At 61.0% G+C, this 213,039-nt stretch carries 212 protein-coding genes, 3 tRNA genes and 1 riboswitch (1 of these 216 running past the window's edge); of the genes, 122 read left to right on the forward strand and 93 right to left on the reverse strand.

Going from position 1 to position 213,039, the window contains the following annotated elements; all coding sequences use genetic code 11:
* From AC1D3C_RS18615 to AC1D3C_RS18630, 4 genes are all read left to right on the forward strand, one after another.
* Positions 1-1,064, forward strand: partial view of a sn-glycerol-3-phosphate import ATP-binding protein UgpC gene (locus tag AC1D3C_RS18615; protein WP_247136142.1) — the 3' portion only. It extends 37 nt beyond the left edge of the window; 1,064 of the gene's 1,101 nt are visible here — the last part of the coding sequence; the start codon falls outside the window, past its left edge; it ends in the stop codon at positions 1,062-1,064.
* A 107-nt stretch (positions 1,065-1,171) separates the two neighbouring features.
* Positions 1,172-1,675, forward strand: a complete 504-nt coding sequence (locus AC1D3C_RS18620) for a cupin domain-containing protein (protein WP_477483913.1) — start codon at positions 1,172-1,174, stop codon at positions 1,673-1,675.
* A 74-nt stretch (positions 1,676-1,749) separates the two neighbouring features.
* Entirely contained in the window at positions 1,750-2,700 is a 951-nt protein-coding gene (gene gshB / locus AC1D3C_RS18625) for a glutathione synthase (protein WP_477483914.1), read from the forward strand.
* Between the two features lie 195 nt (positions 2,701-2,895).
* On the forward strand, positions 2,896-4,431 hold the full coding sequence (locus AC1D3C_RS18630) for a YifB family Mg chelatase-like AAA ATPase (protein ID WP_477483915.1): 1,536 nt from the start codon (positions 2,896-2,898) through the stop codon (positions 4,429-4,431).
* A 66-nt stretch (positions 4,432-4,497) separates the two neighbouring features.
* Here the strand turns inward: AC1D3C_RS18630 and cysK are convergent, their stop codons facing one another.
* Together cysK and dut are read right to left on the reverse strand one after the other, a co-directional pair.
* On the reverse strand, positions 4,498-5,466 hold the full coding sequence (cysK, locus tag AC1D3C_RS18635) for a cysteine synthase A (RefSeq protein WP_038592663.1): 969 nt from the start codon (positions 5,464-5,466) through the stop codon (positions 4,498-4,500).
* A 129-nt stretch (positions 5,467-5,595) separates the two neighbouring features.
* Positions 5,596-6,066 carry a dUTP diphosphatase gene (gene dut, locus AC1D3C_RS18640; RefSeq protein WP_477484028.1) on the reverse strand — a complete coding sequence of 157 codons (471 nt, stop codon included), beginning with the start codon at positions 6,064-6,066 and terminating at the stop codon, positions 5,596-5,598.
* A 98-nt stretch (positions 6,067-6,164) separates the two neighbouring features.
* Here dut and AC1D3C_RS18645 point away from each other — a divergent pair, with 98 nt between their 5' ends.
* A complete protein-coding gene (locus AC1D3C_RS18645) occupies positions 6,165-7,748 on the forward strand; it encodes a peptide chain release factor 3 (RefSeq protein WP_477483916.1) in 1,584 nt (527 codons plus the stop codon).
* 6 nt (positions 7,749-7,754) lie between these two features.
* Here AC1D3C_RS18645 and AC1D3C_RS18650 read toward each other — a convergent pair whose 3' ends face one another.
* Positions 7,755-8,141, reverse strand: a complete 387-nt coding sequence (locus AC1D3C_RS18650) for a RidA family protein (protein ID WP_477483917.1) — start codon at positions 8,139-8,141, stop codon at positions 7,755-7,757.
* An 81-nt stretch (positions 8,142-8,222) separates the two neighbouring features.
* On the opposite strand from AC1D3C_RS18650, the gene AC1D3C_RS18655 reads away from it, so the two are divergent.
* Positions 8,223-8,750, forward strand: coding sequence for an Lrp/AsnC family transcriptional regulator (locus AC1D3C_RS18655; protein WP_477483918.1), 528 nt, complete (start codon positions 8,223-8,225; stop codon positions 8,748-8,750).
* Here the strand turns inward: AC1D3C_RS18655 and AC1D3C_RS18660 are convergent, their stop codons facing one another.
* Positions 8,751-9,695, reverse strand: a complete 945-nt coding sequence (locus tag AC1D3C_RS18660) for a threonine/serine dehydratase (RefSeq protein WP_477483919.1) — start codon at positions 9,693-9,695, stop codon at positions 8,751-8,753.
* A gap of 62 nt (positions 9,696-9,757) precedes the next feature.
* Entirely contained in the window at positions 9,758-10,651 is an 894-nt protein-coding gene (locus AC1D3C_RS18665) for a LysR substrate-binding domain-containing protein (protein WP_038548552.1), read from the reverse strand.
* Positions 10,652-10,761: 110 nt separating this feature from the next.
* On the opposite strand from AC1D3C_RS18665, the gene AC1D3C_RS18670 reads away from it, so the two are divergent.
* Positions 10,762-11,469 (forward strand): glutathione S-transferase family protein, encoded by a 708-nt coding sequence (locus AC1D3C_RS18670; RefSeq protein WP_477483920.1) that lies wholly within the window; start codon positions 10,762-10,764, stop codon positions 11,467-11,469.
* Positions 11,470-11,572: 103 nt separating this feature from the next.
* On the opposite strand, the gene otsA is transcribed toward AC1D3C_RS18670, so the two are convergent.
* Both otsA and otsB read right to left on the reverse strand, forming a co-directional pair.
* A complete protein-coding gene (gene otsA, locus AC1D3C_RS18675; protein ID WP_247136135.1) occupies positions 11,573-12,949 on the reverse strand; it encodes an alpha,alpha-trehalose-phosphate synthase (UDP-forming) in 1,377 nt (458 codons plus the stop codon).
* 17 nt (positions 12,950-12,966) lie between these two features.
* The gene (gene otsB, locus AC1D3C_RS18680; RefSeq protein ID WP_477483921.1) at positions 12,967-13,782 is read right to left on the reverse strand and encodes a trehalose-phosphatase; all 816 of its coding nucleotides are present in this window, start codon (positions 13,780-13,782) and stop codon (positions 12,967-12,969) included.
* A 194-nt stretch (positions 13,783-13,976) separates the two neighbouring features.
* Between otsB and AC1D3C_RS18685 the strand changes: the two genes are divergently transcribed.
* Entirely contained in the window at positions 13,977-14,771 is a 795-nt protein-coding gene (locus tag AC1D3C_RS18685; protein WP_038548565.1) for a class II glutamine amidotransferase, read from the forward strand.
* 3 nt (positions 14,772-14,774) lie between these two features.
* On the opposite strand, the gene coaBC is transcribed toward AC1D3C_RS18685, so the two are convergent.
* Positions 14,775-15,980 carry a bifunctional phosphopantothenoylcysteine decarboxylase/phosphopantothenate--cysteine ligase CoaBC gene (gene coaBC / locus AC1D3C_RS18690; RefSeq protein ID WP_477483922.1) on the reverse strand — a complete coding sequence of 402 codons (1,206 nt, stop codon included), beginning with the start codon at positions 15,978-15,980 and terminating at the stop codon, positions 14,775-14,777.
* A 128-nt stretch (positions 15,981-16,108) separates the two neighbouring features.
* Between coaBC and AC1D3C_RS18695 the strand changes: the two genes are divergently transcribed.
* Together AC1D3C_RS18695 and AC1D3C_RS18700 are read left to right on the forward strand one after the other, a co-directional pair.
* On the forward strand, positions 16,109-16,468 hold the full coding sequence (locus AC1D3C_RS18695) for a hypothetical protein (protein ID WP_477483923.1): 360 nt from the start codon (positions 16,109-16,111) through the stop codon (positions 16,466-16,468).
* A 222-nt stretch (positions 16,469-16,690) separates the two neighbouring features.
* On the forward strand, positions 16,691-17,251 hold the full coding sequence (locus AC1D3C_RS18700) for a glyoxalase superfamily protein (RefSeq protein ID WP_477483924.1): 561 nt from the start codon (positions 16,691-16,693) through the stop codon (positions 17,249-17,251).
* A gap of 26 nt (positions 17,252-17,277) precedes the next feature.
* On the opposite strand, the gene AC1D3C_RS18705 is transcribed toward AC1D3C_RS18700, so the two are convergent.
* The 4 genes from AC1D3C_RS18705 to ubiE all read right to left on the reverse strand — a co-directional run bounded on the left by AC1D3C_RS18705 (position 17,278) and on the right by ubiE (position 21,870).
* Positions 17,278-18,054, reverse strand: a complete 777-nt coding sequence (locus tag AC1D3C_RS18705) for a COG3904 family protein (protein WP_477483925.1) — start codon at positions 18,052-18,054, stop codon at positions 17,278-17,280.
* The gene (locus AC1D3C_RS18710) at positions 18,041-19,378 is read right to left on the reverse strand and encodes a hypothetical protein (RefSeq protein WP_477483926.1); all 1,338 of its coding nucleotides are present in this window, start codon (positions 19,376-19,378) and stop codon (positions 18,041-18,043) included. The genes AC1D3C_RS18705 and AC1D3C_RS18710 overlap by 14 nt, the downstream gene beginning before the upstream one ends.
* A gap of 148 nt (positions 19,379-19,526) precedes the next feature.
* Positions 19,527-21,089, reverse strand: coding sequence for a 2-polyprenylphenol 6-hydroxylase (ubiB, locus tag AC1D3C_RS18715; protein ID WP_477483927.1), 1,563 nt, complete (start codon positions 21,087-21,089; stop codon positions 19,527-19,529).
* Positions 21,090-21,093: 4 nt separating this feature from the next.
* The gene (ubiE, locus tag AC1D3C_RS18720) at positions 21,094-21,870 is read right to left on the reverse strand and encodes a bifunctional demethylmenaquinone methyltransferase/2-methoxy-6-polyprenyl-1,4-benzoquinol methylase UbiE (protein ID WP_477483928.1); all 777 of its coding nucleotides are present in this window, start codon (positions 21,868-21,870) and stop codon (positions 21,094-21,096) included.
* Between the two features lie 151 nt (positions 21,871-22,021).
* Between ubiE and mutM the strand changes: the two genes are divergently transcribed.
* From mutM to AC1D3C_RS18750, 6 genes are all read left to right on the forward strand, one after another.
* Positions 22,022-22,900 (forward strand): bifunctional DNA-formamidopyrimidine glycosylase/DNA-(apurinic or apyrimidinic site) lyase, encoded by an 879-nt coding sequence (gene mutM, locus AC1D3C_RS18725; protein WP_477483929.1) that lies wholly within the window; start codon positions 22,022-22,024, stop codon positions 22,898-22,900.
* 55 nt (positions 22,901-22,955) lie between these two features.
* Complete coding sequence (locus tag AC1D3C_RS18730; protein WP_477483930.1) at positions 22,956-23,729, forward strand: enoyl-CoA hydratase; 774 nt, start codon at positions 22,956-22,958, stop codon at positions 23,727-23,729.
* A 191-nt stretch (positions 23,730-23,920) separates the two neighbouring features.
* On the forward strand, positions 23,921-24,187 hold the full coding sequence (rpsT, locus tag AC1D3C_RS18735) for a 30S ribosomal protein S20 (RefSeq protein ID WP_038548594.1): 267 nt from the start codon (positions 23,921-23,923) through the stop codon (positions 24,185-24,187).
* A gap of 859 nt (positions 24,188-25,046) precedes the next feature.
* The gene (gene dnaA, locus AC1D3C_RS18740; RefSeq protein ID WP_151040492.1) at positions 25,047-26,612 is read left to right on the forward strand and encodes a chromosomal replication initiator protein DnaA; all 1,566 of its coding nucleotides are present in this window, start codon (positions 25,047-25,049) and stop codon (positions 26,610-26,612) included.
* A gap of 38 nt (positions 26,613-26,650) precedes the next feature.
* The gene (locus AC1D3C_RS18745) at positions 26,651-27,235 is read left to right on the forward strand and encodes a LysE family translocator (protein ID WP_477483931.1); all 585 of its coding nucleotides are present in this window, start codon (positions 26,651-26,653) and stop codon (positions 27,233-27,235) included.
* Between the two features lie 9 nt (positions 27,236-27,244).
* A complete protein-coding gene (locus AC1D3C_RS18750) occupies positions 27,245-27,838 on the forward strand; it encodes a class I SAM-dependent methyltransferase (RefSeq protein WP_477483932.1) in 594 nt (197 codons plus the stop codon).
* An 11-nt stretch (positions 27,839-27,849) separates the two neighbouring features.
* Here AC1D3C_RS18750 and hemW read toward each other — a convergent pair whose 3' ends face one another.
* The 4 genes from hemW to rph are packed head-to-tail and all read right to left on the reverse strand — an operon-like array spanning position 27,850 to position 30,845.
* Positions 27,850-29,043, reverse strand: coding sequence for a radical SAM family heme chaperone HemW (gene hemW, locus AC1D3C_RS18755; protein WP_247031541.1), 1,194 nt, complete (start codon positions 29,041-29,043; stop codon positions 27,850-27,852).
* Between the two features lie 6 nt (positions 29,044-29,049).
* Entirely contained in the window at positions 29,050-29,694 is a 645-nt protein-coding gene (gene rdgB, locus AC1D3C_RS18760; protein WP_038583328.1) for an RdgB/HAM1 family non-canonical purine NTP pyrophosphatase, read from the reverse strand.
* Positions 29,695-29,702: 8 nt separating this feature from the next.
* Entirely contained in the window at positions 29,703-30,110 is a 408-nt protein-coding gene (locus AC1D3C_RS18765) for a VOC family protein (protein WP_477483933.1), read from the reverse strand.
* Between the two features lie 18 nt (positions 30,111-30,128).
* Positions 30,129-30,845 (reverse strand): ribonuclease PH, encoded by a 717-nt coding sequence (gene rph, locus AC1D3C_RS18770; protein ID WP_038539100.1) that lies wholly within the window; start codon positions 30,843-30,845, stop codon positions 30,129-30,131.
* Positions 30,846-31,021: 176 nt separating this feature from the next.
* On the opposite strand from rph, the gene hrcA reads away from it, so the two are divergent.
* Complete coding sequence (gene hrcA / locus AC1D3C_RS18775) at positions 31,022-32,101, forward strand: heat-inducible transcriptional repressor HrcA (RefSeq protein WP_038539103.1); 1,080 nt, start codon at positions 31,022-31,024, stop codon at positions 32,099-32,101.
* Between the two features lie 118 nt (positions 32,102-32,219).
* Positions 32,220-32,861, forward strand: coding sequence for a nucleotide exchange factor GrpE (gene grpE, locus AC1D3C_RS18780; protein WP_038539107.1), 642 nt, complete (start codon positions 32,220-32,222; stop codon positions 32,859-32,861).
* Between the two features lie 202 nt (positions 32,862-33,063).
* Here grpE and ptsN read toward each other — a convergent pair whose 3' ends face one another.
* From ptsN to lptC, 6 genes are all read right to left on the reverse strand, one after another.
* Positions 33,064-33,528 (reverse strand): PTS IIA-like nitrogen regulatory protein PtsN, encoded by a 465-nt coding sequence (gene ptsN, locus AC1D3C_RS18785; protein WP_038539110.1) that lies wholly within the window; start codon positions 33,526-33,528, stop codon positions 33,064-33,066.
* Positions 33,529-33,605: 77 nt separating this feature from the next.
* Positions 33,606-34,181 carry a ribosome hibernation-promoting factor, HPF/YfiA family gene (hpf, locus tag AC1D3C_RS18790; protein ID WP_038539113.1) on the reverse strand — a complete coding sequence of 192 codons (576 nt, stop codon included), beginning with the start codon at positions 34,179-34,181 and terminating at the stop codon, positions 33,606-33,608.
* 249 nt (positions 34,182-34,430) lie between these two features.
* Positions 34,431-35,987: an RNA polymerase factor sigma-54 gene (rpoN, locus tag AC1D3C_RS18795; protein WP_477483934.1), complete on the reverse strand. Its 1,557-nt coding sequence runs from the start codon at positions 35,985-35,987 to the stop codon at positions 34,431-34,433.
* A 191-nt stretch (positions 35,988-36,178) separates the two neighbouring features.
* The gene (gene lptB / locus AC1D3C_RS18800) at positions 36,179-36,961 is read right to left on the reverse strand and encodes an LPS export ABC transporter ATP-binding protein (RefSeq protein ID WP_065814785.1); all 783 of its coding nucleotides are present in this window, start codon (positions 36,959-36,961) and stop codon (positions 36,179-36,181) included.
* A 36-nt stretch (positions 36,962-36,997) separates the two neighbouring features.
* Positions 36,998-37,552, reverse strand: a complete 555-nt coding sequence (locus tag AC1D3C_RS18805) for an LptA/OstA family protein (protein WP_038583353.1) — start codon at positions 37,550-37,552, stop codon at positions 36,998-37,000.
* Between the two features lie 12 nt (positions 37,553-37,564).
* Complete coding sequence (gene lptC, locus AC1D3C_RS18810; RefSeq protein ID WP_477483935.1) at positions 37,565-38,233, reverse strand: LPS export ABC transporter periplasmic protein LptC; 669 nt, start codon at positions 38,231-38,233, stop codon at positions 37,565-37,567.
* Between the two features lie 206 nt (positions 38,234-38,439).
* On the opposite strand from lptC, the gene sppA reads away from it, so the two are divergent.
* The 3 genes from sppA to AC1D3C_RS18825 all read left to right on the forward strand — a co-directional run bounded on the left by sppA (position 38,440) and on the right by AC1D3C_RS18825 (position 40,160).
* Positions 38,440-39,396, forward strand: coding sequence for a signal peptide peptidase SppA (gene sppA / locus AC1D3C_RS18815; RefSeq protein ID WP_477483936.1), 957 nt, complete (start codon positions 38,440-38,442; stop codon positions 39,394-39,396).
* A gap of 26 nt (positions 39,397-39,422) precedes the next feature.
* Positions 39,423-39,722, forward strand: coding sequence for an integration host factor subunit beta (locus AC1D3C_RS18820; protein WP_007759833.1), 300 nt, complete (start codon positions 39,423-39,425; stop codon positions 39,720-39,722).
* A gap of 102 nt (positions 39,723-39,824) precedes the next feature.
* Positions 39,825-40,160 (forward strand): lipopolysaccharide assembly protein LapA domain-containing protein, encoded by a 336-nt coding sequence (locus tag AC1D3C_RS18825; protein WP_038539136.1) that lies wholly within the window; start codon positions 39,825-39,827, stop codon positions 40,158-40,160.
* A 16-nt stretch (positions 40,161-40,176) separates the two neighbouring features.
* Here AC1D3C_RS18825 and AC1D3C_RS18830 read toward each other — a convergent pair whose 3' ends face one another.
* Positions 40,177-40,632, reverse strand: a complete 456-nt coding sequence (locus AC1D3C_RS18830; protein ID WP_038539139.1) for an SRPBCC family protein — start codon at positions 40,630-40,632, stop codon at positions 40,177-40,179.
* Positions 40,633-40,807: 175 nt separating this feature from the next.
* On the opposite strand from AC1D3C_RS18830, the gene AC1D3C_RS18835 reads away from it, so the two are divergent.
* The 5 genes from AC1D3C_RS18835 (at position 40,808) to olsB (ending at position 46,070) form a co-directional block, all read left to right on the forward strand.
* Complete coding sequence (locus AC1D3C_RS18835; RefSeq protein WP_477483937.1) at positions 40,808-41,917, forward strand: class I SAM-dependent methyltransferase; 1,110 nt, start codon at positions 40,808-40,810, stop codon at positions 41,915-41,917.
* The gene (locus tag AC1D3C_RS18840; RefSeq protein WP_477483938.1) at positions 41,914-42,774 is read left to right on the forward strand and encodes a TrmH family RNA methyltransferase; all 861 of its coding nucleotides are present in this window, start codon (positions 41,914-41,916) and stop codon (positions 42,772-42,774) included. The genes AC1D3C_RS18835 and AC1D3C_RS18840 overlap by 4 nt, the downstream gene beginning before the upstream one ends.
* Positions 42,771-43,262 carry a signal peptidase II gene (lspA, locus tag AC1D3C_RS18845; protein WP_477483939.1) on the forward strand — a complete coding sequence of 164 codons (492 nt, stop codon included), beginning with the start codon at positions 42,771-42,773 and terminating at the stop codon, positions 43,260-43,262. Before AC1D3C_RS18840 ends, lspA begins: the two co-directional genes overlap by 4 nt.
* Before the next feature lie 120 nt (positions 43,263-43,382).
* Complete coding sequence (locus AC1D3C_RS18850) at positions 43,383-45,098, forward strand: hybrid sensor histidine kinase/response regulator (RefSeq protein ID WP_477483940.1); 1,716 nt, start codon at positions 43,383-43,385, stop codon at positions 45,096-45,098.
* 99 nt (positions 45,099-45,197) lie between these two features.
* Positions 45,198-46,070, forward strand: a complete 873-nt coding sequence (gene olsB, locus AC1D3C_RS18855; RefSeq protein WP_038539147.1) for a l-ornithine N(alpha)-acyltransferase — start codon at positions 45,198-45,200, stop codon at positions 46,068-46,070.
* Here the strand turns inward: olsB and AC1D3C_RS18860 are convergent.
* From AC1D3C_RS18860 to AC1D3C_RS18870, 3 genes are all read right to left on the reverse strand, one after another.
* On the reverse strand, positions 46,067-46,228 hold the full coding sequence (locus AC1D3C_RS18860) for a PIN domain-containing protein (RefSeq protein ID WP_477483941.1): 162 nt from the start codon (positions 46,226-46,228) through the stop codon (positions 46,067-46,069). The two genes, olsB and AC1D3C_RS18860, sit on opposite strands and share 4 nt — an antisense overlap.
* Before the next feature lie 224 nt (positions 46,229-46,452).
* The gene (locus AC1D3C_RS18865) at positions 46,453-46,692 is read right to left on the reverse strand and encodes a type II toxin-antitoxin system Phd/YefM family antitoxin (RefSeq protein ID WP_477484029.1); all 240 of its coding nucleotides are present in this window, start codon (positions 46,690-46,692) and stop codon (positions 46,453-46,455) included.
* Positions 46,693-46,761: 69 nt separating this feature from the next.
* Entirely contained in the window at positions 46,762-49,059 is a 2,298-nt protein-coding gene (locus AC1D3C_RS18870) for an NADP-dependent malic enzyme (protein WP_038539157.1), read from the reverse strand.
* 197 nt (positions 49,060-49,256) lie between these two features.
* Between AC1D3C_RS18870 and mutS the strand changes: the two genes are divergently transcribed.
* The 4 genes from mutS to murJ all read left to right on the forward strand — a co-directional run bounded on the left by mutS (position 49,257) and on the right by murJ (position 57,633).
* Positions 49,257-51,905 carry a DNA mismatch repair protein MutS gene (gene mutS, locus AC1D3C_RS18875; protein ID WP_477484030.1) on the forward strand — a complete coding sequence of 883 codons (2,649 nt, stop codon included), beginning with the start codon at positions 49,257-49,259 and terminating at the stop codon, positions 51,903-51,905.
* Between the two features lie 153 nt (positions 51,906-52,058).
* On the forward strand, positions 52,059-53,090 hold the full coding sequence (locus AC1D3C_RS18880; RefSeq protein ID WP_477483942.1) for a helix-turn-helix domain-containing protein: 1,032 nt from the start codon (positions 52,059-52,061) through the stop codon (positions 53,088-53,090).
* A gap of 112 nt (positions 53,091-53,202) precedes the next feature.
* A complete protein-coding gene (locus AC1D3C_RS18885) occupies positions 53,203-56,040 on the forward strand; it encodes a [protein-PII] uridylyltransferase (protein ID WP_477483943.1) in 2,838 nt (945 codons plus the stop codon).
* A gap of 24 nt (positions 56,041-56,064) precedes the next feature.
* A complete protein-coding gene (gene murJ / locus AC1D3C_RS18890) occupies positions 56,065-57,633 on the forward strand; it encodes a murein biosynthesis integral membrane protein MurJ (protein ID WP_477483944.1) in 1,569 nt (522 codons plus the stop codon).
* On the opposite strand, the gene AC1D3C_RS18895 is transcribed toward murJ, so the two are convergent.
* Positions 57,630-58,070 carry a peptidoglycan L,D-endopeptidase MepK gene (locus AC1D3C_RS18895; protein ID WP_038539169.1) on the reverse strand — a complete coding sequence of 147 codons (441 nt, stop codon included), beginning with the start codon at positions 58,068-58,070 and terminating at the stop codon, positions 57,630-57,632. The genes murJ and AC1D3C_RS18895 overlap by 4 nt on opposite strands.
* Positions 58,071-58,444: 374 nt before the next feature.
* Here AC1D3C_RS18895 and AC1D3C_RS18900 point away from each other — a divergent pair, with 374 nt between their 5' ends.
* The 16 genes from AC1D3C_RS18900 to trmB all read left to right on the forward strand — a co-directional run bounded on the left by AC1D3C_RS18900 (position 58,445) and on the right by trmB (position 72,519).
* On the forward strand, positions 58,445-58,849 hold the full coding sequence (locus AC1D3C_RS18900; RefSeq protein ID WP_477483945.1) for a VOC family protein: 405 nt from the start codon (positions 58,445-58,447) through the stop codon (positions 58,847-58,849).
* An 88-nt stretch (positions 58,850-58,937) separates the two neighbouring features.
* Entirely contained in the window at positions 58,938-60,002 is a 1,065-nt protein-coding gene (gene trpS / locus AC1D3C_RS18905; protein WP_038539177.1) for a tryptophan--tRNA ligase, read from the forward strand.
* 135 nt (positions 60,003-60,137) lie between these two features.
* Complete coding sequence (locus AC1D3C_RS18910; protein ID WP_038539180.1) at positions 60,138-60,617, forward strand: universal stress protein; 480 nt, start codon at positions 60,138-60,140, stop codon at positions 60,615-60,617.
* A 115-nt stretch (positions 60,618-60,732) separates the two neighbouring features.
* Positions 60,733-61,299, forward strand: coding sequence for a NifU family protein (locus tag AC1D3C_RS18915; RefSeq protein WP_007756066.1), 567 nt, complete (start codon positions 60,733-60,735; stop codon positions 61,297-61,299).
* An 18-nt stretch (positions 61,300-61,317) separates the two neighbouring features.
* Positions 61,318-61,983: a tRNA (adenosine(37)-N6)-threonylcarbamoyltransferase complex dimerization subunit type 1 TsaB gene (tsaB, locus tag AC1D3C_RS18920; protein WP_247031509.1), complete on the forward strand. Its 666-nt coding sequence runs from the start codon at positions 61,318-61,320 to the stop codon at positions 61,981-61,983.
* A gap of 17 nt (positions 61,984-62,000) precedes the next feature.
* The gene (locus tag AC1D3C_RS18925) at positions 62,001-62,495 is read left to right on the forward strand and encodes a GNAT family N-acetyltransferase (RefSeq protein ID WP_038539188.1); all 495 of its coding nucleotides are present in this window, start codon (positions 62,001-62,003) and stop codon (positions 62,493-62,495) included.
* 41 nt (positions 62,496-62,536) lie between these two features.
* Positions 62,537-62,965: a Fur family transcriptional regulator gene (locus tag AC1D3C_RS18930; RefSeq protein WP_038539194.1), complete on the forward strand. Its 429-nt coding sequence runs from the start codon at positions 62,537-62,539 to the stop codon at positions 62,963-62,965.
* Positions 62,962-63,765: a lyso-ornithine lipid O-acyltransferase gene (gene olsA, locus AC1D3C_RS18935; protein ID WP_477483946.1), complete on the forward strand. Its 804-nt coding sequence runs from the start codon at positions 62,962-62,964 to the stop codon at positions 63,763-63,765. The genes AC1D3C_RS18930 and olsA overlap by 4 nt, the downstream gene beginning before the upstream one ends.
* A 43-nt stretch (positions 63,766-63,808) precedes the next feature.
* Complete coding sequence (gene miaB / locus AC1D3C_RS18940; protein ID WP_477483947.1) at positions 63,809-65,221, forward strand: tRNA (N6-isopentenyl adenosine(37)-C2)-methylthiotransferase MiaB; 1,413 nt, start codon at positions 63,809-63,811, stop codon at positions 65,219-65,221.
* Positions 65,222-65,246: 25 nt separating this feature from the next.
* Entirely contained in the window at positions 65,247-66,302 is a 1,056-nt protein-coding gene (locus AC1D3C_RS18945) for a PhoH family protein (RefSeq protein WP_038539202.1), read from the forward strand.
* An 18-nt stretch (positions 66,303-66,320) separates the two neighbouring features.
* Positions 66,321-66,830: an rRNA maturation RNase YbeY gene (gene ybeY / locus AC1D3C_RS18950; RefSeq protein ID WP_477483948.1), complete on the forward strand. Its 510-nt coding sequence runs from the start codon at positions 66,321-66,323 to the stop codon at positions 66,828-66,830.
* Positions 66,831-66,839: 9 nt separating this feature from the next.
* Positions 66,840-68,021, forward strand: coding sequence for a hemolysin family protein (locus AC1D3C_RS18955; RefSeq protein ID WP_038539210.1), 1,182 nt, complete (start codon positions 66,840-66,842; stop codon positions 68,019-68,021).
* Between the two features lie 97 nt (positions 68,022-68,118).
* Positions 68,119-69,720, forward strand: a complete 1,602-nt coding sequence (gene lnt, locus AC1D3C_RS18960) for an apolipoprotein N-acyltransferase (protein ID WP_477483949.1) — start codon at positions 68,119-68,121, stop codon at positions 69,718-69,720.
* A gap of 152 nt (positions 69,721-69,872) precedes the next feature.
* Positions 69,873-70,289 (forward strand): helix-turn-helix domain-containing protein, encoded by a 417-nt coding sequence (locus tag AC1D3C_RS18965; protein WP_037079404.1) that lies wholly within the window; start codon positions 69,873-69,875, stop codon positions 70,287-70,289.
* Positions 70,290-70,473: 184 nt separating this feature from the next.
* Positions 70,474-71,733, forward strand: a complete 1,260-nt coding sequence (gene metK / locus AC1D3C_RS18970; RefSeq protein WP_477483950.1) for a methionine adenosyltransferase — start codon at positions 70,474-70,476, stop codon at positions 71,731-71,733.
* An 84-nt stretch (positions 71,734-71,817) separates the two neighbouring features.
* Positions 71,818-72,519: a tRNA (guanine(46)-N(7))-methyltransferase TrmB gene (gene trmB, locus AC1D3C_RS18975; RefSeq protein WP_477483951.1), complete on the forward strand. Its 702-nt coding sequence runs from the start codon at positions 71,818-71,820 to the stop codon at positions 72,517-72,519.
* Between the two features lie 4 nt (positions 72,520-72,523).
* Here the strand turns inward: trmB and AC1D3C_RS18980 are convergent, their stop codons facing one another.
* Complete coding sequence (locus tag AC1D3C_RS18980; RefSeq protein WP_038539224.1) at positions 72,524-72,781, reverse strand: BQ00720 family protein; 258 nt, start codon at positions 72,779-72,781, stop codon at positions 72,524-72,526.
* 44 nt (positions 72,782-72,825) lie between these two features.
* Positions 72,826-73,254, reverse strand: coding sequence for an Hsp20 family protein (locus tag AC1D3C_RS18985; protein ID WP_105417655.1), 429 nt, complete (start codon positions 73,252-73,254; stop codon positions 72,826-72,828).
* A gap of 194 nt (positions 73,255-73,448) precedes the next feature.
* Between AC1D3C_RS18985 and AC1D3C_RS18990 the strand changes: the two genes are divergently transcribed.
* On the forward strand, positions 73,449-74,390 hold the full coding sequence (locus AC1D3C_RS18990; protein ID WP_477483952.1) for a nucleoside hydrolase: 942 nt from the start codon (positions 73,449-73,451) through the stop codon (positions 74,388-74,390).
* 71 nt (positions 74,391-74,461) lie between these two features.
* On the opposite strand, the gene AC1D3C_RS18995 is transcribed toward AC1D3C_RS18990, so the two are convergent.
* The 3 genes from AC1D3C_RS18995 to AC1D3C_RS19005 form a co-directional block, all read right to left on the reverse strand.
* A complete protein-coding gene (locus AC1D3C_RS18995; RefSeq protein ID WP_477483953.1) occupies positions 74,462-76,816 on the reverse strand; it encodes a methyl-accepting chemotaxis protein in 2,355 nt (784 codons plus the stop codon).
* 182 nt (positions 76,817-76,998) lie between these two features.
* Positions 76,999-77,898: a ribokinase gene (locus AC1D3C_RS19000; RefSeq protein ID WP_477483954.1), complete on the reverse strand. Its 900-nt coding sequence runs from the start codon at positions 77,896-77,898 to the stop codon at positions 76,999-77,001.
* Between the two features lie 50 nt (positions 77,899-77,948).
* Positions 77,949-79,154, reverse strand: a complete 1,206-nt coding sequence (locus tag AC1D3C_RS19005) for a DNA recombination protein RmuC (protein ID WP_477483955.1) — start codon at positions 79,152-79,154, stop codon at positions 77,949-77,951.
* Positions 79,155-79,265: 111 nt separating this feature from the next.
* On the opposite strand from AC1D3C_RS19005, the gene def reads away from it, so the two are divergent.
* The 3 genes from def to truA are packed head-to-tail and all read left to right on the forward strand — an operon-like array spanning position 79,266 to position 81,539.
* A complete protein-coding gene (gene def / locus AC1D3C_RS19010; protein ID WP_477483956.1) occupies positions 79,266-79,781 on the forward strand; it encodes a peptide deformylase in 516 nt (171 codons plus the stop codon).
* A gap of 58 nt (positions 79,782-79,839) precedes the next feature.
* On the forward strand, positions 79,840-80,775 hold the full coding sequence (gene fmt, locus AC1D3C_RS19015) for a methionyl-tRNA formyltransferase (protein WP_038539244.1): 936 nt from the start codon (positions 79,840-79,842) through the stop codon (positions 80,773-80,775).
* On the forward strand, positions 80,775-81,539 hold the full coding sequence (truA, locus tag AC1D3C_RS19020; protein WP_477483957.1) for a tRNA pseudouridine(38-40) synthase TruA: 765 nt from the start codon (positions 80,775-80,777) through the stop codon (positions 81,537-81,539). Before fmt ends, truA begins: the two co-directional genes overlap by 1 nt.
* A 13-nt stretch (positions 81,540-81,552) precedes the next feature.
* On the opposite strand, the gene AC1D3C_RS19025 is transcribed toward truA, so the two are convergent.
* From AC1D3C_RS19025 to dapD, 4 genes are read right to left on the reverse strand one after another with little or no spacing between them, the layout of a single operon-like run.
* Positions 81,553-82,149, reverse strand: coding sequence for a hypothetical protein (locus AC1D3C_RS19025; RefSeq protein ID WP_477483958.1), 597 nt, complete (start codon positions 82,147-82,149; stop codon positions 81,553-81,555).
* 33 nt (positions 82,150-82,182) lie between these two features.
* Positions 82,183-82,803 carry a hypothetical protein gene (locus tag AC1D3C_RS19030; protein ID WP_477483959.1) on the reverse strand — a complete coding sequence of 207 codons (621 nt, stop codon included), beginning with the start codon at positions 82,801-82,803 and terminating at the stop codon, positions 82,183-82,185.
* On the reverse strand, positions 82,787-83,983 hold the full coding sequence (dapE, locus tag AC1D3C_RS19035) for a succinyl-diaminopimelate desuccinylase (protein WP_477483960.1): 1,197 nt from the start codon (positions 83,981-83,983) through the stop codon (positions 82,787-82,789). The genes AC1D3C_RS19030 and dapE overlap by 17 nt, the downstream gene beginning before the upstream one ends.
* 9 nt (positions 83,984-83,992) lie before the next feature.
* Positions 83,993-84,847: a 2,3,4,5-tetrahydropyridine-2,6-dicarboxylate N-succinyltransferase gene (dapD, locus tag AC1D3C_RS19040; protein ID WP_477483961.1), complete on the reverse strand. Its 855-nt coding sequence runs from the start codon at positions 84,845-84,847 to the stop codon at positions 83,993-83,995.
* Positions 84,848-84,983: 136 nt separating this feature from the next.
* On the opposite strand from dapD, the gene AC1D3C_RS19045 reads away from it, so the two are divergent.
* Both AC1D3C_RS19045 and AC1D3C_RS19050 read left to right on the forward strand, forming a co-directional pair.
* Positions 84,984-85,844 carry an LOG family protein gene (locus AC1D3C_RS19045; protein ID WP_477483962.1) on the forward strand — a complete coding sequence of 287 codons (861 nt, stop codon included), beginning with the start codon at positions 84,984-84,986 and terminating at the stop codon, positions 85,842-85,844.
* Between the two features lie 57 nt (positions 85,845-85,901).
* The gene (locus tag AC1D3C_RS19050; RefSeq protein ID WP_477483963.1) at positions 85,902-86,210 is read left to right on the forward strand and encodes a hypothetical protein; all 309 of its coding nucleotides are present in this window, start codon (positions 85,902-85,904) and stop codon (positions 86,208-86,210) included.
* A 101-nt stretch (positions 86,211-86,311) separates the two neighbouring features.
* Here the strand turns inward: AC1D3C_RS19050 and AC1D3C_RS19055 are convergent, their stop codons facing one another.
* Positions 86,312-86,968, reverse strand: a complete 657-nt coding sequence (locus AC1D3C_RS19055; RefSeq protein WP_477483964.1) for a calcium-binding protein — start codon at positions 86,966-86,968, stop codon at positions 86,312-86,314.
* Between the two features lie 109 nt (positions 86,969-87,077).
* The gene (locus AC1D3C_RS19060; protein WP_477483965.1) at positions 87,078-87,791 is read right to left on the reverse strand and encodes a pyrimidine 5'-nucleotidase; all 714 of its coding nucleotides are present in this window, start codon (positions 87,789-87,791) and stop codon (positions 87,078-87,080) included.
* A 105-nt stretch (positions 87,792-87,896) separates the two neighbouring features.
* On the opposite strand from AC1D3C_RS19060, the gene AC1D3C_RS19065 reads away from it, so the two are divergent.
* Positions 87,897-88,799: a DMT family transporter gene (locus AC1D3C_RS19065; RefSeq protein WP_477483966.1), complete on the forward strand. Its 903-nt coding sequence runs from the start codon at positions 87,897-87,899 to the stop codon at positions 88,797-88,799.
* Positions 88,800-88,871: 72 nt separating this feature from the next.
* Positions 88,872-89,645, forward strand: coding sequence for an isocitrate lyase/PEP mutase family protein (locus tag AC1D3C_RS19070; protein ID WP_477483967.1), 774 nt, complete (start codon positions 88,872-88,874; stop codon positions 89,643-89,645).
* Positions 89,646-89,664: 19 nt separating this feature from the next.
* Here the strand turns inward: AC1D3C_RS19070 and argB are convergent, their stop codons facing one another.
* Complete coding sequence (gene argB / locus AC1D3C_RS19075) at positions 89,665-90,552, reverse strand: acetylglutamate kinase (protein WP_038539277.1); 888 nt, start codon at positions 90,550-90,552, stop codon at positions 89,665-89,667.
* A 352-nt stretch (positions 90,553-90,904) separates the two neighbouring features.
* Here argB and AC1D3C_RS19080 point away from each other — a divergent pair, with 352 nt between their 5' ends.
* Entirely contained in the window at positions 90,905-91,462 is a 558-nt protein-coding gene (locus AC1D3C_RS19080) for a fasciclin domain-containing protein (RefSeq protein WP_247136741.1), read from the forward strand.
* Between the two features lie 86 nt (positions 91,463-91,548).
* Here AC1D3C_RS19080 and yihA read toward each other — a convergent pair whose 3' ends face one another.
* The 4 genes from yihA to rpmH all read right to left on the reverse strand — a co-directional run bounded on the left by yihA (position 91,549) and on the right by rpmH (position 94,709).
* Positions 91,549-92,196, reverse strand: a complete 648-nt coding sequence (gene yihA / locus AC1D3C_RS19085; protein ID WP_477484031.1) for a ribosome biogenesis GTP-binding protein YihA/YsxC — start codon at positions 92,194-92,196, stop codon at positions 91,549-91,551.
* 152 nt (positions 92,197-92,348) lie between these two features.
* Positions 92,349-94,154 (reverse strand): membrane protein insertase YidC, encoded by a 1,806-nt coding sequence (yidC, locus tag AC1D3C_RS19090; RefSeq protein ID WP_038539288.1) that lies wholly within the window; start codon positions 94,152-94,154, stop codon positions 92,349-92,351.
* Positions 94,154-94,546, reverse strand: coding sequence for a ribonuclease P protein component (gene rnpA / locus AC1D3C_RS19095; protein WP_477483968.1), 393 nt, complete (start codon positions 94,544-94,546; stop codon positions 94,154-94,156). The genes yidC and rnpA overlap by 1 nt, the downstream gene beginning before the upstream one ends.
* 28 nt (positions 94,547-94,574) lie before the next feature.
* Positions 94,575-94,709 (reverse strand): 50S ribosomal protein L34, encoded by a 135-nt coding sequence (rpmH, locus tag AC1D3C_RS19100; protein WP_080719113.1) that lies wholly within the window; start codon positions 94,707-94,709, stop codon positions 94,575-94,577.
* A 489-nt stretch (positions 94,710-95,198) separates the two neighbouring features.
* Here rpmH and AC1D3C_RS19105 point away from each other — a divergent pair, with 489 nt between their 5' ends.
* The 3 genes from AC1D3C_RS19105 to AC1D3C_RS19115 all read left to right on the forward strand — a co-directional run bounded on the left by AC1D3C_RS19105 (position 95,199) and on the right by AC1D3C_RS19115 (position 99,111).
* Positions 95,199-97,226 carry a methyl-accepting chemotaxis protein gene (locus AC1D3C_RS19105; protein WP_477483969.1) on the forward strand — a complete coding sequence of 676 codons (2,028 nt, stop codon included), beginning with the start codon at positions 95,199-95,201 and terminating at the stop codon, positions 97,224-97,226.
* Between the two features lie 239 nt (positions 97,227-97,465).
* Positions 97,466-98,896 carry a sensor histidine kinase gene (locus AC1D3C_RS19110; RefSeq protein WP_244447546.1) on the forward strand — a complete coding sequence of 477 codons (1,431 nt, stop codon included), beginning with the start codon at positions 97,466-97,468 and terminating at the stop codon, positions 98,894-98,896.
* A gap of 138 nt (positions 98,897-99,034) precedes the next feature.
* Positions 99,035-99,111: transfer RNA gene (locus AC1D3C_RS19115), tRNA-Arg, on the forward strand.
* A 121-nt stretch (positions 99,112-99,232) separates the two neighbouring features.
* Here AC1D3C_RS19115 and AC1D3C_RS19120 read toward each other — a convergent pair.
* A complete protein-coding gene (locus tag AC1D3C_RS19120; protein WP_477483970.1) occupies positions 99,233-100,150 on the reverse strand; it encodes a LysR family transcriptional regulator in 918 nt (305 codons plus the stop codon).
* Positions 100,151-100,271: 121 nt separating this feature from the next.
* On the opposite strand from AC1D3C_RS19120, the gene AC1D3C_RS19125 reads away from it, so the two are divergent.
* From AC1D3C_RS19125 to AC1D3C_RS19145, 5 genes are all read left to right on the forward strand, one after another.
* Entirely contained in the window at positions 100,272-100,904 is a 633-nt protein-coding gene (locus AC1D3C_RS19125) for a pyridoxamine 5'-phosphate oxidase family protein (protein ID WP_477483971.1), read from the forward strand.
* Positions 100,901-101,371 (forward strand): nuclear transport factor 2 family protein, encoded by a 471-nt coding sequence (locus tag AC1D3C_RS19130; RefSeq protein WP_477483972.1) that lies wholly within the window; start codon positions 100,901-100,903, stop codon positions 101,369-101,371. The genes AC1D3C_RS19125 and AC1D3C_RS19130 overlap by 4 nt, the downstream gene beginning before the upstream one ends.
* 196 nt (positions 101,372-101,567) lie before the next feature.
* Complete coding sequence (locus tag AC1D3C_RS19135) at positions 101,568-103,100, forward strand: ArnT family glycosyltransferase (protein WP_477483973.1); 1,533 nt, start codon at positions 101,568-101,570, stop codon at positions 103,098-103,100.
* Between the two features lie 82 nt (positions 103,101-103,182).
* Entirely contained in the window at positions 103,183-103,890 is a 708-nt protein-coding gene (locus AC1D3C_RS19140) for an SDR family oxidoreductase (protein WP_477483974.1), read from the forward strand.
* Between the two features lie 15 nt (positions 103,891-103,905).
* Positions 103,906-104,943 (forward strand): 4-hydroxyproline epimerase, encoded by a 1,038-nt coding sequence (locus AC1D3C_RS19145; protein WP_477483975.1) that lies wholly within the window; start codon positions 103,906-103,908, stop codon positions 104,941-104,943.
* A 4-nt stretch (positions 104,944-104,947) separates the two neighbouring features.
* On the opposite strand, the gene AC1D3C_RS19150 is transcribed toward AC1D3C_RS19145, so the two are convergent.
* Positions 104,948-105,874: a tetratricopeptide repeat protein gene (locus AC1D3C_RS19150; RefSeq protein WP_247136748.1), complete on the reverse strand. Its 927-nt coding sequence runs from the start codon at positions 105,872-105,874 to the stop codon at positions 104,948-104,950.
* A 231-nt stretch (positions 105,875-106,105) separates the two neighbouring features.
* Between AC1D3C_RS19150 and pyrC the strand changes: the two genes are divergently transcribed.
* From pyrC to AC1D3C_RS19170, 4 genes are all read left to right on the forward strand, one after another.
* A complete protein-coding gene (gene pyrC, locus AC1D3C_RS19155) occupies positions 106,106-107,149 on the forward strand; it encodes a dihydroorotase (RefSeq protein WP_477483976.1) in 1,044 nt (347 codons plus the stop codon).
* Positions 107,150-107,270: 121 nt separating this feature from the next.
* Positions 107,271-108,449, forward strand: coding sequence for a GGDEF domain-containing protein (locus AC1D3C_RS19160; RefSeq protein ID WP_477483977.1), 1,179 nt, complete (start codon positions 107,271-107,273; stop codon positions 108,447-108,449).
* Positions 108,450-108,534: 85 nt separating this feature from the next.
* Positions 108,535-109,230 carry an orotate phosphoribosyltransferase gene (locus AC1D3C_RS19165; protein WP_477483978.1) on the forward strand — a complete coding sequence of 232 codons (696 nt, stop codon included), beginning with the start codon at positions 108,535-108,537 and terminating at the stop codon, positions 109,228-109,230.
* A 76-nt stretch (positions 109,231-109,306) separates the two neighbouring features.
* The gene (locus AC1D3C_RS19170) at positions 109,307-110,233 is read left to right on the forward strand and encodes a carbohydrate kinase family protein (protein WP_247136752.1); all 927 of its coding nucleotides are present in this window, start codon (positions 109,307-109,309) and stop codon (positions 110,231-110,233) included.
* A gap of 58 nt (positions 110,234-110,291) precedes the next feature.
* Here AC1D3C_RS19170 and pgi read toward each other — a convergent pair whose 3' ends face one another.
* The 3 genes from pgi to AC1D3C_RS19185 form a co-directional block, all read right to left on the reverse strand.
* The gene (pgi, locus tag AC1D3C_RS19175) at positions 110,292-111,917 is read right to left on the reverse strand and encodes a glucose-6-phosphate isomerase (protein ID WP_477483979.1); all 1,626 of its coding nucleotides are present in this window, start codon (positions 111,915-111,917) and stop codon (positions 110,292-110,294) included.
* An 87-nt stretch (positions 111,918-112,004) separates the two neighbouring features.
* Positions 112,005-113,249: an alpha/beta hydrolase gene (locus AC1D3C_RS19180; RefSeq protein WP_477483980.1), complete on the reverse strand. Its 1,245-nt coding sequence runs from the start codon at positions 113,247-113,249 to the stop codon at positions 112,005-112,007.
* A 137-nt stretch (positions 113,250-113,386) separates the two neighbouring features.
* On the reverse strand, positions 113,387-115,084 hold the full coding sequence (locus AC1D3C_RS19185) for a long-chain-fatty-acid--CoA ligase (RefSeq protein ID WP_477483981.1): 1,698 nt from the start codon (positions 115,082-115,084) through the stop codon (positions 113,387-113,389).
* A 265-nt stretch (positions 115,085-115,349) separates the two neighbouring features.
* Here AC1D3C_RS19185 and AC1D3C_RS19190 point away from each other — a divergent pair, with 265 nt between their 5' ends.
* Entirely contained in the window at positions 115,350-115,742 is a 393-nt protein-coding gene (locus AC1D3C_RS19190) for a PRC-barrel domain-containing protein (protein ID WP_477483982.1), read from the forward strand.
* Positions 115,743-115,840: 98 nt separating this feature from the next.
* Positions 115,841-116,953: a hypothetical protein gene (locus AC1D3C_RS19195; protein ID WP_477483983.1), complete on the forward strand. Its 1,113-nt coding sequence runs from the start codon at positions 115,841-115,843 to the stop codon at positions 116,951-116,953.
* 20 nt (positions 116,954-116,973) lie between these two features.
* On the opposite strand, the gene nadE is transcribed toward AC1D3C_RS19195, so the two are convergent.
* Genes nadE through AC1D3C_RS19210 form a run of 3 tightly spaced genes read right to left on the reverse strand, consistent with a single transcriptional unit; the run spans position 116,974 to position 119,787 of the window.
* Positions 116,974-117,972, reverse strand: coding sequence for an NAD(+) synthase (nadE, locus tag AC1D3C_RS19200; RefSeq protein WP_477483984.1), 999 nt, complete (start codon positions 117,970-117,972; stop codon positions 116,974-116,976).
* Entirely contained in the window at positions 117,969-119,522 is a 1,554-nt protein-coding gene (locus AC1D3C_RS19205) for a class I adenylate-forming enzyme family protein (RefSeq protein ID WP_477483985.1), read from the reverse strand. The genes nadE and AC1D3C_RS19205 overlap by 4 nt, the downstream gene beginning before the upstream one ends.
* Before the next feature lie 10 nt (positions 119,523-119,532).
* Positions 119,533-119,787, reverse strand: a complete 255-nt coding sequence (locus AC1D3C_RS19210) for an acyl carrier protein (RefSeq protein ID WP_046610902.1) — start codon at positions 119,785-119,787, stop codon at positions 119,533-119,535.
* A 160-nt stretch (positions 119,788-119,947) separates the two neighbouring features.
* Between AC1D3C_RS19210 and xth the strand changes: the two genes are divergently transcribed.
* Positions 119,948-120,721, forward strand: coding sequence for an exodeoxyribonuclease III (gene xth / locus AC1D3C_RS19215; protein ID WP_477483986.1), 774 nt, complete (start codon positions 119,948-119,950; stop codon positions 120,719-120,721).
* Between the two features lie 55 nt (positions 120,722-120,776).
* Here the strand turns inward: xth and AC1D3C_RS19220 are convergent, their stop codons facing one another.
* Entirely contained in the window at positions 120,777-121,727 is a 951-nt protein-coding gene (locus AC1D3C_RS19220; protein ID WP_477483987.1) for a D-2-hydroxyacid dehydrogenase, read from the reverse strand.
* A gap of 126 nt (positions 121,728-121,853) precedes the next feature.
* Here AC1D3C_RS19220 and AC1D3C_RS19225 point away from each other — a divergent pair, with 126 nt between their 5' ends.
* The gene (locus AC1D3C_RS19225; RefSeq protein WP_477483988.1) at positions 121,854-122,969 is read left to right on the forward strand and encodes an NAD(P)/FAD-dependent oxidoreductase; all 1,116 of its coding nucleotides are present in this window, start codon (positions 121,854-121,856) and stop codon (positions 122,967-122,969) included.
* 210 nt (positions 122,970-123,179) lie between these two features.
* Here the strand turns inward: AC1D3C_RS19225 and AC1D3C_RS19230 are convergent, their stop codons facing one another.
* Positions 123,180-124,106 carry a dihydrodipicolinate synthase family protein gene (locus AC1D3C_RS19230; RefSeq protein WP_477483989.1) on the reverse strand — a complete coding sequence of 309 codons (927 nt, stop codon included), beginning with the start codon at positions 124,104-124,106 and terminating at the stop codon, positions 123,180-123,182.
* Positions 124,106-124,810: a ribonuclease activity regulator RraA gene (locus AC1D3C_RS19235; protein ID WP_038583504.1), complete on the reverse strand. Its 705-nt coding sequence runs from the start codon at positions 124,808-124,810 to the stop codon at positions 124,106-124,108. The genes AC1D3C_RS19230 and AC1D3C_RS19235 overlap by 1 nt, the downstream gene beginning before the upstream one ends.
* A gap of 163 nt (positions 124,811-124,973) precedes the next feature.
* On the opposite strand from AC1D3C_RS19235, the gene AC1D3C_RS19240 reads away from it, so the two are divergent.
* From AC1D3C_RS19240 to AC1D3C_RS19260, 5 genes are all read left to right on the forward strand, one after another.
* Positions 124,974-126,005 (forward strand): uroporphyrinogen decarboxylase family protein, encoded by a 1,032-nt coding sequence (locus AC1D3C_RS19240; RefSeq protein WP_477483990.1) that lies wholly within the window; start codon positions 124,974-124,976, stop codon positions 126,003-126,005.
* Between the two features lie 248 nt (positions 126,006-126,253).
* Positions 126,254-126,961, forward strand: coding sequence for an alpha/beta fold hydrolase (locus AC1D3C_RS19245; protein WP_477483991.1), 708 nt, complete (start codon positions 126,254-126,256; stop codon positions 126,959-126,961).
* Positions 126,958-127,311 carry an extradiol ring-cleavage dioxygenase gene (locus AC1D3C_RS19250; protein ID WP_046628082.1) on the forward strand — a complete coding sequence of 118 codons (354 nt, stop codon included), beginning with the start codon at positions 126,958-126,960 and terminating at the stop codon, positions 127,309-127,311. The genes AC1D3C_RS19245 and AC1D3C_RS19250 overlap by 4 nt, the downstream gene beginning before the upstream one ends.
* Positions 127,304-128,146 carry a class III extradiol dioxygenase family protein gene (locus AC1D3C_RS19255; protein WP_477483992.1) on the forward strand — a complete coding sequence of 281 codons (843 nt, stop codon included), beginning with the start codon at positions 127,304-127,306 and terminating at the stop codon, positions 128,144-128,146. The genes AC1D3C_RS19250 and AC1D3C_RS19255 overlap by 8 nt, the downstream gene beginning before the upstream one ends.
* Positions 128,147-128,149: 3 nt before the next feature.
* Entirely contained in the window at positions 128,150-128,476 is a 327-nt protein-coding gene (locus tag AC1D3C_RS19260) for a YciI family protein (RefSeq protein ID WP_477483993.1), read from the forward strand.
* A 64-nt stretch (positions 128,477-128,540) separates the two neighbouring features.
* On the opposite strand, the gene AC1D3C_RS19265 is transcribed toward AC1D3C_RS19260, so the two are convergent.
* Complete coding sequence (locus AC1D3C_RS19265) at positions 128,541-129,314, reverse strand: siderophore-interacting protein (RefSeq protein ID WP_477483994.1); 774 nt, start codon at positions 129,312-129,314, stop codon at positions 128,541-128,543.
* A gap of 368 nt (positions 129,315-129,682) precedes the next feature.
* Between AC1D3C_RS19265 and AC1D3C_RS19270 the strand changes: the two genes are divergently transcribed.
* Positions 129,683-129,937: a DUF6074 family protein gene (locus AC1D3C_RS19270; protein ID WP_477483995.1), complete on the forward strand. Its 255-nt coding sequence runs from the start codon at positions 129,683-129,685 to the stop codon at positions 129,935-129,937.
* Between the two features lie 64 nt (positions 129,938-130,001).
* Here the strand turns inward: AC1D3C_RS19270 and AC1D3C_RS19275 are convergent.
* Both AC1D3C_RS19275 and AC1D3C_RS19280 read right to left on the reverse strand, forming a co-directional pair.
* A tRNA-Thr gene (locus tag AC1D3C_RS19275) sits at positions 130,002-130,077 on the reverse strand.
* Positions 130,078-130,207: 130 nt separating this feature from the next.
* Positions 130,208-131,164, reverse strand: a complete 957-nt coding sequence (locus AC1D3C_RS19280; protein ID WP_038539411.1) for an NAD(P)H-dependent flavin oxidoreductase — start codon at positions 131,162-131,164, stop codon at positions 130,208-130,210.
* 248 nt (positions 131,165-131,412) lie between these two features.
* Here AC1D3C_RS19280 and AC1D3C_RS19285 point away from each other — a divergent pair, with 248 nt between their 5' ends.
* Positions 131,413-132,636, forward strand: coding sequence for a hypothetical protein (locus tag AC1D3C_RS19285; protein ID WP_477483996.1), 1,224 nt, complete (start codon positions 131,413-131,415; stop codon positions 132,634-132,636).
* 3 nt (positions 132,637-132,639) lie between these two features.
* Here the strand turns inward: AC1D3C_RS19285 and ppk2 are convergent, their stop codons facing one another.
* The gene (gene ppk2 / locus AC1D3C_RS19290) at positions 132,640-133,521 is read right to left on the reverse strand and encodes a polyphosphate kinase 2 (RefSeq protein WP_038539418.1); all 882 of its coding nucleotides are present in this window, start codon (positions 133,519-133,521) and stop codon (positions 132,640-132,642) included.
* Between the two features lie 194 nt (positions 133,522-133,715).
* Between ppk2 and phoR the strand changes: the two genes are divergently transcribed.
* The 7 genes from phoR to phoB all read left to right on the forward strand — a co-directional run bounded on the left by phoR (position 133,716) and on the right by phoB (position 141,493).
* On the forward strand, positions 133,716-134,984 hold the full coding sequence (gene phoR / locus AC1D3C_RS19295; protein WP_477484032.1) for a phosphate regulon sensor histidine kinase PhoR: 1,269 nt from the start codon (positions 133,716-133,718) through the stop codon (positions 134,982-134,984).
* A 194-nt stretch (positions 134,985-135,178) separates the two neighbouring features.
* The gene (locus AC1D3C_RS19300; protein WP_038539421.1) at positions 135,179-136,213 is read left to right on the forward strand and encodes a substrate-binding domain-containing protein; all 1,035 of its coding nucleotides are present in this window, start codon (positions 135,179-135,181) and stop codon (positions 136,211-136,213) included.
* A gap of 186 nt (positions 136,214-136,399) precedes the next feature.
* Positions 136,400-137,884 (forward strand): phosphate ABC transporter permease subunit PstC, encoded by a 1,485-nt coding sequence (gene pstC / locus AC1D3C_RS19305; RefSeq protein ID WP_247034372.1) that lies wholly within the window; start codon positions 136,400-136,402, stop codon positions 137,882-137,884.
* Positions 137,881-139,200, forward strand: coding sequence for a phosphate ABC transporter permease PstA (gene pstA, locus AC1D3C_RS19310; RefSeq protein WP_477483997.1), 1,320 nt, complete (start codon positions 137,881-137,883; stop codon positions 139,198-139,200). Before pstC ends, pstA begins: the two co-directional genes overlap by 4 nt.
* Before the next feature lie 13 nt (positions 139,201-139,213).
* Complete coding sequence (gene pstB, locus AC1D3C_RS19315) at positions 139,214-140,029, forward strand: phosphate ABC transporter ATP-binding protein PstB (protein ID WP_038539427.1); 816 nt, start codon at positions 139,214-139,216, stop codon at positions 140,027-140,029.
* A gap of 45 nt (positions 140,030-140,074) precedes the next feature.
* Entirely contained in the window at positions 140,075-140,788 is a 714-nt protein-coding gene (gene phoU, locus AC1D3C_RS19320; protein WP_038539431.1) for a phosphate signaling complex protein PhoU, read from the forward strand.
* Positions 140,789-140,809: 21 nt separating this feature from the next.
* Positions 140,810-141,493, forward strand: coding sequence for a phosphate regulon transcriptional regulator PhoB (gene phoB / locus AC1D3C_RS19325; protein ID WP_038539434.1), 684 nt, complete (start codon positions 140,810-140,812; stop codon positions 141,491-141,493).
* Positions 141,494-141,502: 9 nt separating this feature from the next.
* Here phoB and AC1D3C_RS19330 read toward each other — a convergent pair whose 3' ends face one another.
* Together AC1D3C_RS19330 and AC1D3C_RS19335 are read right to left on the reverse strand one after the other, a co-directional pair.
* On the reverse strand, positions 141,503-141,940 hold the full coding sequence (locus tag AC1D3C_RS19330; RefSeq protein WP_477483998.1) for a PACE efflux transporter: 438 nt from the start codon (positions 141,938-141,940) through the stop codon (positions 141,503-141,505).
* Positions 141,941-142,130: 190 nt separating this feature from the next.
* A complete protein-coding gene (locus AC1D3C_RS19335) occupies positions 142,131-142,667 on the reverse strand; it encodes a GcrA family cell cycle regulator (protein WP_247034057.1) in 537 nt (178 codons plus the stop codon).
* 408 nt (positions 142,668-143,075) lie between these two features.
* Between AC1D3C_RS19335 and AC1D3C_RS19340 the strand changes: the two genes are divergently transcribed.
* The 3 genes from AC1D3C_RS19340 (at position 143,076) to AC1D3C_RS19350 (ending at position 146,447) form a co-directional block, all read left to right on the forward strand.
* Complete coding sequence (locus AC1D3C_RS19340; protein ID WP_477483999.1) at positions 143,076-144,272, forward strand: acetylornithine transaminase; 1,197 nt, start codon at positions 143,076-143,078, stop codon at positions 144,270-144,272.
* Between the two features lie 54 nt (positions 144,273-144,326).
* Positions 144,327-145,244: an ornithine carbamoyltransferase gene (argF, locus tag AC1D3C_RS19345; protein ID WP_038539447.1), complete on the forward strand. Its 918-nt coding sequence runs from the start codon at positions 144,327-144,329 to the stop codon at positions 145,242-145,244.
* A gap of 213 nt (positions 145,245-145,457) precedes the next feature.
* Positions 145,458-146,447, forward strand: coding sequence for an Hsp33 family molecular chaperone (locus AC1D3C_RS19350; RefSeq protein ID WP_477484000.1), 990 nt, complete (start codon positions 145,458-145,460; stop codon positions 146,445-146,447).
* Between the two features lie 38 nt (positions 146,448-146,485).
* On the opposite strand, the gene AC1D3C_RS19355 is transcribed toward AC1D3C_RS19350, so the two are convergent.
* The 3 genes from AC1D3C_RS19355 to AC1D3C_RS19365 form a co-directional block, all read right to left on the reverse strand.
* A complete protein-coding gene (locus AC1D3C_RS19355) occupies positions 146,486-148,072 on the reverse strand; it encodes a tannase/feruloyl esterase family alpha/beta hydrolase (RefSeq protein WP_477484001.1) in 1,587 nt (528 codons plus the stop codon).
* Positions 148,073-148,184: 112 nt separating this feature from the next.
* Complete coding sequence (gene apaG / locus AC1D3C_RS19360; RefSeq protein ID WP_038539456.1) at positions 148,185-148,577, reverse strand: Co2+/Mg2+ efflux protein ApaG; 393 nt, start codon at positions 148,575-148,577, stop codon at positions 148,185-148,187.
* A gap of 160 nt (positions 148,578-148,737) precedes the next feature.
* Positions 148,738-149,922: an O-succinylhomoserine sulfhydrylase gene (locus AC1D3C_RS19365; protein WP_151040721.1), complete on the reverse strand. Its 1,185-nt coding sequence runs from the start codon at positions 149,920-149,922 to the stop codon at positions 148,738-148,740.
* A 44-nt stretch (positions 149,923-149,966) separates the two neighbouring features.
* Positions 149,967-150,045, reverse strand: a riboswitch (SAM riboswitch).
* A gap of 73 nt (positions 150,046-150,118) precedes the next feature.
* Here AC1D3C_RS19365 and AC1D3C_RS19370 point away from each other — a divergent pair.
* On the forward strand, positions 150,119-151,213 hold the full coding sequence (locus AC1D3C_RS19370; protein ID WP_038539461.1) for a 2'-deoxycytidine 5'-triphosphate deaminase: 1,095 nt from the start codon (positions 150,119-150,121) through the stop codon (positions 151,211-151,213).
* A 53-nt stretch (positions 151,214-151,266) separates the two neighbouring features.
* Positions 151,267-151,340, forward strand: a tRNA-Gly gene (locus tag AC1D3C_RS19375).
* Positions 151,341-151,611: 271 nt separating this feature from the next.
* On the opposite strand, the gene AC1D3C_RS19380 is transcribed toward AC1D3C_RS19375, so the two are convergent.
* The 9 genes from AC1D3C_RS19380 to AC1D3C_RS19420 form a co-directional block, all read right to left on the reverse strand.
* On the reverse strand, positions 151,612-153,342 hold the full coding sequence (locus AC1D3C_RS19380; RefSeq protein WP_477484002.1) for an ABC transporter substrate-binding protein: 1,731 nt from the start codon (positions 153,340-153,342) through the stop codon (positions 151,612-151,614).
* A 74-nt stretch (positions 153,343-153,416) separates the two neighbouring features.
* Positions 153,417-153,698 carry a DUF2160 domain-containing protein gene (locus AC1D3C_RS19385; RefSeq protein ID WP_038539616.1) on the reverse strand — a complete coding sequence of 94 codons (282 nt, stop codon included), beginning with the start codon at positions 153,696-153,698 and terminating at the stop codon, positions 153,417-153,419.
* A 16-nt stretch (positions 153,699-153,714) separates the two neighbouring features.
* Positions 153,715-154,542 carry a carbohydrate ABC transporter permease gene (locus tag AC1D3C_RS19390; RefSeq protein WP_038539619.1) on the reverse strand — a complete coding sequence of 276 codons (828 nt, stop codon included), beginning with the start codon at positions 154,540-154,542 and terminating at the stop codon, positions 153,715-153,717.
* A 16-nt stretch (positions 154,543-154,558) separates the two neighbouring features.
* Positions 154,559-155,425 (reverse strand): carbohydrate ABC transporter permease, encoded by an 867-nt coding sequence (locus AC1D3C_RS19395; protein ID WP_247034065.1) that lies wholly within the window; start codon positions 155,423-155,425, stop codon positions 154,559-154,561.
* Positions 155,426-155,428: 3 nt separating this feature from the next.
* Positions 155,429-156,499 (reverse strand): ABC transporter ATP-binding protein, encoded by a 1,071-nt coding sequence (locus AC1D3C_RS19400; protein ID WP_477484003.1) that lies wholly within the window; start codon positions 156,497-156,499, stop codon positions 155,429-155,431.
* An 11-nt stretch (positions 156,500-156,510) separates the two neighbouring features.
* The gene (locus AC1D3C_RS19405; RefSeq protein ID WP_038539628.1) at positions 156,511-157,581 is read right to left on the reverse strand and encodes an ABC transporter ATP-binding protein; all 1,071 of its coding nucleotides are present in this window, start codon (positions 157,579-157,581) and stop codon (positions 156,511-156,513) included.
* A 40-nt stretch (positions 157,582-157,621) separates the two neighbouring features.
* Positions 157,622-159,136, reverse strand: coding sequence for a glycerol-3-phosphate dehydrogenase (gene glpD / locus AC1D3C_RS19410; protein ID WP_038539631.1), 1,515 nt, complete (start codon positions 159,134-159,136; stop codon positions 157,622-157,624).
* 101 nt (positions 159,137-159,237) lie between these two features.
* Entirely contained in the window at positions 159,238-160,020 is a 783-nt protein-coding gene (locus tag AC1D3C_RS19415; RefSeq protein WP_038539633.1) for a DeoR/GlpR family DNA-binding transcription regulator, read from the reverse strand.
* A gap of 106 nt (positions 160,021-160,126) precedes the next feature.
* Positions 160,127-161,005, reverse strand: coding sequence for an aldo/keto reductase family oxidoreductase (locus tag AC1D3C_RS19420; protein ID WP_038539636.1), 879 nt, complete (start codon positions 161,003-161,005; stop codon positions 160,127-160,129).
* Between the two features lie 96 nt (positions 161,006-161,101).
* Between AC1D3C_RS19420 and AC1D3C_RS19425 the strand changes: the two genes are divergently transcribed.
* The 3 genes from AC1D3C_RS19425 (at position 161,102) to AC1D3C_RS19435 (ending at position 165,052) form a co-directional block, all read left to right on the forward strand.
* Positions 161,102-162,010: a LysR family transcriptional regulator gene (locus AC1D3C_RS19425; RefSeq protein ID WP_038539639.1), complete on the forward strand. Its 909-nt coding sequence runs from the start codon at positions 161,102-161,104 to the stop codon at positions 162,008-162,010.
* 126 nt (positions 162,011-162,136) lie between these two features.
* A complete protein-coding gene (locus AC1D3C_RS19430; RefSeq protein WP_477484004.1) occupies positions 162,137-162,718 on the forward strand; it encodes a cysteine hydrolase family protein in 582 nt (193 codons plus the stop codon).
* A gap of 210 nt (positions 162,719-162,928) precedes the next feature.
* A complete protein-coding gene (locus AC1D3C_RS19435) occupies positions 162,929-165,052 on the forward strand; it encodes a bifunctional diguanylate cyclase/phosphodiesterase (protein WP_477484033.1) in 2,124 nt (707 codons plus the stop codon).
* 25 nt (positions 165,053-165,077) lie between these two features.
* On the opposite strand, the gene AC1D3C_RS19440 is transcribed toward AC1D3C_RS19435, so the two are convergent.
* From AC1D3C_RS19440 to AC1D3C_RS19465, 6 genes are all read right to left on the reverse strand, one after another.
* Positions 165,078-166,700 (reverse strand): sensor histidine kinase, encoded by a 1,623-nt coding sequence (locus AC1D3C_RS19440; protein WP_477484005.1) that lies wholly within the window; start codon positions 166,698-166,700, stop codon positions 165,078-165,080.
* Between the two features lie 181 nt (positions 166,701-166,881).
* Positions 166,882-167,622, reverse strand: coding sequence for a glycosyltransferase family 2 protein (locus AC1D3C_RS19445; RefSeq protein ID WP_477484006.1), 741 nt, complete (start codon positions 167,620-167,622; stop codon positions 166,882-166,884).
* Positions 167,623-167,931: 309 nt separating this feature from the next.
* Positions 167,932-168,369, reverse strand: a complete 438-nt coding sequence (locus AC1D3C_RS19450; protein WP_038539647.1) for a hypothetical protein — start codon at positions 168,367-168,369, stop codon at positions 167,932-167,934.
* 208 nt (positions 168,370-168,577) lie between these two features.
* A complete protein-coding gene (locus tag AC1D3C_RS19455; RefSeq protein WP_477484007.1) occupies positions 168,578-170,146 on the reverse strand; it encodes a SpoVR family protein in 1,569 nt (522 codons plus the stop codon).
* Positions 170,143-171,420, reverse strand: coding sequence for a YeaH/YhbH family protein (locus tag AC1D3C_RS19460; RefSeq protein ID WP_477484008.1), 1,278 nt, complete (start codon positions 171,418-171,420; stop codon positions 170,143-170,145). The genes AC1D3C_RS19455 and AC1D3C_RS19460 overlap by 4 nt, the downstream gene beginning before the upstream one ends.
* A 186-nt stretch (positions 171,421-171,606) precedes the next feature.
* Entirely contained in the window at positions 171,607-173,550 is a 1,944-nt protein-coding gene (locus AC1D3C_RS19465; RefSeq protein ID WP_105438550.1) for a PrkA family serine protein kinase, read from the reverse strand.
* A gap of 308 nt (positions 173,551-173,858) precedes the next feature.
* On the opposite strand from AC1D3C_RS19465, the gene AC1D3C_RS19470 reads away from it, so the two are divergent.
* The 14 genes from AC1D3C_RS19470 (at position 173,859) to visR (ending at position 186,953) form a co-directional block, all read left to right on the forward strand.
* Positions 173,859-174,425, forward strand: a complete 567-nt coding sequence (locus tag AC1D3C_RS19470; RefSeq protein ID WP_247135440.1) for a DNA-3-methyladenine glycosylase — start codon at positions 173,859-173,861, stop codon at positions 174,423-174,425.
* Positions 174,426-174,889: 464 nt separating this feature from the next.
* Positions 174,890-176,497 carry a globin-coupled sensor protein gene (locus AC1D3C_RS19475; protein WP_477484009.1) on the forward strand — a complete coding sequence of 536 codons (1,608 nt, stop codon included), beginning with the start codon at positions 174,890-174,892 and terminating at the stop codon, positions 176,495-176,497.
* On the forward strand, positions 176,497-176,790 hold the full coding sequence (locus AC1D3C_RS19480) for an STAS domain-containing protein (RefSeq protein WP_038539662.1): 294 nt from the start codon (positions 176,497-176,499) through the stop codon (positions 176,788-176,790). Before AC1D3C_RS19475 ends, AC1D3C_RS19480 begins: the two co-directional genes overlap by 1 nt.
* Before the next feature lie 2 nt (positions 176,791-176,792).
* Complete coding sequence (cheY1, locus tag AC1D3C_RS19485; RefSeq protein ID WP_038539665.1) at positions 176,793-177,158, forward strand: chemotaxis response regulator CheY1; 366 nt, start codon at positions 176,793-176,795, stop codon at positions 177,156-177,158.
* A 16-nt stretch (positions 177,159-177,174) separates the two neighbouring features.
* Complete coding sequence (locus AC1D3C_RS19490) at positions 177,175-179,451, forward strand: chemotaxis protein CheA (protein WP_477484010.1); 2,277 nt, start codon at positions 177,175-177,177, stop codon at positions 179,449-179,451.
* A 6-nt stretch (positions 179,452-179,457) separates the two neighbouring features.
* Positions 179,458-179,925, forward strand: a complete 468-nt coding sequence (locus tag AC1D3C_RS19495; RefSeq protein WP_038539671.1) for a chemotaxis protein CheW — start codon at positions 179,458-179,460, stop codon at positions 179,923-179,925.
* Positions 179,922-180,830 (forward strand): protein-glutamate O-methyltransferase CheR, encoded by a 909-nt coding sequence (gene cheR, locus AC1D3C_RS19500; protein ID WP_038539673.1) that lies wholly within the window; start codon positions 179,922-179,924, stop codon positions 180,828-180,830. Before AC1D3C_RS19495 ends, cheR begins: the two co-directional genes overlap by 4 nt.
* A complete protein-coding gene (cheB, locus tag AC1D3C_RS19505; protein WP_038539676.1) occupies positions 180,827-181,867 on the forward strand; it encodes a protein-glutamate O-methylesterase CheB in 1,041 nt (346 codons plus the stop codon). The genes cheR and cheB overlap by 4 nt, the downstream gene beginning before the upstream one ends.
* Complete coding sequence (locus AC1D3C_RS19510; protein ID WP_007759259.1) at positions 181,868-182,257, forward strand: response regulator; 390 nt, start codon at positions 181,868-181,870, stop codon at positions 182,255-182,257.
* Positions 182,254-182,811 (forward strand): chemoreceptor glutamine deamidase CheD, encoded by a 558-nt coding sequence (gene cheD / locus AC1D3C_RS19515; RefSeq protein ID WP_247034089.1) that lies wholly within the window; start codon positions 182,254-182,256, stop codon positions 182,809-182,811. The genes AC1D3C_RS19510 and cheD overlap by 4 nt, the downstream gene beginning before the upstream one ends.
* A 29-nt stretch (positions 182,812-182,840) precedes the next feature.
* The gene (cheT, locus tag AC1D3C_RS19520) at positions 182,841-183,230 is read left to right on the forward strand and encodes a chemotaxis protein CheT (RefSeq protein WP_038539684.1); all 390 of its coding nucleotides are present in this window, start codon (positions 182,841-182,843) and stop codon (positions 183,228-183,230) included.
* A 163-nt stretch (positions 183,231-183,393) separates the two neighbouring features.
* A complete protein-coding gene (fliF, locus tag AC1D3C_RS19525; RefSeq protein ID WP_038539686.1) occupies positions 183,394-185,064 on the forward strand; it encodes a flagellar basal-body MS-ring/collar protein FliF in 1,671 nt (556 codons plus the stop codon).
* A gap of 412 nt (positions 185,065-185,476) precedes the next feature.
* Complete coding sequence (gene visN, locus AC1D3C_RS19530; protein ID WP_244447468.1) at positions 185,477-186,193, forward strand: transcriptional regulator VisN; 717 nt, start codon at positions 185,477-185,479, stop codon at positions 186,191-186,193.
* Positions 186,194-186,206: 13 nt separating this feature from the next.
* On the forward strand, positions 186,207-186,953 hold the full coding sequence (gene visR / locus AC1D3C_RS19535; protein ID WP_051899639.1) for a transcriptional regulator VisR: 747 nt from the start codon (positions 186,207-186,209) through the stop codon (positions 186,951-186,953).
* Between the two features lie 43 nt (positions 186,954-186,996).
* Here visR and AC1D3C_RS19540 read toward each other — a convergent pair whose 3' ends face one another.
* The 6 genes from AC1D3C_RS19540 to motA form a co-directional block, all read right to left on the reverse strand.
* A complete protein-coding gene (locus AC1D3C_RS19540) occupies positions 186,997-187,431 on the reverse strand; it encodes a hypothetical protein (protein WP_345923017.1) in 435 nt (144 codons plus the stop codon).
* 5 nt (positions 187,432-187,436) lie between these two features.
* Complete coding sequence (gene flhB / locus AC1D3C_RS19545) at positions 187,437-188,516, reverse strand: flagellar biosynthesis protein FlhB (RefSeq protein WP_038539697.1); 1,080 nt, start codon at positions 188,514-188,516, stop codon at positions 187,437-187,439.
* Positions 188,517-188,729: 213 nt separating this feature from the next.
* Positions 188,730-189,782: a flagellar motor switch protein FliG gene (gene fliG, locus AC1D3C_RS19550; RefSeq protein WP_038539700.1), complete on the reverse strand. Its 1,053-nt coding sequence runs from the start codon at positions 189,780-189,782 to the stop codon at positions 188,730-188,732.
* 28 nt (positions 189,783-189,810) lie between these two features.
* Complete coding sequence (gene fliN, locus AC1D3C_RS19555) at positions 189,811-190,413, reverse strand: flagellar motor switch protein FliN (RefSeq protein WP_477484011.1); 603 nt, start codon at positions 190,411-190,413, stop codon at positions 189,811-189,813.
* Positions 190,414-190,486: 73 nt separating this feature from the next.
* Positions 190,487-191,437 (reverse strand): FliM/FliN family flagellar motor switch protein, encoded by a 951-nt coding sequence (locus AC1D3C_RS19560; RefSeq protein WP_038548690.1) that lies wholly within the window; start codon positions 191,435-191,437, stop codon positions 190,487-190,489.
* The gene (gene motA, locus AC1D3C_RS19565) at positions 191,437-192,306 is read right to left on the reverse strand and encodes a flagellar motor stator protein MotA (protein WP_038539704.1); all 870 of its coding nucleotides are present in this window, start codon (positions 192,304-192,306) and stop codon (positions 191,437-191,439) included. Before motA ends, AC1D3C_RS19560 begins: the two co-directional genes overlap by 1 nt.
* A gap of 200 nt (positions 192,307-192,506) precedes the next feature.
* Between motA and AC1D3C_RS19570 the strand changes: the two genes are divergently transcribed.
* From AC1D3C_RS19570 to AC1D3C_RS19630, 13 genes are read left to right on the forward strand one after another with little or no spacing between them, the layout of a single operon-like run.
* Complete coding sequence (locus AC1D3C_RS19570) at positions 192,507-193,286, forward strand: DUF1217 domain-containing protein (protein WP_038539707.1); 780 nt, start codon at positions 192,507-192,509, stop codon at positions 193,284-193,286.
* A 1-nt stretch (position 193,287) separates the two neighbouring features.
* A complete protein-coding gene (gene flgF / locus AC1D3C_RS19575; protein ID WP_038539710.1) occupies positions 193,288-194,025 on the forward strand; it encodes a flagellar basal-body rod protein FlgF in 738 nt (245 codons plus the stop codon).
* Between the two features lie 22 nt (positions 194,026-194,047).
* Positions 194,048-195,445 (forward strand): flagellar protein export ATPase FliI, encoded by a 1,398-nt coding sequence (gene fliI / locus AC1D3C_RS19580; RefSeq protein WP_437179040.1) that lies wholly within the window; start codon positions 194,048-194,050, stop codon positions 195,443-195,445.
* Between the two features lie 7 nt (positions 195,446-195,452).
* Positions 195,453-196,025, forward strand: a complete 573-nt coding sequence (locus AC1D3C_RS19585) for a hypothetical protein (RefSeq protein WP_038539713.1) — start codon at positions 195,453-195,455, stop codon at positions 196,023-196,025.
* A gap of 53 nt (positions 196,026-196,078) precedes the next feature.
* Complete coding sequence (gene flgB / locus AC1D3C_RS19590) at positions 196,079-196,465, forward strand: flagellar basal body rod protein FlgB (RefSeq protein WP_038539716.1); 387 nt, start codon at positions 196,079-196,081, stop codon at positions 196,463-196,465.
* 4 nt (positions 196,466-196,469) lie between these two features.
* Entirely contained in the window at positions 196,470-196,889 is a 420-nt protein-coding gene (flgC, locus tag AC1D3C_RS19595) for a flagellar basal body rod protein FlgC (protein ID WP_477484012.1), read from the forward strand.
* On the forward strand, positions 196,886-197,224 hold the full coding sequence (gene fliE, locus AC1D3C_RS19600) for a flagellar hook-basal body complex protein FliE (protein WP_038539727.1): 339 nt from the start codon (positions 196,886-196,888) through the stop codon (positions 197,222-197,224). The genes flgC and fliE overlap by 4 nt, the downstream gene beginning before the upstream one ends.
* A 17-nt stretch (positions 197,225-197,241) precedes the next feature.
* Positions 197,242-198,030 carry a flagellar basal-body rod protein FlgG gene (flgG, locus tag AC1D3C_RS19605; protein WP_038539731.1) on the forward strand — a complete coding sequence of 263 codons (789 nt, stop codon included), beginning with the start codon at positions 197,242-197,244 and terminating at the stop codon, positions 198,028-198,030.
* 20 nt (positions 198,031-198,050) lie between these two features.
* Positions 198,051-198,533, forward strand: coding sequence for a flagellar basal body P-ring formation chaperone FlgA (gene flgA, locus AC1D3C_RS19610; RefSeq protein WP_477484013.1), 483 nt, complete (start codon positions 198,051-198,053; stop codon positions 198,531-198,533).
* Complete coding sequence (locus AC1D3C_RS19615) at positions 198,530-199,660, forward strand: flagellar basal body P-ring protein FlgI (RefSeq protein WP_477484014.1); 1,131 nt, start codon at positions 198,530-198,532, stop codon at positions 199,658-199,660. Before flgA ends, AC1D3C_RS19615 begins: the two co-directional genes overlap by 4 nt.
* Positions 199,657-200,217, forward strand: coding sequence for a MotE family protein (locus tag AC1D3C_RS19620; RefSeq protein WP_477484015.1), 561 nt, complete (start codon positions 199,657-199,659; stop codon positions 200,215-200,217). Before AC1D3C_RS19615 ends, AC1D3C_RS19620 begins: the two co-directional genes overlap by 4 nt.
* On the forward strand, positions 200,214-200,933 hold the full coding sequence (gene flgH / locus AC1D3C_RS19625; protein WP_038583651.1) for a flagellar basal body L-ring protein FlgH: 720 nt from the start codon (positions 200,214-200,216) through the stop codon (positions 200,931-200,933). The genes AC1D3C_RS19620 and flgH overlap by 4 nt, the downstream gene beginning before the upstream one ends.
* Before the next feature lie 42 nt (positions 200,934-200,975).
* Entirely contained in the window at positions 200,976-201,491 is a 516-nt protein-coding gene (locus AC1D3C_RS19630; protein ID WP_477484016.1) for a flagellar basal body-associated FliL family protein, read from the forward strand.
* 121 nt (positions 201,492-201,612) lie between these two features.
* Here AC1D3C_RS19630 and AC1D3C_RS19635 read toward each other — a convergent pair whose 3' ends face one another.
* The 8 genes from AC1D3C_RS19635 to AC1D3C_RS19670 form a co-directional block, all read right to left on the reverse strand.
* Positions 201,613-202,383, reverse strand: a complete 771-nt coding sequence (locus AC1D3C_RS19635) for a cephalosporin hydroxylase family protein (RefSeq protein ID WP_477484017.1) — start codon at positions 202,381-202,383, stop codon at positions 201,613-201,615.
* Positions 202,376-203,437 carry a methyltransferase domain-containing protein gene (locus AC1D3C_RS19640; RefSeq protein WP_477484018.1) on the reverse strand — a complete coding sequence of 354 codons (1,062 nt, stop codon included), beginning with the start codon at positions 203,435-203,437 and terminating at the stop codon, positions 202,376-202,378. The genes AC1D3C_RS19635 and AC1D3C_RS19640 overlap by 8 nt, the downstream gene beginning before the upstream one ends.
* 4 nt (positions 203,438-203,441) lie before the next feature.
* Positions 203,442-204,275 carry an NAD-dependent epimerase/dehydratase family protein gene (locus AC1D3C_RS19645; protein ID WP_477484019.1) on the reverse strand — a complete coding sequence of 278 codons (834 nt, stop codon included), beginning with the start codon at positions 204,273-204,275 and terminating at the stop codon, positions 203,442-203,444.
* Entirely contained in the window at positions 204,272-205,495 is a 1,224-nt protein-coding gene (locus tag AC1D3C_RS19650) for a class I SAM-dependent methyltransferase (RefSeq protein WP_477484020.1), read from the reverse strand. Before AC1D3C_RS19650 ends, AC1D3C_RS19645 begins: the two co-directional genes overlap by 4 nt.
* Positions 205,492-206,052 carry a dTDP-4-dehydrorhamnose 3,5-epimerase family protein gene (locus AC1D3C_RS19655; RefSeq protein ID WP_477484021.1) on the reverse strand — a complete coding sequence of 187 codons (561 nt, stop codon included), beginning with the start codon at positions 206,050-206,052 and terminating at the stop codon, positions 205,492-205,494. The genes AC1D3C_RS19650 and AC1D3C_RS19655 overlap by 4 nt, the downstream gene beginning before the upstream one ends.
* Positions 206,049-207,131: a CDP-glucose 4,6-dehydratase gene (gene rfbG, locus AC1D3C_RS19660; protein ID WP_477484022.1), complete on the reverse strand. Its 1,083-nt coding sequence runs from the start codon at positions 207,129-207,131 to the stop codon at positions 206,049-206,051. Before rfbG ends, AC1D3C_RS19655 begins: the two co-directional genes overlap by 4 nt.
* A complete protein-coding gene (gene rfbF, locus AC1D3C_RS19665) occupies positions 207,113-207,886 on the reverse strand; it encodes a glucose-1-phosphate cytidylyltransferase (protein ID WP_038539757.1) in 774 nt (257 codons plus the stop codon). The genes rfbG and rfbF overlap by 19 nt, the downstream gene beginning before the upstream one ends.
* Positions 207,887-207,987: 101 nt before the next feature.
* Positions 207,988-209,235, reverse strand: coding sequence for a glycosyltransferase family 2 protein (locus AC1D3C_RS19670; protein WP_477484023.1), 1,248 nt, complete (start codon positions 209,233-209,235; stop codon positions 207,988-207,990).
* 326 nt (positions 209,236-209,561) lie between these two features.
* Between AC1D3C_RS19670 and fliP the strand changes: the two genes are divergently transcribed.
* Positions 209,562-210,299: a flagellar type III secretion system pore protein FliP gene (gene fliP, locus AC1D3C_RS19675; RefSeq protein WP_038548705.1), complete on the forward strand. Its 738-nt coding sequence runs from the start codon at positions 209,562-209,564 to the stop codon at positions 210,297-210,299.
* 60 nt (positions 210,300-210,359) lie between these two features.
* Here the strand turns inward: fliP and AC1D3C_RS19680 are convergent, their stop codons facing one another.
* A complete protein-coding gene (locus tag AC1D3C_RS19680) occupies positions 210,360-212,225 on the reverse strand; it encodes an O-linked N-acetylglucosamine transferase, SPINDLY family protein (protein WP_477484024.1) in 1,866 nt (621 codons plus the stop codon).
* A gap of 403 nt (positions 212,226-212,628) precedes the next feature.
* On the opposite strand from AC1D3C_RS19680, the gene AC1D3C_RS19685 reads away from it, so the two are divergent.
* The coding region (locus AC1D3C_RS19685; protein ID WP_477484025.1) for a flagellin N-terminal helical domain-containing protein at positions 212,629-213,039 on the forward strand (411 nt) is incomplete at its 3' end.

The following is a 213,039-nucleotide window of genomic DNA, read 5'->3' on the forward strand; positions in this document are numbered from 1 at the left end:
ATACCGGCGGCGTAAAGGCGGTAAGCTCCGTCTCCATCGACATAGCCGATGGCGAGTTCATCGTCCTTGTCGGTCCGTCTGGCTGCGGAAAGTCCACGCTGTTGCGCATGGTCGCGGGGCTGGAAGCCATTTCCGCGGGCGAAGTGAAAATCGCCGGCCGGGTCGTCAACGAGGTCGAGCCGGCCGAGCGCGATATCGCCATGGTGTTCCAGAATTACGCGCTCTATCCGCATATGACGGTGTATAACAACCTGGCCTACGGTCTGAAGAACCGCGGTACGCCGAAGGCTGAGATCGACGCGCGTGTCGCCGAAGCCGCCCGCATGCTGGAGATCACCCAGTATCTGGAGCGCAAGCCCCGCGCGCTTTCCGGCGGCCAGCGCCAGCGTGTAGCCATGGGCCGCGCCATCGTGCGCAAGCCGGCAGCCTTCCTGTTCGACGAGCCGCTCTCCAACCTCGATGCGAAACTGCGCGTTTCCATGCGTGGCGAAATCAAGCGCCTGCAGCGCCGCCTCGGCACCACGTCGATCTACGTCACCCACGACCAGCTCGAAGCCATGACGCTCGCCGACCGCCTCGTCGTTCTGAACGGGGGAGAGATCGAGCAGATCGGTGCGCCGCTGGAAGTTTACCACGCACCCGCCTCTACCTTTGTGGCAAGCTTTATCGGTTCGCCGGCCATGAACCTCGTCAAGGGGGAGTTGCATGGCGACAAGCTGGCGATCGGCCCGGCGATGATCAGCCTCAACGGTTTCGCGCCGACTTCGGGCGCCGTTACCGTCGGCGTCCGCGCCGAGGATCTGCGCATCGCGCGCGACGACGAAGAGGCTCTGCCTTTCCGCCTCGAATATACCGAGGAACTGGGCGCCCAGCGACTGATCCACGGCACCGTCGGCGATCAGCAGATCACTGCCGCCGTTTCGCCGGAGATTGCGCTCTCTGCGGAAATGCGCATCGCCGTCGATGCCAAGCGCCTGCACTTCTTCTCGCTCGATACGGGCAAGCGGCTGCCGGGCAACGTACCGGCGGAGGCAAAGCTCGCGCCGGTCGAACCGGTTCTCTAAAGAGAGCGCGAAATCAGGCCGATCGTTAAAATTGTACGATCGGCCTGAACAGCAGCCTTACTCTTTGCCGCTACATTTTCCCGGAGTTGGCAGCTTTTGGGGGAAAGATGAGTTGGCACGTCCTCGCCGCGACCGCAGCGGCACTCGCATTCAGATATAAGTCAGACGTGCCGGAGAAGCCGAAGGTTAAGGCGTTCATCGGTGCCTGTCCGCATTCTCTGGAGATGAAGCCGATGCCGATCGAGCCCACATGGGTGCTCGCCGGTGATCCGCGGGCGCGCGCCGCCTCCCACTCCACTGCAGAAGACGATTGCGCGACGACCGGTGTGTGGGAATGCACGGCCGGCGAGTTCCGCTGGTACTTCCATTGGGACGAAACGGTGGTGATCCTTGAGGGCGAAGTGCATGTGACTGCCGATGACGGCACGCAGCGCACGCTGACGGCAGGCGATGTCGGCTATTTCAAGGGCCGGACCTGGGCCACCTGGCGCATCGACAATTATCTCAAGAAGGTCGCCTTCATCCGCCGGCCTTTCCCGAAGCCGATCGCCATGCTTTTCCGCCTGCGCAACATGTTGCGGGCAAAGACGCAGGTCGGCATCTCCGCGTGATATCGGCCGATTGCAGTTGCCTTTGGGGGCTCGCCATCCTACATCAGGCGGGCCAATCCTAGGGGGCTGAAGTCATGGCGAAAATCCGCAAGGTCGCGTTCCAGATGGACCATATCTCCGGCATCAGCATTGCCGGCGATTCCACCTTCGCCATGGCGCTCGAAGCGCAGGCGCGTGGTTTAGAACTCTTTCACTATACCCCCGACCGCCTGACCATGCGCGACGGCAAGATCTTCGCTGCCGTCGAACCGCTGCAGGTGCGCGACGTCAAGGGCGATCATTTCACGCTCGGCGACAAGGAGCGCATCGATCTGTCGGAGATGGACGTCGTTCACCTGCGCCAGGATCCGCCCTTCGACATGGGCTACATCACCTCGACCCATCTGCTTGAGCGCATCCACCCGAAAACGCTTGTCGTCAACGACCCCGCCTGGGTGCGCAACTCGCCGGAGAAGATTTTCGTCACCGAATTTGCCGATTTGATGCCGGCAACGCTGATCAGCCGCGATCCGGGCGAAATCGCCCGCTTCCGAGAGGAGATGGGCGATATCATCCTGAAGCCGCTCTACGGCAATGGCGGCGCCGGAGTTTTCCATTCCGCCCGCGACGACCGCAATTTCACGTCGCTGCTCGAAATGTTTGGCCAGATGTATCGCGGCGAACCTTATATCGCCCAGGCCTATCTGCCGGCCGTGCGCAAGGGCGACAAGCGCATCCTTCTGGTCGACGGCGAGCCGGTCGGCGCGATCAACCGGGTTCCCGCCGAACACGACAGCCGCTCCAACATGCATGTCGGCGGCCGCGCCGAGGCGACCGAGATCACGCCGCGCGAGAAGGAAATCTGCTCCCGCATCGGACCCGCCCTGCGCGAACGCGGCTTCATCTTCGTCGGCATCGATGTCATCGGCGACTACATGACCGAGATCAACGTCACATCCCCGACGGGCATCCGCGAAGTCAAGAAGTTCGGCGGCGCCGACGTCGCAAGCCTCCTCTGGGATGCAATCGAGGCAAAACGCGCCTGATGAAGGCAGGGCGTTTCGGATACGGTTCGCTTTTGTTCTCACGATACAACCGCCTGCAACCCACTCGCAGCGGATGCGTGAAGTTGTTCGATTAATGTTCTTGTTTCATTCTTATTTCTATGCCAGATTGCAATTCCTGGCACGGAAAGCGTGTATCGCTGGCGTCCTGGACATGAAGTTAGGGGCGGGGTGGATATGGTTTCGCGCGTCAGCACGGTTGCATTCCAGGGCATAGAAGGCGTTCCGGTCGACGTGCAGGTCATGGTCGGACCCGGAAAAATCAACATGCATATCGTCGGCCTGCCGGACAAGGCGGTGGCCGAGAGCCGCGAGCGGGTGCAGGCGGCGTTGCATGCCTCGGGCCTTGCCATGCCGCCGAAGAAGATCACCGTCAATCTGGCGCCGGCCGACCTTCCGAAAGAAGGATCGCATTTCGACCTGCCGATCGCGCTGGCCCTGATGGCGGCACTGGGCGCCGTTCCCGGAGATGCGCTCACCGGTTATGTCGTGCTCGGAGAACTGAACCTCGACGGCACGCTTGCGCCCGTGGCCGGCGCACTTCCGGCGGCAATCGCCGCAAACGCTCTGGGAAAAGGCCTGATCTGCCCGGCCGACAGCGGCGCGGAAGCCGCCTGGGCAGGGGCCGAGATCGATATCGTCGCGCCGCGCAGCCTGATCGCGCTCGCAAACCATTTCCGCGGCACCCAGGTCATCTCGCGTCCACAGCCGGCAATCCGCGCCTTGCCTGCCAATTTGCCGGATCTCGTCGACATCAAAGGTCAGGAAACCGCCAAGCGGGCGCTGGAAGTCGCCGCCGCCGGTGGCCATAATCTTCTGATGGTCGGCCCTCCCGGCTCCGGAAAATCCATGCTCGCCGCTCGGCTGCCGTCGATCCTGCCGCCGCTTTCGGCTGCCGAACTGCTGGAAGTGTCGATGATCCATTCGATCGCCGGCCAGCTTTCCGGCGGCAAGCTTTCCGACCGCCGACCTTACCGCACGCCGCACCATTCGGCCACCATGGCAGCGCTCGTGGGTGGTGGCCTGCGCGCAAGGCCCGGGGAGGCATCGCTTGCCCATCACGGCGTGCTGTTCCTCGACGAATTCCCGGAATTTTCGCCGCAGGCGCTGGACGCGCTCCGCCAGCCGCTGGAGACCGGCGAATGCATTATCGCCCGCGCCAACCACCGGGTTTCCTATCCCGCCAGTATTCAGCTCGTCGCCGCCATGAACCCATGCCGCTGCGGCATGGCGGGCGAACCCGGCCATTCCTGCGCACGTGGACCAAAATGCATGTCGGACTACCAGGGCCGCATTTCAGGGCCGCTAATGGACAGGATCGATATCCGCATAGACGTGCCGGCCGTGTCCGCTGCAGATCTCATTCGCCCGAGGCCGGCGGAAAGCAGCGCGGATGTCGCCAGGCGCGTGGCGGCTGCGCGTGACAGGCAACGGGAGCGGTTCGAACAGGCCGGTTATCCGCGCGTGCTCACCAATGCCCGCTGCTCGACGGCCCTGATCGAGAAGATCGCCGAACCCGATCCCGGTGGTCTCCAACTGCTCAGGGATGCGGCCGAAAAGCTCAAGTTCTCGGCCCGCGGATACCACCGCATTTTGAAGGTCGCCCGCACGCTCGCCGATCTGGACGGCAAGGATACCGTCGGCCGCCTCCATCTCGCCGAGGCGATTTCCTATCGCATGGCCGGCGAACGGCTGGCGACGGCCGCAGCGTGAGGGTAGGGAGTGGTGACCGAAGCTCTCAGCGGCTTGTATGCCGCCGGCTTTGCCCGACACTACCCACTAATTCCCCAACCCTTCAAACAGCGCAGTCGACAGATAACGCTCCGCGAAGGAAGGAATGATGACGACGATGGTCTTGCCGGCGTTTTCTTCGCGGCTGCCGACTTCGATGGCGGCCTGCAGCGCCGCACCGGAGGAGATACCGACCGGCACGCCTTCGAGCCTGGCCACCAGGCGGGCCATCTCCATCGCCTCACCGCTGTTGACGGTGATGATCTCGTCATAGATGTGCGTGTCCAGGATTTTCGGTGCGAAACCTGCGCCGATGCCCTGGATCTTGTGCGGCCCGGGCTGTCCGCCGGAGAGCACCGGCGATTCCTCCGGCTCGACGGCAATGATCTTGAGTGCCGGGTTACGCTCCTTCAGCACCTGGCCGGCACCGGTGATCGTGCCGCCGGTGCCGATGCCGGAGACGAAGATGTCGATCTTGCCGTCGGTATCGTTCCAGATTTCCTCGGCCGTCGTCTTGCGATGAATCTCGGGATTGGCCGGGTTTTCGAACTGCTGCGGGATGACCGCGTCCGGAAGGGAAGCGGCGAGTTCTTCCGCCTTGGCGATCGCACCCTTCATGCCTTTCGGGCCTTCGGTCAGCACCAGTTCAGCGCCGAGCAGGGCCAGCATCTTGCGGCGCTCGATCGACATGGTTTCCGGCATCGTCAGGATCAGCTTGTAGCCCTTGGCGGCGGCTGCGAAGGCCAGCGCAATACCGGTATTGCCGGACGTAGGTTCAACCAGCGTCGTCCTGCCGGGCGTGATCTTGCCTTCAGCCTCCAGGCTTTCGATCATCGCCACCCCGATGCGATCTTTGACGGATGCGATCGGGTTGAAGAATTCGAGCTTGGCCAAAAGATTGGCCTTCACGCCCTTTTCCTTGGCCAGCTTGTCGAGGCGCACGATGGGGGTGTCGCCGATGGTTTCGGTGATCGAGGAATAGATGCGGCCGCGTCCCGGCTTTCTGGTCTCTGGCATGGTGCTCTCCCTGAGTTTGGAGAGAAGTTAGGGCGTGTTCCCGGCGAATGCCAGCAAGGCGGAACCGGACGGAAAGAGAAATGGAAATTTTGTTCCCGGAAGTGGTCGGGAACGAAAACGCCTTTGCGTTCAAAGACCGGTCGAGCCGAAGCCACCGGCACCGCGGGCTGTCGTCGAGGTTTCTGTAATCTCGGCCACCCGAGCCTGTGTCACCGGCGCGATCACCATCTGCGCGATCCGCATGCCGCGGGTGATGACGAAATCCTCGTCGCCGAGATTGATCAGCAGCACCTTCACCTCACCGCGATAATCGCTGTCGATCGTGCCGGGCGTATTGAGGCAGGTGATGCCGTTCTTGAAGGCAAGTCCTGAGCGCGGCCGCACCTGCGCCTCGAAACCTTCCGGTATTTCGAAAATGAAACCGGTCGGCACCAGGGCCCTTCTGCCGGGTGCGATCGTCAGCGGCATGTCGTCTTCGACAGCGGCGCGCAGGTCCATGCCGGCAGCGCCGGCGGTTTCATAGGCCGGCAGATCGAGGCCGGCGCCGTGAGGAAGGCGGACGAGATTGAGCTTCGGCGAGGAGGGGGCGTGAATGTTCATCATGTCATTTGTCGACCCACTGTCGCTCCGGTCAAACACGAATTGAAAGTTATCCACGGAGTCGTTAGATACGCGGCAACGTAAAGGATCTAGAAAAAATGCCCGAAACGATTGCCGAGGCGGTTTCCCGCCGTCGCACATTCGCAATTATTGCCCACCCGGATGCGGGCAAGACGACGTTGACCGAAAAACTGCTGCTGTTCGGTGGCGCAATCCAGCTCGCCGGCGAAGTCAAGGCGAAGAAGGATCGTATCCAGACGCGGTCCGACTGGATGAAGATCGAGCGCGAGCGCGGCATCTCTGTCGTCACCTCGGTGATGACCTTCGAATATAACGGCAATGTCTTCAACATTCTCGATACGCCCGGCCACGAAGACTTCGCCGATGACACCTACCGCACGCTGACGGCGGTGGATGCCGCGGTCATGGTCCTCGACGCCGCAAAAGGTATCGAGCCTCGGACGCTGAAATTGTTCGAAGTCTGCCGCATGCGCGATATCCCGATCATCACCTTCGTCAACAAGATGGACCGTGAAAGCCGCGATCCGTTCGAGATACTCGATGAAGTCGAGGAGAAGCTGGCGCTCGACACCGCTCCGGTCACCTGGCCGATCGGCCGTTCAAAGAGTTTTTGCGGTTCCTATAACCTGGCGGACAATACCGTCCGCGGCTCGGATACGGACGTCAAGGCGACCCCGGTCAACGGACCCCAGAGCGTTGCCGACCGCCTGCCGGAAAACGAACGCGCGGCCTTCGTCGAAGAGACCGAACTGGCGATCGAGGCCTGCCGGCCGTTCGACCGCAAGGCTTTCCTCGAAGGCCACATGACGCCGGTCTTCTTCGGTTCGGCTTTGCGGAATTTCGGCGTGCGCGATCTCATCGATGCGTTGGGCGATTTCGCCCCGCCGCCGCGAGACCAGGTGGCGGACATCCGCACGGTGCACGCGACCGACGACAAGATGACGGCCTTCGTCTTCAAGATTCAGGCGAACATGGACCCGAACCACCGCGACCGGATCGCGTTTGCGCGCATCTGCTCGGGCAAGCTGGAGCGCGGCATGAAGGCGCGGCTGTCGCGCACCGGCAAGCAACTCGGGCTGACGGCGCCGCAGTTCTTCTTCGCGTCCCAGCGCCAGTTGGCCGATACCGCCTACGCGGGCGATGTGGTCGGCATTCCGAACCACGGCACGCTGCGCATCGGCGATACGCTGACCGAAGGCGAACAACTGGTGTTCCAGGGCGTGCCGAACTTCTCGCCGGAAATCCTCCGCCGCGTGCGGCTGGAGGATGCCATGAAGGCGAAGAAGCTGAAGGAAGCGTTACAGCAGATGGCGGAAGAGGGCGTCGTGCAGCTCTTCTCGCCGGAAGACGGTTCGCCGGCCATCGTCGGCGTCGTCGGTGCGCTGCAGCTCGACGTGTTGAAGGAACGGCTGCAGGGGGAATACGGCCTGCCGGTTTCCTTCGAAATGTCGCGCTTCTCGATCTGCCGCTGGATCTCTGCCGAGCACCAAGCCGATCTCGAAAAATTCCTGACGGTAAAGCGTGGCGATATCGCCCGCGACCTCGATGGCGATCCGGTTTTCCTCGCGCAGGACAGCTTTTCGCTGCGCTACGAGTCCGAGCGTCATCCGGCCATCAAGATGGTGGCGATCAAGGAATATCAGGTCGCCAAGGCGGCGTGAGACTGCTCACGCCGCGGCAATGATCTCGATCTCCACCAGCCAGTCGTCGCGCAGGGTCTCGACGACGATGGCGGTCGTCGGCACAGGGCGGCCGCCGAGCGCTAAAAGCCGCGCATTCTGGTTTGCCTCCACATAGGAGGCATGCCGCAGATAGCTGGTCAACCGCACGATGTTGTCCGCAGTCATCCGCGCTTCGGCAAGAATCCGGTTGAGGTTCGACCAGATCAGGCGGAGTTGCGTTTCCAGGTCGGCGCCCGCCGCTCCATTCCCGTCGAGGCCCATCGTGCCGCTGACGAAAAGAAAGCGGTCGGGGCTGCACACTTCCACGGCATGCACATAGTCTGGCGTGGCAGCATAGACGCCATCCTGCGGGTTACGGGCGATCATCTTCATCTTGCTTCCCCTGGAATTTCATCTGGCCACGCTCCATTCTTGCCGAATATTATTCGGCATAAAAGCTGAAGAGGCGATGGGATGGAAAATACAGAGGATGTTCGGCCGAAGCGGCGGGAGCGGGCCCCGCTCGACGCTTTTGACCGAAGGATATTAGCAGCACTCGCTGCCGATGCGGACCGGAGTTATGCGGCGCTGGGAGAAACGGTGGGCCTGTCACCGCCAGCGGTGCACGAGCGCGTCAAGCGATTGAAGCGCTCGGGCGTGATCCGCGATACGGTGGCGCGGCTGGATGGCACGGCGGTCGGCAAGCCGCTCACTGCCTTCGTGCATGTGGAGGCGGCAGGCTGGGGCAAGAGCGAGCGGCTCATGCAGATCGCCCGTTTCCCGGAAGTGGAGGAACTGCATTCCGTTGCCGGCGATGCGAGCGTGATCCTCAAGGTGCGGATGGAAAATCCGCAGGCGCTCGAATTCCTGCTCGGCCAGATCCATTCGCTGCCCGGCGTACGCGGTACCCGCAGTTACATCGCGCTTTCGACCTATCTCGACCGGCCGGTTCAGGCAGAGGTCACGACGGATTGGCCGAACCTGCCCCTGCCGCCGGAATGATCAGCCGAACTTGACCGCCGTCGTGTTGGAACCGCAGACCAGCACGCAGGCGCGTTCGTCGGGGCCGGGAACATATTTGCCGGAAAGCAGGGCGGCGAAGGCCGCAGCGCCGCCGGGTTCGGCAACGATACGGGCGCTGGCCCACAGTGCCTTCTGAGCGGCGAGGATCTCATCGTCGGTCACCAGGATCGGCGGCTGGAGGAATTTCTGGGCAACGGGGAACATCAGTTCGCCGACCTGCTTTGGCGCCAGCGAATCCGCCGCGATGCCGCCGGCCGGCGCATCCACGGGGCGGCCGGCCTTGAAGGCTTCGTGAAGCGTCGGCGCGCCGTCGGATTCCACCGCGACGATCTTCACCCGGCCGCGGAACCAGGAGGCGATGCCGCCGATCAGTCCGCCACCGCCGACAGCGACCAGCAGCGTCGTCATCTCCGGCAGGTCGTCCTCGATCTCCTTGCCGAGCGTGCCCTGGCCGAGCAGGGTTTCCACCTGGTCATAAGCATGGGCGGCGATTGCCCCGCTCGTCGCCACATAGGTCTGGCTCGCGGCCAATGCATCATTGTAGCGATCGCCGCCGACCACCAGTTCCGCGCCATAGGAGCGAATGAGGTCGATCTTCGCCTGCGAGGCCACGCTCGGCACGAAGATATGCGCTGGTACGCCGAGCTTCATCGCTGCGTAGGCGACGGCCGCTCCGTGATTGCCGCCGGACGCGGCGACGACGCCTGCTGCCGGGACATTGCGCGTCAAAAGGTTGGTGAAGGCGCCGCGCGCCTTGAACGAACCGGAATGCTGCAGCAGCTCGAGCTTCAGGTCGACCGGCAGCGGTGCCCCGCCGAAATCCCGCATGTCGACGCGCATCACCGGCGTGCGGCGGATATGCGGACGGATGAGCGTTTCGGTTTCCGCGATACGTTCGGGCGTGACGGTATGTTCGATCGACATGATGGCCTCTTGGGAATGGAACGGCCATGGGTAGCCGCCAAGACGCCGAAAGAAAAGTCCCTTTAGGCGCCTATCCGTTCGCTGAGAAAGTCGACCACGGCGCGCACGGCCGGAAGCTGCCCGCGTCGATGCGGCATCAGGATCGTCGTGGTGATGCTGCCGGCGGTCCAATCGGGCAACAGGCGGATCAGCCTGCCCTCGGCAAGCGCCTCGCGGCAGACGGACGTCGGCAGGCAGGTCAGGCCAAGGCCTGTCATCGTCGCCTTCATGATCACCATCGGCTCGTCGGCGGAAAGCACAGATTGAGGTGTCACCACAACCGCTTCGCCATCCTCGGAGGCCAGCTTCCAGACCGTATCCGTCGGGCCGGCAGTGACCGCCCTGTGTCCGGCGAGATCTTCCGGCTGCAAGGGCTCGCCATGGATGCGAACATAATCCGGTGAGGCGACGACGAAGAAAGAGTGCACCGCGAGCTTCTTCTGCAGAAGTGTCGAATCCGGTAGCGGCGCCTGGTGGCTGCGTACCGCGATGTCAAAACCTTCCTGAACGATATCGACGAACCGGTCGCTGACATGCAGCGAAAGATGCAGCTTCGGATAACGGGTCGAAAGCTCGGCAAGATGATCGGCGAGTACGAATTGCGCGGTCGGCACTGCGGCCGTCATCCGCACGATGCCGCTCGGTTCGCCGAGATGGGTGCGAACGATGGTTTCCGCCATCTCCGCCTCGATCACCGATGCCTGGGCGTGCCGGAAGAAATCCCGGCCGAGGTCGGTCAGCGAGAAACTGCGGGATGTCCGCTGGATCAGCCGCACGCCAAGCCGGTCCTCGAGTTCCGCCACGCGTTTGCTGACGGTGGATTTCGGCACGCCGAGCCGGCGGCCTGCCGCGGAAAAGCCGCCATGCTCCACTGCCTGCACGAAGAAATAGAGATCGTTGAGGTTGGGCAAAGTCATTCTCAGCTTCCATATCGGTAGACTTAAAGGCGGAAAATTGGTGTCTACCGCGCCAGCGTCCACAAATTCATATTGCCGGGCCTCAAAATTTCAATCCAGGGAGTATGAAAATGACACCGATCCTGTTTTACGGCGTACCGGAAGGATGTTCCTTCGGCTCGATCGTCGCGCTCGAATGGACCGGCGCGCCATATCGGCTATGCCGGATCGAAATGCCAAGCGTGGTTTCGAGTGACGTCTACAAGCCGGTCAATCCGATCGGCGAAACACCGTCGCTGATGCTGCCGGACGGCCGGGTAATGAGCGAGAGCATGGCGATCCTCAATCACATCGCCGCGCGAACGGTGGGCAAGGGCTGGGGTTTCGATCCGAAGTCGGAAAAATTCGACCGGATGAACCAGATGCTGGCCTTCCTCAATACCGCTTTCTTCAACGCCTTCGGCCCGCTCTGGCACACAGCGGAGCATGAACTCGACCCGCAGGCCAACCAGGCACTTCGCACCTATGGTATCGCCAAGGTCGAAAAGGCGCATGCGCAGCTCGAAAAGCTCCTTGGCGGCCGTGAATGGCTGCTCGGCGACGAGAAGAGCTTTGCGGACGCCTATTTCGCGGGCATCGCTCGCTGGAACGATTTCCACAGGGTCGTCGACCGGACGCRGTTTCCGGCGCTCAACGCGCTCTACGAGCGCCTGCAGCAGGACCCGGCGGTGCAGTTCGCCTGGGCCATCGAATATCAGGAAGAGGCGCGGACGAGCGGCCAGTTCCTTGGCCATGTGAGCCTCGATGAAGCGCTCGGGTCTTTGAAGCAGGCGGCGTGATCGCCGATATCCATGCGCAGTCGTGGCGTCCTTGGTGGGCGCCGCGACCTGAGGCACCTGTCTGAAATGATACTCGGATTTGATCCTTAGGGGTTCAACGAACTTACGCCGCGGTGAGGTCCTTGAGGAAGTCGTCGCACCAGCGTGTCACGTCGTATTCGAGGAGATGCTCCATCATCCGGCCCCAGCGCTCCTTGCGCTCTTCAATCGGCATGTTGATGCCGCGCGCGATCGCGTTTGCCGTGCCTTCGATGTCATAGGGATTGACCAGCAGCGCCCCACGCAGTTCCCGCGCAGCACCCGCGAAGCGCGACAGCACCAGAACGCCCGGGTTGTCCGGATCTTGGGCCGCCACATATTCCTTGGCGACCAGGTTCATGCCGTCGCGAAGCGGCGTGACGAGCCCGATTTTGGCGAGCCGATAAAGGCCTGCCAGAACGGGCCGACCGATCGAGCGGTTGATATAGCGGATCGGCACCCAGTCGACCGTGCCGATCGCACCGTTCACGCGGCCTGCCTGCTCGGCCACCATGCGCTGCATCTGCTCGTATTCCGGTACTTCGGAGCGGGATTTCGGAGTGATCTGTAGATAGGTTACGCGGTTATGATGGGCGGGGTTGGATTTGACGAAGTGTTCGAAGGCATCGATCCGCTGGGTGATGCCCTTCGAATAATCCAGCCGGTCGACGCCGATGATCAGGTCCCGCCCTTCGATGCTCTGCTTGGCCTTGCGCACGATGACGTTGCTCGCGGCCTTCTTCGCATATTCCGCAAACATCGCCGTCTCGATGCTGATCGGGTAGTAGCCGCCCTTGAAGGTGCGCCCATAGGAGGTCAGTTTCCCGCCCTCGAGTGCGTCACCGATGCCCTCTCGCACGAGCCCGCCGACGAAATTGGCAAGGTCATGGTCTGTCTGGAACCCGACAAGATCGTAATACGACAGCCCCTTCATGATCTCCTCGTGAACGGGCATGGTGAAGAGCACGTCCGCCGGCGGCCAGGGAATATGCAGGAAGAAGCCGATCTTGTTCTTGAGGCCCATCTGGCGCAGTTCTGCGGCAAGCGGGATCAGGTGATAGTCGTGTACCCAGATGACGTCGTCGTCCTCTATGAGCGGTGCCAGTTTATGGGCGATGAAGCGGTTGACGCGGAAGTAACCGGCCATCTCCTTTCGTCCATATTCCGCAAGATCCATCCGGTAATGACAGATCGGCCAGAGCACCCGGTTGGCAAACCCGTGGTAATATTCCTCGACATCCGTCTTGGTGAGGTCGGTGAGCGCATAGGTAATGTTGCCATGCTGCTGCATGTCGAGCGGCGCCGGCTCCTTCGCGCCGCTGGATTTGCCGGACCATCCCATCCAGATGCCGCCGTGCTCCTCCAGGGCGGCCTGCAGCGCGACAGCCAGCCCGCCGGCTGGAGCATCGCCGCTCTTCTGCGGCAGGGAGACACGGTTCGAAACGACGACAAGTCGGCTCAAGATATTGTCCTTTCAGCTCACGCGGCGTCGGGCTTGACGCCATTCGCGAGCGCTTTGATTGCCGCGCGCAAGGCAGCGGCCGAGGGGAGGGTGGATTTGGCTTCCGTGTCACCCGGCGTCTCGGTGATGCGGATGGAATGGCCGCCGAGTTGGTTGGCGGTGCGGAACATCGCCTCGTCGGTCACGTCGTCGCCGATCGCGATCGGCTTGCGGCCCTTGAAGGGCGGTTGATCGAGAAAGGCCTGCAATGCATGGCCCTTGCTCGCCTGGGCCGGCCTGATCTCCATCACCATCTTGCCGTGCTGGAGCGTGAAGTCGGGTCCTGCCATATCGAGGTAGCGGGGCATGGCCGCCTCGACCGCTTCGCGTTGCTTCGGCGCCTGGCGATAATGGGCTGCGACGGCCRCCCCCTTGTCCTCCACCAGAACGCCCGGCCACTGACGGGCTTCGTGGACAAGAGCCGCCTTCAGATCCTCGAACGCGACACCGATCTCGACACGGCTGATCGCCCCGGAGGGATCGCGGCGCTCGGAGCCGTGCAGGCCAGCGATGGGGAATTTATACGGGGTGAAAAGCTGGTCGGCATAGGGAAGAGCCCGGCCTGTGACCAGCGCCAGCGCGCCGCCGAGCCTCATGGAAAGACGATGCAGGTTCTCGGGCAGATCCGGCGGTACGACGATCGCGTCCGGGGTCTCGGCAAGCTCGATCAGCGTGCCGTCGATATCGAGAAACAGCGCCCATCGCTCCGGTTCGAGCATCAGCCTGGCGAGAACGGAATCCCCCGGAAGGGGCGCTTCTGCAGTAGCTGGGCTCGGCTGTTCTTTACGCGACATGAGCCTCTATCTAGGCCGCCAAACTCCGGCGGCAACCTCGAAAGATCACGCTCTGTCGCAAAAAGTGATACATTCTTTGGCAAGAAGCTGGCATGTAACCATTGAATTCATGTTTCATTAAGCCTTTGTAGAGACCCTGAAATTCCTGGATTTTCAGGCCGCGGACGGGCGGCAACGTCGGAGCAGAAATACTCATGTGTCGTTGGGCAGCCTATCGCGGCGAACCTCTTTATCTCGAAGAACTCGTATCCTCACCGGCGCATTCCCTGATCGAGCAGTCTCATTGCGCCACCCGCGCCAAGACCGCGACGAATGGTGATGGTTTCGGAATTGCCTGGTATGGAGACCGGCCGGAACCGGGCCGTTACCGCGACATCCTGCCTGCCTGGTCCGATTGCAATCTGAAGAGCCTGGCGCGGCAGATCCGTTCGCCGCTCTTCCTCGCCCATGTGCGGGCGGCAACCAATGGCGCGACGCGGCGCGACAATTGCCACCCTTTCGTCCAGGGCCACTGGTCGTTCATGCACAATGGCCAGATCTCCGGCTTCGAGCGCATCCGCCGGCATATGGAGGGCATGCTTTCGGACGCGCTGTTCGAAGCCCGTAACGGCACGACCGATTCCGAGCTTCTCTTCCTGCTCGCCCTGCAATTCGGCCTGGATACCGATCCCTTCCAGGCCATGGAAAAGGCAATCGCCACGGTCGAGGACCTGTCTCTGGAAAAATCGGGCGAGGCGTTGGTGCGCTTCACCGCCGCCTATTCCAACGGCCGCGAACTTTATGCGGTGCGTTACGCTACCGACCATAAACCGCCGACGCTCTACGCGGCACCGATGGGCGGCAAGACGGGTTATTGCCTTGTTTCCGAGCCGCTCAACGATGAAGTCGATACCTGGGTGGAAATCCCGGACGGCAGCGCCGTCGTGGTTGGTGCCGATGGCCTGCAGGCCACGCTCTTCCGGCCGAAGGCGCTCTCGGAAGCGGCTTGAGATCTACCCGAGCTTCGAGGCGATCAGCGTAGCGAGACGCTCCGCCACCTCGTCCTTGTCAAACTCGGGCCATTCATCGACACCCTTGGCGCTGATGATCTTCACCCGGTTGCGGGTGCCGCCCATGATGCCGGTTTCCGGCGACACGTCGTTGGCAACGATCAGGTCGGCGCCCTTGCGCTCCAGCTTGGAGCGGCCGTTCTTTTCGACGTCCTGGGTCTCTGCGGCAAAGCCGACCACCAGCTTCGGCCGCTTTTCGTGATGACCCACGGTCTTCAGGATGTCCGGGTTTTCGGTCAGCAACAGGGGAGGCGGGGCCTCGCCCGGCTGCTTCTTGATCTTCTGGCCGGCCGACGAGGCGACGCGCCAGTCGGCAACGGCCGCGACCATGACCGCGATATCGACTGGCAGGCGCGACATCACTGCTTCCAGCATCTCCTCGGCGCGTTCCACATGTACGGTCTTGACGCCGACAGGATCAGGTATGGTGACCGGTCCGGAGACGAGCGTCACATCTGCGCCGAGCTTTGCGAGTGCCGCGGCAATCGCATGGCCCTGGCGGCCGGAGGAGCGGTTGGCGATATAGCGTACCGGGTCGATCGGCTCATGCGTCGGGCCTGATGTGACGATCACCTTTTTGCCGGCAAGCGGCTTCGGTGCGCCGTCCAGCAGTTTGACGGCTGCCGCAACGATTTCCAGCGGTTCGGCCATGCGCCCGGTGCCGCTCTCGTTGCTTTCGGCCATCTCGCCCGCCATCGGGCCTATGAAATGGATGCCGTCAGCCGCCAACGTCCCGACATTGCGCCTGGTCGCTGGCGCTGCCCACATTTTCGGGTTCATGGCGGGCGCGATCAGGACCGGCCGGTCGGTGGCAAGCAGCACGGCGCTCGCAAGATCGTCCGCCAGCCCATGCGCCATCTTGGCCATCAGGTCGGCGCTGGCGGGTGCTACGATCACGAGGTCGTTGTCGCGGGCGAGCCTGATATGGCCGACATCCTGCTCATCCTCGCGGGAAAACAGATCGACATAGACATGGCTGGCGGATAGAGCGCCGACCGCGAGCGGCGTGATGAATTCCTGGGCCGCCCTGGTCATGATCGGACGAACCAATGCGCCCCGCTCGCGWAGCCGGCGGATGAGATCGAGGCTCTTATAGGCCGCGATGCCGCCGGAGATGATCAGAAGAATGCGCTTGCCGGAGAGTTCCATGCCATTACCCGATGCCAGAATGGCGGGAAGCTAAGCCTTTGGTCGCCAAGTTGCAATTGCCTTCCCCATTTGACGGCGTCACGGAACAGTTGCAGCCGATGGGAGTTCAACGGCAAAGGAGAGCCGTCATGAAAAAGAAGATCGTTCCGAAGAAGGTCGCGGGGTTCAAAGTGCCGAAATCCGTGCGCAAGTCGTCGCTGCTGCGCAACATGCTGGCGAGCCGCAGCGGCCGGCAGATGCTGGCGAGAGCCCTCGTCGCCGGCGCCAATGCCGCCGCCGCCGTCCTGACCGACGAGCGGGCCGATGTCCGCAAGCCCGGCAAGATAAGCGGCCGCAGACGCGCCCTTGCCGCAAGCGTTGCAGGAGAGGCGATCGAGAGCGCAACTGCAGCAGCGATCGACGTCGTCACCAGCCCGACGCGCTCTCTCTTCAAGGCAAGCGCAAAGGCGAAGGAGGGCCGGATTTTCCCGGAACCGGTTACGCACTGACGCGAAGGCGGTTTGGACATCTTGCGCTAGATTCTGGACTGCACTACTCCTGTTTGCGGCCGGATGCGGCCAGCCGCCCGCGGCGCCTCAAGCGCCAAGGTGAACGCATCCACCGCCTCTCATCCTTTGCCAATCCGGCCAGCGATGACGAACGGATCAGCAATGCGGGCGCTGATTGATGGACCTGACCGGTCTTTGTTCGTCTGTTGAAAGGATGATGAGATGCGCGATTTCCGCGATGCAAAACTGATGGCGAAAAGCCTGCGCGAGGCGCTTGCCGAACGTAAGGTCGAGCTGACGCATAGCCAGGCCCTGGAACTGGTTGCGACGCAGTTCGGCTACGACAACTGGAATATCCTTGCTGCAAAGATCGACGCGTCAGAGCCGCAGCAGAGGAAGCCGGATGCGGTGTCGATCCAGCCGGCGATCCCGATCTTCCGGATATTCTCCGTCGATAAGGCGATGGAATTCTACCGCGATTTCTTAGGCTTTACCGTGGACTGGGAGCATCGCTTCGGCGAAAACTTCCCGCTTTATTGCCAGATCTCGCGAAGCGGCATGCTGATGCACCTTTCCGAGCATGCAGGCGATGCGTCGCCGGCAGCAAGGGTCTTCGTGCCGATGACGGGCGCCCGGGCCTTTCAGCAGGAGCTGATCGGCAGGAATTACCCCTATATGAAGCCAGGGCTGGAACAGGCGGATTGGGGACTGGAAGTGACGGTCACCGACCCGTTCAGCAACCGCATCACCTTCTGCGAGCGGGAGATCAAGCCGCAGGGCTGACCCGGCCCCTCAAGGCACAACGGGCGCTAACTCTTCTTCCTCGCCGTCGCGAGCGGCTCGGTCGTCAGCTTGAAATCCGTCATTTCCTTCGGTGTCAGGTAATAGAGCCGGTCCGGCGGCGTTTCGAGCGCATGGATCCAGAGCCCCGCACCGATGCCCATCTGGTCGAGATGCCGGGCGACCCGCGCCGTGGTCGTCTGCGCGGCGGACATCGCCTGTTCCGCCGACGGCCGGTCCTTGGCTCCGTTGAACACCTGGTGCACGCCGATCACGGCATCCTTTTCCGCCAAACGCCCGACGCCGCCGGCAAATACGATCGGGCAGGAAGAGGCGCAGAGCGCTTTTGACGCGACCTTCGTGTCGAGCTTCCTGTCGCGGATCAGCTTCGACATGGCGAGGGCATCGTCCACCGAGCCGCCCGGGGAATTGAGCGTCACCGTCTTCACATATTCCCCGCGCGCTTCGATCTCCTTTGAGAAGCGGGCGCCCGCGCCCGGGTCGATCGTCCCTTCGGCGAGCAGCACGCCGCCCGTGGTGAGCTCGAAGGTGATGGGCTTTCGCAGCACTTCCTTGGGGCTGGCCGGCTGCACCGGCGGTGCGGCGGGCACGCCTTCGGTCAAGGCAGGTGGCAGTACGGGCTGGTCTTCGTGCATCGGATCGAAGCCGGGCAAGGCGGCGTTCATCATCGTCATGTCGCGAATATCGACGACGAGGAAAACCGCCGCCGCCGAGAGAAGAATATAGAAGGCGCCTCGCATCAGCAGGCCTTCATCGAGCTTGCTGATCGCCTCACCGATCCTCATGCGTCCGGTCCCGGCTGCGCGACTTGAGGTCGATGGCGGTGATGTTGTTCGGCTCGGTCTCCGGCGACGATTCCGGATTTGCCGTTGGTGTTTCGCTCTTCGCGTCTGCTTTGGAAACGGCCTGTTCGACAGTGACGCCGCCGGCGGTAACGGCGCGCTGCACTTCCAGCGCCCTGAGAAGCTCGGCCGCCGTGATCCGTTCCGCGAAGGGTAGGTTTTCTTCCTGGCGGCGGATAGCGCCATGCACGACGGCCAGGATGAACACCATCACACCAGGCAGCAGGTCGATGGAAATAGCGCCGGCCCAGGCGGGAATGAAATCCTGCGCATAATTCAGCACGGCTTCGGCGGAGGAGAGCGGCACGAAACGACGCTCCTGCACGGGCGGCCGGGCGAGGATTTCGTCGGCAGCCTTGGCAAGCGCCTTGGATTGCGCGGTGACCGAGGTGCGGACGGTGTCCATCACCTGGTTTTGCCGGTTGACGAGATCGGCAGCGCCGCCATCCGGAACCGGCGCGATGAAGCCGAGCGACAGGTCGTCCGCCGCGCGACGGATCGACGGTGCGATCGAGGTCTGCGCGAGCGAGGTGATGACGCCGGTCAGTGCCACGGCTTCCGTCGAAAACTGGTCGGCACGCGGCTCGATCGTGCCCGGCGCGGAAACCAGCGAACGCATAGTCTCAAGCCGTTTCTGCCCTTGGGCGAAGAGGTCGTCCACCTGTTCGCGCGAGGCGTTGATGTTGGCTGACAGCGACTTCATCTGCGCCGACATCTGGCTGAGAAGCTGCACGACGCTGCCCGATCCGGTCGTGCCGGTAAGCGAACCGGATTGCCGCTCGACACCAGCGAGCTGGGAGAAACGCTCGGACGCGCGCTGGATATCCGGCAACAGGTTTTGCGCCGCGAGTGCATTCTGGTGGGCGCGGTCGAGATCCGCGGTATAGTCCTCGACCGTCTCGGAAAGATGCTGCTCCACGGCTGCGGAACCGGCAAGCGCCGCCGCATTCAGCCAGCTCGACATGGCAAGGATCATCGCAGCACCCACCGCCATGACGCCGAGCATGGCGGTGCGGCCGCCACGGCTCGTCACATGCGGGTAGAACCGGGCCATATAGGACCAGAAGGCATAGATGCCGACCGAGACCGAGGCGGAGTAGATGACCGCTGCAAAGAACACGGCCGTCGGCGACCCGTCGAGAATGCTGCGTGCCCCGAGATAGGTGTAGACGCCGGAGGCGAGCGCCAGGACGGCAAGCGCGAAACGGGTCATCGTCTCGACGGCCGCGACGCCGTCATGCAAGCGTTGAGTTGCGCCTAGCGCCATGAACTGTCTCCGAAAGGCGAATTCCAAAAGGAATGTATTCCTTAACAGAGGATGAGAACTCGGCGGAATAAAGGCCGCTTTGGAGTTGCACTATGGCAAAAACCCTTGTGGAGCAGGGTTTTTGCATCACTACGTGGCCCGGCAAAGCTCAGCTGAGCGTGAAGGCGAGATACAGCAGCGACAGCGCGATGATCCACAGCGCGACGCGCCCCGAGCGATTGTGCCGCGCCTCCGACCTGCCGATGGCCTCTGTCGTCTCAGGATCGAAGCGCAGGCCGTGCTCGCTCATATAGACGAGTTCCTGGTGTAGCGTCTCCGTCTTGGCGGCGATCTCCGGCAGGGCTTCGGCGAGCTTGACGGCGGCTTTCACCCCGTCGCGCAGGTCCGAGACGATGCGTTTCGGCCCGAGATTGTCGCGGATCCATTGGCCGACGACCGGTTCTGAAGCCTTCCACATGTTGAAGCGCGGATCGAGCATGCGCGACACGCCCTCGACCACGACCATGGTCTTCTGCAGCAGGATCAGTTCGGTGCGGGTCTGCATCTCGAACAGGTCGGTCACCTCGAAGAGCAGCGCCAGGAGCCGCGCCATGGAGATCGTTTCGGCCGGCTGGCCGTGGATCGGTTCGCCGATTGCGCGGATCGCCTGGGCGAAGCTCGCCACGTCGTGATGGGCGGGTACATAGCCCGCTTCGAAATGCACTTCCGCGACGCGCAGATAGTCGCGGGTGATGAAGCCGTAGAGGATTTCGGCGAGGAAGCGACGCTCTTTTTTGCCCAATCGCCCGACAATGCCCATGTCGACGGCGACGACCGTGCCGGCGGTGTCGACGAACAGATTGCCGGGATGCATGTCCGCATGGAAAAAGCCGTCCCGCAGCGTGTGGCGCAGGAAGGACTGGATCAGCACCTCGGCGAGCTTTTCGAGATTGTGGCCGGCGGCGCGAAGAGCCGCAACATCCGACATCTTGACGCCGTCGATCCATTCCATGGTGATAACGTCGCGGCCGGTGCGTTCCCAGTCGACCAACGGCACTCGGAACCCGGGATCCTCCTTGGTATTCTCGGCAATCTCCGAAAGCGCCGCGGCCTCCAGACGCAGGTCCATTTCCACCTTGGTGGTCTGTTCGAGCGTCCGCGTCACCTCGATGGGCCTTAAGCGCCGGCTGGAGCGCATGAAGCGTTCCTGCATACGCGCCAGGAGATACATGCTTTCGATGTCATGGGCGAAGCGCTGGCGCACGCCCGGGCGCACCACCTTGATGGCCACTTTCCTGTCATTGACGACGCCGGGATGGACCTGGGCGATCGAGGCCGCGGCGATCGGCTCGTCGAAGGAAGAATAGAGATCGCCGATCGTTCGGCCGAGCGATGCCTCGACCGCCGCCTTCGCAATCGCGGTCGGGAAGAAGGCCATCCGGTCCTGCAGCATGGCGAGATCGACGGCCCAGTCGACACCGACGACATCCGGACGGGTCGCCAGGAACTGGCCGATCTTGACATAGGAAGGCCCCAGCCGGTCGACGGCGCGGGTCAGCCGCTCGCTGCGCGCCTGCGTTTTGGAGCGGAACCGCGCCAAGGGCTCCACCAGAGCCTTGATGAGGCCGACGGAGGGCGGCATGTCCTGGGTCGGCAGTGCCGATACCACGCCCTCGCGCACCAGAACCCAGCCGACGCGGGCAAGCCGGAAATAAGCGCCGATCGTGCTCATGCGTTCAGAGTTTCCAGCCGGAATGCAGCGCCGCGATGCCGCCGGTATAATTGGTGTAGGTGACGCGCGAAAAACCCGCATTGCGGATCATCGCGGCGAAATTCTCCTGGTTCGGAAATTTCCGGATCGATTCCACCAGATATTGATAGGGCTCCGCCTCGCCGGTGATCATCTTTCCGAAGCGCGGGATCGCCTTGAACGACCATTCCTCGTAAAAGCGCTCGAGAAGCGGCATCTCGACTTCTGAAAATTCCAGCACCAGCAGCCGTCCGCCGCGCTTCAGCACGCGATAGGCCTCCTTCAGAGCCACGTCGATATGCGGCACGTTGCGGATGCCGAAGGCGATCGTGTAGGCGTCGAAGGAGTTAGCCTCGAAGGGCAGGGACTCAGCGTTGGCCTCGACGAAGGCGAGGTTTTCGGAAAGACGTTTCTTCTCAGCGCGCTCGGCCCCGACAGCCAGCATCGAGCCGTTGATGTCGAGCACGGTCACATGCGCCTTGCGGTCGGAAGCCTCGACGATGCGGAAAGCGATATCGCCCGTGCCGCCTGCCACGTCCAGGGTTTTATAGCCGACGTCCTTTCTCGGATTGAGCGAGGCGATCAGCGCGTTCTTCCAGACGCGGTGCATGCCGGCCGACATCACGTCGTTCATCACGTCGTAGCGTTTGGCGACCTTGTGGAAGACGTCGTTGACGAGGCCCTGTTTCTCGCCGTCGGCGACCTTGCGGAAGCCATAGGACGTTTCCATCCCGCCGTCGGCGCTGGTACGAGCTTCAGTCATCGGTGAACTCCTAACGTCTCTCTTCTGGTCGGCGACCATAGCGAAATCGCTCATCCCACGCTATCTGTGGCGCGTGTCATTACATGGGTGCGACATCCGGTCCGGTCTATAGACCAGGCGCGATGTCGTTGAAACAGGAAGTTAGTCAATCATGCCCGAATTGCCAGAGGTGGAAACCGTCCGGCGCGGTCTCGCCCCGGCAATGGAAGGTGCGGTGATCGCCAGGCTGGAGCTCAACCGTCCGGACCTGCGCTTTCCGCTTCCGGAGAATTTCGCCAATGCCGTCAACGAACGCCGAATCGTCTCGCTCGGCAGGCGCGCCAAATACCTGCTGATCGACCTGGAGGACGATCTCACCGTGATCAGCCATCTCGGCATGTCGGGATCGTTTCGGATCGAGAACGATGCGCTCGCCGAGTTCCACCATCCGCGTTCGAAAGATCAGAAACACGATCATGTCGTTTTTCATCTGAGACAGAATGAAGGCCTGCTGCGCGTCATCTATAATGACCCGCGCCGCTTCGGCTTCATGCAGCTGTGGAAGCGCAGCGAGCTCGATCTTTACCCGGCCTTTGCCGAGCTCGGGCCGGAGCCGACCGGCAATGCGCTCGATGCGGACTATCTGGCGGGCAGGTTGGCGGGCAAGAGCCAGCCGCTCAAGGGCGCGCTCCTCGACCAGACGGTGATCGCCGGCCTCGGCAATATCTATGTCTGCGAGGCGCTGTGGCGCGCGCATCTGTCGCCGAAACGCGCGGCCGGCAGTGTCGTGACCAAGACCGGCAGGCCGAACAAGGAGCTGGTCCTCCTCAACCAGTCGATCCGCGACGTCATCGCCGATGCGATCGCCGCTGGAGGTTCGTCGCTCAGAGACCATATCCAGACGGATGGCTCGCTCGGTTATTTCCAGCACTCCTTCTCCGTCTACGACCGGGAAGGCGGCGCTTGCCGCACGCCGGGCTGCGGCGGTACCGTCGCACGCATCACCCAGGCGGGCCGCTCCACATTCTATTGCCCCGCCTGCCAGAAATAACCGCTGCCAAAAATAACCGCTGCCCAGAGACATAGAGCAGAAGAGGAGACATTCGATGAGCTATGAAACCCTGCTGACCGAAACCCGGGGCGCCGTCGCGCTCATCACCCTCAATCGTCCGAAGGCGCTGAACGCGCTGAACTCGACAGTCATGGCCGAATTGACCGAAGCGCTTTCTGCATTCGGCAAGGACGAGGCGATCGGCGCAATTGTGCTCACCGGCTCGGAAAAGGCCTTTGCCGCCGGCGCCGATATCAAGGAAATGCAGGGCATCGATTTCGTGGAAGCGTATGTGAACGACTTCATCTCCGGCTGGGAGGCAATTGCCGCGACCCGCAAGCCGATGATCGCTGCCGTCTCCGGTTTCGCGCTCGGCGGTGGCTGTGAGCTCGCCATGATGTGCGATTTCATCATCGCCTCGGAAACCGCGAAGTTCGGCCAGCCGGAGATCACGCTCGGCGTCATTCCCGGCATGGGCGGTTCGCAGCGGCTGACCCGAGCGGTCGGCAAGGCGAAGGCGATGGACATGGTGATGACCGGCCGGATGATGGACGTGGCGGAAGCGGAGCGGGCAGGGCTCGTGTCGCGCATCGTTTCGCCGGAGCGGTTGATCGACGAGGCAGTCGAGGCGGCCGCAAAGATCGCCTCCTTCCCGCGCGCCGCGGTGCTGATGGCAAAGGAGGCCGTCAACCGTTCCTTCGAAGGCACGCTTGCCGAGGGGCTGCGTTTCGAACGGCGGCTTTTCCATTCCTTGTTTGCGACCGCCGACCAGAAGGAAGGCATGGCGGCCTTCGTGGAAAAGCGCAAGCCGCAGTTCTCCAACCGATAAATCGTGCAACAGCGGATGGTCATCCACCAAAATGCGCGTTGACTGGGGCGGGTATTCCGGTTATATGCCCGCCCACAGTTGGGAAAGCCTGATCATGGCTTCCTCTATTGCTCCCGAATTGCTGGATTGATGGTCGCAAGGACCGGCGCGGCAACGGCGGAGTTTGGTTCGAATTCGTAGAGAGGCATGAAATGGCCAATACAACTTCGGCGAAAAAAGCGACCCGCAAGATCGCTCGCCGTACTGCAGTCAACAAGTCCCGCCGCTCGCGCGTTCGCGGCTTCATCCGTAAAGTCGAGGAAGCCATCGCTTCCGGCGATGTGGCCGTTGCTGCCGAAGCCCTCAAGGCTGCCCAGCCGGAAATCCAGCGCGCCGCCACCAAGGGCGTGCTTCACAGCAACACGGCATCCCGCAAGGTGTCCCGTCTTGCTGCACGTGTGAAGGCCCTTTCGGCCTAATTAATTTCACAAACTGTATCATAATGAAGCCTGGTCGTTCTGACTGGGCTTTTTGTGATTCTCTCAGGCCTCCTTATATTTATCCGGCTCATTAACAATTTCGTGTCATCGGCGTGACAGAAAATAGCCTTAAATATCAAATGCTTACTGGAGGTCTATGAGTCTGTAGGTGACTTTGGGGGCCATCAAATGCCCTCGGATCGAGTCAAGAACATTTTTATTTTTTCTGTGAACAATCGTTCAGAATGTATGTCCTTTTTGAATCCCATTGATTCAACAGCGATTCTCCATGAATGCCTCTGTGACATTCAAATCACGCTCGCGGAGTCAACGCCCGGCTCTTAATTTTGCGTAAAATTCATCATTGATCTTGGCATTTGATCCTGCCTAAATGCCCTTCAGCAAGGGGCGCGGGGATTACTTCAGAGGCTGCCGATAACCGTCAAAGTGAAGGACGGGAAGCAGACTTTTGCCCTTTGCAACGGGGATAAATTCTCCCGTTTTCCTGATAACCATCGGTTGTGGTCCGGAAATTGGCATTTCCGGAAGCGGTCGGTCTTTGTCAATGCGAATCCGGGTCCTGCATCCGGACCAAGGAGGTGGAAGAGTTCGGACGGCTCATGATGAGGATGAGAGCGTTCGTATATGTGGGGTGGCTCCTGCAAGCGCAGACCGTTCACGAGGCGGGCTGGGCGGGACTTTTGATCGGCTGCGAGGACGAGAGAGAGTTTTGAAAAAAGGGGACGGGCGGCGACGGTTCTCAATGATTGGGAATGGTTTTGCTATGCCTTGAAACGATGTTTGTTCTGGCGGCGTTAACGAGAACCGCCAGGCTACTAGATTTGGAAGGCGGCGAATTATGCATATGAATACTATATCGGCCCGTGCAGGTAATGGGGACCACGCACGGCAAGGATTTGATTCAAGTTGCTCCCAGGCGGCAGGGGAAACGACGGAGATGAAGCATAATGCTCTTTTTGAGCGGTTTAGCACGCGTTTGAAGGCACAGGTCGGCCAGGATGTTTATGCGAGCTGGTTCGGACGCCTGAAGCTGCATTCCGTTTCGAAGAGCGTTGTTCGGCTCACGGTTCCGACCACTTTTCTGAAATCCTGGATCAACAATCGCTACCTCGATCAGATCACCACCATATTCCAGGCGGAAGACGCGGAGATCCTGAAGGTGGAAATCTTGGTGCGCAGCGCAAGCCGCAACACCAAGGTACTTGTGGCAGGTGAAGAGCGCACTCTTGCGCCGGAGCCCGTCGTCGCAACCTCCTTCCCGCGCTCTCAGGCTCCCCGCGAGATCGGCAAGATTGCCGCTTTCCCGTCACCGTCGGCTTCTCCTGCCCGTTCGGCCCACGTTCCAGGCCCGCTGTTCGGCTCACCGCTCGATAGCCGCTTTACCTTTGATACGTTCGTGGAAGGTCCGTCGAACCGAGTAGCGCTTGCTGCCGCCAAGACGATCGCCGAAGCTGGCGCCAGCGCGGTCCGTTTCAATCCGCTGTTCATTCATTCCGGCGTCGGCCTTGGCAAGACGCATCTTCTGCAGGCGATCGCCAATGCGGCGGTCGGCAGCGAGCGCATGCCGCGGGTCGTCTACCTGACGGCGGAATATTTCATGTGGCGTTTCGCGACCGCGATCCGTGACAATGATGCACTGACGCTGAAGGACTCGCTTCGCAATATCGATCTGCTGATCATCGACGACATGCAGTTCCTGCAGGGCAAGATGATCCAGAACGAGTTCTGCCATCTCCTGAACATGCTGCTCGACAGCGCCAAGCAGGTGGTGGTTGCCGCCGACCGTGCGCCCTGGGAGCTGGAATCGCTCGATCCGCGCGTTCGTTCACGTCTGCAGGGTGGTGTGGCGATCGAAGTCGAAGCGCCGGATTACGAAATGCGTCTCGAAATGATCAAGGGCCGCCTGGCGACTGCCCGCCAGGACGATCCGTCGCTGGATATCCCGGCGGAAATCCTCAGTCACGTGGCGAGAAATGTCACTGCCAGCGGTCGCGAACTGGAAGGCGCGTTCAATCAGCTCCTGTTCCGCCGTTCCTTCGAGCCCTCCCTTTCGATCGAGCGTGTCGATGAACTGCTCGCCCATTTGGTGGGTGCCGGCGAGGCCAAGCGCGTCCGCATCGAGGACATCCAGCGCATCGTCGCCCGCCATTATAATGTGTCGCGCCAGGAACTGGTCTCGAACCGCCGCACCCGCGTCATCGTCAAGCCGCGCCAGATCGCCATGTATCTGTCGAAAACGCTGACGCCGCGCTCCTTCCCGGAGATCGGGCGTCGTTTCGGCGGCAGGGACCACACGACCGTCCTGCATGCCGTCCGCAAGATCGAGGAGCTGATTTCGGGTGACACGAAGCTCAGCCACGAGGTAGAACTGCTGAAACGGCTGATCAACGAGAACAACGCTTAAAATCCATGTTTCTGCTTTCTGTTGCAATGATCTGGGCCGTGGCGTGCATAACGCCAGGGCCCAACACGCTTCTGATCATGCGTTATGCGCTGACCGCGCCGCGTCGCGTGCCGATTCTCGCGGCAATGGGGACCATTACAGGCACGTTCTGCTGGGGTCTTGCCGGGTGGCTGGGGATCAATGTCCTCTTCCAGGCGGCACCTTTCGCCTATGTGGCGTTGAAGATCGTCGGCGGACTTTATCTTGTCTGGCTCGGATTGAAGATATTCCTGGATGCGCGAAAGTCGCGCCAGTCGGCTGATATAGCGGCGGCGCGTATCGACGTGCCGCTCAAGACCGCCTATCGCATGGGCCTGGTGACTAATCTTGCCAATCCGAAATCGGCGCTGTTCGTTGCCAGCCTTTTTGCCGCGACCATGCCGGTTGGAACGCCCTTCCTCTATGGCTTGGCGGCGATCGCGGTCATGGTCACCGTTTCGACCATCTATTATTCCTTCCTCGTCGCGCTGATCACCCACCGGACGGTGGCCACAGCCTATCTGAAGGCGAAGAAGAAGATCGATCTGGGCGTCGGCATGGTTTTTGTCGGCTTTGGCACCAAGCTGCTGATGTCGCAGCGCTGAGGATCACGCATGGCCATGGAAAAGGATCCGACGGCGAGCTTCTACGGCGAAAACGCGGTGGCTTATGCGGAAAACTCCGTCCCGAGCACACGCCGCCTCGATAGCTTCCTGTCGAAACTTGTGCCTGGTGTCGCCATCCTCGAACTCGGCTGCGGCAGCGGGCGGGATAGCGAAGTCATGATCGCGCGAGGTTTCGTCGTCACGCCCACGGATGGCACGCCGGAGATGGCGCGGGAAGCCGCCAAACATCTGGGCAGGCCGGTTAGCGTGCTCCGTTTCGGGGATATCGACGCGGTCTCGGCTTTCGATGGCATATGGGCCAATGCCTGCCTGCTGCATGCGCCACGGGCGGAACTCGGCGGCATTCTCGGCCGCGTCCACGAGGCCTTGCGCCCAGGCGGCGTCTTCTATGCGAGTTTCAAGGCTGGCGAAGCCGAGGGACATGACGGTCTCGGGCGTTATTACAATTACCCGTCCAAGGCCTGGCTAAGTGCGGCCTACGAGGCTTTCGCCTGGACATCCGTCGATATCGATGAGGTACAGGGCAGCGGCTACGACAAGAAGCCGACCGACTGGCTGCATGTCCTGGCGGTAAAAGCTTAAGCGCCGGGTTTTCAGCAGGCGAGATCGGCCACGACAGCGTCAAGGATCAGCATACCGGACGGCGTGCAGCGCAGCCGCGAGTTGCCGATCCGCTCGATGAAGCCATATTCCAGCAACCTTTCCTCGCGGATCGGGTCGGGGTCCCGGCCGGAAAGCTGCTGCCAGCGGGCGAGATCGACGCCTTCCCGCAGGCGCAGGCCCATCAGCAGCAATTCGTCGGCCTGTTCTTCGAAGCCAAGGATTTCTTCGTCCAGCATGCCGTGGCCGACGCGTTCCACCTGTTCCAGCCAGGTTTCCGGACGACGTTCGGTGGAGGTCGCGATCTTGTTTCTGCCACGCATCAGCCGACCGTGGGCGCCGGGTCCGATGCCTGCATAGTCGCCGTAGCGCCAATAGGTCAGGTTATGGCGGCTTTCGGCACCGGGGCGGGCGTGGTTGGAAACCTCGTAGGCTGGCATGCCGAACCCCTCGGTAATCTGTTGGGTCGCCTCGTAGAGGGCAGCCGACTGGTCGTCATCCGGCACGATCAGCTTGCCGGCCTTGTGCAGGCCATAGAAGGGCGTGCCTTCCTCGATGGTGAGCTGGTAGAGCGACAAATGGTCGACCGCGTAGGAAACCGCTTCCTTCAGCTCCGCTTCCCAGGCCTCGACCGTCTGTTTCGGCCGGGCATAGATGAGATCGAAGGACATGCGCGGAAAGATCTCCCGCGCCAGTTTGATGGCCTTCAGCGCATCGGCAACGTCATGCAGCCGACCGAGGAATTTGAGGTCCGGATCGTTGAGCGCCTGGACGCCGAGCGAGACGCGGTTGACGCCGGCGGCCCGATAGCCGCGGAAGCGTGTCGCCTCGACGCTCGAAGGGTTGGCTTCCATGGTGATCTCGATGCCGTCGGGCACATGCCAATGCCTGGCAATGCCGTCGAGGATCGCCGAGACCGTGGCGGGGTCCATCAGAGACGGCGTGCCGCCGCCGAGGAAAATACTGGTGACGGTTTTCGGCCCGCTCATCCGTCGCATCACTTCCATCTCCTTCAGGAAGGCGGCGGTGAAACGCGGCTGGTCCACGGGCTGATGGCGTACATGGCTGTTGAAGTCGCAATAGGGGCACTTGGCCGCACAGAATGGCCAATGCACATAGACGCCAAAACCCGGCTCGCCGGTATCGGGCAGAAGCGTGTCGCGCAGAAGAGGAGCGGCTGAGTTCAAAATGCCTCAAGCCTCCAGGCAGGTTTCGACGAAACGCTTGAAGGCGCGGGCGCGATGCGAAAGCGCTTCCGGTTCGCCAGGTTTCCAGCCGTGTTTCTGATCACTACTCATTTCACCGAAGGTAATATCATAGCCTTCCGGTTGGAAGACCGGGTCATAACCAAAACCCTGGGTGCCGCGCGGCGGCCACACTACGGTGCCTTCCACTTCGCCCCGGAACATTTCCGTGTGTCCGTCAGGCCATGCGAGACAGAGAACGCTGACAAAGCGGCAACCGCGCTGTTCCGGCTTGGTCGCGCCGCGTTCTTCGAGCGCCTTCTCGACCTTTTCCATCGCCATCTGAAAATCGCGGCTGCCATCCTCACGTTCCGCCCAGTTGGCGGTGTAGACACCCGGCGCGCCGTCGAGCGCGTCGATGACAATACCGGAATCGTCAGACAGTGCGGGCAGGCCGGAGGCCCTGGCGGAGGCGAGTGCCTTGATCGCGGCATTTTCTTCGAATGTCGTGCCCGTCTCGTCCGGCTCTTCGAATTGCAATTCGGCGGCGGATTTGGCCGAGAAACCGAAGGGGCCGATCAGTTCGGCGATTTCGCGGATCTTTCCGGCATTGTGGCTGGCGACCACGATCGTCTTGGTATCGAGCTTGCGCATGATAATTCCTATTCGATATTCCAGAGCCTGGGCTCTGCGCATTCCAGGCTGTTGCCGGCCGGATCGCGGAAATAGATTGAGCGGGCACCGTTCGGCCAGCGGAAATCGCTTTCGATGGCAATCCCTGCCTTGTTGAGCTTTTCCCTGATCAAGTCAATCGCGTCGCCCGTCATGCGAAAGCAGACATGTCCCGGTCCCGTCGCGCCATGTGGCGGTACGGGCAGCGCATCGGCGGGCGGTGGCTTGATCGTCTCAGCCGGATTGAAGATCAGCAGGATCCCCGGCCCACAACGGAAGAACACATGTCTGGTACCAGCGCGCAGCACCTTCTCAAGGCCGAGAATGCCGCCGTAGAACGCTTCGGCGGCATCGAGATCGTCGGCGTAGAGCGCGGTTTCGAGAATGCCTTCAATCAAACCGCACCTCTTTCAGGTTCAGGCAATCGCCTGCTTCTGCATCGCCACCAGTTCCTGGGTGCCGTCCTGAGCGAGCGCCAGCAGCTTCAGGAACTCCTCCTGGCTGAAGGGCTTGCCTTCCGCCGTACCCTGCACCTCGACGATGCCGCCGGAACCGGTCATGACGAAATTGGCGTCCGTCTCGGCAGCCGAATCCTCGATATAGTCGAGGTCGATTACCGGCTGGCCGGCAAAGATGCCGCATGAGATCGCCGCGACATGGTCCTTCAGCACCTTGTCGACCTTGGTCATCGAGCGGGCTTCCATCCACTTCAGGCAGTCGTAGAGCGCAATCCAGCCACCGGTGATCGAGGCGGTGCGGGTGCCGCCATCCGCCTGGATGACGTCGCAGTCGATGGTGATCTGCTTTTCGCCGAGTGCTTCGAGATCGATGACGGCGCGCAAGGACCGACCGATCAGGCGCTGGATTTCCTGGGTGCGGCCGCCCTGCTTGCCGCTAGCGGCTTCGCGCTTCATGCGGTCGCCGGTGGCGCGCGGCAGCATGCCGTATTCGGCCGTCACCCAGCCTTTGCCGCTGTTGCGCAGCCACGGCGGCGTCTTTTCTTCAAGACTCGCGGTGCAGAGCACATGCGTGTCGCCGAACTTCACGAGGCAGGAACCTTCCGCGTGCTTGGAGAAATTGCGCTCGAACGAGACCTTGCGCATCTGGTTCAACTGTCTGCCTGAAGGCCGCATGCTTCACTCCCTGGATTTCTGTTTCCGCCTTCTACGGCCCCGGCCGAGCTTTTGCAAAGAAAAAGCCCTGATGAGTGTGCAAGCGAATGATCGTGGCTGGCGCAATTTTCCCTTTGGAGAAGGCGCGTCGAATGACTATATTTTGTCGAATGATCAACGGAACGGTGACGGTCTAGATGGGATTTTCGGCATCGACGGGTAGGGACAGCGGCTCTGTGCTCGATGACCGTTCGCGCGAAATTTTCCGCCGCATCGTGGAAAGCTACCTGGAAAACGGTGAGCCGCTAGGCTCCCGCAATCTTTCGCGGCTGCTGCCCATCTCTTTGTCGCCGGCTTCGGTGCGCAATGTGATGAGCGATCTCGAGGAGCTCGGCCTCATCTATTCCCCGCATATCAGCGCCGGTCGCCTGCCGACCCAGTCGGGGCTCCGGTTTTTCGTTGACGCCTTCATGCAGGTCGGGGACCTGTCGGCCGAGGAACGTGCCAATATCGATCGGCAGATCCGCCCGGCCGACCGAGATCAGCCGATGGAAAGCCTGATGGCGGAGGCTAGCCGCATGTTGTCGGGGGTCTCGCGCGGCGCCGGCATCGTCATCACCACCAAGAGCGATCCGGTTCTCAAGCATGTCGAGTTTATCCGCCTGGAGCCGACCAAGGCGCTCGCCGTGCTGGTCGGCGATCACAACCAGGTCGAAAACCGCATCATCGAATTGCCCGCCGGCGTGACCTCGTCGCAGCTGACCGAGGCGGCGAATTTCCTCAATGCCCACCTGAGCGGCCAGACGCTGCCGGAACTGCGTGGCCAGCTGAAGACCCTCAAGGACCAGGTCCAGGGCGAGCTTTATGCGCTCTCGCAGGAACTGGTCGAGCGCGGTCTGGCGGTCTGGTCCGGCGACAGCGAGGAAGGAAAGCCGACCCAGCTGATCGTCCGCGGCCGGGCCAATCTGCTCGAAGGCCTGGCGGATGTTGCCGATCTCGATCGTTTGCGGCTGCTTTTCGACGATCTCGAAAAGAAGGACAGTCTGATCGAGATTCTTGATCTCGCCGAAAAGGGGCCGGGCGTCCGGATCTTCATCGGCTCGGAAAACAAGCTGTTTTCGCTTTCCGGCTCGTCGCTCATCGTGGCGCCTTATCGCGACGGCGAGGACCGCATCGTCGGTGCCGTCGGTGTCATCGGGCCGACGCGGCTCAATTATTCCCGCATCGTGCCGATGGTGGATTACACCGCGCAGCTGCTTGCCAGGCTGTCGCGCTGAATTTTGCGGCCGGACCGGCCCAAGTTTCCCAGCAAGCCTTGATTTTTCCACCTTAAACCTCGATATCGGGCACAAATCCAAGCCCGTAAATCGAAGTCAAGAATAACCGGAGACCGTCATGACCGACGAAACCAACAAGAACGGACCTGACGCAACTGCCGCGGAGAACGCCGCGGAAGCCGTAGCATCTGCTCTTGAGGACGCGGCCAACCAGAAGAATGCCGAGGCGCCTGCCGCCGAACCTGATCCGCTGGAATTGCTGAAGGCCGAAAACAACGAGTTGCGCGACCGCTTCCTGCGGCTTGCCGCTGAGATGGATAACTTGCGCCGCCGCACCGAACGCGAAATCAAGGACGCTAAGTCCTATGCGGCGGCCGGCTTTGCACGCGACATGCTCGCCGTTTCGGACAACCTGCGCCGGGCGCTGGACGCCGTGCCGACCGAAATGCGCGCCACGGCAGATGCCTCGCTGACCACGCTCCTGGAGGGCGTCGAGATGACTGAACGCTCGATGCTGTCCGCTCTGGAGCGCCACGGCGTGAAGAAGATCGATCCTGAAGGCCAGAAGTTCGACCCGAACTTCCACCAGGCTATGTTCGAAATCCCGAACCCTGCTGTCCCGAACAATACCGTCGTCCAGGTCGTCCAGGCCGGTTTCACGATCGGTGAACGCGTGCTGCGGCCCGCTATGGTCGGTGTCGCAAAAGGTGGACCGAAGGCGGAAGCCTCTGCAGAAGCCGCTGGTGAGAAAAGCGCCTGAAGTCTTTGAGGAGCAGGCGATAAGCCTGCTTCTCATTTCAGCCCGGACACTCCCGTTGGTGTTTGCTCGTCGGACTGGCGATTGTTCCTGATCCGTTGAGTTTCCACGCATAATCCCCGCGAAATGCGGCTCAAAAACAAAACCGCCCGGCGCTTTGTCAGCAGCCGAGCGGTTCGTTTCGTCCCCACGAATGTATATGCCGTCAGGCGGCGTGGTTGGCCTGTTCCTCATTGAGGAATGCATAGATCGCCGAAGCGGAATCGGTTTTGCGCAGCTTGGCGACGAGATCCTGGTCGCGCAGGACGCGGGCGATGCGCGACAGGGCCTTCAGGTGATCGGCGCCGGCGCCTTCGGGTGCCAGCAGCAGGAACACCAGATCGACCGGCTCGTCGTCGAGCGCTTCGAAATCGACCGGCGCTTCAAGACGCGCGAAAATACCCTTGATCGACGAGATGCTGTTGAGCTTGCCGTGCGGGATGGCGATGCCGTGGCCGACGCCGGTGGAACCGAGCCGCTCGCGCTGCAGGATGATGTCGAAGATTTCTCGTTCGCTCACGCCCGTCAACTTGGAAGCCTTGGCCGCCAGCTCCTGCAATAGCTGCTTTTTGGAGTTTACCTTTAGGGCAGGAATAATCGCATCTTGCTGCAGCAAATCTGCCAATGCCATTCTCTTCATCCTTCGTGCCGCAAGAGCTTGTGCCCTAGGCGAAGGGGAGCGCCGTCTCCGACGCTCTCCCCAAGTTGTTAGTTCTTGATATTGGTGGAATCGATCCAGCCAATATTGCCGTCATTGCGGCGGTACACAATGTTCAGATGTTCCTTGCCGGGGCTACGGAACAGAAGAACAGGCTCGTCTGTCATATCAAGTGCCATGACGGCGCTTGCGACCGTCATCGTCTTCAACTGCTTCGAACTTTCCGCGACGATGGTCGGCGCGAAATCCTCGGGCACTTCCTCCCCTTCATCCGGTACGCTGTCCATAACAGTGTAGGCAACTTCCGCATAACCATTCACATGGTTGCCGGCATGATGATCCTTGAGCCGCCGCTTGTAGCGGCGCAGACGTTTTTCGATCCGCTGTGCTGCGGCATCGAAACTGATCTGCGGATCATTCGCCTCGCCAGCCGCATGCAGGACGATCCCGGTATCGAGATGCACCTTGCAGTCGGCAGAAAAGCGCGAACCAGCCTTTTCCACGATGACTTGGCCTGAGTAGCCTCCGTCGAAGTATTTTGTAACCGCTTCTCCGATTTGGTCCTCGATCCTTTGACGGAACGAATCGCCAATTTCCATATGCTTACCGGATACACGCACACTCATGGAGTTCTTCCTTCTTGTCGTGACTTGCGTGTTCCAGTCTACGCCAAGCCGTCCCCGCATCCAAGCCGTTCACATGCGACTGGGCCAAATTGCTGCAATCGATGCCTGTCTGGATAATGGGATACGTTTTCGTGCCATGCCCCGTGCAGTTGCGGCGGGCTTCTAGCGCCCGATGTTTTAAATGTCAACGGCAGCGGACCTCGGGACTTCTACGTAGGCCTGTGGAAACCCGGGTGTTTCGCCGGTATCTCAGAACGCCGCGACCCCCGCGATCGCACGCTTTTCGCGGCGGCGCTGGACGGACGAAGGAATGTTCATCGCCTCGCGGTATTTCGCGACGGTCCGGCGCGCGAGCTCGACCCCGCCGCGTTTCAGGCTGACGACGATATCGTCGTCGGAGAGCACCGTCTCAGGCGTTTCCTGGGCGATCAGCAGGCGAATCCGATGGCGCACGGCCTCCGCCGAATGGCTGTCGCCGCCCTCTTCGACCGAGCCGATCGACACCGTGAAGAAATATTTGAGCTCGAACAGCCCCCGCGGCGTCAGCATGTATTTGTTGGAGGTTACGCGGCTGACCGTCGATTCATGCATCTTGATCGCTTCGGCGACGGTCTTGAGGTTGAGCGGGCGCAGGTGATCGACGCCGTGCATCAGGAAGGCATCCTGTTGCCGGACGATTTCGGCGGCCACTTTCATGATCGTCTTGGCCCGCTGGTCGAGGCTGCGCGTCAGCCAATTGGCGTTCTGCATGCATTCGGAGAGAAAGTTGTGGTCGTCCCCGTTTTTCGGGCAGTGCTTGGACACCGTCTGGAAATAGCTGTGGTTTACCAGGACACGTGGGAGGGTGTCCGGATTGAGCTCGACCATCCAGCTGCCGTCGGGCGCTGCACGCACGACGATATCCGGCGAAATCGTCTCAGACATGCCGCGCTCGAAGCCGGCGCCGGGCTTCGGGTTGAGGCAGCGGATTTCTGCCAGCATGTCGATGAGGTCTTCGTCGCCGACGCCGCAGATCTTTCGAAGCGAGGCGAAGTCGCGTTTGCCCAGCAGATCCAGATGTCTGATCAGCGCATCCATGGCCGGGTCGAGCCGGTCTTTTTCCCGAAGCTGGATTGCCAGACATTCGCTGAGCGATCGCGCGAAGACGCCCGGCGGATCGAGCGTCTGCAGCGAGCGGAGGATGGCTTCTACATTCTCGGCGCTTTTGCCGAGGCGGGCGGCAATCTCCTCGATGTCGCCGAGCATATAACCGGCCTCGTCCAACTGATCGACGAGATGCTGGGCAATCAGGCGGTCGGCCGCATCGACGATCAGGAAGGGGATCTGCTGGTTCAGGTGATCGCGTAGCGTCACTTGGCCGGCGACGAAATCATCCAGGTCGTAGTCTTCGCCGGCATCGCCGCCCGGCATCGATTTCCATTGGCTGAGCAGTTCCGGGGCGTCGGCGCGCCGCGCCGGGCCATCGTCGGGGAAGACGTTTTCGAAGCCCGTGTCGAGCCCTTCGCCAAGCCTTTCGGCGCTGATGGAGGAGGACCCCTCGTACCAGCCGCTATCGACTTCGGCCACTGCCGAACTCTCGCGGCCTTCGGTCGGGTCAAAGTCGTCGGCGGTTTCGAAGCCTGTTTCCGCGTCGTTTTCGCTCTCGTTTGACGTAATTTCGAGCAGCGGGTTCTTTTCGACTTCCTGGGCGATGAACTGGTTGAGTTCGAAATGCGTCATCTGCAGCAGCTGGATGGATTGCATCAGCTGCGGCGTCATCACCAGCGATTGGGTTTGGCGTAGGAAAAGATTAGCGGATAAACCCATGGCGGACGCGAAACTCCCGTGCAATCCCCTTGAACCACCCGGTCATGGATGGCGGACGCTCGTTTTCGGCCAAGCCCCCACAAGGCCAAATTTGCATCTGGCACAAGAATTGCTTTTTTGAAAGATTTGGTCAAGCGCTGCAGTGCGGGAAAGTAAATTTCTTTGGCGCGCTGCAGCGACCGGAGCAGCGTCTAGAGGCTGAACTTGTCGCCGAGGTAGAGGCGGCGGACGTCCGGGTTGTTGACAATATCGTCCGCCCGGCCGTGGGTCAGCACTTCGCCCGCATGGATGATGTAGGCCCGGTCGATCAGGCCCAAAGTCTCGCGGACGTTGTGGTCCGTTATCAGAACGCCAATCCCGCGTGCCGTCAAATGGCGCACGAGGTTCTGGATGTCGGAAACCGAAATGGGGTCGACGCCCGCAAAAGGTTCGTCGAGCAGCATGAAGGCGGGGTCGGTCGCCAGCGCTCGGGCAATTTCAAGGCGCCGGCGCTCACCGCCGGAAAGCGCAACGGCCGCCGTTTTCCGAAGCTGGCTGATATGGAACTCTTCCAGCAGTTCGTCGAGCTTGCGTTCCCGCTTGTCCTTGTCGGGCTCGTGGACTTCCAGCACCGCCCGGATGTTTTCTTCGACGGTCAGGCCGCGGAAGATCGATGCTTCCTGCGGCAGATAACCTACGCCCAACCGGGCGCGGCGATACATCGGCATGCGGGTGACTTCGTTGCCGTTGATCGCAATCATGCCTTCGTCCACCGGCACCAGGCCGGTGATCATGTAGAAGCAGGTCGTTTTGCCCGCGCCGTTCGGCCCGAGCAGTCCGACGGCCTCGCCACGGCGCACGACCAGCGACACGCCGTTGACGACGCGGCGCGTGTCGTAGGTCTTCGAAAGCCCATGCGCGACAAGCGTGCCCTCGTAGCGCGCTTTATCGCGTACGACGAAGGGTTCGGGCGCGGACGGCTTCCTTGCCGACAGACTGGTGATGAACGGTATTTTCACGTCAAATGTCTATTATTGCTTCGGTCGCGATTTCGGATCGAGCAGGATCTCGACACGCCCGCCACAGGCGTCAAGCTTGGCCTGGCCGGTTTCCATCAGGACGGTGAGTTTGCAGCCCTTGAAGACGTTGGGACCTTCAGACAGCACGACCTGTTTGCCGGAAAGCACGAAGGTTTGGGATTTCATGTCGAACTCGCCCTTCTCGGCGGTCGCCTGCTGCGTTCCCGAGGTCAGAAATACCGTCTCGTCGAGGAATATCTTGTCGATATTGGCGTTGCCCGAGGTCACCGAGCCACCTTCACCCGTATAAAGAACCGTCATCTTGCCCGCCTTCATCGTGGTCGTGCCCTGCACGACTTGGACGTTGCCGGTAAAATAGGCCTTCTTTTCCTGCTCCTTGATCTCGAGTTGGTCACTCTGGATCTGGATCGGTTGGTCGCCGGAAAGCTTCAGGCCTTCCATCTGGCTGGTGGTCGTCTGGGCATGTGCGGTCGCTGCTAGACAGGAAATAAATCCTGCCGCGATCAGAACTGCGGCATTGCGTGTAAGAAGGCGGCGATTGATCATGACGGCCGGGCTCTACTTGCCTTGGTTGCGGATGGTGGCTGGATCGAGATGGACGCGAACCTGGCCTTTGAAGGTGATGGTATGTCCCTTATCCGTTATCTTTAAAGACTCTGCAACGATAGAGCCTTCTTTCATGGCGATATCGACGTGCTCGGGTGAATTCATCACACCAGCGTTGATATCAAGATGGGCGGACTTGAAGCGGGCGGTGATCCCGTTGCTCAGATTGACATCGAACGGGGAGTTGAGATCGAGCATGTCCGTGCCGCGGTCGAAGTCGGCGCCGGTCGCGATGACCCGCGCGATAACGTCGTCGTTGACCGGTACGGTGGCCTTGACGTCCTCGAGCGTGATCATATTCGAGTTCTTGATATCCTGCAGCGCACGGCTGGCGGTCATCGAGTAGCTGATGCCGTCCTTGTTGCGACCAGAGATCGCCGGTCGTTCCATGACGATCTTGCCGTTTTCGATCCGCGCGTTTTCAATCGAAAGGTTTTCCGGCAGGTAGGCGCGGACGATTGAGATAGCGATGAAGGCGGCAGAAATCACGCCGGCCAGGATCGGCAGCAGTATCTTGAGCTTACGCACGAGCGAGGAATGCGCCAGCGCCGCCTGGTAGGCATCCGCGCGCGGCTCCAGCGCCGCAGTAAAGCCTGCCGTTTTTCGAATATGCTGCAGCATGAGTGCCGGGTTGTTCCTTCTAGCTCGTTTCCACGCCCCATCTCGGCAATGCCGATGGAACCGGTAGGAGCTTTGCTTTGTCCGCCAATATGGTTTTTATTCAATCAACAAACAATAATGGGCAACATAAAAACGTGATGTGAGCCGCTGCAAAACGCGCTAGAGAGCCTATTTAGCAACGACGGTTCGTCTCGAAGGGTGATTTTATGGATCAAATGGCAATCGCGGACCGGCGCTCCCTGCGCCGCAAGCTGAGTTTCTGGCGGGTCGTTGCACTTGTCTTCCTGGTCGGTATCGGTTTTGCGCTCTATCGTGCCGTTGCCGGCGAGAGTGCCGGATCCGCCTTGCCTCATGTCGCCCGCATCGAAATCTCTGGTTTGATCACCGATGACAAGGAATTGCTGGAGCGGCTCGCCAAGATTGCCGAAAGCAGCCAGGCCAAGGCGTTGATCGTCTCGATTTCCTCGCCGGGCGGGACGACCTATGGCGGCGAACGCATCTTCAAGGCGATCCGCAAGGTTTCCGAAAAGAAGCCGGTCGTTTCCGATATCCGTACGCTGGCCGCATCTGCCGGCTATATGATTGCCACCGCCGGCGACCAGATCGTCGCGGGCGAAAGCTCGATCACCGGCTCGATCGGCGTGATCTTCCAATACCCGCAGGTCGACGAGGTGATGAAGAAGGTCGGCGTCTCGCTGGAAGAGATCAAGTCGGCGCCGCTGAAGGCCGAGCCGTCGCCCTTCCATCCCGCGAGCGAGGAAGCCAAGACGATGATCCGCAGCATGGTGATGGACAGCTATGCCTGGTTCGTCGATCTCGTTGCCGATCGCCGCAAGATGCCGCGCGACGAGGTGCTGAAGCTCGCGGATGGCACGATCTTCACCGGTCGTCAGGCGCTCAATGTCAAGCTGGTCGACAAGCTTGGCGGCGAGGAGGACATCCGCGACTATCTGGAATCACGGGGCATCTCGAAGGACCTGCCGATCGTGGACTGGAAGGAGCGTAAATCTTCCTCGTCCTTCTGGCTCGCGAGTGCCATCAGCGAGGTGTTGAACCTCTCCGGTCTCGGCCAGGCAATCACTCCCGACGTCCTTCGCGTCTTCGGCGCCGACAAGTTGTTTCTTGACGGTCTTGTCTCCGTTTGGCAGGTTGGGCGCGGTTAAAAATCTAAACTTTTCAGGGGGCAACCGTGATCAAGTCAGAACTGGTGCAGATCGTTGCGGCTCGCAATCCGCATCTCTACCACCGCGACGTCGAGAACATCGTCAATGCCGTGCTCGACGAGATCACAGATGCCCTGGCAGGCGGAAATCGTGTCGAACTGCGAGGCTTCGGCGCGTTTTCGGTGAAGAATCGTCCCTCACGGTCCGGTCGCAACCCGCGCACCGGCGAGAGCGTCTTTGTCGAAGAGAAATGGGTTCCTTTCTTCAAGACAGGCAAGGAATTGCGCGAGCGCCTGAATCCGGGTCTCGACGACGAAGAGGATTGATCCTTCGCGCGCGGCTTTCGCCGCCCTTGAAACCCCACAAAGCGCGCCTATTCTGCAACAGATGCTGGCAAAACAGCAGACAGTCTGCTGCCGGAGATTCAGATGGATAAGTTCAAAAGGATCGTCTCGCTCGTGGTCTTCGTGCCGCTCGGCATCGTGCTGATCGTGCTCGCAGTCGCGAATCGCCAGATGGTCACCCTGGCGCTCAACCCCTTCCGGCCTGAAGACGGCATGTTGGCGGTCAGCGCACCCTTTTTCCTGTTTCTGTTCCTGGCCTTGCTGATCGGGATGTTCATCGGCTCGTTCGTGACCTGGTGGAGCCAGGGCAAACATCGCAAACAGGCTCGCGTCGAAGCACGCGAAGCGGTCCGATGGCAGAACGAGCACAAGGCTGCCGTCGCTGGACGGCCGGCCTCGGCGCAACTTCCTTCGAAATGAATTCAGGCAAAGTAAATTAGGCTTGCGCGGCTTTGGCCACCACGGCCTTGTTGAAATCCGCGAAAAACTGGCCGGCGAGCTTCTGCGATGTCGAATCGATCAGTCGCGAGCCGAGCTGCGCGATCTTGCCACCCACCTGAGCTTTGGTGGAGTAACGAAGCAGCGTGTCGCTGCCGTCGTCGACCAGCGTGACAGTGGCGGAACCCTTGGCGAAACCTGCGATGCCGCCCTTGCCTTCGCCTGAGATCGTGTAGCTTTCCGGCGGGTTGATGTCGGAGAGGGTCACCTCGCCGGAAAAGCTCGCCGAGACCGGACCGACCTTCAGCTTGACGGTTGCCGAAAGCTCGGTTGGAGACTTCTGTTCGAGCGTCTGGCAACCGGGGATGCACTGGCGAAGGATTTCCGGATCGTTCAACGCCGCCCAGACCACTTCGCGGGGTGCTGCAATACGTTCTTCGCCGCCCATATCCATGTGATGATCCTCCGTCCACCGTTGCTAGACTTATTGCAAGGGCGATGATCTTTGCCAAGGGGGACAAAAGGCGGACACGCCGGGGCCTCAATAAAACACGCCGCCATCGGCTCCCCGGCTTTGAAGAATGGCCGGCAAATGCTATCTGCTGCCCAAGTCTCAAAAATCCAAGCGGATGAACGTATTGAAGAACAAGGAAAGGCGGCCGGGTGAAAAAACCCGGAGCGAGGCCGGCAACAGGTCCTCCCGCGGGTACGCCGCCGCAAAACCAGCGGCAGTCAAGCAGGTCCCGCGGCCGCAGGAAAGGGCCGCGAAACCCGCGCCGGCCGCAGCACCGGCGGAAACCCGCCCGCTTTTGCCGCGCAGCGGCGAGCGGCCGCCCGAGCGCGTGCCGATCATTCTCGAATCGTCCGGTGCCGGTGATTTTCACCTGGTCGACAGCGGCAACGGGCTGAAACTCGAGCAATACGGTCCTTACCGCATCGTCCGGCCGGAAGCCCAGGCGCTCTGGCAGCCGTCACTTCCCGCCCACGTCTGGGAAAAGGCGGATGCACTCTTCACCGGCGATACGGATGAGGACGGCATGGGTCGCTGGCGCTTCACCAAGGAAGCCCTTGGCGAAACCTGGCCGTTGTCGCTGCTCGGCACCGATTTCCTCGGTCGCTTCACGTCCTTCCGCCATGTCGGCGTCTTCCCGGAGCAGATCGTCCACTGGGAGTGGATGAAGAACCGCATCGAGGAGGCAAAACGCCCGGTGAAGGTACTGAACCTGTTCGGTTATACGGGCGTCGCCTCGCTGGTCGCGGCAGCTGCCGGCGCCGAAGTTACCCATGTGGATGCCTCCAAGAAGGCGATCGGCTGGGCGCGGGAAAACCAGGCGCTCGCCCGCCTCGACAAGGCGCCGATCCGCTGGATCTGCGAGGATGCCATGAAGTTCATCCTGCGCGAGGAGCGTCGCGGCAACCGCTACGATATCATCCTCACCGATCCGCCAAAATTCGGCCGGGGCCCGAATGGTGAAGTCTGGCAGCTTTTCGATCATTTGCCGCTGATGCTCGACATCTGCCGCGAACTGCTGTCACAGAAGGCGATCGGCTTGGTGCTGACCGCTTATTCCATCCGCGCCAGCTTCTACTCCATCCATGAACTGATGCGCGAGACGATGCGCGGCGCCGGCGGCGTCGTGGAATCGGGCGAGCTCGTCATCCGTGAGGCGGGGCTGGACGGCAAGACGCCGGGCCGCGCGCTTTCCACATCTCTTTTCAGTCGCTGGGTGCCGGCATGACCGACGATTTTCAGAAATCCGGACCACGACGGGTCGGTCAGGTGAAGGAAGTCACTTCGCTTTCCAATCCGATCATCAAGGACATCAAGGCGCTCACCAACAAGAGAGACCGCGAAGAGAGCGGCACCTTCATGGCCGAGGGCCTGAAGCTCGTCATCGACGCATTGGAGCTCGGCTGGGAAATCCGCACGCTGGTCTATGCCAAGGCGGCCAAGGGCAAGGCGCTTGTCGAGCAGGTGGCGGCCAAGACAGTCGCCCATGGCGGGCTGGTGCTGGAGGTCAGTGAGAAAGTGCTCTCGTCGGTCACCCGCCGCGACAATCCGCAGATGGTCGTCGGCATTTTCGAGCAGCGCTGGAAAAGGCTCGATGATCTGAGGCCGGGCAGGAACGAGACGCTGGTGGCGCTCGACCGCGTACGCGACCCCGGCAATCTCGGCACCATCATCCGCACCGCCGATGCCGCAGGTGCTACCGGGGTCATCATGGTCGGCGAATGCACAGACCCGTTTTCGCTGGAAACCGTGCGCGCCACCATGGGTTCGGTCTTCGCGGTGCCGGTCGTCAAATGTTCGCCGGAAGAATTCCTGATCTGGCAGAAGCGCTCCGGCACCCAGGTCGTGGCGACCCATCTTGCCGGCGCCGTCGATTATCGCACCGTGGATTATTCGAAAAAGCCGGTCGTGCTGCTAATGGGCAACGAGCAGTCCGGCCTGCCGGACAATCTTGCCAGGGCCGCCGATCGCACCGTTCGCATTCCTCAGCAGGGCAGGGCGGACTCGCTCAACCTCGCCGTCGCGTCCGCCGTGATGCTCTTCGAGGCCCGCCGCCATCTGCTGACCCTGGACGACAAGAAATGACCGCACGCGCAGCCCTTCTTTCGCGGCCTCCGGTGGCTCTGATCGTCATCGTCCTCGCCGTCATTCTCGATCAGGTGGTGAAGATTGCCGTCGAGAATTATCTTCCGATGCAGGAAGCAGTGCCGCTGGTGCCGCTTTTGGCGCTCTACCGTACCTATAATCTCGGCGTCGCCTTTTCCCTTCTGTCCGGCATGGAGCGGGAATTCATCGTCGGCATGCGGGTGCTGATCGTCGCCTTCGTGCTCTGGCTCTGGCGCCGCACCCCGAAGGAGCGGCCTTTCGCCCATGCCGGGTTCACGCTGATCATCGCTGGCGCGATCGGCAACCTGATCGATGGTTTCGCCTATGGTCACGTGATCGACTACATCCTGCTCCACACCGAGACCTGGTCCTTCGCGGTCTTCAACCTGGCGGACAGTTTCATCACCATCGGGGCAGGCCTGGTGATCCTCGACGAGCTGGTCGGGCCGAAAAAGGTCGATCAGTAAAATTTTACCTGATTGCTCTAAGGATTGGGAAAGAAACCTCGTTAGTCTTTCCCAATGCGAGATATTGCCGACATACATGAACGTATCTCCAAGGCGTTCGGGTCTTCCCCGGCGGCCGACATGGCCGAACCCGTGGTCGAAAAGGTCGTGCCCGCATTTGGCGTGCAGCGGGGTGAGGGAAAGCCTGCATCACGCAGCGTATTTGCCTCGTTCTTTTCCCGGATCTCCGAGTGGCGCCGTCAGCGCACGGTGCCCCGGCTCCAGCACGCCTTGAAGAATGCCGAGGCGGCCAGCGCTGCGAAATCCCGGCAGATCGCCACCGTCGTCCATGAAATCCGCACGCCGCTCAACGGCATTCTCGGCATGACCCATCTTCTCGGCCAGACCAAGCTGACGGCGGAACAGCAGAACTATCTGAGCGGCATTCGCCAGTCCGGTTATGCCCTGGCGCAGCTCGTCGAAGATCTCCTCGACTATTCGACGCTGGAAGCCGGCCGTTTCCGGCTCAACAACCGGGCGGAAAATCTCCGTCATCTCATCGAAAACGTGGTCGAGATGCTGGCGCCGCGCGCCCATGAGAAGCGGATCGAGATCGCCGCGACGGTGGCCGCTGATCTGCCCGACCTCCTCGATTTCGATCCGGGACGTATCCGGCAAGTGCTTTTCAACGTCATCGGCAATGCCGTGAAATTCACCGCCCATGGCGGCGTACTGGTGCAGGCTGCGGTCGATGACGGCAATGTCGCTATCGCCGTCATCGATACCGGTCCCGGCATGGCGCCAGAGGAGCTGAACCAAGTTTTCGGTGAGTTCGAGCAGGCAGGCTCCGCGGAGGCCCGCAGCGGCGGCACCGGCCTCGGTCTAGGCATTGCCTCCCGCATCCTGGCGGAGTTCGGCGGATCGCTTTCCGTCGCCAGCCAGAAGGGGGCCGGCAGCACGTTCACCATCCGCTTCCCCTTGCATTTCGCAGAAACGGCGCAATCGGGCACAGGCGAACGCAACCAGTTGCTCGCGATGTCCCGCGTTCTGCTTCTGGCGCCGGAAGGGCCAGCCGCCAAGGCGACGGTCGCGACGATCGAAACGCTTGGCGGCCGCTGCCGGCACGTCGCCAACACGGCCGACGCGCAGATGCTAATCGACCGCGCCGAGACAGGGCCGCTGGCCTATACCGACCTGATCGTCGATCACCGGCTTGCCTCCGATTATGCCAATGAAAAGGCGCATGCGCCGCTTCATCGCATCCTGCTCGTCAACCCGGAGGAACGCGCTTCCCAGCCTCAGGATTTCTTCGATGCCTGGCTCATCCGGCCGCTCCGGGAAAAATCCCTGATCGATGTCTTGAGCGGCCGCCTGCGCGGCTTCGGCACACGCGACGCGCTCAACGATAACCAGGCCATGCCGCCGCCGCCCGTCATCGAAAAGCATGGCGAAGGGCTCGACGTGCTGCTCGGCGAGGACGATCCCGTCAATGCGCTGATCATCCGCTCGGTTCTGACAAAGGCCGGACATCGCGTCCGTCTCGTCGGTGATTTCCCCACCCTGATCGAGGCGGTACTCAACCGGGACACGCCGCTCGATCTCATCATTTCCGACATGTACATGCCTGGAGGGGATGTTTTCAACCTCCTGGCGGCACTGCGTGGCGAGGAGCAGAACGGCGTCCGGTCTCTGGTTCCGGTGATCGTGCTGACGGGCGAGAGCCGCGAGGCGACGCATCGCGAGGCGCTTCTGAACGGCGCCAGCCGTGTCTTCGCAAAGCCGGTCGATCCGCTGACGCTACTGGAGGAGGTCCGAATTTTGGGAGTTCTCTCCACCGAGCGCCAACAGGCGCGTTGACGCGACCATTCCTGGAACCTATTATGACAATGGATGTCACGTTCTTGTCGCAGAGAAGTGATTTAAGGCGGTGATCAAACCGGGACGGGGAGAATCACCTTGGCAATCGAACTCCTGAACCGTGAAGTGATACCTGAAACAAACCAGGCGCCGGCCTCTGCTCCGGTAAGCGGCGATGTCTTCGGCCGCATTGGCACGCTCGAAACTCGGCTTGCCCGCAGCGAGCGTGAAATCGATGCCGCGCAGGCGGTTCGCTATCGCGTCTTCGTTGAAGAAATGCACGCGACACTTAGCCCCGACGCCATGCGCCGCCGCCGTGATGTCGATGCCTTTGATGCGATCTGCGACCACCTTCTGGTCGTCGACAATGCAATCGAGGGTGACATCGAAGATCAGATCGTCGGCACTTACCGCCTGCTGCGCCAGGAAGTGGCGTTAGCCAATAACGGCTTCTATTCGGCATCGGAATTCGACATCGAGCCGCTGCTTGCGCGTCATCCCGACAAACAGTTCATGGAGCTCGGCCGCTCCTGCGTACTGCCCGACTACCGTACCAAGCGCACCGTCGAACTGCTCTGGCAGGGCAATTGGGCCTATTCGCTGAAGCACGGCATGAACGCGATGTTCGGCTGCGCGTCCTTCCCGGGCGTTTCGCCCGAAGAACACGCCATGGCGCTGTCTTTCCTGCACCACACGGTCTCGACCAAGGGCGATTGGGCGGTTTCGGCACGGCCGGAACTCTATCGCCCGATGGACCTGATGCCGATGGAAGACGTCAACACTCGCAAGGCGCTTTCCTTGCTGCCGCCGCTGATCAAGGGATATCTGCGCCTCGGCGCCATGGTAGGCGACGGTGCGGTTATCGACCACGCTTTCAACACCACCGACGTTTTGATCGTCCTGCCGATCGCCTCGATCTCCGACCGCTACATCAGCCACTTCGGCGCCGATGCGGGACGTTTCGCGAGCTAACGGACAAGCCTTATGGGACCGTCGTATTGTGCGATGGTTTCATCCGAAGTCAGCAGCAGCATGCCTTCGGAAATACTCTGCGCGATGAGAATCCGGTCGAACGGGTCCTTATGGATCGGAGGTAGGCTCTCGACAGCGAGAGCATGCTCGGTGCTCACGTGTAATTCCTGAAATCCATTGTCGAGCAAAGCGCGATGTAAAAACGCGCGGGCTGATATTGAAACCACTACGATTGAGCGCTCGTTTGATAATCAGCTCCCAGAGGCTGGCGGCACTGAAGAAAAGCTCATTTTCCTCATCTTCAATGATGGCGCGCATTTCGTCGGTGAGCTTTGGCGCATCGTCGGCGAACCAAGCGAGGATATGAGAATCCGGGAGACTCTCATTCTCCGTAAAACGTCTCTTCAATTTCCTTGGCGAACATTGTGTCGAAATCGTCGGGAACGGATGCATAGCCTTTTAGAAAGCCAGCCCGTCTTTTCTTCTTCGGCGCTTCCTCCAGCGGCACGACCTTCACCATCAGTTTGCCGGCCTTGGCGATGACGAACGCTTCGCCGTTTGCTGCCTCTTCGACGAGGCGCGACAGATGGGTTTTGGCTTCATGAATGTTGATAGTTTTCACAAGCAAACCGCCGGGTGGACTTAGTTCAATAAACTTAGTCCACTCGGAGGTTGATTGCAAGAAAACCACTTACGTCCCGGCGTTGTAAGCCGCGATTGCTGCCATATTGACGATATCGCTGTCCTTGGCACCCATGGAGGTGATCTGTACCGATTTGTCGAGGCCGACGAGCAGCGGACCGATCACTGTCGAAGCGCCGAGTTCCTGCAGCATGCGGGTCGAGATCGAGGCCGAATGGATCGCCGGCATGACGAGCACGTTGGCTGTTCCCGAGAGCCGGCTGAACGGGTATTGCTCCATCCGGTGCGGGTTGAGCGCCACGTCCGCGGCCATCTCGCCGTCATATTCGAAATCCACGCGACGCTGGTCGAGGATCTTGACCGCCTCGCGAACCCGCTCCGAACGCTCGCCGATCGGCTGTCCGAAGGTGGAATAAGCAAGCATCGCGACACGAGGCTCGTAGCCCATTCGCTTTGCGACGCGCGCGGCTTCGACGGCGATATCGGCGAGATCCTCCGCATTCGGCATATCGTGGACGGCGGTATCGGCGACGAAGATCGTCCGGCCGCGTGAGATCACCAGCGATACGCCGATCACCTTGTGCCCTGGCTTCGGATCGATGCAGCGGCGGACGTCCTGAAGCGCCGTCGCATAATTGCGGGTCGTGCCGGTCACCATCGCATCCGCATCGCCGATGGCGACCATGGTCGCGGCGAAATGGTTACGATCGTTGTGGATCAGGCGCTGGACGTCGCGATAGAGGAAGCCTTCGCGCTGCAGGCGCGCGTAGAGATGATCGATATAGGCATCGAGCCGGTTGGAGAGACGCGCGTTGACGATTTCGACGCCGGTGCGGTCGAGGTCGATGCCCGCCTTTTCCGCCGTCGTGCGGATGACGTCGTCGCGGCCGAGAAGGATGGCAGTGCCGAGCTTCTGGGTGGTGAAGGAAATCGCCGCGCGCATGACCTGCTCTTCTTCGGCCTCGGCGAAGACAACCCGTTTCGGAAAGCGGCGAACGCGTTCGTAGATGCCCTGCGTCGTCGCGGCAATCGGATCGCGACGGGCGGAAAGTTCCCGGCCATAGGCGGCTAGGTCGGCGATGTTCTTGCGGGCGACGCCGCTTTCCATCGCAGCTTCCGCGACGGCAACCGGGATCGCCGAGATGAGGCGCGGGTCGAACGGAACGGGGATGATGTATTGTGCACCGAAGCGGGGGCGGTTGCCCTGGTAAGCGGCGGCGACATCATCCGGCACGTCTTCGCGGGCGAGATTGGCGAGCGCATTGACGGCAGCGATCTTCATCGCATCGTTGATCTGGCTAGCCCGCACGTCGAGCGCGCCGCGAAAGATATAGGGGAAACCGAGGACGTTGTTGACCTGGTTCGGATAATCCGAACGTCCGGTCGCCATGATTGCGTCGTCGCGAATGCGGGTGACCTCTTCCGGGGTAATTTCCGGATCGGGATTGGCCATCGCGAAGATGATCGGCCTGTCCGCCATCGAACGGATCATCTCTTCGGTAAAGGCGCCCTTTTGGGAAAGACCGAGCACGACGTCCGCGTCCTTCATGGCCTCGGCGAGGGTCCGCTTGGCGGTGTTCACCGCATGGGCGGACTTCCACTGGTTCATGCCTTCGGTACGGCCCTGATAGATGACGCCCTTGGTGTCGCAGAGAATGACATTTTCCGAATTGAAGCCCATCGCCTTGATGAGTTCGACGCAGGCGATCGCCGCGGCGCCGGCGCCGTTGCAGACGAGCTTGGTGGTCTTGAGGTCCCGGCCGGTCAGTTCCAGCGCGTTGATCAGGCCAGCGGCGGCGATGATCGCCGTGCCGTGCTGGTCGTCATGGAAAACCGGGATGTCCATCAGCTCGCGCAGGCGGCTTTCGATGATGAAGCACTCCGGCGCCTTGATGTCCTCGAGGTTGATGCCGCCGAAGGAAGGGCCGAGGAAGCGCACGCAGTTGATGAATTCGTCGACGTTTTCGGTGTCGACCTCAAGGTCGATCGCGTCGACGTCGGCGAAGCGCTTGAACAGCACGGCCTTGCCTTCCATCACCGGTTTCGAGGCGAGCGCCCCAAGATTGCCGAGACCGAGGATCGCCGTGCCGTTGGAGATGACGGCGACCATGTTGCCGCGTGTCGTGTAGTCATAGGCGGTTGCCGGGTTTGCGGCGATGGCCAAGACCGGCACGGCAACGCCCGGCGAATAGGCCAGCGACAGGTCGCGCTGGGTCGCCATCGGCTTGGTGGGATTGATTTCGAGTTTACCGGGGCGGCCTTCCGAATGGAAATCGAGTGCTTCCTGTTCGGTTACGGAAGCGCGCGAACGTGCGGCCTTCTCCGTGGCCTTGTCCTTAGCAGGCATGTCTCCTCCAGCTTTTTGTGGGCAGCCGTCCTCTAGGCCGCGGCAGATGTTGTCTTTCAGGTGTCTTCATCGATAGTGTCGCAAGTTCCAGCGCGCAACAAAAAATCGGTTCCGTGACCCAGTTTGAAAGATTCCCCATCGAGGCCCTGAATACTGCCGAGCTTGCCTCGGAGGAAAGTCGCGCGTCCGCAACGCCGATGATGGAGCAATATATCGAGATCAAGGCGAACAATCCGGGTTCGCTGCTCTTCTACCGCATGGGCGATTTCTACGAGCTCTTCTTCGAGGATGCGGTCGATGCGTCGCGCGCGCTCGGCATCACGCTCACCAAGCGCGGCCAGCATCTCGGCCGTGAAATTCCGATGTGCGGCGTTCCGGTGCATGCCGCCGACGACTATCTGCAGAAGCTGATCTCGCTCGGTTTCCGCGTTGCCGTCTGCGAACAGGTGGAAGATCCGGCGGAAGCCAAGAAGCGCGGCTCGAAATCGGTGGTGAAGCGTGACGTCGTCCGGCTGGTGACGCCGGGGACGATCACCGAGGAAAAACTCCTCTCGCCCTCCGAGTCGAACTACCTGATGGCGCTCGCCCGCATCAAGGGGGCCGCCGAACCGCTTCTGGCGCTCGCCTGGATCGATATCTCGACCGGCGTCTTTCGGCTGGCGGAGACCGATCAGTCCCGGCTGCTCGCCGATATCCTGCGCATCGATCCACGCGAACTGATCCTGCCGGATACGATGTTTCATGATGCCGAACTGAAACCCGTCTTCGACGTGCTCGGCAAGGTCGCGGTGCCCCAGCCGTCCGTGCTCTTCGACAGCGCCAGCGCCGAGGGCCGCATCACCCGTTATTTCGGTGTCGGCACGCTCGACGGGTTTGGCAATTTTTCGCGCGCCGAACTCGCCGCCGCCGCGGCAGCCGTCGCTTATGTGGAAAAGACCCAGATCGCCGAACGTCCGCCGCTCGGGCGCCCCGAGCGCGAAAGCGGCGCCTCTACGCTGTTCATCGACCCGGCGACCCGCGGCAACCTGGAACTGACCAAGACCTTGTCGGGCGAGCGTGAAGGCACGCTCCTGAAGGCGATCGACCGTACGGTGACCGGCGGCGGGGCTCGCCTGCTCGCCGAACGGCTGATGTCGCCGCTGACGGATCCCGACCGCATCAACCGGCGTCTCGATTCCATCTCTTTCCTGCTTGAAGAGCCCTCACTCTGCAGCGAGCTGCGCTCCGGGTTGAAGCACGTGCCGGATATGCCGCGCGCCCTGTCGCGCCTGGTGCTCGACCGCGGTGGCCCGCGTGATCTCGGCAGTATCCTGCAGGGACTGGAAGCGGCCCGCGGTGTCGCGGGCTTTCTCGACAGGGCCATGCTGCCCGAGGAACTGGGGCAGGCGCTCGACGACCTGAAGGCTTTGCCGCTTCATCTGGAATCCATGCTCGGCAACATGCTGGCGCGGGAACTGCCGCTTCTGAAGCGCGACGGTGGGTTCCTCGCCGATGGCGCCCATTCGGACCTCGACGAGGTGCGTGCGTTGCGCGACCAGTCGCGGCGGGTGATTGCCGCGCTCCAGCTCCAATATGCCGAGGAAACCGGCATCAAGTCGCTGAAGATCAAGCACAACAACGTGCTCGGTTATTTTATCGAGGTGACCGCAGGCAATTCCGGGACGATGACCGATACGCCTGAAGGCAAGGCGCGGTTCATCCACCGCCAGACCATGGCGAGCGCTATGCGCTTCACGACGACAGAACTTGCCGATCTCGAAAGCCGCATCGCCAATGCCGCCGACAAGGCGCTGACGATAGAGCTCGAAGCCTTCGACAGCATGGTCGCAGCCGTGACCTCGGAGGCGGAGACGATCAAGGCCGGCGCCCGGGCGCTGGCGGTGATCGACGTCGCGGCGGGCCTCGCCATGCTCGCCGACGAATGGAGCTACCGCCGTCCGACAGTGGATGCCTCGCGCATGTTCGCGATCGAAGGTGGTCGCCACCCCGTGGTCGAACAGGCACTACGCAGACAATCGGTCGGCCCGTTCATCGCCAATGATTGCGATCTCTCGCCGCATAATGGCGGTGAGTTCGGTGCGCTCTGGCTGCTCACCGGCCCGAATATGGGCGGTAAGTCGACCTTCCTGCGCCAGAACGCGCTGATCGCTATTCTCGCCCAGATGGGCTCCTTCGTGCCAGCGGCCTCCGCCCATATCGGCATCGTCGACCGGCTTTTTTCGCGCGTCGGCGCGTCGGACGATCTGGCCCGCGGCCGTTCCACCTTCATGGTCGAGATGGTCGAGACGGCCGCCATCCTCAACCAGGCGAGCGATCGTTCGCTGGTCATCCTCGACGAGATCGGCCGTGGCACGGCGACCTTCGACGGCCTGTCGATCGCCTGGGCGGCGGTCGAGCACCTGCACGAGGCGAACAGATGCCGCGGCCTGTTCGCCACCCACTTCCATGAGCTGACCGTGCTTTCGGAAAAGCTGAACCGGCTTTCGAATGCCACGATGCGGGTGAAGGAATGGGATGGCGAGGTGATCTTCCTGCACGAAGTCGGCCCCGGTGCTGCCGACCGTTCCTATGGCATCCAGGTCGCGCGACTGGCGGGTCTTCCCGACTCGGTGGTCGCCCGTGCCCGCGACGTGCTGACCAAGCTCGAGGATTCCGACCGCAAGAACCCGGCGAGCCAGCTGATCGACGACCTGCCGCTCTTCCAGGTGGCGGTCCGCCGCGAAGAAGCCAAGCGCGCCGGGCCGTCCAAGGTCGAGGACGCGCTGAAGGCCATCAACCCGGACGACATGACGCCCCGTGAAGCTCTGGACGCGCTTTACGCGCTGAAGAAGCAGCTCAAGGCCTGACGTTTCGACAACGGGTTCAGAGTGCGCGATTTAGCAGGTGAGAGACCGCGCCGAGGATCGCCTCCTTCGGACCCTCGATCCGCATGCCATTTCGGCCTGAACATGCTAATGCCTTCCAGATCATGATCGAGGCCGTTTCATCGGGTATCCTGCGTGCTGTCCGTTCCCTTGCCTTTTCTTACCGGCCTCATCTTCGCGCTGACGCTTTATCGCAGCCTGAAGGGCGTCGAACTACCCGGAACGCGTCGCTATTTCTATGCGTTCCTCGTGCTCTATGCCTTCCAGGGCGTTGGGGTCGGGCTGCGTTTCGGCTACGGGGTCGACGGATTGGTGCCCTTTTTGCCGATCACCGCGTCCATCATGCCACCGCTTGCCTTCCTGGCGTTCCGCGGCCTGACCGCAAAACCTCTAGAACAGCCTTGGTTGCACGCCGTGGTGCCCTGCGTCGTGGCAGTGGCGGTTGGCTTCTTCCGCGATCTTGTCGATCCACTGCTGCTGGTGATCTTCTTCGGCTACGGCGTTGCGCTCTACAGGCTGACGGTCTCGGGCGGAGACGACGTGATGGCCGAAGCCTCCCTGCAGCGGGTTCGTCCGGCGTTGCGCGCTGCCCGATTGACTGCGGGCTTGATGCTGTTCTTCGCTATCAGCGATGCCGCGCTCGCCGTCTACACCAATATCTACGGCGCCCGCGACGTCCCGTTGGCGGTTACGATCATGAACCTCACAGCGATGGCCGCGGTGATCGTCTACTATTTTTCACCGGATTTTTCGCCGGCCGAACCGACTGCTGCTTCGCCTTCCGTCGAGCCAACGGAAGAAGATAAGATCGCGTTATCTCGCATCGAGGCGGCCCTGGAAGAGGGCGAGCTTTACAGGAGCGAGGATCTGAGCCTTGCGAAGCTTTCCCGCAAGGCAAGGCTTCCGGCCCGCGAGGCCTCTGCCGTCATCAATCGCGCGAGGGGATTGAATGTCTCGCAGTTCGTCAACGATCGCCGTATCGCTGAAGCCTGCCGCCTCTTGCGGGAGACCGAACGGACGGTGATCCAGGTGATGCTGGACGTCGGCTTCTCGACGAAATCGAACTTCAACCGTGAATTCCGCCGCGTGACGGGCATGAGCCCCAAGCAATGGAGAGCCGAGGCAAGGGCCGCACAAGACGGCGGTGCGATAAAAACACGGCCTTGAACTTCAAAGCGGGAAGCAACAACTTTGAAACGTCCGATGATGATAATCGTTGGTCAAGGTGCCTCAAAAAGATTATAGCCTCCCTCCGCAGGCCGGGCACCGGCAGGATAATATGGCCAGACACGACATCGATTTTTCTGAACTTCTCGACGTGGCCCGTCTTCGGGCCGATTGCAGGGCGATCGTCAAGGACAAGGATCGCCCTCAGCTGGAATTGCGGGCGGCGCTTCTGCCGATCCTGCGCCGGGCAAGCGTCGAGGGCCGCGAAAAGGCCCGCCAGCTTCTTTCCAAGGACGGCAGCGGGCTGAATTGCGCCCGCCGCATCTCCTGGCTCCAGGACCAGCTGATCCGCGTTCTTTACGAGACGATCGCCGAAGGCCTCTATACCGAGGGCACGGATATCGCCGTGGCGGCCGTCGGCGGTTATGGCCGCGACACGCTGGCGCCGGGTTCGGACATCGACCTCCTGTTCCTGCTGCCTCCGCGAAATACCGAGACCATGCGCAAGGCCGTCGAGTTCCTGCTCTATGTGCTATGGGATATGGGCTTCAAGGTTGGCCACGCGACCCGCACCGTTGAAGAATGCATCCGTCTCTCCAAGACGGATATGACGATCCGCACAGCCATTCTCGAAAGCCGCTACATCTGCGGCCGCGAGGCGCTGGTGAACGACCTCGAGAGCCGTTTCGACAACGAAATCGTCGCCGATACCGGTCCGGAATTCATTGCCGCCAAACTTGCCGAGCGCGACAATCGCCACGAGAAGGCCGGCGATACGCGTTATCTGGTCGAGCCGAACGTCAAGGAAGGCAAGGGCGGCCTGCGGGACCTCCACACCCTCTTCTGGATCGCCAAATATTACTACCGCGTCCGCGAGACGACCGAACTGGTGAAGCTAGGCGTTCTCTCGCGCGAAGAAGCCCGCTCGTTCGAAAAGGCGGACGACTTCCTCTGGGCGGTGCGGTGCCAGATGCATTTCCTGACCGGCAAGGCCGAGGAACGTCTTTCGTTCGACATCCAGCGCGAGATTGCCGAGAGCCTCGGTTATCACTCGCGCCCCGGCCTTTCCGCCGTCGAACGCTTCATGAAGCACTATTTTCTCGTGTCGAAGAATGTCGGCGATCTGACCCGCATTCTCTGCGCAGCACTCGAAGAGCAGCAGGCGAAGGCGGCACCCGGCCTCACCAACCGCGTCATCTCGCGTTTCACCAAGCGTCTTCACAAGATCCCCGGCACCGTGGAATTCGTCGTGGACCGCGGTCGCATCACGCTTGCCGATCCGAATGTCTTCAAGCGCGATCCGGTCAATATCATCCGCTTTTTCCATGTGGCCGATATCAACGGGCTTGAGCTCCATCCCGATGCCCTGAAGCGCATGACCCGCTCGCTTTCGCTGATTGACAACGAGGTGCGCGAGGACGAGGAGGCCAACCGGCTTTTCCTCTCCATGCTGACTTCGCGGCGTGATCCGGCACTGATGCTGCGTCGGATGAACGAGGCGGGCGTGCTCGGCCGCTTCATTCCGGAATTCGGCAAGGTGGTCGCGATGATGCAGTTCAACATGTATCATCACTATACGGTCGACGAGCACCTGATCCGTTCGGTCGAGGCATTGTCGGAAGTCGACAGGGGCAAGGCCGCCGATATCCACCCGCTCGCCAACAAGGTGATGCCGAGTATCGAGGAGCGAGAGGCGCTTTACGTCGCCGTGCTGCTGCACGACGTGGCCAAGGGCCGTCAGGAGGATCATTCGATCGCCGGCGCCCGCATCGCCCGCAAGCTTTGCCCGCGTCTCGGCCTCAATGCCAAGCAGACCGAACTCGTCGTCTGGCTGATCGAAGTGCATCTCCTGATGTCGATGACGGCCCAGACCCGCGACCTGCACGACCGAAAGACGATCACCGACTTCGCCGAAAAGGTACAGTCGATGGACCGGCTGAAGCTGCTGTTGATCCTGACTATCTGCGACATCCGTGCCGTCGGCCCGGGTGTCTGGAACGGCTGGAAGGGCCAGCTGCTGCGCACGCTCTATTACGAGACCGAGCTGCTGCTCTCGGGCGGTTTCTCCGAGGTATCGCGCAAGGAGCGCGCCAAGGTTGCCGAAGAGGAGCTCTTCAAGGCACTGGCCGACTGGAGCGCCAAGGACCGCCGCACCTATTCGAAACTGCACTACCAGCCCTACCTCCTGTCGGTCTCGCTGGACGACCAGGTCCGTCACACGAAGTTCCTCCGCGACACCGACAAGGCGGGCCAGGCGCTCGCCACCATGGTGCGGACGGACAGTTTCCACGCCATCACCGAGATCACCGTCCTGGCGCCGGACCATCCCCGCCTGTTGTCGATCATCGCCGGCGCTTGCGCCGCGGCGGGCGCCAACATTGCCGACGCACAGATCTTCACGACCTCGGACGGGCGGGCGCTCGACACCATTCTGATCAACCGCGAATTCCCGGTGGACGAGGACGAGTTGCGCCGCGCCGGCACGATCAGCCGGATGATCGAGGACGTGCTGTCGGGCAAGAAGCGCCTGCCGGAAGTCATCGCGACGCGCGCCAAGTCCCGCAAGCGCAACAAGACCTTCACCATTCCGCCGTCGGTCATTCTCTCGAACGGCCTGTCGAACAAGTTCACGGTCATCGAGGTGGAATGCCTCGACCGTACCGGCCTGCTGGCGGATATCACCGCCGTGCTTGCCGATCTCTCGCTCGACATCCATTCGGCACGCATCACCACCTTCGGCGAAAAGGTCATCGATACCTTCTATGTCACGGATCTCGTCGGCCAGAAGGTCGTGAACGAGAACCGCCAGGGTAATATCGCGGCGCGGCTGAAGGCTGTGATGTCCGAGCAGGAGGATGAACTGAGGAGCGGCATGCCGATGGGCATGATCGCGCCGGCCCCCAATCCGGACCAGGCGTCGCAGCCGCGCAAGTCCAAGGCAAGCGTGTGAGTTTCGTCCGATGAGTCTTGCCCGATGAGCTTAGTCCGGAAATTCGCAACCGTCGGCGGAGCGACCCTCGGCAGCCGGATTTTCGGTTTCGCGCGCGAGACTTTCATGGCGGCGGCGCTCGGCACCGGCCCGATGGCCGACGTTTTCTACGCGGCCTTCCGTTTCCCGAACCTTTTCCGCCGGCTGTTTGCCGAGGGCGCCTTCAACGCTGCCTTCGTGCCGCTGTTTTCGAAAGAGATCGAGGCGAACGGCGTCGAGGGTGCCAAGCGTTTTTCGGAAGAAGTCTTCGGCGTTCTGTTCTCGGCTCTGATGATCATCACAATCGTCATGGAACTGATGATGCCGTGGCTGGTGGAATGGATCATCGCACCGGGTTTCGCCGACGATCCCCAAAAGACCTCCATCACCATCCGCTTAGCGGCGGTGATGTTCCCCTATCTGATGTGCATGTCGCTGACGGCGATGCTGAGTGGCATGCTGAATTCGCTGCATCATTTCTTTGCTGCCGCCATCGCCCCGGTTTTCCTGAACGTGGTGATGATCGGTGCCTTGTTCTACGGCCTCTGGATCCATGCGGATCCGCTGACCATCGCCTGGTATCTCTCCTGGAGCGTGCTGGCGGCCGGCCTCCTGCAGCTTGCCGTGGTCTATGCCGGTGTGCGCCATGCCGGCATCAACATCGGCTTCCGCCGCCCGAAGATGACGCCGAACGTCAAGCGTCTTCTCGTGCTTGCGGTGCCGGCGGCCGTGACCGGCGGCATCACCCAGATCAACCAGATCATCGGCCAGGCGATCGCCTCCGGCAAGGAAGGCGCGATCGCCGCCCTTCAATATGCCGACCGCATCTACCAGCTTCCGCTGGGCGTGGTGGGCGTCGCCGTCGGCGTCGTGCTCCTGCCGGAACTTGCGCGTGCCCTGAAGGGCGGGCATCTCAAGGAGGCTGCCAATACCCAGAACCGCTCCATCGAATTCGTGCTGTTCCTGACCCTTCCGGCTGCGGCCGGGCTCTGGATTCTGTCGGAAGCGATCATTCGCGTGCTTTATGAGCGCGGTGCCTTCTCCGCCGAAAACACCTCGGTCGTCGCCTCCGTCCTCGCGATCTACGGCATAGGTTTGCCGGGGTTCGTGCTGATCAAGGCACTGCAGCCCGGTTTTTACGCCCGCGAGGACACAAGGACGCCGATGCGGTTCACCATGCTCTCGGTGGTCATCAATTCCGGCCTGGCGATTTCGCTTTTCCCACTGATCGCCGAGCGCGGCATTGCGACGGCCGAGGCCGCGGCCGGTTGGACGAACACCGTGCTGCTGTTTTCGACGCTCGTCTGGCGCGGCCATCTCGCCTGGGAATGGGCGCTCGCCAAGCGCACGGCCCTGTTGCTCGTCTCGACAGGTATCATGTCCGCAGTGCTGATCTTTGCGCTCCGCTATGCCGGGTCGTGGCTGACCCCGGATGCGCTGCTGATCCATCAGGTCGCGGCACTTGCCTGCCTGCTTGTCCTGGCGATCACCGTCTATTTCGCCTGCGCCTTCCTGATCGGTGGCGCCGATATCGGCATGATACGCCGGAACGTGCAACGGAAACCGAAGACCTAGCCTCGTTTCCGCCCGCCGCAATACGCCCATTGGCGTTTCGGTCCGACGTCCACATGCACGATGCCGTTGCAATAGCGGCCGATGCCGCCGATACCCGGTGCGCTGGCTGCGGCTGCGAGGATTGCTCGCTCCGACACACCCGGCACCCGGATATCGGCCGCATAACAATGACTGTGCTGAGACCCGCCGGAATGCGGCCGATGGCCCGACGTGACCATAGGCTTATGGCCGGTCTCGCGCGCGATATGCGCAAGGATGGCCCCCAGTTTTTCCGGAAAACAACTTGTGCGAACGCTGATCCGCTGCACGGTGAAGAAAGCTGAATAATCGTGCTTGAAGGAAGTGCTTCTGCGTTTCTGATTTTCGCCGGCTTCGGCGGCGACATTGAGCCCTAGCGTCAAAAGGCAGAAAAGCGCGACGCGAAATATGATGCGCATGGGTATCCCCCGTGGACAGACCGTGTCGTTCATGACCGGTTAACTGTGATGCGCTTGGGTATTTCCTTTCCAAAATTGGCGCGAATAAGGAGACTTTTGCTCAGAAATGGGATTCTGCCTGCCTAAAAGACTAACATCCGTTAATCTATTCGGGGGCACCCCAGGAAAGATTTTTCCTTTAGGAGTATTGACGTAGGCGAGATGCTCCCAAAGAGGTAGCCCTTTCCCGGCCCTACCTCGAATGGTTATGGTGGTGGTTCTTTTGTCGCTGTAGTGTTCGGGAGGCGCCCTTAAGCGGTCTTCCACCCTTGCCAGGACCGCCGTCGCCCGCAATTTCCGGTCGGCTGAAAGTCAATTGAGTCCGGAGTTTTTTGATGCCCGTCCAATCGCTGTTTCTGGTGGCCCTGATTGTCGACGACTACGACCGGGCCAAGGATTTTTATTGCGGCGTGCTCGGCTTCGATTGCCTGGAGGACAGCGTGCAGCCGGAGGGCAAGCGTTGGGTCGTGGTGAAGCCGAAGGGCGGCGAGGGTGCGGCACTGTTGCTGGCTGAGGCCACCGACACGCAGAAGGCGGCAATCGGCAACCAGACCGGCGGCCGGGTCGGCTTCTTCCTGAAGACCGACGATTTCGCCCGCGATCATGCCGCCATGACGGCCAAGGGCGTCCGCTTCCTTGAGGAGCCGCGTCACGAGGTTTACGGTTCGGTGGCGGTGTTTGCCGATCCTTACGGCAACACCTGGGATCTGATTGAACACGCGGCTTCCGCGGCCTCTTGATCCTCCGCGCTTCGCCGTGCATAAGCCCGCGCGTTAGCAACATGACCCTTCGGGTCTGGGGCCCTCCACCAGCCTAATTGAGGACGATATGAATACCTTCAAGCCGCTTGTCTTTTCCGGCGTCCAGCCGACCGGCAATCTCCATCTCGGCAATTATCTCGGAGCGATCCGCAAGTTCGTGGCGCTGCAGGAAAACAACGACTGCATCTATTGCGTCGTCGACCTGCACGCGATCACCGCGCAGCTCGTCCATGACGACCTGCGGGGACAGATCCGCTCGATCGCCGCCGCCTTTATCGCTTCGGGCATCGATCCGAAGAAACATATTGTCTTTAACCAGTCGGCCGTGCCGCAGCATGCGGAACTCGCCTGGGTCTTCAATTGCGTCGCCCGCATTGGCTGGATGAACCGCATGACCCAGTTCAAGGACAAGGCCGGCAAGGACCGCGAGAACGCCTCGCTCGGCCTGCTCGCCTATCCGAGCCTGATGGCGGCCGACATCCTCGTCTACCGTGCCACCCACGTGCCGGTCGGCGACGACCAGAAGCAGCACCTGGAGCTTGCCCGCGATATCGCCCAGAAGTTCAATATCGACTTCCAGGAAAAGATCCGCGCCGCCGGCACCGGTGTCGACATGGTCGTTGGCGAGGAGCCGATCCATGGCTTCTTCCCGCTGGTCGAGCCACTGATCGACGGGCCGGCGCCGCGCGTCATGTCGCTGCGTGACGGCACCAAGAAGATGTCGAAATCCGATCCTTCGGACCTGTCGCGCATCAACCTGATGGACGATCCGGAAGAAATCGCCAAGAAGATCCGCAAAGCCAAGACCGATCCGGAAGGCCTGCCGAGCGAACTGGAAGGCCTCAAGGGCCGCCCGGAAGCCGACAATCTCGTCGGCATCTATGCAGCCCTTGCCGACAGGACCAAGGCCGACGTTCTCGCGGAATACGGCGGCCAGCAGTTCTCGGTCTTCAAGCCGGCGCTTGCCGATCTCGCCGTGCAGGTGCTTTCGCCGATCACCTCGGAAATGCGCCGCCTGATGGACGACACGACCCATATCGATGCCATCCTCAAGGATGGTGGCGAGCGCGCCCGCGCCCGCGCCGAGAAAGTCATGGGAGATGTCTTCGACATCGTCGGCTTCCTGCGCTGAGATTATCGGCGCCTTTCAAGTCACGCAAAGATTGCATACCCGCCACGGCATTCGTGGCGGGTTTTCATTTTTTTCGGTTGGTATAAGTTCCGCATCACGACTGCTTCGGTCGACTACATGCGAAGGAGGGGAAGCATGGTTTCGAAACGGCTTTCGCGGCTTGAAGGGCACCGGCGCAAGTTCATGGCCGTCATCGACGGCACGCCGGAATGCGAAAAGGCGGTTCATTACGCCGGACGCCGCGCCAAGAACTCCAACGGGGGGCTTGTTCTGCTTTTCGTTATTCCCGAGGGCGATTTCCAGCAATGGCTGGGCGTCGAGCAGATCATGCGTGCCGAGGCTCGCGAAGAAGCGGACGCGGTGATGGCAAAGGCCGCCCAGAAGGTGCGCGATACGATCGGCATCGATCCGGAAATCGTCATCCGCGAAGGCAACGCCAGCGAGCAGATCATTCAGCTGGTCGAGGAAGACCGCGATATTGCGGTCCTTGTGCTGGCGGCCGGTTCCACCAAGGAAGGGCCTGGACCCCTGGTGTCCGCCGTTGCTGCCTTCCCGATTCCCGTCACCGTGCTGCCCGACACGCTGACGGCCGAGGAAATCGACGCGCTGGCCTGATTGCGGACTTGATCTTGCACAGGCAAAGGAGCACTTGAACGAAAAGCTGATACGGCTTATCTTCTTTTGAAGAGTTCTAAATTTGCGAGGGGCGCCGCGCCCCAGGAGAGACGAGATGTTCATTCAGACGGAAGCCACCCCCAACCCGGCGACCCTGAAGTTCCTGCCCGGCAAAGTCGTCATGGATAAAGGCACCGCCGATTTCCGCAATGCCGGCGAGGCGGAAGCATCTCCGCTGGCTGAGCGGCTGTTCGGCATCTCCGGCGTCACCGGCGTCTATTTCGGCTACGACTTCATCACCGTCACCAAGGAAAGCGCCGAATGGCAGCACCTGAAGCCGGCGATCCTCGGTTCCATCATGGAGCATTTCATGTCCGGCGCGCCGGTCATGGGCGGTGCGTCCACGCTTGCGGAAGCATCCGACGTGGAAGGTGAGTTCTTCGACGAGGACGACGAAACGATCGTCGCCACGATCAAGGAACTGCTCGAAACCCGCGTCCGCCCGGCCGTCGCCCAGGATGGCGGCGACATTACCTTCAAGGGTTTCCGCGACGGCACGGTCTATCTCAACATGAAGGGCGCATGCTCGGGTTGCCCGTCTTCCACGGCGACGCTGAAGCATGGCGTACAGAACCTGCTGAAGCATTTCGTTCCGGAAGTGCAGGCCGTCGAAGCTCTCTGAGCCCGCCGGCACCGTTGAATGATTATTCTCGCCATCGATACCGCCGGGGTGGATTGCTCCGCAGCGCTCTACGACAGCGCCGCGGGCAAAATGCTGTCTGAAGTCACCGAGACGATCGGCAAGGGCCATGCCGAAAGGCTGATGTCGGTCATCGACGAAGCGCTCGCTGCAGCCAATCTTCCTCTCAAGGCCGTCGAGCGCGTTGCGGTCGTCATTGGCCCCGGCTCGTTCACCGGCATTCGCGTCGGCGTCGCCGCCGCCCGTGGTTTCGCGCTCGCGCTCGGTGTCGAATCGGTCGGGGTGACCACGCTGGAGGCCTTGGCGCTCAAGTTTCTGGGTGAACATCCCGACCAGCCGGTCGTGGTTGCCATGGATGCCAAACGCAACGAGATCTACTCCCAGGCATTTTCCGCCAAGGGTGAGGCGTTGAGCCAACCCGCAGCGCTTTCGCCGGAGGATGCTTCGGAACTTGCCCGGTCTCTTTCGGCGGCAATGACCGGCTCCTGGGTCGAGCATTCCCTTGGTAAGGGAATGGCCGAATATGACGGACGGGATCGCTTCGACATTGCCGTCGTCGCGCGCATCGCTGCCGAAAAACCTGCGGATGCGCAACGCCCTAAACCGTTGTATCTTCGTGGACCCGATGCGAAACCGCAGACCGGTTTTGCCCTTGCCCGTTCGTGAATGTACAGACTGCGCCGATGCTCGACGATTACCTGACCTGGAAGCCGTATTTCGAAGTCGTGCCGATGGAGGCCGGCGATTGCCTGGAGATTTCCGAGCTGCATGGCCAGCGGTTTCCGCGACAATGGAGCGACGGAGAATTCCAGAACCTCCTCCTGCAGCACAATGTCTTCGGTTTTGTTGCCCGCCAGACCAATGCGTTCTTCTCGAAGCCGCTCGGCGGTTTCGTTCTTTCGCGTGAGGCTGCCGGCGAGGCAGAGATTTTGACGGTCGCCGTCAACGAGAAATTCGGCCGGGTGGGGCTCGGCTGGCGCCTGATGCAGGCGGCCTTGCGCGAGGCGGCGTCGCGCGGCGGGGAGAGCATGTTCCTGGAAGTGGAGGCAGCCAACCGCCCCGCCGTCGAGCTTTACCGCAAGCTCGGTTTCCGGAAAGTGGGCGAACGCCCCGCCTATTACGCCGGGCCGGATGGGACGCGCTCCACGGCGCTTGTCATGAGCCGCGTTCTTCGTTAGTCCGTTAGTTTCTACGGGAACGTTTCGAAAGCCAAAACGACATGACAGACCTTTCCAAAACCCTGGAGGAGCTGTGTGCCGAAAAGGGCATGCGAATGACGGATCAACGCCGCGTGATCGCGCGTATCCTGCAGGAATCCGTTGACCATCCCGATGTCGAGGAACTCTATCGCCGGTCCTCGAAAGTCGACCCGCGTATCTCGATCTCGACGGTTTACCGCACGGTAAAATTGTTCGAGGACGAAGGGATCATCGAACGTCACGATTTCCGCGACGGCCGCTCACGTTACGAGACCGTGCCTGAAGAACATCATGACCATATGATCGATCTCAAGACCGGTACCGTCATCGAGTTCCGCTCGGCGGAAATCGAGGCGCTGCAGGAACGCATCGCCCGGGAGCACGGCTTCCGTCTCGTCGGCCACCGGCTGGAGCTCTACGGCATTCCGCTGGACAAGGACGATAAGTGATTACCTGGGCGCGGATCGGCTTCGTTTTTGTCGTTCTTTTCGCAGTTACGCTGATTTTGTGGCCGTTCCAGCTCCTGGGCCTCGCCCTCGACCTCAAGATCCGCCGCTATATCCCGCGCTACTGGCATCGGACCGCCTGTTTCCTGCTGGGCATTCGTATTCATGTTCACGGAACATTGGAGCGTCGCCGGCCGCTGATGCTTGCCTGCAATCATGCGTCGTGGAAGGATATTCTCGTGCTCGGGGCGATCGCCGACGTCGTCTTCATCGCCAAGATGGAAGTGTCGGAATGGCCGGTCTTCGGCACGCTCGCCAAGCTGCAGAAGAGCATCTTCGTCGCTCGCGAGCAGAAGCGTCGGACCGGCGACCAGGTGAACGAGATTGCTGAGCGCATGGCGGCCGGCGAGATCGTCGTGCTCTTTCCCGAAGGCACCACCTCCGACGGAAACCGGCTTCTGGAGGTGAAGTCGTCGCTGTTCGGGGCTGCCGCCGCCGCGGTCCAGCACGCGCCGGAAGGTGTCGTGCATGTCCAGCCGGTGGCGATCGCCTATACCCGCATCCACGGCATGGCCATGGGCCGTTACCATCGGCCGATCGCCGCCTGGCCGGGCGATATCGAACTGGTGCCGCATCTGCTCGGCGTCCTGAAGGAAGGGGCGCTTGATGTGGACGTGGCTTTCGGCGAGACGATCGAATTCCGCGCCGGTGACAACCGCAAGCATCTGAGCATGGCCGTGACGAGCCGGCTTCGGCGCATGCTGAACCGCCATCTGCGGGGCCGTGACTACGAAGCGCTATAGGAAACGCTTCATTTCCGGGTCTTCTTGCGGTATGGAGCGAGCCATGAACGAACACGTCTCCCTTTCCGTGCCCGCCGACGAGCCGGCCCAGCGCCCGAATTCCCGCAAGGTCTTCATCAAGACCTACGGCTGCCAGATGAATGTCTATGATTCAGGCCGCATGAGCGATGCGCTGGCGGGCGAAGGTTACATGCCGACAGAAGAGATGGGCGAAGCCGACCTCATCCTCCTCAACACCTGCCACATCCGCGAGAAGGCGGCCGACAAGGTCTATTCGGCGCTCGGGCGTCTTCGCGACATGAAGAAGGCACGCGCTGCCGAAGGCCGGGAGCTGATGATCGGCGTCGCCGGCTGCGTCGCCCAGGCAGAAGGCGAGGAAATCATCCGCCGTGCGCCGGCCGTCGACGTGGTGATCGGCCCGCAGACCTATCATCGCCTGCCGGAAGCGCTGAGACGCGCCCGCGGCGGAAAGCCGGTCGTCGATACTGAATATGCGGTCGAGGACAAGTTCGAGCACCTGCCGGTTACCGAGAAGGCGAAGATCCGCGCCCGCGGCGTCACCGCTTTCCTCACCGTGCAGGAAGGCTGCGACAAGTTCTGCACCTTCTGCGTCGTGCCTTACACCCGCGGTTCGGAAGTTTCCCGCCCCGTCCAGCAGATCGTCGACGAAGCTTGGCGGCTTGTCGACGGCGGTGTGCGCGAGATCACGCTGCTCGGCCAGAACGTCAATGCCTGGCGTGCGCAAGGTCCGAAAGGCGGCGAATGGAGCCTCGGCGACCTGCTTTATCGCCTGGCGGAAATCCCGGGCCTCGCGCGTTTGCGCTATACGACCAGCCATCCGCGCGACATGGATGACCGGCTGATCGAGGCGCATCGCAACCTGCGCACCCTGATGCCCTATCTGCATCTGCCGGTTCAGGCAGGTTCGGATCGCATCCTGAAAGCCATGAACCGCCGTCACACGGGTGCCGAATACCTCCGTCTGATCGAGCGCATCCGCGATGCCCGGCCGGACATCGCCATCGCCGGCGATTTCATCGTCGGTTTCCCCGGCGAGACGGATCGGGACTTCGAAGATACGCTGCGCCTCGTCGAGGACGTGAACTACGCCCAGGCCTATTCCTTCAAATATTCGACCCGTCCCGGCACGCCCGGTGCCGACCTCGGCGATCAGGTGCCGGAAGAGGTGAAGGCGGAGCGGTTGGAAAGATTGCAGGCCCTGCTCTTGAAACAGCAGGCCGAATTCGCCAAATCCTGCGTTGGAAAAGTCATCGACCTGTTGCTGGAAAAGCCCGGTCGCATGCCAGGACAGATAATCGGACGTTCTCCCTGGCTTCAATCTGTGAATGTTGATGCAAAAACATCGCAAATCGGTGACATTATCCAGGTACGAATCAGTGGAACCGGCCCGAACAGCTTGTTTGCCGACCCGGCAGAGAGTTTAATAGGAGCCTGAGCTAACATCGAGGAGCTTGCCCTACTTGAACGGACGTGAATTGGTTTCTTCATCCGCGCGCCAGCCCCGCACCGCCGCTACCGACGCCAATCACTTTGTCCTGACGTTCGAGAACAATAGGTTCGCAAGCGAGCTTTTCGGGCAATTCGATCAGAATCTCAAACTTCTCGAAGAGCGGCTTCATATCGATGCCCGGGCACGTGGCAATTCGGTGGCGATCTCCGGCGATCTGACGGCGACCAACCAGGCGCGCCGGGCTCTGGATTTCCTCTACGAACGCATCCAGAAGGGCGGGTCGGTCGAGACCTCCGACGTCGACGGCGCGATCCGCATGGCGCAGGCGGCCGACGACCAGCTGCAGCTGCCGACGCTTGAGAAAAAAGCCAAGCTCTCGATGAGCCAGATTTCCACCAAGAAAAAGACGGTCGTCGCCCGCACCCCCACCCAGGACGCCTATATGCGGGCGCTGGAACGCTCGGAACTCGTGTTCGGCGTCGGCCCTGCCGGTACCGGCAAGACCTATCTCGCCGTCGCTCATGCCGCCCAGCTTCTGGAACGCGGGGCTGTCGATCGCATCATCCTGTCACGTCCGGCCGTCGAAGCCGGCGAGCGTCTGGGCTTTTTGCCCGGCGACATGAAGGACAAGGTCGATCCCTATCTGCGGCCGCTCTATGACGCCCTTTACGACATGATGCCGGGCGACAAGGTGGAGCGGGCGATCACCGCCGGCGTCATCGAAATCGCCCCGCTCGCCTTCATGCGCGGCCGCACGCTCGCGAATGCCGCCGTCATCCTCGACGAGGCGCAGAACACCACGTCGATGCAGATGAAAATGTTCCTGACCCGTCTTGGCGAAAATGCCCGGATGATCATCACTGGTGACCCGAGCCAGGTCGATTTGCCGCGCGGCGTGAAATCGGGCTTGGTGGAAGCGCTGCAGATCCTGAAGGGTGTCGAGGGTATTTCGGTGATCCGATTTAAGGATACTGACGTGGTCCGCCATCCGCTGGTTGGCCGCATCGTCCGGGCCTATGATGCGCAATATGCCGTCCACGAGGAAAGCGAGGAAGTCGACCGGTAACGGTCGGCTCCAAACCTTATGCCCCAACTCGACATACAGATCAGCATTGAAGACGAGGGCTGGCCCGAAGAGTCGGCCCTTTTTGCCTTGAGCGAAAAAGCGCTTGGGGCGGCTGCCGAATTCCTGGCGAAGGAAGAGAAGCAACCTTTTCCGAAAATCGCCCCCGAACTGTCGCTGGTCTTTACCGACGACGCGGCGATCAAGGAGATCAACGCCGAATGGCGCGGCAAGGACAAGCCGACCAACGTATTGTCTTTCCCGGCTTTTCCGCTCGAACCAGGCAAGATGCCGGGCCCGATGCTGGGAGATATCGTCATCGCTCGCGAGACGGTCGAGCGGGAAGCTGTTGATCTCGACAAGAGTTTCGATGATCATCTGACCCATCTGCTCGTCCACGGTTTCCTGCATTTGTTCGGCTACGACCATATGCAAACGGACGATGCGGAGAGAATGGAAGCGTTGGAGACTCGCATTTTGGCCGCCCTTGGCCTATCTGACCCCTATGCGGGGCAGGACCCGATAATATAGTCTGGACCAATGAACGACTTTTCGACAAACCCGACCCGTGAGGGCAAGGACGCCGACTCGAGTTCCTCGGAAGAGGGCAGTAGTCCGTCTCGAGCGGAAGCTCAAAAACACCAAAGCTCTTTCTGGTCGCGCGCCGTCAGGCTGCTCAGGCCGTCGCAGGGCGAGAAGCTCCGCGAGGACCTCGCCGACGCGCTGATGACCGATACCAATATCAGCAATGCCTTCTCGCCCGAGGAACGGGCGATGCTGCACAATATTCTCCGGTTCCGCGAGATCCGCGTCGAAGACATCATGGTGCCGCGTGCCGATATCGAGGCGGTCGACATGACCATGACGATCGGCGAGCTGATGATCCATTTCGAGGAAACCGGTCGCTCGCGCATGCCGGTCTACAACGACACGCTCGACGACCCGCGCGGCATGGTCCATATCCGCGACCTCCTCTCCTATCTCGCCAAGCAGGCTCGCAACAAACGCCGCACCAGCGCGCGCGCCGCGCCTACGCAGCCGATGCCGCTTGCCACCGACAAGCCGGAAAAGGCCGAAAAGACGGTGCGCACCCCGCGGCCTGCCTTCGACCTCGGCCGTGTCGACCTCGAACAGACGGTTGCCGAGGCCGGGTTGATCCGCAAGATCCTGTTCGTGCCCCCCTCGATGCTCGCTTCCGACCTGATGCAGAGCATGCAGGCGGCGCGTACCCAGCTGGCGCTCGTCATCGACGAATATGGCGGGACCGACGGCCTCGTCACCCATGAGGACATCGTCGAAATGGTGATCGGCGATGTCGAGGACGAACATGACAATGAAGAGGTCATGTTCTCCCGCACCAGCGAAGATGTGTTCGTCGCTGATGCGCGTATCGAACTCGAGGAGATCGCCAAGGCGATTGGTTCCGATTTCGACATTCGCGACCGCCTTGAAGACGTCGATACGCTGGGCGGCCTGATCTTCTCCGCGCTCGGGCGCATTCCCGTGCGCGGCGAGGTGGTGCAGGCGGTGCCCGGCTTCGAATTCCAGATTCTGGAGGCCGATCCTCGCCGCATCAAACGCGTGCGGATCCTGCGCAGGCGCACGCTCGCGCGCCGCCGGCAGAAAGGCGAGGGCGAGATGCTGCTCACCGATCAGACGCCGACTGCGCTGCTGCCGGCGCCATCCGCTCAGGACGCCGACGGACGCAATCATCAGGCCTGAGTGGTCCCTGAAGTGTCCGCGCCTCTTTGACCTCACGACAAGTCCGCCATTTTTTGAAAGACTGCAGCCGCTGATTCGGGGGCGGAAGGGAACATAGATGGAGCGGCTGGCGGGCAGGATCATGCTTCTCTGGGGCTTCCCGCGCGTCGTCGTTGCTTTTCTCGCAGGAGCGATCGGTGCGCTCGCGCTGCCGCCCTTCGGTTTCTTCGCGGCGTTCTTCATCTCCTTCACGCTGCTCGTCTGGCTGATGGACGGTTCCACCGGTAATCCGGATGGCGGATGGTTCGCGCGGTTTCGTTCGGCCTTCTGGATCGGCTGGGTTTTTGGCTTCGGCTATTTCGTCGCCGGTCTCTGGTGGCTTGGCAATGCGCTTCTGGTGGAAGCCGATGAATTTGCCTGGGCGCTGCCGTTCGCTGTTCTCGGCTTGCCGGCCTATCTCGCGCTCTTCTACGGGCTTGCCACCGCAATCGCTCGCATTCTCTGGTCGGATGGTTTCGGTCGGCTCGCCTCGCTTGCCTTCGGCTTCGGTCTTGCCGAATGGCTTCGCAGCTTCGTCGCAACCGGTTTCCCCTGGAATGCGGTCGGTTATGGCGCGATGCCGATGCCGCTGATGATGCAATCGGCGGCGGTGCTCGGCATTTTCGGCGTCACGGTTCTTGCCGTCTTCGTGTTTTCAGCCCCCGCCCTGATCGGCACTAAAAAGGGCATGCGGACCGGGCTAACGCTCGCGGCCTTGCTGTTTGCCGCCCATCTCGGTTACGGCGCCTATCGTTTGCACATCGCCGACGCCGCGCCGGCCCCGGCCGCCGATAGCCAGCCGGTCGTCCGCATCGTCCAGCCGGTAATAGACCAGGCGCGAAAACTGGACGATGCCGAACGGGCGGCGATCTTCGAGGAACATCTTGCGTTGTCGGCTTTGCCGCCCGAGAACGGTGGCAAGCGGCCGGACATCATCGTCTGGCCCGAAACCTCGGTGCCCTTCATTCTGACCCAGAACCCGGATGCGCTGACCCGCATTGCCGAGGTGCTGCAGGATGGTCAGGTCCTCATCACCGGCGCGGTCCGCTCGGAAGATGCCGGCGCGGGCTTCGCGCCGCGTTTTTACAATTCGATCTATGTGATCGACAGCCAAGGCCAGATCGTTTCGGCCTCCGATAAGCTGCATCTCGTCCCGTTCGGGGAATATGTCCCATACGAGGATCTCCTGCGCAATCTCGGCATCCCCGATGCCATCGCCATGCCGGGCGGCTTCAGTGCCGCGCCCGTGCGGGCCATGCTGACCCTGCCGGGTGGCAGGGTCTTCTATCCGCTGATCTGTTACGAAGCGATTTTCCCGGACGAGATCGGGCCGGACGTGGAGCGGGCGAGCGCGCTTTTGAATATTACCAATGACGGCTGGTTCGGAGCGACGCCGGGACCGTATCAGCACTTCCAGCAGGCTCGAATCCGCGCCGTCGAAAACGGTCTGCCGCTGATTCGCGGGGCGAATACCGGCGTTTCGGCGGTTGTCGACCCCTTTGGAAGGCTGATTCGGGGTGTGGATTATAATCAAAAAGGCGTGATTGACGCAACCTTGGGCAGCATTTCAATCCCGCATTGGGATATGAAAGCTCGGGAACAGCACTTCTGGTTGGTTCTTGTGACGATGTTGTTGATTGCAGGCGTCTCGCGCGTTGGTTTTAATTTTCGGACGAATTGACCAAAAACCCCTAAAATTGCATAGTGGTCTCAGCCTTTCGTCTCGCCATATGCTTCAAACGTTGAGCCTGTTGTGACCAGCCGCGCGAAGTGTATCACCACACGCAGACCGGGTTGTGAGGATTAAACAACAAACGTCGTCAGGACATCGTTATGATTGAAAACAAAAAGAAGCCGAACCCGATCGATATTCACGTCGGGAGCCGGATTCGCCTTCGCCGGACCATGCTCGGAATGAGCCAGGAAAAGCTGGGTGAAAGCCTTGGCATTACCTTCCAGCAGATTCAGAAATACGAAAAAGGCACCAACCGCGTTGGCGCCAGCCGTCTGCAGAATATTTCCAGCATTCTCAACGTGCCGGTATCCTTCTTCTTCGAGGATGCACCGGGCGATCAGGGCGGTCAGGGCGGCATGGCGGAAGCCTCGAGCTCCAACTACGTGGTCGATTTCCTCTCCTCCTCCGAGGGCCTGCAACTGAACCGGGCTTTCGTGAAGATTTCCGACCCGAAAGTTCGTCGGCGTGTGGTTGATCTCGTAAAAGCTCTGGCAGCGGATGCCGAGGTCGAATAACGACCTTTCGATATCAGCACGAAAGCGGCCGCAAGGCCGCTTTTTTGTTGCCTGCTCCAAGGTGAGGGGTGTTGCCGGAATACCTAACTTGTACACATAAAGATATATTTATGTCGTTGTACGCTTGTGTTTGTCGGTGAAAATCACTACACAGGTGCGTCGTTTCTTTGAGGGGAATCCCGTAATGCGCGCAAGTTATCTGTTCACCAGCGAGTCGGTTGCCGAGGGCCATCCGGACAAGGTTTGTGATCGTATCTCCGATGAAATTGTAGATCTTGTGTACCGCGAAGCGGCCAAGACCGGCGTCGATCCCTGGACCGTGCGCATTGCCTGCGAAACGCTGGCGACCACGAACCGTGTGGTGATCGCGGGCGAAGTTCGCTTGCCGCCAAGCCTGATGAAGAAGGACAAGGACGGCAAGGACGTCATCAATCCCTCGAAGTTCAAGTCCGCCGCCCGCAAGGCTATCCGTGACATCGGTTACRAGCAGGACGGCTTCCACTGGAAGACGGCCAAGATCGACGTGCTGCTGCATTCCCAGTCCGCTGATATCGCGCAGGGTGTTGACAGCGCCGCCGACAGGCAGGGCGATGAAGGCGCCGGCGACCAGGGCATCATGTTCGGTTACGCCTGCAAGGAAACGCCGGACCTCATGCCGGCACCGATCTATTATTCCCACAAGATCCTGCAGCTGCTCGCTATCGCTCGCAAGAAGGGCGAAGGCGATGCCGGCAAGCTCGGCCCCGACGCCAAGAGCCAGGTGACCGTGCGTTATGAAAACGGCAAGCCGGCTGCGGTCGACTCGATCGTTCTTTCCACCCAGCACCTCGACGAGAGCTGGGATTCCAAGAAGGTCCGCGAGGTCGTCGAACCTTATATTCGCGAAGCGCTCGGCGAGCTGCCGATCGCCAAGGATTGCAAGTGGTACATCAACCCGACCGGCAAGTTCGTCATCGGCGGCCCGGATGGTGACGCGGGCCTTACCGGCCGCAAGATCATCGTCGACACCTACGGTGGCGCGGCTCCCCACGGCGGCGGCGCATTTTCCGGCAAGGACACGACCAAGGTCGACCGTTCGGCCGCTTACGCTGCCCGCTATCTGGCCAAGAACGTCGTCGCTGCCGGCATCGCCGACCGCTGCACGATCCAGATTTCCTACGCGATCGGCATCGCCCAGCCGCTGTCGATCTATGTCGACCTGCATGGCACGGGCAAGGGTGTGACGGAAGACCAGGTGGAAGCCGCCATTCGCAAGGTCATGGACCTGTCGCCGACCGGTATCCGCCGCCATCTCGACCTCAACAAGCCGATCTACGCCAAGACGTCCGCTTACGGCCACTTCGGCCGCAAGGCCGGCCGCGACGGTTCCTTCTCCTGGGAGAAAACCGATCTGGCGAAGCCGCTCAAGGATGCGCTGAAGGAAGAGCCCCTCAAGGCAGCCTGATCGGCCTTTACGGATAGCTCCATAAAACTGTAAAGCGGGTGCCTCCTGGCGGAGACGCCCGCTTTTATCGTGAGAGACCAGCCCATGACCGAACCGCAGCACCCGAGCCGCAGCACCGAAGCCTTCTTCGGACGCCGCAAGGGCAAGCAGCTCCGCGAGCGCCAGGCGGAAGGGATTGCAACTCTGCTGCCTGCGCTGAAGCTCGATCTCGCGGCGCCTGCGCCCGGCGTGCTTTCAGAGATATTTCCCATTCCGGTGAAGGAACTGCGGCTGGAGATCGGCTTCGGCGGCGGCGAGCACCTCGTTCATCGCGCGCAGGAAAATCTAAAAACCGGCTTCATCGGAGTTGAACCGTTCGTCAATTCCATGGCGAAGCTTTTGTCGCGCGTCGACGAACTGGGGCTCGAGAATATCCGGGTCTATGACGACGACGCCACGCAGGTGCTCGACTGGCTGCCGGATGCATCGCTCGATCGCATCGACCTGCTCTATCCGGACCCGTGGCCGAAGCGGAAACATTGGAAAAGGCGGTTTGTATCTGCGGTCAATCTCGACCGATTCCACCGCGTGCTGAAGCCGGGCGGTCTGTTCCTGTTCGCATCCGACATCGACACCTATGTCAACTGGACGCTGATCCATTGCCGCGACCATGGCGGATTTCAATGGCAGGCGGAGCAATCTTCCGACTGGCTGACGCCCTTCGCCGGCTGGCCAGGTACGCGATACGAAAACAAGGCCCGCCGAGAAGGCCGTTCCTCGGCCTATCTGACGTTCAGGAAAGCCTGAAAGGTCAGTGCAGGCTGACGGTCTTCAAGTCGTCTTCAGCAGCCTTGAAGAAGGTGCTGGAGCGATTGTCGGTGAGAAGGATCGGCGTGCCATCTGCGCCGAACAGGGCCCAAAGATCGAGACTGGGATCGATATCCGGGGCTTCGGGGAAGCAGCGGGACACTTCGTCCGACCGCATCTTGCGAATATATCCGACCTCTCCAGCACCCAGATGAGCAAGTTCGGACAGCGTCAAACGCGTATTCGCTTCTTTCAGGAGCATTCCAGCCTCCAGCATTGAGGGGCAACGGCATTGGCGCCGTTGACCTACTCTGAGACGGAAATGTTAATTTTTCGCACCATGCGCGCGGGCTCGGGACGGATAAGGTCAACCGATAGCAAACCGTTCTTGAGAGAGGCGCCGGAAACCTGCATTCCGTCGGCGAGCACGAACATACGCTGGAACTGCCGCGCAGCAATGCCGCGGTAAAGATAGTCGCGCTCACCCTGCTCCGTCTGGCGTCCGCGGATGACGAGGTGGTTTTCTTCCGTCGTCACCTCGAGTTCGGCTTCGGAAAAGCCGGCGACGGCCAACGTGATTCGCAGCCGTTCAGGGGCACCGGAAGCGTCAGCGCGGATGCGTTCGATATTGTAGGGAGGATAACCGTCGTTCGCCTTCGCAAGGCGTTCGAGTGTCTTTTCCATGGCGTCGAAGCCCAGAAGCAGAGGGCTCGCAAACGGCGTCATTCGGCTCATCGGACAGTCCTTGCAACAAGCGACCATGCTGGCGCCCGCCGGGCGGCCCGCCAACTCCGCCACTATATGGGAGGTTCCAGCGGCGACCGCAAGGATGAGCGCCGAGGCTGATGGTCACGGCTGCTTCATGCCGGTCATACGGCACTTGACAGAATGTCAGGTTGTGGACCACTACCCGGAAAAAAGGAGCATTCATGCAGCGCAGGAAGATCATCATCGATACCGACCCGGGTCAGGACGATGCCGCGGCGATCATGCTTGCCTTTGCGAGTTCGGACGAGATCGAGGTGCTTGGTCTCTGCGCGGTCGCCGGAAACGTGCCGCTTTCCTACACCAGCCGCAACCTCCGGATCGTCTGCGAACTCTGCGGCAGGCCGGATGCGCCGGTGTATGAAGGCGCGCTGAAGCCAACCAAACGCCCACAGGTAACCGCCGAGCATGTGCACGGCAGGACCGGCCTTGACGGTATCGAACTGCCCGAACCGACCATGCCGGTGAAAGCGGCTCATGCGGTCGACTTCATCATCGAGACCCTGCGCGCCGAGCCGGCCGGAACCGTGACGCTCTGCACGCTCGGGCCGCTCACCAATATCGCGCTTGCTCTTGAGAAAGCGCCGGACATCGCGGGGCGCGCGAAGGAGCTGGTGATGATGGGCGGCGGCTTTTTCGAGGGCGGCAACATCACGCCGGCTGCTGAATTCAACATCTATGTCGACCCCGAAGCGGCAAAGACCGTGTTCGCCTCGGGCATGCCGATCGTCATGATGCCGCTCGACGTCACCCACCAATTGCTGACGACTAAAGCCCGCGTCGAAAAGATCGCCGCGCTCGGCACCCGTCCGGCGGAGGTTCTAGTCGCGTGGCTTGCCTTTTTCGAGCGATTCGACATTGAAAAATACGGCTCCGATGGCGGCCCGCTGCATGATCCGACGGTCATCGCCTACCTCATCAAGCCCGAACTCTTTTCGGGCCGCGACTGCAATGTCGAGATCGAAACGCAATCGGAGCTGACGGTCGGCATGACCGTAGTGGACTGGTGGCACGTCTCCGGCCGCAAGCCGAACGCCAAGGTCATGCGCCATGTCGATGCCGATGGCTTTTTCGAATTGCTGACGGAGCGGGTTGCTCGGCTCTAAGGCGGAATAAGCGGGCAAAGAAAAAGCCGCCGTTTGAAGGGCGGCTTTTATACGTTCAGCTTTAGGTGCAATCAGAATTCCTGCCAATCGTCGGATGCGACGGCCGCCGATCCGTGTGAGATAGCAGCCCTTGGCGCCGGCTTGGCACGTGGCGCCGGTACGGGCTGGCTCGGCCGCGTTGCCCGCATGGTCTGGGCAACCTGGCGCAGCGCCTGCGGCGCGCTTTGCATGTGGCCTGTCGCGTGTGCCGAAACGCGGAACCGTGCGACCAGCGACTTCAGCGTTTCCGCTTCCGTACTCAGCACCGTGCTCGCGGCGGTCGTCTCTTCCACCATCGCAGCATTCTGCTGGGTCACCTGGTCCATCTGGTTGACCGCCGAGTTGACCTCCTTGAGGCCGACCGCCTGTTCGCTCGCGGAAGCCGAGATCTGGCGGATCAATCCGTTGATCTGCATCACCTGCACTGCAATTTTCTGCAGCGTATCGCCAGCCTTGCCGACCAGTTCCACGCCGTCGCTGACCTGGCTGGTCGAGGCGTTGATGAGCGTCTTGATTTCCTTGGCGGCGTTTGCGGAACGCTGGGCGAGTTCGCGGACTTCCTGTGCGACGACAGCAAAACCCTTGCCGGCCTCGCCGGCGCGGGCAGCTTCCACGCCGGCATTGAGGGCGAGCAGGTTGGTTTGGAAGGCGATCTCGTCGATCACGCCGATGATGCGCGAGATTTCCTGCGAGGATCGGGCGATGCCCTGCATCGAGGCGACGGCCTTCTGCACCACTTCGCCCGACTTTTCCGCATCGTCACAGGCGAGGTTGACCGTACCGGCGGCCGAGCTGGCGTTCTCGGCGCTCGAGTTTACCTGCGCGGTGAGCTCGTTGAGTGCGGCTGCGGTTTCCTCGAGGCTGGCAGCCTGCTGCTCGGTCCGGCGCGACAGGTCCTGAGCGCTGGTTGTGATCTCGCGGCTGCCATTGCCGATATTGTAGACGGTCGAACTCACCGTCGCGATCGTCTCCTCAAGACTTTCCAGCGCCTTGTTGAAGTCGATCTTCAGCTTGGCATAGTCGCCCGGGAAATCGTCCTGGATGCGATAGCCGAGATTGCCATTGGAGAGTTCCGCCAGGCCATTGGCAAGCGAGGTGACGACGCGCTGCTGCTGCTGGGCGTTCGCTTCGCGCTCGCCTTCGGAACGGTGGCGCTCGCTTTCCGCCGCATGGCGCTGCGCTTCCGCCTCCGTTTCGAGCCGCCGGCCGTCCGCCAGTGTGTGGCGGAAGCCTTCGAGCGCGCCGGCGAGCGAGCCGATTTCGTCGGTGCGGTCCTGGCCCTCCACCGGCTGTTCGAAACGGCCCTTGCTTAAGGTATCGACGCTGCCGAGCAGCGCCCCCAGAGGCCGCCGCACGAAGACGGTGCTGCCGAAATAGAGGGTCGCGATGCAGGCCCCCATGATGACGATCCCGCCAAGCACCATCATCAGTGTCTGGTCCTGAACCGGCGCGGCAATCACGCTCTGCGGCACGTCCAGGACGATTGCCCAGGTGGCGTTGAGGTCCGGAACCGTGAACGGATAGACGACGCGTTCAAAGGGTTCCGCCGCATCGGCGGTCAGGTTGTCGAGCTGGACCGGCTGGTTCGACTTCAACGCGGCCAGCAGCTCGCTCGTTTTTTCGCCTTCGACCGGCTTCATCAGCTTGTCGGGATTGACAGGCACGATCCATTTGCCGCCTTGCGACACCAGGAGAACCCGGCCGGAGCCGAACGGCCGCATCGCCTGGAGCTTCTTTGTCAGGGTTGCCATCGAGACGTCGAGGCCGGCAACCCCGAGGAGCTTGGAGCCGGACATGACGGGGTAGGCGACAGAGCTCATGGCGACAGCATCGCCCGTCGTGCTTTCGATATAGGGCTGGGTGAGCGAGCCCTTCTTCGAGGTAGCCGCGAGCGAATACCATTCCGCCTGGGTGTCGATGTCGAAGACGCTATAGGCGATATCGCCGGTGCGGCTCTTGGTCCAGTAAGGGGCAAGCTCCCCCTTCTTGTTGGCGCCCATCTCCTTGTTGCCGACGAGCTCCGCGTTCTTCCCGTCGAATACGCCCGGAACTTCGGCGAACCAGCTGCCATAGGCAAAAGCATTCTGCTCCAGATTTGCCTTGAGAGCGTCGGTGACGCCCTTGCGGTCGAGATAACCCGCGGCATGGCCGCGGCCGATCACGCCCGCCATCGAACGTGCCGCGCCGGCAAGCTGGCCCATGTCGACGGCGACTTCGTTGGCGATCGAACGCGCCTCGGCCTGCGCCTGCGCCATGGTCAGCGTCGACACGCGATTGCGGGTTTGGGAAATCAGGAAGAAGTTGGAGAGAACCAGAACGACGGCGATTACCAGGCTCGTTACCAGTATGAGCTTCGTGGAGAGCGACTTGATCTTGAGCGAAAACATCGATTGCCTCGCGTTGCGGACAGAGGGGGGGCTCCTTCATGGAGCTGCCGCGAGGCGGATCGAATCTCGTCCCCGCTGAGATATCCGCGACCCTAAAAGCGATATGTTAATGTTGGCTAAAATTGTAAATACGTTCTCCCACGGCGCAGCGAGAGTAGCGGGGAATACCCGATCAAAGCAGCTTAGACCCTGGCATCGACCGCCTCGGCGGGCGGGATCGATGGCTGGGCGCCGCGGCTGAGGCAGGCGAGCGAACCGGCCACCGCGGCGCGGCGGAGCGCTTTCGCAAAATCGAGCCCCTGCTCGAGGCTGGCGGCCAGGTAACCGCAAAACGTGTCGCCGGCGCCGACCGTATCGACCGGTTCGATCTTCAATCCCTCGGCGGCGATGATCTCCCCGTCGCGGATCGCGACCACGCCGTCGCCGCCGAGCGTGACGACGTATGTCTGGCCGGTTTCCGCGTGCAGTTTTTTCAACATCTCCTGGCGCGCCGCAGCGTCCGGGATCGGGCTTCCGGCCAGCAATTCGAATTCGGTTTCATTGGCGACGACGATATCTGCAAGCCGGGCCAGCCGGGCCGCATCGCCGGTCAGCGGCGCAGTGTTGATCACCGTCTGAATGCTTTTGGCACGCGCTGCGTTGAGCGCCGTCTCTACCGTCCCGGTCGGAATTTCGAGCTGCAGCATCAGGATGTCGCCGATCTTCATGGCTTCGACCGCCGCCTCGGCCTGTGCCGTGCTCACGGTACCGTTGGCGCCGGCCACCACCGCGATCATGTTTTCGCCCGTGCCGCCCACCAGGATCAGAGCCGTGCCCGTTGGATCGGTTACGCGCGCGACCGCTGAGAGGTCTACCTTGGCGTCATCGAGAAGTGCCAGCGCCGGCGCAGCAAAACCATCTTCCCCAACGGCTCCCACCATATGCACGGAGCTTCCGGCACGGCGTGCTGCGAGCGCCTGGTTGGCGCCCTTACCACCGGCGGCCGTCGCAAAATTCGATCCCGCAACCGTCTCGCCCGGCTGGGGCAGACGTTCGGTCGTGGCGATGAGATCCATATTGATGGAGCCGAGGACGGTGATCATGGGCAGGCCTGCTTGCGTAAATTAAAGTCGCGCGACACTGCCCGAGAGGATCACTCCTCGTCAACCACCCGCAGCTTGAGCAGGCCGGTACGGCTTTCGACCGCCTTGGCTTGGGGCCGATCGCGGGCCACCTCGGCTTCGTGAGGCGCCTCCAGCTCGAGAGCCTCGATCTTGGCGCCGCGGCGGTTGAGCTTGTCGGTGGAGGTGAGGATCTGCTCGACATCCTTCTGCGCCGCGAAGAAATGTGTCTGCAGTTTGCGGGTGCGGTCGTCGAGGCGGGAAAGATCCTCGATCAGCAGCGCCACTTCGCCCTGGATGAGATGTGCCTGCTCGCGCATCCGCTGGTCCTTCAGCACGGCCTGTATGACCTGGATGGACAGCATCAGGAGAGAGGGCGAGACAATGACGATCCGGGATCGTTGCGCCTTCTGCACAGCGCTCTCGAAATGCTCATGGATCTCCGCGAAGATCGATTCCGACGGCACGAAGAGGAAAGCCATTTCCTGCGTTTCGCCCGGGATCAGGTACTTTTCCGAGACATCGCGGATGTGAACCTCGAGGTCGCGCTTGAAGGCCTGGGCGGCGGCCCGTCTCGCTTCGGGTGCCGCGGCCTCGCGAAAAGCGTTCCAGGCTTCGAGCGGAAATTTGGCATCGATCACCAGAGGCGGAGCGCCGTTCGGCATCCTGATCGTGCAGTCGGGCCGGGTGCCGTTCGAGAGCGTGGTCTGGAAACCGTAGGCCCCCATCGGCAATCCGTCGGCAACGATCGCTTCCATTCGGCCCTGGCCGAAGGCGCCGCGTGTCTGCTTGTTCGACAGGATTGCCTGCAGGCCGACGACGTCCTTTGCCAGCGTCTGGATATTGTTCTGGGCGGCGTCGATCACCGCCAGCCGTTCCTGCAGTCGCTGCAGGTTCTCTTGCGTCGACTTGGTCTGTTCGGTGATGCTAGCGCCGATCCGGTGCGTCATGCCATCGAGCCGCTGGCTGACCGACTGGTTCAGCTCCGATTGCCGCGTCGAAAGCGTCTCCGCCATTGCCGACAGCCGTCCCTGCATCTCGCTTTGCGCTCTCAGAAGTTCGGAAAGCCGGGCCTCGCCTTCCATTACCCGCAAGGCCGCATCTTCCTGCCGCCGAAGCGATGCGCGCCGGGCCAGGAACAGCCATAATAGTAGCAATGCCGCTCCACACATCACCGCCACGACGGCGGCGCGCGGATCGTCGAAGAAACGGGAAAGGCTCGCGACAAGATTATCCATGGCGGGAAACTAACAGAATTTTGCCGCTTGAAAAGATCAAAAGGTGAACATTTAGCTTCGTCCGGCCGTAATTTCTATTCCTTCGGAAAAAAAGATGGGTTATGGGAAGCCATGACGATCAAGCCTCTGATTATTCTGCCTGACCCGATCCTGCGTCAGGTTTCCAAGCCGATAGAGCGTGTTGACGCCGAGCTTCTGAGGCTCGCCGACGACATGCTGGAGACCATGTATGACGCGCCGGGCATCGGCCTTGCGGCGATCCAGATTGGCGTGCCGCGCCGCCTGCTGGTCGTCGACATTGCGCGCGAGGGCGAGGAAAAGCAGCCGCAGGTCTTCATCAATCCGGAAATCGTCAAATCCTCCGACGAGATCTCTGTATATGAAGAGGGCTGCCTTTCCATTCCGGAATATTATGCCGAGGTGGAACGCCCGGCGACCGTCAGCGTCAAGCATCTCGGCCGCGACGGCAAGGAATATGTGGTAGAGGCAGACGGCCTGCTCGCCACCTGCCTGCAGCATGAGATCGATCACCTGAATGGCGTGCTTTTCATCGACCATATCTCCCGCCTAAAGCGCGAGATGGTGATCAAGAAATTCACCAAGGCTGCCAAGTCCAAGGCGGTCTGAACCGTCGCTCGGGCGATCCGAGTTAAGAAGGCGCGGTCTCTTGAGACGCGGAACGACCATGTCTCTTCGCATCATCTTCATGGGAACGCCGGAATTTTCCGTGCCGACGCTGCAGAGCCTGAAACATGCGGGCCATGAGATCGTCGCCGTTTATACCCAGCCGCCGCGCCCGGGCGGCCGCCGCGGGCTCGATCTGGTCAAGTCGCCGGTCCATCAGGCCGCCGAACTGCTGGGCATTCCCGTTTTTACGCCGGCCAATTTCAAGGATCCCGATGAGCGCGAGAAATTCCGCGCACTCAAGGCGGATGTTGCCGTCGTCGTCGCCTACGGCCTTCTTCTGCCGGAAGCGATCCTGACGGGCACACAGCTCGGTTGTTACAACGGCCACGCTTCGCTCCTGCCGCGCTGGCGCGGTGCCGCGCCGATCCAGCGGGCGATCATGGCGGGTGACAAGAAGACCGGCATGATGGTCATGCAGATGGAAAAGGGCCTCGATACCGGCCCCGTCGCGCTGACGAGGGAAGTCGAAATCGGCGAGAACATGACGGCGGGCGAGCTGCACGACAAGCTGATGCTGGTCGGAGCCCGTGCGATGGTCGAGGCGATGGGGAAACTCGAAGCCGACGACCTGCCGCTGACGCCGCAATCGTCGGAAGGCGCGCTTTATGCCGCCAAGATCGACAAGGGCGAGACGCACATCGATTTTTTGAAGACCGCACGTGATGTGCATAACCACATCCGCGGTCTGTCGCCGTTTCCGGGCGCATGGTTCGAGGCGGAGATCAACGGCAAGCCGGAGCGCGTAAAGGTTCTCCTCTCGGAAGTCGGCGAGGGGCAGGGTGAGCCCGGAACGGTTCTGGACGAAGCGCTGACCGTAGCCTGCTGTGAAGGTGCGGTGAAGCTCCGCAAATTGCAGAAGGCCGGCGGCAAGCCGCTGGCCGCGGCGGATTTCCTGCGCGGGACGCCGCTTGGGCCGGGCACGAGGCTCTCCTGATGCCCCGATTCCGCATGGCCGTCGAATATGACGGCACGCCCTATGTCGGCTGGCAGAAGCAGAAGAACGGCCACTCGGTACAGTCGGCGCTTGAAAATGCCATCCTGTCTCTGACCAAGGAGCCCGTGGTGGTCAAGGGCGCCGGCCGCACCGATTCCGGCGTGCATGCGCGCGGACAGGTGGTGCATGTCGATCTCACGCGGTCGTGGCAGCCACACCGGCTGCGCGACGCGCTGAATGCCTATCTCGGCATGGCCAGGGAGAAAGTCGCCATCGTCAGCGTGCAGGTTGTCGATGATACGTTCGACGCTCGCTTTTCGGCTGTCCGGCGATACTACCTCTACCGTATCATTTCACGGGCCGGCCCGCTGGCGCTGGATGCGAAGCGTGCCTGGTGGGTCACCAAGGATCTGGATCATGAAGTCATGCATGCCGCCGCCCAGACCTTGGTCGGAAAGCACGATTTCACGACTTTTCGTTCGGTTCATTGCCAGGCGAAAAGCCCCGTCCGCACGCTGGACATACTGGATGTCACGCGCAGCGGCGACCTGATCGAAATCCGCGCGACGGCACAGAGTTTCCTGCACAATCAGATACGGTCGCTCGCCGGCACGCTGAAACTGGCCGGCGAAGGCCGCATGACGCCGGCGGATGTCCGCGCAGCATTGGACGCCCGGGACCGCAAGGCCTGCGGGCCGGTGGCACCGCCGGAGGGGCTTTATTTCATGCGGGTCGATTATCCAGGCGATCCCGTAGAGCCCTGAAGCGCTGGCTTCGTCAGAGTGGGTAAATGCCGAGGAAACGCTGCAGCGCTTCGGTCAGCAGCATGCTCGGCACGATCAGCACCAGCACCAGCGTGGTGATCATCAGCGGCTGCGGTCCGCAGATCATCCGCATCACCCGCGATATCGCGATGATCATCACGATCAGCAGCGCGAAATGGACCAGCGCCAGGGCGGTATCGAGTCTCGACGGCAACAGGAAGCGCAGGCTCAGCAGGCCGTAGAGATAGGCAAACGGAACCGAGAGCCAGTTGACGGTGACGACGACCGCCGGAAACTTTCGGGCGATGCCGAGCAGCGAGCAGAGTACGCCGGCAAGGATCAGCGGCACCAGCCAGTTGAAGATTTCCAGCATTGCCATGCGAACGAAGAAAATCCCGCCGATCCGGGCGCCGGACGGCATGCCCTCAAGCAGATAGTCGCGCCACCACAGCCACGAGATGAACGCGCCCGGCAGGCACCAGACGAACGCCCAGAACGAGCGCATCATGCCGCGATCGGAAATGTCGAGCAGGCGGAAACCCTGCGCATCGCCGCGGATAAGCAGCCAGAGACCGCTCAGATAAAGTCTGACTTCAGCATAGGAGGGCAAGGCGGCCTCCTCGCAAAACGGCGAAATCACGCATCAGGTTAACGAAACCCCCATGATATTCTCCAGTTCGCGCGCAACAAACATGTCGGTCAGGAGCACAAGTCCCAGGGTGGCAATGCGGATCATCACCGGGCCGCCCATGACTGTTCTTAGAACGCACCAGGCGAGGAAAAGCGCGGCGATCAGAATGGTTGCCGCCAGAATTATCGAAGCGTAACCGGCAAGCCCCATGGCGCCACCTTGCTGGGCAGATAGGAAAGCGATGGGCGAATAAACCGCATGGATCGCATAGGCGAGCGGGACGGCAAACCAGTTGCGCACCACGATCAGGATCGGCACGAGCGGCATGAAGCGCAGAATGAAGCCGAGGGCGATGAGCGCCGCGGCCGGCACGACCCACTGGGCCGCTTCGAGGACCAGCATCTTCAGGAAAAAGATGAAGGAATAGTCCTCGCGTTGAGGGAAATGACGAAGGTATTCCATCCGCTGAACGATCCAGCCGACAATCAATGCCGGCGCGCACCAGCCCGCCGCCCAGAACGAACGCAATACGCCCTGGTCCGAAATGTCGAACGGTCGCAGACCGCGCGCATCGCCCCTGATCAGCAGCCAGAGACCGCCGAGGTAGAGCCTGACTTCATGATAGGAGGGCATTATCGAACCAGCGGGAGATGAAGGTCCCATAGATTTGGGTGAGCGTCTCCAGATCGGCAAGGGCTACGCGCTCATCGATCATATGCATGGTCTGCCCGACAAGGCCAAATTCGACGACCGGGCAATAATCCTTGATGAACCGGGCATCCGAGGTGCCGCCTGTCGTCGAAAGTTTCGGCACCTTGCCGGTCACGTTTTCGACGGCACCCGATAGCGAAGCGATCAGGGCATTGTTGCGGGTCAGGAACACGTGGCTCGGGCGTTCTGCCCAGGTGATGTCGTAGCGCGCCGGATCGCGCTCCGGGCGCAGCGGGCTACCAATCGCTGCTGCGTCGAGCCGCCTGACGATCTCGGCTTTGACCGTATCGGCGGTCCAGGTGTCGTTGAAGCGGATGTTGAAGGCGAACGCCGCCTTGGCCGGAATGACGTTGGTCGCCGGATTGCCGATATCGATGGAGGTCACTTCCAGATTGGAGGCCGGGAATTCCGCCGTGCCGCCGTCGAAGGGCGGATTCATCAGCACTGAGGCGAGCGGCAGTAGGCCGCGTACCGGATTGTCGGCAAGGTGCGGGTAGGCCGCATGGCCCTGGACGCCGAAGACGGTGACCTTGCCGGAGACCGAACCGCGTCGGCCGATCTTGATCATGTCGCCGAGCGCATCCGGATTGGTCGGCTCGCCGACCAGGCAGGCATCCCAGGTCTCGCCCCTCTCGGCCGCCCATTTCAGCAGCTTCTCGGTGCCGTTGACGGCCGGGCCTTCCTCGTCGCCGGTGATCAGGAAGGAGATCGAGCCTCTTGGCGCGCCATGCAGATCGATATGGCGGGCGACCGCTGCGACGAAACAGGCAATGCCACCCTTCATGTCCACCGCGCCGCGGCCGAACAGCTCGCCGCCGACGATCTCGGCGGCAAAAGGCGGCTTACTCCAAGACGTCTCGTCTCCCGGCGGCACTACGTCCGTGTGGCCGGCAAACATCAGATGCGGGGCGTCGGTGCCGAGCCGGGCATAGAGGTTCTCGATGTCCGGCATGCCGGGTTCCGTCGCCACCATCCGCTCGACCTTGAATCCGAGCGGAAGCAGCATCGCCTCGAGCGCCGCAAGCGCGCCGCCCTCGGCAGGCGTCACCGAGGGGCAGCGGATCAGAGTCTGGAGATTGGCGATGGGATCGGCAGCAGGCATTTGATCGGATCAGTCCCGCAGCAGTTCGTTGATGGCGGTCTTGGAACGGGTCTGCTCGTCGACGCGCTTGACGATCACGGCACAATAAAGGCCCGGTCCCATGTCTCCGTTCGGGAACGGCTTGCCCGGCATCGTGCCGGCGACGACGACCGAGTAGGGCGGCACTTCGCCATAGCTGATCTCGCCGGTGGCACGATCGACGATCTTGGTCGACTTGCCGATGAACACGCCCATTCCGAGCACTGAGCCCTGGCGGACGATGCAGCCTTCGACCACTTCCGAACGGGCGCCGATGAAACAATTGTCCTCGATGATGGTCGGGCCGGCCTGCATCGGCTCCAGCACACCGCCGATGCCGACGCCGCCGGAAAGATGCACGTGCTTGCCGATCTGGGCGCAGGAGCCGACCGTCGCCCAGGTGTCGACCATCGTGCCTTCATCGACATAGGCGCCGAGGTTGACGAAGGATGGCATCAGGACGACGTTCTTGGCGATATGGGCCGAGCGCCGCACGACAGCGTTCGGCACGGCGCGGAAACCGGCAGCGCGGAACTGGGTTTCACCCCAGTTCTCGAATTTGGAAGGCACCTTGTCCCACCAGGTGGAGGCACCGGGGCCGTTCTTGACCACTTCCATGTCGTTGAGGCGGAAGGACAGCAGAACGGCCTTCTTCAGCCACTGGTGCACAGTCCAGGTTCCGTCTTCGCCGCGGCTTGCAACCCGTGCCTGACCGCTGTCAAGCAGGTTGAGCGCTTCCTCGACCGCATCGCGGATTTCCCCTTTGGTCGAAACCGTCACGCCGTCGCGGTTGTCGAAGGCGGTCTCGATGGTCTTTTCGAGAGAAGAGAAGTCGGGGCTGCTCATGGGAAATCCTTAAACGTCACTCTGTATCGTGATGGTGGGAGAGGTGGCCATTTGGTGTCTTTTGATCTAAGCGACCGCCACTCAAGCGTCAATGTGAATTGGCGTCAATGCATTTGACGCCGGAAGGATCATGCGAATGGCAAAGGCGAAGAAGGATGGCCCACGGCGCAAGGATGGGGCCTGGGATCCGCTGAAGGACAACAAGGCGGACAAAAACGACGCCGCAGTCCAGCCGCGGACGCCGCAGACGGAATCGCATTCCTATCGCCTCGCCTATGCGGATGACGAGTTCCTCAGCCGCGAGGAGCTTCGCCCCGTGCGTCTCCAGCTCGAGCTGATGAAGACGGAAATGGCACTCGCCGAGCGCGGCATCAAATCGACCGTGGTGCTGTTCGGCGGCGCGCGCATCCCGGCGCCCGGCCAGAGCGCCTGGGCCGCCCGCAATGATACGCAGCGCCAGAACCTCGAGGCGGCTTCCGTCTACTACGAGGAGGCGCGCAAGTTCGCCGCTCTCTGCGGCAGACATTCCGCAAGCTACAATCATCAGGAATATGTGGTGGTGACAGGCGGCGGGCCGGGCGTCATGGAGGCCGGCAACCGTGGTGCGGCTGATGCCGGTGCGCCGAGCATCGGCCTCAATATCATGCTGCCCCACGAGCAGGCCCCGAACCGCTACGTGACGCCAGAGCTCAGCTTCAATTTCCACTATTTTGCCATCCGCAAGATGCATTTCATGATGCGGGCCAAAGCGGTCGTCGTTTTTCCGGGTGGCTTCGGCACGCTGGACGAAATGTTCGAGGCGCTGACCCTCATCCAGACCAAGCGCATGGAACGCATGCCGCTCATCCTGTTCAGCGAAGCCTTCTGGCGCGGCATCATCAATTTTGGCGCGCTCGCGGAATTCGGGACGATCGCTCCGGACGATCTCAACCTCATCAATTTCGTGGAAACCGCGGAAGAGGCGTGGAAGATCATCTCGGATTTCTACGAGCATTGAAGGCTTGATTGAAAGTCGCGAAGTTCGCGACTAGATTGTCGCTAGAGGATGGTACCGATGAGCGATGAAGTCGTAGATCTGAATTTTCTGGCCAAGCTTGGGCAGCGGACAAATGACGAAGTTCGCGCCCTTCGCAAGGAGGTTTCTGAAATCAGGACCCTGGCGATCCAGACTTATGAATTTTCGAAGCGCCTGGAACGACGTCAGGCGGAAGTTCGGGATGATCTCGAGCTCTCTATCAAAATCGAACTTGGCGGGGCTTTGTCCCACATGCAGTCGACGATCGAGCAGTCGCTTGTCCGCATCGAGGACAAGGTGGAGGAGGTCGCGGACCGAGTGTCCGCAGTCGAGCACAGACCTTCCTGATTGCGGGCTTTATCTGATCCGAAAAATAAAAGAACCCGCCCTTTGGGGAAAGGGCGGGTCCTTGGGACGACTGTCGGAACTAGTTCCAAGGGGGCGGAGAACTAGAGGGGGCGGTCCGGCAAGTCGTCGATGGAAATGGTTCCATCCTTGTTGGTGTCCATGCGGGCGAACAGCTTGTCGGATGCGGCAGAAGCTTCTGCCTTGGTGATCTTCCCATCCTTGTCTTCATCAACCATGCGGAACATGCCCTGGCCCATTATCTGGCGGCCATGCGGGCGTTCCCAGCGGGCGTCCTCGCGGCCCCAGCCATGGCGGCCCTGGTCGTCGCGGTTCCAGGCGGAATGATCGCGGTCGCGGCGATGGTCGTCGCGCCGATCTGCCATGTCGCGGTTGGACTGGTCGTCCTTTTTGTCCGCGGTGTTGGCGACTTCCGGCTGGTTGTTCTTGCGGAACTCTTCCATCTTCGCCTGGCGATAATCGAACATTTCGCCGCGCGTCAGAGAGCCGTCCTTGTTGGCGTCGATTGCCGCAAAGAGCTTGTCCTGGAAGGCAGTCATCTCGTCCTTGGAGATTTTGCCATCCTTGTCGGCATCGGCGTTCTTCAGCAGGCGGACGAACATCACGTCCTGCATCATGGCGCGGCCGGGACCATTATGGCGGCCGGGACCATCACGCCCTGGGGCTGCAAAGGCCGGGATAGCTGCGCCGGCGATCAGCGCTGCTCCAAGGGTCGCCAGAACGATCTTTCTTGCGGTCATTGTGGTGGTCCTTCAGGTTGTTTCGATAGCCTGAAGATAGAGACCGCCGCGGTCAAAACCACTTAAACATCCGTAATGTGGATGAACTTTTCGTAATGGCGATAAAACGTTAGCGGATGTTGAGGCCGGTGAGGAAACCCGTCAGGTCGTCGGTCACGTAGTCGATGTGATCGTCCTCATCGGTAAGCTTCTCCCAACGTTCCATCAGCACAGCATCCAGATTGCGCGGCACCAGAAGGACGGTGCGCATGCCGAGTGCTTTCGGCACCTGCAGATTGCGTGGCAGATCCTCGAACATCGCAGCACTCTTCGTATCGACCCGGTGCATGCTCGCGAATTTGTCGTAAGTCGCGCCTGCCGGTTTCGGTACGTAGTCGGCCGCGACGATGTCGAATATATCGTCGAAATTATCGAGAATGCCGAGTGCCCGCGCCGCCGCTTCCGCATGTGGCACGCTGCCATTGGTGAAGATGAACTTGCGGCCGGGAAGGGCCTTGATCGCCTCGCCAAGTTCCGGATGCGGCAACAGCGCCGAATAGTCGATCGCATGCGCCTGTTCGAGAAACCCGTCCGGATCGATGCCGTGGTTCAGCATCAAGCCCTGCAGCGTCGTGCCGTGTTCATGGTAATAGCGCTTCTGCAGCGCTTTCGCTTCCGCCGGCTCCAGCTGCAGCAATTCCTGCACATAGGCCGTCATGTTCTTGTCGATCTGCGCGAACAGATCGATGTGATGCGGATAGAGCGTGTTGTCGAGATCGAACACCCAGTCGCGGACATGGGCGAAATCGGCGGGATCGGGCGAGGTCTGCGGCTTTTTTTCCATGGCGGCTTTATGCACCGGCACGGCGGCAAAGAAAACGAAAAAGACATACGCTTTCGGCCAGAGCCGGCCTTGGCGATCTGCCGGAACGCGTGATACCGCCAGTCTATGGAACTCTGGATCCCCATCACCATCGCTGCCGCCTTTCTGCAGAACCTGCGCTCTGCCCTGCAGAAGCATCTCCAAGGCTCGCTTGGCACGCGCGGAGCGAGCTTTGTGCGCTTCGGCTACGGTTTTCCGATCGCGATCCTCTATGTCCTGTGCCTTCACCATGTCACCGGTTACCCGTTCCCGGCACTGAACTGGACCTTCGCCTTATGGGCGGTGATCGGCGGGCTGGCACAGATCTTTGCGACCATGATGCTGGTGCATCTCTTCTCGCTCAGGAATTTTGCGGTCGGAACGGCTTATTCCAAGACCGAGCCGGTGCAGGCTGCCATATTTGGCTTCATTCTGCTCGGCGAAAAGCTGACGCCGGGCTCGGTTGCCGCAATCATCGTCGGCGTTATCGGCGTAATGACGATCTCGATGGCGCGCATGCCGCTGTCCTGGCGCAACATGATAGTCGCCATGACCAGCCGCACTGCCTTGATCGGCATCGCGTCAGGCGCGGTCTTCGGTATTTCGGCCGTCTCCTACCGCAGCGCGTCGCTGTCGCTCGGCGGTCCCGGTCCGGTCATGGAGGCCGCGGTGACGCTCGCCTGTGTCACGACTTTCCAGACCGCCTTCATGCTGGTCTGGATGTTCTGGAGGGACAAGCGTGAGATCGTCCAAGTCGTTCTCTCGTGGCGTTCATCCTCTCTCGTCGGCCTGGCAGGCGTGGTCGGCTCGGCCGGCTGGTTCACCGCCATGACCCTGCAGCAGGTGGCCTATGTCCGCGCGCTCGGGCAGATCGAGCTCGTCTTCACCTTCATGGCGTCTTATTTCCTTTTCCATGAACGGGTGAACCGCATGGAGGTGTTTGGCTGCCTCTTGATCGTCGGCGGCATCCTCGGGTTGCTCTTTTCCTGATCGACGCCCGATTTGCGGCGGCATCCGTCACCGAAACCGGTTAGGGTATTCCGATCAATGGGAGGATCATTCATGCTGGAGAAAGACAAGGCAGCCGCGTTCGCAGCACTTCACCAGAAGGGCAACCCGGTCATCATCTACAACATCTGGGATGCAGGCACTGCCAGGGCGGTTGCGGATGCTGGGGCGAAGGCGCTCGGCACTGGAAGCTGGTCGGTCGCCGCAGCGCAAGGGTATGCCGATGGCGAAAACCTGCCGCTCGATGCATTGCTTGCCACGGCGAAATCGATCACCGCGGCCGTTGACCTGCCGCTTTCGGTGGATTTCGAGGGCGGTTATGCGGAAGATCCGGCCGAGCTGGCGGCAAATGTCGCGAGAGTCATCGACGCGGGCGCGATCGGCATCAATTTCGAGGATCAGGTCATCGGCGGCAGCGGTATCTATCCCGTGGAGCAGCAGGCCGATCGCATCCGTGCGATCCGGGCCCTGGCAGACACGCGCGATATGCCGTTCTTCATCAACGCCCGGACCGATCTTTTCCTTCAGGAAGGCGACCGGACGAAGCATGCCGCGCTTCTCGATCAGGCGATCGAACGCGCCAGAGCCTATGCCGAGGCTGGGGCCAACGGTTTCTTTGCGCCGGGACTGGCCGATGAGGGGTTGATCGAGACGCTGTGCAAGGCCTCGCCACTTCCAGTCAACATCATGATGTTCAGTGGCGTTCCGTCGCCGAAACGCCTCGGCGAACTTGGTGTCGGTCGGGTCAGCTACGGGCCGGGTCCCTACCGGGCGATGATGGCGAAGCTGAAGGAAGACGCCGCGGCGGTTTTCACCGCCGCCGGCTGAGCATCGGAGGCATCGGCGATCAGGGAACGATCAGTGTGCCGGCGCCGTGTTCGGTGAAGATTTCGAGCAGGACCGAGTGGGCGGTCTTGCCGTTCAGGATGACGACGCCCTGCACGCCGGCCTTGATCGCCTCGATGCAGGTCTCGACCTTCGGGATCATCCCGCCGGAGATCGTGCCGTCCTTGATGAGGGCCTGGGCCTGGGCGACCGTCAGTTCCTTGATCAGCTGCTTGTCCTTATCGAGGACGCCCGGAACGTCGGTGAGGAAGAGCAGGCGGGTGGCGCTGAGCGCGCCGGCGATGGCGCCTGCGAACGTGTCGGCATTGATGTTGTAGGTGGCGCCGTCGCGGCCCGGAGCAACCGGGGCGATGACCGGGATCATTTCCGACTTGGCGAGCAGGTCAAGCAACGTGCGGTCAACTTCCACCACCTCGCCGACGAAGCCGAGGTCGAGAACCCGCTCGATATTGCTGTCCGGATCGATGACGGTCTTCTTGGCCTTTTCGGCGAAGACCATGTTACCGTCCTTGCCGCAAAGGCCGATCGCCCATTCGCCGGTCTGGTTGATCAGCGCGACGATTTCCTTGTTGATCGAGCCGGCGAGAACCATTTCGACGATCTCGACCGTCTTCTGGTCGGTGACGCGCAGGCCGGCTTCGAACTTGGATTCGATGCCCATCTTCGTCAGCATCGCACCGATCTGCGGACCCCCGCCATGCACGACGATCGGATTGACGCCGGACTGCTTGAGAAGCGCGATATCCGCCGCGAAAGCCTTGCCGAGCTCCGTGTCACCCATGGCATGGCCGCCGTATTTCACGACGATAGTCTTGTTTTCGTAACGCTGCATATAGGGCAGCGCCTGTGCCAGAAGCTTTGCCTGAAGTTCGCTTTCGGAAGCCGTCATGGGATACCCCTGAATATTGAGTGGGGCCTTTTAGCGCATGTTTTTGACAGAGGAAATAATAAGTCCGGAGATTATCGCGCAATCGACGGAGCGGTGCAGGCCAAATGGAGCGCCGCATGCCGGCACGAACGCCGATCAGGGGCATGGTGGTCAAGCGGATTGCGGGCGCTACGACAAATATAGACAAATAGAAACAAAGGCTTGATGTTTATTTTCCGGCTTTCTCATTGCCGCTGAAACTCTTCCTCTCCGGCTTCCGTCTCTTGTGATGTCTCCGCCGATGTCGGGACGCCAGGCCTTGGGAGGCGCGCATCCGCGCCGGGGCAACAAGATTCGTTGAGAGGAAGCCATCATGTTGAAGACCGCACTCCGCACGCTCGCCATCGCGACCGTTCTGTCCGCCGCCACAGTCACCGCCTTCGCCGCCAATCCCAAAGTCGGCGGCGCGGCGATGTATGAAGGCAAGAACATCGTCGAAAACGCCGTGAACTCCAAGGACCACACGACGCTCGTCGCTGCCGTCAAGGCTGCCGGTCTGGTCGAGACGCTCCAGGGCAAGGGCCCGTTCACGGTCTTTGCGCCCACCAACGAAGCCTTCGCCGCTCTGCCCAAAGGCACGGTCGAAACGCTGCTGAAGCCGGAAAACAAGGCTCAGCTTACCAAGGTGCTGACCTGCCACGTGGTTGCGGCGGACGCGATGTCCACGGCCATCGAAAAGATGATCAAGGACGACAAGGGCGCCCATGACGTCAAGACCGTTGGCGGCTGCATTCTGAAGGCCAAGGAAAACATGGGCAAGATCACGCTCACCGACGAGATGGGTGGCGTAGCACATGTGACGATCGCCGACGTCAAGCAGTCGAACGGCGTCATTCACGTGGTCGATAAGGTCCTGCTCCCGAAAATGTAAAAGCCGGTCACGCGTTTGGGGCTTTTACATCGGTATCCGGTCGCCTCTCCTCGGAGGCGGCCGGATCCGCCGTTTCAAGAACAGTGTCAGACCGGCCGGCCGACGGTTTCGGCAATTGCCTGGCGCAGCTCGTCTATCCCCTTGCCCTTTTCGGAGGAGGTGGAGAGCACGAACGGGAAGGCGGCGGGATGCTTGCGGATCTTTTCCTGCGTCTCGGCCAGCAGCTTCACCACGGCTGGTTCCTTGATCTTGTCCGTCTTGGTCAGCACGATCTGATAGGAGACGGCGGCCTTGTCGAGGAGGTCCAGGACTTCGTCGTCGTTCTTCTTGATGCCGTGACGGCTGTCGATCAGCAGATAGACGCGCTTCAGCGTTGCGCGGCCGCGCAGATAGTCGAAGACGAGCTTGGTCCAGGCGTCCACATTCTCTTTCGGGGCCTTCGCGTAGCCGTAACCCGGCATGTCGACCAGCGCCATAGGGGGAAGGTCGGTACCTGCGCCCGAATAGCCATCCGGCACGAAATAGTTGAGCTCCTGGGTCCGGCCGGGCGTATTGGAGGTGCGCGCCAAACCCTTCTGGCCGACGAGCGCATTGATCAGCGACGACTTGCCGACGTTCGAGCGGCCGGCAAAGGCGACTTCCAGCGGGCCTTCCGGGGGCAGGAACTTCATCGAGGGCACACCGCGGATGAAGATCCAGGGGCGGCCGAATAGCGGTTTGTCGTCCGTGCTCATGTCTGCGGGCATCGGTTCTGGTCGTCCTGTTTTGTCGAAGGGCACGGCTTCAAGGTTTTGGCCGGCAATGTCAAGCTTTCGGGCTTTTCAGCCCTTTCCCTAAAAGAAAAACCCCGGACGAGCCGGGGTTCTCATTCGTTTATCGGCAGACGCTATTTTGTCGGCGCCGGTTTTCGTCGGAAGAGGCCCTTCAGATTGTCGAACAGCTCCACCTTCGCACCATGGCGCTTCATGATGATTGCCTGCTGCGTTACCGACAGAGTGTTGTTCCAGGCCCAGTAGATGACGAGGCCCGCAGGGAAGGAGGATAGCATGAAGGTGAACACCAGCGGCATCCAAGTGAAGATCATCGCCTGGGTCGGATCCGGCGGCGTCGGGTTCATGCGCATCTGCAGGAACATGGTAACGCCCATGACGAGCGGCCACACGCCGATCATCAAGGCATGCGGCACGTCGTAGGGCAGCAGGCCGAAGAGATTGAAAAGCGAGGTCGGGTCGGGGGCGGACAGGTCCTGGATCCACCCGAAGAACGGCGCGTGCCGCATTTCGATGGTGACGTAGATGACCTTGTAGAGCGAAAAGAAGATCGGAATCTGCAGGACGACCGGCCAGCAGCCGGCGATCGGATTGATCTTTTCTTCCTTGTAAAGCGCCATCGTCGCCTGTTGCAGGGCCATTCGGTCGTCGCCGAACTTGGCTTTCAGCTCTTCCATCTTCGGCTGCATGCGCTTCATGTTGGCCATCGAAGCGTATTGCTTGCTGGCCAGCGGGAAGAACAGCGTCTTGACGACGATGGTGGTGAGCAGGATCGCCACCCCGAAATTGCCCACGTGACGGAAGAAGAAGTCCATCAGTTGGAACATCGGCTTGGTGATGAAGTAGAACCATCCCCAGTCTATCAGGCGGTTGAACTGCGGAACGCCGAATTCCGTCTCGTAGCGCGAGACAAGCGGCACTTCCTTGGCGCCGGCGAAGACGAGGTTCTTGATCTCGGTCGACTGGCCCGGCTGAACCGTCAGGTCATCGCCCTTGTAGTCAGCCTGGTAGCTCGCCTGACCGCCGGTGAAATGCGAGAAGCGCGCCACATAAGGCAGCGTCTGCGGCGGCACGATGGTGGCAGCCCAGTACTTGTCGGTGATCCCGAGCCAGCCGGTCTTGGCCTTCTCGTTGGTGTACTGCTCTTTTTCGATATTGGCGTAGGTATGCTCGTTGAGGCTGCCGCTCTCGCCCATCACGCCGATGAAGCCTTCGTGGATGACCCAGACGGCGGGCGTTGCCGGTTTGTTGTTGCGGATGACGCGGCCGTAAGGCGTCAGCGTCACCGGGGCGGCGGTCTTGTTGTCGATCTTGTCGGCAACGGTCAGCATGTAATGGTCATCGACCGAGACGGTGCGCGTGAAGGTGACACCCTTCTCGTTGGTGAAGGTCAGCGTCACCGGCGTCTGCTGGGTCAGCTTGCCGCCGCTTGCGAGCGTCCATTGCGTGCCGGTACCGGGAGCGGTGCCGATCGTTTCATTGGGGATATAGCCGACTTCCGTGAAATAGCCATCCGTCGTGTCGGATGGCGAGAACAGCGTGATGATCGGGCTCTTTTCGTCGACGGTTTCGCGATATTCACGCAGCTTGAGGTCGTCGAAGCGGGCGCCGGTCAGGTTGATGGAGCCGATCAGAGCAGGCGTCTCGATCTGTACGCGTTGCGACCGGGCCAGCGCCTGATCGCGGGAGAGTGCGGCAGTTGCCGGGTTCGCACCAGGCAGGTTCCCCAGGACGCCGGAACCACTCTGAGCGCCGGGGCTTTCCGGCGAAACAGGCTGGGCGCTCTCGCCCTGAAGCGCACGGCTGGCTTCTTCGGCGCGCCGCTGGGCTTCCATCCTCGGGTTCATATAGAGGAACTGCCAGGCAAGAACGATCAGCACCGAGAGCGCGATCGCGATGAAGTAATTGCGGTTCTTTTCCATCATGCTTTCCTGGAACGGGTCTCCTCGGACCGCTTTGGTCTCGGCTTGCTTTCGATACGCTCGATAAGCTGAGCCGTCATATCCGCAAAGGGGGCCTTAAGCACCTCCCGCCGCGCGACAATCACATAGTCGTGTCCGTTCTTCATTGCAAATCCGGCAGATTGCCTCACCACCTCGCGGAGGCGGCGGCGCATGCGGTTGCGTTCGACCGCGTTGCCATGTTTCTTGGTAACGGTGAAACCGACGCGCGGCGCTTCGTCCGGCTGGTTCCGATCAAGGACTTCCAGAAGGAAGTTCCGGCCCCGGCGGGTTTCGCCTTCCCGGACGGCAAGGAACTGCGGCCGGCTTTTAAGCCGCCCGACAGTTTTCTCGTTCTTTGTCTCAGTCGTCATCGCCCGGTCGTCTCGGGCATCTCAGGCCTTAGGCCGAGAGACGCTTGCGGCCACGGGCGCGACGTGCGGAGAGAACCAGACGACCACCTTTGGTGGCCATACGGGTGCGGAATCCGTGGCGGCGCTTGCGAACAAGCTTGGACGGTTGATAGGTACGCTTCATTTATTTTAATACCGCGGTGTGCGGCCCTTCTTGGAGTTTGCCGTCATCACGACGGCAAGAGCGCTTCGGAAAAACGATCTGCGCAGGCGACCGCATGCGTGCAAGCCCGCCGGAGCTGAACGTGGGCGGCTTATAAGAGGACTCCGCCGGAAAAGTCAATCGCTGTCGGGCTTCTTTGCTCGTAAGCCGAGAGCCCGTCGATCTTCCACCAAAGCGCCCGGCTGGGACATTGCGGTGCGGCTGCACCAATATTTCCCCCATGAATTGAGGGGTAAGAAATAGAAGATGTGAGGCATCTTCCCTATCAAACGTCAAATTTATCAACCTGAGGGCGCATCACGGCAAATCGTGCCCGTTGGGGCTGCGTAGGCGCCTTTTTCTCTAAGCGTTTCTTTAATTTCTAAAGGCTAATTTTAGCATTGAATGGAAGAGAAGCTGGTTACGAGCCAGCCCTTCCTCACACGATAAGTCGCGTTGGAAGGGAAAGAAATGAGAATTCGAGGGAAAATCAACCTCCTCGTCGGTCTGATGAGCCTCGTGGCCTGCTTTATTGGCGGCATGGCGCTGTTTGCCATGGCGGAATATCGCCAGATGATGGTTCAATATGAACTGGCCGCTGACCGCGCACACAAGGGCGAGCACCTTAACCGGCTCGTCACGGCCGTCGTGATGGACTCCCGAGGCGTCTACATGTCGAAGGACATCAAGGAGGGCGGAAAATTCGGCGACGGTATCCTCGGTTACCTGGATGAGATGGGCAAGCTTCTCAAGGATTGGGACAAGATCGTCCCTGCCGATGAACGTGTCGCATTCGACAAACTGCTCGCTCGTTCCAAGGAGTTCACCGGCTTTCGGACCGAGACAGCCCGCCTTGGTCGGGAGGTGAGCCCGGCTGCGGCCAACGAGCAGGGCAATAACGACGCCAACCGAAACAACCGTAAAGCCTACCAGGTCGAGATCGATGCGATCGTCGCCACCGACAAAGCCGTTCTCGCCGCCGTTAATGAAGAACTCAACGACTTCACGCAGACCCTTTTCATACTCGTCTCCGCGGTTACCCTGGCAGGCGTAGCCGCCGGTGCCGGTTTCGGCCTTTACCTGGGCCGCCGCCAACTCAGCCATCCGATCACCGATCTGACCCGGTCCATGAAACACATCGCTGCCGGCGAATTCGACACGGTCGTCGGCGGGGCGGATCGCGCCGACGAGATTGGCGATATGGCCGCCGCGATCGAGATCTTCCGCAAGAACGGCATCGAGGTCGCGCGCATGAATGCGTCCGAAGCGACCATGCGCGGCAAGAGCGACGATCTGCAGACCCGCATGGCGGCCGTCGTCGCGGCCGCCGCGGAGGGCGATTTCACCCGCCGTATCGACAAGCAATGGGGCGAGGAGAGCCTCGACCGTTTCGCCCGTGACGTCGACATGCTCGTCGAGAGCGTCGATGCCGGGGTGTCCGAAACCCGGCGCGTCGTAAAAAGCCTTGCCGACGGCGACCTCACCGACAGCATGCGGGGTACGTTCAAGGGTGCATTTGCCGAGTTGCAGCATAATGTCAACGGCACCATGGATACGCTGCGTGGCACGATGCGCAATGTCCGCACCGCCACCGGCTCTATCAACGGGAGCGCCGCCGAGCTCAGCCGGGCGACCAACGATCTGTCTCGCCGCACCGAACAGCAGGCCGCCGCGCTGGAGGAAACTTCAGCCGCGCTCGCGCAGATCACCGCCGTCGTCAAGAGTTCGACCGAGCGGGCGCACGAGGCAACCGTCATGGTCGGCGAGGCCAAGCAGAGCGCGGTCCAGTCGGGCGAGGTGGTGCGCAGCGCCGTCGATGCTATGGGCCGGATCGAGCAGGCCTCCCGCGAGATCGCGCAGATCACCAACGTCATCGACGAGATCGCCTTCCAGACCAATCTTCTGGCTCTGAACGCCGGCGTCGAGGCGGCCCGTGCAGGCGAAGCCGGCAAGGGTTTTGCCGTCGTCGCGCAGGAAGTCCGCGAACTCGCCCAGCGCTCGGCAAGTGCCGCAAAGGACATCAAGGCATTGATCAGCAAATCCGGCGAGGAAGTTGCTGGAGGCGTGATGCTGGTGCAGAAGACCGGCGAGGCGCTGTCGGAAATCGAAACCCGCGTTTTGAGCATCAACGATCATATCCACTCGATCGCCGTCGCCTCCCGCGAGCAGGCGACCGGGCTTGGAGAGGTCAGCACGGCCGTCAACCAGATGGACCAGGTGACCCAGCAGAATGCCGCCATGGTCGAGGAGACGTCGGCCGCGACCCAGACCCTCTCCTCCGAGGCCGATAGCCTGTTTGCACTGGTCTCCAATTTCGACATCGGCCAGGAGAGCGAGCGCGTCGCCGAACCGGTCAGGGCCCCGCGGCCCGTCGCCGCGGCTGCCGTTCATCGGCCGCGCGTCTCTCCGGTGAAGGCGATGACTGGCGCACTCTCGCGGGCTTTCGGCGGAACGGCCACCGCAACGGCAGCCGTTGCCGGGGATTGGGAAGAATTCTGATCCAGTTTCGCATATCGATCGAATAAGGAAGCGGAGATGGGCAACCTTCTCCGCTTTCTCTTTCGCACTGCGGCAAAGGGACTGGTAAAAAACCGCCGAAGCTCTAGAATGGCTGATCATCCCTGTGCCCGCTTCGATCCGGCGGGTCCAGTATTTCGGAAATGGAGATCCGCATGGACGACGAGGTTCATACCTCGGGGCGCTCGGGGTCCTCGCCGGAAGGCGCAGGCCCGGAAACCATGCCGCGTCTTTTCCGCGGCCTTTCCGGCAGGCTCTTATGGCTCACCGTCATTTTCGTGATGATGGCCGAAGTGCTGATCTTCATCCCCTCCGTCGCGACCATGCGGATGAACTGGCTGCGTGATCGTCTGGATACCGCCGCCGCCGCCGGCATCGTCATCGACGGATTGCAGCCCGCTGAACTCCCCCGCGCCGTGCAGGACGATACGCTGCTTGCCACCGGCACCAAGGTGATCGCGCTGCGCAAGGACGGCACCTCGCGGCTGCTGGCTGCCACGGACACGCAGCCCCAGATCGATCAGGTGTTCGATCTCGCCAACACCCCGTTGGTCTCCGCAATGTGCGATGCTGTCGACACGCTCGTCTTCGGCGGTCGCCGGGTCATGCGCGTCTATGGTCCGATCGGCGACAGCGACATGATCATCGAACTGGTCATGACCGATGACGCCCTGCGCAAGGACATGCTGAAATATTCGAAGACGATGTTTCTGCTGTCGCTATTGATCTCCCTGATCACCGCAGTGCTGATCTTCCTCGCCATCAACCGCATGATGATCATGCCGATCCGGCGGCTCACCCATAGCATGCAGCTTTTCTCGGAACAGCCGGACGATCCCGCCCGCGTCTTCAGCGCCGACCGTTCCCGGGGCGAACTTGCCGTCGCAGGCCGCCACCTCACTGCCATGCAGGCGCAATTGCAGCGCATCCTGAAACAGCAGAAGAACCTGGCCGATCTTGGCCTCGCCGTGTCCAAGATCAACCATGATATGCGCAACATCCTGGCATCGGCGCAGCTGATGTCGGATCGCCTGACCGACGTCGACGATCCGATGGTCAGGAGTTTCGCACCAAAATTGTTGCGCACCATAGACCGGGCTGTAGGTTATACGAGCGAAGTCCTGGCCTATGGGCAGGCCTCCGAAGCAGCGCCCCGCCGCCGCCGCATCCGCTTTGCCGCGTTGGCCCAGGACGTGCGTGACATGCTGGCGATCGATCCGGAAATAGGCATTGAATTCCTGGACCAGATCGCTGCTGATCTCGAAGTGGATTGCGATAGCGAGCAGATTTTCCGCGTCATCCATAATCTTTGCCGGAACGCCGTCCAGGCGCTGGTGAATTTCGATCCGCAGGATGCGTCCATGGTTCGCCGGGTAACGGTCTCCGCGCATCGCGTCGGCAGCGTCGTCAGCATTACCATTGACGACACGGGCCCCGGCATGCCCCGAAAGGCCCGCGAAAACCTGTTTTCCGCGTTCCGCGGCTCGGCGCGGTCGGGCGGCACCGGGCTTGGCCTGGTGATCGCCCGCGAGCTTGTTCTCGCCCACGGCGGCACCATCGCGCTTGTCGAAAAACCAGGACCTGGCACGCAGTTCAGGATAGAAATTCCCGATCGTCCGGTGTCGCTGGAGGACTACCGGGCTCGGGCCTGATGCAAATAAATGTTGCTTCTCAACGGTTTGAGCGAGAAGTGACAGCAAAATGACGTTGCCCGCGGTAAAATCGCTTGCAATCGGAATGCGGACGTTTTAGAGGATCGCCACGCAAGCGGTCACGCACTGCTTGCAGACGCACCCGTAGCTCAGCTGGATAGAGCACCAGACTACGAATCTGGGGGTCGGGCGTTCGAATCGCTCCGGGTGCGCCATATTTTTCCGCTAGACGACGCTACAGGCGTCCCTTCATAGTCTAGCGGTCAAGACAATCTTCCCCAAAGTATTGAACCGGCGACCATGTTTCGCGGCTTTCGATCGCAGTCATGCAATGCCTCAGGTGGCCGAGCTGATCCTGCCGAGTGCCTGGCGCAGTCTTGGTGTCGCGAAATCCAGGAAGCTGCGCATCTTGAGCGGCATCTGGCCCCGCGCGGCGTGGATGAGATGGATGGGGGCCGGCTCCGGCTCGAACGATTCCAGGATGATCCGGAGCGCTCCGGCTTTGATCGCGTCTTCCACCTGGTAATGGAGCAGCCGCGTCACCCCGACATTACGCATCGCGGCTTCCGCGGCGGCCTCGGCAGTCGAGACCGAAAGGCGGGGTGCAGCGATCATCTCAGCGGTCGTGCTTGATCCCGTCGATAACATGTGCCGAATCGGCGATGGGATTGGCCCTTCGAATGTCACCCACGGCATCCGTCGAAGGTCCTCGGGTGTCTGCGGAATGCCATCGACCGCCAGCAGGGCCGGGCTGGCGCAGGTGACCATCCGCATCGATCCGATCCGCGTCGCGACCATTGCGCTGTCCGGCAGCTGCCCGATCCGGACGGCCATATCGACATGGTCGTCGACGAGATGAACGTTGCGATCGGCGAGCAGCAGGCGGATGTTGATCTCGGGGAACAGTGCCAGGAAGTCGATGACGATGGGCAGCACATGCAGCCGGCCGAACATGACCGGCGCAGTGATGACCAGTTCACCCTTCGGCGCGGTGAACTCGCCGGCTGCCTCGCGTTCCGCATCCTCGACCTGTTCGAGAATACGCTTCGCGGCGGCCACATAGGTGGCGCCCGCGTCGGTCAGGGTGAGTTTGCGGGTCGTACGGATCAGCAGGCGCGCACCGAGCGACGCCTCAAGCTCGGAGATCTTCCGGCTGAGCGTCGGCACGGGAACCCGGAGCGCCCGGCCCGCGGCAGACAAACTCCCCTTGTCCACCACCTCCAGCAGCATTGACATGGCTTCGAAGCGATCCATCCGCTTTTCCATTTCTTGGTAAGATGAGTTCCAATCTTACTCTATTCTGCAGATCTGTGAAAAGAGGCATTGTTTCTGCTAACTCGCCCGATCGCGGCTCCCGACCTGAAGGAGGTCCATCATGTCCTATGGCTTTCTCGATATTGCCATAACCCCCAGCGTCCGGGCCGCACAGAAAGCGATGGGCGCCGACCACATCTGGCAGAACTTCAACGGCGATCGCGGCTTCGATCGACTGACGGAAAACGAAGCGGCCTTTATCGCGGCCCGCGACAGCTTCTATATGGCGTCGGTTTCGGAAACCGGCTGGCCCTATGTCCAGCATCGGGGCGGTCCGAGCGGTTTCCTGAAGGTGGTCGATGACCGCACATTGGCTTTTGCCGACTATCGCGGCAACCGGCAGTACATCAGCACCGGCAATGTGGCAGCGAACGACCGGGTCAGCCTCTTCCTGATGGACTACGCGCATCGCGCCCGGCTGAAGATCTACGCACATGTCGAAGAGGTGGCGCTCGACGCGGATCCTGAACTGACTATGCTGGTCACCGATCCGAATTACCGCGCCAAGATCGAGCGCATCTTCCGGCTGCGGCTCGAGAGCTTCGACTGGAACTGCCCGCAACACATCACGCCTCGCTTCACCGAGGGTGAGGTCAACGAGGCGGTTCGTCCCTTGAGGGACCGTCTTGCCCAGCTCGAATCCGAAAACGTCGAGCTGCGTGCTCGCCTAGCCGCCCCTGGAGATACCCAATGAGCGATCAACGTCCTCCACTGCCGCCGTTCACACTGGAAACGGCTGTCGAAAAAGTCCGGCTTGCGGAAGACGGCTGGAACAGCCGCGACCCGGTCCGCGTGGCGCTCGCCTATACCGTCGATAGCTTTTGGCGCAACCGCGCCGAATTCGTCCAGGGGCGTGAAGCGATCGTCGGTTTCCTCACGCGCAAATGGCAACGAGAGTTGGATTACCGGCTCATCAAGGAGCTGTGGAGCTTCGGCGAGAACCGCATAGCCGTGCGCTTCGCCTACGAGTGGCACGACGATAGCGGAAACTGGTTTCGCTCCTACGGCAACGAGAACTGGGAGTTTGACGAAAACGGTCTGATGCGCCGGCGCTTCGCCTCCATCAACGACACACCCATCCGCGAGAGCGACCGCCGCTATCACTGGCCCCTCGGCCGGCGGCCGGACGAGCCCCCCAGCCTCAGCGATCTGGGCTTTTGACCCTCGAATGATAGCTTCCCTCGGCGGTGGCAGTTTTACGCGCGTCGCGCCTGCCGGCTCACATGATGAGAGCATTTGTCGATGTGTATGTGGTCAATTTCCCGCAAGTTATAGAACGCTGAGCAAGAGGCTCTATTGATCCGCGCTCCAGGTCGTGTCACGTGCTGCCATATGATGTTTTCCTGAAGAAGAGAAAATGAATCGTGAGAGCGTGGACGCGGTGCGTTCCGAAGAGTTGAAAAAGCCCGGCCGGTTGGCAGGGTTTCTGGCCGGTGGCTTTGGGCCTGCGGCACTTTTTCTCGGCGCCTACTTCTTGCTGAGCGTTACCGTTCGACTGGCGCTTCCCAACGCGCTGACGCTGGACGAGGCCGAGCAGGCGTTGTTTTCACAATATTGGCTGGCCGGTTACGGGCCGCAGCCGCCTTTCTATAACTGGGTTCAGAATGCCTTTGTCAGCGTGACCGGCATTTCGCTTTTCTCGCTGACCCTGCCGAAATTCCTGATGCTGCTTTTGTGCTACGTGTTTTTCGGCATGACGGCACGCGAACTCCATGGGCGGCCCGGCTTTGCTGCGCTGGCGATGCTGAGCCTGCTCACCCTGCCGCAACTCTCCTACATGCCACAGCAGGATCTGACCCACACCGTCGCAGTGCTGATGGCGACGGCGCTGTTCCTCTACGGGCTCTTCCGAACCCTTGTCCGGGCGGATTGGCAGGGCTACCTGATCCTTGGGGTCGCGATCGGCATCGGCACGATCTCGAAATACAATTTCGCGCTGCTGCCCGTCGCTACCATCATCGCCGTATTCTGCGACAGGGAATGGCGCGCCCGTCTCTTTGATCCACGCGTCCTGCTGCCCGCGATCGTCAGCCTGGTCATTGTCCTCCCGCACGCCCTCTGGCTTCTCGGCCATCTCGATCTCGCGACATCAGGCACGATCGGCAAGATGGTCGAGGCGAACGCACCGCATGGTGCCGTCCGTATCGCACGTGCCCTCGGCTCGCTGATGCTTGCCTGCATCGCGTTCGGCGCGCTGACGGTCGTCATCTTCGCGGTCGCCTTTAAAAGGGAGTTCAGGCAATCGCTGAAGGCAGGAGACCGCTGGACGCGCCTTCTGGGCCTGATGATGGCGGTGGGCCTGCTCGGTGTCGTGCTCGTCATCCTTTTCACGGGGACGACCAAGATTACGGAGCGCTGGCTCGATCCCTATCTTCTGCCTTTGCCGCTTTATCTGCTTCTGAAGCTGGAGCGGGCGGGTATCGATACCACGTCCCATCTCAGGCGCTTCGTCCCCGTCTTCGCCGTCATCATGCTCGTGACGCTGGTGCCGCTGGCGGGCAAGACGCTGACGGGCGGGCTCACCGGCGGCTACACCCGGATCAACTATCCGTTCGCCTCCGTCGCCGAGGCTCTGAAAGCTGAAGGTCGACCGGCGGTGATCGTTGCGGCCGGCATGAACCTGGCTGGCAATATGCGGCTACAGTTTCCCGATGTGCCGGTCATCAATTCGGAGCAACCGATCGCCGGGTTCCCGGCTGCGAACGCCGTGAAGGGGCCAGTTCTGGCGATCTGGACCGACGAAGGGGGGACGCCTGGCTCGCCGTCGATCGATCTTTCCTCGATCGAGAGGCTCGGACTGACCCCATCGCCTGCAAAATCCCTCTCCCGGCCTTACTATTACGGCGACGGTAAAATTCAACTCAACCTCGGTTATCTCTGGCTTCGCTGAAGACGGTAGGCAAACCGGCGAGGCTGATATATCTGTTCGGGAAGCCTGTTCGCAGGCGGACAAAGGCTTAGAGGAGATTCCGATGGCTGAGATGGAAAAGGTCGCGCTGATTACCGGCGGCGGGCGCGGCATGGGCGAGGCGATCGCCCGCGAACTGCACGCTCAGGGTTACAAGCTTGCACTGATGTCGCCCTCCGAAAGCTGCGAGAAGCTGGCAGCCGAGCTGGGCAGCGTCGCCTCGCGGGGCGTCGCGGAAAAGGCCGAGGACATCCAGGCGATTTTCGACCTCACCATGAAGACCTATGGCCGCGTCGATGCCGTGGTCAATCATACCGGCCACCCGCCGAAGGGCGACCTGCTCGACATCAGCGACGAGGACTGGACGCTCGGTTCGGACATGATGATCCTGTCACTGGTGCGCATGGCGCGCCTGGTGACTCCGGTCATGCTGGGCCAAGGCAAGGGCGCCTTCGTCAACATCACAACGTTTGCAGCTTACGAGCCGTCATTGATCTTCCCGGTCTCGTGCACCTATCGCGCCGCAGCCGGCGCCTTCACCAAACTCTATTCGGATCGTTATGCCGCCGACAATATTCGCATGAACTGCATCCTGCCTGGGTTCATCGACAGTCTCGACCACAAGCCGGGGACGGCGGAAAAGGTACCGATGAAGCGCGTCGGACAGGTGGAAGAAGTTGCGAAGACGGCTGCCTTCCTGCTGTCTGACGGCGCCGGCTATATCACCGGCCAGAACATCCGCGTTGATGGCGGCATCACTCGCCACGTCTGATCGGGAGCATATGGGATGAGATGGAAGCGCACGATCCAGCTGCTGGACGTTCATTGCGAAGGTGAGATCGGCAAGGTCGCGATCGGCGGCGTGCCGAAGATCCCGGGCGAAACGGTTGCCGATCAGCTTCGCTGGCTGAACACCGATCCGAAGGGCAATGAACTTCGCCGCTTCCTCTGCCTCGAGCCGCGCGGCGCGCCGATCGGCTCCGTTAATCTGCTGCTGCCGCCGAAACATCCTGATGCGGACGCCGCCTTCATCATCCTGCAGCCGGACCAGGCACATGCGAGTTCCGGTTCGAACTCCATCTGCGTCACGACAGCGCTTCTGGAATCCGGCATCGTCGAAATGCAGGAGCCTGAGACCGTCGTGACGCTGGAAACCGCCGCCGGCCTCGTGCGGGCAACGGCCACCTGCCGCGACGGCCGCTGCGAGAAGGTGAAGCTCACCATGGTGCCGTCCTTCGTGCATCAGCTTGACGTCAAGGTTCAGACCCCGTCATGGGGCGAGATCACCCTCGACCTTTGTTATGGCGGGATCTTTTACGGACTGGTGGATGTCGACCAGATCGGCCTGATCATCGAGAAAGGCAATGCGGCAGCGCTCGTCCAGGCCGGCATGGTGCTGAAGGATCTGATCAACAGGCAGGTCGAGGTCGTGCATCCGGAAATTCCGGCGATCTCAGGCGTCGCTTATGTGATGTTCCGGGATACGGAGGCCGACGGTACGGTGCGCACCTGCACGACAATGTGGCCGGGGAGGGCGGACCGTTCGCCCTGCGGCACCGGCAATTCCGCCAATCTGGCAGCGCTTCATGCGCGCGGCAAGGTAAAGGTGGGGGATGTCTTCAAGTCACGCTCGATCATCGGTTCTCAGTTCGAGGTGGGACTGGCGTCCGAAACGGAAGTCGCCGGAAAGCCGGCGATCATTCCGACGATCACCGGCCGCGGGTTCACCTTCGGTCTGCATCAGATCGCTCTTGATCCATTTGACCCGTTGTCGGACGGCTTTGCGATGACCGACGTATGGGGGCCGTCCGCCGGAGAAATCTGAGCTTTCAGATTTCCTTGCCGTTGCCGGCCGTCTGTTCCATGTCGCCCGGCTTCAGCACCAGCGAATTGACACCTTCGGTCGTTGCGGGGGCGCTCGGACCCGGGACAACACCCAGCTCCTGCATCTGCATGAATTTGTAGGCGCCGAAGACGTCGCCCTTCTCGGCAGCTTTGCCGTACATTTCAGCAGCCTTCAGAGCATTTGCTTCGATGCCTTCGCCGGCTTCGTACATCAGCCCGAGATTGATCATTGCATCGGCATTGCCGCGCTGGGCCGCAAGGTCGTACCAGGCGATCGCGGTCTGGTCGTCCTGCTCTACGAGGTGGCCTTCGTCATAGATCGCGCCAATGTTGAAGGCAGCGGTATCGTCGCCTTCCGCTGCCGCCTTTTCAAACCAACTGAGCGCCCGCTTGACATCCGGCTGGGTGCCGAGGCCATCGCGATAGGCGACACCGAGATTGTAGGCGGCAAGAACGTTGCCGCTGTTGGCGGCTTCCGTATAGAACTGGAATTCGGATCGCTCGTCGCCGAGCCGGCCCATCAGCATGCCGAAATTGACCTTGGCGGCGGGATACCCGGCCTTGACCGCAACATCATACGCGCTCATCGCCTGGCCGGCCTGCTGGGTCTTGTTGAGAGCCCGGCCGAGCTGATAGGCGAAGCGCGGGTTGCCGGTCGTGTCATAGGCCATACGGCAGGCGTCCACCGCGGTGCCGTCTATATCGGAAATGCCGACCGGGGCGAATTCGCCGTTGCGCTGCTGATCGTAGGGGCTGCCGGCGAGGCGATCGCACTCCGTCTGCATGGCAGACGCGAGTTGCAGGTTGGCCCGCTCCTCTGCGCCTAGCGAAACGGTCAGCGCGCAGAGCGCTGCAGCAGTACCTGTGGCAATCGCAAAACCCCTGTTGACTTTGGAGAAGCGGGATTTCATTGTTCGCTCCGATTTACTGATTCTTCAGATTGCTTAACGAACGCTGCTAGCGGGCGCCGGTTCCGTGTGCCTTTCATCTTTCGTGCGCGATGAGCCTTTGGATCCCGCACGTTTGCGTGAGAAGTAATCTGCATCGGGCCTGCTGGATTGTAGGTTCCTCGCATGATCGGATTGTTTTGGCCGAGCCATTGATGTTATGGCGGACAAATCGATCACGTCCGGAAGCTTCCCATGAAAACGCTCACGCTCCGCCGCCCCGATGACTGGCACCTGCACCTGCGCGACGGCGACGTCCTCAAGGCGGTGATCGGCGATACGAGCCGACATTTCGCACGCGCAATCATCATGCCCAACCTGGTGCCGCCGGTGGTGACGACCTCGGATGCCAGGGCCTATCGCGAGCGCATCCTCGCCGCCCTTCCGGCCGGTGATCGCTTCGAGCCGCTGATGACGCTCTACCTGACGGAGCATACCGATCCGGACGATGTGGAAGAGGGAGGCAAGAGCGGGCTGATCTCAGCCGTGAAGCTTTATCCCGCCGGTGCCACCACCAATTCCCATGGCGGCGTGCGCGACTTCAACAAGGCGATGCCGGTTCTGGAGCGCATGGCGAAGATCGGCCTGCCGCTCTGCGTACACGGCGAGGTGACCACGCCGGAAATCGACATCTTCGACCGCGAGGCCGTCTTCATCGAGACAGTGCTCGATCCGCTGCGCAAACGCCTGCCGGAACTGAAAGTCACCATGGAACACGTGACGACTGCCGACGGCATCGACTACATCAAATCGTCGGAGGGAAATCTCGCCGGTTCGATCACCACCCACCACCTGATCATCAATCGCAATGCCATCCTGGTCGGCGGCATTCGTCCACATTATTATTGCCTGCCGGTCGCCAAGCGCGAGAACCATCGCCTCGCACTACGGGCGGCCGCGACATCCGGCGATCCGCGTTTCTTCCTCGGCACCGATTCCGCACCTCATGTCGATCCGCTCAAGGAATGCGCCTGCGGCTGCGCCGGCATCTACACGTCGGTCAACACCATGAGCTGCCTTGCGCATGTGTTCGAGGATGACAATGCGCTCGACAAGCTGGAGGCGTTCACCTCGCTCAACGGCCCGGCCTGGTACGGACTGAAGCCGAATGAAGAGACCATAACGCTTGAAAAGCGTGATGAGCCGGTGAAGTTTCCGGACAAGCGCGACAGCGGCGCCGGGCCGATCACGGTCTTCGATCCGATGTTCCCGCTTCATTGGCAAGTGCTTGATAAGTAAATTCTAATGGTCGCCGGTTGATGGCATTTTCGACCGATCCGGTAACCTTTTGGATAGAATCCGGGCTTAGCTTGGCGCCCAAGATTTTCCGGCGGGGATGTACCCGAAGAGAAAGCTAGGCATGATGCTCGACTACCATTCTCTTCTGCTCGCGCTGGGCGTCTCAGCGGCGTGCCTGATGGTGACGCTGTTCGGCACATGGTATTCCCGTCGCACCGATTCTTTCCTTCTCACCCTCGTCATCGCCCTCTGCCTCACTGTTTCAGGTATCTTCGCCTATAGTTCCTACACCGTCGAAGCCGGCGTCGTCGGCGCCTCGATCGCCTATACGTTCCTGATGGCCGGGTTCAGCACGATCTATGCAGCATCCGTCCAGTTTCGCAGCGGCAATCGGCCGTGGATGATGGCCGTTGCCATCACGGCCGCCGCCGCGACTTTCGGTCTGCCGCTGATGATTACGGGCCTCGACGGTCTCGGTTTCATCGTCATGAACCTCGCGACGGCTCTGCTGCTTCTCGAAACGGCCAGACAATATTGGTGCGCCCGCCGCGAGGCGCCGGGACCGCTGATCGGAATGGCGGTACTTTATGCCGCAACCTCCGTCTCGTTTGCCTTGTGTGCTTTGGTTCTAATCGACGGGCAACAATGGTTGCTGGGCCACGCGCCAGACAATTGGGCCGAAAACCTCAATATCGCTGTCTGCATTGCCGGCATGACCGGCATCGGCGCGCTGTCGCTGGCGCTCCACCAATGGCGCATGGCAGCCCACCATCGCCACGAGGCGATGACCGATGCCCTGACGGGGCTTCTCAACCGCCGCGCTCTCTTCGAGCAGCATGCCCATCGCATGCTTGGTTCCTCGACCGCGGTCATCGTTTTCGATATCGATCGGTTCAAGGCCATCAACGATCAGCATGGCCACGCCGCCGGCGACCAGGTGCTGAGGTTGTTTGCCGAAGACCTCGCGAGCGGTATGAAAACCCGCCATACCGTCGCGCGGCTTGGCGGCGAGGAATTCGTGATGATCCTCGACGGCGTTCTCCCCGGACGGGCAGAGCGGATCGCCAACGACATCTCCCGCCGCTTCGCCGCCCGCGACATCGTCATCGGCGAGGCTATGCTGAAATGCACAGTCAGCGCCGGTGTGGCGGTCGGTGCCCCGGAAGGCCAGCCTTTCGAAACCGTGCTGGGCCTTGCCGACACCGCGCTCTATGAAGCAAAACGGGCCGGCCGCGACCGCGTCGAGGTCGCGGGCTATCTGCGACCGGTGGACCTGAACGAAACCCGCACCACCGCCTGATCCCCTCCTTATTTTCCACATCGTCTGGCGTACTCTGCCGCATGCTGCTATTGCGGCGCGTGGTTTTGACAAAAGGAGCGGGCGCATGATTCAAACCACATTTCCAGACCGCGGCGTGATGGCCGAACTGATGGCAAAGATGCTCTGGGAGATCGGAGCGGTTCATTTCAGCGCCGACAAGCCCTACAAGTTCGCCTCCGGCCTGATGAGCCCGGTCTATATCGACTGCCGAAAGCTGATTTCATATCCGCGAATCCGCTCGGCGATCATGGATTTCGCGGCCGCCACCGTCATGCGCGAAGCAGGCTTTGAAAAGTTCGATTGCATCGCGGGCGGCGAGACGGCGGGCATTCCGTTTGCCGCATTCCTCGCCGAGCGGCTCGGCCTGCCGATGATCTATGTCCGCAAGGCGCCGAAGGGTCATGGCCGCAATGCGCAGATCGAAGGCCATATGCCGGAGGGCGCGCGCGTGCTGGTCATCGAGGACCTGACGACCGCCGGCGGCAGCATGTTCCAGTTTATCGACGCGATCCGCGCAGCCGGCGCTACTGTCGATCACGGCATCGCGCTCTTCTTCTACGATATCTTCCCGGAAGCCTACGAGCGTTTTTCGAACGGTCAGGTGAAGCTTCATCATATCGCCACCTGGCGCAATGTCTTGGCCGCAGCCAGGGAAGGCAAGCTTTTCGATGACAACACGCTCTCGGAAGTCGAGGCCTTTCTCGATGCGCCGCTGGCCTGGTCGGGACGCAATGGCGGCGTCAGCGAGATCGCGCTCTGAATTTTTGCTCTGGCCTTTTGGCAAAAGCTCGCTTAATCGATTGAAAAACTGCTGAGGAAGCGCGCGGGAGGATTTTATGATTTTGTGCTGCGGCGAAGCCCTGATCGATATGCTTCCGCGTGACACCACGCTCGGTGAAAAAGGCTTTGCGCCTTACGCCGGCGGTGCGATCTTCAACACCGCGATAGCGCTTGGGCGGCTCGGGCAGCCGACCGCGTTTTTCACCGGCATTTCCGATGACTTGATGGGCGATGTCCTGCGGGACACGTTGGCAAAGAGCGGCGTGGACTACAGCCTTGCGGCTGTCTCTTCTCGCCCGACCACGATTGCCTTCGTGAAACTCGTCAACGGCCAGGCGACCTATGCATTCTACGACGAAGGCACTGCCGGCCGGATGATCACCGAGGCCGACCTGCCGGTGCTCGGCGATGACTGCGAGGCCATGCATTTCGGCGCGATCAGCCTGATCCCCGAACCCTGCGGCGCGACCTACGAGGCGCTGATGGCGCGCGAATACCGCAAGCGGGTGATCTCCTTCGATCCGAACATTCGCCCGGGCTTCATCAAGGACAAGCCAAAACACATGGACCGCGTCCGCCGGATGGCGGCCATGTCCGACATCATCAAATTTTCCGACGAGGACCTCGACTGGTTCGGCATGCAGGGCGACCATGACACGCTGGCGGCGCATTGGCTGGACCAGGGCGCCAAGCTGGTGGTCCTGACCCGCGGCGCGGATGGCGCCACCGGTTATACCAAAAACTTCAAGGTTTCGGTGCCGAGCGAGCGCGTGACGGTGGTCGATACAGTCGGCGCAGGTGATACGTTCGATGCGGGCATTCTGGCCTCGCTGAAGATGCAGGACCTGCTGACCAAGGAAAAGGTTGCGGGCTTGACCGAGGATGCCGTGAGCAAAGCTCTCGCACTCGGCGCAAAGGCCGCTGCCGTCACGGTATCGCGGGCGGGCGCCAACCCGCCTTTCGCCCATGAGATCGGTCTCTGAGGTCCTATCTTCGGTCTGCAAAGGGAAATAGTTCGGCCCCCTGATGAGGGCCGAAAAGTCATTTCCGGGCCGCTAGCAGCGCCTTCACCAGCCCCTGCGTCGAGGCATCGTGGCCGGAAGCACTTTCCTTGCCTTCCACGACGGGCAGCAGGCCGGTCGCCAGTTCCTTGCCGAGCTCGACGCCCCACTGGTCGAACGAGTTGATGCGGAAGAGCACGCCTTCGACGAACACCCGATGTTCGTAGAGCGCGATCAGCCGGCCGAGCGCAAACGGTGTCAGCTTGTCGTGGACGAAGGTGATCGAAGGGCGATTGCCCGTGAAGACGCGATGTGGCGCGATGAAATCGGCTTGCTTGTCATCCATGCCCTTGTCGGTCAGCTGCTTCTTGGCCTCCTCGAAGGAGCGGCCCTTCATCAGCGCTTCCGACTGCGCCAGAACGTTGGCGATCAAAAGCTCGTGTTGGTGGCGCAGGTGCGGCTCGAAACTGTTGGCGGCGATCATGAACTCGGCCGGGATGACGCTCGTGCCCTGGTGGATGAGCTGATAGAAGGCGTGCTGGCCATTGGTGCCGGGTTCGCCCCAGACGACAGGACCGGAATTGCCCTCGACCGGCGTGCCGTCGATCGTCACGCCCTTGCCGTTCGATTCCATGTCGAGCTGCTGCAGATAGGCCGGGAAGCGCAGCAGCCGCTGGTCGTAGGGCAGGATGGCGCGAGACGGATATCCGAGAACGTTGCGGTGATAGAAGCCGATCAGGCCGAGCAACATCGGCAGGTTCTGGCGCACCGGCGCGGTGCGGAAATGGGTGTCCATCGCATGCGCGCCGTCGAGGAACTTCCCAAAGTTCTCACGCCCGACAGCGATCATCAGCGGCAAGCCGATCGCCGACCAGATCGAATACCGTCCGCCGACCCAATCCCAGAACCCGAAGATGCGGTCGCTCTCGATGCCGAAGGCGGCGACCTTGTCGAGCGCGGTGGAGACGGCGCAGAAGTGATGACCGACGGCTGCTTCCCCGAGCTTGTCGGCGATGAAGGCACGCGTCGAGGCAGCATTGGTCATCGTCTCGATGGTGGTGAAGGTCTTCGAGGCGACGATGAACAGCGTCGTTTCCGCGTCGAGCAGCTTCAGCGTGTCGGCGATATGGGCGCCGTCGACGTTGGAGACGAAATGCGCCCGTGGGCCGTCATGGAAAGGCGCCAGCGCCAGGGTGACCATGACCGGGCCAAGATCGGAGCCGCCGATGCCGATATTGACGATATCGGTGATCTTCTTGCCGGTCGCACCCTTCAGCGCGCCCGAGCGGATGCCGTCGGCGAACTTGCCCATCGCGGCGAGCACGCCGTTGACGTCCGGCATCACGTCCTTGCCGTCGACCAGCACAGGCGTATTGGAGCGGTTGCGCAGTGCCGTGTGCAGCACGGCGCGGCCTTCGGTGAAGTTGATCGCGACGCCCGAGAACATCTCCTCGCGCTTCTTGGCGACGCCGCCCGCATCCGCCAGCTTTTCGAGCAGCACCATGATCTCGTCGTTCACCGCCGTCTTGGAATAGTCCATCAGCAGGTCGTCGAACGTGGCGCTGAACTTTGCGAAACGGCCGGAATCGGCTGCGAAGGCGGCGCGGATATCCGTGGCATTGGTTTTCGCGACGGTGGACTTCAGGTCTTGGACGATGGCCTGCATGGGTGATTCCTCGGCACTCGAAATGGGATGATCGGGAACCTATTCCGTTTTGATGTCAAATCAAGCACGGCCGTGGCGGCGATGCGTTTATTGTCCAACCGCCGTTTCGACGGCGTTGCCGACCGAATTGCCGAAGCGGTCGACCTGGTCCTTGTAGTTCCGGCGGGTGGTCGGATCGAAGATGGCGATCGGCGTGCTGACGGCTACGCTGGCGGCGCTGCCCACGGTCTGAGCCGTCCCGAGGGCCACGGCGCCGAGCGTCTCGCCGAGCCCGACGTCCGAGTCGGTCACCGTCTGCCCGGCAATCAGTCGGTTGCCGATCAGCTTCACCACCTCCGGGCTTTCGGCGAATTTTCCGTGGTTCAGCCGGTCGCCGGTCTTGAGCGCCGTGAGGTCGAGAACCACGATGCCGGCCTTCTCGAATTCGCTGCGATAAGGCTCGACGGTCGGATCCACCTGGCCGAGCCGGTCGATATTGCCGGAAATCCGTCGCGACAGGCTGAGCGCCCGATCGTCGCGGGAAACGAACAGCGTGAAATGCGGCCGCTTTTCGCCGATTTCGGCAAGCTGCTGGCCGAACACGTCGACATCGAGATCCGGGGAGGCAAGGATGACGTTCTGGATCTTCGGCGCCACCCGGCCGTCGCGAATTGCCATCTGGCGGAGTGCCTCGACGGTCAGCCACGATCCCATCGAATGGGCCATGACGGTGATCTCGCCGACGCCAGGCTCCTTCGCCAGCCGTCGCAGCATCTCCTCTAGCGCATCGCGGGAATAGTTGGTGCTTTCCTTGTCGTAATTATAGGCAAAGATGCTGCCGCGTGACGGCCAGGTGAACAGGACCGGAGCCACATCCGCATTGGAGTCGTGGACGATCTGGGCGAAGCGATAAACTGCGTCCTCGTAGCGGTTGTTGAACCCGTGCACGAAGACGAACACCCGACGGCTCTTGCCCAGGTGACCCTTGAGCCAGGATTGAGCCGCCGAGGTGGCAAGCGGCGTCACGGAAACCGTCGCGAACTCCTTGGCCGGATTGGCGGGCAGCTTCGATGGCCACTGCACCTGCCCGACTTCGCGAGCCTTGTCGGGCGGGATGGAAACGGCAATCTCGGTGACGACAGGTTCCTTGCCGCGCTCGCCGGAAAACAGCACGCCGGGCGTCTCGGTCGGGCGCCGCGTAGTTGCCACCAGCACGTCGACCTTCGAGGTCCCAGCTGCCTGCGTCTGGGTTGGAATGAGCACGCCTTCGGGGCGCCCCGCGCAGCCCGCAAGAACGCTCAGCACCGTGAGAACGGCAATCACATGAAACGAAAATCCGGCGCGGCTTTCCAAGCGAACTCCAACATGCTTTGCCCAGCCCCCGCGGAAAGGGCTAATCAAGGACTGCCGCATCGTCCACCGCTAACGGAAGGATTCCGGCTTTACGGCACACGCTTGGTCGTCATCTGTCGCAGCGTTGCAACGGTAGGTTAGCCGCGCAGCTCCCGCCGCAGGATCTTGCCGACATTGGATTTCGGCAGCTCGGAGCGGAATTCGATGAAACGCGGGCGTTTGTAGCCGGTCAGGTTGGTCACGCAATGGGCCTTGACGTCCGCCTCCGTCAGGTTCGGGTCCTTCTTGACCACGAAGAGCTTCACCGCCTCGCCGGAATGTTCGTCCGGGACGCCGATCGCTGCGCATTCCAGCACGCCTGGATGGGTCGCCACGACTTCCTCGACCTCGTTCGGATAGACGTTGAAGCCGGAGACGAGGATCATGTCCTTCTTGCGGTCGACGATTTTGGTATAGCCCTGGCGGTCCATGTAGCCCATGTCGCCGGTCCGGAAATACCCGTCTGTCGTCATGGCCTTGGCGGTTTCATCCGGGCGGTTCCAGTAACCGGCCATCACCTGCGGGCCGCGGATGCAGATCTCGCCGACATCGCCGAGTTCCACTTCGGACCCGTCGTCGTTACGGATCGAGATTTCCGTGGACGAGATGGGAAGTCCGATCATGCCGCTGAATTCAGTGGCGTCGAGCCGGTTGGCGGTGGCGACCGGCGAGGTTTCCGACAGGCCGTAACCCTCGGTGATCTGGCAATGGGTCATCTTCATCCAGCGTTCGGCGACCGGCCGCTGCACCGACATGCCGCCGCCGAAGGCAAGGATCATCGACGAGAAATCCAGCTTCTGGAAGTCCGGATTGTTCATCAGCGCATTGAACAGCGTGTTGAGCCCGGGGAAGACGTGGATCTTGTACTTCTGCAGTTCCTTGACGAAGGCCGGAATGTCGCGCGGGTTGGCGATCAGGATATTGTGGCTGCCGGTCGCAACCCCCATCAGCGAATTCACCGTCAGCGCAAAGATATGATAGAGCGGCAGGGCGCAGATGAACTGGATCTGCTCCGGGCGTGGCTTATTGAGGAAGGCAGTTTCCAGCCAGAGGRCCATCTGCTCCTTGTTGGCGAGCAGGTTGGCATGCGTGAGGATGGCGCCCTTGGAAACGCCGGTCGTGCCGCCGGTATATTGCAGGAAGGCGATATCGCGAGGCGAGACCTCGACCGCATTCATCGTCTGCCGGGTGCCTTCGGAAATCACCTGCTTAAAGCTTCGGGCCGATGGCAGCGACCATTCCGGCACCAGTTTCTTCACCTTGCGCACGACCAGATTGACGATATGGCCCTTCAAGCCGAGCATGTCGCCCATCGTGGCGACGACGACGTGCTTGATCTCCGTCTGCGGCAAGGCCTGCTGTACGGTGTGGGCAAAGTTTTCGAGTACGAAGATCGCCTTGGCACCAGCATCCTTGAGCTGATAGGCCAGTTCGCGCGGCGTATAGAGCGGATTGACGTTGACGACGACCATGCCGACGCGAAGGATGCCGTAGACGATCACCGGGTTCTGGAGAATGTTCGGCAGCATCACCGCCACGCGGTCGCCCTTGACCAGGCCCTGGGCCTGCAGCCAGGCGCCGACCTTGCGGCTTTCCGCTTCGAGCGCTCGGTAGGTGAGCGCCTTGCCCATGCTCGAAAAGGCGGGGCGGTCGGCGTAGCGCGCGCAGCTTTCCTCGAACAGTGATCCGAGGGATTGATGCTGCAGCGGCGGGATTTCGGCCGGCACGGTCGGCGGATAGGAGGCAAGCCAGATCTTGGGCGGATTGGCACCGGTACGTGCGGTGACTTCGTTCATGCTGGACCTCCTCTATCGTTTTTCTTGTTATCCCGCGCTTTCCCGGCGCGTGCGGGCCAGGTCCTCCACCTTCCCGCGAACAACAGCTTATGCCATGCCACGGTAGCATCAAGCCATAGGCACAGATTTAAACAGCTATCTAACTTTGACGTAAACGTCAGATAGGCGTGGGCGAGCGTATTTGGACGACAGCGGAACATCCGAAAGGCTACGGCGTTTTCCCAACCTAACAAAATGCATGAGGAATCACAAAGGAGGTGCGCAAATGTTGCATCAAGAACCCCGTGCCGGACAGGACCCCTATGTCAAGGACAGCCCATCGCTGATCGCCAGCGACAAGGTCGAAGGGACAAAGGTTTATGGCGCCGACGGCAGGCATATCGGCTCCATCGTTCGCGTGCTTCTCGAAAAGCGCGGCGGCCGCGTCGGATATGCGGTCTTGAGCTTCGGCGGCTTTCTCGGCATCGGTGACGACTATTACCCGCTGCCTTGGGAAAAGCTTCGTTATGACGAACAACTCGATGGCTACCGCATCGACTTGACCAAGGACCAGATCACCGGCGCCCCGCGCTACCGCGACCTGGACGACGATACCTGGTTCAACGACAAGGGCCGGACGATCTACGACTATTATGGCGTTCCGCCCTACTGGATGTAAGCGTTCCGCCGACGGAACTCCGGAGGCTCCGTATTGCGGGGCCTCTTTTCGTTTATTTAATCCTCCTGATGCAAGGTCCTCGCCACAAGGGGACGGCGATGACGGGAAAGACGGAAGCGGGCATGGTCCGCGATCTCGAGCGCGGTGATATCGAAGCGGTAGCGCAGCTTTTCCAGGAGACGTTTCGCAAGTCGAAAGCGCCGTCGCCCTCATTGATCGCCTATCTGGAAGAAGCCTTTTTCGATCACCCCTGGGCTGAGCCCGACATCCGGTCAAAGGTGTTTGCGGAGGCTGATGGAAGGGTCTCCGGTTTCATCGGCGTCTTTCCGTCGCGGCTGGAGCTCGATGGCCGGCCGCTTCGCGCAGCCCTTGCCGGCTCGATGATGGTTCGGAACCCGAAGGAAAATCCACTCGCCGGTGCGCGGCTGCTGCGCTCCTTCCTCACCGGCCCGCAGGATATCTCGCTGACAGAGACCGCCAATGCCACGGCGCTCGGCATGTGGCAGAAGGCCGGCCATCCGCTCGATCCCGGCTATAGCATGAACTGGCTGCGCATCCTCCGTCCGGCTTCCGCAGCGGTCGAAGTCCTCGCCAGGCGGTTGCGGCCCGCAACCCTTTTACGTCCCCTCGGTCGGATTGCCGATCGCGGCGCAGCTTTGACCCACATGACACCTCTTCGTCCGGCCGATCGCGGCGCCTCCAGGATCACCTTCCGGGATGTCACCCGCGAAGAATTCGGAACATCACTTCTGACGCTTGCCCTGAACTATCCCCTTCGCCCGCGCTGGGATGATCGTTCGTTGGGCTGGTTTCTGAGGCAGGCGGAGGACAAGCGGAATTTCGGTTATCCCGAGTGGCGCGTCGGCTTTGCTCCCGACGGCCGGCCGGTTGCAGCTTACGTCTATTTTGCTGGTCCTGGCGAAATCGGCTGGCTTCTACAGGCGCTGTCGGCCCCGAATGCGACCCCGGACCTCGTGGACGACCTGTTCGCGCACGCCTACGAGATAGGATGCTCCGGCATACGCGGCGGCGGGCATCCATGGCTGATCCCGACGCTGATGAGCCGCAAGGCGATTTTCTACGGCCGCTCGTTCTTTGTCGCGCAGGCGCGCGACAAGAGCCTGCTGGAGCCGATCAGGTCCGGCCAGGCGCTGATCAGCGGCCTTGCCGGAGAAAGCTGGACGCGCCTGATCGGCGACCGGTTCGACTGAGGCTTCTCAGCCGAGCCCACTTAACCGAGCATAGTCACCGGTTCGGCATGCAGATATTCCGCCACCTTCCGCTTTGAGGCGATATTGCGCCAGACAGCATCGACTTCATCAGGCGTCAGCCCGGCGGCGTCGCCGACCTCTTCCCGCGTTATCCCGTTGTCGAGCCCGTAGAGGCAGAGATCCATCCGGTCATAGGGCAGCGAGAAATAATATTCGTCCTGGCCCTGCGGCAGCGACCATGTGTCCGTCGTCGGCGGGCGCCGGCGAATGTCCGCCGGTACGCCGAGCGCTTCGGCAAGCTGATAGACCTGGCTCTTGTAGAGATGCGCGATCGGCTTGAAATCCGCGGCGCCATCGCCGTTCTTCACGAAGAAGCCCTGATCGTATTCGAGCCGGTTTGGCGTGCCGGCGACGGCAAAGTTCAACCGGTCGGCATGATAATATTCGATCTGCTTGCGGGTGCGCTGTTTCATATTGGCAGCCGCGATCATGCCGAGATAGACTTCGAGCGGCATGCGATGGCGGCTCTGTTCGCCGGCCGGATTGGCGACCACTAGCCAGGAAATATTGTACCCGCGGCCGGTCAGCGCATTTTCCAGCACGACCTTGCAGCCCCAGCCTTCGGAAAATTCCGGGACGATCTGGCGGATGAAGCCGTCGCGGCGGGTATAGCAGCCGGCCGCGGCAAGCGCCGGACCGATATCTTCGAGAACCGTTTCGACTCCGACCGCTTCTGCCAGCGCCTTGCCGAGCTTCAAGCTGTCCGGATCGGAATCGTGCTCCGGCATGAAGATGCCCGTCACCTTGCCCGCACCGAGCGCGCGGGCGCAGAGGGCCGCGGTGACGCTGGAATCGATGCCGCCGGACAAGCCGAGCACCGCGCCGCGCTTGCGCAGATCCTTCAGCACCGTCTCGCGCAGCCAGCCGCAGATGCGCTCGATCTCGGCCTCCGCGTCGAGCTTCAGCGTCTCGGCCCAGAATTTCCCCGCCTTCTGGGCCTGCTTCAGGCTCTGGATCATGCGACATTCCCCCGTGTGACTGTGTTTGTTTCATCCGCGCCGAGCCGGATCTTGCCGGTCGTCGTGCGCGGCAGCGCGTCGCGGAACTCGACGCTTTTCGGCACCATGTAATCTTCGAGCAGCTGAGCGCAGTGGCGGATGATTTCCCGTTCGGTCAGCGTCACGCCGTCCTCCACCGCCACATAGGCGCGCACGACCTGGCCGAAGATCGGGTCGTCGATGCCGCCAACCGCCGCTTCCTTGATGCCGGGCAGCGCATAGAGCGCGCGCTCGACCTCCTGCGGGCTGACCTTTTCTCCGCGTGTCTTGATGATGTCGTCGCGCCGGCTGACGAAATAGAGAAAGCCGTCCGCATCCGCCTGGAAGAGATCTCCGGTGTGCAGCCGCCTGCCGCCAGCAACCGGCGAAAGTGCCCTTACCGAGGTCAGGTCGTTGCCCCAGTAACCGGACATCACATGCGGCCCCTCGACGACAAGTTCACCGATCGTGCCCGGAGGAGCGGGACGTCCGTCCTCGTCGATCACGAAAGCGCTGGTGCCGGGAATGGCGCGGCCGACCGAAAGCGGCCGGCGGGAAACCTCTTCAGGCGGCAGGTAAGTGGCACGCAGACATTCCGTCTGGCCGTACATCAGGAAAAGCCGGATATCCGGGAAAAGCTGCTGCAACCGCTCGGCAAGGGCCGGCGGCATGGCCGCGGCGGCGCTGGTGACGGTGCGCAGATGCGGCAGAAAGCCGGGCTCCAGATCCTTCATGCCGGTAATCAGAGCGGCCATCGGCGGCACGAGCGGGAAACCCGTCGCCTTCACCTCCGCCAGCCGTTCGAGGATCTTCCGCGGAAAGGCGAAGCTCTTTTCGAGAACCAGCGTACCCCCGGCCATAACCATCGTCACCACCTGTGTGATGCCGTAGCCGAAGGACAGCGGCAGGACGCTGAGCACGATGTCCTCGGACGTATTGCCGAGATAGGCAACGATCGCTTCGCAGGCGGCACCGACATTGGCATGGGTCAGCATCACGCCCTTCGGCTGGCCGGTGGAGCCCGAGGTGTGAAGCAGCAGCGCCAGCGCTTCGATGTTTTCGAATCTCTCGAGTGGTACCGAAACCTCGTCGCGGACCAGATCTTCGAACCGTAATCCACGACCGAGATCGTCGCCGACATCCGCCTGGGTAACGATCGTCAGCGGCTGCATGTTCGCCATGGCGATGGCCGCATCCACCGTCGCCCGCTGACGGGCATGGGTGATGACCGCGGAAGCCTCGGTGCTGTTTAGAATGACAGAGAGCTTTTCCGCCTTGATCGACGGATAAAGCGGGCAGGGCACGGCGCCCGCCTTCCAGAGGCCAAAGAAGCTGACCACCGCCTCATGGCTGTTGTCCAGCACCATCAGCACCCGGTCACCGGGCTTGATGCCGCCGCTGGCAAGGCTTGCGGCGAGGCGATCGGACGACGCATCGAGTTCTGCGTAGGTCAGCCGGACGTCGCCCGCGATGAGCGCGAGCTTCGTTCCGAAACGTCTGGCACTATCGCCGAGCCTGGCCTCTATGCGCACCGGCGCAGCCTCAGGCCGCTGCCAGCTTGATCGACAGGTAGCTCGTCATGTTGTCGATACTGTCGAGGTTTTCCGGAACGATTTCATCGTCGGCGACGGTGATGCCGTAGGTCTGTTCCAGGAAGGCGATCAGCTCGAGCACGCCGGTGGAATCGATCACGCCGCTTTCGAGTAGCGACTGGTTGTTGGAAACCTGCGCGTCGGCCCGGAAAAGAAAATTTTCCGCGATGAACTCGCGCACGCTATTTTCGATTGCTTCCGCCATCGACGGCCCTCTCCACAAATGGTTTTTGCCGCGCGAATGCGGGCGCGGTCGATTGAAAAGGCATCTTCCAGACTATCCCTGAACGTTTTGCTAATTTGTAAAACGCTTTTGTCCACAAGCTTAACCGCATCCAAATGCCGCCCTCGACGTTGATGCATCCATGAAGATCGCGACCTTCAATGTGAACGGCGTCAACGGTCGCCTCGGCCTGCTCCTCGAATGGCTTGAGGAGGCGGCGCCGGACGTGGTCTGCCTGCAGGAGTTGAAGGCGCCGCAGGAGAAGTTTCCGGCAAAGGCGATCGAGAAGGCGGGTTACGGCGCAGCCTGGCACGGCCAGAAAAGCTGGAACGGCGTCGCCATCCTTGCCCGCGACGCCGATCCGATCGAGACGCGCCGCGGCCTGCCGGGCGATCCGGAGGACCTTCACAGCCGCTATATCGAAGCCGCGGTGCAGGGCGTGCTGATCGCCTGCCTCTATGCTCCGAACGGCAATCCCGCCCCAGGGCCAAAGTTCGCCTATAAGCTTGCCTGGTACGAGCGGTTTTTGGCGCATGCTCAGGCGCTGCTGGAGACAGGTGCACCCATCGTCCTTGCCGGCGACTATAACGTCATGCCGACCGATCTCGATGTCTACAAACCGGAACGCTGGCGGGATGACGCGCTGTTCCGGCCGGAGGTACGAGAGGCGTTTTCCCGGCTGCAGGAACAAGGCTGGACCGACGCGATCCGCAAGCTGCACCCGGGCGAGCGCATCTATACGTTCTGGGATTATTTCAGGAACGCCTGGGGCCGAGATGCCGGCCTGCGGCTCGACCACCTGTTGCTCAGCCCCTCGATAGCGGACCGGTTGCAGGCAGCCGGCGTCGACCGCCACATCCGCGGCCGCGATCATGCGAGCGACCACGCGCCGGCCTGGATCGAACTCGGCGACTAGGTAAGATCTTCCTGGCCCATTCCGACCGGCGGCAATGCTCCCGAAGCTTCTCGGCTCAGAGCGCGTTGGACGGCGAGCCCTTCTCAAAATTCTCGACATGGGTGATGACCTGTGCCCAGAGCGTCTGCATCGCCTCGTCGCTCGCCCAGGCCACATGCGGGGTGAGGATGAAGTTCGGCCGTTCCAGGATCGTCAGCAGCGGATTGTCCGGTGCCGGCGGTTCCTTGGTCAGCACGTCGAAACCGGCGCCGCCGATCAGGCCCTCGTCCAGCGCGGTCACCAGATCGGCCTCGTTCACCAGCCCGCCGCGGGCGGTATTGATGATCAGCGGATGCCGTTTCATCTTTCGGAATTCGGGCAGGCTGATGAGGTTGCGGGTCGCCGGCGTCAGCGGCATGTGGAAGGTGATGATATCAGACGTTTCCAGCACCTCGTCGAAAGCCGTGTAGCCGGGCTCGACCTTTTCCGCATCTTTCCGGGCCGCGAAAATGACCTTCATGCCGAACGCCTCGGCGATCTTCGCCACCGACCTGCCGAGCGTGCCGCGGCCAAAAATGCCGAGCGTCGAACCGGCCAGATCCTTGATCGGGTGGTTGAAGAAGCAGAACTGGTTGGCGCGCTGCCATTCGCCGGCGATCACGTCCTGGCGGAAACCGACGATCGAGCGGCGGAGCGCGAAGATCAGGCCGAACGTATGCTCCGGCACGGTGTTGACCGCATAACCGCGCACGTTGGAGACGGTGATGCCGCGCTCCTTGGCAAAGGCGAGGTCGATCACGTCATAGCCGGTCGCGGCGACCGCGATCATCTTCAGCTTCGGGGCATTTGCGATCGATTGCTCGCGCACCGGCGCCTTGTTGGTGATGACAATATCGGCATCCGCGATACGGGAAGCCACATCCTCCGGCGCCGTCTTGCCATACTCTACCCATTCATGAGCGAACGCGGGCCGGGTGATCGTCACCGAAGGGCCGATCGTGTCGCGGTCCAGAAACACGACCTTCATCGCGAAAATTCCTGCATGATTTGAAACTCCTCCCAATCGAACCATGGCGGCCGAAGCGCTGGCCGCAATGGATTTCTCGTATATCATCCCGCCCGCCGACCGGAAGGCAAAAGTGCGGAGAATGGCATGGGTGAAGTGTTGACGCTCGATTGCGTCGTCATCGGCGGCGGCGTGGTGGGGCTGGCGGTGGCCCGCGAACTGGCAATCGCCGGCCGCGAGGTCGTGCTCCTGGAAGCCGAGCCGATGACCGGCAGCATCACCTCTTCCCGCAACAGCGAAGTCATCCACGCCGGGCTCTATTATCCGACCGGCAGCCTCAAGGCCGAACTTTGCGTCGCCGGGAAGGAAAAGCTCTACGCCTACTGCCGCGACCGGCATATTCCGCACAAGCGATGCGGCAAGCTGGTCGTCGCCTCGAACGAAGCCGAAGTCGCCTATCTCGAAAAACTGTTGAAGCAGGCACAAGCCAATGGCGTCGACGATTGCCGGCTGATCGACGGCACCGAACTTGCCCGCCTCGAACCGCAGATCACGGGCTTTGCCGCACTCGTCTCCCCCTCGACCGGCATCATCGACAGCCACCGCCTGATGGAAGCCTATATCGCCGACATCGAAGCGCATGGCGGCAGTATCGTGCTGAACTCGCCCGTCCTGGGCCGCGAGTTTCTGGCCGGTGCCGTGCGGCTTTCGGTCGGCGGCCGCGATCCCGTGGAGATCGCGGCGAAACTGGTGGTGAATTCGGCCGGCTTAAGCGCCTGGGCGATCTCCGAAGGCATGATCGGCCTCGACAGGAGAACGATCCCCGAGCGCCACTATGCAAAAGGCTGTTACTTCTCGCTGACCGCCCGCGCGCCGGCGGAACGGCTGATCTACCCAGTGCCGGAGACCGGCGGGCTCGGCGTCCACCTGACCCTCGATCTCGCCGGCCAGGCGCGGTTCGGCCCGGATGTCGAATGGGTCGAGGCGATCGACTACGACGTCGATCCCCGCCGCGCCGACAAGTTCTATGCAGCGATCCGCCGCTACTGGCCAAATCTTCCGGACGGCGCCCTGCAGCCGGCCTACGCGGGCATGCGGCCGAAGGTAGTCGGTCCGAACGGGGGAGGGGCCGGCGACTTCATCATTCAGGGGCCTGAAACCACCGGCCATCCGGCCTATGCCGCGCTTTACGGCATCGAAAGCCCTGGCCTTACCGCCTCCATGGCAATCGCCGAAAGGGTTAAGAGCTTGAGCTTGGGTTGAGGTAGAAGTCCGAAGGCCCCCTCATCCGCCTGCCGGCACCTTCTCCCCAAGGGGAGAAGAGATATGTCGCGCCGTCTCTCGACTTCTTTGCCTCAGTTGTTTGGGTGCGCAGGCGCCGCCGCTCATCCTCTCCCCTTGGGGAGAGGTCCGCCGAGCAAAGCGGAGGCGGGGTGAGGGGGACACTTGCTCGGCTTCACCAATGAGAGGTTCTCAAAACGCCGCGCGCCTGTCGTGTTTGGCGAGACGGGTGAGCAGATAGTCAACTTCCGCCTTGGCGGTCGCGGAGAGCATCTGTGCCGGTTTGCGCTGCGCATCCGAGGTGATGACGCCGCGCCGCTTCAGCACGTGTTTGCGGATCGCCAGACCGATGCCGGCCTGCTGCTCGTAGCGGATCAATGGCAGATGCGCATCGAACAGGTCATGCGCCTCCTCGCGTTTGCCGGCCGCGAAGAGATTGACCAGTTCCGTCAGCATGTCGGGGAAACCGTAGCCGGTCATTGCGCCGTCGGCACCCCGTTCCGGTTCGAAATCGAGGAACATGCCACCATTGCCGCAAAGGATCGAGAAGGCGCGCAGTTCGCCTGCCTTCTGCATGGCGCGCAGCTTCGACACCTTTTCCAGCCCCGGCCAGTCTTCGTGCTTCAGCATCAGGCAGGACGGGTGGTTGGTAATGATCCTGGCGATCACGCCCGGCGACATGACGACGGTCAGCGTCAGCGGATAATCCTGCAGCACCCACGGCACGTCGTCGCCGACCGCTTCGACGGCGCCGGCGAAATAGTTGACGATCTGGTCGTCGGTGCGCAGCGCAGGCGTCGGGGCGATCATCACGCCGGCAGCGCCCATGTCCATCGCATCGCGCGCCAGCGACCGCATCCCTGCAAAGCCCGGCGCCGAGACGCCGACGATGATCGGCACTTTGGCGCGTGAGACGACACGTTTGATGATGGCCCGGCTTTCGTCCGGCTCCATCTTCGGCGCCTCGCCCATGATCCCGAGAATGGTGATGCCGGTGCAACCGCTCTCTTCATAAAAATCCGTCAGCCGATCGATCGAGGCAAAATCGATCGATCCGTCTTCGAAGAACGGCGTGGTGGCGATGGCGTAGACGCCTTTGGTCTCGATCCCGAAAGTCATTATTGGGCGTCCTTCCAGGCCTGGTAGCGGGCTTTCGTTTCTGCATTCATCGGATAGAGGCCGGGCAGCGGCACGCCGCGGTCCACCTCGGTCATGATCCAGCCTTCCATGCGCTCCTGTTCCGGCGCCTCGGCGACAACCGCGTCGAGCAGCTTGGCGGGGATCAGCACCGCGCCGTCATCATCCACGACGACGATATCATCCGGGAAAACGGCGACGCCTCCGCAGGAGATCGGCTCCTGCCAGCCAACGAAGGTGAGGCCGGCGACGGAGGGTGGAGCGGCGATGCCGTCGCACCAGACCTTCATGCCGCTGCCGAGCACGCCTTCGGCATCACGCATCACGCCGTCGGTGACAAGCCCTGCCACGCCGCGCTTCGCCATCCGCGAGCAGAGAATATCGCCGAAAATGCCGGCATCGGTGACGCCGAGCGCGTCAGCCACCGCAACGCAGCCTTCCGGCATCGCCTCGATCGCCGCGCGGGTGGAGATCGGCGAAGCCCAGCTTTCCGGCGTCGCCAGATCCTCGCGGGCGGGCACGAAACGCAGCGTGAAAGCCGGCCCCACGACGCGGCCCTGGCCCGGCTTCAGCGGCTTGGTGCCGCGCATCCAGACATTGCGCAGGCCCTTCTTCAAAAGCACCGTGGTCAGCGTGGCGGTGGAGACGCCCTTCAGCGTCTCGATGATCTTGGGGTCCAGCGGCATGAATTCTCCTTGGGATTCTTGAATGACGCCTTCGCAGACGGCGGGCGATATTCGGTCGCGACTTCTCGTTCGTCAAGGAACTAACGCCTCCGTCGTCATTGACACGACCGCCGTCTGTCGAGGTATAACGTCTTTCAACACTGACACATGGGAGGATGAGACAGTGCTTTTTCCAACGACACTCGTCGGCAGTTATCCGCAGCCGGAATGGCTGATCGACCGCGCCAAGCTCGCGGGCCGTTTCCCGCCCCGCGTCCGCGCCAAGGAACTCTGGCGCATCCCCCAGGAATACCTCGCCGAAGCACAGAACGACGCGACGATCATGGCGATCAAGGCGCAGGAGGAAGCCGGTCTCGACATCATCACCGACGGCGAAATCCGCCGCGAGAGCTATTCGAACCGCTTTGCGACCGCGCTCGAAGGCGTCGATCTCGACAATCCGGGTTCGGCGCTCGATCGTTCCGGCCATCCGAACCCCGTGCCGCGCATTACCGGCAAGATCCGCCGCAAGCACGCGGTCGAGGCCGAGGACGTGAAATTTCTGCGCAGCCACACGGACCGCAAGATCAAGATCACCGTGCCCGGCCCCTTCACCATGTCGCAACAGGCGCAGAACGATTTCTACAAGTCGGAAGAGGAAGCCGCCTACGACTATGCCGACGCGGTGAACGCCGAGATCCGCGATCTCTTCGCAGCCGGCGCCGACGTGGTGCAGATCGATGAACCCTACATGCAGGCCCGGCCGCAGAAGGCGGAACAGTATGGTCTCGCGGCGCTCAACCGCGCGCTCGACGGCGTCCAGGGCACGACCGCCGTGCATATCTGCTTCGGTTATGCCGCGATCATCCACGAACGGCCGACCGGCTATTCGTTCCTCAACCAGCTTTCCGGCTGCTCCTGCCATCAGGTGTCGCTCGAAACCGCGCAGTCGAACCTCGACTGCTCGACGCTGACCGGCCTTTCCGGCAAGACGCTGATGCTCGGCGTCATCGACCTGTCGGACATGAACATCGAGACTCCGGAAACGGTCGCCGACCGCATCCGCCGGGCTCTGCCTTACGTCGAGGCGAAGAACATCATCGTCGCGCCCGATTGCGGCATGAAATACCTGCCCCGGGAGGTCGCCTTCGGCAAGATGAAGGCGATGGTCGAGGGCGCCAAGATCATGCGCCGGGAACTCGGAGAGACTGCCTGATCTTCCAGTTGAGTGCGTGGATAACAGGGGCGATTGCCACGGCAATCGCCCTTTTTGTTTTGCGGTCTTGGCGTCCGAGCACACGCGATATCGGAGATATGTATCCTAAATATGTAAACCTTGACCATTGCTGGCTTATAATCCATCCTATTGTATCCCAAATAAAATCGATGTATACATTGCGCCAGAGGATTTTCGGCTGGCGGTTGGGCGATCTGCCCCACACAGGTTGGTCCGATAGGAAGATCATGACGACCCTTGTTCTCATACCCGGGCTTGTATCGGACGCCATCGTCTGGGCGCCCTTGGCCGAAGCGGCGTCTGGCGTCATGCCGGTTCATCACGCCGATCTCTCCAACGGCACGTCGATCGCCGGTATGGCTCGAACGTTTCTCGACGAGACGGACGGCGATATCGTTGCTGTCGGCCACTCGATGGGCGGGCGCGTCGCCCTGGAGATGGCTCGCATGGCGCCGGATCGGGTTCGCGGTCTTGTGCTGGCCAATACGGGGCATCATCCAAAGCGCGAAGGCGAGGAAATCAAGCGGCAGCAGATGATCGATCTCGGCAACCGCAGCATCGAGGACCTGGCGCAGCAATGGCTGCCGCCGATGCTCGACCCGGCCCGGGTGGGTGACAAGGACCTGATCGGACGCCTCCACGCCATGGTTCTTAGGGCAGGCTCGCAGGTTCATGAGCGCCAAATCCGCGCCCTTATCGGCCGCCCGGACGCCAGCGCCTATATCGCCGATCTTCGTTGTCCCATCCTGCTTGTCGCCGCTCGCCAGGACGGCTGGAGCCCGATCGCCCAGCACCAGGAAATCGCCGACGCAGCGCCGGATACAGAGCTCGTCATCATCGAAAATGCCGGGCATTTCGCTCCCGTCGAACGCCCCGTGGAAACCACCGCCGCCATCACCGAATGGCTGGCGCGCAGATTTGGAGAATCCCAATGAGTGAAGCAGCAGCTACGATACCGGATACCCCGCTCTTCGACCGGGCAGGCTCGATCCGCGGTTACCGGATCAACAAGATGGCGATGGCGCTTGGCCAGCCGGCCAACCGCGCAGCCTTCAAGGCTGATGAAGAGGCCTATCTCGACAGTTTTGGCCTGAGCGCCCACGAAAAGTCGGCGGTCATGGCCCGCGACTGGCACGAGATGGTGCGCCTCGGCGGCAATCTCTTCTTCATCCTGAAGATTTCCGCGGTCGATCCGACCCCGATCACCAGGATCGGTGCGGCGCAGGCCAGCATGGAACACGAAGACTTCCTGCATCTGAGACTGGGAAAAAAGCGCAATGGCTAAGATCATCGGTGGGCTCGGGACAAGCCACGTTCCCTCGATTGGTGCGGCACTCGACAAGGGGCTGCGTGACGCGCCGGACTGGAAGCCGTTCTTCGACGGTTACGAAGTCGGCAAGCAGTGGATGCGGGACGCCAAGCCGGATATCGCCGTCGTCGTCTTCAACGATCACGGCAATACCTTCTTCCTCGACCGCGTGCCGACCTTCGCTGTCGGCGTCGCCGAAACCTACGATCCCGTCGATGAAGGCTGGGGTCCGCGCGCCATTCCGGCATTCGAAGGAGCGGTCGATTTCTCCTGGCATTTCGTCGACAAGCTGGTCGAGCGCCATTTCGACCCAATGGTCTGCCGCGAGATCGAGGTGGATCACGGCCTGCAGGTGCCGATGGAACTGTTCTTCGGCCGGCCGGAAGCCTGGCCGGTGAAGGTCCTGCCGATCTGGGTCAACACCATCCAGTATCCGATCCCCACCCCGCAACGCTGCTGGGAAATGGGCAAAGTTCTGCGTGAAGCGATCGAAAGCTGGCCGGGCGACGAGCGCGTCGTCATCCTCGGCACCGGTGGCCTGTCGCATCAGCTGCAGGGCGCCCGTGCCGGCTTCATCAACCAGGCGGCCGATCGCGCCTGGCTGGACGGTATCGCCAGCAATCCGGAACCCTATCGCGCCATGAGCCGCGAAGACTATGTGGAACAATTCGGTTCCGAAGGCGCCGAGCTGATCATGTGGCTCGTCATGCGTGCCGCGATGAACAGCGACGTCAATCTCATCCACAAGCACTACCACGCCCCGGCGTCGATGACCGGCGCCGGCATGGTCGTGCTGGAAAATGCGGCCTGATCGATGTTTTTCCTGATGCGCTGCCTGCACCATGAAGGCCAGGATGCCGCCCGCGATACCCATCGCCCGTCGCATCGGGCCTGGGTCCAGTCGGGTGGAGAGGGCCTTGCCGCTGTCCTGATCGGCTCGGCGCTTGTCGACGAAGGCGGTTCGTCGCTCGGCAATTTCGGCGTCCTGGAGGCCGCGAGCCTCGAAGAGGCGCAGGCTTTTGCGCAAGGCGATCCCTTCAATCGCGCCGGGATCGTTTCGGCGATCGAGCTGACGCAACTGCCGGACACGTTCCAGGCGGCCCGGATCAGCGACCCGATGACCCCGCGAAAGAACGGCTGATCGCATTTAGGCCAATAAAAAAGCCCGCCATCCGGTCAGGATGGCGGGCTTTTCGTCATGTCGTTCAGTCCCCGATCGTCTCGTGGGCATCCGCCTTGCCCTCGGCCCAATATCCGGCGGCCTTGATCCAGGTGAGCGGATATCCGCGCTTTTCGACCAGATAGGCTCGAACCGCACGGGCAACCGAGGCCTCGGCGGCGACCCAGATGAAGGTCTCGGGCTCAAGCGCGATCGTATCGAGTACGGAGATCAGCCCGGAGGCGTCCGTGGCGCGGGAAAGGGGGCGGTGGACCCAAAGTGTCTTGAGCGACGCCTGCGTCTCGAAGACCTGTTCCTCTTCAGGCCCGGTGACCAGCCCAATACTGGTGATCACGGCGTCTTCGCCGGCCTCTTCGATGCGGCGGCCCATGGCCGGAAGCGCTGTCTCGTCGCCGATCAGCAGCCAGCGTTTCACGCCCGAGATGACGGCCGACCCACGCGGACCGCCGATCGACAACGTGCTGCCCGGTCCGGCATCCAGCGCCCATCGCGTGGCAGGACCGGCATCGTGGACGGCGAAATCGAGCACCAGGGACTTGGCCCCCTGATCGTAGCGACGAGGCGTATAATCGCGGCGCTCCGGTTCACCGGCAGCTGTCGGCAGAAATATCTTGACGTGGTCGTCCGGCGCAGCGCTGACGAAATCCGAAAGATCCTCGCCGCCGAGGGTAATGCGCAGCATCTGTGGCGTGATGCGCTCGACGGTTTCGACCGTCAGCACACGACGCTTGAGTTCGTGACGAATGCGCTCGATCTTGGGGGCGGAGGAAATCTGGTCTTGGGTCGTAAGGTCGTTCATCTAAGTCCTTTCACGGGATTTCGATATCGACCTGCCGGACACAGCCGCGCAGACCGAAACCGGCAATGCCCGATCGATCAGCGCGTTGAGTGACGTTAACGCTTACGTGCGAAGCCTTGCGGCACTCGCAGTGTGAACTTTAGGTAGGCTGGCAAAGCCCGGACGGCAAGGGTTGCCGAGTGTCAATTCCGGTAATTTTGCCAGCCGGGAACTGCAAACAGCCGTCGTCAAGGTGATCGTCTTCGCAGCGATGGCCTCGACATCCACCTTCCCTGCACCAGATACCTCCGATCGTTCAGCCTTTGTGAAGGACTGGCGGCCAATGTGCTGCGATCCCTGGGCGATTCGCCCGACAGTATGGAGATGGCATGACGCTGCTGCAATTCCCCGCCGATCGGCGCACCGCTGACGTAAAACGCTGCGCTGAGGCGCTTCTGCGGCTTCACGGCGAACAGGCGAACCGTTTCTGGCGATCGGAAATGGCCGGTTTTGCGGCAGCTCTCAAAGCTCAAGGCGTGGCAGACGAGAAAATCTCCCGCCAGGCCGGCCTGTTCATGCACGCCGTCCAGATCCAGCTCCAGAGCGATTGCCTCGGCGACGAAACCAGCCTTGTGGCAGGTTAAACCCGCGCCGGCCTTTGCGCGGAGATGTCGGCGACGCAGGCGCTATGGAACAATTGGAGATAAGTGGTGCCGCTTGCAGGACTCGAACCTGCGACCCCATCATTACGAATGATGTGCTCTACCACCTGAGCTAAAGCGGCACGGGCAGCGACCGGGTTTGCCGGGGCTGCGAGTGATGCGGCTGATACAGGCAATGACCTGCGATTTCAAGCCGGGTTTTAGGCTTCTCGACGATTTTCCTGAAATGACGGTTATTATCCAGCCCTTAGTTTAAACTGTAAGACGCTCGCGCGCCGCCCGGTATTCGTTTTCCAGCCGATCTACGAGTTCCGCGACCGGGACCACCGCCTTGACCGCGCCGACACCCTGGCCTGCCCCCCAGATCTCCTTCCAGGCCTTCGGCCCGCTGACCGCCTGGTCGAAATCCATCTTGGACGGATCGGCGACCGGAAGGGCATCCGGGTCCATGCCGGTGGCGGTGATCGAACCCTTGAGGTAGTTGCCGTGGATGCCGGTGAAATAGTTGGAATAGACGACGTCGGCGGCATTCGAGTCGACGATCATCCGCTTGTAGCCCTCGACGGCGCGCGCCTCCTTGGTGGCGATGAAGGGCGAGCCGATATAGGCCATGTCGGCGCCCATGGCCTGGGCGGCAAGGATGCCGCCGCCGGTAGCGATCGCGCCGGCGAGCAGCAACGGTCCGTCGAACCATTCCCGGATTTCCTGCACCAGTGCGAAAGGCGACAGCGTGCCGGCATGCCCGCCGGCGCCAGCAGCAACGGCAATCAGCCCGTCGGCGCCCTTGCGGATCGCCGAATTGGCGTGGCGGTTGTTGATGATGTCGTGCAGCACGATGCCGCCATAGGAATGCACGGCGGCATTGACCTCCGGCACGGCGCCGAGCGAGGAGATCACGATCGGCACCTTGTATTTCACGCACATCATCAGGTCGTGCTCCAGGCGCTTGTTGGAGGTATGGACGATCTGGTTGACGGCAAAGGGAGCGGCAGGCCTGTCGGGATTGGCGGCGTTATGGGTGGCGAGGTCCTCGGTGATCATGGCCAGCCACTCGTCGAGCTGGCTTTCCGGCCGCGCATTGAGCGCCGGGAAGGCGCCGACGACGCCGGCCTTGCATTGCGCCAGCGTCAGTTCCGGGTGGGAAATGATGAACAGCGGCGACGCGATCACGGGCAGGCGAAGCCTGTCCTTGAGGACTGCTGGAAGCATGGATCAAAAACCTCCCGATTGACCTTTACGCAAACGTAAATCCGTCTACCAGATCGCGGAGGCCCCGAAAAGCCGGTGGAAAGATTTTCGAAGCAGATCGCCGGGAGGCCCGGCAAAGGCACCCGACATATCCTGTCCTTATTTTTGGCCATGGTGCAGTCGAATGCGGTGCTTGCAGTTCGGCGGCGGAGAGGTTACCGAAACGTAAACTCCCGCGCAGTGGGTAAGAGTATGAAGAAGGACCGGCAGTGAGCGGTTTGGAAACGGCCATCAGGAACGCACTGGATCGCTCGAACCGGGCGGACCGGGAGATCAGGGCGCGTATTTATCAGTCGGCGCGTCAGGCGCTGGACGCCGGCCTTCGCAAGCAGGGCGTTACCGACCGGCTGATCATCATGCAGCAGCATGAACTTCTGGAGCGGAAGATCCACGAGATCGAAATGGGTGAAGTCGAGCGCCTGGCCGAACCGGTGCCAGGCCCCGCCGTTGAACTCGAACCGGAACTGCCATATGCCGCAGAACCGATGGCAGTGGAGTCTCCGGTCATGGAGGCCCGCCCGCGGCCGGAAGCACAGCAACGGTCGGCGCCGCCGTCCGTCGCGCCGCCTGTCGATACCGTTTCTGGTGAGACGCGCGCGCCAGCTGCCGCGGCCATGTCTCCCGGCGATCTCGGCGGCGTCAGCCCCGCGCGCGGCGAGCGGATCGAAGCCGAGCCATTCGAACCGGCACCTCAGGCGAAAGCGGCAAAGCCGGGCAGGACGAACAGGAACGCCCGCCCGCCATCCGATAGCGGACTGGACGTCCCCCCGGAGCGGGCCGCCAAACCGCGAAAGCGTCGCGGTTTCCTGTCGCATCTCCTGACCTGGGTCATCACCCTCGGCGTGGTTGGCGGCGCCTGCTGGTGGTTCTATCAATCCGGCCTTGTGCAATCGATCATCGAGGAAGCCACGAAGTCGGCGGACCGCTCGGTCGCCGGCCAGGGATCGGGAGGCCCAGTCGCCTTCGATCCGCGCCGCGGCTTCTCGGATGAATGGGTGGAAATCTTCGTGCCCTCCAAGGCGGCGGAAATGAAAGCCGGCGGCCAGGCGAAAATCGAGACGGTCGCCGCCTCGGAAGGGCAGGCCGTCCGCATCGCATCGGCAACGTCAGGCGAGGGCGGCGATGTCTCTGTCGAAGTACCACCGGAAGTGCTGCGCGAAATGGCCGGGAAGAGCTCGACGGTGGCGCTGACCCTGCAGTCGGGACAGAACAGTTCCGCGCAGCTGTCGGTCCGCTGCGATTTCGGAAGCCTCGGCAGCTGCAGTCGCCATCGCTTTACGGCAACGCAGGAGAAGCTGGAGGCCCTCTTCCGGGTAACCTTCGAGCGGTCGCTCGCGCCCAACCGGCCCGGTCGCCTGATCTTCAACAGCGGCATCGACGGCGCGGACCGGGCGGTGCTGCTCTATTCGGTGCGCATCCTGCCCGGTCAATGAGGTCTATTTCAGGAATTTCGGGCCGAAACCGAAGATCTTGTCGTCGATCTCGCCGACAGCGTCCTTGTCCTTGCCCTCATAGTCGAGCGATAGCAGGATGTGGCGGATGACGTTGAGGCGGGCGCGGCGCTTGTCGTTGGCCCGCACGACGGCCCATGGCGTCTCCTTGTTGTGGGTTTTTTCGAGCATCGCGTCGCGCTTCTCGGTATAGGCGTCCCACTTGTTGAATGCGGCGATATCCATCGGCGACAGTTTCCAGATCTTGAGCGGATCGTGGCGCCGGTCATGAAAACGCTTGAGCTGCATCTCGCGGCCGATATCCAGCCAGAATTTGAAGAAGATGATGCCTTCGTCGGAAATCGTGTCTTCGAAGCGCGGCACCGCCTTCATGAAATCCTTGTACTGCTCCGGCGTGCAGAAGCCCATCACCGGCTCGACGCCGGCCCGGTTATACCAGGAGCGGTCGAAGAGCACGATCTCCCCTGAGGTCGGGAAATGCGAGATGTAGCGCTGGAAATACCACTGGCCGGCCTCGGTCTCCGTCGGTTTGTTGAGCGCCACCACGCGGGCCGAACGCGGATTGAGATAGGCATTGATCGAAAAGATCGTGCCGCCCTTGCCGGCCGCATCGCGGCCCTCGAACAGCGCCATCATCCGCTTGCCGGTCGCCTTCAGCCAGAACTGCACCTTGACGAGCTCGACCTGCAGCTTTTCAAGCTGCTTTGCGTATTTGTCCTTGTCCAGCTTATCGTCATGGGGATATCCGCCGGAACCAAGAGCACGTTCCTCGATCCAGGCCGGTAACACCGGGTCATCGATATCGAACCGCTTGAGCTTGCCGTTGATGTCGATATCGACTGCCCGGCTTTCGGTCTCATCCGCCATGATAATGCTCCCTCCGATCGATCCGCCGCATGGGGGCGGTAGCCGATATGTAACGCAAGTTGGAAATTCCGCTACAGTCCGGATAGCGTCATTTTTGCGATGCGCACTCGGAAGCGATGTATATCTGTCATGCAGGGGATATATGAGCGCGTGTTCAACCTGTGAAAGCTGCGAGTCTGTCTGTGGGGTCGGTACTGGAGAAATGGCGTCGGGGTCTGGGCACGCTTGCTGCGAGGGCTCGGCAGGAGCGACCGCTGTTGCTGCTTCTGACCCTTCTGGCAACGATCGCGTTCCTGGTCGGAATGGATTGGGTGGGCGTGCTCGTCGGCTGGCTGCTGCTGGTGCTGGTCGTTGTCGGGCGCAAGCCCGTCGTCCTTCCGCCGCCGGTCCCGGAGATCGTCGAGGAAGAGCAGCCAGATTTCCAGCCGCTACCTCAGGTGGCCGCAACGCTCAGTGCGCTCGATATTCCGGCTTTCGTGCTGGGCGAGGATATAACCGTCCTCTACCAGAACAAGGCGGCCGAGAAGGCCTTTGGCACCCTTTCCCCCGGATCGCATCTTTCGGCCCGGCTGCGGTCGCCCGGCATTCTCGACATGGTGCGCGAAACCATTGCCACCGACGAGCCGAACCAGATCGAGCATTCCGAGCGGCTGCCCTCCGAGCGTGTCTATACCCTGCGCATCGCACCCATCGATCTCGGTCAGCCGATGCAGCAAAGCTCGGAAGCCGTGGTGCAGAAGCTCTATCTCCTCTCCTTCCGGGACATTTCGGAGTTGCGCCGCATCGACCGGATGCGCTCCGATTTCGTGGCCAACGCCAGCCATGAACTGCGCACCCCGCTTGCCTCGCTGCGAGGATTCATCGAGACCCTGCAGGGCCCGGCGCGCTCCGATCCGGCCGCGCACGAGCGGTTCCTCGCCATCATGTTCGACCAGGCGACGCGCATGAGCCGCCTTGTCGACGATCTCATGTCGCTGTCTCGCCTGGAGCTCAAATCCCATATCGCTCCGGACCAGACGATCGACCTGAAGCCGCTGATCGGTCATGTGCGGGATGCGCTCGTACCACTCGCCGACGATCTCGGGGTAGAGATCCGCACGCACCTGCCGGAAGGCAAGGTGGAGGTTCTGGGTGATCGCGACGAACTGGTCCAGGTTTTCGAAAACCTGATCGAGAACGCCTGCAAATACGGCCAGGAAGGCAAGTTCGTGGATGTTTACCTGCGCAACGGCGCCTCCGATCCGGTGGAAGTGAGCGTTGTCGACCGGGGGCCGGGCATTCCGGCCGAGCACGTTCCGCGGCTTACCGAGCGCTTCTACCGGGTCAGCGTGGCCGACAGCCGTTCCAAGAAAGGCACGGGCCTAGGTCTTGCAATCGTCAAGCACATCCTGACCCGCCACAGAGCACGTCTGATCGTGAAGTCGGAAGTCGGCAAGGGAAGCGAGTTCACCGTCAGATTCTGACATAAAGGGCTCTCTCTGCAAAGCTGTGCATTGCATTTCCGTCTAAATATCAAATACTTGATATGTCACAAATGTTTCACCGAACTGACATAAAAGAGAGGTGCTACAGCGGCTAAGACAAGCGGGCCGAGCGTTGGCGAGAGCGAGAGCCAGCGCCGTCCGCATTCACACAAGCCCATGACGGGAGATTCCTCATGAACATCCTTAAACTCTCTGCAGCTGCCTTGGTGGCCTCCGTTGCGTTTGCCGGCGCCGCCGCTGCACGCGACCAGGTCCAGGTTGCCGGGTCCTCCACCGTTCTTCCCTATGCGAAGATCGTCGCCGAATCCTTCGGTGAAGCCTTCCCGAAGTTCAAGACCCCGATCGTCGAGTCGGGCGGCACCGGCGCCGGCCTCAAGGAATTCTGCAAGGGCGTTGGCGAAGCCACGATCGACGTTGCAAACGCTTCTCGCCCGATCAACAAGTCTGAAGCCGAAGCCTGCAAGGCAGCCGGCGTCACCGACATCCAGGAGATCCGCATCGGTTACGACGGTATCGTTTTCGCGACCGCCAGCAGCAACGGCGACATGAAACTCGAGCCGAAGGACCTCTACAAGGCTCTCGCCGCTCAGGTCGTTGTTGACGGCAAACTCGTCGCCAACCCCTACAAGAACTGGTCGGACATCAATCCGACGCTTCCGAAGGGTCCGATCGCCGCCTACATCCCGGGCGAAAAGCACGGCACCCGCGAAGTTTTCGAACTGAACGTTCTGGCCGCAGGCTGCAAGGATGCCGGCGCAACCGACGTCATCGCCAAGGAAATCGCTGACAAGGCTGCCCAGGCCAAAGCCTGCGTTGCTGTTCGCAAGGACGGCGTTGCCGTGGACATCGACGGCGACTACACCGAGACCCTCGCTCGTATCGCTGCCAACAAGACCGGCGTCGGCGTATTCGGCCTCGCTTTCTACGAAAACAATGCCGACAAGCTGAAGGTCGCCACCATGCGCGGCATCAAGCCGACCTCGGCCACCATCGCCGACGGTACCTACCCGGTTTCCCGTCCGCTGTTCTTCTACGTGAAGAAGGCTCACCTGGGCGTCGTTCCGGGCCTCAAGGAATACGTCGAGTTCTTCCTTTCCGACGACATGATCGGCCCTGACTCGCCGCTCATCGAGTACGGCCTGGTTGCTGCTCCTGACGCACAGCGCGAACAGGGCCGCAAGGACTTTGCCGCTGGCAAGACCATGTAATCCAAAGACCGGCGCCGCTTTTGGCGGCGCCGTTTTCTCTTCCGATCGATGGCCTTTGCATCGGCGGAATCGTCGGTTTTGTGGCGATGGTGTTGCGCAGGGCGCGATGGCGAATGCGATCGGTTCCGATGAACGGAGCTGGGCGGTGATGGGTTGCCGCCGAAGGCGGTACGCCGGGGGATTATGATGAACACATCACTAATATTATTGATTTTGGCAATAATCGGCATAGCCGGTTACGTCACCGGTGCCCGGTATTCAATGGCACTGGTCGGAGGGATTTCCTCCAAACTTCATTCACGGCCCGGATATTACGGTTCTTTTGTCGCTGTCTGGGCGATCCTGCCGGCCGTCGTCATTCTCTTTGTCTGGCTGGTCGCCAGCCCGATCTATATCAGCTCCTCGGTCCGCGGTGCGTTTCCCGAGGAGGTGAAAACCCAATCGCAGGCCGAGCAGGGCCTGAGCTACGGCATGATCACTTCGATCGCCCGAGGCATGAATGCGCTGACCGGCGACGAGATTGCCCGCGTCGAGAATAATCCGGTCGAGCTGCGTGCTGCGCTTGGGGCCAAGGGCGTTCCGCTTGCGGGCGATCCCCAGCCCTTCATGGTCAAGGCCGCCGCTGTCCTGAACAGGATGACCTTCGTCAGCCGCATCCTCATGACGATCGTCGTGCTGGCGGTTTCCATCGGCGGGGCGTTCTTCGCCTATCGTCAGATTGCGCCGCGCTTCCGCGCCCGCAACCGAGTGGAAAAGGTGGTTCTCGGCAGCCTCGTCGTCGCCTCCTCGATCGCCATTCTGACCACGATCGGCATCGTCGCCTCGATGCTGACCGAAGCGGCCCACTTCTTCACCGCTATTCCCGCCTGGGAATTCTTCTTCGGCACGGTATGGGATCCGCGTTTTGCGGCTGCGGGTTCGGGTGGTTCCGAAGGTCAGTTCGGCCTTATTCCGCTGCTGCTCGGTACGCTCTATATCGGTTTCGTTGCGATGCTCTTTGCGGTTCCGATCGGCCTCTTTTCGGCAATCTACATGTCGGAATACGCCTCGCCGAAGGTCCGCTCGGTTGCGAAGCCTTTGCTCGAAGTGCTCGCCGGCATTCCGACCATCGTCTACGGCTTCTTCGCCTTGACGACCGTCGGCCCGTTCCTGCGCGATATCTCCTCGCAGCTGAACGGCCTCGTCACCGGTGACTATGCCAACTTCATCCAGGCACAGAGCGTTCTGACCGCCGGTTTCGTCATGGGCATCATGCTGATCCCCTACGTCTCCTCGCTGTCCGACGATATCATCACGGCAGTGCCGCGTGCCCTGCGTGACGGCTCGCTCGGCCTCGGCGCCACCCGTTCGGAAACCATCAAGAAGGTCGTCCTGCCGGCCGCTCTGCCGGGCATCGTCGGTGCGCTCCTGATGACCGCATCGCGCGCCGTCGGCGAGACCATGATCGTCGTGCTTGCGGCCGGTGTTGCCGCCCGCCTGCAGATCAACCCTTTCGAGCCGATGACGACCGTGACCGTCAAGATCGTCAACCAGCTGACGGGTGACCTCGAGTTCACCTCGCCGCAGACCCTGGTTGCCTTCGCGCTGGGCATCACGCTTTTCGCCATCACGCTTTGCCTCAACATCTACGCGCTTTATATCGTGCGCAAATACCGGGAGCAGTACGAATGACCGATGTGGTTTCTCCCGCCGCCGGCATCTCCAAGGCCAAGTCCGTCCGTCGCGATATCGGCATCAAGCGCCGTTATGCCGCCGAGCGTCGCTTCCGTGCCTATGGCATCGCCGCGCTTTCCTTCGGCATCATCTTCCTGATGCTTCTCCTGTGGTCGGTGGTGGCCAAGGGATACACCGCCTTCCAGCAGACCATGATCACGATGCCGGTCGAGTTCTCGCAGCAGATCATCGACCCGCAGAACGAACGTGCCACCAATCCGCAGAAGCTGATGACGGCCAACTATCCGGTCGTCGCCCGCAACGCTCTCGCCAAGCTGCTCAACGTCAGCGTCGACGACCGTGTCGCCGCCCGCGCGGTCGGCCAGATGCTGTCCGATGGTGTCCGCGTTCAGCTGCGTGACCTGGTCATCGCCAATCCGGCGATCATCGGCACGACTCAGACGGTAAGACTGCTCGCTTCCGGCGATATCGACTCGGCCTACAAGGGCCAGATCGACCTCGACGTCAGCCAGGAAAACCGCAAGATCAACGACCAGCAGCTCGGCTGGATGAAGCAGCTCTCCGACAGCGGAGCCCTTGCCAAGCACTTCAACGGTGGCATTTTCGTCAACGGCGCATCGAGCCGTCCGGAAGCAGCCGGTGTCGGCGTCGCACTCATCGGCTCGTTCTACATGATGCTGATCGTGCTTGTCCTGGCGCTGCCGATCGGCGTCGCCGCTTCGATCTATCTCGAGGAATTTGCCCCGAAGAACAAGTTCACCGATCTGATCGAGGTGAACATCAACAATCTCGCGGCCGTTCCCTCGATCGTCTACGGTCTGCTCGGTCTGGCGGTGTTCGTCAACTTCATGGGCCTGCCGCGCTCGGCCTCCTTCGTTGGTGGTCTGGTGCTCACCCTCATGACGCTGCCGACGATCATCATCGCGACGCGCGCCGCCTTGAAGGCCGTGCCGCCATCGATCCGTGCCGCCGCCCTCGGGCTCGGCGCCTCGAAGATGCAGACGATCTTCCACCATGTCCTGCCGCTTGCCATGCCGGGCATCCTGACCGGCACCATCATCGGCCTGGCTCATGCCCTTGGCGAAACCGCACCGCTACTCCTGATCGGCATGGTGGCATTCGTTGCCAACTATCCGACCACGCCGCTCGACCCGTCGACGGCGCTGCCGGTCCAGATCTACATGTGGGCGAACGAAGCTGAGCGCGCGTTCGTCGAGCGTACCTCGGGAGCAATCATCATCCTGCTCCTGTTTCTCATCCTAATGAATGTTGGCGCAATTCTCTTGCGGCGTCGCTTCGAGCGGCGCTGGTAGAAGGAGTATGACAGTGAATATGATGTCAGAATCGGCAGTAGAAAAGGCGCTGGACCAGAAGATGAGCGATGCTTCCCACAAGATGATCGGTAAGGACGTTTCGGTTTATTACGGCGAAAAGCGTGCGCTTTTCGACGTGAACCTCAACGTCCGCGAAAACACTGTGACGGCTCTCATCGGTCCTTCCGGTTGCGGCAAGTCCACCTTCCTGCGCTGCCTCAACCGCATGAACGACACGATCGAGAATTGCCGCGTCACCGGCAAGATCACCCTCGACACGGACGATATCTACGACAATAACATCGACGTCGTGGAACTTCGCGCCCGCGTCGGCATGGTTTTCCAGAAGCCGAATCCGTTCCCGAAGACCATCTACGAGAACATTTCCTACGGTCCGCGCATCCACGGTCTTTCCAAGAACAAGGCCGACATGGATCAGATCGTCGAGGCGAGCCTGCAGCGCGCCGGCCTCTGGACCGAAGTCAAGGATCGCCTGCATGAATCCGGCACCGGCCTCTCCGGCGGTCAGCAGCAGCGTCTGTGCATCGCCCGCGCGATCGCCGTATCGCCGGAAGTCATCCTCATGGACGAACCCTGCTCGGCTCTCGATCCGATCGCGACCGCCAAGGTCGAAGAACTCATCCATGAACTGCGTGCCAACTACACGATCGTCATCGTGACGCACTCGATGCAGCAGGCTGCCCGCGTCTCGCAGCGCACCGCCATGTTCCATCTCGGCCAGCTCGTCGAGGAGAACGACACCGACAAGATGTTCACCAATCCCGACGACCAGCGCACCCAGGATTACATCATGGGCCGTTTCGGCTGATCCAGCCGACTGTGCCGCCTGAAAATCAATTTTGAGGACTAGAAGATGGCATCGACCCATATCCTGTCGGCTTATGACGACGAACTGAAATACCTGAGCCGCCGTATCTCCGAAATGGGCGGCCTCGCCGAGCAGATGTGCTCGGACGCCGTGCGCGCGCTGGTCAATTCCGACGCCGCACTCGCGCAGAAGGTCATCTCCGACGACGTGATCCTCGATCACGCCGAGCGCGAGATCGGCGACAAGGCGATTATCACGATCGCCCGCCGCCAGCCGGTTGCGGCCGACCTTCGCGAGATCGTCGGTTCGCTGCGCATCGCCTCCGATCTGGAGCGCGTCGGCGACCTTGGCAAGAACACCGCCAAGCGCGTCATCGCGGTTCAGGGCACCGGCGTGCCACGCAAGCTCGCCCGCGGCCTGGAGCATCTCTCCGATCTCGCCCTCGTGCAGCTCAAGGACGTCCTCGACGTCTATTCGACGCGTTCGGCGGAAAAGGCCGAGGCGATCCGCAGCCGCGACGAGGAAATCGACGCGATGTACACCTCGCTGTTCCGCGAGCTCCTCACCTACATGATGGAGGATCCGCGCAATATCACCACCTGCACGCATCTGCTGTTCTGCGCCAAGAACATCGAGCGTATCGGCGACCACGCCACCAACATAGCCGAGACCATCTACTACATGACGACGGGCGCCCAGCCGGAAGGCGATCGTCCGAAGGACGACTCGTCGAATACGCTCGGCGCGATCACCGAATAGAACTGACGGAGCAGGCCAAAAATGCTGCCGAAAATCGCTGTCGTAGAAGACGAAGAAGCGCTGAGCGTGCTTCTTCGCTACAATCTGGAAGCCGAGGGTTATGAGGTCGATACCGTTTTGCGGGGCGACGAAGCCGAAATTCGGCTTCAGGAGCGGGTACCCGACCTTCTGATCCTGGACTGGATGCTGCCCGGCGTTTCAGGCATCGAACTCTGCCGCCGGCTGCGCATGCGCCCGGAAACCGAGCGCCTGCCGATCATCATGCTGACGGCCCGCGGCGAGGAGAGCGAACGTGTTCGCGGCCTCGCCACCGGCGCCGACGACTATGTGGTGAAGCCTTTCTCGACGCCGGAGCTGATGGCCCGCGTCAAGGCGATGCTTCGCCGCGCCCGTCCCGAAGTGCTCTCCAGCGTGCTCCGTTGCGGCGATATCGAACTCGACCGGGAAACTCATCGCGTTCACCGCAAGAGCCGCGAAGTGCGCCTTGGCCCGACCGAGTTCCGCCTGCTGGAATTCCTGATGGCGTCGCCTGGCCGCGTTTTCTCGCGGTCGCAGCTTCTGGACGGCGTTTGGGGTCACGACATCTATGTCGACGAGCGCACCGTCGACGTGCATGTCGGCCGTCTCAGGAAGGCGCTCAACTTCTCCAATATGCAGGATGTCATCCGCACCGTCCGCGGCGCGGGTTATTCAATGGAATCCTGAGAGGCGGCTTTAAGCCGCCTCGGTCTGCCGCTGCCATTCCGGCAGCGGAAAGATCCGGTCGTAGGCCCAGTTGAACACGAAGGCATAGACCACGTAGAAGACCGCGAACGACACGTCCATCGTCAGCGCATGGACGAGGCTGATGCCGAGATACCAGGCGATCAGCGGCAGAAGCGCGATCAGCAGTCCAAGTTCGAACAGCACCGCATGCGCCACGCGTATGGTGGTGTTTTTCTGCGTGCCGCCGGTAAAGCGCTGCATCAGGTGGTCGAAGCCGAGATTGTAGAGATAGTTCCAGCCGGTGGCGATCGTCGCGCTGCCGATGCCGACCACGCCGATATCGGCGGCCGGCATGCCGAAGGCGAAGGAGCCGAGTGGTGTGATGAGAGCGAGCCCGATCAGTTCGAAGCTGATGGCATGGCGGATACGGTCGCGTGTCGAGCGCATGATGACCTCGTGGGGTGCTTTCCGGGCCGTCCCGGAGTTTCTGCCCGAATGGGGGGAGGTCGTCCTCGCTGACCTTCAGATAGGCGCAATGCCGATCGGGAGCAAGGCTTGGCCGGCATATCTGCCATGCACAACAAAAAAAGCGGGCCTTGAGCCCGCCTTCGATTTCGCCCTCGTGTCGCGCCGCCGCTCAGACCCGAGCGGCAACCTTGCGGCGCTCGTTGACCGGCTGGTAGGCGAGCTTTGCGTGGTAACCGCAATAGGGCGATGCATCCGGGGATTCACAGCCGCAGAAGTGGAAGTCTTCCTTGAGCGGGTCGCCGACCGGCCATTTGCAGGTGCGCTCGGTGAGTTCCGTCAATGCAAGGCGGCGGGAGATAGGCACCACCACGTTGGAGGCGGGACGATATTCCATCTCCTGGTAGGGTTCGATCTCGATCTCTTCCTTGACCATCGTCGCGCCGACGGCGCGGGTAACGGTCCGGGTCGTGACCCGCGACGCATAGTTCGGAGCCCGTGGCGCCGATGTCGTGCGCTTGGCAGCCGATGCGCGGCCGGTCGCAACCGTACCGCCGGCTTTCGCCCGGCCCGGCAGGCTGAGACGATGCACCTTGCCGATCACGGCATTTCGGCTTACGCCACCAAGTTGTGCTGCGATCTGGCTGGCACTCAGGCCCTCCGACCACAATCTTTTGAGCTTCTCGACACGCTCGTCTGTCCAGTTCATGCCCGTTCTCCGCCTTTGAACGTTGCTGGCATGCAGAATCCTTCCACCTTTGCTGCGAAAATCATTTCGCAGCACCCACTATATCTATGCTTGAGGTGACTAGTTCCGCCGCATGCAGTCTAGTAATTGATCATTAACCTAGTGTGAGGCTGACTCCGTGGCAAGAGTCGGAGGAATCTGCGGGATTCGATTTCGTGGTTTTCCCCAACTTGCTGTGATGGAGAGTCATTTTTGTCACAGAAGCCAGCACCTGTCGGTTTCCGGTCGAAACACGCGTAAAACGCCGAGCTTTGTTGACATTGACGGCCTAAACCCCGATAGTGTCCCCGCCGCCCAGTGGGCGGCATTTTTGGTTTTTCTGGCCGGTTTTGTCGGCCTTTTTTGACTGCCTAGAGGAGTGATGTCGCCATGGCTGAAGCCGCGCTTTTCGACACGTTTGCCCGGGCTCCGCTGCGTTTTGAACGCGGCGAGGGCGTATGGCTTGTGACGGAAAGTGGAGAGCGATATCTCGACTTCGGCGCGGGCATCGCCGTCAACTCGCTCGGTTACGGCCATCCGCACCTCGTCGGCGCGCTGAAGGCACAGGCCGACAAGGTCTGGCACACATCAAACCTCTTCGAGCAGCCCGGCCAGGAGACGCTGTCGCGCCGCCTCGCCGACAACTCTTTCGCGGATAAGGTGTTCTTCACCAATTCCGGTGCGGAGGCGCTCGAATGCGCCATCAAGACCGCGCGCCGCTACCAGTTCGTGAAGGGCCATCCGGAACGCTTCCACATCGTCACCTTCGAAGGTGCCTTCCACGGCCGGACGCTGGCGACCATCGCTGCCGGCGGCCAGGCGAAATATCTCGAAGGTTTCGGCCCCAAGGTCGAAGGCTTCGATCAGGTACCGTTCGGCGATATGGACGCTCTGAAGGCTGCGATCACCGATGCGACCGCCGCGATCCTCATCGAGCCGATCCAGGGAGAGGGCGGCATCCGGCCGGTTCCAAAGGAATTCCTGGCTGCGCTGCGGCAGATCTGCGACGACAACGGCCTGCTGTTGATCTTCGACGAGGTCCAGACCGGCGTCGGCCGCACCGGCAAACTGTTCGCCTATGAATGGACGGGCGTTTTGCCCGACATCATGGCGCTCGCCAAGGGCATCGGCGGCGGGTTCCCGCTCGGGGCCTGCCTTGCCACGGCGGAAGCCGCCTCCGGTATGACAGCCGGCACCCACGGCACCACCTACGGCGGCAACCCGCTGGCCATGGCGGTCGGCAATGCCGTGCTCGACGTAATCCTGGGTGATGGCTTCCTGGAAAATGTCCGCGACGTCACGTTGGTCTTGCGGCAGGGGCTCGCCAGCCTCAAGGATCGCTTCCCCAACGTCATCGAGGATATCCGCGGCGAAGGTCTGCTGCTCGGCGTGAAGGCAAAGGTGCCGGCGGGCGACTTGGTTGCCGCCATGCGCGGCGAACATATGCTGGCCGTTCCGGCCGGTGACAACGTGGTGCGTCTCCTGCCACCGCTCACAGTCACGGCGGAGGAAGCCCGCGAGGGTCTCTCCCGCATCGAGAAAGCGGCGGAAAAGCTCTCCGCCTCGGAAATGAAGAAATCGGCCTGAGCGGGCAAAAAGGGGGATGCCGTTGTAGGTTTCCCACGTCACAGGGAACATCACATGGCATCTCCCAAGCATTTCCTCGACCTTTCCGCCGTTTCCCCGGCTGATCTGCGTAGCATTCTCGACGACGCGAAGACCCGCAAGCAGGCCACCAAGGCTGGCACGGCGGAAAAGCCGCTGGCGGGCAAGATGCTAGCGATGATCTTTGAAAAACCTTCCACCCGCACCCGCGTATCCTTCGATGTCGGCATGCGCCAACTCGGTGGCGAGACGCTGTTCCTGTCGGGCACCGAAATGCAGCTCGGCCGCGCCGAGACGATCGGCGACACCGCCAAGGTTCTGTCGCGTTACGTCGACGCCATCATGATCCGCACCACGGATCACGCCCGTATGCTGGAGCTTGCCGAACACGCGACCGTACCGGTCATCAATGCCCTGACCGACGACACGCATCCCTGCCAGATCATGGCCGACATCATGACTTTCGAAGAGCATCGCGGACCGATCGCCGGCAAGACGGTTGCCTGGACCGGCGACGGCAACAACGTGCTGCATTCCTTCGTGGAAGGTGCTGCCCGTTTCGGCTATCGGATGAACATGGCTGTGCCGATGGGTTCGGAACCCGCCGACAAGTTCCTCAACTGGGCGCGCAACAACGGTGGCAACATCATGCTTTGCCATGATGCCGAAAAGGCGGTTGCCGGCGCCGATTGCGTCGTCACCGACACCTGGGTTTCGATGAACCAGGAGCACAAGGCGCGCGGCCACAACGTCTTCCAGCCCTTCCAGGTCAATGCCGACCTGATGAAGCGGGCCGACAAGGAGGCGCTGTTCATGCACTGCCTGCCGGCTCATCGCGGCGAGGAAGTCACCGACGAGGTCATCGATGGCCCGCAGTCGGTGGTCTTTGACGAGGCTGAAAACCGTCTCCACGCGCAGAAATCCATTCTCGCCTGGTGCTTCGGCGCGGTCTGAACGCAATGTCCCGGACGGTGCGGATGTGAAGAGCGGCGGCGATCGAACCTTGATTTCCGCCCCGCAATCCCCCATCTGTCGGCTTTCAACAATACGCCGTCTTCTGGACTGGCGTTTCAACACACATCGTCGACGTCTTTTCCTCCGGCCAGCGGTTCCGCTCGGGCTGGCGCTTGTGTAAAGGTTTTTGGGTCGGCGCGAAGGAGCGAAGTCATGGCGGAAGCGACTGTGGAACTCAACGAACTCGACTTTGCCGGAGATGACCGGGTCGTTCCATTTCAGGTGGACGGTCTCGACGTGCGTGGCCGGGCGGTCCAGCTCGGGCCGCTGCTCAACTCCATCCTTAGCCGCCATGATTATCCAGGCCCGGTCGCGCGGCTGCTTGCCGAGGCGATCGTCCTGACTGCTCTGCTCGGCACATCGCTGAAATTCGATGGCAAGTTCACGGTGCAGACCAAGGGCGACGGTCCCGTCGACCTGTTGGTCGCGGATTTCTCGACGCCCGACAGTCTTCGCGCCTACGCTCGATATGACGAGGAAGCTCTGGCCGCCGCCGTCACGGAAGGCAAGACTTCGCCGGCCGACCTCCTGGGGCACGGCGTACTTGCCTTCACCATCGACCAGGGCCGCGGCATGCAGCCCTATCAGGGCATCGTGCCGATGGACGGCTCATCGCTGGAGGAGATCGCCGGCGTCTATTTCCGCCAGTCGGAGCAAATCCCGACCAGGGTGCGCCTCGGCGTTGCCGAGCTCTTCGATCGCGATGCCGATGGTAAGCCGCGTCACAACTGGCGGGCAGGTGGTCTGGTCGCGCAGTTCCTGCCGCAGGCACCCGAGCGCATGCGGCAGCCGGACCTGCATGGCGGCGACGGCGATGAGCGCGATTTCGAATTCACCGAGGACGATTCCTGGGCCGAAGCCCGCACCCTGGTGGAAACGATCGACGCCGACGAGCTGACCGACCCGCGGGTTGCGATCGAGCGTCTGTTGTTCCGCCTTTTCCACGAGCGCGGCGTCCGGGTTTACGCGCCGCACCCGGTGTTCGACCGCTGCAGCTGTTCGCGTGACAAGATCAAGGGCGTCCTCTCGGGTTTTTCCGCCGAGGAGATTGAGGCAAGCGAGGAAGACGGCGAGATCGCCGTCACCTGCGAGTTCTGCTCGACCACCTATCGCTACAAGGCGGATGAATTCGCTGCAGCCTGAAGTCACACGGCGGGAGGTTCCTCCCGTCGTTTTCGTTTTCAGGGCATCTTGCATTCGAAGTTCGCGCCGTCTTTCAGATCGCCGCTGCCGGAATATTTGGCCGATTGCGGGTAGGGGCAGAGCGGTCGCGTCATCGCCTGTTTGCCGTCCTTGATCTGGCTTGCCTGGATCACCGTCGGCGCCTTGTCGTTTTCCACCCAATCCATCAGCGGCGTGAAGGCGTCGAAGACATCGGTGCCGTAGCCCGCGGTGCAATGGAACATGCCGGGCACCATGAACAGCCGGTAGAATTCCCCTGTCCGGTCGGCACCCATCTGCTTGCGGACGGCTTCGTAATAGTTCACGCCCATCATCGGGTTGAGCGCCGGATCCGACCAGCCGAAATAGGTGATGATCCGTCCGCCGCGTTTTTGGAACTCGCTGAGGTCGGGATTGGTCGCGTCGACGATCTCTCGGATCGCGCCGATCTTCGGATATTCGGCATCGAAGTCGAAGGTCTTCCAGTCGATCGCTTTTCCGGAGGCGGGCAGCATCGCCATGTTCTTGACGAAGGTCTCGCCATAGGCCAGCTGCCGGCTTGGTCCCTGTTCGGACACCATCCACATGTCCCAGCCGCTCACCCCGCTCGGATCGACACCCTCGGTGCCGAACTGCACGCCGGGGAAAATCGTCTCTCCCTTGATCTTCACACCGCCCGCCAGCGTCTTCAGCGTGTCCACCTGCGCAGGCGTGAAGCAGTCCGAACCGCCGGCCTCGCAGATCTTCAGGTCCTTGGCCGGATCGAAATTGCATTGGCGCGGATCGGCGATCAGCCCATCCTTGGCACCGTCGATCGCGTCGCATTTGTCCATAACCGCCTTGGCGAGCACCGGAAGCTGGGCCCGGCTGATCGGAGCCTTGAGGAGCGCTCGCGCATTCCAGACGCCCCAGATCTGCGTATTGGTGAGATCGAGGACCGGCGCTCCGGCAAGAATGCCATCGAAATCGCCCGGATAGCGTTGTGCCGCCATCAGCCCCTGGCGTCCGCCGGTCGAGCAGCCGTCCCAATAGGAGAAGGAGGGATGCCGGTCGTAATAGCGTGCGGCGATCGTCTTGGCCGTGTCGACCGTCACATGCACTGCGCGCGATCCGTAGTCGATCAAGAGGCCGAGGTCCTGTGCAAAATCCCCGAGCTTATAGGTGACCGCATCATGGCCGGTATTCTGCTGGACGGTGAGAAAGCCTTTCGTAAGTGCGGCATTGCGGGTGGTGATCCGCGACGCTGCGGCAAGGTCTTCGCCGGCATATCCGCCATTGCCGAACATGTAGAGCCGGCGGTTCCAGTTGTCCGGAAGGGTGATTTCGAAACGGACCTGCGGCCGGATATAGCCCGTCACCTGGCAATGGCCTGGCACGTTGCCGACACCCGCGACATGCGTGGCTTTCAGCGTCGCGACCTCGGCAAAGGATTGGCTGTTCAACATACCGCAGGCGATCTGCGGCGAGACCGTGGCGGAAGCGAAATCCGGCCGGTCCTTCTGGTCGATGAAACTGCTTTTGTTTTGTGCGAGCGCCGGCGTAAAGGCCGTAAGCGTCGTGAACGCGCAGGACGCCAGCAGAATGACCGGCAAAGCGGAACGTGCCATCAAGTACTCCTCCCAAAGACCGTTTGACGGTGCCAAGATGCCGCAGGAGGAAAGGGGTAACAAATAGAAAAACCGCCGCCACCCATAACCTGCAGGTTGTCGGCAGCGCCGTCTAGTTGAGGACGCGCATCAGGCCTGGTGAATCCAGCGAGAAAGCCGGGATCGTCACCTCGAAGGTTTCGCCGTCGTCGGTCTGCATGTCGTAGTGGCCGAACATCAGGCCGGACGGGGTGTCGAGCGGACATCCTGAAGAATACTCGTAGCTGTCGCCGGGCTTCAGCCGCGGCTGCTCACCGATGACACCAGGCCCGTCCACTTCGTCGACGATGCCGTTCTGGTCGGTAATGTTCCAGTAGCGATGCACGAGCTGCACGGTGAGCGTCGAATGATTTTCGATGACGATACGATAGCCCCAGACATAACGGCTCTCTTCCGGATTGGATTGCTCCTCCAGATAATAGGGCTCGACGGCGACATCGATATCTCTTGTCCGGGCGCGATACATGCGACACCTCAACAAATCCAACTTGGTTCGATATTGTACAGAGGCGCCGCAACGTCAAGAATTCTCGCGGTTTGAACAACCGAGTATGGGCATTAGTTGAAGTTAAGGATAACCGGGATGGTGAATTTCTGGTCGATCCACCACCCCGCAAAGCCAATGCTTACATGCCGGCCTTTGAAAGCGCCCGAGCGAAATCCTCGATCAGGTCGTCGGTATCCTCGATGCCGGCCGACAGACGCACGGTGCCGGGTGAGATGCCGAGTTCGGCACGGGCCTCGTCCGTCAGGTTCTTGTGCGTCGTGGTCGCCGGATGGGTGATCAGGCTCTTGGAATCGCCGAGATTGTTGGAAATCCTGACGATCTCCAGCGCGTTCTGCAGCTTGAAGGCCGCGTCCTTGCCGCCCTTCAGCTCGAAGCAGACGAGCGTCGAGCCGGCCTTCATCTGCCGGGCGATGATATCGGCCTGCGGATGGTCCTTGCGGCCAGGATAGATGACCTTTGCGACCTGCTTCTGCTCGGCGAGGAAGTCGGCGATCTTCGAGGCGCTCTCGGTCTGCTGCTTGACGCGCAGCGGCAGGGTTTCGATGCCCTTCAGCAGCGTCCAGGCATTGAACGGCGACATGGCCGGGCCCGTATGGCGGAAATAGTCGTGCAGGTTCTCGTCGATCCAGGCCTTGTCGGAGAGCACGACGCCGCCGAGGCAGCGGCCCTGGCCGTCGATATGCTTGGTGGCCGAATAGACGACGATATGCGCGCCGAGTTCCAACGGCTTCTGGTAGAGCGGGGTCGCAAACACGTTGTCGACGACGACCTTGGCGCCGATCTGGTTGGCGAGCTTGGCGACACCGGCAATGTCGACCACTTCGAGCGTTGGGTTGGTCGGGCTTTCCAGGAAGAACACCTTGGTCTTCGGAGTGATCGCCTTTTCCCAGTTCTCGAGGAAGCGGCCGTCCACCAGCGTGCATTCGATGCCATATTTCGGAGCGAGCGTCTCGACCACCCAGCGGCAGGAGCCGAACAGGGCGCGGGCCGCGACGATATGGTCGCCGGCCTTCAGCTGGCAGAGGATCGCGGCGGTAACGGCAGCCATGCCGGATGCTGTGGCGCGCGCATCTTCGGCGCCTTCCAGCATGCACATGCGCTTTTCGAACATGTCGTTGGTTGGGCTGCCATAGCGGGCGTAGATGAAGCCGTCGGTCTCGCCCTTGAAGCGGGCTTCCGCCGCTTCCGAGGTGTCATAGACGAAACCCTGGGTCAGGAAGATCGCTTCCGACGTTTCGCCATATTGCGAGCGCAGCGTGCCGCCGTGTACGAGCTGAGTTGCCGGGCGCCAATTCTTAGTCATGCGTGTTCCCCATTCAGAACAAAAAAACCGGTCGCATAAGCAGACCGGTTTCGCACCCGGTCTTTTTAGCCACTTATTTAACGTGGCTGCAAGCCGACCGGCCAAATCACCACGGGATAAGAGTGGCATAGCGCCGCGTCCCGCTTGCGTCAATGGCTCGCATTTGGTTTTGTCGCCTCGAAAACTTGAGAGAGACATGATGGCTCGCGAAACAGGAATTTTGGCAGACCGCGCGATCGCGGCGCTTTTCGACAGTGGACGGCTGATTTCCGAACGTGAACTGGACCGGGACCAGGTCCAGCCGGCAAGCCTGGACCTGCGCTTGAGTGCCAAGGCTTTTCGCGTCCGCGCCAGCTTCATGCCAGGCCCGACGAGCCTGGTCTCCGATAAGCTCGATCGGCTGAAGCTGCACGTTATCGATCTTTCCGAAGGCGCCGTGCTGGAAACCGGCTGCGTCTACATCGTGCCGCTGATGGAACGGCTCGATCTGCCGGCCAATATGTCTGCCTCCGCCAATCCGAAAAGCTCCACCGGCCGGCTCGACATCTTCACCCGCGTCATCACCGATTACGCGCAGGAGTTCGACAAGATCCCGACCGGTTATTCCGGGCCACTCTATCTCGAAATCTCGCCGCGTACCTTCCCGATCGTGGTGCGCCGCGGCTCGCGCCTGTCGCAGATCCGCTTCCGGGTCGGCAATGCGCTGCTGAGCGAGCCGGACCTCCTGCAACTCCACAATGACGAGACCCTGGTCGCATCCGCCAAGCCGAATGTCTCGGGCGGCGGCATCGCCCTGTCGATCGATCTGTCCGGCGATAGCGTTGGCCTGATCGGTTATCGCGGCAAACACCACACGGCCGTCGTCGACGTCGACAAGAAGGCGCAGCACGACATCTTCGATTTCTGGGAACCGCTTTACAGCCGCGGCCGCAACGAACTGATCCTCGATCCGGACGAATTCTATATCCTCGTCTCGCGCGAAGCGGTGCACGTGCCGCCGCTCTATGCCGCCGAGATGACGCCCTTCGATCCGCTGGTCGGCGAGTTCCGCGTCCATTATGCCGGTTTCTTCGATCCGGGCTTCGGCCACGAGGCGGCAGGGGGACGGGGCAGCCGGGCGGTGCTCGAAGTGCGTAGCCACGAAGTGCCCTTCATCCTCGAAGACGGCCAGATCGTCGGCCGCCTTGTCTATGAACACATGATGGACAAGCCGGAAGGCATGTACGGCACGGGCCTCGGCTCCAACTATCAGGCCCAGGGCCTGAAACTGTCCAAGCATTTTCGCGCCTGACCCCACCTCCGGCTTGACAGGCGAGGCCGTCTGTTGGAAGTCTGAAACCTGACGCGGGTGTAGCTCAATGGTAGAGCAGCAGCTTCCCAAGCTGAATACGAGGGTTCGATTCCCTTCACCCGCTCCAGCTTCCCCTTTGTCTTAACCGTAGGCGTCCAGCGATTTTCCCGTGGCTTGGTGGTGGTGCCGGAAGCACGCATCACCAGCCTCCATGTCGCGGAGGCACGGTCGATGGCCGAGGCATGGAGGCGATTTTCGAGAAGGCGTGTCTGGCGCGGAGGCGAGCGGGGCCTATCGGATTGTGTACCGGAGCTTTACGCGAGCACCGGAGCTTTCACGCGAGCCAGGCATTTTGCAGTCGGTGGTCGCCGGGCGCCTTGAGCGCCCGGCTAACCGGCTTACTTCTTGGTGTCAGCCCAGCTCTTTACGAGTTCGTCGTAGTTGACGGTAACGGGCTTTTCCTTCTCGGCTGCGATCTTGAGCTGCGGAGCGAGGTTGCCTTTCGCGGCGGCATCCTTGTTCCAGTATGCGAGATCGTGTTCCTCGGCGAGCTTCGGGCCGATGTCGCCCTGGACCTTGGCGCGCTCCAGGCGCTGCAGGACCTTTTCCTGCTCGGAGCAAAGCGAGTCCATGGCCGCCTGGGCGGTCTTGGCACCCGAGGACGCATCACCGATTGCCTGCCACCAGAGCTGCGCGAGCTTCGGATAGTCAGGCACGTTCGTGCCGGTCGGCGACCACTGGACGCGGGCCGGGGAACGGTAGAACTCGATCAGACCACCGAGTTTAGGCGCGCGATCCGTGAAGCTCTTGTGGCGGATGGTGCTCTCGCGGATCAATGTCAGGCCGACATGGCTCTTCTTGACGTCCACCGTCTTCGAGGTGACGAACTGGGCATAGAGCCAGGCCGCCTTGGCGCGGTTGGTGGGCGTGGACTTCATCAGCGTCCAGGAGCCGACGTCCTGATAGCCGAGCTTCATGCCGTCCTTCCAGTAGACCCCGTGCGGAGACGGAGCGAAACGCCATTTTGGCGTGCCGTCCTGGTTCATGACAGGCAGGCCTGCCTTGACCATGTCGGCGGTGAAGGCCGTGTACATGAACATCTGCTGGGCAATCTCGCCCTGAGCCGGCACCGGTCCGGATTCCGAGAACGTCATGCCCTGGGCGGCGGCCGGTGCATAGGCCTTCAGCCAGTCGAGGTATTTCTGGATGGAGTAGACGGCCGCCGGGCCGTTCGTATCGCCGCCGCGGGCGACGCAGGAGCCGACCGGACGGGATTTCTCGTCGACCTTGATACCCCATTCGTCGACGGGCAGGCCGTTCGGCAGGCCTTTGTCGCCGTTGCCCGCCATGGAAAGCCACGCATCGGTGAAGCGCCATCCGAGCGAGGGGTCCTTCTTGCCGTAGTCCATGTGACCATAGACCTTCTTGCCGCCGACCTCGCGGCCGGTGAAGAAGGCGGCGATGTCCTCATAGGCGGACCAGTTCACCGGAACACCGAGATCGTAGCCGTATTTCGCCTTGAAATCGGCCTTGTTCTTTTCGTCGTTGAACCAGTCGTAGCGGAACCAGTAGAGGTTCGCGAACTGCTGGTCCGGCAGCTGGTAGAGTTTCTTGTCCGGCGCCGTGGTGAACTTGAGGCCGATGAAGTCCTCAAGATCGAGGCCGGGATTGGTGACGTCCTTGCCTTCTCCCGCCATCCAGTCGGTGAGCGAGCGGGCCTGCTGATAACGCCAATGCGTGCCGATCAGGTCGGAGTCGTTGACATAGGCGTCGTAGATGTTCTCGCCCGACTGCATCTGCGTCTGCAGCTTTTCGACGACGTCGCCTTCGCCGATCAGGTCGTGGCTGACCTTGATGCCGGTGATTGCGGCAAAGGCTTGCGCCAGAACCTTCGATTCATACTCGTGCGTCGTCAGGGTTTCGGAAACGACCTTGATGTCCATGCCGGCAAAAGGTTTCGCCGCATCGATGAACCACTGCATTTCCTTTTCTTGTTCGGCACGGGAAAGCGTCGAGAGTTCGCCGACTTCTTTGTCCAGGAATTGCTTTGCCTCATCCATGCCGGCATGGGCGGAACCGGTCAGAGCCAGCAGCATTGCCGCTGTCGTTGTCATAAGATGCCGTCGCATTTTATCCTCCCAGAGTTTTGCGATTGCAATTTCCGTATCGGGCGGCGGTTTTCCCGCCACCTTTTCAGCTTGCCTTAAACGAAGCGGAAGACGCCGATGGCGTAGACCACTGCAAGGGCAAGAGCCCACCACAGGTTGGGGCCAATCAGCCCCAGCCATGCAAGATGAATGAATGCCGCGCCGAGCAGCGAGATGAAGAGCCGATCTCCCCGCGTCGTCTCGAAACGCAGGATGCCGATCCTGGGCGAACCGCCCGGCGCAAAATATTCCCAGACGCTCATGCCGACGAGCAGGGCGAGGATCGTCAGAAAGAACAGCGCCGTGGGAAGCGTCCAGGCCATCCATGAAAAGTTCATGCGTGGTTCCTCCTTGTCAGACCCGCCCGAGGGCAAAGCCCTTGGCGATGTAGTTGCGGACGAAATAGATGACGAGCGCGCCAGGAACGATCGTCAGCACGCCGGCCGCTGCCAGCACGCCCCAGTCCATGCCGGAGGCAGAAACGGTGCGCGTCATGATGGCGGAAATGGGCTTGGCGGCAGTCGTCGTCAGCGTCCGGGCGAGCAGCAGTTCCACCCAGGAAAACATGAAGCAGAAGAAGGCGGCGACCCCGATGCCCGAGGCGATCAGCGGCATGAAGATCTTCACGAAGAACCGCGGGAACGAATAGCCGTCGATATAGGCGGTCTCGTCGATTTCCTTCGGTACGCCCGACATGAAACCTTCCAGGATCCAGACGGCAAGCGGCACGTTGAACAGGCAATGGGCGAGGGCGACCGCGATATGCGTGTCGATGAGACCGAAGGCGGAATAGAGCTGGAAGAAGGGTAGGGCGAAGACGGCGGGCGGCGCCATGCGGTTGGTGAGCAGCCAGAAGAACAGATGTTTGTCGCCGAGGAACCGATAGCGCGAAAACGCATAGGCAGCCGGCAAAGCCGCCAGCACCGAAATCAAGGTGTTCAGCACCACATAGATGATGGAATTGATATAGCCGTTGTACCAGGAAGGATCGGTGAAGATCACCATGTAGTTCCTGAGCGTCGGGTTCTGCGGCCAGAGCGAGAATGCACCGGTGATCTCGGCATTCTCCTTGAAGCTCATGTTGACGAGCCAGTAGATCGGCAGGAGCAGGAAGATGATGTAGATCGTCGAGACCAGCCAGGAGAAATTGCCTGCAGGCTTGTATTTGATTGTCCTTGCCATGGTTTTCCTCCCTCCTTCAGGTGTCTGCGTCGCTGCTGGTCATCACGGTGTAGAAGATCCATGACAGCAGCAGGATGATGAGGAAGTAGACGATCGACATGGCGGCGGCCGGCCCGAGGTCGAACTGCCCGACCGCCGTCTTGACGAGATCGATCGACAGGAAGGTCGTCGAGTTTCCCGGGCCGCCACCGGTCACCACGAAAGGCTCGGTATAGATCATGAAACTATCCATGAAACGCAACAGGACGGCGATCAGCAGCACCCGCTTCATCTTCGGCAGCTGGATGTAGCGGAACACCGACCACCTGGATGCACCATCGATCTTGGCCGCCTGATAATAGGCATCCGGAATGGAGACGAGGCCGGCGTAGCACAAGAGCACGACGAGGCTCGTCCAGTGCCAGACGTCCATGACGATGACCGTGATCCAGGCATCGAGAGGATCGCGCACGTAATTGTAGTCCACGCCGAGCGCCGCCAGCGTGTGGCCGAGGAGCCCGATATCGACGCGGCCGAAAACCTGCCAGATCGTGCCGACGACGTTCCACGGAATGAGAAGCGGAAGAGCCATCAGCACCAGGCAGACCGGAACGCCGATACCCTTCTTCGGCATGTTCAGGGCAATGAAGATGCCGAGCGGAATTTCGAGCGCAAGGATGATGAAGGAGAAAAGCAGATTGCGCTGCAGAGCTTCCCAGAAACGGGCAGAATGCAGGATTTGGTCGAACCAGTCGGTGCCGGCCCAGAAGAACGCGTTGTTGCCGAACGTATCCTGGACCGAATAATTCACCACGGTCATCAGCGGAATGGCCGCCGAAAAGGCGACGAGCAGGAGCACGGGAAGCACCAGAAACCATGCCTTGTTGTTCCACGTCTTTTCCATGGTTCAGGCCTCCCTGCCAACGCGCCATGAATTGGCATAGATATTCAGCGCTGCGGGATCGAAGGTGACGCGAGCCTCAGCCGATATCTCTGCATCCTCGGAAACGACAATCGCCATCGGTTGCCCCGCAAGGCTCGCGCGGACGATCCTGCGCCGGCCGATATCTTCGATGCGCGTTATCGTGACAGGCATTCCCTCCCGGCCGATGCGAATGAATTCCGGTCGAATGCCGAGCTCGACCCGGTCTCCCGCAGTAATCTTCGGTGCATGGTCGAGGGCAATTGTCTCGCCACCGAGCGTGATCGTGCTGCCATGGACCTCGGCGGACATCACGTTCATGCCGGGGGAGCCGATGAAATAACCGACGAACGTATGGCTCGGTCTCTCGAAGAGTTCGGCCGGCGTTCCGATCTGAACGATCTGTCCGTCGTACATCACGACAACTTTGTCCGCGAAGGTGAGCGCCTCCGTCTGGTCATGGGTGACATAGACCATGGTGAAGCCGAATTGCTTGTGGAAGCGCTTCAGCTGGGAGCGGAGAACCCATTTCATGTGCGGATCGATGACCGTCAGGGGTTCATCGAAAAGGATCGCGTTGACGTCGTTGCGGACGAGACCTCTCCCGAGCGAAATCTTCTGCTTCTGGTCCGCCGTGAGCCGCTGGGCCTTGCGTTTCGACCAGTCGGAGAGGTCGATGATGTCAAGCATCTCGCGGACGCGGCGATCGACATCCGGTTCGGCGATGCCCCGGTTGCGCAAGGGAAATGCCAGGTTGTCGTAAACGGTCATCGTGTCGTAGATCACCGGAAACTGGAAAACCTGGGCGATGTTGCGTTCCTGCGTGGAAAGATTGGTGACGTCGTTGCCATCGAACAGAATACGACCGTGGGACGGCTGCAGCAGGCCGGAAATGATGTTCAGCAGGGTGGTCTTGCCGCAGCCGGAGGGGCCGAGCAGGGCGTAGGCGCCACCATCGGCCCATTCGTGGTCGACTTCGCGCAGCGCGTAAGCCGCGTCGGATTTCGGATTGGGACCGTAGGCGTGGCGGATGTGATCGAGCGTGATGCGTGCCATGTTCCCCTCCTTCAAGCCGCCGCCGCGATGGCGCGGCCGTCTGTTCCGAAAGCCATCAGATGACGGGTATCCAGGAAGAGCTCGATTTCGGTGTCCGGGTCGATGTCGTGAATGCCGGGAGCGAGCATGACCCAGCGCACTCCGTTATAGTGCATATGTACGAAGCTTTCGGAGCCAGTGATTTCCGAGATTTGCGTTTGAGCCTTGAGCCTCGCTGCGTTGCTTGTCTGCGCCGTGAGCCCCAGGTGATGGGGATGAAAGGCGATCGTCACCGGACCGTCCGGCACACTGGAGAGATGCGACGGCACGGCAAGGCTGTCTGTTCCCTGATACTGGAATGAGCCGCCAGACTTGATCACATCGATGAAATTGAGTGGGGGATCGGCAAATGTCTTGGCCGTCACGAGGTCTGCCGGGCGACGATAGACCTCGATCGTCGGCCCGAATTGCGTGATCCGTCCTTCCGAGAGCGTGGCCGTATTGCCGCCGAGCAGCAAGGCTTCGGACGGTTCGGTCGTTGCATAAACGAAGATGGCGCCGGATTGCGCGAAGATCTTCGGCAATTCCTCGCGCAGTTCTTCGCGAAGTTTGTAATCGAGATTGGCCAGCGGCTCGTCCATCAGCACCAGGCTGGCATTCTTGACGAGGGCGCGGGCAAGCGCCGTACGCTGTTGCTGCCCACCCGAAAGATTAAGCGGCGTCCGATCGAGATAAGGCGTCAATCTCAGCAATTCTGCCGCCTTGCGGACTTCCCGGTCGATCATCGTCGCGTCCTTGCCGGCGATCCGCATCGGCGAGGCGATGTTCTCGTAGACGGTCAGGGCCGGATAATTGATGAACTGCTGATAGACCATCGCGACATTGCGCTTTTGCACCGCAACCCCGGTGACGTCGGCGCCGTCGAAATACACGGAGCCGCTGGTGGGACGGTCGAGTCCAGCCATCAATCGCATGAGTGACGTCTTGCCCGAGAGCGTCGGGCCAAGCAATACGTTCAGCGAGCCGCGATCCAGTGCAAGATTGGCCGGATGGATATGATGTTCACCACCCACCATCTTGGCGACGTTGCGCATTTCCAGCATTCGAGTTCCCGTGCCTCCTCACACCGAGAACACATGCCGCTTATCCGGCCATTTTTGCCGGTATAGCGGCCATGTACTCCTCCAGATACTCTTTCTCAGTTTCGCTTAGCCGCAAACCGTCCTTGGTTCTCCTCCAGAGCACGTCCTGCGCACTCATGGCCCATTCACGGTCGATAAGATATTTGACCTCGGCCTCGTAGAGATCGCCGCCGAAGTGGTGACCAAGATCCTCCATCTTGGTCGCCCTGTCGAGGATCATCCCGGCGCGGGTTCCATACCGGCGCACCAGTCGCCGCGCATGCCGTTCCTCCAGAAATGGATAACGGGCCTTGAGTTTCGCTACTTCTTCCTCGTAACCCTGGACCGCAAAATCGCCGCCCGGCAGGTGGCTTTTCGCCGTCCAAGGCCGGCCTTTTGCTCCGATCGCTTCGGCGATCTTCTCGAGCGCATGTTCAGAAAGCCGGCGATAGGTGGTCAGCTTGCCGCCGAACACGTTGAGCAACGGCGCGCCCTGGGTGTCGTCGAGCTTCAGCACATAGTCGCGCGTTGCTTCCTGCGCCTTTGAGGCACCGTCGTCGAAAAGCGGGCGAACCGCCGAATAGGTCCAGACGATGTCCGCCGGCCGCACCGGCTCCCGAAAATACTCGCTCGCTGCATTGCAGAGATAGGTCGTCTCCTCTTCGGAGATTTTCACGTCTCTCGGATTGCCGGAATAGTCCCGGTCGGTCGTACCGATAAGGGTGAAGTCGTTTTCGTAAGGGATCGCGAAAATGATGCGATTGTCTCGGTTCTGAAAGAAATAGGCCCGGGATCCTTCGAACTTCTTTTTCACCACGATATGGCTGCCCTGGACAAGGCGGACATGGCGGGCGTCATTGTCGCCGAGCGCTTCGCGGATTACCTGATCCACCCAGGGACCTGCGGCATTCACCAGCATGCGGGCCTTGTAGGTCTCTGTCCTTCCCGTGCGGGCGCCGACGGTCTCGATCATCCAGAGGCCGCCTTCCCGACGGGCGGCAACCACGCGGGTGCGCGGCAGGATCAGAGCGCCGCGATCGGCCGCATCCCGAGCGTTCAGCACCACCATCCGGGCATCGTCGACCCAGCCGTCGGAATATTCGAATGCCTTGGTAAAAAGCGGCTTCAGAGGCTTTCCGGCCGGATCGGTACGCATGTCGAGCACGGCCGTCGGCGGCAGCAGCTTTCGACCGCCGAGATGATCGTAGAGAAACAGGCCGAGCCGGATCAGCCAAGCCGGGCGGATACCGCCCTTGTGGTATGGCAGGACGAAGCGCAGCGGCCAGATGATATGCGGTGCCATCGCCCAGAGGGTTTCGCGCTCCATCAGCGATTCCCGCACCAGCCTGAATTCGTAATGTTCGAGATAACGCAGGCCGCCATGGATGAGTTTGGTGGCACCAGAAGAGGTGCCCGAGGCAAAATCGTCCATCTCCGCAAGTGCCACGGAATAACCGCGCCCGGCCGCATCACGTGCAATGCCGCAGCCATTGATGCCGCCGCCGATCACGAAGATATCGTGGATTTCCTCGCCCATCATTCCCCTCGCTGAACCGAAATGGACAGCAATCCACAAACGTTGTGAACCTAAAGTGGATTAAATCGAAAACATTCCGAATGTCAAATGAAACTCCGGGGCTATAAATCCAATTCCTCGTCTTTCGAAGTTTCCACGAGGGCCACACCGTTCACGAGGCATACATCTCGGATCGACGGCGAAGGACAATGGTCGGTGATAAAGGTTTGGACCTGCGAGATCTGTCCGATGCGCACGGGCGCAGTGCGCTCGAATTTTGTCGAGTCGGCGACGAGGATTACGTGTCTCGCATTGGCGATGATTGCCTGGGCAACTTTCACTTCGCGAAAATCATAATCGAGAAGGGCACCATCCGGATCGATTGCCGAAACGCCGATAATCGCATAATCGACCTTGAACTGGCGGATGAAGTCGACTGCGGCTTCACCTACAATGCCACCGTCTGACTGACGAACGACACCACCGGCAATGACCACCTCGATTTCGTCCAGAATGCGCAACCTATTGGCAACGTTGATATTATTGGTGATCACCATGAGTTCGCGATGATTGACCAGCGCCTCGCTGACCGCCTCCGTGGTGGTGCCGATATTGATGAAGAGCGAGGCGTTGTCCGGAATAAGATTGGCGGCGGCGACGCCGATCGCCTGCTTTTCCGCCGCCGCGATCTGCCGGCGCGCATCGTAACGGACATTTTCGTTGCTGCGGGGAAGGGTGGCGCCCCCGTGAATACGCGTCAGAATTTGCTTGTCGCATAGATCATTCAGATCTTTGCGGATCGTCTGCGAGGTTACCGAAAACGTTGCTGCCAAGTCGTCGACGAGGACCCGCCCCGCAGTTTTCGCGCGTTCGACAATCTTCGCCTGGCGGTCCGTAATAAACATCCGACCCCTCCGTTTCGCTTTTCTTTCACTTCTAACGAAAGCGCGCGTGAAGGCAAAGGCCGTAGACCGATTTTTCGGGGTCGGATGCGAGTGCGGTCTGAAGTCTTCAGTCGGCGCGGGCGCCGGATACGCCTTCGAGTTCCGTCATCACGGCGTCCGACAGCTGCAGTTCAGCCGCGGCGAGATTTTCACGCAGGTGGGCCACGGACGAGGTTCCCGGGATGAGCAGAATATTCGGTGCCCGACGCAGCAACCAGGCAAGTGCGACCTGCATCGGCGTCGCGCCCAGGCGCTGGGCAACGTCCGACAGGATCGACGACTGGAGCGGGCTGAAGCCTCCGAGCGGGAAGAACGGCACATAGGCGATACCATCGCGAGCGAGATCGTCGATCATGGCATCGTCTTGCCGATGGGCGAGATTATACTGGTTCTGCACACAGACGATCTTGGCGATCCGCTGACCTTCCGCTACCTGTGTCGGGGTCACGTTGCTGAGCCCGATATGGCGAACAAGCCCCTTACGCTGCAGGTCGGCCAGAGCCGTCAGGGGCGCTTCGATCGAGCCTTCTGCCGGGCCGTGGACATCGAACATGATACGCAGGTTGACGACGTCCATGGCGTCGAGACCAAGATTGCGCAGGTTGTCGTGGACGGCCTGAGTCAGCTGGTCGGCTGAAAATGCCGGGTTCCATGAACCGTCATCCCCGCGCACGGCGCCGATTTTGGTCACGATCACCAGGTCATCGGGATACGGATGAAGCGCCTCCCGGATGATCTGATTGGTCACATGCGGACCATAAAAATCGCTGGTATCGATATGATCGACCCCAGCCGCAACCGCTTCGCGCAATACCGCCACTGCTGCGTCGTGATCTTTCGGCGGCCCGAAGACACCCTTGCCCGCAAGCTGCATGGCGCCATAGCCGAGCCGTTTCACGTTGCGGTCGCCGAGGATAAATGTGCCTGCCTGATCAATATTCGACATGGGAATATCTCCTGTTCAAGATGATGTGGATATAGGCCTTGAGAGGCCGCACGAAAATCCGGTACAATCGGCACAGGCCGTGCGGAATTTCGAACGATGAAAATCGACCTAGGTGATCTGAATGCTTTTGTGGCGGTGGCGCGCGCTGGTGGGTTTCGCGAGGGCGCGCGTGCCACAGGCAGCAGCGCATCAGGATTGAGCGAGGCGGTGCGGCGGGTCGAGGCGCAACTGGGGGTGCGGCTCCTCAATCGCACGACACGCAGCGTGGTGCCGACGGAGGCAGGGGCAGGTCTCCTGGCTCGGCTGACCCCAGCGCTTACCGAGGTCGACGCTGCCCTCGACGTCATTAACAGGTTTCGCGACAAGCCTGCCGGCGCGTTGCGTCTCAATGTACCGGTCAGCGCCGCCCGATTGGTGCTCCCAGCGATCATCCCGGCGTTCCTCGCGGCCTATCCCGACATACGGCTCGAAATCGTCGCCGATGACAATTTCGTCGACGTGCTGGCTGCCGGATGCGACGCCGGCATCCGCTATGACGAGCGGTTGGAGCAGGACATGATTGCGGTGCCGATCGGTCCGCGGCTGCAGCGCTTCGCGGCCGCGGCATCCCCGGCATATCTCGATCGCCATGGCCGCCCCGATCATCCCCGCGATCTGCTTGGCCATGCCTGTATCCGCGGGCGTTTTGCAAGCGGCGCAATGATACTCTGGGAATTCGAGCGGGACGGCGAAGTGGTGCGGGTCGATCCGACAGGACCGCTGATCGTGCAGGTGGGTGCGGCAACCGATCTTGCCGTCGATGCAGCAATTGCCGGCACCGGTATCATGTCGCTGTTCGAGGACTGGCTGCGGCCCCATCTCGACAACGGCTCACTCGAACCCGTGCTTGAGCCATGGTGGCAGCAATTCTCCGGTCCATTTCTCTATTACCCCGGTCGGCGGCTCGTACCGGCGCCGCTGCGGGCCTTCATCGATTTCATTAAGGTTTCGTCCAATCAACGGTGACGGGCGGGCGCGTATTTAGCGTCAATCGCCGACGTCGAATCTCCATCCGCCGGGATCAGATCCTGCTGCCGGTCGCCGATAGGAACCACGTTTCCTACCGGGCGTTGAGGAGACGCGGAGAACGAAATGGTTGGTAATTGGATTCATCTTTGCATCGACATGCAGCGGATGTTCGCTGAAGACACCCCATGGCACGTCCCCTGGATGCGCGAGGTATCGCCGCAGATCCAGGAACTATCCGGCCGCCATCCCGAGAATACCATCTTTACCAGGTTCGTGACGCCGACGCGCCCCGAAACGATGGAGGGGATGTGGCGTGTGTATTATGAAAAGTGGCGGATGATGACGCGCGAGCATCTCGATCCGGGCCTTGTCGACCTGATCCCCTCATTGAAGCTCCTTGTCCCTCCTGCGGGCATATTTGACAAGACGACTTATTCTCCCTGGATAAGTGGAGAGCTGCACCGAATGCTGCTGAAGAAGGGTATCGAAACCGTGGTCCTGACCGGGGGCGAGACCGACGTTTGCGTCCTCGCCGCAGCGCTTGGCGCCATCGATCTTGGGTACCGCGTGGTCGTGCTGAAGGATGCCGTCTGCAGCGGAGCCGACGACACACATGATGCATCGCTCGAACTTCTGGGAGACCGCTTCTCCGTTCAGTTGCGCCTTACAACCACCGGAGAGTTCCTGGGAATGTTCGTAGGATGAGAGTTCGCTCTGCGGAACTCCCTCCTGCCATGCCGAGCGGCCTGCCCCATTTCATTACCCGGGGTGAGTTCTCTGTCGAGAGATTAACGAGGTGTTGACTAAGTGCTTTAGCGATTTTTAATATTCGTACATGCTATTGGATCCGTGCAGCGCAATGCGGACATGACGTCTTCTGCAGCCTTGGGCAATTCAATAAAGCTGGGATCTGTCATGCTCGCACGCCGACCGAAGGAGAGCCGTGAAGGCTACTCCGTTTTCATTTCCACCTCGCTACTCCTTCTTGTCGCCGTGATCCTTGGCGGCATGGGTGCTCATGTCGTTGACCGCATGCGCAGTTCCGCAAATGCGCTCGATGACAACAGAGCCATATTGGCGGCAGAGGCTGCCGTCTCGTCCTTCAAGGGGAAACTTGCAGCAACGGTGCGGGACAATGCCGTTTGGGATGAGGCCTACAAGGCGATAACGCAAGGGGATCGCGACGCTTGGACTTATGAGAATTGGGGCAAGACCAGCGCGGACTACGCGCTCTATGACGGGGTCGTGCTGACAGCCCCGGCAGGCGGTAAGAGCATCGCCTATCTTAAAGCCAATATAATAGATCCGAACGAATATCTTGGTGCAAAATTTCGTGGGCAAACGGAATCAGCCGCTCGGCCCGGCATGGACCCTACCGTCAACTTCTTCAGAAACGGCGACGATATCATTGTAGTGGCGTCGGAGGCGGTTCAGCCGTTCGGATCGAAGGTTGAGGATTCGCAGTACTATGTCCTCAGCTTCTTCAAGACCCTGACTTCCGAAGTCGTGGCTGAAATGGCCAAGGATCATCAGCTCCCGAAACTCCACATAACCTACGGTCCGGCAGCCGATCTCCTGAATTCGCCGCTCATGGATGCCGATGGAGTTGAAGTCGCGCGTTTGGCTTGGCCAAGTGCCGCTCCCGGGAACACGATTTTTGATGAGGTTCGCCCCTTTATTGCCGCCGCTATCGCAGTCCTTGGTGTTTATTTGGTGGGCGTTCTGTATGCAGGCTGGTCGGAAACGCGTCGCTTGAAGAGTTTGGCCGATCGCGCCCGGCATGAGGCCACGCACGATAGTCTCAGCGGTCTTTTGAACAGGCTCGGTCTGATCGAGGGACTGGACCGGCTGATGCAGGCTAACAAGAGCCAGATGCTGGTTTTGCACCTCATCGATCTCGACGGCTTCAAGGCCGTCAACGATGCCTGGGGGCATGCGATCGGCGATCAGCTGATCAGGCTGGTGGCGGAAGCCCTGCGTGATATTCATCCCGACGCCGCTGGTGTCGCGCGATTGGGCGGCGATGAATTCGCTCTTATCCAGCTGGGTTCCGCCAACCTTGCCGAACTTGACGATGAACTTCTTGAACGTCTCAAAAAGCCGTTTCTCATCGAAGGCCGCACGATCGAAATCGGGGCGAGCATCGGGGTTGCTTCCCGTGACGACGCAGAGGATGCGCACGAACTCCTTCGTCGGGCGGACATGGCCCTTTATGAAGCGAAGGAAACGGGCAGGGGATGCGCGGTCACCTATCATCCGGATCTTGACCGCCAGCGCGAGAAGATCGCGGCGTTGGAAAGTGAGCTTCGGCGCGCCCTTCAGAAGGATGAGATCCAGCCGGTCTTCCAGCCTCTAGCTTCGGCTGCCTCTGGAGACATCACAGGCGTGGAGGCGCTGGCAAGATGGAGGCGCGCCGAAGGAGCAATCGGCCCGGACGCCTTCATACCGCTGGCTGAGAAATGTGGATTGATCGATATCCTGGGCCTCCAGATGCTTCGAAAGTCCATCGTGGCGTCGAAGGCGTGGACTCCGCTTTCCTTGTCGGTCAATGTCTCTCCGATCCAGTTGTGCAACCCGAACTTTGCGGGGGACGTGCTCGCCGTTCTGGAAGAGGAGGGTTTTGATCCTTCCCGACTGACACTGGAGATCACCGAAGCGGTTCTGATGTCGAACCCTGAGCAGGCACGGCGCTCCATCACCGCCCTGAAATCGGCCGGCATCCGTTTTGCCCTCGATGATTTTGGCGCAGGTTACGCCAGTATCGGCACGCTTCGTGAATTCGGCTTCGACCGGATGAAGATCGATCGCTCCCTGGTACAAGCCATGGATGATGGCAGCACTGGCCGGAACGTCCTGACGGCCACGATCTCCTTGGCTATGGCGCTCGGAATTCCGGTCACGGCGGAAGGCATCGAATCCGCCGATCAAGCGGACGCCCTTCGAGTTGCCGGTTGCGATCAGCTGCAAGGCTACCTGGTGGGCAGGCCCATGGGACGAGACGAACTTGTATCCTGGCTCGCTTCATCGATTGCCGCATAAAGGGCTCTTCTCGTGACGCGAAGCCCTACGCCGACTGCTGTTGCCTGACTTCTTCGAACGGCAGCTCGACCGTGAAGGTCGTACCTCGTCCCAGAATGCTCCGGACTGAGATCGCCCCTCCGTGCAATTCGACAATTTCCTTGACGATATTGAGACCGATCCCCGTTCCCGCGATTCCGGTGGCGCTGCGGGCACGAAAATAGGGTTCGAACAGTTTCGGCAGGTCGTCTGCATCCATGCCGATGCCGGAGTCGGTGACGCTGACAATAACCCGCCCACCGTCCTTCCATCCGCTGACATGAATGTTGGAACCGGCAGGTGAATATTTGACCGCGTTCGACAACAGATTGGAAAAGACCCGTTCTATTGCGTCCCTGTCGATCATCTGCAGCGCTGGAATTGCATCCAGATTGTGGCTGATCGTGTGGCTTTTGCTGAGCTCGGCTCGGCTTGCGATGCATTGACGAAGTATGGCGCTGAGCGAACTGGCTTGTTTGTTGATGGCAATGGTCCCGGTCTCCAACCGCCCGGCGGCGAGGATGCTTTCCATCAGCTCGACCATGCGGGCGACTGCGCCCTTGATCTGCAAGGCCTTGCCTTCCAGGAACTGTGGAGTCACAGCCATCTTTGTCCGCGTAAGCCGCTGAGCCGCTCCGTCTATCACGGCCAAAGGCGTCCTGAACTCGTGCGATATCATCCCGACGAAACGGCGCTGCAGCGCATTGATACCCCGTTCGTGCTGGAGAAGTCGGTCCAGCTCGATATTCTTTTCCTGAACTTCCGCCGTTCGGTCCAGAACGATCTTTTCGAGTTCGTCTCGATGCTGGCGCAGTCTCCGCTCGCTGGACTGAAGCGCCTTGAGGGCGAGTTGCCGGTCATGGACGTCCTCAAGGAGCCCATACCAGCGGACGACCCCGCCGTTGCCGTCGAAACGAGCTGCCGCGCGATTCCGATACCACCGATATCGCCCTCTCGCTGTCCCGATCCTGTAGATCATGTCGAACGGTGCGCCGGTCTTGACCGAGGACTCCCATTTGGCAATGACCTCGGGCAGGTCCTTCGGGTGCAAGGTCTTCTCCCACCCGCGCCCCAGGGCTTCGCCGACTTCCCGTCCGGAGGCGTTCTGCCACCCTGGGCCGACCTCAACGACATTGCCCAGCGCGTCGGCTAACCACGGTGTCTGGGGATGCAGCTCAATGAGAGAGCGATAATGTTCCTCACTTGCCCGCAGGACCTTTTCGGCATGGCGGAGCTCCGTAATGTCGGAAATAACGACAATCAGAACCGGCTTCTTCCCCGCAGCCGTTGGTACGAAGGACCGCCGCTTATGCGTCAGAAGCGTCCGGGCCGAACCATCCGGACCGGTGACATTCTCCTCGAACAGCCGCTCCTCACCGGTCGCCAGCACTCCCGCATCCATCTCTCGGATCCGTTCGGCTTCGCCTGCAGGCAAGAAGTCACGGTCGGTGCGGCCAAGTATGTCGCCGAGGCCGACGCCGAACATCTCGCACGCCTTGCTGTTGAGGAACAGGAAGCGTGACTCTTCGTCCTTGATGATCGTGGGTCTCGGGGCGCCTTCGAAAAGGTCTTCCAAAAGTTCGCGATGGGATGTGTGCAGATCAGGTCCGATGGCGGAGTCTTGGTTCATTCGCAAGGGTCCAGATCTACTCGCGTAATTTGATCGGTGCCTAATGTACAATCGGAGCGTTACCGAATGCTGAAACCAAGGGGGGCTGTTTTAGCCGAAGAGAAATCGAAGAGAGACCTGAATATGGCGGTTTTTCACCCATGCCGAATTGCTGAGGACGTATTTGTCGTGGCACCCAAAATCATTCCTCGACCCAATAGGAAGTCGTATTCTCGATGACTTTTTTGATCTTGCGGTTGTCTCTCCATTCTCGTCCGGTGTCACGGATGACCGGTGTCTGCCGGGGAGAAAAAATATAGTTCTTATGCGGCGCCGCCAACCGCTCCAATTCTGCGTTGACGCCGGAATAGAATTGTTTTTCCGGATCTCGCGAGGCGTCCATCAGGCCGGAAGCCTGCCGGGCGAAAGAACCGCGAAGAATGGAAGGTGACGTCGTGAATTTCGGAAAAGTCCGAAACAGCGGGATTTTAATGCCGAGAAACCGTGCATATTCGTTTCTCTCGTGAAGATGGCCGTCTTTCGCGATGCTCCAGTTCTGGTCAGCCGTGTGAAAGGATACCTGCATTACGGCGGGATCTGCAAACGGGGCAAAAATCCCCTCGCCGAGATCCGTCAGCGCGATCCAGTCGTCTTCGAGGTGGAATACGTAATCCGACTGCGTATTGGACCAGAGACGCTTGACCGCAGCGCCAAATCCAGGCTCGCTGGGTCTAAAGAAGGAAGCTGACGGAAGGTAGTTCGAGACGACCCGCAGGCACTCGGCCTCATCCTCTTCGGTTCCGAAGATCGGATCGATGTTGACGAGGACGTTCGAGACGGAGAAATGAGCAAAGCAGCGCTTTGAAAAACTTTCCAATGTCTGCTCAAGCAAATCCGGCCTTCTGCCGGCAACGATGCACAAATCCAGACTAAAATTCGCCAACGCAGCATATCCCACTGAAACCGGAGCTCTTTAGAGTTCGGTCCAAATACCATAGTGGCGGCAAGGTCGCCACCTTCTGGGGACATGCAGTCCTCTCGCCCACAATGGTGTGGGTTACGACGTAAACTTTTCTCGCCGCGCGTGGTCGCAGCGGTCAAAATGGATCGACAAGGGCCGCACCGGCCGCCTCGTTCTTTCAGGACGCAGCGTCAACCCTCGGCCGTTCCTGCAACGGCAAGCGGCAACGCCGAGGTATCGGGCAATCGCCCGGCAAGGCGCAGTCTGATCGTGTTCGACGAAGCGACAAGGCTACCTTCTGAAGAAAGAAGCCAGGTATGCAAGGGGGCCGCTGGATCTGCGGGTGGCGATGGACCGCACCTGATGGGCGACGGTGCTTGCGCTCACATGCGCTCCGAAGTGGCAGAAGCAGACCAGTTTGTGGATCTGTCGGTCTGACAGTTCAAAAAACCGCCTGGCTTCCCCATAGGTGTCGTCTCTCATCCCCGCGGCGCGCAGCACGGGATCCCCGAACGCGACGGCAATCGCCGTTCCGTCGCCGCGCATGGCGGCCCTTATTTCATCCGGCTGATATTCGGTTTCCCGAAATGTCGAAAGGGATCGGTCGGGGTTGAGCTCAAGAATCTCGGCCCACCGTTCGAGCCGTTCGCTGCTGGACATCTGGAAGTCGGGATAGCTGCGGTTTATCCTGGCGATAGTCTTCAGCTGATCGACTGCACGTTGCTCCATTACGGCCTCCTATTTGAACAAAATAGATGCCCGTCGCCCAGACGTTATTTTGATCCTGACCGCTTTTGATGTCCAATCACGATTGTCCATCGGCAGGAACTCCGGCCGCTCCTGTAATCAAAGTTGATGAGCGGGGATCAACGTCGCCATGGCGTCCTGCCAGGCTTGGAGTTGCCGGATCGGCAGAGACCTGCCTCGTGCGCTATCGTCAGGAGAAAAGGTCACCCTTATGAAGGATTTCGCGGGGATGGGCGGCATGTTCCTTCACCACCTTCTCGGCGCTGTCGATTTCCTGCAGCATGACGTCGTATCCCCACAGATCCGCCAGATGTTGCAGAACCTGCCGGGTCTCGCCGTCCTCGAGAACCCAGTCGTTCGGCGCCCGGTGCTGCAGGAGAAGGCGGCGGTCGCCGGCGAGATCGACATCGATGATGTCGATCCTCGGATCGGTCCAGCCGATATCGTATTCGCGCGCCAACTGGCGGCGGACGCGCTTGTAGCCGCGCTCGTCGTGGATCGCCGAAACCAGGATCCCTTCGCTCATCTGCGGATCGTCGTAGAGCTGGAAAAGGCGCCACTTGCGGATCAGGTGCGGGCTCAGGAACTGGCTGATAAAGCTCTCGTCGCGATAGTCGGCCCAAATGCCGCGCAGGACCTGCATCGGATCTCCGCGGCCGGCGATATCCGGGAACCATTCGCGATCCTCGTCGGTCGGCTTGGTCACGATCCGCTCGATATCCTGCATCATGGCGAAGCCGATGGCATAGGGATTGAAGCCGGAGAAACGCCGATCGTCATAGGTCGGCTGGAACACGACATTGGTATGTGATTTCAGAAATTCGAAATAGTTGCCGTCGCTGATCTGCCCGCGGTCGTGCAGCCTTTCCATGATCTGGTAATGGACATAGGTCGCCGTCCCCTCGTTCATCACCTTGGTCTGGCGCTGGGGATGGAAATATTGTGCGACGTGGCGAACGATGCGCAGGATTTCCCGTTGCCACGGCTGCAGCCGGGGCGAGGACTTTTCCAGGAAGTAGAGCAGATTGTCCTGCGGCAGGCCGAGCGCAGCGCGCCGTCTTTCGAAATCGACGTCGGCCGCATCGCGCTTGCGGCCCGTTGGCACCGTGCGCCAGAGGTCGTTGAACATCTGTTCTTCATGGGCGCGCCGTTCCAGCTGGCGTTTTTCCTCCTGGCGCAGGTCGAGTCTCGTCTTGCCCGCATAACGGTGTACGCCATGTGACATCAGCGCATGAGCGGCATCGAGGGTCCGTTCGACCGCCGTTTCGCCGTAACGTTCTTCGCAGCGGGCGATATAGCTCTTGGCGAAATCGAGATAGTCGAGAATGCCCTCGGCATCCGTCCACAGCTTGAAGAGATAGTTGTTCTTGAAGAAATGGTTATGACCGAAGGCCGCATGGGCGATCACCAGGGTCTGCATCGTCGCGGTGTTCTCCTCCATCAGGTAGGAGATGCAGGGCGACGAGTTGATGACGATCTCATAGGCGAGATCGCGCATGCCGCGGCGGTAGAAGGCTTCGTGATGGGCGAAATGTTTGCCGAACGACCAGTGCCGGTAAAACAGCGGCATGCCCGTCGAAGAATAGGCATCCAGCATCTGTTCGGCGGTGATCACCTCGATTTGGTTCGGATAGACGTCGAGCCCGAGTTCCCCGATCGCGATTTCCTCGCAGGCATCGTGGATGCGCTGGAGCGTCGTGAAATCCCAGTCCGCGCCTTCGAAGAGCAGTCGATCCTTCCGCATAGCCGCTTGGGTCATGGCACCGCCTTCGTCTGTGTCGATCGCTTCTGGAAGAGATCATGGAAGACCGGGAAGATCTCGTTCTTGCGGCAGACCTTGCGCATCGCAAGCGTTGCCGAACCGGACCGGATGCTTTCATAAAGGCGCCAGAGAGGGGAATTGGATACCGAGGAATCGCCACCCTCTTCGTCGACCTCAATATAGGCGAAGTACTGGCAGAGCGGCAAAATCTCGTGTCTCAGCAGATGGCCGGTCGGAGCCTCGTCCCGATAGGAATTATCGCCATCCGAGGCCTGCGCGGCATATATGTTCCATTCGGTGGGGTCGAAGCGTGAAGCGATAATGGAGCGCATCGCCGCAAGCGCGCTCGATACCAGCGTGCCGCCGGTCGCCTGGCCGTAGAAGAAGGTCTCCTCGTCGACCTCTTCGGCCTTCTCGGTGTGGCGGATGAAGACGATTTCGACCTTCTCGTAGCGCTGCGAGAGGAACAGATAGAGCAGCAGGTAGAAGCGCTTGGCCAGATCCTTCATGTGCTCCGACATCGAGCCGGACACGTCCATCAGGCAGAACATCACTGCCTTGGCAACCGGCTTCGGTTCGTTGTCGAAACGACGATAGCGAACGTCGAGCGGATCGACATAGGGAATGCGCCGGATCCTGTCCGTCAGCGACTTGAGTTCCGCCTCCAGCGACAGGCGCGTCTCCTCGTTCTCAGATTCGTCGATCTGACGCTGCAGTGCCTCGATTTCGGCAGGTTTGGGGCGCTTGAGAGCGATGCGTCGCATCATGGCGAGCCGCGTCGTCCGGTCGATGGAGAGATTGGAAGGGGAACCCGAAATGGAGTAACCGGCCCGCACCGGGCTCATCTCCTCGGTTTCGCTAAGCCGCCGCTTGGCGAGTTCGGGCAGTTCGAGGTCATCCAGAAAAACCGAGAGGAATTCTTCGCGCGTCAGCACGAAACGGAAGCCGTCTTCACCATCGCCCTGGCCGGCCTCCTTGGGTCTGCCGGCGCCTTGGCCCGGAGGGCGGGGAATGATATCGCCTTCGACGAAGGCCCGGTTGCCGGGCAGGACATGATCCGTAATCCCGCCTTCGGCCCGGCGAAAACTCGGCTCGCCCATGCCGCCGATCGGGAGGCTGACTTCGCCGCCATCGAGTACATCACGGATACTGCGGCTTTGCAGGGATCGCCTGACTGCTTGCTGCACGGCGTCCTTTGCGCGCCGCAGAAACCGCTGTCGATTTTCCAAACTTTTACCGCGCGGGTTCAGCCGCCGGTCGATGATGTGCATGTTGGCTCCTGCATGAGCATTAGGGTCTGTACTCAACTAGGTTTCGGACGCCGCACAACCCAGTATGCCACAATCCTACGTCCTGTCGTCACACACAATGATGGAGATGACGTCCACCTTTGTGTGTTTAAGGAACTGAACGGTTTTCTTGCATGCTGCGTTCCAAATCCTAATTGAGTACAGACGCTAACCTGCCTGTTTGACCCGCATGTACCACTCCACCAGACGGCGAACCTGTCTTTCGGTGTAGCCGCGCCCCGTCATGCGCGACACGAACTCGCTGTGTTTCTTTTCTGTTTCGCCGTCCTTTTTCGACCCGAAGGAGATCACCGGCAGGAGATCCTCCACCTGGGAGAACATTCTTTTCTCGATCACTTCCCGGATCTTCTCATAGCTCGCCCAGGACGGGTTCTTGCCGCCGTTATTGGCGCGCGAGCGCAGGCAGAACTTGACGATCTCGTTGCGGAAATCTTTCGGATTGGCGATTCCCGCCGGCTTTTCGATCTTGGTCAATTCCTGGTTCAGGAGTTCTCGATCGAGAAGCTGACCGGTATCCGGATCCTTGAAGTCGACGTCCTCGATCCAGGCGTCGGCATAGTCGACATAACGATCGAAGAGATTCTGACCATAATCCGAATAGGATTCCAGATAGGCCTTCTGGATCTCGTTGCCGATGAACTCCGCGTACCGAGGAGCAAGGTCTGCCTTGATGAACTCGATATACCGCTTTTCGGTTTCCTCCTGAAACTGTTCGCGGCGGATGGCCTGTTCCAGCACATACATCAGGTGAACCGGATCGGCGCCGATATCCGTCGTATCGTGATTGAAGGTCGAGGCTAGAACCTTAAAGGCAAAACGTGTCGATATTCCGTCCATGCCTTCGTCGACGCCGGCCGCGTCCCGATATTCCTGAACACTGCGGGCGCGCGGATCGGTTTCCTTGAGGCTTTCGCCGTCGTAAGCACGCATCTTGGAGAAGAAGGTCGAATTCTCGTGCTTGCGCAGCCGCGAGAGCACGGAGAACCGGGCCAGCATCTCAAGCGTCGCCGGCGCGCAGGAGGCATCCGCAAGCTCCGAACCTTCGATCAGCTTTTCATAGATATGCTGTTCTTCCGTCACCCGCAGGCAATAAGGAACCTTGATGACGCAGATGCGGTCGATGAACGCCTCGTTGTTCTTGTTGGCCTTGAAGCTCTGCCATTCCGCCTCGTTCGAGTGGGCGAGGATGACGCCGGAGAAAGGGATGGCGCCGATATTCTCGGTGCCCATGTAATTGCCTTCTTGCGTCGCCGTCAGCAGCGGATGCAGCATCTTGATCGGCGCCTTGAACATCTCGACGAATTCGAGCACGCCCTGGTTGGCGCGGTTGAGCCCGCCGGAATAGCTGTAGGCATCCGAGTCGTTCTGGGAATAGTTTTCGAGCTTGCGAATGTCGACCTTGCCGACCAGCGAGGAGACGTCCTGATTGTTCTCGTCGCCCGGTTCGGTCTTGGCGATGCCGATCTGGCGCAGTCGCGAGGGCTGCAGCCTCACCACCCGGAAACGGGATATGTCGCCTCCGAATTCATCGAGCCGCTTCAGGCACCAGGGGCTCATCAACCCGCTGAGGCGCCGGGTCGGAACGCCGTATTGCTCAAGCAGCATCGGCCCCATGGCGACCGGATCGAAGAGATTGAGCGGGCTTTCGAAAACCGGACTGATATCGTCGCCGGCCTTCAGCACGTAGATCGGATTGGCTTCCATCAGCAGCTTCAGCCGCTCGGCGAGCGAAGACTTGCCGCCTCCGACCGGTCCGAGCAGGTAGAGGATCTGCTTTCGTTCCTCAAGGCCCTGCGCCGCATGCCGGAAGAAGGATACGATCCTCTCGATCGTCTCTTCCATGCCGAAGAAACCGGAAAAAGCCGGATAGGCCCGGATGGTGCGGTTCATGAAGATCCGGCCGAGCCTGGCATCCTTGGCCGTGTCGACCATCTGCGGCTCGCCGATCGCCGCCAGCAGCCGCTCGGCGGCGTTGGCATAGGCCATCGGATCTTTTTTACAAATCGCCAGATATTCGGCGACAGACATGTCTGTCTCGCGCCGCGCTTCGTAGTTCCTGGTGAAGGCATCGAACAAGGATTCACTCGGCATAGGCTACTCCAGTCAGGGTTGCGCTACTGCTCGACTGCCGCAAAGATTGAAAACGCTGCGGCAATCTATTGAGAATCAAGATGTTTCTAAACCTAATACGACACCCGGAGCGTTTTCATGGCAATGCACAAAAATGTGCGTCCACAAATCCGTGCTGACTTGGCAAACAGCAAGTCGGGGCCTGTTGCATCCCCACCACAACGTCTGCGCAACGCTTCGGGTCTTCCGGGAAGTCGCGTCGTCGGCGGGGAAGACAAGCCCTGCTTCGCCGTCTATGGATGCAACCGGCAGCGAGACGGGCGTTTCTTATGGACCAGCAGTTTTTCGATAGAGGCTCCGTAGAGGTGGCGCGTGATCTGATCGGCGTCGAACTCGATGTCTCCGGCGCAGGCGGCGTGATCGTCGAGACGGAAGCTTATGAGCCGGACGAGCCGGCCTCCCACAGTTTTCGCGGGCCCACGCAGAGAAACGCGGTGATGTTCGGGCCGCCGGGACACGCTTATGTCTACCGTTCCTACGGCATTCACTGGTGTCTGAATTTTGTCTGCCGGCCCGGTAGCGCCGTGCTGATCAGGGCGTTGCAGCCGGTCAGGGGCCTTCAGGAAATGGAGAAAAGGCGCGGTCTTGCCGATCCGCTGCTCCTCTGCTCCGGTCCGGGCCGACTCTGCCAGGCGCTCGGCATCACCATCGAGCACAACGGCCTGCCGCTGTTTGCGCCACCGTTCGAGTTCACTTTGCCGAAAACACCACCCCTGATCGTCACCGGTCGGCGGATCGGCATCTCCCAGGCCATCGATCTGCCCTGGCGTTTCGGTCTTTCCGGCTCGTTGCATGTCAGCAAGAAGTTCACCGGCAAGGGTGGCATGGCGCTTTGAGTTAAAGCTTATCCGTTGCAGCCGCTCGCCGATATGGGAGACAAGGCGGGTTGGCCGACGTTCAAGCGGCCAATTGAGAAAAACCGTAACCACCGAGCAATGCCAAAGCGAATACCCTGATAGCGGGTAATATGCGCCTGCCTGAAGCAAAACAGGCATGCTTCTACCTTCCATTAACCTTCAGGCAAGGAATTAACCATACATATTAGAGACCACGGCGAAATGGGATGACTGCGGTCCCCCACCAGGCATGAAGCCGCAAAGCCGTACCGGTCCAATCCGGTATCCGCTCATGAAAATCCAGCAAAGCCCGTGGTGACCGCGTTGCCCATGCCCGACGGATATCGATCCGGTCTGGCGAGCATCCCCCGTTCATCCAGGCGCTGGCTGACAGCAGCTTGCATGCCGCTGATCCTCTCCGGGGATTGGCTTGAATAATTTTGGGGACGGTTTTGGTGCAGGAAATGCCATCGGATCAGGCGCGACGTGGCCAGGCAGGCAGCCTGGGCGAGAGACTGGCATTTGCCGGCCTCGACGGCGAACTGCGCGATCTGCTGCGCCGCTGCCGCCCGCAGCTCGACCGGCATCTGAAGACCGGCCTGCGCGATCTCTTCCACCGCTTTCAATCCTTTCCGGAAGCCGCCCGCAATTTCGAGAGCGAGCAGCAGATCGAACGGCTGCACGACCTGCAGGCCTCCCATTGGGGCGTGTTGACCGATGCCCGCTTCGACGCGCTTTATGCCGAGCGAGTGAAGGTTCTGTCCGATGCCGAGAGCCGGATGGGCCTCGACCCGCGCTGGCACGTCGCCGGCCACGCGGTCATGCTCGAACATCTGATCGCCGGCGCGATCGTCGACCTTGCTCCGAAGTCGCTGCTGCCGGGCGGCCGTAAACGGGAGCAGGAATTGCTCGATCTCGTCGGCGCGATCACCCGCCTTGTCATGGTCGATGTCGAGATCGCCGTCTCGCTCCGCTTCAACGAACAGCGCCAGAAGCACCAGCGCGCGCTCGCCGAGCAGCGCGAAGCCGATCATGCGCAGGCGATTGAAACTTTTACCGACGTCATCACGGCACTCGCCGACCGCGATCTGACGGCAGGTCTTGCCGACGACGTGCCGGATGCCTACCGCGAACTCGCCGATCTGCTCAATCAGGCAGTCGCCGGCATGCGCTCGTCGGTCGAGACGGTCGATGGCCATGGCCAGAAGGCCGGGGCGCTGACGCAGGCCCTCACCGAGGGCACTCGCTCCTTTGCCACCGCTTCGGAAGAACAGTCCGCCCGCCTCAGGGAGGCGGCACGCGTGCTCCTCGACGTGACCGCCAGGGTCAAGGGCAGCGCTGCCGAGACGGCCGCCGCCGAAAAGGCCGCCGCCGAGACGCGTCGTTCGGTCGAGGCAAGCGGCGAGGTTGTCGGCCGCGCGATCAACGCCATGGCCGATATCGAGTCCTCGGCCGAAAAGATCGGCGAGATCATCGGCGTCATCGACGACATCGCGTTTCAGACGAATCTGCTGGCGCTGAACGCCGGCATCGAAGCGGCCCGCGCCGGCGAGACGGGCCGCGGATTTGCGGTCGTCGCCCAGGAAGTGCGCGCGCTCGCCCAGCGCTCCGCCGACGCAGCACGCGAGATCAAGACGCTCGTCAACGGCACCAAGGCCCAGGTGGATGCCGGGGTCGACATGGTTCACCGCACCCAGGACGCGATCGGCGGCATCGTTCGCCAGGTGTCCGACATCAACGACGCGATCGCCGGTATTGCCCGCGACACCGGTGAACAGGCCGTCGGCCTCGACCGGTTGACCGCCGAGATCGGTTCGGTCAGCGAACACGTCGCCTCGAACGCCAGCCTCGCGTTCCGAGCGGGCGAGGGCGCCGACGAACTCCATACCGTTATCCTGGAACTCGGCCGCACGGTCCGCGAGTTCCGGATCGAGCGGCAGAACCGCTATGCGGATGCGCGCCGCCCTGCAGCTCCAAGACCTCAGCCGACTTTGGTCCCGATCGCGCCGATGGCGACTGAGCGGGCGGATGACGGCGAATACCTCTTTCAGAAACGACAAGGAATAAGCTGATGGCAGCAAAGAAGGCTGGAGCTGGAAGTTTGAAGCTGGCCGCAGTGTTGGACCTCAACGAGGCCTCGAACCTGCATGGCAAGCTGGTCTCCATGCGGGGCAGCGATCTCAAGATCGACGCCTCGGGCGTCGAGCGGGTCGGTGTCCAGTGCGCCCAGGTTCTGGTCGCCGGCGTCAAGGCTTGGGAAGAAGACAAGAAGTCCTTTCTCGTCGAGAAGGCTTCGGATGCATTTCAGAAGACGATGCAACTCATCGGCATTAATAACGAAAATTTGGTTGCTAAGGAGATCTAGCAATGAAGAAGAAAGTACTGACCGTGGATGACTCACGGACGATCCGGAACATGCTTCTGGTGACCCTGAATAACGCAGGCTTTGAGACAATTCAGGCGGAAGACGGCATTGAGGGCCTCGAAGTCCTCGAGGGCTGCAATCCGGACGTCATCGTCACGGATATCAACATGCCGCGCCTCGATGGCTTCGGTTTCATCGAAGGTGTTCGCCGCAACGAAAAATATCGCGCCGTTCCGATCCTCGTCCTGACGACGGAAAGCGATGCCGAGAAGAAGAACCGGGCCCGGCAGGCCGGCGCGACTGGCTGGATCGTCAAGCCCTTCGATCCTGCCAAACTGATTGATGCGATCGAGCGTGTAACCGCCTGAGCCAGGAATTCCCCCGATGGATATGAACGAAATCAAAGAGATCTTCTTTCAGGAATGCGAAGAGCAGCTCGCAGAACTGGAGTCGGGTCTTCTCAAGCTGAACGACGGGGATCGCGACCCCGAAACGGTGAACGCCGTTTTCCGTGCCGTTCATTCCATCAAGGGGGGTGCTGGCGCCTTCGGTCTGGACGACCTGGTTTCCTTCGCCCACGTCTTCGAGACGACGCTCGATTGCGTACGCTCCAACAAGCTCGAGCCGACGCAGGACGTCCTGAAGGTCATGCTCAAGTCGGCAGACGTGCTGGCCGATCTCGTCAGCGCATCGCGTGACGGCGGCGGCGTCGACGAATCGAGAAGCCGCAGTCTCGTCAAGGAACTTGAGGCGCTCGCCCAAGGCGGGTCGCCCTCTTCCTCCGGCCACGACGCCCCGAAACCGGCCGCAAAGGCTGCCCCGGCTCCCGTGGCGAAAGTTGATCTTCCCAAACCGAGCGACGACAGCGGCTTTCAGCCGGTCCCCTTTTCGTTCGACGGCTTCGGCGAGGACGATGAGCCGGCAATTGAAGGCTCGGTCTACGAAGTCTCCTTCAAGCCGCGTCGCGAACTCTATTCCAAGGGCAACGAGGCAGCGCTCCTGCTGCGCGATCTGTCCCGTCTGGGAGAGATGAGCATCAATTGCGACACGGACGCTCTGCCGACCCTCGACAAGATGGATCCGGAGGCCTCCTATTTCAGCTGGAAGATCTCGATCCGGACCACCAGGAGCGAAGACGACATCCGTGCCGTCTTCGAATTCGCGGAATGGGATTGCGACCTCGAAGTGAAGCTTGCCGAAGAGGCATCTTCCAACGAGGAACTGCCGATGGTCCCGGTTCCGTTCGATCTGTCGATCCTTGATGACTCCGCTGGTGGAGAAGACGAGGAAAAGACCGCCGAACGGGGCGTTTCGGAAGAAACCGTCGCCGCGGCCGTATCCGCTGCCGAGACCGCAAGCAACGTCTCGAGGACGGCCCGTGCCGCCGAGAGGAAGGAATCGGCTGCCGCGGCAGCTGCCGCCCAGAACAATGCCGCTGCCGCAGCAGCCGGCGCTGGCCAGACGATCCGCGTTGATCTCGACCGCGTCGACCGTCTCATCAACCTCGTCGGCGAACTCGTCATCAACCAGGCGATGCTCTCCCAGAGTGTCGTCGAGAACGACGCGACCGGTACATCGGCCGTCAACATGGGCCTCGAAGAGCTGCAGCAGCTCACCCGCGAGATCCAGGACTCGGTCATGGCGATCCGCGCACAGCCGGTAAAGCCGGTCTTCCAGCGCATGTCGCGTATCGTCCGCGAAGTGGCCGACATGGTCGGCAAGTCGATCCGCCTGGTCACCGAAGGTGAAAACACCGAAGTCGACAAGACGGTCATCGACAAGATCGCCGAACCGCTGACCCACATGATCCGTAACGCCGTCGACCACGGCATCGAGTCGCCCGAAAAGCGCGAGGCCGCCGGCAAGGATCCGGAAGGCACGATCAAGCTGACCGCAAAACATCGTTCGGGCCGCATCCTGATCGAACTTGCCGACGACGGCGCCGGCATCAACCGTGAGCGCGTCCGCCAGAAGGCGATCGACAACGACATCATCGCAGCCGACGCCAACCTGTCGGATGACGAGATCGACAACCTGATCTTCATGGCGGGTTTCTCGACCGCCGATAAGATCTCCGACATTTCCGGTCGCGGCGTCGGTATGGACGTCGTCAAGCGCTCGATCCAGGCGCTCGGCGGCCGCATCTCGATCTCATCGCGGCCGGGCTTCGGCTCGACCTTCACCATGAGCCTGCCGCTGACGCTTGCCGTTCTGGACGGAATGGTCGTCACGGTCGCCGGCCAGACGTTGGTGGTGCCGCTGACCGCCATCGTCGAGACGCTGCAGCCGGAGGCTGCCGCCATCCATTCCTTCGGCGCCAATCAGCGGCTTATCTCGATCCGCAACTCGTTCTGCCCGCTGGTCGACGTGGGCCGGGTCCTCAACTACCGCGCCACCCAGGCCAATCCGGTCGAAGGTGTTGCACTGCTGGTCGAATCGGAAGGCGGCGGCCAGCGCGCCCTGATGGTCGATGCCATCCAGGGCCAGCGCCAGGTCGTCATCAAGTCGCTCGAGGCAAACTACACCCACGTTCCGGGCATCGCCGCAGCCACCATTCTCGGTGACGGCCGCGTCGCTCTCATCCTCGACGTCGATGCGGTCGTCGCAGCGTCGCGAGGCCAGTCCATGAAACCTGAAATGTCGTTAGCCGCCACGGGTTGAGTTGTTATGTCGTATGCCGTGAAAAATCTGGTCCCGGGAAGCAAGGAGCTGATCGCTTTTCGCATCAGCGATCAGGAATTTTGCGTGAACATCATGTCCGTCCGCGAGATTCGCGGATGGACCCAGGCAACCCCGCTGCCGCATGCGCCCGCCTATGTCATGGGTGTCATCAATCTGCGCGGCGCGGTCCTGCCGATTGTCGATCTTTCGGCCCGGCTTGGCATGAAGGATGCCGAGCCGACGGTACGCCATGTGATTATCGTGGCGCAGATGAAGGCCAAGATTGTTGGTCTCCTCGTCGAGGCCGTTTCCGATATCCTTACGATTACCGACGAGAATATCCAGCCAGTACCGGAAGTCTCCTCCGATCTGGAGAGACAATATGCCCGGGGGATTCTCGCCATCGATAAGCGGATGATCTGCATGATCGAGTTGGACGCCCTCTTCCCCGACCAGGAAAGCGACGCTGCATGAAGCCCTTGGGCGCCATAGAAAGCCGACAATCACCGGATGAGGTGCTCGCAAGCGGAGAATATCCGCTGACGCGCCGCGACCTCACCGACATTTCGGCGATGATCTACTCGGATGCCGGAATCTATCTCAACGATTCCAAGGCCTCGCTCGTCTATTCCCGCCTTTCCAAGCATATTCGGGCCTTGGGTCTGCGCGGCTTCAAGGATTATTGCGTTCTGGTGGCCTCACCCGAAGGTGCCGCCGCCCGCCGCGAGATGCTGTCGCATCTGACGACCAACTTCACCCGCTTCTTCCGCGAAAACCATCATTTCGAGCACCTGCGCGACGAGGTTCTGCCGGGTCTTATCAACCGCGCCAAGAGCGGCGGCCGCGTGCGCATCTGGTCGGCCGCCTGTTCGGATGGGCAGGAGCCCTATTCGATTGCGCTGACCGTACTGTCGCTGCTTCCCAACGCGGCCGATCTCGATTTCCGTATCCTGGCGACCGATATCGACCCGAAGATCCTGGCCGCGGCCCGCGCCGGCCTCTACGACGAGAACGCGCTCGAAACCATGACGCCGGCCATGCGCAAGCAATGGTTCCGCGAGGTCGATGCCGGCGGGCGCCGTAGGTTCCAGATCGACGACCGCGTCAAGAAACTGATTACCTTCAACGAATTGAACCTGATGGCGCAGTGGCCCTTCAAGGGCAATTTCGACATCATCTTCTGCCGCAACGTCGTTATCTACTTCGACGAACCGACGCAGGTGAAAATCTGGTCCCGCTTTGCTTCGCTCCTGCCGGAAGGCGGACATCTCTATATCGGCCATTCCGAGCGTGTTTCCGGCGACGCCAAAAACCTGTTCGATAATATCGGTATCACCACCTATCGTTATACCGGTAAGGGCGCGGGGAGAAAAGCATGAGCGCTCCGGCACGAGTCCTGGTCGTTGACGATTCACCCACCATGCGCGGGCTGATTACGGCCATCCTGAATTCCGACCCGGAAGTAAATGTCGTCGGCCAGGCTGGCGATGCGCTGGAAGCACGCGTCGCGATCAAGCAGCTCAACCCCGATGTCGTTACCCTTGATATCGAGATGCCCAATATGAATGGGCTGGAATTTCTCGAAAAGATCATGCGCCTGCGTCCAATGCCGGTCATCATGGTCTCGGCAATGACCCATCAGGGTGCCAATGCGACGTTGGCTGCTCTTGAGATCGGCGCCTTCGACTGCGTCGGCAAACCGGCTCCCGGCGATGTCCGCCCGTTCATGGATCTTGCTGAAAAGGTGAAGGCTGCAGCCCGGTCCGGACCCCGCCGGAATGGGCCGACGCCTTTCATCGCCGCCTCTCCCGCTGCGGAATACCGGGTGGGTCGCAAGGTTGTGGCTATAGGGTCGTCAACTGGAGGTGTTGAAGCTCTTATCGCGGTATTGCAAAAGTTCCCGCAAAATTGTCCGCCGACCGTAATTACTCAACATATGCCTTCCACGTTTACCAAAAGTTTTGCCGAACGCCTTAATCGTATCTGCGCTCCTGTGGTGCAGGAAGCCACCGATGGCGCGCGGCTGGAGATCGGCAGGATCTATCTGGCGCCCGGTGGCGAACGACACTTGCAGGTGGTCAATCCGTCGGCGCCATGTTGCCGGCTGATCGAAAAGGAGCCGGTAAACGGTCACAGGCCCTCAGTGGACGTCCTTTTCGACTCGGTCGCCGACCTGGCAGGTCGCAATGCGGTCGGGGTCATCCTGACGGGCATGGGCCGCGATGGAGCTGCAGGTTTGCTCAGAATGCGTAGCGCGGGCGCACGCACGATCGGGCAGAACGAAAAGACCTGTGTGGTCTACGGCATGCCGAGGGTTGCCCATGAAATGGGGGCTGTCGAGCAACAACTGCCGTTAGGCTCCATAGGAGAAGAAGTGTTGAAGTTAACTGCTGCCCGAAAAGAAGGTACCGAATAAATGTCTATCGCTGAAAAAATCAAAGTTCTGATCGTCGACGATCAGGTCACCAGCCGCCTGCTGCTCAGCGACGCCCTGACACAGCTCGGCTTCAAACAGATCACTTCTGCCGGCGATGGCGAGCAGGGCATGAAGATCATGGCCGAGCAGCCGCACCATCTCGTCATTTCGGATTTCAACATGCCGAAAATGGACGGTATCGGTTTCCTTCAGGCCGTTCGCGCCAATCCGAACACGAAGAAGGCCGCATTCATCATCCTGACGGCCCAGGGCGACCGTGCCCTGGTTCAGAAGGCTGCATCGCTCGGCGCCAACAACGTTCTCGCCAAGCCGTTCACGATCGAAAAGATGAAGGCCGCTATCGAAGCGGTGTTTGGAGCATTGAAATGAATGACGCCGCTGCAGTCAGGCGTGTCCATATTATCCAGGGGGAATTTAAGGTCCTGAACGACCCGAATGCTGTTCTCTCCACGATTCTGGGCTCATGCGTGGCTGCGTGTCTTCGCGATCCTGTCGCCGGTATCGGCGGCATGAACCACTTCCTGCTTCCGGGATCCGCCGGTTCCATGGCCTCGGGCGGCGATGCGACGCGTTACGGCGTGCATCTGATGGAACTGTTGATCAATGGTCTTTTGAAGCAGGGAGCCCGGCGAGACCGGTTGGAAGCGAAGATTTTTGGCGGCGCCAAGACAATTGCCAGCTTTTCGAATGTCGGCGAACAGAACGCTGCATTCGCTATGGAATTTCTAAAGGACGAAGGTATTCCGGTGGTCGGCTCCTCAACGGGCGGGGAGCATGGGCGCAAGCTGGAGTTCTGGCCGGTAAGCGGTCGGGCTCGTCAGTATCCGCTGACCGGCGCCGAAACTCAACGGACCGTGGCGATGGAGCAGCGTCCGGTACGCATGCCGACGAAGCCGGTCGAGAGCTCAATCGAGTTCTTCTAAAAAAATCATTTCTCGGGGCGAAGATAGCCATGAACGACATCGTCAAGACGCCAATCGCTCCGTTTGAGGAATCTCTTCCAGAAGTCCTGATGCGCCTGGTCTCGGAGCTTCATGACGTGGCATACCTGATCGAACGGGTCGAGCCGCAGCTTCTGGAACTCGGCGGAGAAACAATCCTGCAATCGCCGGACAGCCTGAAAGTCCTGCAGGGCATCGACCTTGCCGTGCAGAAGACGCGCGGCCTTGCGGAATTCGTCGACACCATCACCGGCGGCATTCCGAGCGAATGGATGGTCGATGTCTCGACCGCGCTCAATCTCGTCAAGCTTGCCGACATGCAGAAGGCGCTGACCAACGGTATGCGCCACGGCCATTCCCAGCCTTTGAGCAAGGCAGCCGGCGATTTCGATTTCTTCTGATCGCCAGCCCTGACATGCATGTTTCGGCCATGATGGCCGATTACCCAGCCAGCCCTCCATAGTCGCCAGAATCCCTGCGCTCGCGAAACGCTCGCACAAGCTTCGCTTTCTAAGGTGCGACTGGGCATGGGCTCGAATACCTAGTTGGCGATGTGGGAACAGAATGAATCTGTTGGCTCAATTTTCACAAGTCTTTAGAAATCTGGCCGGTTTAGGCCAGACGAGACTTATTGCTTTAGGCGCTGTCGGCGTCATTTCAGTTGCGATCGTTATTGCGGCGGCCCTCTTCGTTAACAAGCCGGCTTACGAAACGCTCTATGTCGGGCTTGATAAGGCCGACCTCAACCAGGTGAGTATTGCGCTGGCAGAGGCTAACATGCCTTTCCAGGTCGGTACGGACGGTTCGAGCCTTCAGGTTCCGGCCGGCTCGACGAGCAAGGCGCGGCTTCTGCTGGCCGAGCGCGGTCTACCGAACAGCTCCAACGCCGGTTATGAACTCTTCGACAACGTCGGCTCGCTCGGCCTGACCTCCTTCATGCAGGAAGTCACCCGCGTTCGGGCCTTGGAAGGCGAGATCGGCCGGTCGATCCAGCAGATCAATGGCGTCAACGCCGCTCGCGTCCATATCGTGATGCCGGATGTCGGCAACTTCCGCAGGGGTGAACAGAAGCCGACCGCATCGGTGATGATCCGGGCCAGCTCGACGACGGGCCGCAAGGCGACTTCGTCCATTCGTCACCTTGTCGCTTCCGCAGTCCCGGGCCTCGACGTCGATGACGTGACAATTCTCGACTCCACCGGTCAGTTGCTCGCATCGGGCGACGAATACGGCGGCAGCGAAATGAATAAATCGCTGAGCATCGTCCAGAACGTTCAGCAGGAAATCGAGAACAATATCGATAAGGCGCTGGCGCCTTTCCTCGGCATGGACAATTTCCGTTCGAGCGTCACGGCGTCTTTGAACACGGACAGCCAGCAGATCAACGAGACGGTCTTCGATCCGAACTCCCGCGTCGAACGTTCGGTCCGGACCACCAAGGAAGCGTCCAAGTCGCAGCAGACCCAGGACGACAACGCTACGACCGTCGAGCAGAACGTGCCGCAGGCCGCTCCGCCTCCGGGTGGTGCCAATGGTCCGAAATCGACTGATCAGTCCGACAAGAAGGAAGAACAGACCAACTACGAAATCAATCAGAAGACGGTCGCCACGACACGCAACAGCTATCAGATCGAGAAAGTCTCGGTCGCGGTGGTGGTCAACAAGGGCCGCGTCGCCAAAATGATCGGCGAGCCGGCCGACCAGGCCAAGGTCGATGCCTATCTCGCCGAGATGCAGAAGATCGTGGCATCCGCGGCCGGCATCAATTCGGGCCGCGGCGATGTCGTCACTCTGACGGCCATGGACTTCCTGGAGAACCAGCTTCTGAGCGAGGCCTCCAGCGGTCCGGGCATGATGGACATGCTGAGCCGGAATGTCGGAGGCATCATCAACTCGCTCGCCTTCGTCCTGGTTGCTTTCCTGGTGGTCTGGCTCGGTCTTCGCCCGCTCATCCGCACCGTCAGCGGCACCAATGTCGCCGGCGAAGCGGCAGAGGGTGCAGGTCTCGAACTTCCCGACTTCTCGCCTACGACCGGCAGCCCGGCGCTCATGGACGGCTTCGGTTCCGATTTCGGTTTCGACAGCTCGAACGACATGTTGGGCGGTGGCGACGACGAGGGCTTCAACCGCCGCGTCAAGGAAGGCCCCGAAAAGCGGCTTGCCCGGATGGTCGAAATCTCCGAAGAGCGCGCCGCGAAGATTCTCCGCAAGTGGGCGCTCGAAAAGGCAGCGTGACAAGGTATCACGAAAATATGATTGCGATGGGCCGGACCTTGTCCGGCCCATTTCTTTTCAGCCCCGCCGCACACTTGGCGGATTTATCCATTAGCGAATCAGTGAACAATATGGCGCAACTGGGGAAATCCGGTGTCGAGGCGATGGTAATTCGTAATGCGTCTCCTACAATGGCCTTGATTCGTACAATGGCTTCCGAGGTCCCGTGGAGGGTGGGGCTGGCTGGAAATTCCGGTGTGGACGACGAATGAGAGCGGCTACCAACAGTATTCCTTGAAGAATTCGTCTAACTCGGGATCGTTTCGGCCCAAGAGGGGTTGTATGAAATCGCAGCATGCCGCGGCGCGCGCATTCATGATGGATGCGCCACGTGGCAGGGAGCAGATCGCGAATGGAGTTGTCGGGGGTAGAAATGATGACGGAGGGGCGCTCCTATACGGAGTCTGCCGGCTCCCGGGGACTATCGCGTGAGCAATTGGTTCGCCGTCTTTCTGTTCTGGCGGGATCCAACAACGTTCAAGCAGTCATGCGCCTGCTTGCCGATTACGTCGGCGCTTCTCATTTTCTGCTGGCCCGCTACGACCTTATCCAGGAGCAGGGCCTCGATTTTATCGTAGCGTCCAACTGGCCGTTCGATCTCGTGCGGCGCCTAGGCTCGGAGCTTGCGAGCGGTTACGCCCGTTCCACCGAACTCGAAAAATGTCTCTCGCTGCTGACCCCGAGCTTTGCGCTGTTGCCGGACGACATCGTGCCGCCGGACGACATCAGCCGGCAGTATTGCGCGCTGACGTTCTGTGTCGGTCGGACGCGCTTCTCGCTGATGCTGCTGTTTCTGGACGGCATCATCCTGTCGCAGGAACGGTTGAGGGAAGTAGGGCTGTTCGCCGCCTACGGCTCCAGTTTCGGAGAGAATGCGGATGCCAGGACGGAACGTGATTTCGAACTGACCGAACGCGAGTTGGAATGCCTCTTCTGGATTGCCGAGGGCAAGACCAGCGACGAGATCGCCGTGATCCTCGGCATATCCCGCAACACCATCAACAATTACATTACCAGCGTGATGCGCAAGACGGCAACCAAGACACGTTCCGAGGCGATTGCCTACGCCGTTCGCAACAATCTAGTTTAGGAAAATAATTTCAATGGGTTATTCGCGCAGCGGCACGGCAGATGGACCTGGAAGCATCCAGTATCTGCGCCTCCAGCGCGCATCGAGCAGGTCGGATATCTTCCCGAAGCTCATCGCCATGCAGAAGAACCTGAAGGCGCGGAATTTTGCGGTTTTCCGCATCGCAGGCGCCGGGTTGCCCAACAAGCGCAAGCTCGTATGCGAGCTTGAAAACTGGGGAGCAGGCGCACTCGAAAGCAGCAACCAGCTCATCAGCGCTTATGGCGAGGCGCTGCTGGACCATATCGAGACGTCACTCCTGCCGCTGATCTGGAATGGTTCGGAGAACACGAGTTTTGCCGATGCCGGCGAATTTTCGCCATTGACGCATCGTCTGGATGCCGGCGCCGTTCCCTTTTCGGGGATAGCATTCCCCGTACGCCTTGGCGCCCTCGGCAATGGTTATGTTGCTTTCTTCGGGACATCGATGGAACTGGTGAGCGATGTCATCATCGACCAGCACGTTAAAAGCTGCCAGGTGGTCATGGACCTGCTGGCACTCGACGAACGCCGGAGCGTACCGGCGGAATCACTGAGCGAACGCGAGATAGCCTGCCTTCAACTGGCCGGCGACGGTCGCATCAGCGAAGAGATCGCCGAAAAACTCGGCCTCTCCGTCCACACCGTCAACGCCTATCTCGGCTCTGCTACCGTCAAGCTCGATTCGGTCAACCGCATCCAGGCGATCGCCAAGGCGATCAGGCTCGGTTATATCCACTGACCGAGCCGACCGAGAACGCGTCTCTTACGCTTCGGCTGCAGCCTCACATCTGCGAGTTGCTGGTCTTTACGAATTTGGCTTCCTGAAGGCTTTTTGCGAGGAACGCGGTGTTGTCGTGCGGGTCCTCAAACGGCGCCTGGAATGCGATATGGTCGATCTCAAGCGCCGCCAGCTGGTCCGCCAGCGTCAGGCGCGCGTATACCGAAACGCCACGCGGCTTGATTTCGAGGTCGAGGACGACTTCCGGCTTGCCGTTCCATTCGAGCTTGTAATCGCCACCGGCGCCGAAACTGACGGTCCCGGGGTGGAAATAAAGCTCCGCTGCCGAAGATACGAGGTCGGCGAGGCTGCTGTGGCACTCTAGGCGGAGAAGCGAGATGAGGTCACCGGCATCCAGCAGGCGAAGTTCCGAAGCCACCGGGCTGATTGCTTGTGCGACGATTTCTTCTCGTTCGGTGGAGTAGGTGCATTTCTTCATGACGCTCAGCGTGTCCGTTTTTTTTGCGACCGGGAGGCGTAGACCCGGTGCACGAGTTCTGCCACAGCCTTATAAAAGACTGGCGGAATGACACTATCCACTGAGACTTGCGCAAACATGGAGCGCGCCATTGGCGGATCTTCAAAAACGGGGATGCCGTTTTCCTCTGCAATTTCGCGGATCTTGAGCGCAATCAGATCCTGGCCCTTGGCGACGACGACCGGGGCGTCGTTTTCTTCGCGCACGTATCGCAGCGCCACCGCAAAGTGAGTCGGGTTGGCGATCACCAGCGTCGCACGGGGGACGTTGTTGATCATGCGCCGGCGGGCACGGTCGCGCGCCACCGATTTCTGGCGCTGCTTGACGATCGGGTCGCCCTGCGCCTGCTTGTATTCGTCCTTGACCTCCTGCTTGGTCATCTTCAGTTCGTTGTACCAGTGATACCGCGTCCAGAGGACGTCGACGACGGCAAGGATGCCCGCCGACATGACGACAACGATCACCATTCGGCGGATAATTGCGTCCAGTTTGACGAGAATGATCTGGGGATCCGAGAACATTGCGTCGAGTGAGGCGAAATATTCGCTGCGCAGCGCGAAATACATGATCACCGCCACGATCAGGATCTTGAAGATCGACTTTGCGAATTCGACGAAGCCGGGGACGCTGTAAATCCGTCCAAAGCCCTTGGTCGGTGAAACACGGGCAATTTGCGGCCGCACGCGTTCGAGGACCAGCGACGGCATGTTCTGCGCGAACGAGGAGCCAAGCCCGAAAATGATGAAGAGCAGCATCACCGGAACGAGGAATGCGGCGATGGCCCAGCCAAGATGGACGCTCAGCGAGACGACATCCGTCGAATTTTCGAGCCGCCACTGATCCGGCTGCTCGAAAAGGTCTTTCAGCGTCTCGGCCATCTTTGCGATGCCGGAGGGAAGGAAGAAGACGAGATACACATAGAAAGCCAGGATCGAGGCAAAAAGCGGCACTTCGCGGGAGACCGGGACGTTACCCCTGTCTGCCGCTTCCGACATTCGTTTGGCGGTCGGGTTTTCTGTTTTACTGTCTTTATCGTCGTCGGACACGGCTTTGAACCAATCGGTCTTCCGGTTGCGAGGACGTGGCTCAAACGAATCGGCCGCCGCCGCTCGCGATGTTACCGCATCGCCTGCTAGTCGCTAATCGAGTCAACAAAAAGACTGTGGGTGGCCGGAGAATAACGGCGAAAGGTGGCTTGAAACGAAAACGGAGCGAGATGTTTCCCGCTCCGCTTCTTTTGTGGTGTCTCAATAGGCAGCTCAGGCGGCCTCGGCCGGCTTGTCGCCATCCTTCTTTTCTTCCTTGAGGAGGATTTGGCCGGAATTGGCGAGCCGGATCGCTTCCTGTGCGATCGCGCGGCGGGCAATCGCCACTTCGCGCGGATTGAGGTTCATGTTCTGGACCGCCAGATCGCTTTCGATCATGCGGCGCTGGCGCGGGCTGATCGCCGAGAGGACACATTCCTTGATCTCGTTGGTCGCACCGCGCAGCGCCATCGTGAGGATGTCGCCTGCGACGTCGTTGAGCAGCATGACGCGGCTGCGCTGCGGCATGAACATGAGGTCTTCGAAGAGGAAGATCTTCGGACGGACCTTGTTGACGGACTCCTTGCTGATCGTCTCGAGGGAGCTGAGCAGGGTATCGACCTGGTTCTTGTCGAGCTCGTTCATAAGCTCGGCGACCTTGTTCGAGCCGTTGGAGTTGCGTTCGGCTTCGATTGCCGCAATCAGTTCCATTACCCGGTTCTCGATGATCTGGGCTGCCTTGGGGCTGACTTCCTTCATGTTTACGGCGCGGTTCATGATATCGGCGCGGCGGCTGTCGGGAAGCTGAAGCAGGACCTTCGCACCGAAGATCGACGGCATCTGCGAAAGAATGTAGGCGACGGTCTGAGGATGTTCACGCGACAGGAATTTGCCCACGAATGCCGGATCGGCATCCTGCAGGCGGTCCCAGATATTGGCTTGGTAATCGTCGAACGCGGTGCGGCGGCCGAGCAGGCCGTCAACTTCTTCCGGTGTCAGGCCCGCTTCGAGAATGCCCTCGATCGCTGCGGCATTGTCCATAAGGCCGGTGCCCTCAGTGAACAGGTCCTCGAACTCGTTGACGAGTTCGAGGAGTTCGTCCGGCGGGATCGCGCGCAGCGTCTGAGCACAGGCAATGATATTCTGCAGCTCGCTCTGGGTGAAATACTTGAGAAGCTTGCCAGCGACGCCCTTGCCCATAGCCAGGAGCACTGCCGCGGCCTTTTCGGCCTTGGACAACGGTTTCGTAGATAAGGCGCTGCCACCGAAATCCTCAAAGTCCATCATGGTCTTCCTTTTCTGTCCCAAACAGGGATCAGGTTCTTCTCGTGCTCAGTACTTCCGTCAGTCTCACACCGAAGCGCGTGTCGTCATTTTCCAGCACGGTGATCTCACCCTTGCCGATGCGGCGTCCGTTGACCACGATCTCAACCGGCTCGCCGATCTTCTTGTCGAGCGCGATCGTCGCACCTTCCTCGAGCGTCATCAGGCCCGAAACCTGCATGCGGCTGGTTCCGAGCACGATCTCGACGTCGATCGGGATATCCATGATCAGGTCGAGATTGGCATTGAGCGCGCTGCCCGGCTCCTGATAGGCGGCACTGCCGGATGTCGAGCTGCCGAAATCGTTGCCGCCGAAGCTTTTTGCACCGCCAAGGCCAGCGCTACCGCCGCCGAAGCTTCCGCCTCCGCCGAACGTATCGGCCTGGGCTTCGAAGCCGCCTCCGAACGATGGGGCGTCGGACGAAAAGTCGCTGGTTGCGGATGCGCCGAAATCAGCATCGAAGCCAGGCACGCCGCCGTCGGCGTCCGTCTTCAAGACGCCGCGCAGATCGTCGATAGCCTGATCCAGATCGACATCATTGCCGAGGGGCATCAGTGAATCGTCATCGGTGAGAGGTGTCTTCTTCGTAGCCATGCGGTGATTATTCCCGTTGAAACTTGCGTCAGCCTGCCTTTGCGAAAACGCCGGCGGCAGGCTCGCCGCGGATCTAACCTATCAGGTGTTGGAGGATCTCGTCGTCCGTGCTGATGTTATCCTTTACGCGGACTGTATACCGCTCGCCGGACCGCCCGAATTCGCAAGAATACATATCCCGGCCGTTGGCACTGACCTGAACCTGGACATCGCGCTTGTCCTGGAAGGCAATCACGTCGCCGGCGGCCAGCCGCGAGATCGTCCCGAGCGTCAGCTTCTGCAGCCGGATACGGGCCTCGAGGGTCACATGCGAACGGCGGACCTGGTCATTCATGCGGTCCGTCCATTCTTGCTTGGCCTTGACTTGAGCCTTCGCCCGCGGAGCGGTGACTTTGGTCTTCAGGAAGGCACGTTGAGGGATGACCAGGGCAAATTCGGACATGACCGAGCCGAGCTCGAATGCCATGCGGATGGAGACCCCGAATTCCGGGCGTGCCAGATCATCCGATTTCGGCCTGTCCTCGGCGTTATGGGGTCGTTCAAGGTTTGCTTCGAACCCTCCCTGCGAATTGACGCCGGAGCGCAGCACGTTGGCGATCCGCTCAAAAACCATCGCTGCAAGGTCGAGCTCGATATCCGAGAGCGGACGTTCGATCGGCTGCATGATCGTGTCGGCTGCCGAGCCCAGCATCAATTCCATGAGCGCGATCACGAAGCTGTTGCCGCAACCGAGCACGAAATTCGGGGACCAGTTGCGCAAGGATCCGTCAGAAAGCGCAAACCCATCGCCCAGATCGGCGATGAGGTCGGTCATCAGGCCGGACGTGCAGCTCACATATGAGACGCCGATCCGGATGCCGGTTTCGCTGTGAAAGACGTCTGGCAGGAATTCCGCGTAGAGTTGCGCGAATTCGCTGCTGATCTTCTCGACGGTTTTCTTGTCGCCGAGACCCCCGGTCAGTTTTGCGAGGAGCGCCAGGTCCATGCCCGACGCCGGTGATTGGTTTGCTTGGTTCGACGTCATCATGCCGCCTTTTCTCCACCAGGATTCATCATTTCCTGCTCGACCGAGTCGATCGAGGGCCGTTCTTTGTTGGAAATAGTCTTACGTCCGTATTCGAGCGCAACCTGGGGCACGGAGCCGTTCATGTAGGCAAGCAGGGTCTGCTTGACGATGATGTACAGGCGGTGCTGCTTGGTGCGGACGATCTTGATCTGCGAGGTCAAAGGGTTGCAGACCGAATAGGACAGGAAGATGCCGAGCATGGTGCCGACGAGAGCCGCACCGATGAGGCCACCGAGAACTTCCGGCGATTCGTTGATCTTGCCCATCGCCTTGATAACCCCGAGAACGGCGGCGACGATACCGATGGCCGGGAAGGAGTCCCCCATCGCGGTGATCGCGTGATAAGGCTTCATCTTGTCGGAGAACATCGTGTTGAGTTCTTCGTCCATCAGCGCCTCGATCTCGTGGGAGCGGGCGTTGCCGATGATGATGAGGCGCACGTAGTCGCAGATGAAGGCGGTCAGTTCCTTGTTCTTCAGGACCGTCGGAGCAGTCTGGAAGATCGGCGATTCATCCGGATTGTCGATATGGGCTTCGATTTCGTTGCGCGACTTGGTCCTGAGGTCGCGCATCAGCGAATAGAGAACGCCGAGAACGTCGAGGTAGTTGCGCTCCTTCGGTACGGCATTCTTGAAGGCTTCTCCAAGCGCCTTGCCGCTATCCTTCACCACCTTCATCGGGTTGGCCATGATGAAGCCGCCAAGACCGGCGCCGCCGATGATCATCAGCTCGAAAGGCTGGATGAGAACGTTGATATGGCCACCCATGGCCATGAAGCCGCCGAGAATACAGCCAACGGTGATGACAAAGCCGATAATAATATTCATCGCGTACCTGTGCCCGATCGTTTTCGTTTGTCTTGGGGATAAGGCTTCTGGCTTGCGTGAGGCTGGCTGTGAAGACGCTAATAAAAGCGGGTGCCGAACAGTTTCGCACAAGTCTTCGGGGCTAGTTCTGCCTACGATCGGACCGGATTGCCGGCTCCGCAGCGACGTTCGCCGCTTCCGCGGACTTAGGTAGAGCTACCGTGATCACGACTTACACCAGCTACGCAATGATCAGTCGCGACATGTCGAAGTCGCTGGAGCGTGTCGCCGAAAAGCCGGAAGTTGCGCGCGAGACCGAATATTATCTGTCCAAGATAGGCAGTATCAAAAACATCGACGACTTCATGGCCGATACGCGTCTCTATAACTACGCGCTGAAGGCACACGGTCTCGAGGATATGGGCTACGCCAAGGCCTTGATCCGCAAGGTCCTGACGGAAGGCACCGACAACAAGGCCGATTTCGCCAACCAGCTGTCCGACAGCCGTTATGCGCAACTGGTCGAATCCCTGAATTTCGCAGCTTTCGGTGCGACCGCCACGTCGTTCGACAAGGCCCAGAAAGGCGTCGTCGACAAGTTCCAGCGCCAGACGCTGGAAGAGGATGCCGGTGCCGACAATATGGGCGTTCGGCTGGCTCTCTATTTCGAACGCACTGCGCCGACGATCAAGTCCGGCATGGAAGTCCTGGCCGACGACGCGCTTTCGGAAGTCATGCGCACCGCGCTTGGCATGCCGGATGAGATGATCGGTGCCGACCTCGACCGTCAGGCCAAGTACATCGAAGACATGGTCAAGATCGAGGATTTCCAGGATCCGACCAAGGTCAACAAGTTCCTCGAGCGGTTCACCGCCATGTGGGAGATCAGCAATCCCACCGACACTTATGACCCGCTCGCCGTCTTCAATTCCCCCGCGTCGAGCGGGATTTCAACAGATCTTCTGATCTCGATCAACAATCTGAAACTCGGAGGCAAATGATATGCAGTCCGGACTTTACGTCGGCATCTCTTCCCAGATCGCGCTTGAGCGTCGCTTGAACACGATCGCCGACAACATGGCCAACATGAACACGGTCGGCTTCCGCTCCACGGAGGTCAAGTTCGACGAGGTTCTGAGCAAGACCCAGAACGATATCGGCGCAAAGGTCGCGTTCGTCACCCAGGGCAACGACTACCTGTCGACGCGTACGGGTGAAATGCAGCGCACGGGCAACCCGCTCGACTTTGCCATCAAGGGCGACGCCTGGTTCGCGATCGACACGCCTGCCGGCAAGGTATTGACCCGTGACGGCCGTTTCACCATGGATGAGCTCGGCCAGCTCCGCTCGATCCGCGGTTATGCGGTCCTCGATGCAGGCGGCGCGCCGATCCAGCTCAACCGTGACGGCGGTCCTCCAACCGTCGGCTCCGACGGCATCATTCGTCAGAACGAACAACCGGTGGCCAGCCTCGGCCTGTTCACGGCTGATGTCACCAAGGGCTTCGTGCGCCACGACAACTCCGGCGTCATCACGGTCGACACCCCGCAGCCGGTTCTCGAGGGCATCAAGAATTCCGTCGTCCAGGGCTATATCGAAGGGGCCAACGTCAACGGCATCAGCGAGATGACCCAACTCATCCAGGTCAATCGCGCTTTTGAAAGCATTTCGTCGCTGATGCGCGACAGCGAGACTTCGCTGGACGCCGCGATCAAGACGCTCGGTGGTTCCAACGCTTAAACGATAGGAAAGAGGGCCCACCATGATGGAAGCGGCTATCCTCGATGCAATCAACGGCGGCAAGCTGGGCCAGCTTGCCGGGCTTTCGGCGCGTTACGCCGATCCGGCCTTCTCTGTTGCCCATGGTGGTCATGTCAGGACCATCGCTGCAGGGCATTATACGGTTGCGGGCTTGTCAAAGCATGTGCGGCTCGGCGAATTCGTCGCCCATCGTAGCGCGACCGGCATTCATCTTGGCGAGGTGGTTCGCGTCGAGCCGGACATCATCTATGTCTGCCCCATCGAACCCGGCGAGCCGATCGGCATCGGCGATACCGTCATTCGCAAGGGCGCCTTTCGTGTCGCTCCCGACGAGAGCTGGTGCGGGCGCACGATCAATTCGCTCGGCGAGCCGATCGACGGCAAGGGGCCGATCGCGCGCGGCCTTCATCCCCGTTCGATCGCCAATACGGCGCCGCCCTCCATGACGCGCAGCCGCGTTGAAAAGGGTTTCAGGACCGGCGTCCGGGCAATCGACATCTTCTCGCCGCTTTGCCTCGGCCAGCGTCTCGGCATTTTCGCCGGTTCCGGCGTCGGCAAATCCACGCTTCTGTCGATGCTCGCCAGAGCCGACGCGTTCGACAAGGTGGTAATCGCGCTGGTCGGCGAACGCGGCCGCGAAGTGCGCGAATTCATCGAGGATACGCTCGGCGAGCACATGTCGAAGTCAATCGCTATCGTCGCGACCAGCGACGAAAGCCCGATGCTCCGCAAGATGGCGCCATTGGTGGCGATCACCGTCGCCGAACATTTCCGCGACCAGGGCGACAACGTCCTGTTCATCGCCGACAGCGTCACCCGTTTTGCCCATGCGATCCGCGAGGTCGCTGTCGCGGCCGGAGAACCGCCGATCGCACGTGGGTATCCTGCATCCGTCTTCACCGAACTGCCGCGTCTGCTTGAACGTGCCGGCCCGGGCGTCGAGGGCACGGGCACGATCACCGCGATCATCTCGATCCTGGTCGACGGCGACAACCACAACGATCCGATCGCCGACTCGACCCGCGGCATTCTCGACGGTCACATCGTTCTCGACCGTTCGCTTGCCGAAGAAGGCCGCTATCCGCCGATCAATCCGCTCGCCTCGATCTCGCGTCTTGCCCGCAAGGCCTGGACCGAGGATCAGGAAAAGCTGGTCTCGCGCTTGAAATCACTGGTGCACCGCTACGAAGAAACCCGCGATCTGCGCCTGATCGGCGGTTATCGCGCCGGCAGCGATCCGGATCTCGACATGGCGATCAAGCAGGTGCCGGTCATCTACGAAGTCCTGAAGCAGACGCCGGGAGAAAAGCCGACGCTTGATGCCTACGCGGATCTGGCCAATGCGCTCCGGGCGGCGGCGGGGCAGGGCAATCCGCAGTCGGCCATAGCAAGAAGGTGATTATTCGATGAGCGACAAGAACAATCAGGACGCGGCGGCTCAATCGAAGTCGGAGGAGGCACAGTCGCGGCTGGGGGACAAGATTCTCGTCGCGACGGGCATCACGCTGGCCGCCGCCTCCGCCTTTTTTCCCTGGTACGTCTTCTTGAATGCCGACAAGTTCGGTATCCGCACGGAAGCACTCGGCCGCACTCGCGATCTGCCTCCCGGCGTCGCTCGCTCGGTCGTCACCGTATCGCCTCTCGCCATGACCGACAGTTCGAAGGACGACTGGCCGAAGCCCGTCGAGCCGACAGACGCCCTGACCACCGCCACCACCTCGTCGCTCGGCGAGACCCGCAACACCGGTAGTGTCCGGGAAGAGCAACCCTTTCCGGGCAAAGGCAATTTCCGGCTGCTTCATGTCGCCAATGGCCGCGCGCTCATCGAAGACGGTTCCGGGATGTACATGGTCCGGGTAGGCTCGATCCTGCCCAACAACAGCAGGCTCGCCACGCTCGAACAACGGGACGGCAAGTGGGTGATCATTACTTCGAGCGGAGAAGTTTATCGTGACACGGGCGTCAGCGCGCGCCCGTAAGTCCGACGCAAGCTTACCGGCATAGTCTCCAGACAGAAGATGGAGACAACCCTATGCAACCGATTCAATTGTTCGAAATGGCATCCCGGCAGGCCGATTGGCTTTCGGTGCGTCAGGAAGTTGTTGCGGGCAATATCGCGAATGCCAACACGCCGAAGTTCAAGGCGAAGGATATCACGCCTTTCAACTCAGTGCTGGACCGCACGCATGTTCCGATGGCTCGCACCAATCCGGGCCATTTCGCGAGCAACGACCTCAGCGATGAGATCGACATCAAGCCATCGGAACTGAACGACGAAATCGGCGTCCAGGAATCCGGCAATACCGTCTCGCTGGCCGACGAGCTGACGAAGACGGGCGAGATCAAACGCCAATACGAATTGAGCACAGGACTAGTGAAATCGTTTCACAGCATGATGCTGACGTTAGTGAAGAGGTAAGCAAATGGATCCGCTTTCAGCCTCCTTGAAGATCGCTGGATCGGGAATGGAGGCGCAGTCGACACGTCTGCGCATCGTTTCCGAAAACATTGCCAACGCCCGCTCCACCGGCGACACGCCCGGCGCGGAGCCCTATCGCCGCAAGACGATTACCTTCGGCTCCGAGCTCGACAGGGCGAGCGGCGTAGACGTGGTGCAGGTGAGGAAGCTCGGCAACGACAGCTCGAAGTTCATCGAGGAGTATGATCCGGACCATCCGGCAGCCGACGCGAAGGGCATGGTCAAGCTGCCCAACGTCAACATGCTGATCGAGATGGCCGACATGCGTGAAGCCAATCGCTCCTACGACGCAAACATCCAGACCATCAAACAGACGCGCGAACTGATCGCTGCGACGATTGACCTTCTGAAGGCCGGACAATGATCGATAAAATTCAAAACGTTAGTTCTCTTTCGCTGTCGAACGGCATCGACGAGGTCGGTTCCACAAACAGCTCCGTGCTCGCCGGCGGCATCGCGACGACGCCCGGCCAGAACACCGGAATGGATTTCGGCAGCGTCATGGCCAGCATGGCGACGGATACGATGAACAGCCTGAAGGGCGCGGAATCGATGTCGTTCAAGGCCATCCAGGGCAAGGCCAACACCCGTGAAGTCGTAGATGCGGTCCTTGAAGCGCAGCAGTCGCTCCAGACCGCCATGGCGCTGCGCGACAAGATCGTGTCCGCCTATCTCGAAGTCACGAAAATGCAGATCTAGAGTTTGAGGACGAAGACATGAGAGCGCTTTCCGTCGCAGCAACGGGCATGGATGCCCAACAGACCAACCTCGAAGTCATCGCGAACAATATCGCGAACATCAACACGACAGGCTATAAGCGCGCCCGCGCCGAGTTCTCCGATCTGCTCTATCAGAGCGAGCGTGCCCAGGGCGTGCCGAACCGGGCCAACCAGGCGATCGTGCCGGAAGGTGCCAATATCGGCCTCGGCGTGCAGACTTCCGCCGTGCGCAACATTCATACGCAGGGTGAACTGACCCACACCGAGAACGATCTCGACGTGGCGATCGTCGGCCGCGGCTGGTATCAGATCCAGACCCCGGATGGCCAGACGCTCTATAGCCGCGCCGGCGCCTTCAACAAGAATGCCCAGGGCCAGCTGGTGACGATCGACGGTTATGCGGTCGTGCCGAACATCACCTTCCCGGCAGATGTCAGCGAAACGCAGATCACCCGCACCGGCCAGGTCATGGTCCGCGTTGGTAAATCTGCGGATTTCACCGAAATCGGCCAGCTCACCACGGCCAACTTCGTCAACGAAGCCGGCCTGCAGCCGCTCGGCGACAACCTGTTTGCGCAGACCGCCGCATCCGGCGAGCCGATCGTCGCAGCCCCCGAGGATCCGGGCTTTGGTTACCTGAAGCAGGGCTATCTGGAAAGTTCCAACGTCGACGCCGTCCGCGAGATTACCGATCTGATCTCCGCCCAGCGCGCCTACGAAATGAACTCCAAGGTCATCACCACTGCCGATGAGATGGCTACGATCGTCAGCAAGAACCTGAAATAATAAACAGGAGACGGGCAGACATGAAGTTTCGCCGGAAAAATGCGATTGGCGCCAAGCTGGCCTTGCGGCTCCTGGCAGCTCTTCTCGCCGCAACGGGCTCGCCGGTTCTGGCCGGCATGGGGACGGCCGTCGTGCCGACCCAGACGATCTATCCCGGCGAAGAGATCACCGAGGGTAAGGTCGATGAGGTTCAGGTGACCAATCCGAATCTGGCCGGCGACTATGCCCGCAAGACCAGGGAAGTCGTGGGCATGGTGGCAAAGCGCACGCTGTTGGCCGGGCGTACCGTCCCGGTCTCGGCGCTACGCGAAGCCTTCGCGGTCACCCGCGGCAAGGCTGTTCGCCTGACCTTCACCATCGGCAGCATGACGATTTCGGCCTCCGGCTCGCCGCTTGAGAATGCGGCAGTGGGGGACGTCATTCGCGCGCGCAACATCGATTCAGGCGTCACGGTCAGCGGCACCGTCATGGCTGACGGGACAATCCAGGTAATGGCGAAATGAGAACTCGTTTCTTCCTCACGACGCTCGCCGTGATAGGCTCCCTGCTGGGGAGCGTGCCGGCGTCCGCCGATGGCCCCTACATCGTCTCCGCCCGCATCAAGGATATCGCATCCCTACAGGCTGGCCGCGACAATCAGCTGATCGGCTACGGCCTCGTCGTCGGCCTTCAGGGCACAGGCGATAGCCTGCGCTCGTCTCCCTTCACCGACCAGTCCATGAAAGCGATGCTGCAGAACCTCGGCATCTCGACCCAGGGCAGCCAGTCCAATGCCAAGAACGTCGCGGCCGTCATGGTCACGGCCAACCTGCCTCCCTTTGCGAGCCCCGGCAGCCGCATCGACGTCACGACCAGCTCACTCGGCGACGCGACCTCGCTGCGCGGCGGCACGCTGGTGATGACCTCGCTTTCCGGCGCCGACGGTCAGATCTATGCCGTGGCCCAGGGCGCGCTGGTCGTATCCGGTTTTTCGGCCCAGGGTCAGGCGGCGACGCTGACCGAAGGCGTAACGACTGCGGCGCGGGTGCCGAACGGTGCAATTATCGAGCGCGAGCTGCCGTCCAAGTTCAAGGATTCGGTGAACCTCGTCCTGCAGCTCCGCAATCCGGATTTCTCGACCGCGGTGCGCGTCTCGGACATCGTCAACAGTTTCGCGGCACGCCGTTACGGTGCTCCGATCGCCGAGCCCCGCGATAGCCAGGAAGTGGTGATCGAGAAGCCGAAGAGCGCCGATCTGACGCGGCTGATGGCCGAGATCGAAAATCTCGTGGTTGAAACCGACACGCCGGCCAAGGTTGTCGTCAACGAACGGACCGGGACGATCGTCATCGGTGCGGATGTGAAGATCTCGCGTGTCGCGGTCAGCTACGGTACGCTCACGGTGCAGGTTACCGAGACCCCGCAGGTGATCCAGCCAGAACCGTTCTCGCGCGGCGAGACGGCGGTTCAGCCCCAGACGGACATCATGGCGATGAAGAACGGCGGCCAGGTCGCTCTCCTCAACGGTCCGGATCTCAGGACCCTGGTCGCCGGCCTCAACAGCATCGGCGTCAAGCCGGACGGCATCATCGCCATCCTACAAGGCATCAAGTCCGCCGGTGCCCTTCAAGCGGAGCTCGTCCTGCAATGACCGAGACCCTGTTCACTATTTCCATATCGAAGAAGCTGGCGCGTCGGGTGCTTGCCGCCGCCGCTGTCCTGACGCTGGTTTCCCAGGTCGGGGCGCAGCAGCCGGCTCCGGTCAACGAAGCGTCCACCAGCGACGAAATTCAGAAGTTCTGCACCAATATCGCCGATGCCGCGCGCGACCAGCGTTATCTCCTGCAGAAGCAGGAGCTTGAAAAACTGCAGGCGGACGTCAACGATCGCATCAAGGCCCTCCAGGATCGGACCACTGAATACCAGGACTGGTTGAAGCGCCGCAACGACTTCCTGGCACGCGCCCAGGCCGGCCTGGTCGACATCTTCAAGACGATGAAACCGGATGCGGCCGCGCCGCAGCTGGGAGAAATGAACATGGAGGTCGCGGCCGCGATCATCATGCAGCTTCCGGCCCGTCAATCGGCCCTTTTCCTCGCAGAAATGGATCCGCATAAGGCCGGCATGATCTCGACGATCATCTCTAGCGCTTCCGACCCGCATACGTCGAAAGCACGCGCTCCCAATGTTCCGAAAGTACCCTCATGACGAAACGCATTCCCGCAATCCTCGCCGTTCTCCTTCTGGCCGGTTGTTCCAGCCAGACGATCAAGGAAATCGGCAATGCGCCGGCGATGAGCCCGATCGGCAGTGGCCTGCAATATGCGCAGGCGCCGCAGATGTCGTCCTATCCGAAGCAGCCGCGGCAGATGGCCAGCGGCTATTCGCTGTGGAGCGACAATCAGGCCGCGCTTTTCAAGGATTCGCGTGCCCTCAACGTCGGCGACATCCTGACCGTCGACATCAAGATCAATGACAAGGCATCGTTTGACAACGAGACGGAACGCAACCGCAAGAATTCGACCAGCCTGACCTGGGGCGCCAACTTGAGCAATCTGTTCGGCTGGACTCCCAAGGCGGGGACCACTGGCGATCTGGGCACGGATTCGAACACGGATTCGCAGGGCAAGGGAACGACCAAGCGTGCCGAAAGCCTGAAGCTGCTTGTGGCGGCCGTCGTCACCGGTATTCTCGAAAACGGCAATCTCCTGATCAGCGGTTCACAGGAAGTGCGCGTCAACCACGAAATCCGCATTCTGAACGTCGCCGGTATCGTCCGGCCGCAGGATGTCGATTCCACCAATATGATCTCCTATGACAAGATCGCCGAGGCCCGCATTTCCTACGGTGGCCGCGGCCGTCTGACGGAAGTCCAGCAGCCGCCGGTCGGTCAGCAGGTCGTCGATATGTTCTCGCCCTTCTGACGGACCCGGGCGAAGGTCTCTTGATGTGAAGGTTTGAAGATCATGGCGGATGAAGCACAGGCGGCCGACGCTAAGAAAAAGAAGAATGGCACCATCATGGTCGTTGCCGGTGTCGCGATCCTGACCGTGATCGGCGCCGGTGGCGGCTGGGTCGTCGGCGGCATGATCGCGCCGAAGGATCCGAACGCGCAGGCGCATCAGGCCGAGCCCGCGGCCGGCGAACACGGCGAAGCCGGCAAGAAGGAAGAGGGCCTTCCCCATATCTCAACCCAGGCCAATGGCGTCATTCTCCTCGAACCGATTACCACCAATCTCGCCTATCCGTCCGAGAACTGGATCAGGCTCGAAGTGGCGCTTTCGTTCAAGGGGCCGCCGGAACTGGCACTCGCGGAAAATATCCACCAGGATATTCTCGCCTATATGCGCACGGTGTCGCTGCAACAGATCGAGGGGCCGCGGGGTTTCCAGTATCTCAAGGACGACATTAAGGAGCGCGTCGATCTTCGCTCGCAGGGCAAAGTCGCCAAGGTGATGTTCCGCTCCTTCGTGATCGAATAGCGGTCGTCTCAATGACAAATCACGAAAAAAGCGGCCTGTAAGTGGCCGCTTTTTTCGTTTGGGTCGGATCTCTGTCCGATCGTGACTGCTCCTTCGGTTTACCGAAGGAGCGTCCTTTCGTTTAGCGGACCCGCTTCAGGAAGCCGTCCGGGGCGACCGTGATCAGCAGCTTGTTCTCGACCGACTTGTCGATCTCGAATTCCGGATGCGTCTTCAGATATTCGAAGACGGCCGTTTTCGGATTGTCGCCCGGTCCCCAGGGGCGATTGCCGGCCAGTTCCTTCGGAAGGTCCTCGACGACGGTGTCGAACACGACGCAATAGCTGCCGACGCTGGTGAGCGGGGCATAGAGCTTGAGTTCCTCGAGAACGTGCTCGTGCGTATGGTTGCTGTCGAGGCTGATCAGGACGCGCGAATAACCGGCAGCGACCTTGCGGACCTGATCCATGATCTCGGGCGCGATGCTGGAGCCTTGGATCATTTCGATCCGCGACGCCATCGGGTGGGCCTCGATCGCGTCCTTGTTATGGGGGCGGATGTCGATGTCGATGCCGAGAACCTTGCGCTTCGGCTTGGCCGGATCGACGATTTCGCCCTTTTCCGCCGCTTCCGACAGTTCCAGCAGCGCCAGCATCGAGGCGCTGAGGATGAGGGAGCCGCCATGGGCGATGCCGGTCTCGATGATCAGGTCGGGTTTTACCGTCCAGATCAGCTCCTGCATGGCGACCATATCCTGCGGATACTGGATGATCGGTCGGCCGAGCCAGAAATAGTTGTAGGAATATTGCGAGGCGATCGACGTGCGCATGAACTGCGCGGCGCTGTCGGTAAGTTCCTTGTTTCCAGGGACGGCAGCGACGCGGGCTTCAACTTCCTTGGTGAAATCACTCATTGTCGATCCCCACATAGATATAGGCGTTGTGAGACAGCATTCGAATTTCCTCGAGATAATTGGAGTTCATGACGTAGATGGTCGAGCCGTGGGGAAGCTTCGCCAGGGCCTGGTCCGGCGATTGCACCATCAGGCCGGTCGCCGGCAGGAATTTGCCCTGTTTGGCGGGATTGATGTCGATGACCATGTCGACCGGCTGCCCCTGACGGGATTTCAACAGCGAGAAGGTCACCCCCTTCGACGCGCCGCCCCAGATAGCCGAACTGTCGCCCGCTGCAATTCGATCGCCGAGCGTGCGGGTGAAGTCGGCGGGAAACGCGACGCGATCGGTTTCTTCGCGCACCGGCGGCCGCAACGAGTCCAGCTCGGCCACCACATAAAGGTACTGTCCGCCGAAAACCCGACCGCTTTCGATGACATTGCCGAAGATCCGATGGAAATCGGACAGCCGGAAGTAATTGACGTGCTCGTAGAACACGTCGAACCAGGCGCGGTGTTCCATGATCCAGTCGAAGCAGGGCACTTCGATATAGATGCGGCCCTTGCCGCCGTTCGCCTTGCAGAGTTCGACGAGGAAATCATACGGGCTCTGGATATGCTCCAGCACGTGGCGAAGGATCAGCCCCTCGCCTTGGACGTCGACGCCAGCCTCGAAATAGTGTCGTTTCACGCGCGGGTTCGTGCCCTCGTAGGTGGGATCGAAACCGGTGAGGTCGAAGCCTTTTTCGAGCAGCATTTCGAGGAAGAGGCCCTTGCCGCAGCCAACCTCCACCAGGTTCTCGCGGCCCATCGTCCGCTCGACGATACCGGCCACCATTTCCAGATGCTGGTGGAAATGCCGGCTGACGCCCTGTTCGTTATTGTAATTGCCGTCGTAGTCCATGAGCTTCGGATCGAACGCGTCGTTGTAGACGAGGCCCGTCTTCATGTCCTGGACCAGGCGGATGTCGCCCTTGGCGCAGTTTTTAGCTTCTGCCGCCGTGGGATAAACGCGGTTCTGGAAGGTCGGCAACTGCGGCTGTTCGTAAAGCAGCAGGGTATCTTTCGTTGTCATGTCATCACCTCGTTAATCCTACAACGCAGGGAGGATCCACCAGATTGTCGGGACGGGCGCCGAATCGCAGGAGATCGCGTCGACCATACTCGTCGGCCAACCGCTCGGCTATCTGCCGCACGGTCACCGGAATTCCGGAACAGATGTTTGCTGCTCCCGTTCTGTCGCCAAGTCCGATATCGGCGATCTGCCTTCCGGCTTCCCGAACGTCCAGGAAGTCGCGGATCTGGTTGCCGCTGGTCAAATCCACCGGTTTGCCTGCGGCGAGCTGGGCGCGAAGGTAGGGAAACAGCCGTCGCTCGTCTTCACCTTCGCCGAAAAGATAAAAGAGCCGGCACCAGGCAAAGCTGATCCGGTGTAGCGGCAGCCATTGCGACAGGGCCATAAATACTGCGGCTTTCGCGCCGGCATAGGGGCTGATCGGCCGCAGCGGCGTGTCGGTGGCGAGCATGCCCACCGAGACGTCATATTCGAAACACGTGCCCACGCCGACGAACCGTTTGACGCCGGCGATAGCCGCGCCCTGCGCCATCCGCAACGTGCCTTCGAGGCAGACGATGTTTTCTGGTGACTGCAAATATTTGCCGGGTTCGGCGTACCAGGCGACATGTGTGACCGTATCGACGCCGTCTAGGGCCTTCGCCCACCACTCGACCGGCTCGCGGAACAGGTCCGGCGTCCGCACGATGCTCTCGACAGCGGAGAGATCGCCAAGCCGGCTTTCCGCCGACCCTTCGCGTAAAATCACCCGGACGCGCGTACCGGATTCGGTCAGCGCCCGCAGCACCTGCCGGCCGACAAAACCTGTTCCCCCGGTAAGCAGGACGAGTGGCGTCATATGATCTTCAATTCCGGCACGGCGGTTACGAACCTGGTGCCCTGATCGGCAAGCGAAGCCAGCTGCTGACGGACTTCGGTCGCGATGTTCCAGGGCAGGATCATCACATAGTCCGGCCGGCGCACGACGATCTCGTCCGGATGCAGGATCGGAATGTGGCTGCCGGGCATGAACTTGTTCTGCTTGGCGGCTGCGGCATCGCAGACATAGGGGAGGAGGTCCGGTTTGACGCCGGCAAAATTCAGAAGCGTATTGCCCTTGGCTGCGGCGCCATAGGCTGCGACCGTCTTGCCCTCGCGCTTTGCGTCCAGCAGGAAGGCGAGCGCGTCGTTCTTGACCTTTTCGGCCTTGGCCTGGAAGTCGGCATAGGTGGCCGCTGTCTGAAGACCGCGGCGCTGTTCTTCGCCGAGAAGTGCGGTAATCGCCTCCGTCGTCCGGCGTGAATCATCTGCATGGCATCCGTAGACGCGCAGGCTGCCGCCATGGGTCGGCAATTCCTCGACGTCGAAGACGCGCAGGCCCGCCGCGTCGAAGATCTTTCCGACCGTGAAGAGGGAAAGATAGGAGAAGTGCTCGTGATAGACCGTATCGAACTGATTGTGCTCGATAAGCCGCATCACATGCGGAAATTCGAGCGTCACCGTGCCGCCAGCCTTCAGCGCCGCCTTCAGGCCGCGCGTGAAGTCGTTGATGTCGGGAACATGGGCATAGACGTTGTTGCCGAGGATGAGATCAGCACTCTTGCCCTCGTCGGTCAACGTCTTGCCGAGTGCCTCTCCAAAGAACTCCCCTCGGACCGGGATGCCAAGCGCTTCGGCGGCTTCCGCCGTGCTTGCCGTCGGCTCGACGCCGAGGCAGGGTATGCCGGCCTTGACGAAATTCTTCAGCAGATAACCGTCGTTCGATGCGACCTCGATGACCATGCTGTCCCGGCCGAGACCGAGACGAGAGGTGATCATCTCGACATAACGTGCTGCATGGGCGAGCCAGCTCGTCGAGGCGCTGGAGAAATAGGCATATTCGGCACTGAAGAGTGATTCGGCCGAGGCATAATCCTCGGTCTGGACCAGCCAGCATTCCTCGCAGACCTGTAGCCTCAAGGGAAAATAGACTTCCGGCTTGGCCAGATCCTCGGCGGTCAGATACGCGTTGGATGGCGGCGCGAAGCCGAGGTCCAGGAAATCGCAGCGAAGTGTGGTCCCGCAGTGGCGGCAGTTCATAGCGTCAGTCCCGTGAATTGTGATGTCAGGAAGGAATGGCCGCGATCACGATCCGACATTTCGGTGATCTCCAGCGGCCAACTGATGTCGAGTGCGGGGTCCTGGGAGTTCAAGGCACCCTCCGAACCGGACGCATAGGGCATCGAATGGAAATAGAGGAGCTCACAGTCGTCGGTCAGCGCCTGGAAGCCGTGCGCAAACCCTTCCGGGATCAGCAGCGATCGGCGGTTCTCGGAGGAAAGCTCCTGGGCATGCCATTTCAGGAAGGTCGGAGAATCCTGTCTGAGATCCACCGCGACGTCGAAGACGGCGCCGCGCAGGCAATTGACCAGTTTCATCTCGGCATGGGGAGGGCGTTGGAAATGCATGCCGCGCACGGTGCCCTGGCGGGCCGTCATTGTCAGGTTGATCTGGGCGATCGGCTTTTCCCAGCCCGCCGGCGCCAGTTCGTCTGCGCAGAACATGCGCGACAGGAACCCACGCGAATCACCGAGATTTTGACGTTCGACCAGCTTCAGGCCGGCAAGCGGTAGATCGGTGACGGTGAAGCGGCTCAAGGGCGTGCCTCGTATTCGTCGATTTCGGCTTCGCAAAGGGCGCGGGCGTCGGCGCCGTCATTCTGCGCACGATACCATTTCATCGTCCGGTCGACAGCCTCCGCCAGCGACCAGCGCGGTTCGATGCCCAGCATATGCCGCGCCTTGGCTGTTTCCAAGGCAAGCCAGCCCGCTTCGTGCGGTCCCTCGGTGCCGTCGCCATATTGCACTTCGCCGCGGCCGAAGGAGGCGCGGGCGATCTCGATCACCTGGCGCACCGGTGCAGCTTCATGGCTGATCGGGCCGAAATTGAAGGCGTCGCCAATCGAGGGATCGCTCCACAGCCGTTCGGCAAGCACGAGATAGGCTGAGAGCGGTTCGAGCACGTGCTGCCAAGGGCGCTTGGCTTCCGGCCGCCTGACGCTGAGGGAATTGCCGGACTGCCAGGCGCGGACCGCATCCGGCAGCAGACGGTCGGCCGACCAGTCGCCGCCGCCGATGACATTGCCTGCCCGGGCGCTGGCAACCGCCACGCCTTTTTCGCGCAGAAACGAATCGCGATAGCTCGCAATGATAATCTCGGATGCGGCCTTGCTGGCGCTGTAGGGATCGTGCCCGCCGAGATGGTCGGTCTCCCGGTAGGGAAAGGCGTGTTCGAGGTTGCGGTAGACTTTGTCCGTCGTGATCGCGACGACCACGCGCGCAGACGGCACCGACCTGACCGCCTCAAGCAGATTGGCGGTCCCGAGCACGTTGGTCGCGAACGTGCCAAGCGGATCCTGGTAGCTCGGGCGCACCAGGGCCTGAGCGCCGAGATGCATGACGATATCGGGGGAGGCGGAGCGCACCAGTTCGGCGAGCCTGGCCGCATCGCGGATATCCTGGAAATGACTTTCCTTGAGATCGGGCCGCGCAAGTGCAAAGAGGCTGGGCCGCGTTTCCGGGGGCAGGGCAACGCCGGTGACCGTGGCGCCGAGGCGGCCGAGCCAGATGGAGAGCCAGGCTCCCTTGAAGCCTGTATGCCCTGTCAAAAGGACGCGTTTACCTTCCCAGAAAGCGTGGCTCGGCTGGGCTCCTCCGCTCACGGCCAGATTTTCCATGGCGCTTTTCCGGAAGCCCAGAGGTCTTCGAGCAGGTTCTTTTCGCGCAGCGTGTCCATCGGCTGCCAGAAGCCTTCGTGCTCGTAGGCCATCAGTTCGCCCATCGTAGCAAGGTCCGCCATCGGCGCGGATTCCCACGGAATGTTGTCGCCCTCGATGAGGTCGATGCATTTCGGCGAAAGTACGAAGAAACCGCCGTTGATCATGCCGCCATCGCCGCGCGGCTTTTCCACGAAGCCGGTGACCTGGTTGCCGGAGCGTTCGAGCGCGCCGTAGCGGCCCGGCGGATGGACGGCGGTAACCGTCGCATTCCTGCCGTGCGAACGATGGAACTTGACGAGCTCGGTGATATTCACGTCGCTCAAACCGTCGCCATAGGTAAAGCAGAAGCTTTCCTCGTTGCGCAGGTATTCGGAGACGCGCTTCAGGCGGCCGCCGGTCATCGTCGCTTCGCCGGTATCGATCAGCGTGACTTTCCAAGGCTCGGCGGTGCGGCGATGGACCTGCTTTTCGTTATAGGCCATGTCGAAGGTGACGTCCGACATATGCAGGAAGTAATTCGCAAAATACTCCTTGATGACGTAGCCCTTGTATCCGCAGCAGATGATGAACTCGTTCACGCCATGGGCGGAATAGAGTTTCATGATGTGCCAGAGGATCGGCCGTCCACCGATCTCGATCATCGGCTTCGGCTTGAGATGCGTCTCCTCGGAGATACGGGTTCCCAATCCACCGGCGAGAATTACAGCTTTCAATTCCGTCTCTCCGTAACTGACGCGCTATCCATTGAAACGACGATCGTCACTAAGCCATGCGAGTGAGGCTTTCAAGCGATCGGGCTAAACGCCTTCGTCCGTTAGAGCAGAATGGTCTTGATCAGATCGTCCTGGCTGAACACGAGATTCGGCAGATAGCCCATTTCCACGAAACGGTCGCGCTCTTCCGGCAGGTGCACGAGGACCGCCGTATTATCAAGTTGCTGCGGCGTGGGGGCGGTCGGCTCGTCGATCATCTGCAGCCGCAACGGGAAATCGACCCTGAAAAGCCGTTCCTTGATGGTGTCGATGTCATGAAACCCGTGGATGACGAGATTTTCGATACCGGCGGTGACGCTCACCTGCCACACGAGGATCTGCAGCGCCGTTGCCAGCAATCCGCCATCCTTGAAGGACTGAACTTCCGGATGCTCGTCGAAGCCTCCGAAGACCATCCTGGTATAGACTTCGTACGCCTTCACGAATTCGCGCATGCCGACGAGCAGTCGCATCGAGACGGCCATTCGCTGCAGCGTGAAGTTTCTGCAAAGATGCTCCTGGGTCGCGCGTTCGTCGGGCGAGGTGCCGACCTTGCCGCGTTTGGATGCGAAATAGAGGAAATATTCCAGACCGCCGCGGTACTGGTCCCATCCGGTTGCCGCGATCTGAGCGCCTCCCTGGACGCGATCGCGTTCGACGCCGGATACGATGACCTGGCGATAGAAGGGCGTCTTGCGGAACGCGATGTCGCCCTGGTCCAGGAAGTGGGCAAGCATGGGGAACGGGTAGAAGCAGATATCTCTCGGAACCCAAGCGGCCCGGAAAGCGCTGCTGCGATAGATGCCGATCTCAGGGAAGATGTGGCCCCTGAACATATAGTTGAAGACTTCGGCGAAGCTTTTCTGCGGGAAGACCTTGTCCTCGTTGACCGTGTAGAACAGCCCGCCCTCTACCTCGTTGATGCCGTCATACATCGCCCATGGTGCATGGCAGACCGTGATGTTCGGGTTTTCGTCGAGATAGGCAACGATATTGGCGACTTCCTGCGGGATCAGGCGATCGTCGTCCGCGAGATAGAGCATGTATTCGCCACGTCCCAGCCTGAGCGCGCTGTTCATGTTGGGGATCATCCCGACATTCTGCGCACCCCTGACGTAGCGGATCGGCATCCCCCGCTCGATGAACTCCTTGGCGACCGCACCCGTATTGTCTGTGGAGGCGTTGTCGGAAATGACGATTTCATAGGGGAAATCGAAGCGGAAATCGCGATGGCACCGTTCCAGGCAATCGTGCAGGTGTTTTTCACGGTTGTAGGTCGGAATGCAGATGCTGAGTTTAATGGAAGACACCGAATTTCCTCGATCTGATTTACTCGAACAAGCCCTTCCGGCTCGCCGCAGACGATTGACGTTCCGAAGCACCGGTGACTTGCCGAAGTGAGAAGCCCTCACATTGCTGTTGGGCCTCTTTGCGGCTTTGAGCCATTCATAAGCTCACGCTATTCAACCAGACTTGCGCCAAGCTGAATGAAGGCCTCGTTCGGAAACCCAGGCCTTGTCGTTTGGTCAGGCTGATGCGGCTTTCTGTGCACGAGCTTCGGGATGCGGCCTTGAGGTGTTGACCTGCGTTGGTCGGGATGACTATCGAAGGTGACGCAAAGGACCTTCGTGATCGCATGATTCGGCTGATCTTCCTGTTCGTCGCTCTGATCGCGGCACCCGGGCTCGCGCTCGCCCAGCAATCGCCCGCGGATCTTCTCAATCTGCCGGTCGATGGTTCCGCAGCCGCGTGGATCATCCGAACCTTCGGGTTGTTGACGGTTCTTTCCGTCGCCCCCGGCATTCTGATCATGGTCACGAGCTTTCCGCGGTTCGTGATCGCCTTTTCGATCCTGCGCTCCGGCATGGGTCTGTCGACCGCGCCGTCGAACATGATATTGGTCTCGATGGCGCTGTTCATGACGTTTTATGTGATGTCGCCCACCTTCGACAGGGCCTGGAACGAGGGCGTCCAGCCGCTTCTTCAGAACAGGGTCACGGAGGCTGAGGCGGTTCAGCGGATCGCGGAACCGTTCCGGGTTTTCATGTCGGCCAATACGCGCGACAAGGATCTGCAGCTTTTCGTCGAAATCGCCCGGGAACGAAACCAGTCGGTCGGCACGCCGCAGGCGATCGACTACCGCGTCCTCGTCCCCGCCTTCATGCTCTCGGAAATCAGGCGCGGTTTCGAGATCGGCTTCCTGATCATCCTGCCGTTTCTGGTCATCGACATGATCGTCGCGGCAATCACCATGGCGATGGGCATGATGATGCTGCCGCCGACGTCGATCTCACTGCCCTTCAAGATCCTTTTCTTTGTCCTGATCGACGGCTGGAATCTGCTGGTCGGCAGTTTGGTTCGTTCCTTCAATTAACTGGCAGCAGGGCTGCGGAAATGGAAACGGCGGGGGATCCCCGCCGTTTCCATGCGCATATCAGTTCTTGCGTGCGCTGAAGGGGGCTTCCCGCGGCGGTAGGGCCGGAACGCTGAAGTGGTCGGGCTTGATCTTGGCCTTCGCCTTCTCGGCCATCATCGTGTAAGCGGTTTCGAGATGCCGGCAATACCGTTCGGCGTCGAACAGCGGGTGCGTGAAGCGGTTTGCCTCGAGCCGTTTCCGGACCTCTTTGAGCTCCTCGCGGTTGTTGTAGTAATGGACCGCGCGGCGAACGAAATCATCCTGATCGTCGGCGACCATTTCCGGCAGGCCGAGCGCATTCAGCAGGCTTTCGCTGACCCGGGATGCAAAATTCTTGCCCTTGTGGGTCAGCATCGGAAGTCCGGCCCACAGCTTTTCGGAGGTCGTCGTATGGCCGTTATACGGATAGGTGTCGAGACCGAGATCCGTCAGGCCGATACGGTTGATATAGGCCGCATAATTGTTGACGCGATCGCCGAACATCAGCCGGCTCTTGGGGATTCCCGCCTCCGCAAAGGCCTTGATCAGGTTCTTTCGAGCACCGAACCGTTCGCGGCAGATCAGGAACAGATAGCTCTCCGGCGTTTCCTTGAGGACGCGGACCCAGAGGTCGATGGTTGCTGGCGTGAATTTCCAGTGGCTGTGGAAACATGAGAAGATGAAGGCGTCCTGTGGCATGTCGCAGAGTGCCCGATCGATCGGCTGCGGCATCGGGCGGTGGACCGCTTCGTTCGGGAAGAACGTCTCGGGCATCCAGCAGATCTTCTCGTAATAATGCGGGAAGGAGCTTTCCGGCACCACCGTGCTGTCTGCGATGAGATAGTCGATATCCACGTTGACGACAGTGCCCGGATAGCCGAGCCAGGTCGCATGTACGGGCGCAGCTGGCCGGTTCATCACGAATACCCTGTTTTCTGCGGTGTGCCCCTGCAGGTCGACCAGGATGTCGATGTTTTCGGCCTTGATAGCCTCGGCGGCTTCGTCGTCCGTCATGTTGCGAACCCTGATGACCCTGCCCCATTCCTCGCGGATGGCGTTGTTGTCGTTACGCAGGCGTTCGGGAGGGGCGTTGCAGAAGAGGGTGATTTCGAAACGGTTTCTGTCGTGCGATTCCAGTATGCCCCGCAGCGCCTTCATGACGGCGTGTTCCGTCCAAAGGTCGGCCGAGAGATAGCCTATGCGCAGTTTGCTGCCCCAGCGATGCGGCATGTTGTGCCTTTTCGAGGCGGCGTTTTTGGGCTTTCTCTCGCCCATTCTGGAGCCCGCGATGGCGTTCGTCTTTTCATCGTCGCACCAGCGCAGATTGAAGAGAGATACTTCGTCTGCGATCGCTTCGAATTCGCCCCGGGCAATTTCCTCTAGCTGGATCGGCTCGTATTTCCGCAGCACATCGTAGTCGAGGCTGTCCCGCATCGCCGAAAGGTAGAAATTGCGCACGATGCGGTCTTCGGGATCTCTTTCAAAGATCTCGAGAATGCACTTGTTCTCTTCGTCGCTGCGTTCCTGAAGCTTGATCGAGCGGGCAGCAAGGTGCCGGTGTGTCGGTTCGTCGCTTCTTGCAAGTGTATTGCGAAATGCTTGGGCGCCGTCCAGTTCCTGGCGCATGAGAGCGCCGGACATCAGAACTGCCATATCGGGATCAGCGATCGCCTCTTTGAGAATGCGTGCGCCGAGGCGAAGGACGCTGATGTCGTCGTTATTGGAGAAATGAAGCCGCATGGCTTCGCGCAGATATTTGAGCTTATGGGGGGATTCCATGCCCCCGGCAAGTTGGAACGCCTGGGCTGCCTCGGTCTTCATCTTGAGCTTCAACAGAGTTGCGCCCAGGAGTGCGTAGTGCCTCGGATCCTTGTGAACATCCAGCAGCTTGTTCAGGATGCCCAATACATCGTGATATTCTTTTTTGTCGAAGTGATTTTGCGCTGCGACGTATTGCCGTTGTATCTTCAGGGGTTTCAAGGCTTCCCGCTCCAGTAAAGTTGTGCCGGCGTCCCGGCAAATCGGCTTCACCGCGCATCGTGGCAAGCCAAGCTTGCATGAAGCCGACCTCGCAGAAGCGGAATTTTTGTCAATCTTTCGTTAATCATATCGGTCGAACGCCTTTTAGCTCCCCTCGTTGTTTAAAGAACTTAGAAAGGAAATGCTGCGAGATTTGCCTCACACGACGGGTTTGGTGTTCCTTCAGATTGAAGAGACCGAGTTGGCATGATGCCGGACCGAAGTGCCGGTAAAATATACAGTCCGGTATGTCCCCCTCCAGGTATTTCGTTCAAAGGGACAATCAACTATGGCTAGCATTCTCACCAACGTGTCGGCGATGGCCGCGCTTCAGACGCTGCGCGGCATCAGCAACGACATGGAATCCACGCAGAGCCGAGTTTCCTCGGGCCTGCGCGTCGGCTCTGCTTCCGACAACGCTGCCTACTGGTCGATCGCGACCACCATGCGATCCGACAAGGGCTCGCTCTCCACGGTCCAGGACGCCCTCGGCCTCGGCGCTGCCAAGGTCGATACTGCCTATTCCGCCATGGAATCGGCAATCGACGTCGTCAAGGAAATCAAGAACAAGCTGGTTGCCGCCGCTGAACCGGGCGTCGACAAGTCGAAGGTCCAGGAAGAAATCACCCAGCTGCAGAGCCAGCTGAAGAGCATCGCTTCCTCCGCGTCGTTCTCCGGCGAAAACTGGCTGCAGGCCGAA

It is taken from the genome of Neorhizobium sp. P1_A6 (genome assembly GCF_056406795.1).

Bases quoted from the DNA above. Each gene is read 5' to 3' on its own strand.
- AC1D3C_RS18840 (WP_477483938.1), top strand. From the start codon at position 41,914: ATGACCGACGATTTTCAGAAATCCGGACCACGACGGGTCGGTCAGGTG.
- AC1D3C_RS19110 (WP_244447546.1), top strand. From the start codon at position 97,466: ATGCCGCGTCTTTTCCGCGGCCTTTCCGGCAGGCTCTTATGGCTCACC.
- AC1D3C_RS18825 (WP_038539136.1), top strand. From the start codon at position 39,825: ATGGATAAGTTCAAAAGGATCGTCTCGCTCGTGGTCTTCGTGCCGCTC.
- AC1D3C_RS18870 (WP_038539157.1), bottom strand. From the start codon at position 49,059: ATGCCTGCTAAGGACAAGGCCACGGAGAAGGCCGCACGTTCGCGCGCT.
- AC1D3C_RS18730 (WP_477483930.1), top strand. From the start codon at position 22,956: ATGAGCTATGAAACCCTGCTGACCGAAACCCGGGGCGCCGTCGCGCTC.
- AC1D3C_RS19440 (WP_477484005.1), bottom strand. From the start codon at position 166,700: ATGAACCAAGACTCCGCCATCGGACCTGATCTGCACACATCCCATCGC.
- fliF (WP_038539686.1), top strand. From the start codon at position 183,394: ATGAATCTGTTGGCTCAATTTTCACAAGTCTTTAGAAATCTGGCCGGT.
- AC1D3C_RS19170 (WP_247136752.1), top strand. From the start codon at position 109,307: ATGATTTTGTGCTGCGGCGAAGCCCTGATCGATATGCTTCCGCGTGAC.
- AC1D3C_RS18650 (WP_477483917.1), bottom strand. From the start codon at position 8,141: ATGAAGATGATCGCCCGTAACCCGCAGGATGGCGTCTATGCTGCCACG.
- glpD (WP_038539631.1), bottom strand. From the start codon at position 159,136: ATGGGCGAGGAAATCCACGATATCTTCGTGATCGGCGGCGGCATCAAT.
- AC1D3C_RS19490 (WP_477484010.1), top strand. From the start codon at position 177,175: ATGGATATGAACGAAATCAAAGAGATCTTCTTTCAGGAATGCGAAGAG.
- AC1D3C_RS19455 (WP_477484007.1), bottom strand. From the start codon at position 170,146: ATGACCCAAGCGGCTATGCGGAAGGATCGACTGCTCTTCGAAGGCGCG.
- AC1D3C_RS19225 (WP_477483988.1), top strand. From the start codon at position 121,854: ATGGGTGAAGTGTTGACGCTCGATTGCGTCGTCATCGGCGGCGGCGTG.
- AC1D3C_RS19255 (WP_477483992.1), top strand. From the start codon at position 127,304: ATGGCTAAGATCATCGGTGGGCTCGGGACAAGCCACGTTCCCTCGATT.
- AC1D3C_RS19450 (WP_038539647.1), bottom strand. From the start codon at position 168,369: ATGGAGCAACGTGCAGTCGATCAGCTGAAGACTATCGCCAGGATAAAC.
- pstC (WP_247034372.1), top strand. From the start codon at position 136,400: ATGAACACATCACTAATATTATTGATTTTGGCAATAATCGGCATAGCC.
- fliE (WP_038539727.1), top strand. From the start codon at position 196,886: ATGATCGATAAAATTCAAAACGTTAGTTCTCTTTCGCTGTCGAACGGC.
- AC1D3C_RS19415 (WP_038539633.1), bottom strand. From the start codon at position 160,020: ATGTTTATTACGGACCGCCAGGCGAAGATTGTCGAACGCGCGAAAACT.
- AC1D3C_RS19635 (WP_477484017.1), bottom strand. From the start codon at position 202,383: ATGAGTGATTTCACCAAGGAAGTTGAAGCCCGCGTCGCTGCCGTCCCT.
- truA (WP_477483957.1), top strand. From the start codon at position 80,775: ATGCCCCGATTCCGCATGGCCGTCGAATATGACGGCACGCCCTATGTC.
- miaB (WP_477483947.1), top strand. From the start codon at position 63,809: ATGAACGAACACGTCTCCCTTTCCGTGCCCGCCGACGAGCCGGCCCAG.
- cheR (WP_038539673.1), top strand. From the start codon at position 179,922: ATGAAGCCCTTGGGCGCCATAGAAAGCCGACAATCACCGGATGAGGTG.
- fliG (WP_038539700.1), bottom strand. From the start codon at position 189,782: ATGATGGACTTTGAGGATTTCGGTGGCAGCGCCTTATCTACGAAACCG.
- AC1D3C_RS19495 (WP_038539671.1), top strand. From the start codon at position 179,458: ATGTCGTATGCCGTGAAAAATCTGGTCCCGGGAAGCAAGGAGCTGATC.
- AC1D3C_RS18850 (WP_477483940.1), top strand. From the start codon at position 43,383: ATGGCCGAACCCGTGGTCGAAAAGGTCGTGCCCGCATTTGGCGTGCAG.
- AC1D3C_RS19105 (WP_477483969.1), top strand. From the start codon at position 95,199: ATGAGAATTCGAGGGAAAATCAACCTCCTCGTCGGTCTGATGAGCCTC.
- AC1D3C_RS19135 (WP_477483973.1), top strand. From the start codon at position 101,568: ATGAATCGTGAGAGCGTGGACGCGGTGCGTTCCGAAGAGTTGAAAAAG.
- AC1D3C_RS19140 (WP_477483974.1), top strand. From the start codon at position 103,183: ATGGCTGAGATGGAAAAGGTCGCGCTGATTACCGGCGGCGGGCGCGGC.
- flgC (WP_477484012.1), top strand. From the start codon at position 196,470: ATGGATCCGCTTTCAGCCTCCTTGAAGATCGCTGGATCGGGAATGGAG.
- AC1D3C_RS19150 (WP_247136748.1), bottom strand. From the start codon at position 105,874: ATGAAATCCCGCTTCTCCAAAGTCAACAGGGGTTTTGCGATTGCCACA.
- flgB (WP_038539716.1), top strand. From the start codon at position 196,079: ATGCAACCGATTCAATTGTTCGAAATGGCATCCCGGCAGGCCGATTGG.
- AC1D3C_RS19050 (WP_477483963.1), top strand. From the start codon at position 85,902: ATGAGCGATGAAGTCGTAGATCTGAATTTTCTGGCCAAGCTTGGGCAG.
- AC1D3C_RS19480 (WP_038539662.1), top strand. From the start codon at position 176,497: ATGGCAGCAAAGAAGGCTGGAGCTGGAAGTTTGAAGCTGGCCGCAGTG.
- AC1D3C_RS19145 (WP_477483975.1), top strand. From the start codon at position 103,906: ATGAGATGGAAGCGCACGATCCAGCTGCTGGACGTTCATTGCGAAGGT.
- rpoN (WP_477483934.1), bottom strand. From the start codon at position 35,987: ATGGGTTTATCCGCTAATCTTTTCCTACGCCAAACCCAATCGCTGGTG.
- visN (WP_244447468.1), top strand. From the start codon at position 185,477: ATGATGACGGAGGGGCGCTCCTATACGGAGTCTGCCGGCTCCCGGGGA.
- cheY1 (WP_038539665.1), top strand. From the start codon at position 176,793: ATGAAGAAGAAAGTACTGACCGTGGATGACTCACGGACGATCCGGAAC.
- AC1D3C_RS18995 (WP_477483953.1), bottom strand. From the start codon at position 76,816: ATGTTTTCGCTCAAGATCAAGTCGCTCTCCACGAAGCTCATACTGGTA.
- AC1D3C_RS19585 (WP_038539713.1), top strand. From the start codon at position 195,453: ATGAGCGACAAGAACAATCAGGACGCGGCGGCTCAATCGAAGTCGGAG.
- AC1D3C_RS18750 (WP_477483932.1), top strand. From the start codon at position 27,245: ATGGCCATGGAAAAGGATCCGACGGCGAGCTTCTACGGCGAAAACGCG.
- grpE (WP_038539107.1), top strand. From the start codon at position 32,220: ATGACCGACGAAACCAACAAGAACGGACCTGACGCAACTGCCGCGGAG.
- lspA (WP_477483939.1), top strand. From the start codon at position 42,771: ATGACCGCACGCGCAGCCCTTCTTTCGCGGCCTCCGGTGGCTCTGATC.
- AC1D3C_RS19070 (WP_477483967.1), top strand. From the start codon at position 88,872: ATGCTGGAGAAAGACAAGGCAGCCGCGTTCGCAGCACTTCACCAGAAG.
- AC1D3C_RS19640 (WP_477484018.1), bottom strand. From the start codon at position 203,437: ATGACAACGAAAGATACCCTGCTGCTTTACGAACAGCCGCAGTTGCCG.
- gshB (WP_477483914.1), top strand. From the start codon at position 1,750: ATGGCGAAAATCCGCAAGGTCGCGTTCCAGATGGACCATATCTCCGGC.
- AC1D3C_RS19160 (WP_477483977.1), top strand. From the start codon at position 107,271: ATGATGCTCGACTACCATTCTCTTCTGCTCGCGCTGGGCGTCTCAGCG.
- dnaA (WP_151040492.1), top strand. From the start codon at position 25,047: ATGCATATGAATACTATATCGGCCCGTGCAGGTAATGGGGACCACGCA.
- AC1D3C_RS18980 (WP_038539224.1), bottom strand. From the start codon at position 72,781: ATGCTCCTGAAAGAAGCGAATACGCGTTTGACGCTGTCCGAACTTGCT.
- argF (WP_038539447.1), top strand. From the start codon at position 144,327: ATGGCATCTCCCAAGCATTTCCTCGACCTTTCCGCCGTTTCCCCGGCT.
- AC1D3C_RS18630 (WP_477483915.1), top strand. From the start codon at position 2,896: ATGGTTTCGCGCGTCAGCACGGTTGCATTCCAGGGCATAGAAGGCGTT.
- trmB (WP_477483951.1), top strand. From the start codon at position 71,818: ATGACCGAACCGCAGCACCCGAGCCGCAGCACCGAAGCCTTCTTCGGA.
- AC1D3C_RS18685 (WP_038548565.1), top strand. From the start codon at position 13,977: ATGTGTCGTTGGGCAGCCTATCGCGGCGAACCTCTTTATCTCGAAGAA.
- phoU (WP_038539431.1), top strand. From the start codon at position 140,075: ATGGCATCGACCCATATCCTGTCGGCTTATGACGACGAACTGAAATAC.
- apaG (WP_038539456.1), bottom strand. From the start codon at position 148,577: ATGTATCGCGCCCGGACAAGAGATATCGATGTCGCCGTCGAGCCCTAT.
- cheB (WP_038539676.1), top strand. From the start codon at position 180,827: ATGAGCGCTCCGGCACGAGTCCTGGTCGTTGACGATTCACCCACCATG.
- AC1D3C_RS19000 (WP_477483954.1), bottom strand. From the start codon at position 77,898: ATGATCACCGTCCTCGGCTCCATCAATATGGATCTCATCGCCACGACC.
- AC1D3C_RS19460 (WP_477484008.1), bottom strand. From the start codon at position 171,420: ATGCACATCATCGACCGGCGGCTGAACCCGCGCGGTAAAAGTTTGGAA.
- AC1D3C_RS18700 (WP_477483924.1), top strand. From the start codon at position 16,691: ATGCGCGATTTCCGCGATGCAAAACTGATGGCGAAAAGCCTGCGCGAG.
- AC1D3C_RS18645 (WP_477483916.1), top strand. From the start codon at position 6,165: ATGCCCGAAACGATTGCCGAGGCGGTTTCCCGCCGTCGCACATTCGCA.
- AC1D3C_RS18660 (WP_477483919.1), bottom strand. From the start codon at position 9,695: ATGTCGATCGAACATACCGTCACGCCCGAACGTATCGCGGAAACCGAA.
- mutM (WP_477483929.1), top strand. From the start codon at position 22,022: ATGCCCGAATTGCCAGAGGTGGAAACCGTCCGGCGCGGTCTCGCCCCG.
- AC1D3C_RS19210 (WP_046610902.1), bottom strand. From the start codon at position 119,787: ATGGCGGAAGCAATCGAAAATAGCGTGCGCGAGTTCATCGCGGAAAAT.
- AC1D3C_RS19235 (WP_038583504.1), bottom strand. From the start codon at position 124,810: ATGCCGCTGGACCCCAAGATCATCGAGACGCTGAAGGGCGTCTCCACC.
- AC1D3C_RS19165 (WP_477483978.1), top strand. From the start codon at position 108,535: ATGATTCAAACCACATTTCCAGACCGCGGCGTGATGGCCGAACTGATG.
- AC1D3C_RS18620 (WP_477483913.1), top strand. From the start codon at position 1,172: ATGAGTTGGCACGTCCTCGCCGCGACCGCAGCGGCACTCGCATTCAGA.
- AC1D3C_RS19340 (WP_477483999.1), top strand. From the start codon at position 143,076: ATGGCTGAAGCCGCGCTTTTCGACACGTTTGCCCGGGCTCCGCTGCGT.
- murJ (WP_477483944.1), top strand. From the start codon at position 56,065: ATGAGCTTAGTCCGGAAATTCGCAACCGTCGGCGGAGCGACCCTCGGC.
- AC1D3C_RS18655 (WP_477483918.1), top strand. From the start codon at position 8,223: ATGGAAAATACAGAGGATGTTCGGCCGAAGCGGCGGGAGCGGGCCCCG.
- argB (WP_038539277.1), bottom strand. From the start codon at position 90,552: ATGACGGCTTCCGAAAGCGAACTTCAGGCAAAGCTTCTGGCACAGGCG.
- AC1D3C_RS19650 (WP_477484020.1), bottom strand. From the start codon at position 205,495: ATGAACTGCCGCCACTGCGGGACCACACTTCGCTGCGATTTCCTGGAC.
- AC1D3C_RS18985 (WP_105417655.1), bottom strand. From the start codon at position 73,254: ATGAGCCGAATGACGCCGTTTGCGAGCCCTCTGCTTCTGGGCTTCGAC.
- AC1D3C_RS19350 (WP_477484000.1), top strand. From the start codon at position 145,458: ATGGCGGAAGCGACTGTGGAACTCAACGAACTCGACTTTGCCGGAGAT.
- pyrC (WP_477483976.1), top strand. From the start codon at position 106,106: ATGAAAACGCTCACGCTCCGCCGCCCCGATGACTGGCACCTGCACCTG.
- AC1D3C_RS19380 (WP_477484002.1), bottom strand. From the start codon at position 153,342: ATGCGACGGCATCTTATGACAACGACAGCGGCAATGCTGCTGGCTCTG.
- xth (WP_477483986.1), top strand. From the start codon at position 119,948: ATGAAGATCGCGACCTTCAATGTGAACGGCGTCAACGGTCGCCTCGGC.
- AC1D3C_RS18710 (WP_477483926.1), bottom strand. From the start codon at position 19,378: ATGGCGCTAGGCGCAACTCAACGCTTGCATGACGGCGTCGCGGCCGTC.
- AC1D3C_RS19130 (WP_477483972.1), top strand. From the start codon at position 100,901: ATGAGCGATCAACGTCCTCCACTGCCGCCGTTCACACTGGAAACGGCT.
- cheT (WP_038539684.1), top strand. From the start codon at position 182,841: ATGAACGACATCGTCAAGACGCCAATCGCTCCGTTTGAGGAATCTCTT.
- cysK (WP_038592663.1), bottom strand. From the start codon at position 5,466: ATGCCAGAGACCAGAAAGCCGGGACGCGGCCGCATCTATTCCTCGATC.
- AC1D3C_RS19540 (WP_345923017.1), bottom strand. From the start codon at position 187,431: ATGAAGAAATGCACCTACTCCACCGAACGAGAAGAAATCGTCGCACAA.
- flgG (WP_038539731.1), top strand. From the start codon at position 197,242: ATGAGAGCGCTTTCCGTCGCAGCAACGGGCATGGATGCCCAACAGACC.
- ppk2 (WP_038539418.1), bottom strand. From the start codon at position 133,521: ATGGCGGATGAGACCGAAAGCCGGGCAGTCGATATCGACATCAACGGC.
- hpf (WP_038539113.1), bottom strand. From the start codon at position 34,181: ATGAGTGTGCGTGTATCCGGTAAGCATATGGAAATTGGCGATTCGTTC.
- AC1D3C_RS19425 (WP_038539639.1), top strand. From the start codon at position 161,102: ATGAAAATCGACCTAGGTGATCTGAATGCTTTTGTGGCGGTGGCGCGC.
- tsaB (WP_247031509.1), top strand. From the start codon at position 61,318: ATGATTATTCTCGCCATCGATACCGCCGGGGTGGATTGCTCCGCAGCG.
- fliN (WP_477484011.1), bottom strand. From the start codon at position 190,413: ATGGCTACGAAGAAGACACCTCTCACCGATGACGATTCACTGATGCCC.
- AC1D3C_RS19330 (WP_477483998.1), bottom strand. From the start codon at position 141,940: ATGCGCTCGACACGCGACCGTATCCGCCATGCCATCAGCTTCGAACTG.
- AC1D3C_RS18900 (WP_477483945.1), top strand. From the start codon at position 58,445: ATGCCCGTCCAATCGCTGTTTCTGGTGGCCCTGATTGTCGACGACTAC.
- AC1D3C_RS18665 (WP_038548552.1), bottom strand. From the start codon at position 10,651: ATGACTTTGCCCAACCTCAACGATCTCTATTTCTTCGTGCAGGCAGTG.
- AC1D3C_RS19120 (WP_477483970.1), bottom strand. From the start codon at position 100,150: ATGGATCGCTTCGAAGCCATGTCAATGCTGCTGGAGGTGGTGGACAAG.
- pstA (WP_477483997.1), top strand. From the start codon at position 137,881: ATGACCGATGTGGTTTCTCCCGCCGCCGGCATCTCCAAGGCCAAGTCC.
- trpS (WP_038539177.1), top strand. From the start codon at position 58,938: ATGAATACCTTCAAGCCGCTTGTCTTTTCCGGCGTCCAGCCGACCGGC.
- AC1D3C_RS19510 (WP_007759259.1), top strand. From the start codon at position 181,868: ATGTCTATCGCTGAAAAAATCAAAGTTCTGATCGTCGACGATCAGGTC.
- visR (WP_051899639.1), top strand. From the start codon at position 186,207: ATGGGTTATTCGCGCAGCGGCACGGCAGATGGACCTGGAAGCATCCAG.
- rfbG (WP_477484022.1), bottom strand. From the start codon at position 207,131: ATGGAAAATCTGGCCGTGAGCGGAGGAGCCCAGCCGAGCCACGCTTTC.
- AC1D3C_RS19355 (WP_477484001.1), bottom strand. From the start codon at position 148,072: ATGGCACGTTCCGCTTTGCCGGTCATTCTGCTGGCGTCCTGCGCGTTC.
- AC1D3C_RS19390 (WP_038539619.1), bottom strand. From the start codon at position 154,542: ATGGCAAGGACAATCAAATACAAGCCTGCAGGCAATTTCTCCTGGCTG.
- AC1D3C_RS19030 (WP_477483959.1), bottom strand. From the start codon at position 82,803: ATGCCCTCCTATCATGAAGTCAGGCTCTACCTCGGCGGTCTCTGGCTG.
- AC1D3C_RS19645 (WP_477484019.1), bottom strand. From the start codon at position 204,275: ATGACGCCACTCGTCCTGCTTACCGGGGGAACAGGTTTTGTCGGCCGG.
- nadE (WP_477483984.1), bottom strand. From the start codon at position 117,972: ATGATCCAGAGCCTGAAGCAGGCCCAGAAGGCGGGGAAATTCTGGGCC.
- def (WP_477483956.1), top strand. From the start codon at position 79,266: ATGACGATCAAGCCTCTGATTATTCTGCCTGACCCGATCCTGCGTCAG.
- AC1D3C_RS18990 (WP_477483952.1), top strand. From the start codon at position 73,449: ATGCAGCGCAGGAAGATCATCATCGATACCGACCCGGGTCAGGACGAT.
- AC1D3C_RS19395 (WP_247034065.1), bottom strand. From the start codon at position 155,425: ATGGAAAAGACGTGGAACAACAAGGCATGGTTTCTGGTGCTTCCCGTG.
- AC1D3C_RS19615 (WP_477484014.1), top strand. From the start codon at position 198,530: ATGAGAACTCGTTTCTTCCTCACGACGCTCGCCGTGATAGGCTCCCTG.
- AC1D3C_RS18910 (WP_038539180.1), top strand. From the start codon at position 60,138: ATGGTTTCGAAACGGCTTTCGCGGCTTGAAGGGCACCGGCGCAAGTTC.
- AC1D3C_RS19125 (WP_477483971.1), top strand. From the start codon at position 100,272: ATGTCCTATGGCTTTCTCGATATTGCCATAACCCCCAGCGTCCGGGCC.
- AC1D3C_RS19385 (WP_038539616.1), bottom strand. From the start codon at position 153,698: ATGAACTTTTCATGGATGGCCTGGACGCTTCCCACGGCGCTGTTCTTT.
- AC1D3C_RS18705 (WP_477483925.1), bottom strand. From the start codon at position 18,054: ATGAGGATCGGTGAGGCGATCAGCAAGCTCGATGAAGGCCTGCTGATG.
- AC1D3C_RS18895 (WP_038539169.1), bottom strand. From the start codon at position 58,070: ATGCGCATCATATTTCGCGTCGCGCTTTTCTGCCTTTTGACGCTAGGG.
- AC1D3C_RS19005 (WP_477483955.1), bottom strand. From the start codon at position 79,154: ATGGATAATCTTGTCGCGAGCCTTTCCCGTTTCTTCGACGATCCGCGC.
- hrcA (WP_038539103.1), top strand. From the start codon at position 31,022: ATGGGATTTTCGGCATCGACGGGTAGGGACAGCGGCTCTGTGCTCGAT.
- AC1D3C_RS19405 (WP_038539628.1), bottom strand. From the start codon at position 157,581: ATGCTGGAAATGCGCAACGTCGCCAAGATGGTGGGTGGTGAACATCAT.
- rnpA (WP_477483968.1), bottom strand. From the start codon at position 94,546: ATGACGACTGAGACAAAGAACGAGAAAACTGTCGGGCGGCTTAAAAGC.
- AC1D3C_RS18930 (WP_038539194.1), top strand. From the start codon at position 62,537: ATGACAGACCTTTCCAAAACCCTGGAGGAGCTGTGTGCCGAAAAGGGC.
- AC1D3C_RS19335 (WP_247034057.1), bottom strand. From the start codon at position 142,667: ATGAACTGGACAGACGAGCGTGTCGAGAAGCTCAAAAGATTGTGGTCG.
- AC1D3C_RS19060 (WP_477483965.1), bottom strand. From the start codon at position 87,791: ATGGAAAAAAAGCCGCAGACCTCGCCCGATCCCGCCGATTTCGCCCAT.
- AC1D3C_RS19080 (WP_247136741.1), top strand. From the start codon at position 90,905: ATGTTGAAGACCGCACTCCGCACGCTCGCCATCGCGACCGTTCTGTCC.
- AC1D3C_RS18835 (WP_477483937.1), top strand. From the start codon at position 40,808: ATGAACGTATTGAAGAACAAGGAAAGGCGGCCGGGTGAAAAAACCCGG.
- dapD (WP_477483961.1), bottom strand. From the start codon at position 84,847: ATGAGCAGCCCCGACTTCTCTTCTCTCGAAAAGACCATCGAGACCGCC.
- pgi (WP_477483979.1), bottom strand. From the start codon at position 111,917: ATGCAGGCCATCGTCCAAGACCTGAAGTCCACCGTCGCGAAAACCAAT.
- yihA (WP_477484031.1), bottom strand. From the start codon at position 92,196: ATGAGCACGGACGACAAACCGCTATTCGGCCGCCCCTGGATCTTCATC.
- AC1D3C_RS18695 (WP_477483923.1), top strand. From the start codon at position 16,109: ATGAAAAAGAAGATCGTTCCGAAGAAGGTCGCGGGGTTCAAAGTGCCG.
- AC1D3C_RS19230 (WP_477483989.1), bottom strand. From the start codon at position 124,106: ATGACTTTCGGGATCGAGACCAAAGGCGTCTACGCCATCGCCACCACG.
- AC1D3C_RS19370 (WP_038539461.1), top strand. From the start codon at position 150,119: ATGATGGCTCGCGAAACAGGAATTTTGGCAGACCGCGCGATCGCGGCG.
- rph (WP_038539100.1), bottom strand. From the start codon at position 30,845: ATGCGGCCTTCAGGCAGACAGTTGAACCAGATGCGCAAGGTCTCGTTC.
- fliP (WP_038548705.1), top strand. From the start codon at position 209,562: ATGATTCGGCTGATCTTCCTGTTCGTCGCTCTGATCGCGGCACCCGGG.
- AC1D3C_RS19045 (WP_477483962.1), top strand. From the start codon at position 84,984: ATGGCAAAGGCGAAGAAGGATGGCCCACGGCGCAAGGATGGGGCCTGG.
- AC1D3C_RS19195 (WP_477483983.1), top strand. From the start codon at position 115,841: ATGACGGGAAAGACGGAAGCGGGCATGGTCCGCGATCTCGAGCGCGGT.
- lptC (WP_477483935.1), bottom strand. From the start codon at position 38,233: ATGCTGCAGCATATTCGAAAAACGGCAGGCTTTACTGCGGCGCTGGAG.
- AC1D3C_RS19420 (WP_038539636.1), bottom strand. From the start codon at position 161,005: ATGTCGAATATTGATCAGGCAGGCACATTTATCCTCGGCGACCGCAAC.
- sppA (WP_477483936.1), top strand. From the start codon at position 38,440: ATGGATCAAATGGCAATCGCGGACCGGCGCTCCCTGCGCCGCAAGCTG.
- AC1D3C_RS19055 (WP_477483964.1), bottom strand. From the start codon at position 86,968: ATGACCGCAAGAAAGATCGTTCTGGCGACCCTTGGAGCAGCGCTGATC.
- AC1D3C_RS18925 (WP_038539188.1), top strand. From the start codon at position 62,001: ATGCTCGACGATTACCTGACCTGGAAGCCGTATTTCGAAGTCGTGCCG.
- ubiB (WP_477483927.1), bottom strand. From the start codon at position 21,089: ATGAGCACGATCGGCGCTTATTTCCGGCTTGCCCGCGTCGGCTGGGTT.
- AC1D3C_RS19620 (WP_477484015.1), top strand. From the start codon at position 199,657: ATGACCGAGACCCTGTTCACTATTTCCATATCGAAGAAGCTGGCGCGT.
- AC1D3C_RS19365 (WP_151040721.1), bottom strand. From the start codon at position 149,922: ATGACTAAGAATTGGCGCCCGGCAACTCAGCTCGTACACGGCGGCACG.
- AC1D3C_RS18965 (WP_037079404.1), top strand. From the start codon at position 69,873: ATGATTGAAAACAAAAAGAAGCCGAACCCGATCGATATTCACGTCGGG.
- AC1D3C_RS19280 (WP_038539411.1), bottom strand. From the start codon at position 131,164: ATGCTTCCAGCAGTCCTCAAGGACAGGCTTCGCCTGCCCGTGATCGCG.
- AC1D3C_RS19435 (WP_477484033.1), top strand. From the start codon at position 162,929: ATGCTCGCACGCCGACCGAAGGAGAGCCGTGAAGGCTACTCCGTTTTC.
- AC1D3C_RS19400 (WP_477484003.1), bottom strand. From the start codon at position 156,499: ATGGCACGCATCACGCTCGATCACATCCGCCACGCCTACGGTCCCAAT.
- AC1D3C_RS19260 (WP_477483993.1), top strand. From the start codon at position 128,150: ATGTTTTTCCTGATGCGCTGCCTGCACCATGAAGGCCAGGATGCCGCC.
- AC1D3C_RS19220 (WP_477483987.1), bottom strand. From the start codon at position 121,727: ATGAAGGTCGTGTTTCTGGACCGCGACACGATCGGCCCTTCGGTGACG.
- AC1D3C_RS19475 (WP_477484009.1), top strand. From the start codon at position 174,890: ATGCCATCGGATCAGGCGCGACGTGGCCAGGCAGGCAGCCTGGGCGAG.
- AC1D3C_RS19300 (WP_038539421.1), top strand. From the start codon at position 135,179: ATGAACATCCTTAAACTCTCTGCAGCTGCCTTGGTGGCCTCCGTTGCG.
- dapE (WP_477483960.1), bottom strand. From the start codon at position 83,983: ATGCCTGCTGCCGATCCCATCGCCAATCTCCAGACTCTGATCCGCTGC.
- rpmH (WP_080719113.1), bottom strand. From the start codon at position 94,709: ATGAAGCGTACCTATCAACCGTCCAAGCTTGTTCGCAAGCGCCGCCAC.
- AC1D3C_RS19465 (WP_105438550.1), bottom strand. From the start codon at position 173,550: ATGCCGAGTGAATCCTTGTTCGATGCCTTCACCAGGAACTACGAAGCG.
- dut (WP_477484028.1), bottom strand. From the start codon at position 6,066: ATGAACATTCACGCCCCCTCCTCGCCGAAGCTCAATCTCGTCCGCCTT.
- flgH (WP_038583651.1), top strand. From the start codon at position 200,214: ATGACGAAACGCATTCCCGCAATCCTCGCCGTTCTCCTTCTGGCCGGT.
- motA (WP_038539704.1), bottom strand. From the start codon at position 192,306: ATGAATATTATTATCGGCTTTGTCATCACCGTTGGCTGTATTCTCGGC.
- AC1D3C_RS19250 (WP_046628082.1), top strand. From the start codon at position 126,958: ATGAGTGAAGCAGCAGCTACGATACCGGATACCCCGCTCTTCGACCGG.
- AC1D3C_RS19245 (WP_477483991.1), top strand. From the start codon at position 126,254: ATGACGACCCTTGTTCTCATACCCGGGCTTGTATCGGACGCCATCGTC.
- phoB (WP_038539434.1), top strand. From the start codon at position 140,810: ATGCTGCCGAAAATCGCTGTCGTAGAAGACGAAGAAGCGCTGAGCGTG.
- AC1D3C_RS18885 (WP_477483943.1), top strand. From the start codon at position 53,203: ATGGCCAGACACGACATCGATTTTTCTGAACTTCTCGACGTGGCCCGT.
- AC1D3C_RS18915 (WP_007756066.1), top strand. From the start codon at position 60,733: ATGTTCATTCAGACGGAAGCCACCCCCAACCCGGCGACCCTGAAGTTC.
- ubiE (WP_477483928.1), bottom strand. From the start codon at position 21,870: ATGACTGAAGCTCGTACCAGCGCCGACGGCGGGATGGAAACGTCCTAT.
- ptsN (WP_038539110.1), bottom strand. From the start codon at position 33,528: ATGGCATTGGCAGATTTGCTGCAGCAAGATGCGATTATTCCTGCCCTA.
- rdgB (WP_038583328.1), bottom strand. From the start codon at position 29,694: ATGCGCAAGCTCGATACCAAGACGATCGTGGTCGCCAGCCACAATGCC.
- mutS (WP_477484030.1), top strand. From the start codon at position 49,257: ATGATGGAGCAATATATCGAGATCAAGGCGAACAATCCGGGTTCGCTG.
- AC1D3C_RS19265 (WP_477483994.1), bottom strand. From the start codon at position 129,314: ATGAACGACCTTACGACCCAAGACCAGATTTCCTCCGCCCCCAAGATC.
- AC1D3C_RS19560 (WP_038548690.1), bottom strand. From the start codon at position 191,437: ATGACGTCGAACCAAGCAAACCAATCACCGGCGTCGGGCATGGACCTG.
- cheD (WP_247034089.1), top strand. From the start codon at position 182,254: ATGAATGACGCCGCTGCAGTCAGGCGTGTCCATATTATCCAGGGGGAA.
- AC1D3C_RS18830 (WP_038539139.1), bottom strand. From the start codon at position 40,632: ATGGATATGGGCGGCGAAGAACGTATTGCAGCACCCCGCGAAGTGGTC.
- AC1D3C_RS18955 (WP_038539210.1), top strand. From the start codon at position 66,840: ATGAACGACTTTTCGACAAACCCGACCCGTGAGGGCAAGGACGCCGAC.
- rpsT (WP_038548594.1), top strand. From the start codon at position 23,921: ATGGCCAATACAACTTCGGCGAAAAAAGCGACCCGCAAGATCGCTCGC.
- AC1D3C_RS18805 (WP_038583353.1), bottom strand. From the start codon at position 37,552: ATGATCAATCGCCGCCTTCTTACACGCAATGCCGCAGTTCTGATCGCG.
- yidC (WP_038539288.1), bottom strand. From the start codon at position 94,154: ATGGAAAAGAACCGCAATTACTTCATCGCGATCGCGCTCTCGGTGCTG.
- AC1D3C_RS19630 (WP_477484016.1), top strand. From the start codon at position 200,976: ATGGCGGATGAAGCACAGGCGGCCGACGCTAAGAAAAAGAAGAATGGC.
- AC1D3C_RS19470 (WP_247135440.1), top strand. From the start codon at position 173,859: ATGGACCAGCAGTTTTTCGATAGAGGCTCCGTAGAGGTGGCGCGTGAT.
- AC1D3C_RS19190 (WP_477483982.1), top strand. From the start codon at position 115,350: ATGTTGCATCAAGAACCCCGTGCCGGACAGGACCCCTATGTCAAGGAC.
- AC1D3C_RS19430 (WP_477484004.1), top strand. From the start codon at position 162,137: ATGGTTGGTAATTGGATTCATCTTTGCATCGACATGCAGCGGATGTTC.
- fmt (WP_038539244.1), top strand. From the start codon at position 79,840: ATGTCTCTTCGCATCATCTTCATGGGAACGCCGGAATTTTCCGTGCCG.
- AC1D3C_RS19065 (WP_477483966.1), top strand. From the start codon at position 87,897: ATGGAACTCTGGATCCCCATCACCATCGCTGCCGCCTTTCTGCAGAAC.
- lnt (WP_477483949.1), top strand. From the start codon at position 68,119: ATGGAGCGGCTGGCGGGCAGGATCATGCTTCTCTGGGGCTTCCCGCGC.
- ybeY (WP_477483948.1), top strand. From the start codon at position 66,321: ATGCCCCAACTCGACATACAGATCAGCATTGAAGACGAGGGCTGGCCC.
- fliI (WP_437179040.1), top strand. From the start codon at position 194,048: ATGATGGAAGCGGCTATCCTCGATGCAATCAACGGCGGCAAGCTGGGC.
- AC1D3C_RS19270 (WP_477483995.1), top strand. From the start codon at position 129,683: ATGACGCTGCTGCAATTCCCCGCCGATCGGCGCACCGCTGACGTAAAA.
- flgF (WP_038539710.1), top strand. From the start codon at position 193,288: ATGCAGTCCGGACTTTACGTCGGCATCTCTTCCCAGATCGCGCTTGAG.
- flgA (WP_477484013.1), top strand. From the start codon at position 198,051: ATGAAGTTTCGCCGGAAAAATGCGATTGGCGCCAAGCTGGCCTTGCGG.